General features: G+C 65.8%; 223 protein-coding genes, 5 pseudogenes and 1 riboswitch (1 of these 229 only partly in view). Of the genes and pseudogenes, 116 read left to right on the top strand and 112 right to left on the bottom strand.

Annotation, left to right across the window (positions count from 1 at the left end):
- From yidD to AU185_RS01345, 7 genes are all read left to right on the top strand, one after another.
- Window positions 1–222 carry the 3' portion of a membrane protein insertion efficiency factor YidD gene (yidD, locus tag AU185_RS24485; protein ID WP_082683681.1) on the top strand. Its footprint begins 138 nt before the window's first position, so 222 of the gene's 360 nt are visible here — the last part of the coding sequence; the start codon falls outside the window, past its left edge; the stop codon is at window positions 220–222.
- 43 nt (window positions 223–265) lie between these two features.
- Window positions 266–1318 (top strand): membrane protein insertase YidC, encoded by a 1053-nt coding sequence (yidC, locus tag AU185_RS01370; RefSeq protein ID WP_231740380.1) that lies wholly within the window; start codon window positions 266–268, stop codon window positions 1316–1318.
- 32 nt (window positions 1319–1350) lie between these two features.
- The gene (locus tag AU185_RS01365) at window positions 1351–1896 is read left to right on the top strand and encodes a Jag family protein (protein WP_059100518.1); all 546 of its coding nucleotides are present in this window, start codon (window positions 1351–1353) and stop codon (window positions 1894–1896) included.
- 56 nt (window positions 1897–1952) lie between these two features.
- Window positions 1953–2642 carry a 16S rRNA (guanine(527)-N(7))-methyltransferase RsmG gene (rsmG, locus tag AU185_RS01360; RefSeq protein WP_059100517.1) on the top strand — a complete coding sequence of 230 codons (690 nt, stop codon included), beginning with the start codon at window positions 1953–1955 and terminating at the stop codon, window positions 2640–2642.
- Window positions 2643–2665: 23 nt separating this feature from the next.
- On the top strand, window positions 2666–3682 hold the full coding sequence (locus AU185_RS01355; protein ID WP_082683712.1) for a ParA family protein: 1017 nt from the start codon (window positions 2666–2668) through the stop codon (window positions 3680–3682).
- A 22-nt stretch (window positions 3683–3704) separates the two neighbouring features.
- Window positions 3705–4709, top strand: coding sequence for a ParB/RepB/Spo0J family partition protein (locus AU185_RS01350; protein WP_059100515.1), 1005 nt, complete (start codon window positions 3705–3707; stop codon window positions 4707–4709).
- A 208-nt stretch (window positions 4710–4917) separates the two neighbouring features.
- Window positions 4918–5691 (top strand): hypothetical protein, encoded by a 774-nt coding sequence (locus tag AU185_RS01345; protein WP_059100514.1) that lies wholly within the window; start codon window positions 4918–4920, stop codon window positions 5689–5691.
- A gap of 10 nt (window positions 5692–5701) precedes the next feature.
- Here the strand turns inward: AU185_RS01345 and AU185_RS01340 are convergent, their stop codons facing one another.
- The 8 genes from AU185_RS01340 to AU185_RS01305 form a co-directional block, all read right to left on the bottom strand.
- Entirely contained in the window at window positions 5702–6898 is a 1197-nt protein-coding gene (locus tag AU185_RS01340; protein WP_059100513.1) for an N-acetylmuramoyl-L-alanine amidase, read from the bottom strand.
- Between the two features lie 154 nt (window positions 6899–7052).
- Window positions 7053–7388 carry a thioredoxin gene (gene trxA, locus AU185_RS01335; RefSeq protein WP_059100512.1) on the bottom strand — a complete coding sequence of 112 codons (336 nt, stop codon included), beginning with the start codon at window positions 7386–7388 and terminating at the stop codon, window positions 7053–7055.
- A 10-nt stretch (window positions 7389–7398) separates the two neighbouring features.
- Window positions 7399–8373: a thioredoxin-disulfide reductase gene (gene trxB / locus AU185_RS01330; RefSeq protein ID WP_059100511.1), complete on the bottom strand. Its 975-nt coding sequence runs from the start codon at window positions 8371–8373 to the stop codon at window positions 7399–7401.
- 112 nt (window positions 8374–8485) lie between these two features.
- Entirely contained in the window at window positions 8486–9103 is a 618-nt protein-coding gene (locus tag AU185_RS01325; protein WP_059100510.1) for an RsmA family anti-sigma factor, read from the bottom strand.
- A 57-nt stretch (window positions 9104–9160) separates the two neighbouring features.
- A complete protein-coding gene (sigM, locus tag AU185_RS01320) occupies window positions 9161–9736 on the bottom strand; it encodes an RNA polymerase sigma factor SigM (RefSeq protein ID WP_059100509.1) in 576 nt (191 codons plus the stop codon).
- A 65-nt stretch (window positions 9737–9801) separates the two neighbouring features.
- Window positions 9802–13455: a murein biosynthesis integral membrane protein MurJ gene (murJ, locus tag AU185_RS01315; RefSeq protein ID WP_059100508.1), complete on the bottom strand. Its 3654-nt coding sequence runs from the start codon at window positions 13453–13455 to the stop codon at window positions 9802–9804.
- Entirely contained in the window at window positions 13452–15878 is a 2427-nt protein-coding gene (locus AU185_RS01310; RefSeq protein ID WP_172800125.1) for a DUF6049 family protein, read from the bottom strand. Before AU185_RS01310 ends, murJ begins: the two co-directional genes overlap by 4 nt.
- Complete coding sequence (locus tag AU185_RS01305) at window positions 15875–16696, bottom strand: NUDIX hydrolase (protein ID WP_059100507.1); 822 nt, start codon at window positions 16694–16696, stop codon at window positions 15875–15877. Before AU185_RS01305 ends, AU185_RS01310 begins: the two co-directional genes overlap by 4 nt.
- Window positions 16697–16781: 85 nt before the next feature.
- On the opposite strand from AU185_RS01305, the gene AU185_RS01300 reads away from it, so the two are divergent.
- Entirely contained in the window at window positions 16782–18227 is a 1446-nt protein-coding gene (locus AU185_RS01300; protein WP_059100506.1) for a CCA tRNA nucleotidyltransferase, read from the top strand.
- Window positions 18228–18355: 128 nt separating this feature from the next.
- Window positions 18356–18847 (top strand): hypothetical protein, encoded by a 492-nt coding sequence (locus AU185_RS01295; protein WP_059100505.1) that lies wholly within the window; start codon window positions 18356–18358, stop codon window positions 18845–18847.
- Window positions 18848–18851: 4 nt separating this feature from the next.
- On the opposite strand, the gene AU185_RS01290 is transcribed toward AU185_RS01295, so the two are convergent.
- Both AU185_RS01290 and AU185_RS01285 read right to left on the bottom strand, forming a co-directional pair.
- On the bottom strand, window positions 18852–19628 hold the full coding sequence (locus tag AU185_RS01290) for a TIGR03084 family metal-binding protein (RefSeq protein ID WP_059100504.1): 777 nt from the start codon (window positions 19626–19628) through the stop codon (window positions 18852–18854).
- 9 nt (window positions 19629–19637) lie between these two features.
- Window positions 19638–20921 (bottom strand): MFS transporter, encoded by a 1284-nt coding sequence (locus AU185_RS01285; RefSeq protein WP_059100503.1) that lies wholly within the window; start codon window positions 20919–20921, stop codon window positions 19638–19640.
- 112 nt (window positions 20922–21033) lie between these two features.
- Between AU185_RS01285 and AU185_RS01280 the strand changes: the two genes are divergently transcribed.
- A complete protein-coding gene (locus AU185_RS01280) occupies window positions 21034–21639 on the top strand; it encodes a YqgE/AlgH family protein (protein ID WP_059100502.1) in 606 nt (201 codons plus the stop codon).
- Between the two features lie 7 nt (window positions 21640–21646).
- On the opposite strand, the gene AU185_RS01275 is transcribed toward AU185_RS01280, so the two are convergent.
- Together AU185_RS01275 and AU185_RS01270 are read right to left on the bottom strand one after the other, a co-directional pair.
- Window positions 21647–21994 (bottom strand): hypothetical protein, encoded by a 348-nt coding sequence (locus tag AU185_RS01275; RefSeq protein WP_059100774.1) that lies wholly within the window; start codon window positions 21992–21994, stop codon window positions 21647–21649.
- 78 nt (window positions 21995–22072) lie between these two features.
- Window positions 22073–23059 carry an LpqN/LpqT family lipoprotein gene (locus AU185_RS01270; RefSeq protein ID WP_059100501.1) on the bottom strand — a complete coding sequence of 329 codons (987 nt, stop codon included), beginning with the start codon at window positions 23057–23059 and terminating at the stop codon, window positions 22073–22075.
- 176 nt (window positions 23060–23235) lie between these two features.
- On the opposite strand from AU185_RS01270, the gene leuS reads away from it, so the two are divergent.
- Window positions 23236–26079, top strand: a complete 2844-nt coding sequence (gene leuS / locus AU185_RS01265; protein ID WP_059100500.1) for a leucine--tRNA ligase — start codon at window positions 23236–23238, stop codon at window positions 26077–26079.
- A gap of 83 nt (window positions 26080–26162) precedes the next feature.
- Here leuS and AU185_RS01260 read toward each other — a convergent pair whose 3' ends face one another.
- Complete coding sequence (locus AU185_RS01260) at window positions 26163–26831, bottom strand: SDR family oxidoreductase (protein ID WP_059100499.1); 669 nt, start codon at window positions 26829–26831, stop codon at window positions 26163–26165.
- 53 nt (window positions 26832–26884) lie between these two features.
- On the opposite strand from AU185_RS01260, the gene ggh reads away from it, so the two are divergent.
- Window positions 26885–28225: a glucosylglycerate hydrolase gene (gene ggh, locus AU185_RS01255; RefSeq protein WP_059100773.1), complete on the top strand. Its 1341-nt coding sequence runs from the start codon at window positions 26885–26887 to the stop codon at window positions 28223–28225.
- A gap of 60 nt (window positions 28226–28285) precedes the next feature.
- Here the strand turns inward: ggh and AU185_RS01250 are convergent, their stop codons facing one another.
- The 6 genes from AU185_RS01250 to AU185_RS01225 all read right to left on the bottom strand — a co-directional run bounded on the left by AU185_RS01250 (window position 28286) and on the right by AU185_RS01225 (window position 35109).
- Entirely contained in the window at window positions 28286–28732 is a 447-nt protein-coding gene (locus AU185_RS01250) for a MarR family winged helix-turn-helix transcriptional regulator (protein WP_059100498.1), read from the bottom strand.
- A gap of 56 nt (window positions 28733–28788) precedes the next feature.
- Complete coding sequence (locus AU185_RS01245; RefSeq protein WP_059100497.1) at window positions 28789–29526, bottom strand: amino acid ABC transporter ATP-binding protein; 738 nt, start codon at window positions 29524–29526, stop codon at window positions 28789–28791.
- Window positions 29526–31271 (bottom strand): ABC transporter substrate-binding protein/permease, encoded by a 1746-nt coding sequence (locus AU185_RS01240; protein ID WP_502687725.1) that lies wholly within the window; start codon window positions 31269–31271, stop codon window positions 29526–29528. The genes AU185_RS01245 and AU185_RS01240 overlap by 1 nt, the downstream gene beginning before the upstream one ends.
- 84 nt (window positions 31272–31355) lie before the next feature.
- Entirely contained in the window at window positions 31356–32033 is a 678-nt protein-coding gene (locus tag AU185_RS01235; RefSeq protein WP_059100496.1) for a GntR family transcriptional regulator, read from the bottom strand.
- 105 nt (window positions 32034–32138) lie between these two features.
- Entirely contained in the window at window positions 32139–32939 is an 801-nt protein-coding gene (locus tag AU185_RS01230) for an LLM class F420-dependent oxidoreductase (protein WP_059100495.1), read from the bottom strand.
- 100 nt (window positions 32940–33039) lie between these two features.
- Complete coding sequence (locus AU185_RS01225; protein WP_059100494.1) at window positions 33040–35109, bottom strand: PhoX family protein; 2070 nt, start codon at window positions 35107–35109, stop codon at window positions 33040–33042.
- 174 nt (window positions 35110–35283) lie between these two features.
- Between AU185_RS01225 and AU185_RS01220 the strand changes: the two genes are divergently transcribed.
- Window positions 35284–35913: a class I SAM-dependent methyltransferase gene (locus tag AU185_RS01220; protein WP_059100493.1), complete on the top strand. Its 630-nt coding sequence runs from the start codon at window positions 35284–35286 to the stop codon at window positions 35911–35913.
- Here the strand turns inward: AU185_RS01220 and AU185_RS01215 are convergent.
- From AU185_RS01215 to AU185_RS01195, 5 genes are all read right to left on the bottom strand, one after another.
- Window positions 35888–36790, bottom strand: coding sequence for an Rv0045c family esterase (locus AU185_RS01215; RefSeq protein ID WP_059100492.1), 903 nt, complete (start codon window positions 36788–36790; stop codon window positions 35888–35890). The genes AU185_RS01220 and AU185_RS01215 overlap by 26 nt on opposite strands.
- Before the next feature lie 85 nt (window positions 36791–36875).
- Complete coding sequence (locus AU185_RS01210) at window positions 36876–37952, bottom strand: inositol-3-phosphate synthase (protein WP_059100491.1); 1077 nt, start codon at window positions 37950–37952, stop codon at window positions 36876–36878.
- Between the two features lie 47 nt (window positions 37953–37999).
- Entirely contained in the window at window positions 38000–38554 is a 555-nt protein-coding gene (locus AU185_RS01205) for a PadR family transcriptional regulator (protein WP_059100771.1), read from the bottom strand.
- 122 nt (window positions 38555–38676) lie between these two features.
- On the bottom strand, window positions 38677–39558 hold the full coding sequence (locus AU185_RS01200; RefSeq protein ID WP_156425353.1) for a DUF1707 SHOCT-like domain-containing protein: 882 nt from the start codon (window positions 39556–39558) through the stop codon (window positions 38677–38679).
- A 14-nt stretch (window positions 39559–39572) separates the two neighbouring features.
- Window positions 39573–40424: a thioesterase family protein gene (locus AU185_RS01195; protein WP_059100490.1), complete on the bottom strand. Its 852-nt coding sequence runs from the start codon at window positions 40422–40424 to the stop codon at window positions 39573–39575.
- A gap of 128 nt (window positions 40425–40552) precedes the next feature.
- Between AU185_RS01195 and AU185_RS01190 the strand changes: the two genes are divergently transcribed.
- From AU185_RS01190 to AU185_RS25760, 10 genes and pseudogenes are all read left to right on the top strand, one after another.
- Window positions 40553–40987: a DUF5318 domain-containing protein gene (locus tag AU185_RS01190; RefSeq protein WP_059100769.1), complete on the top strand. Its 435-nt coding sequence runs from the start codon at window positions 40553–40555 to the stop codon at window positions 40985–40987.
- Window positions 40980–43511, top strand: a complete 2532-nt coding sequence (locus AU185_RS01185) for a transglycosylase domain-containing protein (protein ID WP_082683678.1) — start codon at window positions 40980–40982, stop codon at window positions 43509–43511. The genes AU185_RS01190 and AU185_RS01185 overlap by 8 nt, the downstream gene beginning before the upstream one ends.
- A gap of 38 nt (window positions 43512–43549) precedes the next feature.
- Window positions 43550–45169: a glycosyltransferase family 87 protein gene (locus tag AU185_RS01180; RefSeq protein ID WP_059100768.1), complete on the top strand. Its 1620-nt coding sequence runs from the start codon at window positions 43550–43552 to the stop codon at window positions 45167–45169.
- Between the two features lie 275 nt (window positions 45170–45444).
- The gene (gene rpsF / locus AU185_RS01175; RefSeq protein WP_014818429.1) at window positions 45445–45735 is read left to right on the top strand and encodes a 30S ribosomal protein S6; all 291 of its coding nucleotides are present in this window, start codon (window positions 45445–45447) and stop codon (window positions 45733–45735) included.
- A 90-nt stretch (window positions 45736–45825) separates the two neighbouring features.
- Window positions 45826–46329 (top strand): single-stranded DNA-binding protein, encoded by a 504-nt coding sequence (locus tag AU185_RS01170; protein WP_059100488.1) that lies wholly within the window; start codon window positions 45826–45828, stop codon window positions 46327–46329.
- Window positions 46330–46373: 44 nt separating this feature from the next.
- Complete coding sequence (gene rpsR / locus AU185_RS01165; protein ID WP_059100487.1) at window positions 46374–46628, top strand: 30S ribosomal protein S18; 255 nt, start codon at window positions 46374–46376, stop codon at window positions 46626–46628.
- Between the two features lie 13 nt (window positions 46629–46641).
- The gene (rplI, locus tag AU185_RS01160; RefSeq protein ID WP_059100486.1) at window positions 46642–47100 is read left to right on the top strand and encodes a 50S ribosomal protein L9; all 459 of its coding nucleotides are present in this window, start codon (window positions 46642–46644) and stop codon (window positions 47098–47100) included.
- Window positions 47101–47583: 483 nt separating this feature from the next.
- A complete protein-coding gene (gene dnaB, locus AU185_RS01155) occupies window positions 47584–49401 on the top strand; it encodes a replicative DNA helicase (protein WP_059100485.1) in 1818 nt (605 codons plus the stop codon).
- Between the two features lie 191 nt (window positions 49402–49592).
- Window positions 49593–49778 (top strand): annotated as a pseudogene (locus AU185_RS25480) (TnsA-like heteromeric transposase endonuclease subunit); the annotation flags it as partial.
- Window positions 49738–50052 (top strand): helix-turn-helix domain-containing protein, encoded by a 315-nt coding sequence (locus tag AU185_RS25760; RefSeq protein ID WP_082683677.1) that lies wholly within the window; start codon window positions 49738–49740, stop codon window positions 50050–50052. The pseudogene AU185_RS25480 and the gene AU185_RS25760, both read left to right, overlap by 41 nt.
- A 40-nt stretch (window positions 50053–50092) precedes the next feature.
- Here the strand turns inward: AU185_RS25760 and AU185_RS01150 are convergent, their stop codons facing one another.
- Genes AU185_RS01150 through AU185_RS01110 form a run of 9 tightly spaced genes read right to left on the bottom strand, consistent with a single transcriptional unit; the run spans window position 50093 to window position 61123 of the window.
- Window positions 50093–51874, bottom strand: coding sequence for a lysophospholipid acyltransferase (locus AU185_RS01150; protein WP_082683676.1), 1782 nt, complete (start codon window positions 51872–51874; stop codon window positions 50093–50095).
- Complete coding sequence (locus tag AU185_RS01145; protein WP_059100483.1) at window positions 51874–52650, bottom strand: DUF5995 family protein; 777 nt, start codon at window positions 52648–52650, stop codon at window positions 51874–51876. Before AU185_RS01145 ends, AU185_RS01150 begins: the two co-directional genes overlap by 1 nt.
- Window positions 52647–53894, bottom strand: a complete 1248-nt coding sequence (locus AU185_RS01140) for a cytochrome P450 (protein WP_059100482.1) — start codon at window positions 53892–53894, stop codon at window positions 52647–52649. Before AU185_RS01140 ends, AU185_RS01145 begins: the two co-directional genes overlap by 4 nt.
- A 30-nt stretch (window positions 53895–53924) precedes the next feature.
- A complete protein-coding gene (locus AU185_RS01135) occupies window positions 53925–54983 on the bottom strand; it encodes a Rieske 2Fe-2S domain-containing protein (RefSeq protein ID WP_059100481.1) in 1059 nt (352 codons plus the stop codon).
- Entirely contained in the window at window positions 54980–55984 is a 1005-nt protein-coding gene (locus AU185_RS01130) for a PDR/VanB family oxidoreductase (RefSeq protein ID WP_059100480.1), read from the bottom strand. The genes AU185_RS01135 and AU185_RS01130 overlap by 4 nt, the downstream gene beginning before the upstream one ends.
- Window positions 55981–57408 (bottom strand): wax ester/triacylglycerol synthase family O-acyltransferase, encoded by a 1428-nt coding sequence (locus AU185_RS01125; RefSeq protein ID WP_059100479.1) that lies wholly within the window; start codon window positions 57406–57408, stop codon window positions 55981–55983. Before AU185_RS01125 ends, AU185_RS01130 begins: the two co-directional genes overlap by 4 nt.
- Window positions 57408–58793, bottom strand: a complete 1386-nt coding sequence (locus AU185_RS01120) for an aldehyde dehydrogenase family protein (RefSeq protein WP_059100478.1) — start codon at window positions 58791–58793, stop codon at window positions 57408–57410. Before AU185_RS01120 ends, AU185_RS01125 begins: the two co-directional genes overlap by 1 nt.
- Before the next feature lies 1 nt (window position 58794).
- Complete coding sequence (locus tag AU185_RS01115) at window positions 58795–59586, bottom strand: coniferyl-alcohol dehydrogenase (protein ID WP_059100477.1); 792 nt, start codon at window positions 59584–59586, stop codon at window positions 58795–58797.
- A complete protein-coding gene (locus AU185_RS01110) occupies window positions 59579–61123 on the bottom strand; it encodes an acyl-CoA synthetase (protein WP_059100476.1) in 1545 nt (514 codons plus the stop codon). The genes AU185_RS01115 and AU185_RS01110 overlap by 8 nt, the downstream gene beginning before the upstream one ends.
- A 411-nt stretch (window positions 61124–61534) precedes the next feature.
- Here AU185_RS01110 and AU185_RS01105 point away from each other — a divergent pair, with 411 nt between their 5' ends.
- A complete protein-coding gene (locus tag AU185_RS01105) occupies window positions 61535–62806 on the top strand; it encodes a PucR family transcriptional regulator (protein ID WP_231740365.1) in 1272 nt (423 codons plus the stop codon).
- 71 nt (window positions 62807–62877) lie between these two features.
- Window positions 62878–63063, top strand: coding sequence for a FitA-like ribbon-helix-helix domain-containing protein (locus AU185_RS25865; RefSeq protein WP_502687723.1), 186 nt, complete (start codon window positions 62878–62880; stop codon window positions 63061–63063).
- A gap of 663 nt (window positions 63064–63726) precedes the next feature.
- Here the strand turns inward: AU185_RS25865 and AU185_RS01100 are convergent.
- On the bottom strand, window positions 63727–64596 hold the full coding sequence (locus AU185_RS01100; RefSeq protein WP_059100475.1) for an SDR family NAD(P)-dependent oxidoreductase: 870 nt from the start codon (window positions 64594–64596) through the stop codon (window positions 63727–63729).
- On the bottom strand, window positions 64593–65366 hold the full coding sequence (locus AU185_RS01095; protein WP_059100474.1) for a hypothetical protein: 774 nt from the start codon (window positions 65364–65366) through the stop codon (window positions 64593–64595). Before AU185_RS01095 ends, AU185_RS01100 begins: the two co-directional genes overlap by 4 nt.
- Before the next feature lie 190 nt (window positions 65367–65556).
- Between AU185_RS01095 and AU185_RS01090 the strand changes: the two genes are divergently transcribed.
- Both AU185_RS01090 and AU185_RS24465 read left to right on the top strand, forming a co-directional pair.
- Window positions 65557–66204: a TetR/AcrR family transcriptional regulator gene (locus tag AU185_RS01090; RefSeq protein WP_059100473.1), complete on the top strand. Its 648-nt coding sequence runs from the start codon at window positions 65557–65559 to the stop codon at window positions 66202–66204.
- A 417-nt stretch (window positions 66205–66621) separates the two neighbouring features.
- A complete protein-coding gene (locus AU185_RS24465; RefSeq protein WP_082683675.1) occupies window positions 66622–67293 on the top strand; it encodes an EthD domain-containing protein in 672 nt (223 codons plus the stop codon).
- A 62-nt stretch (window positions 67294–67355) separates the two neighbouring features.
- On the opposite strand, the gene AU185_RS01075 is transcribed toward AU185_RS24465, so the two are convergent.
- The 5 genes from AU185_RS01075 to AU185_RS01055 all read right to left on the bottom strand — a co-directional run bounded on the left by AU185_RS01075 (window position 67356) and on the right by AU185_RS01055 (window position 71654).
- Window positions 67356–68018 (bottom strand): TetR/AcrR family transcriptional regulator, encoded by a 663-nt coding sequence (locus AU185_RS01075; protein ID WP_059100766.1) that lies wholly within the window; start codon window positions 68016–68018, stop codon window positions 67356–67358.
- 246 nt (window positions 68019–68264) lie between these two features.
- Window positions 68265–69287 (bottom strand): 4-hydroxy-2-oxovalerate aldolase, encoded by a 1023-nt coding sequence (gene dmpG / locus AU185_RS01070; RefSeq protein ID WP_059100470.1) that lies wholly within the window; start codon window positions 69285–69287, stop codon window positions 68265–68267.
- On the bottom strand, window positions 69284–70237 hold the full coding sequence (locus AU185_RS01065; protein ID WP_059100469.1) for an acetaldehyde dehydrogenase (acetylating): 954 nt from the start codon (window positions 70235–70237) through the stop codon (window positions 69284–69286). Before AU185_RS01065 ends, dmpG begins: the two co-directional genes overlap by 4 nt.
- 11 nt (window positions 70238–70248) lie before the next feature.
- Window positions 70249–71025 carry a 2-keto-4-pentenoate hydratase gene (locus AU185_RS01060; protein ID WP_059100468.1) on the bottom strand — a complete coding sequence of 259 codons (777 nt, stop codon included), beginning with the start codon at window positions 71023–71025 and terminating at the stop codon, window positions 70249–70251.
- On the bottom strand, window positions 71022–71654 hold the full coding sequence (locus tag AU185_RS01055; RefSeq protein ID WP_059100467.1) for a TetR/AcrR family transcriptional regulator: 633 nt from the start codon (window positions 71652–71654) through the stop codon (window positions 71022–71024). Before AU185_RS01055 ends, AU185_RS01060 begins: the two co-directional genes overlap by 4 nt.
- A gap of 105 nt (window positions 71655–71759) precedes the next feature.
- Between AU185_RS01055 and AU185_RS01050 the strand changes: the two genes are divergently transcribed.
- From AU185_RS01050 to AU185_RS01025, 6 genes are all read left to right on the top strand, one after another.
- Window positions 71760–73358 (top strand): bifunctional 3-(3-hydroxy-phenyl)propionate/3-hydroxycinnamic acid hydroxylase, encoded by a 1599-nt coding sequence (locus AU185_RS01050; RefSeq protein WP_059100466.1) that lies wholly within the window; start codon window positions 71760–71762, stop codon window positions 73356–73358.
- The gene (locus AU185_RS01045; protein WP_059100465.1) at window positions 73355–74227 is read left to right on the top strand and encodes an alpha/beta fold hydrolase; all 873 of its coding nucleotides are present in this window, start codon (window positions 73355–73357) and stop codon (window positions 74225–74227) included. Before AU185_RS01050 ends, AU185_RS01045 begins: the two co-directional genes overlap by 4 nt.
- The gene (locus AU185_RS01040) at window positions 74224–75228 is read left to right on the top strand and encodes a VOC family protein (protein ID WP_059100464.1); all 1005 of its coding nucleotides are present in this window, start codon (window positions 74224–74226) and stop codon (window positions 75226–75228) included. The genes AU185_RS01045 and AU185_RS01040 overlap by 4 nt, the downstream gene beginning before the upstream one ends.
- 9 nt (window positions 75229–75237) lie before the next feature.
- Window positions 75238–76272, top strand: coding sequence for an amidohydrolase family protein (locus AU185_RS01035; RefSeq protein ID WP_059100463.1), 1035 nt, complete (start codon window positions 75238–75240; stop codon window positions 76270–76272).
- Window positions 76273–76478: 206 nt separating this feature from the next.
- Window positions 76479–76730 (top strand): type II toxin-antitoxin system ParD family antitoxin, encoded by a 252-nt coding sequence (locus AU185_RS01030; protein WP_059100462.1) that lies wholly within the window; start codon window positions 76479–76481, stop codon window positions 76728–76730.
- The gene (locus tag AU185_RS01025) at window positions 76727–77023 is read left to right on the top strand and encodes a type II toxin-antitoxin system RelE/ParE family toxin (RefSeq protein ID WP_059100461.1); all 297 of its coding nucleotides are present in this window, start codon (window positions 76727–76729) and stop codon (window positions 77021–77023) included. Before AU185_RS01030 ends, AU185_RS01025 begins: the two co-directional genes overlap by 4 nt.
- A 136-nt stretch (window positions 77024–77159) precedes the next feature.
- Here AU185_RS01025 and AU185_RS01020 read toward each other — a convergent pair whose 3' ends face one another.
- From AU185_RS01020 to AU185_RS01010, 3 genes are all read right to left on the bottom strand, one after another.
- Window positions 77160–78062, bottom strand: a complete 903-nt coding sequence (locus AU185_RS01020) for an alpha/beta hydrolase (RefSeq protein ID WP_059100460.1) — start codon at window positions 78060–78062, stop codon at window positions 77160–77162.
- A gap of 273 nt (window positions 78063–78335) precedes the next feature.
- Window positions 78336–79292 (bottom strand): MOSC domain-containing protein, encoded by a 957-nt coding sequence (locus AU185_RS01015; protein ID WP_059100459.1) that lies wholly within the window; start codon window positions 79290–79292, stop codon window positions 78336–78338.
- Window positions 79289–80311 (bottom strand): hypothetical protein, encoded by a 1023-nt coding sequence (locus AU185_RS01010; RefSeq protein WP_172800126.1) that lies wholly within the window; start codon window positions 80309–80311, stop codon window positions 79289–79291. Before AU185_RS01010 ends, AU185_RS01015 begins: the two co-directional genes overlap by 4 nt.
- Before the next feature lie 101 nt (window positions 80312–80412).
- Between AU185_RS01010 and AU185_RS24955 the strand changes: the two genes are divergently transcribed.
- The 6 genes from AU185_RS24955 (at window position 80413) to AU185_RS00980 (ending at window position 85708) form a co-directional block, all read left to right on the top strand.
- Window positions 80413–81021 (top strand): TetR/AcrR family transcriptional regulator, encoded by a 609-nt coding sequence (locus tag AU185_RS24955; RefSeq protein WP_059100458.1) that lies wholly within the window; start codon window positions 80413–80415, stop codon window positions 81019–81021.
- A 540-nt stretch (window positions 81022–81561) separates the two neighbouring features.
- Window positions 81562–82056, top strand: a complete 495-nt coding sequence (locus tag AU185_RS01000) for a hypothetical protein (RefSeq protein ID WP_156425350.1) — start codon at window positions 81562–81564, stop codon at window positions 82054–82056.
- A 351-nt stretch (window positions 82057–82407) separates the two neighbouring features.
- Window positions 82408–82830 (top strand): NAD(+)--rifampin ADP-ribosyltransferase, encoded by a 423-nt coding sequence (gene arr / locus AU185_RS00995; protein WP_059100456.1) that lies wholly within the window; start codon window positions 82408–82410, stop codon window positions 82828–82830.
- Window positions 82811–83395, top strand: coding sequence for a hypothetical protein (locus tag AU185_RS00990; protein ID WP_231740364.1), 585 nt, complete (start codon window positions 82811–82813; stop codon window positions 83393–83395). Before arr ends, AU185_RS00990 begins: the two co-directional genes overlap by 20 nt.
- Before the next feature lie 177 nt (window positions 83396–83572).
- Window positions 83573–84196: a TetR/AcrR family transcriptional regulator gene (locus AU185_RS00985; RefSeq protein WP_059100454.1), complete on the top strand. Its 624-nt coding sequence runs from the start codon at window positions 83573–83575 to the stop codon at window positions 84194–84196.
- A 150-nt stretch (window positions 84197–84346) separates the two neighbouring features.
- Entirely contained in the window at window positions 84347–85708 is a 1362-nt protein-coding gene (locus tag AU185_RS00980) for a flavin monoamine oxidase family protein (RefSeq protein ID WP_059100453.1), read from the top strand.
- A 67-nt stretch (window positions 85709–85775) separates the two neighbouring features.
- Here AU185_RS00980 and AU185_RS00975 read toward each other — a convergent pair whose 3' ends face one another.
- The 8 genes from AU185_RS00975 to AU185_RS00940 form a co-directional block, all read right to left on the bottom strand.
- On the bottom strand, window positions 85776–86888 hold the full coding sequence (locus AU185_RS00975; RefSeq protein WP_059100452.1) for an adenylate/guanylate cyclase domain-containing protein: 1113 nt from the start codon (window positions 86886–86888) through the stop codon (window positions 85776–85778).
- A 70-nt stretch (window positions 86889–86958) separates the two neighbouring features.
- Window positions 86959–87681, bottom strand: a complete 723-nt coding sequence (locus AU185_RS00970) for an esterase/lipase family protein (RefSeq protein WP_172800127.1) — start codon at window positions 87679–87681, stop codon at window positions 86959–86961.
- An 11-nt stretch (window positions 87682–87692) separates the two neighbouring features.
- Window positions 87693–89360 carry a PHA/PHB synthase family protein gene (locus tag AU185_RS00965; RefSeq protein ID WP_059100450.1) on the bottom strand — a complete coding sequence of 556 codons (1668 nt, stop codon included), beginning with the start codon at window positions 89358–89360 and terminating at the stop codon, window positions 87693–87695.
- Window positions 89357–90346 carry an alpha/beta hydrolase gene (locus tag AU185_RS00960; RefSeq protein ID WP_059100449.1) on the bottom strand — a complete coding sequence of 330 codons (990 nt, stop codon included), beginning with the start codon at window positions 90344–90346 and terminating at the stop codon, window positions 89357–89359. The genes AU185_RS00965 and AU185_RS00960 overlap by 4 nt, the downstream gene beginning before the upstream one ends.
- 14 nt (window positions 90347–90360) lie before the next feature.
- Entirely contained in the window at window positions 90361–91860 is a 1500-nt protein-coding gene (locus AU185_RS00955; RefSeq protein WP_059100448.1) for a flavin-containing monooxygenase, read from the bottom strand.
- Between the two features lie 20 nt (window positions 91861–91880).
- Complete coding sequence (locus AU185_RS00950; RefSeq protein WP_059100447.1) at window positions 91881–92267, bottom strand: RidA family protein; 387 nt, start codon at window positions 92265–92267, stop codon at window positions 91881–91883.
- A gap of 17 nt (window positions 92268–92284) precedes the next feature.
- Window positions 92285–93112: a phytanoyl-CoA dioxygenase family protein gene (locus tag AU185_RS00945; RefSeq protein WP_059100446.1), complete on the bottom strand. Its 828-nt coding sequence runs from the start codon at window positions 93110–93112 to the stop codon at window positions 92285–92287.
- A 42-nt stretch (window positions 93113–93154) separates the two neighbouring features.
- Entirely contained in the window at window positions 93155–94453 is a 1299-nt protein-coding gene (locus AU185_RS00940; RefSeq protein WP_059100445.1) for a flavin monoamine oxidase family protein, read from the bottom strand.
- Between the two features lie 113 nt (window positions 94454–94566).
- Between AU185_RS00940 and AU185_RS00935 the strand changes: the two genes are divergently transcribed.
- From AU185_RS00935 to AU185_RS00870, 14 genes are all read left to right on the top strand, one after another.
- Window positions 94567–95217: a TetR/AcrR family transcriptional regulator gene (locus AU185_RS00935; RefSeq protein ID WP_059100444.1), complete on the top strand. Its 651-nt coding sequence runs from the start codon at window positions 94567–94569 to the stop codon at window positions 95215–95217.
- 279 nt (window positions 95218–95496) lie between these two features.
- Window positions 95497–97008, top strand: a complete 1512-nt coding sequence (locus AU185_RS00930; protein WP_059100443.1) for an aldehyde dehydrogenase family protein — start codon at window positions 95497–95499, stop codon at window positions 97006–97008.
- Window positions 97009–97030: 22 nt separating this feature from the next.
- Entirely contained in the window at window positions 97031–98137 is a 1107-nt protein-coding gene (locus AU185_RS00925) for an NDMA-dependent alcohol dehydrogenase (RefSeq protein WP_059100442.1), read from the top strand.
- 159 nt (window positions 98138–98296) lie between these two features.
- Entirely contained in the window at window positions 98297–99460 is a 1164-nt protein-coding gene (locus AU185_RS00920) for an acyl-CoA dehydrogenase (protein ID WP_059100441.1), read from the top strand.
- Between the two features lie 376 nt (window positions 99461–99836).
- On the top strand, window positions 99837–101372 hold the full coding sequence (locus AU185_RS00915; protein WP_059100440.1) for a class I adenylate-forming enzyme family protein: 1536 nt from the start codon (window positions 99837–99839) through the stop codon (window positions 101370–101372).
- Between the two features lie 31 nt (window positions 101373–101403).
- Window positions 101404–102687 carry a saccharopine dehydrogenase family protein gene (locus tag AU185_RS00910; RefSeq protein ID WP_286131844.1) on the top strand — a complete coding sequence of 428 codons (1284 nt, stop codon included), beginning with the start codon at window positions 101404–101406 and terminating at the stop codon, window positions 102685–102687.
- 32 nt (window positions 102688–102719) lie between these two features.
- Entirely contained in the window at window positions 102720–104033 is a 1314-nt protein-coding gene (locus AU185_RS00905) for a saccharopine dehydrogenase family protein (protein WP_059100438.1), read from the top strand.
- 5 nt (window positions 104034–104038) lie between these two features.
- Complete coding sequence (locus AU185_RS00900; protein WP_059100764.1) at window positions 104039–105328, top strand: NAD(P)/FAD-dependent oxidoreductase; 1290 nt, start codon at window positions 104039–104041, stop codon at window positions 105326–105328.
- A 26-nt stretch (window positions 105329–105354) separates the two neighbouring features.
- Window positions 105355–106077: a hypothetical protein gene (locus AU185_RS00895; RefSeq protein ID WP_059100437.1), complete on the top strand. Its 723-nt coding sequence runs from the start codon at window positions 105355–105357 to the stop codon at window positions 106075–106077.
- Between the two features lie 47 nt (window positions 106078–106124).
- Entirely contained in the window at window positions 106125–106781 is a 657-nt protein-coding gene (locus AU185_RS00890) for a TetR/AcrR family transcriptional regulator (RefSeq protein ID WP_059100436.1), read from the top strand.
- A gap of 58 nt (window positions 106782–106839) precedes the next feature.
- A complete protein-coding gene (locus AU185_RS00885) occupies window positions 106840–108060 on the top strand; it encodes an acyl-CoA dehydrogenase family protein (protein WP_059100435.1) in 1221 nt (406 codons plus the stop codon).
- Window positions 108057–108833 carry an SDR family oxidoreductase gene (locus AU185_RS00880; protein ID WP_059100434.1) on the top strand — a complete coding sequence of 259 codons (777 nt, stop codon included), beginning with the start codon at window positions 108057–108059 and terminating at the stop codon, window positions 108831–108833. Before AU185_RS00885 ends, AU185_RS00880 begins: the two co-directional genes overlap by 4 nt.
- Window positions 108834–108880: 47 nt before the next feature.
- Window positions 108881–109867 (top strand): phosphotransferase family protein, encoded by a 987-nt coding sequence (locus tag AU185_RS00875; protein ID WP_059100763.1) that lies wholly within the window; start codon window positions 108881–108883, stop codon window positions 109865–109867.
- 357 nt (window positions 109868–110224) lie between these two features.
- Entirely contained in the window at window positions 110225–110659 is a 435-nt protein-coding gene (locus AU185_RS00870; protein WP_059100433.1) for a winged helix-turn-helix transcriptional regulator, read from the top strand.
- A gap of 11 nt (window positions 110660–110670) precedes the next feature.
- On the opposite strand, the gene AU185_RS00865 is transcribed toward AU185_RS00870, so the two are convergent.
- Window positions 110671–112476 (bottom strand): FAD-dependent oxidoreductase, encoded by a 1806-nt coding sequence (locus AU185_RS00865; protein WP_059100432.1) that lies wholly within the window; start codon window positions 112474–112476, stop codon window positions 110671–110673.
- A 99-nt stretch (window positions 112477–112575) separates the two neighbouring features.
- Window positions 112576–113547 carry an MDR family NADP-dependent oxidoreductase gene (locus AU185_RS24460; RefSeq protein ID WP_082683674.1) on the bottom strand — a complete coding sequence of 324 codons (972 nt, stop codon included), beginning with the start codon at window positions 113545–113547 and terminating at the stop codon, window positions 112576–112578.
- Between the two features lie 115 nt (window positions 113548–113662).
- Between AU185_RS24460 and AU185_RS25475 the strand changes: the two are divergent.
- Window positions 113663–113800: pseudogene (locus AU185_RS25475) on the top strand (acyl-CoA dehydrogenase); the annotation flags it as partial.
- Between the two features lie 70 nt (window positions 113801–113870).
- Here AU185_RS25475 and AU185_RS00850 read toward each other — a convergent pair.
- On the bottom strand, window positions 113871–114881 hold the full coding sequence (locus tag AU185_RS00850) for a MaoC family dehydratase (RefSeq protein ID WP_059100429.1): 1011 nt from the start codon (window positions 114879–114881) through the stop codon (window positions 113871–113873).
- A 257-nt stretch (window positions 114882–115138) separates the two neighbouring features.
- Between AU185_RS00850 and AU185_RS00845 the strand changes: the two genes are divergently transcribed.
- Window positions 115139–116251, top strand: coding sequence for a coiled-coil domain-containing protein (locus AU185_RS00845; protein WP_059100428.1), 1113 nt, complete (start codon window positions 115139–115141; stop codon window positions 116249–116251).
- A gap of 54 nt (window positions 116252–116305) precedes the next feature.
- Here the strand turns inward: AU185_RS00845 and AU185_RS00840 are convergent, their stop codons facing one another.
- Window positions 116306–117115 (bottom strand): DUF1906 domain-containing protein, encoded by an 810-nt coding sequence (locus AU185_RS00840; RefSeq protein ID WP_059100427.1) that lies wholly within the window; start codon window positions 117113–117115, stop codon window positions 116306–116308.
- 194 nt (window positions 117116–117309) lie between these two features.
- A riboswitch (cobalamin riboswitch) is annotated at window positions 117310–117429 on the top strand.
- 237 nt (window positions 117430–117666) lie between these two features.
- Here AU185_RS00840 and AU185_RS00835 point away from each other — a divergent pair.
- Genes AU185_RS00835 through AU185_RS00820 form a run of 4 tightly spaced genes read left to right on the top strand, consistent with a single transcriptional unit; the run spans window position 117667 to window position 121451 of the window.
- Window positions 117667–118680 carry a FecCD family ABC transporter permease gene (locus AU185_RS00835; protein WP_231740378.1) on the top strand — a complete coding sequence of 338 codons (1014 nt, stop codon included), beginning with the start codon at window positions 117667–117669 and terminating at the stop codon, window positions 118678–118680.
- On the top strand, window positions 118677–119525 hold the full coding sequence (locus AU185_RS00830) for an ABC transporter ATP-binding protein (protein WP_082683671.1): 849 nt from the start codon (window positions 118677–118679) through the stop codon (window positions 119523–119525). Before AU185_RS00835 ends, AU185_RS00830 begins: the two co-directional genes overlap by 4 nt.
- Window positions 119522–120649 carry an ABC transporter substrate-binding protein gene (locus tag AU185_RS00825; protein ID WP_082683670.1) on the top strand — a complete coding sequence of 376 codons (1128 nt, stop codon included), beginning with the start codon at window positions 119522–119524 and terminating at the stop codon, window positions 120647–120649. Before AU185_RS00830 ends, AU185_RS00825 begins: the two co-directional genes overlap by 4 nt.
- A gap of 13 nt (window positions 120650–120662) precedes the next feature.
- Window positions 120663–121451 (top strand): (2Fe-2S)-binding protein, encoded by a 789-nt coding sequence (locus AU185_RS00820; RefSeq protein WP_059100424.1) that lies wholly within the window; start codon window positions 120663–120665, stop codon window positions 121449–121451.
- 125 nt (window positions 121452–121576) lie between these two features.
- Here AU185_RS00820 and AU185_RS00815 read toward each other — a convergent pair whose 3' ends face one another.
- From AU185_RS00815 to AU185_RS00800, 4 genes are read right to left on the bottom strand one after another with little or no spacing between them, the layout of a single operon-like run.
- The gene (locus AU185_RS00815) at window positions 121577–122218 is read right to left on the bottom strand and encodes a TetR/AcrR family transcriptional regulator (RefSeq protein WP_059100762.1); all 642 of its coding nucleotides are present in this window, start codon (window positions 122216–122218) and stop codon (window positions 121577–121579) included.
- A 10-nt stretch (window positions 122219–122228) separates the two neighbouring features.
- Window positions 122229–123302 (bottom strand): NAD(P)H-dependent amine dehydrogenase family protein, encoded by a 1074-nt coding sequence (locus AU185_RS00810; protein WP_059100423.1) that lies wholly within the window; start codon window positions 123300–123302, stop codon window positions 122229–122231.
- Window positions 123303–123312: 10 nt separating this feature from the next.
- A complete protein-coding gene (locus AU185_RS00805) occupies window positions 123313–124176 on the bottom strand; it encodes an SDR family NAD(P)-dependent oxidoreductase (protein WP_059100422.1) in 864 nt (287 codons plus the stop codon).
- Window positions 124177–124196: 20 nt separating this feature from the next.
- Window positions 124197–124610: a VOC family protein gene (locus AU185_RS00800; protein ID WP_231740363.1), complete on the bottom strand. Its 414-nt coding sequence runs from the start codon at window positions 124608–124610 to the stop codon at window positions 124197–124199.
- A 64-nt stretch (window positions 124611–124674) separates the two neighbouring features.
- On the opposite strand from AU185_RS00800, the gene AU185_RS00795 reads away from it, so the two are divergent.
- The 4 genes from AU185_RS00795 (at window position 124675) to AU185_RS00780 (ending at window position 127037) form a co-directional block, all read left to right on the top strand.
- Window positions 124675–125148: a hypothetical protein gene (locus tag AU185_RS00795; RefSeq protein WP_156425347.1), complete on the top strand. Its 474-nt coding sequence runs from the start codon at window positions 124675–124677 to the stop codon at window positions 125146–125148.
- Between the two features lie 161 nt (window positions 125149–125309).
- Window positions 125310–125807, top strand: coding sequence for a flavin reductase family protein (locus AU185_RS00790; RefSeq protein WP_059100761.1), 498 nt, complete (start codon window positions 125310–125312; stop codon window positions 125805–125807).
- A gap of 55 nt (window positions 125808–125862) precedes the next feature.
- Window positions 125863–126261 carry a VOC family protein gene (locus AU185_RS00785; protein WP_059100419.1) on the top strand — a complete coding sequence of 133 codons (399 nt, stop codon included), beginning with the start codon at window positions 125863–125865 and terminating at the stop codon, window positions 126259–126261.
- A gap of 77 nt (window positions 126262–126338) precedes the next feature.
- Complete coding sequence (locus tag AU185_RS00780) at window positions 126339–127037, top strand: type 1 glutamine amidotransferase domain-containing protein (RefSeq protein WP_059100418.1); 699 nt, start codon at window positions 126339–126341, stop codon at window positions 127035–127037.
- On the opposite strand, the gene AU185_RS25755 is transcribed toward AU185_RS00780, so the two are convergent.
- The 4 genes from AU185_RS25755 to AU185_RS00760 are packed head-to-tail and all read right to left on the bottom strand — an operon-like array spanning window position 127034 to window position 129852.
- A complete protein-coding gene (locus tag AU185_RS25755) occupies window positions 127034–127429 on the bottom strand; it encodes a MarR family winged helix-turn-helix transcriptional regulator (protein WP_082683669.1) in 396 nt (131 codons plus the stop codon). The genes AU185_RS00780 and AU185_RS25755 overlap by 4 nt on opposite strands.
- Complete coding sequence (locus tag AU185_RS00770; protein ID WP_059100416.1) at window positions 127395–128192, bottom strand: SDR family NAD(P)-dependent oxidoreductase; 798 nt, start codon at window positions 128190–128192, stop codon at window positions 127395–127397. Before AU185_RS00770 ends, AU185_RS25755 begins: the two co-directional genes overlap by 35 nt.
- 14 nt (window positions 128193–128206) lie before the next feature.
- A complete protein-coding gene (locus AU185_RS00765; RefSeq protein WP_059100415.1) occupies window positions 128207–129022 on the bottom strand; it encodes a carboxymuconolactone decarboxylase family protein in 816 nt (271 codons plus the stop codon).
- On the bottom strand, window positions 129022–129852 hold the full coding sequence (locus tag AU185_RS00760; protein ID WP_059100414.1) for a mycofactocin-coupled SDR family oxidoreductase: 831 nt from the start codon (window positions 129850–129852) through the stop codon (window positions 129022–129024). Before AU185_RS00760 ends, AU185_RS00765 begins: the two co-directional genes overlap by 1 nt.
- Before the next feature lie 111 nt (window positions 129853–129963).
- On the opposite strand from AU185_RS00760, the gene AU185_RS00755 reads away from it, so the two are divergent.
- The gene (locus AU185_RS00755) at window positions 129964–130536 is read left to right on the top strand and encodes a TetR/AcrR family transcriptional regulator (RefSeq protein ID WP_156425346.1); all 573 of its coding nucleotides are present in this window, start codon (window positions 129964–129966) and stop codon (window positions 130534–130536) included.
- 86 nt (window positions 130537–130622) lie between these two features.
- On the opposite strand, the gene AU185_RS00750 is transcribed toward AU185_RS00755, so the two are convergent.
- Window positions 130623–132896 carry a beta-glucosidase family protein gene (locus tag AU185_RS00750; protein ID WP_059100413.1) on the bottom strand — a complete coding sequence of 758 codons (2274 nt, stop codon included), beginning with the start codon at window positions 132894–132896 and terminating at the stop codon, window positions 130623–130625.
- A 98-nt stretch (window positions 132897–132994) separates the two neighbouring features.
- Window positions 132995–133606, bottom strand: coding sequence for a dihydrofolate reductase family protein (locus AU185_RS00745; RefSeq protein ID WP_059100412.1), 612 nt, complete (start codon window positions 133604–133606; stop codon window positions 132995–132997).
- Between the two features lie 134 nt (window positions 133607–133740).
- Between AU185_RS00745 and AU185_RS00740 the strand changes: the two genes are divergently transcribed.
- Together AU185_RS00740 and AU185_RS00735 are read left to right on the top strand one after the other, a co-directional pair.
- Complete coding sequence (locus tag AU185_RS00740) at window positions 133741–134178, top strand: hypothetical protein (RefSeq protein WP_059100411.1); 438 nt, start codon at window positions 133741–133743, stop codon at window positions 134176–134178.
- A gap of 92 nt (window positions 134179–134270) precedes the next feature.
- Window positions 134271–134891, top strand: a complete 621-nt coding sequence (locus AU185_RS00735) for a TenA family protein (protein WP_059100759.1) — start codon at window positions 134271–134273, stop codon at window positions 134889–134891.
- Between the two features lie 46 nt (window positions 134892–134937).
- On the opposite strand, the gene AU185_RS00730 is transcribed toward AU185_RS00735, so the two are convergent.
- From AU185_RS00730 to AU185_RS00715, 4 genes are read right to left on the bottom strand one after another with little or no spacing between them, the layout of a single operon-like run.
- A complete protein-coding gene (locus tag AU185_RS00730; protein ID WP_059100410.1) occupies window positions 134938–136083 on the bottom strand; it encodes an acyl-CoA dehydrogenase family protein in 1146 nt (381 codons plus the stop codon).
- Window positions 136080–137543, bottom strand: coding sequence for a flavin-containing monooxygenase (locus AU185_RS00725; RefSeq protein WP_059100409.1), 1464 nt, complete (start codon window positions 137541–137543; stop codon window positions 136080–136082). The genes AU185_RS00730 and AU185_RS00725 overlap by 4 nt, the downstream gene beginning before the upstream one ends.
- Complete coding sequence (locus tag AU185_RS00720) at window positions 137540–138466, bottom strand: hypothetical protein (RefSeq protein ID WP_059100408.1); 927 nt, start codon at window positions 138464–138466, stop codon at window positions 137540–137542. Before AU185_RS00720 ends, AU185_RS00725 begins: the two co-directional genes overlap by 4 nt.
- A gap of 28 nt (window positions 138467–138494) precedes the next feature.
- A complete protein-coding gene (locus tag AU185_RS00715; RefSeq protein WP_059100407.1) occupies window positions 138495–139502 on the bottom strand; it encodes an alpha/beta hydrolase in 1008 nt (335 codons plus the stop codon).
- Window positions 139503–139556: 54 nt separating this feature from the next.
- Here AU185_RS00715 and AU185_RS00710 point away from each other — a divergent pair, with 54 nt between their 5' ends.
- Window positions 139557–140192: a TetR/AcrR family transcriptional regulator gene (locus AU185_RS00710; protein WP_059100758.1), complete on the top strand. Its 636-nt coding sequence runs from the start codon at window positions 139557–139559 to the stop codon at window positions 140190–140192.
- A gap of 10 nt (window positions 140193–140202) precedes the next feature.
- Here the strand turns inward: AU185_RS00710 and AU185_RS00705 are convergent, their stop codons facing one another.
- On the bottom strand, window positions 140203–141618 hold the full coding sequence (locus tag AU185_RS00705) for a sugar porter family MFS transporter (RefSeq protein ID WP_059100757.1): 1416 nt from the start codon (window positions 141616–141618) through the stop codon (window positions 140203–140205).
- A gap of 132 nt (window positions 141619–141750) precedes the next feature.
- On the opposite strand from AU185_RS00705, the gene AU185_RS00700 reads away from it, so the two are divergent.
- The 4 genes from AU185_RS00700 to AU185_RS00685 are packed head-to-tail and all read left to right on the top strand — an operon-like array spanning window position 141751 to window position 145802.
- The gene (locus AU185_RS00700; RefSeq protein WP_059100406.1) at window positions 141751–142386 is read left to right on the top strand and encodes a TetR/AcrR family transcriptional regulator; all 636 of its coding nucleotides are present in this window, start codon (window positions 141751–141753) and stop codon (window positions 142384–142386) included.
- Entirely contained in the window at window positions 142383–143468 is a 1086-nt protein-coding gene (locus AU185_RS00695) for a DUF1214 domain-containing protein (protein ID WP_059100405.1), read from the top strand. The genes AU185_RS00700 and AU185_RS00695 overlap by 4 nt, the downstream gene beginning before the upstream one ends.
- Window positions 143465–144715, top strand: coding sequence for a sulfotransferase family protein (locus AU185_RS00690; RefSeq protein WP_059100404.1), 1251 nt, complete (start codon window positions 143465–143467; stop codon window positions 144713–144715). The genes AU185_RS00695 and AU185_RS00690 overlap by 4 nt, the downstream gene beginning before the upstream one ends.
- Window positions 144716–144770: 55 nt before the next feature.
- Window positions 144771–145802, top strand: a complete 1032-nt coding sequence (locus tag AU185_RS00685; protein ID WP_059100403.1) for a zinc-binding dehydrogenase — start codon at window positions 144771–144773, stop codon at window positions 145800–145802.
- Window positions 145803–145806: 4 nt separating this feature from the next.
- Here AU185_RS00685 and AU185_RS00680 read toward each other — a convergent pair whose 3' ends face one another.
- The gene (locus tag AU185_RS00680) at window positions 145807–146649 is read right to left on the bottom strand and encodes a class I SAM-dependent methyltransferase (protein WP_059100402.1); all 843 of its coding nucleotides are present in this window, start codon (window positions 146647–146649) and stop codon (window positions 145807–145809) included.
- A gap of 84 nt (window positions 146650–146733) precedes the next feature.
- Between AU185_RS00680 and AU185_RS00675 the strand changes: the two genes are divergently transcribed.
- The 3 genes from AU185_RS00675 to AU185_RS00665 are packed head-to-tail and all read left to right on the top strand — an operon-like array spanning window position 146734 to window position 149860.
- On the top strand, window positions 146734–147363 hold the full coding sequence (locus AU185_RS00675) for a TetR/AcrR family transcriptional regulator (protein WP_059100401.1): 630 nt from the start codon (window positions 146734–146736) through the stop codon (window positions 147361–147363).
- Window positions 147360–148889, top strand: coding sequence for an FAD-dependent oxidoreductase (locus tag AU185_RS00670; RefSeq protein ID WP_059100400.1), 1530 nt, complete (start codon window positions 147360–147362; stop codon window positions 148887–148889). The genes AU185_RS00675 and AU185_RS00670 overlap by 4 nt, the downstream gene beginning before the upstream one ends.
- An 11-nt stretch (window positions 148890–148900) precedes the next feature.
- Window positions 148901–149860, top strand: a complete 960-nt coding sequence (locus tag AU185_RS00665; protein ID WP_059100399.1) for a quinone oxidoreductase family protein — start codon at window positions 148901–148903, stop codon at window positions 149858–149860.
- 120 nt (window positions 149861–149980) lie between these two features.
- Here the strand turns inward: AU185_RS00665 and AU185_RS24445 are convergent, their stop codons facing one another.
- A complete protein-coding gene (locus tag AU185_RS24445; protein WP_231740362.1) occupies window positions 149981–150916 on the bottom strand; it encodes an alpha/beta hydrolase family protein in 936 nt (311 codons plus the stop codon).
- Window positions 150917–151332: 416 nt separating this feature from the next.
- Between AU185_RS24445 and AU185_RS00660 the strand changes: the two genes are divergently transcribed.
- Entirely contained in the window at window positions 151333–152739 is a 1407-nt protein-coding gene (locus AU185_RS00660) for a WS/DGAT/MGAT family O-acyltransferase (RefSeq protein WP_197413447.1), read from the top strand.
- A gap of 111 nt (window positions 152740–152850) precedes the next feature.
- Here the strand turns inward: AU185_RS00660 and AU185_RS24945 are convergent, their stop codons facing one another.
- The 5 genes from AU185_RS24945 to AU185_RS00640 all read right to left on the bottom strand — a co-directional run bounded on the left by AU185_RS24945 (window position 152851) and on the right by AU185_RS00640 (window position 157385).
- Window positions 152851–153006: a hypothetical protein gene (locus tag AU185_RS24945; RefSeq protein ID WP_156425345.1), complete on the bottom strand. Its 156-nt coding sequence runs from the start codon at window positions 153004–153006 to the stop codon at window positions 152851–152853.
- 205 nt (window positions 153007–153211) lie between these two features.
- On the bottom strand, window positions 153212–154000 hold the full coding sequence (locus AU185_RS00655; RefSeq protein WP_502687724.1) for a glucose 1-dehydrogenase: 789 nt from the start codon (window positions 153998–154000) through the stop codon (window positions 153212–153214).
- 6 nt (window positions 154001–154006) lie between these two features.
- Window positions 154007–154804 carry an SDR family NAD(P)-dependent oxidoreductase gene (locus AU185_RS00650; protein ID WP_059100397.1) on the bottom strand — a complete coding sequence of 266 codons (798 nt, stop codon included), beginning with the start codon at window positions 154802–154804 and terminating at the stop codon, window positions 154007–154009.
- Window positions 154795–155760 carry an alpha/beta hydrolase gene (locus tag AU185_RS00645; protein WP_059100396.1) on the bottom strand — a complete coding sequence of 322 codons (966 nt, stop codon included), beginning with the start codon at window positions 155758–155760 and terminating at the stop codon, window positions 154795–154797. Before AU185_RS00645 ends, AU185_RS00650 begins: the two co-directional genes overlap by 10 nt.
- Entirely contained in the window at window positions 155757–157385 is a 1629-nt protein-coding gene (locus tag AU185_RS00640) for an AMP-binding protein (protein WP_059100755.1), read from the bottom strand. The genes AU185_RS00645 and AU185_RS00640 overlap by 4 nt, the downstream gene beginning before the upstream one ends.
- A gap of 194 nt (window positions 157386–157579) precedes the next feature.
- Here AU185_RS00640 and AU185_RS00635 point away from each other — a divergent pair, with 194 nt between their 5' ends.
- Window positions 157580–159046 (top strand): wax ester/triacylglycerol synthase family O-acyltransferase, encoded by a 1467-nt coding sequence (locus AU185_RS00635; RefSeq protein WP_082683665.1) that lies wholly within the window; start codon window positions 157580–157582, stop codon window positions 159044–159046.
- Here the strand turns inward: AU185_RS00635 and AU185_RS00630 are convergent.
- The gene (locus AU185_RS00630; RefSeq protein WP_059100395.1) at window positions 158960–159880 is read right to left on the bottom strand and encodes an acyl-CoA dehydrogenase family protein; all 921 of its coding nucleotides are present in this window, start codon (window positions 159878–159880) and stop codon (window positions 158960–158962) included. The genes AU185_RS00635 and AU185_RS00630 overlap by 87 nt on opposite strands.
- A gap of 202 nt (window positions 159881–160082) precedes the next feature.
- Between AU185_RS00630 and AU185_RS00625 the strand changes: the two genes are divergently transcribed.
- Window positions 160083–161180, top strand: a complete 1098-nt coding sequence (locus AU185_RS00625) for an acyl-CoA dehydrogenase family protein (RefSeq protein ID WP_059100394.1) — start codon at window positions 160083–160085, stop codon at window positions 161178–161180.
- Window positions 161181–161186: 6 nt separating this feature from the next.
- Here AU185_RS00625 and AU185_RS00620 read toward each other — a convergent pair whose 3' ends face one another.
- The 5 genes and pseudogenes from AU185_RS00620 to AU185_RS00600 all read right to left on the bottom strand — a co-directional run bounded on the left by AU185_RS00620 (window position 161187) and on the right by AU185_RS00600 (window position 166047).
- Window positions 161187–162032: an IclR family transcriptional regulator gene (locus AU185_RS00620; protein ID WP_231740360.1), complete on the bottom strand. Its 846-nt coding sequence runs from the start codon at window positions 162030–162032 to the stop codon at window positions 161187–161189.
- 166 nt (window positions 162033–162198) lie between these two features.
- Entirely contained in the window at window positions 162199–163809 is a 1611-nt protein-coding gene (locus tag AU185_RS25425) for a histidine phosphatase family protein (protein WP_082683705.1), read from the bottom strand.
- 262 nt (window positions 163810–164071) lie between these two features.
- Window positions 164072–164941: an alpha/beta fold hydrolase gene (locus AU185_RS00610; RefSeq protein WP_059100393.1), complete on the bottom strand. Its 870-nt coding sequence runs from the start codon at window positions 164939–164941 to the stop codon at window positions 164072–164074.
- Window positions 164942–165017: 76 nt separating this feature from the next.
- Window positions 165018–165233: pseudogene (locus AU185_RS00605) on the bottom strand (SDR family NAD(P)-dependent oxidoreductase); the annotation flags it as partial.
- Between the two features lie 49 nt (window positions 165234–165282).
- On the bottom strand, window positions 165283–166047 hold the full coding sequence (locus tag AU185_RS00600) for an SDR family oxidoreductase (RefSeq protein ID WP_502687726.1): 765 nt from the start codon (window positions 166045–166047) through the stop codon (window positions 165283–165285).
- 110 nt (window positions 166048–166157) lie between these two features.
- On the opposite strand from AU185_RS00600, the gene AU185_RS00595 reads away from it, so the two are divergent.
- The 5 genes and pseudogenes from AU185_RS00595 to tnpB all read left to right on the top strand — a co-directional run bounded on the left by AU185_RS00595 (window position 166158) and on the right by tnpB (window position 170749).
- Complete coding sequence (locus AU185_RS00595; protein ID WP_059100390.1) at window positions 166158–167756, top strand: flavin-containing monooxygenase; 1599 nt, start codon at window positions 166158–166160, stop codon at window positions 167754–167756.
- Between the two features lie 101 nt (window positions 167757–167857).
- The gene (locus AU185_RS24935; protein ID WP_156425344.1) at window positions 167858–168001 is read left to right on the top strand and encodes a hypothetical protein; all 144 of its coding nucleotides are present in this window, start codon (window positions 167858–167860) and stop codon (window positions 167999–168001) included.
- Window positions 168002–168533: pseudogene (locus tag AU185_RS24435) on the top strand (IS607 family transposase).
- A 110-nt stretch (window positions 168534–168643) separates the two neighbouring features.
- Window positions 168644–169075: a hypothetical protein gene (locus tag AU185_RS00585; RefSeq protein WP_156425343.1), complete on the top strand. Its 432-nt coding sequence runs from the start codon at window positions 168644–168646 to the stop codon at window positions 169073–169075.
- Window positions 169076–169078: 3 nt separating this feature from the next.
- Window positions 169079–170749 carry an IS607 family element RNA-guided endonuclease TnpB gene (gene tnpB, locus AU185_RS00580; protein WP_286142887.1) on the top strand — a complete coding sequence of 557 codons (1671 nt, stop codon included), beginning with the start codon at window positions 169079–169081 and terminating at the stop codon, window positions 170747–170749.
- A 92-nt stretch (window positions 170750–170841) separates the two neighbouring features.
- Here tnpB and AU185_RS00575 read toward each other — a convergent pair whose 3' ends face one another.
- From AU185_RS00575 to AU185_RS00555, 5 genes are all read right to left on the bottom strand, one after another.
- A complete protein-coding gene (locus tag AU185_RS00575) occupies window positions 170842–172233 on the bottom strand; it encodes an alanine/glycine:cation symporter family protein (RefSeq protein WP_059100387.1) in 1392 nt (463 codons plus the stop codon).
- Between the two features lie 357 nt (window positions 172234–172590).
- Window positions 172591–172806, bottom strand: a complete 216-nt coding sequence (locus AU185_RS00570; RefSeq protein ID WP_059100386.1) for a hypervirulence associated TUDOR domain-containing protein — start codon at window positions 172804–172806, stop codon at window positions 172591–172593.
- Between the two features lie 276 nt (window positions 172807–173082).
- Window positions 173083–174618, bottom strand: coding sequence for a tripartite tricarboxylate transporter permease (locus AU185_RS00565; protein WP_059100385.1), 1536 nt, complete (start codon window positions 174616–174618; stop codon window positions 173083–173085).
- On the bottom strand, window positions 174618–175163 hold the full coding sequence (locus AU185_RS00560) for a tripartite tricarboxylate transporter TctB family protein (protein ID WP_059100384.1): 546 nt from the start codon (window positions 175161–175163) through the stop codon (window positions 174618–174620). The genes AU185_RS00565 and AU185_RS00560 overlap by 1 nt, the downstream gene beginning before the upstream one ends.
- On the bottom strand, window positions 175160–176161 hold the full coding sequence (locus tag AU185_RS00555) for a Bug family tripartite tricarboxylate transporter substrate binding protein (protein WP_059100383.1): 1002 nt from the start codon (window positions 176159–176161) through the stop codon (window positions 175160–175162). The genes AU185_RS00560 and AU185_RS00555 overlap by 4 nt, the downstream gene beginning before the upstream one ends.
- 240 nt (window positions 176162–176401) lie before the next feature.
- Between AU185_RS00555 and AU185_RS00550 the strand changes: the two genes are divergently transcribed.
- From AU185_RS00550 to AU185_RS00540, 4 genes are all read left to right on the top strand, one after another.
- Entirely contained in the window at window positions 176402–176647 is a 246-nt protein-coding gene (locus tag AU185_RS00550; protein WP_059100382.1) for an AbrB/MazE/SpoVT family DNA-binding domain-containing protein, read from the top strand.
- The gene (locus AU185_RS25750) at window positions 176631–177053 is read left to right on the top strand and encodes a type II toxin-antitoxin system VapC family toxin (RefSeq protein WP_059100381.1); all 423 of its coding nucleotides are present in this window, start codon (window positions 176631–176633) and stop codon (window positions 177051–177053) included. The genes AU185_RS00550 and AU185_RS25750 overlap by 17 nt, the downstream gene beginning before the upstream one ends.
- A gap of 202 nt (window positions 177054–177255) precedes the next feature.
- Window positions 177256–177498 carry a hypothetical protein gene (locus tag AU185_RS24930; RefSeq protein WP_156425342.1) on the top strand — a complete coding sequence of 81 codons (243 nt, stop codon included), beginning with the start codon at window positions 177256–177258 and terminating at the stop codon, window positions 177496–177498.
- Window positions 177499–177873: 375 nt separating this feature from the next.
- Window positions 177874–178698, top strand: a complete 825-nt coding sequence (locus tag AU185_RS00540) for an alpha/beta fold hydrolase (protein WP_059100380.1) — start codon at window positions 177874–177876, stop codon at window positions 178696–178698.
- A 12-nt stretch (window positions 178699–178710) separates the two neighbouring features.
- Here the strand turns inward: AU185_RS00540 and AU185_RS00535 are convergent, their stop codons facing one another.
- Window positions 178711–179742: a fused (3R)-hydroxyacyl-ACP dehydratase subunits HadA/HadB gene (locus AU185_RS00535; RefSeq protein WP_059100379.1), complete on the bottom strand. Its 1032-nt coding sequence runs from the start codon at window positions 179740–179742 to the stop codon at window positions 178711–178713.
- 150 nt (window positions 179743–179892) lie between these two features.
- Between AU185_RS00535 and AU185_RS00530 the strand changes: the two genes are divergently transcribed.
- Entirely contained in the window at window positions 179893–180891 is a 999-nt protein-coding gene (locus tag AU185_RS00530) for a glycoside hydrolase family 6 protein (RefSeq protein WP_059100378.1), read from the top strand.
- Window positions 180892–180933: 42 nt separating this feature from the next.
- Here the strand turns inward: AU185_RS00530 and AU185_RS00525 are convergent, their stop codons facing one another.
- On the bottom strand, window positions 180934–181341 hold the full coding sequence (locus AU185_RS00525) for a VOC family protein (protein ID WP_231740359.1): 408 nt from the start codon (window positions 181339–181341) through the stop codon (window positions 180934–180936).
- 70 nt (window positions 181342–181411) lie between these two features.
- Entirely contained in the window at window positions 181412–182365 is a 954-nt protein-coding gene (locus AU185_RS00520) for a DUF5996 family protein (protein WP_059100753.1), read from the bottom strand.
- A 185-nt stretch (window positions 182366–182550) separates the two neighbouring features.
- On the opposite strand from AU185_RS00520, the gene AU185_RS00515 reads away from it, so the two are divergent.
- Window positions 182551–184326 carry an acyl-CoA dehydrogenase family protein gene (locus AU185_RS00515; RefSeq protein WP_059100376.1) on the top strand — a complete coding sequence of 592 codons (1776 nt, stop codon included), beginning with the start codon at window positions 182551–182553 and terminating at the stop codon, window positions 184324–184326.
- Between the two features lie 53 nt (window positions 184327–184379).
- Here AU185_RS00515 and AU185_RS00510 read toward each other — a convergent pair whose 3' ends face one another.
- On the bottom strand, window positions 184380–184781 hold the full coding sequence (locus tag AU185_RS00510; RefSeq protein ID WP_059100375.1) for a PPOX class F420-dependent oxidoreductase: 402 nt from the start codon (window positions 184779–184781) through the stop codon (window positions 184380–184382).
- 23 nt (window positions 184782–184804) lie between these two features.
- Entirely contained in the window at window positions 184805–185260 is a 456-nt protein-coding gene (locus AU185_RS00505; RefSeq protein ID WP_059100374.1) for a MarR family winged helix-turn-helix transcriptional regulator, read from the bottom strand.
- Between the two features lie 131 nt (window positions 185261–185391).
- Between AU185_RS00505 and AU185_RS00500 the strand changes: the two genes are divergently transcribed.
- Complete coding sequence (locus tag AU185_RS00500; RefSeq protein ID WP_059100373.1) at window positions 185392–186012, top strand: class I SAM-dependent methyltransferase; 621 nt, start codon at window positions 185392–185394, stop codon at window positions 186010–186012.
- A 117-nt stretch (window positions 186013–186129) separates the two neighbouring features.
- On the opposite strand, the gene AU185_RS00495 is transcribed toward AU185_RS00500, so the two are convergent.
- On the bottom strand, window positions 186130–186720 hold the full coding sequence (locus AU185_RS00495; RefSeq protein WP_059100372.1) for a TetR/AcrR family transcriptional regulator: 591 nt from the start codon (window positions 186718–186720) through the stop codon (window positions 186130–186132).
- A gap of 228 nt (window positions 186721–186948) precedes the next feature.
- Between AU185_RS00495 and AU185_RS00490 the strand changes: the two genes are divergently transcribed.
- Entirely contained in the window at window positions 186949–188580 is a 1632-nt protein-coding gene (locus AU185_RS00490; protein ID WP_197413446.1) for an AMP-binding protein, read from the top strand.
- Here AU185_RS00490 and AU185_RS00485 read toward each other — a convergent pair.
- Window positions 188577–189467 carry a helix-turn-helix transcriptional regulator gene (locus AU185_RS00485; RefSeq protein WP_059100751.1) on the bottom strand — a complete coding sequence of 297 codons (891 nt, stop codon included), beginning with the start codon at window positions 189465–189467 and terminating at the stop codon, window positions 188577–188579. The two genes, AU185_RS00490 and AU185_RS00485, sit on opposite strands and share 4 nt — an antisense overlap.
- Before the next feature lie 156 nt (window positions 189468–189623).
- On the opposite strand from AU185_RS00485, the gene AU185_RS24925 reads away from it, so the two are divergent.
- The 6 genes from AU185_RS24925 to ripB all read left to right on the top strand — a co-directional run bounded on the left by AU185_RS24925 (window position 189624) and on the right by ripB (window position 194116).
- On the top strand, window positions 189624–189788 hold the full coding sequence (locus tag AU185_RS24925) for a hypothetical protein (RefSeq protein WP_156425341.1): 165 nt from the start codon (window positions 189624–189626) through the stop codon (window positions 189786–189788).
- Between the two features lie 29 nt (window positions 189789–189817).
- A complete protein-coding gene (locus AU185_RS00480; protein WP_172800358.1) occupies window positions 189818–190843 on the top strand; it encodes a zinc-dependent alcohol dehydrogenase family protein in 1026 nt (341 codons plus the stop codon).
- A 32-nt stretch (window positions 190844–190875) separates the two neighbouring features.
- The gene (locus AU185_RS00475; RefSeq protein WP_059100371.1) at window positions 190876–191643 is read left to right on the top strand and encodes an SDR family oxidoreductase; all 768 of its coding nucleotides are present in this window, start codon (window positions 190876–190878) and stop codon (window positions 191641–191643) included.
- 109 nt (window positions 191644–191752) lie between these two features.
- Window positions 191753–192286 carry a COG4315 family predicted lipoprotein gene (locus AU185_RS00470; protein ID WP_231740358.1) on the top strand — a complete coding sequence of 178 codons (534 nt, stop codon included), beginning with the start codon at window positions 191753–191755 and terminating at the stop codon, window positions 192284–192286.
- A 69-nt stretch (window positions 192287–192355) separates the two neighbouring features.
- The gene (locus AU185_RS00465; protein WP_059100369.1) at window positions 192356–193186 is read left to right on the top strand and encodes an LLM class F420-dependent oxidoreductase; all 831 of its coding nucleotides are present in this window, start codon (window positions 192356–192358) and stop codon (window positions 193184–193186) included.
- A gap of 273 nt (window positions 193187–193459) precedes the next feature.
- Window positions 193460–194116: an NlpC/P60 family peptidoglycan endopeptidase RipB gene (gene ripB, locus AU185_RS00460; protein WP_502687727.1), complete on the top strand. Its 657-nt coding sequence runs from the start codon at window positions 193460–193462 to the stop codon at window positions 194114–194116.
- Window positions 194117–194124: 8 nt separating this feature from the next.
- On the opposite strand, the gene AU185_RS00455 is transcribed toward ripB, so the two are convergent.
- Complete coding sequence (locus tag AU185_RS00455; protein WP_059100367.1) at window positions 194125–195372, bottom strand: L,D-transpeptidase; 1248 nt, start codon at window positions 195370–195372, stop codon at window positions 194125–194127.
- 121 nt (window positions 195373–195493) lie between these two features.
- Here AU185_RS00455 and AU185_RS00450 point away from each other — a divergent pair, with 121 nt between their 5' ends.
- The 4 genes from AU185_RS00450 to AU185_RS00435 all read left to right on the top strand — a co-directional run bounded on the left by AU185_RS00450 (window position 195494) and on the right by AU185_RS00435 (window position 198489).
- A complete protein-coding gene (locus tag AU185_RS00450; RefSeq protein ID WP_059100366.1) occupies window positions 195494–196243 on the top strand; it encodes a DsbA family protein in 750 nt (249 codons plus the stop codon).
- Window positions 196243–197097, top strand: coding sequence for a cytochrome c biogenesis CcdA family protein (locus AU185_RS00445; protein WP_059100365.1), 855 nt, complete (start codon window positions 196243–196245; stop codon window positions 197095–197097). The genes AU185_RS00450 and AU185_RS00445 overlap by 1 nt, the downstream gene beginning before the upstream one ends.
- Window positions 197098–197185: 88 nt before the next feature.
- Window positions 197186–197560: a BlaI/MecI/CopY family transcriptional regulator gene (locus AU185_RS00440; protein WP_059100364.1), complete on the top strand. Its 375-nt coding sequence runs from the start codon at window positions 197186–197188 to the stop codon at window positions 197558–197560.
- Window positions 197557–198489 carry a M56 family metallopeptidase gene (locus AU185_RS00435; RefSeq protein ID WP_059100363.1) on the top strand — a complete coding sequence of 311 codons (933 nt, stop codon included), beginning with the start codon at window positions 197557–197559 and terminating at the stop codon, window positions 198487–198489. The genes AU185_RS00440 and AU185_RS00435 overlap by 4 nt, the downstream gene beginning before the upstream one ends.
- A 108-nt stretch (window positions 198490–198597) precedes the next feature.
- Here the strand turns inward: AU185_RS00435 and AU185_RS25420 are convergent, their stop codons facing one another.
- Entirely contained in the window at window positions 198598–199137 is a 540-nt protein-coding gene (locus AU185_RS25420) for a hypothetical protein (protein WP_197413445.1), read from the bottom strand.
- A 196-nt stretch (window positions 199138–199333) separates the two neighbouring features.
- Between AU185_RS25420 and AU185_RS00425 the strand changes: the two genes are divergently transcribed.
- The 3 genes from AU185_RS00425 to AU185_RS00415 all read left to right on the top strand — a co-directional run bounded on the left by AU185_RS00425 (window position 199334) and on the right by AU185_RS00415 (window position 202824).
- Window positions 199334–200290 (top strand): esterase family protein, encoded by a 957-nt coding sequence (locus tag AU185_RS00425; RefSeq protein ID WP_156425363.1) that lies wholly within the window; start codon window positions 199334–199336, stop codon window positions 200288–200290.
- Window positions 200291–200438: 148 nt separating this feature from the next.
- The gene (locus AU185_RS00420; protein WP_059100361.1) at window positions 200439–201632 is read left to right on the top strand and encodes an acyl-CoA dehydrogenase family protein; all 1194 of its coding nucleotides are present in this window, start codon (window positions 200439–200441) and stop codon (window positions 201630–201632) included.
- Window positions 201625–202824, top strand: a complete 1200-nt coding sequence (locus tag AU185_RS00415) for an acyl-CoA dehydrogenase family protein (protein WP_059100360.1) — start codon at window positions 201625–201627, stop codon at window positions 202822–202824. The genes AU185_RS00420 and AU185_RS00415 overlap by 8 nt, the downstream gene beginning before the upstream one ends.
- A gap of 119 nt (window positions 202825–202943) precedes the next feature.
- Here AU185_RS00415 and AU185_RS00410 read toward each other — a convergent pair whose 3' ends face one another.
- Window positions 202944–204011 (bottom strand): alpha/beta fold hydrolase, encoded by a 1068-nt coding sequence (locus AU185_RS00410; RefSeq protein WP_172800357.1) that lies wholly within the window; start codon window positions 204009–204011, stop codon window positions 202944–202946.
- Between the two features lie 449 nt (window positions 204012–204460).
- Between AU185_RS00410 and AU185_RS00405 the strand changes: the two genes are divergently transcribed.
- The 4 genes from AU185_RS00405 to AU185_RS00390 all read left to right on the top strand — a co-directional run bounded on the left by AU185_RS00405 (window position 204461) and on the right by AU185_RS00390 (window position 208840).
- Window positions 204461–205597: a glycoside hydrolase 5 family protein gene (locus AU185_RS00405; protein WP_059100358.1), complete on the top strand. Its 1137-nt coding sequence runs from the start codon at window positions 204461–204463 to the stop codon at window positions 205595–205597.
- A 124-nt stretch (window positions 205598–205721) separates the two neighbouring features.
- Window positions 205722–206396, top strand: a complete 675-nt coding sequence (locus tag AU185_RS00400) for a L,D-transpeptidase family protein (protein WP_059100357.1) — start codon at window positions 205722–205724, stop codon at window positions 206394–206396.
- A gap of 78 nt (window positions 206397–206474) precedes the next feature.
- A complete protein-coding gene (locus tag AU185_RS00395) occupies window positions 206475–207998 on the top strand; it encodes a flavin-containing monooxygenase (RefSeq protein WP_172800130.1) in 1524 nt (507 codons plus the stop codon).
- Window positions 207995–208840, top strand: coding sequence for an SDR family NAD(P)-dependent oxidoreductase (locus tag AU185_RS00390; protein ID WP_059100356.1), 846 nt, complete (start codon window positions 207995–207997; stop codon window positions 208838–208840). The genes AU185_RS00395 and AU185_RS00390 overlap by 4 nt, the downstream gene beginning before the upstream one ends.
- Before the next feature lie 13 nt (window positions 208841–208853).
- Here the strand turns inward: AU185_RS00390 and AU185_RS00385 are convergent, their stop codons facing one another.
- Complete coding sequence (locus tag AU185_RS00385) at window positions 208854–209627, bottom strand: enoyl-CoA hydratase/isomerase family protein (RefSeq protein ID WP_059100355.1); 774 nt, start codon at window positions 209625–209627, stop codon at window positions 208854–208856.
- 100 nt (window positions 209628–209727) lie between these two features.
- On the opposite strand from AU185_RS00385, the gene AU185_RS00380 reads away from it, so the two are divergent.
- Complete coding sequence (locus AU185_RS00380; protein ID WP_059100354.1) at window positions 209728–210135, top strand: YciI family protein; 408 nt, start codon at window positions 209728–209730, stop codon at window positions 210133–210135.
- A gap of 13 nt (window positions 210136–210148) precedes the next feature.
- Window positions 210149–211312 (top strand): RNA polymerase sigma factor, encoded by a 1164-nt coding sequence (locus AU185_RS00375; RefSeq protein ID WP_059100353.1) that lies wholly within the window; start codon window positions 210149–210151, stop codon window positions 211310–211312.
- A 37-nt stretch (window positions 211313–211349) separates the two neighbouring features.
- Here AU185_RS00375 and AU185_RS00370 read toward each other — a convergent pair whose 3' ends face one another.
- The 4 genes from AU185_RS00370 to AU185_RS00355 all read right to left on the bottom strand — a co-directional run bounded on the left by AU185_RS00370 (window position 211350) and on the right by AU185_RS00355 (window position 214842).
- On the bottom strand, window positions 211350–211769 hold the full coding sequence (locus AU185_RS00370; RefSeq protein WP_059100748.1) for a PPOX class F420-dependent oxidoreductase: 420 nt from the start codon (window positions 211767–211769) through the stop codon (window positions 211350–211352).
- 110 nt (window positions 211770–211879) lie between these two features.
- Window positions 211880–213349 (bottom strand): amidase, encoded by a 1470-nt coding sequence (locus tag AU185_RS00365; protein ID WP_059100352.1) that lies wholly within the window; start codon window positions 213347–213349, stop codon window positions 211880–211882.
- A gap of 48 nt (window positions 213350–213397) precedes the next feature.
- Window positions 213398–213865 carry a hypothetical protein gene (locus AU185_RS00360; protein ID WP_059100351.1) on the bottom strand — a complete coding sequence of 156 codons (468 nt, stop codon included), beginning with the start codon at window positions 213863–213865 and terminating at the stop codon, window positions 213398–213400.
- A gap of 245 nt (window positions 213866–214110) precedes the next feature.
- Window positions 214111–214842 (bottom strand): ZIP family metal transporter, encoded by a 732-nt coding sequence (locus AU185_RS00355; RefSeq protein WP_059100350.1) that lies wholly within the window; start codon window positions 214840–214842, stop codon window positions 214111–214113.
- Between the two features lie 104 nt (window positions 214843–214946).
- On the opposite strand from AU185_RS00355, the gene AU185_RS00350 reads away from it, so the two are divergent.
- The 3 genes from AU185_RS00350 to AU185_RS00340 are packed head-to-tail and all read left to right on the top strand — an operon-like array spanning window position 214947 to window position 218769.
- The gene (locus AU185_RS00350) at window positions 214947–216524 is read left to right on the top strand and encodes an FMN-binding glutamate synthase family protein (protein WP_059100349.1); all 1578 of its coding nucleotides are present in this window, start codon (window positions 214947–214949) and stop codon (window positions 216522–216524) included.
- 16 nt (window positions 216525–216540) lie between these two features.
- On the top strand, window positions 216541–217899 hold the full coding sequence (locus AU185_RS00345; RefSeq protein ID WP_059100348.1) for a WS/DGAT/MGAT family O-acyltransferase: 1359 nt from the start codon (window positions 216541–216543) through the stop codon (window positions 217897–217899).
- Window positions 217900–217929: 30 nt separating this feature from the next.
- Entirely contained in the window at window positions 217930–218769 is an 840-nt protein-coding gene (locus AU185_RS00340) for an SDR family oxidoreductase (protein ID WP_059100347.1), read from the top strand.
- Between the two features lie 76 nt (window positions 218770–218845).
- Here the strand turns inward: AU185_RS00340 and AU185_RS00335 are convergent, their stop codons facing one another.
- A complete protein-coding gene (locus AU185_RS00335) occupies window positions 218846–219565 on the bottom strand; it encodes a DUF1326 domain-containing protein (protein WP_059100346.1) in 720 nt (239 codons plus the stop codon).
- 203 nt (window positions 219566–219768) lie between these two features.
- On the opposite strand from AU185_RS00335, the gene AU185_RS00330 reads away from it, so the two are divergent.
- The gene (locus tag AU185_RS00330; RefSeq protein WP_059100345.1) at window positions 219769–220170 is read left to right on the top strand and encodes a rhodanese-like domain-containing protein; all 402 of its coding nucleotides are present in this window, start codon (window positions 219769–219771) and stop codon (window positions 220168–220170) included.
- 29 nt (window positions 220171–220199) lie between these two features.
- On the opposite strand, the gene AU185_RS00325 is transcribed toward AU185_RS00330, so the two are convergent.
- From AU185_RS00325 to AU185_RS00290, 8 genes and pseudogenes are all read right to left on the bottom strand, one after another.
- The gene (locus tag AU185_RS00325) at window positions 220200–221465 is read right to left on the bottom strand and encodes an MFS transporter (RefSeq protein WP_059100344.1); all 1266 of its coding nucleotides are present in this window, start codon (window positions 221463–221465) and stop codon (window positions 220200–220202) included.
- Window positions 221465–222571 (bottom strand): PLP-dependent cysteine synthase family protein, encoded by a 1107-nt coding sequence (locus AU185_RS00320; RefSeq protein ID WP_059100343.1) that lies wholly within the window; start codon window positions 222569–222571, stop codon window positions 221465–221467. Before AU185_RS00320 ends, AU185_RS00325 begins: the two co-directional genes overlap by 1 nt.
- A gap of 111 nt (window positions 222572–222682) precedes the next feature.
- Window positions 222683–223093 carry a putative copper homeostasis (lipo)protein LpqS gene (lpqS, locus tag AU185_RS00315; protein ID WP_059100342.1) on the bottom strand — a complete coding sequence of 137 codons (411 nt, stop codon included), beginning with the start codon at window positions 223091–223093 and terminating at the stop codon, window positions 222683–222685.
- A gap of 239 nt (window positions 223094–223332) precedes the next feature.
- Window positions 223333–224583: an MFS transporter gene (locus AU185_RS00310; protein ID WP_059100341.1), complete on the bottom strand. Its 1251-nt coding sequence runs from the start codon at window positions 224581–224583 to the stop codon at window positions 223333–223335.
- On the bottom strand, window positions 224580–225062 hold the full coding sequence (locus tag AU185_RS00305; RefSeq protein ID WP_059100340.1) for a MarR family winged helix-turn-helix transcriptional regulator: 483 nt from the start codon (window positions 225060–225062) through the stop codon (window positions 224580–224582). Before AU185_RS00305 ends, AU185_RS00310 begins: the two co-directional genes overlap by 4 nt.
- A gap of 45 nt (window positions 225063–225107) precedes the next feature.
- Complete coding sequence (locus AU185_RS00300; RefSeq protein ID WP_059100339.1) at window positions 225108–226001, bottom strand: ferredoxin family protein; 894 nt, start codon at window positions 225999–226001, stop codon at window positions 225108–225110.
- Window positions 225998–227201: pseudogene (locus tag AU185_RS00295) on the bottom strand (cupin domain-containing protein). Before AU185_RS00295 ends, AU185_RS00300 begins: the two are co-directional and overlap by 4 nt.
- 21 nt (window positions 227202–227222) lie before the next feature.
- Window positions 227223–227471, bottom strand: coding sequence for a hypothetical protein (locus AU185_RS00290; protein ID WP_059100338.1), 249 nt, complete (start codon window positions 227469–227471; stop codon window positions 227223–227225).
- 91 nt (window positions 227472–227562) lie between these two features.
- Here AU185_RS00290 and AU185_RS00285 point away from each other — a divergent pair, with 91 nt between their 5' ends.
- The 3 genes from AU185_RS00285 (at window position 227563) to AU185_RS00275 (ending at window position 230647) form a co-directional block, all read left to right on the top strand.
- Window positions 227563–228282 (top strand): NUDIX hydrolase, encoded by a 720-nt coding sequence (locus tag AU185_RS00285; protein ID WP_059100337.1) that lies wholly within the window; start codon window positions 227563–227565, stop codon window positions 228280–228282.
- 84 nt (window positions 228283–228366) lie between these two features.
- Complete coding sequence (locus AU185_RS00280; protein ID WP_059100336.1) at window positions 228367–229542, top strand: acyl-CoA dehydrogenase family protein; 1176 nt, start codon at window positions 228367–228369, stop codon at window positions 229540–229542.
- A 7-nt stretch (window positions 229543–229549) separates the two neighbouring features.
- Window positions 229550–230647, top strand: a complete 1098-nt coding sequence (locus AU185_RS00275) for an acyl-CoA dehydrogenase family protein (protein WP_059100335.1) — start codon at window positions 229550–229552, stop codon at window positions 230645–230647.
- Window positions 230648–230686: the final 39 nt, after the last annotated feature.

Raw genomic sequence — 230686 nt, 5'->3', positions numbered from 1 at the left:
CTCCTGCGCGGTGGCTGGCTTGCCACCGTACGGCTGCTGAAATGCGGGCCGTGGCATAGGGGAGGATGGGACCCGATACCGGAACGCCCGTCACCTGAACGCGAAGGCGACGCGCACCCATCGTGTGCGTCCGCGGCCGAGCCCTCAGAGGATCGGGTCACCGTCGGCGACGTCAGCGGCGGTACGCCAGCAATGCGAGCAGGAAGCGAGACGCGTGTTTAACTGGTTCAGCCTCGACATCATCTACTACCCGGTGTCGGCGATCATGTGGGTCTGGTACAAGCTGTTCGCCTTCCTGCTGGGGCCGTCGAACTTCTTCGCCTGGGCGCTGTCGGTGATGTTCCTCGTCTTCACGCTGCGGGCGATCCTGTACAAACCGTTCGTCAAGCAGATCCGCACCACGCGCCAGATGCAGGAGCTGCAGCCGCAGATCAAGGCGCTGCAGAAGAAGTACGGCAAGGACCGCCAGCGGATGGCGCTGGAAATGCAGAAGCTGCAGAAGGAACACGGGTTCAACCCGATCCTCGGCTGCTTGCCGATGCTGGCTCAGGTGCCGGTGTTCCTCGGGCTGTTCCACGTGTTGCGGTCGTTCAACCGGACGCAAGGTGGGTTCGGTCAGATCCAGCTGTCCGTCGAGCAGAACCGCGCCACCGGCAACTACGTGTTCAGCCCCACGGACGTGGCGCACTTCCTGGACGCCCACCTGTTCGGCGCACCGCTGGGCGCGACGATGATTCAGACCACTGGCCTGGACGCGTTCACCGAGTTCAGTCGGGGAGCGGTCATCGCGGTGGGCGTGCCGATCATGATCCTGGCCGGTATCGCGACGTATTTCAACAGCCGCGCATCGGTTGCGCGGCAGAGTCCGGAGGCCGCCGCGAATCCGCAGACCGCGATGATGAACAAGCTGGCGCTGTACGTGTTTCCGCTCGGCGTTGTCGTCGGCGGGCCGTTCCTGCCGCTGGCCATCATCATGTACTGGCTTGCCAACAACATCTGGACGTTCGGCCAGCAGCACTACGTGTTCGGCAAGATCGAAAAGGAAGAAGAGGCCAAGAAGCTCGAGGCGCAGGAGCGGCAGGCCAAGAACGCACCGCCGCCGGGCGCCAAGCCGAAGCGGACGCGCAAGGGTCAGACGCCGGAACCGGCGCCCAGCAGTGAGGCCGAAATCGCCGACACCGTAACCGAGAACGGGGCCGCCGAGAAGAAGCCGACGGGGGCCGGGACGGGCAAGACAGCCTCTGGCGCAGGCAACCGCACGCCGCGTCCGGGCGCGAGTCCACGCCCCGGCGCACGGCCGAAGAAACGTAAACGTTGACCGGGCACACCGGTGGGGATGAGGAGATACCGATGACAGACGCCGATACGACCGAGCGCGACGACCTGACCGACGAGGAGAACGGCGCCGCGGCGCCCGTCGCCGAGGATGACCTCGAGGAGAGGTTGGTCGCCGAGGGCGAGATCGCGGGCGACTACCTCGAGGAGTTGTTGGACCTGCTCGACTTCGACGGCGACATCGACCTCGACGTCGAAGGCGACCGCGCGGTCGTCAGCATCGACGGCGGCGGCGACCTGAACAAGTTGGTGGGCCGCAAGGGCGAGGTGCTCGACGCGTTACAGGAGTTGACGCGGTTGGCCGTGCACCAGAAGACCGGGGAGCGCAGCCGCCTGATGCTCGACATCGCTCGGTGGCGGCGCCGGCGTCGCGACGAGTTGGCGGCGCTCGGCGAGAAGGTCGCGCGTCGGGTGCTCGAGACCGGCGAGCGCGAAGAGCTCGCCCCGATGACACCGTTCGAGCGCAAGATCGTGCACGACGCGGTGGCCGCGGTCGACGGAGTGCACAGCGAGAGCGAGGGCGTGGAGCCGTCGCGGCGTGTCGTCGTGCTTGCCGACTGACCCGAGTTACACGCGTGTAGTTCAGAGGCCGTCCCCGCGACGCGACGATCCGGAGGATGTTTCACGTGAAACACGGCGAGGTGTCGGCACCCCCGGGCGCGGCCGCCACCTTGTTCCGGGACCGCTTGCCGCGCGCGCAGCTGTACGCCGAGATCCTGGCGGGGGCCGGTGTCGAGCGCGGGCTCATCGGCCCCCGGGAAGTGGACCGGTTGTGGGACCGGCACATCCTCAACAGCGCCGCGGTATCCGAGCTCATCGACGCGGGCTCCCGGGTTGCCGACATCGGTAGTGGCGCGGGTCTGCCCGGGATACCGTTGGCGTTGGCTCGGCCCGATGTGCAGGTGACACTGATCGAACCGCTCCTGCGCCGCAGCGAGTTCCTCCGTGAGGTCGTCGAGGAACTCGATGTCGAGGTGACGGTCGTGCGAGGCCGAGCCGAAGAGCCGGCGGTGAGGAAACAGGTGGGGGAGACGGACGGGGTGGTGTCCAGGGCGGTGGCCTCTCTGGACAAGTTGACTCGATGGAGCATGCCGCTGCTGCACATCGACGGCCACATGTTCGCCATGAAGGGCGAGCGTGCCGAAGAGGAGATCCGCGACCACCGGCGTGTGATGGCGTCGCTGGGGGCGGCCGATGTAAGGGTAATGAGGTGTGGCGCGAACTACTTGGATCCACCCGCGACCGTCGTCGTGGCACGGCGGGAGAAGGCGGTAGCGCACCGGGCAACGGGCAGGAGACGAGGTTGAGTTCGCCGCAGAACGGTTCCGAGTTGGGCACCGCCGCCCAGCCCCGCCCCGATGTTTCACGTGAAACGGCCCCGGGCCATGTTTCACGTGAAACCACGCCGACGGACGTTTCACGTGAAACCTGGTCGGACAAGGCTGCGCCCGACAGCGGGTGGGATCCGACGGCCGGCATCGACACCCCGATCGGGGCGGAGGCCGAACGGGCGGTGCGCCTGCTGCATGCGGCGGCCAAGGGCAACCTCCCGCGGCCAGACCGCCAACGCGTCTTCACGATCGCCAATCAGAAGGGCGGTGTCGGTAAGACGACGACGGCCGTCAACGTCGCGGCGGCGCTCGCCCTGCAGGGGCTGCAGACGCTCGTCATCGACCTCGACCCGCAGGGCAACGCGAGCACGGCGCTGGGCATCGAGCATCGCCCGGGGACGCCGTCGTCGTACGAGGTGCTGATCGGGGAGATCCCGTTGCGCGACGCCTTGCAACGCAGCCCGCACAGCGAGCGCCTCTACTGTGTGCCGGCGACCATCGACCTGGCCGGCGCCGAGATCGAGTTGGTCAGCATGGTGGCCCGGGAGGGACGGTTGCGCGCGGCGCTGGCTGCGCTCGACGATTACAACTTCGATTACGTGTTCATCGACTGCCCGCCGTCGCTGGGCCTGCTGACCATCAACGCGTTCGTCGCGGCGCCCGAGGTGCTGATCCCGATCCAGTGCGAGTACTACGCCCTCGAAGGGGTGGGCCAGCTGATGCGCACGATCGAGATGGTCAAGGCGCACCTCAACCCGCAACTCGACGTGACGACGGTGATCCTGACGATGTACGACGGGCGCACCAAGCTCGCCGACCAGGTGGCCTCCGACGTGCGGACGCACTTCGGCGACAAGGTGCTGCGGACCGTCATCCCGCGCAGCGTCAAGGTGTCCGAGGCCCCCGGTTACGGGATGACGATCCTCGACTACGACCCCGGCTCCCGGGGGGCGATGAGCTATCTCGACGCCAGCCGGGAGATCGCCGACCGCGGCCGGAACCGTAACCATCGATGAGCGCGCGACAACAGGAGAGGCCATGACCCAACCGACACGCAAGCGCAGCGGCCTCGGCCGCGGCCTGGCTTCGCTGATCCCGACCGGACCCGCCGACGGGGAGCAGTCCGAGCTCGGGCCACGGATGGGCGACGCGGCCGCCGATGTGGTGATCGGAGGACCGTCGAACGGCAACCCAGCCAACCCGGCCAACACAGCCAACGACGTCGGCGCCGTGTACCGCGAAATCGACCCGTCGTCGATCGAGCCGAATCCGCGGCAGCCCCGCCAGGTGTTCGACGAGGAGGCGCTCGGCGAGCTGGTGCACTCAATCCGCGAGTTCGGGCTCATGCAGCCGATCGTGGTGCGGGCGCTGCCCGGCGGTGCGCCGGGTCCGATCCGCTACCAACTCGTCATGGGGGAGCGGCGATGGCGCGCTGCCCAGCAGGCCGGCCTGACCGCCATTCCGGCGATCGTGCGGGAGACCTCCGACGACGGCATGCTCCGCGACGCGTTGTTGGAGAACATCCACCGCGTGCAGTTGAACCCGTTGGAGGAGGCGGCCGCGTATCAGCAGCTGCTCGACGAATTCGGGGTCACCCACGACGAACTCGCGTCCCGGATCGGCCGGTCGCGCCCGTTGATCACGAACATGATCCGGCTGCTGCGGTTGCCGATCGCGGTGCAACGGCGGGTGGCCGCCGGTGTGCTGTCGGCCGGCCATGCGCGCGCCCTGTTGGCGCTCGAGGGAGGACCCGAGCAGCAGGAGGAGTTGGCCGCGCGCATCGTCGCCGAAGGGCTGTCCGTGCGCGCGACGGAGGAGGCGGTCACCCTGGCGAACCGGGCCGGCCCGCCAGCCCCGTCGTCGCCGAAGCGTAAGCCGATCAGCATGCCGGGACTGCAAGACGTTGCTGAACGGCTGTCGACGGCGTTCGACACCCGGGTAACCGTCAGCCTCGGCAAACGAAAAGGCAGGATCGTGGTGGAGTTCGGGTCGGTCGACGATCTGCAGCGCATAGTCGAACTGATGAGCGCGTCCGACCGCTGACCTACGACACCGGGTAATTACGTCACTGTGACACATATCCCGCGTTGGTCGCCGTTGGCACCTCCGTAAGAAGGAAACCAATTGTGAGACAACACGTTTCGCATCCGCACTCGATAGCCGCGTGGAATCGAGGGCCGACCCCGCCGCATCCTTCTATCCTGGAGTGGCAGCTGTGCATGTTCGCACCGCGTAGGACCCGGGGAGTCTAGTGTCGGCACGCGTCACGCCTCTACGGCTCGAAGCGTTCGAGCAGTTACCGAAGCATGCCCGCAGGTGCGTGTACTGGGAGGTCGATCCGCTGACCCTCGGCCGTGATGCGGCGGGTGCCGCCGTCCCCGGGGTCGACGACCACCTGTCCGACCCCGAGTTCGAGAAGGAAGCGTGGCTGTCGATGGTCATGCTCGAGTGGGGGTGCTGCGGACAGGTCGCCGTGCAGTGCAGCGACGAGCAGACCGACGACGGGCCTGCGCCGTTGAGCGGGAACGAGGCGTGCCTGGGCTACGCGTTCTACGCCCCACCGAATGCCGTGCCGCGTGCACGCCGGTTCCCGACCGCGCCGGTGAGCGCCGACGCCGTGTTGCTGACCTCGCTGGGCATCGAGTCCGGTGAGGATGCCGACGGTGTGTCGCGCATGCTGATCTCTGCCGTGGTCGGCGACCTGGTCCGCCGGGGAGCGCGGGCGCTCGAAGCGTTCGCCCACACGACCGAGGTCAGCGAACTCCTGGATCCGGGGGCGGTCACACCGTCGTTGCGACCCGTCGTCGAGGTGCTCGGGGACTGCTCGGTCGAGCAGTGCGTCCTCGACGCCGATGTGCTGCTGGACGCGGGCTTCGTCGTGGTCGCCCGACACCGCTACTTCCCGCGGCTGCGTCTGGAGTTGGAACAGGGGCTGGGCTGGAAGGCCGACGTCGAGGCGGCGTTGGAGCGGTTGTTCGAGTTCGCGCAGTTGCCGGTCGGAGCGGGTGTCAGCCCGTCGCGATGACGGATCGCGGTCAGGAGGGGCTGACGCGGCCGGCCTGCTCGACCGAGAGTTCGTGCGCCAGCAGTTCGGCGAAGGTGAAAGTGCCTGTGGGACGGTCGTTTTTGCCGAGCAGATAGAGCCGTTTGACCGCGGCGAGGATTCCCTCGGCGATCGAGTCGCGGGTCTGCGTCGACACCAGGATGGCACGGTCCCGCGGATTGGTGATGTATCCGACGTCGACCTGCACGGTGGGCATGCGGGTCAGCCGCAGCAGGTCCCATGTCCTGCCGTGGGTGCGGCAATCCCGTAACCCGCTGCGCGCCACGACTTCTCGTTGAATGAAGTCGGCCAGGTTGCGGCCGATCGTGGACACCGAGCCGTGTGAGTTGCCGAAGTGGAACGACGCGACGCCGTTGGCGGCCGGGCTGGGCTGGGTCGCGCAGCGCAGGCTGATCATCAGGTCGGCGCCGACGGCGTTGGCGGTCGCGGCCCGTTCGGCGTCCGACGGCGCACGATTGGCCGGCCGCGACAGGAAGGTCTCCATTCCGATCGCAGTCATCCGGCCTTCGAGCCGACTGGCCAAGTCCCACAGGATGTCTGACTCGCTGATCGGCCCGCCGGGGCTCTGCATGATCTGCCCGTGGTCGTCACCACCGCGGCCCGGGTCGATGATGATGCGCTTGCCCGACAGCCGAGGACCCGAGCTGCGGACCAATTCCTCTTCGCGAATCGCGTGCGGGGAGCCGCCGGTGACGCGGGACCCGAGAAAGTACAAGGAGCGCAAGGTTTCCGGGCCACAGATGCCGTCGGGGTACAGGCCGTACTCACGCTGGTACGACATCAACGCGTTGTGCGTGGCCAGGCCGAAGTGCCCGTCGACCAGGCCGGTGTAGAAGCCGAGGTCCTGCAACCGAGCCTGCAGCGTTGCCACGTCGTCGCCGAACATCGGGGCGCCGAACTGGTGGCTGAGGGTGCGCGCGCCCAGACGGTACGACGCCTCTTTCAACGCACGGTAAGTCGCCTCGCCGACGATGCCGTCCACCAGGAGTCCGCGGTGCTGCTGGAAGGCCCGCACCGCATGGTCGAGTTCTTCGTCGAACAGGTCCAGCGCGACGTGTCTGCCGGTGGTGATCTCCTCGTCGGCGTTGTCGAGCATGCCCAACGCCGTCAGTGCAGCCCTGATCTCGGTGACCGCGGCCCCGCGGTCACCGCGACGCAGACTGGACATATGCGGCCTTTCGGTCACGGTTGTCAGCTGCGCGAGGGCGCTGACCAGGTTGACGGGCTAGGCACGATTGTCGCAGACACTCCGCGGATTCAAGAAAACCCCAGGCCGGTGTCCGCGCGGCGGGTTACGGGTTCAGACCCCCGTCAGACGAGGGCTAGACGATGTCGCTGAGCTCGCGCAGCAGCGCAGCCTTGCCTTTTGCGCCGACGATCCGCTTGACCGGTGCACCGTCCTTGAACACGATCAGCGTCGGGATCGACACCACCTGGAAATCGCGCGCGGTGGCCGGATTCGCGTCGACATCGAGCTTGGCGACCGTCAAGGCGCCGGCCTTCTCGGCGGCGATCTCCTCGAGCACCGGGGCGATCATCTTGCAGGGGCCACACCACGTCGCCCAGAAGTCAACCAGCACTGGGGTACTGCTGGACAGCACGTCCTGGGAGAAGGTGTCGTCGGTCACGGCTACGGTCGACGCAACGCTGTCGGTCATCGTGGTGCTCCTATCGAACGGGGGTTTCGGTGGTTTCATCGCTTGGGCCAGAACCGATTTCGGCGAGCCAGCGTTCGGCGTCGATGGAAGCCGAGCAGCCGGTGCCCGCGGCGGTGATGGCCTGGCGGTAGGTGCGGTCGACGAGATCGCCTGAGGCGAAGACACCTTCGATCGATGTGCTGGTCGAACCCCGCTGCGTCAGGACGTAACCGTCGTCGTCGAGGTCGATCTGGCCGCGCACCAGATCAGACCGGGGATCGTGGCCGATCGCGACGAACACACCGGTGACGGCCAGCTTGGACTCCTCACCGGTGACGGTGTTGCGCAACCGAACTCCGCTGACTTTCGGGCTGCCCTCGATCTCGAGGACCTCGGTGTTGGTGACGAACGTGATCTTCTCGTTTGCGCGTGCGCGGTCCAGCATGATGCGCGAGGCACGGAACTCGTCGCGGCGGTGCACCAGCGTGACACTGCGGGCGAACTTGGTCAGGAAGATGGCTTCCTCCATCGCGGAGTCGCCGCCGCCGACCACGATGATGTCCTCTTCGCGGAAGAAGAACCCGTCGCAGGTCGCGCACGTGCTCACGCCCATTCCGAGCAGAGCCTCTTCACCCGGCACGCCGAGGTGACGCGCCGCCGCGCCCATCGCGAGGATCACCGCGCGGGCCTGATACGTGTCGTCGCCGACCGTGACCGTCTTGACCGCGCCGTCGAGGGAGACCGCGTCGACATCCTCCATCCGCAGGTCCGCGCCGAAGCGCAGCGCCTGTTCGCGCATCTCGTCCATCAGCTCGGGGCCGGTGATGCCGTTGCGGAAGCCGGGGTAGTTCTCCACCTCGGTGGTCGTCATCAGCGCGCCGCCGAACTGAACGCCTTCGAACACCAGCGGCTTCAGTTGCGCGCGGGCCGCGTAGATCGCGGCGGTGTAACCGGCCGGGCCGGATCCGATGATGATCAGATCATGAACCGTGGGTGTGGTGGTCATGAGCGCCTTTCTGCCGTCCCCTAGCTTCGCTGTGGGCCCCGTCGGCACCGGTACCAACACCAGCGTAGGCGGTGGTGTTCCCGGACTTCGGAGAGCAACGTCGGTGCACAGCCTACGGTCGCGCGACCACGGTCTCCGCCAGCAGGCCACCGTGGGCAGCGTGGCAGCCCGCCTCGACCACCAGCGCGGTGACATCGGCGGCGGAGTCGGCCGCAACCAGCAGGACCACCCCGGGGTGCCCGCCCATGTCGACGGGCCGGGCGCCGAGGATCGCGGTGGTCGGCGCGTAGCCGAGCCCTTCGAGGCAGGCGGCGCGGCGCTGCGGGTCCGACAGGGGGCCGTAATCAGGGGGAGTTGTCAGGAGCCCGACGAGCTGCTCATTGGTAAGCGGCAGCACCGCCGGCGGGCGCGACACCGTGATGCGTTCGGCCGTCGGGCCGGTCTGGGCGAAGCGCGGTGCCGGGTCGCGGGTCAGCACCGACGTTCCGATGACGATCCCGGCCACCGCGGCGGCCAGGCCGGCCACCAGCCCGATGATGTGGATCAGCCGCAGCCGGGGCCGTTCGACGGCGTGGGCCGGTTCGCCGGCGGCATGCAGCGCCGCGCCGATGCGCGCGGTGATCTCCGGGGGCACGTCGGGTGCCGACGCCGCGTCGCGTCCCAATCGGGCCAGTTCGCGGCGCACCCGCTCGACCGCCGGATCCGAGGGGTCGTCCGTTCCCGTCTGCATCGCTAGCCAGTCTCCACCACGAGAGGTAAGACGCAGGGCCCGCGCTTGCGGTTCCGCTCAATCGGTACGCGCGGTCGCCTCCGCATCGAAACACTCCAGCGCCTCGGCAAGCTTGGCCCGCGCTCGCGAGCAGCGGCTCTTGATCGTGCCTACGGGGACGCCGAGCATGCGCGCCGTCTCCGCCACCGAGTAGCCCTGCATGTCCACGGCGACCACCGCGGCGCGCTGCTCGACGGGTAACCGCATCAGTGCCCGCTCGACGACGATCGCGGTATCCACCCGAGCTGCCGGATCACCGATGTGCCCGACGTCGTCGGACAACGACTCGGCGGCCCGGGTCTTGTTGCACCGCAACCGATCCAGACACGCATTCACCACGATGCGGTACAGCCAGCTGCTCACCGCGGCGTCGTAGCGGAAGGCCGGCGCCCTGCGGTGCGCCTTGAGCATCGCGTCCTGCAGCGCGTCGGCGGCGTCGTCGGGGTTGCGGCTGGTGATCCGGGCGATCCGGTACAGCTGGCGGTGGTGGCGATAGAACAGCTCCTCGAATGCGTACCGGTCACCGGCGACGTGCGCGGCCAGCAACTCCGCATCGCTGCGCTCCCGACCGGACTGCCCCCCGAAGGTCCCCACAGCCGAACACTAAACGGCCGCGCGGGCGCCTCCCGACACATCTTTGTCGGGCTGGGGATGAAGGGTCAGGACGCCGACCGCAGCGTGATCTCGGCGATGTCCGAGCGGCTCTGGCCGTTGACCTGCCCGAGGGTGGAGACCCAGACCAGCACGTTGGAGGTCGGGGAGGCGTTCTCCACCTTGATGGTGTTGGACCCGGGCTTGAGCTGCGTGGCAGGTGTCAACACGGTGGTATCGGACAGCGACGACGGCGACGACGACTGCGCCGAGCGGATCTCCACCGCCGTGCCGGTGCTGTTGAGGTCGATGTCGACCTCGCCGATCGTGGTGGGCTGCGGCAGCTGTAGGAGCAGCCCGACGCCGTTCTTGAAGTTCGGGAACGGCACCGGGTCGGTGTAGGTGTCGATCGGCCACACCGTCGAGGAGTCACCGTCGATCGCGTTGTCCGCCTCTGCCGGCGCATCGGCCTCACCCTCGGGTGAGAAGACCGTCACCGCAGTGGGTTTGACGACATTCCCGGTGGCGCCGCCGCCGGTGTCGCCCGATTCCGTGGTCGTCGGATCGTTGAGCCCGAGCCGGTCGCCGCCCAGGCCGTCGCCGACGTCGCCGAAGATCTGGCTCAGCACGGTGGCCAACACCACGAGCGCGACCACGACGATGGCCGCGCCCACACCGAGCCCGATCATCAGCGCCTTACGGCGGCGCGCCCGGGTCTCCGGATCGTCGACGACCACTTCCCGGGTGCGTGATGCGGAATCTTCGGGGTCGTCGATGGGGGAGATCAACTCGGTCCGATCGGCGATCGCGGTGGCCTGCTGGAGCAGGTTCAACAGCGTCGGCGCGCTGCGGATGCCGCCGCCCTCCTGAACGGCGCGCGCCGCCGCGGCGGAGATCTGGAACGGGATGTGGCGATCGACCGCGCGCGGCTCGATCGGCTGCCCGGCGGAGTCGAGTTCGGCGGGGGCCAAGCCGCTCCGGACCCCGTGCTCGGGCAGCGGCCACCGGTTGATCAGCAGCGCGTACAGCGCCGCGCCGATGCCGCGAATGTCGTCCTCGGGCGTCGCGTCGGCGAGCGTCGCCGGGAAGGCCAGCGCCACGTCGCCCTCGATGCTGACCCGTATCCGGCTGGGGTGGTCGATCGACAGCGCGACGCCCGCGCGGTGCGCGGCTTCGGCCGCCGCGGCGAGCGACTGAATGGCCCTGGCCCCGCCGATCGGGGATGGCGAGGTGTCGGCCACCTCGGCCAACGAGCCGCCCCGAATCCACTCCGAGACCACGAGGCCCCCGGATCCGGTGTTGACCACGTCGAGCACCCGCGCAACACCGGGCATGTCGAGGCGGCTCAGCTTCAGCGTGCGCGCCAGGATCTCGCGCAGTGCCGCGTCGGACAGGGTGTTGTCCGGATCGACGAAGGTGAGCGCAACCTGACGGTCCAGTGCGGTGTCGAGCGCTTGCCAGAACTGCAGGGTCGGCGGACCGCCATGGAACACGAGCAGCCGGTAGCGGCCGCCGCCGATCACCGCTCCGGGAATGAGGTGGACGTCCTCATCGGAGGTGGCGGCCTCGATGGCCGGTTCGCGCGGCGGGTCGAACGCGAGCGGTTCGCGGGTGGGGTCGCCGCCGTAGTCGGAGGGCGGCCGGCCCGACACCGGTATCCGGGCGGTGCCGTTGTCGGCCGCGAACTCGGTGGTCGCCGAGTCGCTGGTGGGCTCGGGCACGTCGGGCTGGAGGTCGTCGGCGGCGACCTCGGACTGCCCGGTCGAGGACAGCGGGATCTTGGTGGTGGCGGTGCTGTCGGGAGTGGGCGCGGAGCCGCCTGCGGGTTCGTCGCTCACCGCTGGTCCTTTCCGCGTCCGGTCCCAGGCAACTGGGGGAGGTGGTCCGCGCCGGACGGTCGGTGGGCTGTGACGCCGCCCTGGCGGGGACGAATTCCTCTGTTGAGGGTACGTGAGGGGGGTGCGCCTGCGTGGCCGGTCGGCGGCGGTACGCGTCAGGGGCGTCCTCGCCGGGCGGCCGAGGCGGCGACGGACCGCGGCCAGCGCCGCATGGGCGTCGGGCACCTGCGCGGCCAGCAGCACCGCGACGATGACCGGCGCCATGATCAGGCCGATCACCGCCAGCCGCAGCAGCGACCCGGCACCGCCCCAGTTGCGCGTCAGCGACTCCAGCCCGAGCAGTTGGTCGACGACATGGGCCAGCAGGCCTGCGAGCAGCGACGCGGCGATGGTGACCAGGATTGTGCGGACCACCTGCAGGCTGATCAGCCGTCCGCCGGGCGGGTCGAGATTGGCCCGCAGCAGGTAGTAGCCGACGGTCGCGCCCGCCAGGAAGCCCAGGCCGTTGGCGGTGCCGAGATAGCCGGCCACCAGATCGGGATCGTCGGTGACATGGGGAGCGATGAGCGAGGCGATGATTTTGACGGTCGTGATCACCACGATCAGCAGGATCGGCGTCCAGGGCTGCTGGCGGGCGTAGAAGACCCGAAGCTGCAGCAGAACCAGGGCGTAGGGGATCAACGTGAATGCCGACAGCGTGATCGCCATGCCGAGGTAGTTGGCGTCGACCTCACCGAAGTTGCCGTAGGCGAAGAGCGCGCTGCCGATGGCCGGGCCGCCGACGGTCATCAGCGCCACGATCGGGATGAGCGTCACCATGGTGAGCCGGGTGGCCAATGAGAGGTCGGCGAGCACCGCGCGCTGATCGTTGGCGGCGGCGTTACGGCTCAACCGCGGCATCACGACGGTCAGCACCGTCACGCCGATCATGCCGAACGGCAACTGCAGCACCAACCACGTGTAGTTGTAGATCGCGGGTCCGGAAGCCGCAGCGCCACTGGCGATTCGGTTGCCGACGATCAACCCGATCTGGCTGATCAACACGTACAGCACCATCGCCGCGGCCATCGCGCCGAACTGCTTCATCCGCTCGTCGATGCCCCACAGCGGGCGCAGGCTGATGCGTTCGCGGCGAATCGCCACCAACAGCACCAGGACCTGCGTCACCGTCCCGAGCGTCATCCCGATGCCCAACACCAAAAGCTTCGCGTTGCCCATCTGCACGGGGTCCACCGAGAGTTCGCCCGGCACAATGAGATACAGGCCGAGGGTGGCCAACGCGACGAGGTTGTTGCACACCGGCGCCCATGCGGGCGGCCCGAAGACGTTGCGGGTGTTGAGGATTGCCATGAACACCGACGACAGCCCGTAGAACAGCACCTGGGGCAGCAGCAGGTAGGCGAACGCGGTGGTGAGATCGCGGTTGACCTCCGGATCGCCGCCGAGCATGAGGCCGACGAGCATCGGCGCCGACGCCACCGAGAGTGCGGTGGTGATCAGCAGCAGCGTCGTCGCCAATGTGACGAGGCGGCGCACGAACGCCGTGCCGTTGTCGGGATCGTCGCGCTCGGCACGCGCCAGCACCGGCACGAAGATCGCGGTGAACGTCGCCTCGAGCACCAGCGCGGCGATCAGGTTCGGCAGTTGGTACGCGACCGAGAACGCACTGGATAGCGCGGCGCCGAGGATGGTCGCCAGCAACACGATGCGGGCGAATCCGGTGAGCCGACTGACCAGCGTCGCGACCGCCATGCCCCACGACCTCGACACCACCGCGGCGTCGGAGAGTTCCGGGCGCCCGGCCCGTCTCCGCGGCGCCGGTCCCCGGCTGAGCCGAGGCGGCGGTGGGCGCGGCGGCCGGCGCGGCGGCAACGCGGTGTTCATCCGGTCCCACCGGACGCGCCGGTGCCCCTGCGTCCGGACCGGCTCAGCGGCACGTCGGTGGAGTCGTCGTCGTAGTGCAGCGCGACATCGAGCGGATCGGGGCGGTGCGGATCGGCTTCGAGGTCGGCGCGGTCCGGCTGGCCGCGGAATCGGTGCCACAGCCGGCGGCCGGCGAGCAGCACCAGCACCGCACCCGCCGAGAGCGTGATGAAGAACAGCACCTTGCCGTACGCGTTGGAATGCAACGACAACCGCACCGGCTCCCCGAGCGGGAGGCCGTCGACGGTGCGCAACGCGACATCGACGGCGACCCGTTGCGTGAAGTGCACTTCGATGGGCACCCGCAACGGCAGGAAGCCAGGCGGCAATTCGATCTCGCCCATGTCGGTCACCGTCATCCCGGGTGGCGCGTCGACGTGGAGCCGGACCCGGATCGGCACCGGCAGGTCGTTGCGCAGCGCCAGGGGCAGCGGGCTGCGTTCGGTGGCCAAGGTGTACGAACCGCCCGGGTTGACGATGGTGACCGCGTTGAAAATGTCGTCGACCGTATGCCCAACCGTGGTGAGCCGTTGCTGCGCAAGGCCATTGCGGGCGTCCGGCGGTACCGACTGGCTCAGCGCGCGCAGCATGTCCTCGCGCAGCGGCGCGGTGTACCCGTATCCGGTCAGGCCGGTCCGCACGTCGGTGGTCAGCGCCGCGGTCAACCCCCACAGCCGTCCGATGACGGCCGAGATACCCGAGACCACCGCGTCGTCGAAGCGCGCATCGGGATCGCCGATGTCGTCGCCGGGCAGCGGCGCCACTTCCTGGGGCGGTACGGCGCTGGCCGCGGCGATCACCGCGGGCAGCGGACGCGGGCGTGCCAGCCCGGCGTTGATCGCGGTGGCCACCGCGGTGAACAACGCGCGGGCGTCGTCGGGCTGCAGGCTCCAGGCGAGCGGCGGCATCAGGATCTGCGTGCGCGGCGCGACGTCGGGGTTGAGCCCCCGCCACAGCACCGCGCCGAGCGCATCCTGACGTCGCGCCACCGCCGAGTCGTGCTGCAGCGGAAAGTCGAGGGACGGGTCCAGATACCCGGGCGCGACGGGGTCGGTGCCCGCGCCGGCGAGCGCGGCCCCCACCGCCGGATCGAACGGTGCGGCGACGAGTTGCGGCGTGTAGCGCACCGGCGTGGTGTCCGCAGTGCCGGGATTCGCCGCATCCGAGCCGTTGTCGGCACCCGACCCGGCCGCGATGGCCACCGTCTGGCCGCCGCGCTCAGACAACAGCCGCACGGCGGGGGTGGTCAGCGGTCCGTCGCCGAGGAGGCTGGCGCCGCGGACCGATGTGATGCCGAGAATCTGGTCGACGATGTCGCTCGAGGACGTGGTGGCGATCCGGCTGAGCCCGGGATCACCGACGCGGCGCAACGCGTCGAGGTCGGCCTGCGCGTAGGTGGTCGCGGTGACGCACATTCGCTTCGCCAACGCCTTGAGCCGGTTCAACCACGCCACGGCGGCGGCCTGGCCGGTACCGGGACGGGTTGGCGTCCCGGGCCCGGCGTCGGGGCCGATGTTGACGACGTAGCCGCCCGTCATCGCGTTGACGGTGACGAGTAGATCCGGGTCGACGGCCAGACACGTCGCCGCGTGCACCCGTCCCTCGGGGTCGACTTCGGGGCTGGTGGCGAACTCGGCCGCCGACAACAGTGTGTCGAGCCGGCCGCCCGCGGCCAGCGAGGTGGCGAGGTCGTCGTCGGTCAGGCGCACCGGGGTGGCGCCGCCGGGTGCGCCCGCCGCCAGGCGTGGCCGGTCCGCGATCGGCCACAGCAGGGTCAGTTCGACGGGTTTGGACGTGTCGGGCGGTTCGACCGCGGCGACCGCGTCGGTCGCGGACTCGGTCGCCGGATCGGGTGGAACGCCGAGTACGGGCAGCAGGAAGCGGGCGTCGTCGAGGCGGGCCGGCTCGCCGTAGTCCGGGGTGCCGTTCACGTTGACCATGACCGGGTACACGCCCGGCTGGTCGATGCTGAGCGACGGCTGGGCGGCCGAGCGCAGCGGATACGACAGGACGAACGGAACCTGTTGTCCGCGAGGCAGTTCCGGGGTCAGCGTGACGAAGTCCCCGATCGGTTCGAACTGGCCGACGTCGCCGGTGAGGTTGGTGCGCAGCCCGGTGGACGTCGTCACCGCACCGGCGTCCTCCAGCCGCACCACCACGTCGCGCACCGGCCGGTCCCCGACGTTGAGCACGGCGCCGGTAACCGTGACGGTGGGCTCGCTGGTCGTGGTCACCACGTCGGGGGTGACGCGGTCGATGCGCACCTGCAGGAACGGCGTCGTATCGGGCTGGCCCGCGGCGGCGGGCGGGACGGCGATCGGGAGAGCGCTGAGCGCGAGCAGGATCAGCGCGGTCAGCAGGCGCAGCAGCGCGCCGGAGGTCACGGGCCCTGTCCGCAGCCGTTCGTCCGCTCGGCCCCCAGGGACGGTTGCGCGGGTCCGTCGGGCCGACGGTTGCGGGTATGCGAATGCGTCTGCGGCCGACGCCGCGGCGAGGACCGGGGGAGCGGCGGCAGGGCGGCCGGGCCGTCGGCGTGCAGCTTGTCGATCAGCTCCCCGGCAACTTCGGCGAGCCGGCGTTCGTCGGCGTAGGCCAGCCGGGACGGCAGCTCCTTCAGCGGCACCCAAGCCACCTCGCTGACCTCGACGTCCTCATCGGACAGTTCACCGCCGAGAAACCGCATCAAATAGTGGTGCACGGTCTTGTGTACGCGGCGGCCTTCGGTGACGAACCAGTAGTCGATGCTGCCCAGCGCGGCGAGCACCTTGCCTTGGACCCCGGTCTCCTCGGCGACCTCGCGGACGGCGGTCTGTTCGGCGGTCTCGCCCATCTCGATATGTCCCTTGGGCAGCGACCACAGCATCCGGCCGCGCCGGTCGATGCGCCCGATCAGCGCCGCGACCTGCCGTTCCTTGGGGCCGTCGAGACCGTCGATGACCAGTCCGCCGGCCGATGTCTCGTGCACGGTCCGCAGCCGGTCGGGCGGTCGGCGTGGACGCCCCTTCTTCGATTGCTTGCCCTTGGTGCCGGCGTCGCCGTTGAGGGCGGCGTTGTTGTGGTGGCCACCGGGAAGGGGCTGCGGGACGGGACGGTTGCGGGGCTGGTGGGACTGGTCGGACACTGCCTCCGGGGGGCCTGCCGCGCGTCGGCCGCGGCGCCGCCCCCGGCGCCGTCGTGGTTTGGCCTGTTCGCCGTCCGACACCCAAGCGATAGTAGCTGCCACCCACATTCGCCCCCGTCGCACTCACCGGTCGTGACTGAGCCGTTGCCGATTAAGCTGTCCGAACGTGCCCGAAGCCCCGACCGACGCCGAACTGCTTGCCACCGCGCAAGTCGAGCTGAACCGCCACGGTGCGGTGCTGCGCGAGCTCGGTCGGCTGTTCGCTGACGCCGGTCACGAGTTGTACCTCGTCGGCGGCAGTGTTCGCGACGCGCTGCTCGGCCGGCTGCTGACCGATCTCGATTTCACCACCGACGCCCGCCCCGAACAGATGCAGAGGTTCCTGCGCCCGTGGGCCGATTCGCTGTGGGACACCGGCATCGAGTTCGGCACGCTCGGGGTCGGCAAGGGCGACGAACGGCTCGAGATCACCACGTACCGCGCCGACAGCTACGACCAGGTGTCGCGCAACCCCGAGGTGCGGTTCGGCGACAACCTCGACGCCGACCTTGTGCGGCGCGATTTCACCGTCAACGCGATGGCCGTGCGGATCGCCCCCGACCGGCCGGGCGGCCTCGGCGAATTCCACGACCCGCTGAACGGTTTGGCGGCGTTGCGGGCGAAGACGCTCGACACGCCCGCCGCGCCGGAGGTGTCGTTCGGCGACGATCCGCTGCGCATGCTGCGCGCCGCGCGGTTCGTCTCGCAGTTGGAGTTCACGGTGGCTCCCCGGGTGGTGGCGGCGCTGGTGGCGATGGCGCCGCAGTTGAGCCGCATCACCGCCGAGCGGGTGGCCGCCGAACTGGACAAGTTGCTGCTGGGCGTCGACCCGGTCGCAGGTATCGACCTGATGGTGCAGACCGGGTTGGGTGATGTGGTGCTGCCCGAGGTCGGCGCGATGCGGATGGCCATCGACGAGCACCATCAGCACAAGGACGTGTACTGGCATTCGCTGACCGTGTTGCGGCAGGCCATCGCGTTGGAGGACGAGGGGCCCGATCTGGTGCTGCGCTGGGCGGCGCTGATGCACGACATCGGCAAGCCCGCCACCCGCAAGCACGAGCCCAACGGCGGCGTCAGCTTTCATCATCACGAGGTCGTCGGCGCGAAGATGGCGCGCAAGCGGATGCGGGCGCTGAAGTACTCCAAGCAGATGGTCGACGACGTGTCGCAGCTGGTTTATCTGCACCTGCGATTCCACGGTTACGGCGGCGGGAAGTGGACGGACTCGGCGGTGCGCCGGTATGTGACCGACGCGGGTCCGCTGCTGCCGAAGCTGCACAAACTGGTGCGCGCCGACTGCACCACCCGCAACAAGCGCCGCGCGGCGCGGCTGCAGGCCAACTACGACGACCTGGAGCACCGGATCGCCGAGCTGGCCGAGAAGGAGGACCTCGCCCGGGTGCGGCCCGATCTCAACGGCAACGAGATCATGGAGATTCTCGGCATCCCCGCGGGTCCGCAGGTGGGCGAGGCGTGGCAGTACCTGAAGGAGTTGCGGCTGGACCGCGGGCCGCTGACGCGGGAGGAAGCCGTCGAGGAACTGCTGGCGTGGTGGAACGCCAGAGGCTGACCCCTTGATTCCGCGAGCGACCGTGTCTGCACACCGACACGCCGCTCGCGGGCGTACAACGGCGGTCGCTCACCCGAAATCAGCGACCGCGCGGAACCCTTGAGCCGGGTCGTCGCGTCTGATCCGACATGGACTACTGCCTGGGTGACGGCGACGGCTCGGCCACGATCTGGTCCGCCGCGCCGGATGTGGATGTGGACGGTGACGGCTCCCTCGACGCTGTCGGTCTCGACTTCGACGGCGACGGCCTACTCGACGACGCGATGGCCGATCTCGACGCGGACGGTACTGCGGAGCATTTGGTGCGCGACCACGCAGCCGGCGCGGCCGCATACTTCAGCGACGACGGCACCGGCACCTGGGCGGTCAGCGTGGACCGGGCCGGGCAATTGCGGTGGTTCGGGCTCGACGGTGTGGAGCAGGTCGGCGGTCCGCTGATCGACCTCGACACCGACGGTCAGGCCGACGAGCGTCTGCTCGATGTCGACGGCGACGGCCTGGCGGACCGAGCACTGGGCGGCGAGGTCGCCTATGTCGACGCCGACGCCGACGGCCGGTGGGACATCAAGCTCACCGACAGCGACGGCGACGGCCGCGCGGACTCCGCAAGCGATCTGTAGTCGGCTAATCGCGGCCGGAGCCCGGTGGGCCCGCGAACGCCTGCGCGATACCCAGCCACTGCTCCGCATCGGAGCCGACCGCCGCCACGTCCAGCGTCGACCGCGGCCGCCTTTGGGTCACCAGCATGCAGAAGTCCTCCGCCGAGCCGCTCACCCGTTGCGTGGCGTCCTCGGGTCCCCACGACCACGTCGACCCGTCGGGGGCGCGCAACTCGACACGGAACGGCTCGGCCGGCGGCTGTTGGCCGTTGATCGCGAACGCGAAGTCCCGGGTGCGCACGCCGATGTGCGCGATCGAGCGCAGTCGTCCGGTGGCGGGCCGTCGCACCCCGAGCGCGTCGGCGACGTCGAGCCCGTGTGCCCAGGTCTCCATCAGCCGGGCCGTTGCCATCGATGCCGCGCTCATCGGCGGCCCGAACCACGGCAGTTTGCGTCCGTCGGCGACGGTCAACAGCTCGTCGTGCAACCGGGCGCGGGTCCGTCGCCAGTCGGCGAGCAGCTCAGCTGGTGGCACGGCCGCCAGCTCCTCGGCACCCGCGTCGACGAAGCGCGCGGGGTCCTTGGCCGCCTCCTCGAGCAGCGCGGCGAATGCGGCCTCGTCGGTGACGGCGGTCAGCGCGACGCGGTCGGTCCACAGCAGATGCGCGATCTGGTGGGCGATCGTCCACCCTTCGGCCGGAGTGGGCTCGGCCCATCGCGCAGGGGGAAGGTCGGCGACGATGGCGTCGAGTTCGTCGCTCTCGGCGCGAAGATCGGCCACCATCGGCGCGGCACCAGCCATGCGGTCACCTTAGCCCGGTGACGACGTGCGCCTGCCGAGCGCCGCGTGCGCGGCCAGGCCGACGAGATACGCCCCGACACCGGTCAACGCCAGCGCCGGCTGGTGTCCGTCGGGCGGAATCACGCTCGCCGACACCGCGATTGCGCCGATGAATGCCATCCAGAACAGCGAGTCCTGCACGGTGAACACGTGCCCACGCAGCGCATCGTCGACGTCGAGCTGCATGGCGCTGTCCGCGCACAGCTTGACCACCTGGCCGGCCATGCCGAGAAGGAAGCCGCACACGACCATCATCGCCAGTTGCAGGCTGGAACCGGCGAACTGGATCAGCGCGGCGATCGCCAACGCGCCGTTGGCAGTGGCGTACCTTCCCCACCGCCGCACCGCCATCGGCATGACGGCGGCCGCGATGAACGATCCCGTGCCGGTCGCCGCGACGAACAACACCGCGGTGCCGAGGCCCGCTACCGCGTGAGTGTCGCTGTGGCGCACCATCACCAGGACCAGCAGGCTGTTGATGCCAAACACCATCCGGTGCGCAGCCAGGCCGGTCAGCGTCGCGGCGACGGAGGGCACCGCCGCCACCGTTCGAACGCCGTGTGCCCAGCCGGTGGCCACCGCGTAGAGCACCGACCCGTGGATCGCGCGCACGCTGTCGTCGGGGCCGAGTAGGCGCGGCGTGAAGCGCCACGCCAGCCAGAGCGCCAGCGCCACCGGAATGGCGACGATCAAGATGATCGCCGCGGCGCCGGCGTCGTCGGCGCCGAACAGCCAGCGCGGTAGCAGCATGAAATTCGCGCCGAGGAAGGCGGCCGCCGCGCCGGTCGCGATGGCGACGGAGTTCATCGCGACCACCTGGTCGCGCGGCACGACATGCGGCAGTGCTGCCGACAGTCCGGAGGAGACGAACCGGGTGAACCCGTTGACGATCAGCGCGCAGCACAGGATCGGCAGGTCGCCCGCGCCGGATTCGAGCAGCGCGGCGACCGCGAGCACCAACGCCAGGCGGCCGGCGTTCGCCGCGACCAGCACCACTCGCCGGTCCCAGCGGTCGAGCAGCGCGCCGGCGAACGGGCCGAGCAGCGAGTAGGGCAGGAACAGCACGGCGAACGCCCCGGCGATCGCCCATGGTTCGGCCTCCCGCTGCGGGTTGAACAGGATTGCGCCCGCCAGCCCCGCCGCAAACAGGCCGTCGCCGAACTGGCTGACCACCCGCAGTTCCAGGAGCCGCCAGAAGTCGGGCAGCTCGCGTACCGACCGCCAGACGGCGATGGGCGCACGGATATCGGGCACGGGAGATCGCGTTCCTAGAAGCTTCGGATCGGGACCGCATCCACAGTACAAATATCGCGGCGGGGTCGCGCTTGTCCGCCATGATGCCGGTTGCTGGTGCCATGATGGACACGTGGCGCAGTCAGAGGATCCGGAGGATTTCATCGCCCCTGCGGCGCCGCGCGTGCGGGCCGGAACGCTGCTTCTGGCCAACACCGACCTTCTGGAGCCGACGTTTCGCCGCAGCGTGATCTACGTCGTGGAGCACAACGACGGCGGCACGCTCGGGGTGGTGCTGAACCGGGCGAGCGAGACGGCGGTGTACAACGTGTTGCCGCAGTGGGCGAAGGTGGCCGCCAAACCGAAGACCATGTTCATCGGCGGGCCGGTGAAACGCGATGCGGCGCTGTGCCTGGCGACCTTGCGCGCGGGGATGGAGGCTGCCGGCGTACCTGGCCTGCGGCATGTGCAGGGGCGCATGGTGATGGTGGACCTCGACGCCGACCCCGACTCGATCGCCCCGGTGGTCGAGGGGGTGCGGATCTTCGCGGGCTATTCGGGTTGGACCATCGGCCAACTCGATGCCGAGATCGAACGCGACGACTGGATCGTGTTGTCGGCGTTGCCGTCCGACGTTCTCGTGGAACCGCGGGTGGATCTGTGGTCGCGGGTGCTGCGCAGGCAGCCGTTGCCGTTGTCGTTGCTGGCGACCCATCCGATCGACGTCAGCCGCAACTAGAACGGCGTCAGCTGCAGGGAAGCGTGCAGGTGGCGCATCCGCCGCCGCAGCCACCGGAACTCGTCGCCGCCTCGCTGCGCGCAGCCGCCTTCGCGCTCTGCCAGCATCCGGCCGCCACCGTGCCCACCGCTCCGAGCACGCAGACGGTCAGTACGACGACGGAGATTCTGGGCTCGGCCGCGAGCGCGACACCGCCGCCGGCAGCAAGCATCGCGGCGGCCGCGAGTTGGGTGGGGGCAACCGAGCGCAGGACCACCTGCACTGGGTCTCCTGATGGGGGCCGGCGCAGCAGCCACGCGCCGACTCCCGCGGTCGCGGCGGCAGCACACAGGCAGAGCACCGCGGCGATGAGCATGAGCACGAGGATACGAGGAGCGTCGGCGGGGTGAGATGGGGCGTCCCCCGGGCGCCAGGCTTCGCCCGGGGGACAGGTCTATCGCGGCAGTCCCAGCTGGCTGGAAACCGGAGCGGCCGGCGGGGTAATCGCGCCGGGGGCAGCCGCGGCCGTCGCGCCGGGAGCAGCCGCCGCACCGGGGGAAGCCACAGCCGTCGCAGCGGGCGCAGCCGCCGTGCCTGGGGCGGCCGGCGCGGGTGCTGCGGGCTGGCCGGGAACGCTGACCCGGAAGCCGTTGACGATCGCGTCGGTCGCTTCGGCGGCCGGCACAACTTGATCGACGCTTGTGGTCACCGACAGCGACACCAGGTACTTGTCCGGGCCTGCGGCGGCGATGACGTGGCGGCGCGAGGTGTTCAGCGTCATGTTGTTCTCGCGGTAGGTGCCCTCGATCAACGCCGACGGCATGCCGCCGAACTCCGCGAGCGACGCGTCGGTGGTGCGCCAGGCCGGCCGCTGCTGGCTGTCGACGAAACCGTGGCTGATGGCCTCTTTGGGGTCGAAGTCGCCGACCAGCTTGTACACCACGACCTGCGCATTGGATGTGTAGAGGCCGTTGCCGCCGACCCGGTCGGCGATCACGGCGAAGGCGTCGGGCACGTTCGGATCGGGAACATGCTCCCAGCCGCGCGGCATCGGCAGCACGATGTTGAGCGCCTTGAAATCCCGGCTGGACTGCGGTTCGAGTTTCACGCCCTTCTCGGCGAAGAATTCGGTCATCGTGCCGGAGCGGGCGGGTTGGATCGTGGCGACCGGCGGCGTCGGGACGGGTGCGGCCGCCAAGCCCGGCGACGCGCTCGCCGCGGATGACACCACCCCGGTGGCCGAACTCACACCGGGCTGGCTCAGGGCCTGCGCGTTGGGCGCGACCGTGACGGTCTGGGTGACCGTGGCGGGGGCGGGCAGCGGTGGTTGCGGTACGAGGGGTTCGGCCGAGGCGGTCGTGCCCGCGAAGCCGAGGACGCCGGCGGTGGCGGCGGCCACACTTGCGGCCAGAATCCGCCAGCGAGGGGCGATCTCGATCATCTGCGTTGGTCCTTCCGAACAGCACGGGGTGGGTCAGGCGCTGACTGTATCGACCGGCGAAGCTCGGCCACCAGCGTCGGAATCGAGCTGCAACAGTGTTCTGACTTCCCCGCAACGCAACCGAGACCAACCCGTGGCCGGGCGAGGCGCGAATTGGATGCTTATACCCTGTTCACGTGACAGACGCGCCGACCACCGACACCCCGCAGCACCGCTACACCGCGGAGTTGGCGGGGCAGATCGAGCGCACCTGGCAGCAGCGGTGGGAGGACGCCGGGACCTTCCACGTCCCGAACCCCGTCGGCTCGTTGGCACCGGCCGACGGTTCGCAGGTGCCCGCCGACAAGATGTTCGTGCAGGACATGTTCCCCTACCCGTCGGGCGAGGGCCTGCACGTCGGACATCCGCTGGGCTACATCGCCACCGACGTCTACGCCAGGTACTTCCGGATGACCGGACGGAATGTCCTGCACGCGTTGGGCTTCGATGCGTTTGGACTACCGGCCGAGCAGTACGCGATCCAGACCGGGACGCATCCCCGCATCCGGACCGAAGCCAACATCGTCAACTTCAAGCGCCAGCTGGGCCGGTTGGGGTTCGGCCACGACTCGCGCCGCAGCTTCGCCACCACCGACCCCGACTATTACAAGTGGACGCAGTGGATCTTCCTGCAGATCTACAACGCGTGGTTCGATCCGGCCACGCAGAAGGCCAGGCCGATCGCGCAGTTGGTGGCCGAGTTCGAATCCGGCGCACGCGCTCTCGACGACGGCCGAACGTGGGCGTCGCTGTCAGAGGGCGAGCGCGCCGATCTCATCGACTCGTACCGGCTGGTCTATCGGGCCGACTCGCTGGTGAACTGGTGCCCCGGACTGGGCACCGTGCTGGCCAACGAGGAGGTCACCGCCGACGGCCGCAGCGAGCGCGGCAATTTCCCGGTGTTTCGGAAGCGGTTGCGGCAGTGGATGATGCGCATCACCGCATATTCGGACCGCCTGCTCGACGACCTCGAGTTGCTGGACTGGCCGGAGAAGGTCAAGACCATGCAGCGCAACTGGATCGGCCGGTCGACGGGGGCCGCGGTGCTGTTCGGCACCGATGCGGGCGACATCGAGGTGTTCACCACGCGGCCGGACACGTTGTTCGGCGCGACGTACATGGTGCTGGCGCCCGAACACGAACTGGTCGACAGGCTGGTCGGCGACCAGTGGCCGGCGGGCGTCGATGAGCGCTGGACGTACGGCGCGGCGACACCGGCGGAAGCCGTCGCTGCCTACCGCACGGCGATCGCGGCGAAGTCGGACCTGGAGCGGCAGGAGAACAAGGCCAAGACGGGGGTGTTCATCGGCGCCTATGCGACGAACCCCGCCAACGGTCAACAGGTTCCGGTGTTCATCGCCGACTACGTGCTGCTGGGCTACGGCACCGGGGCGATCATGGCGGTGCCGGGACATGACCAGCGGGACTGGGAGTTCGCCACCGAGTTCGGCCTGCCGATCGTGGAAGTCGTTGCCGGCGGCGATATCTCGCTGGAGGCGTACAGCGGTGACGGCGAGATCGTGAACTCCGGTGAGCTCAACGGGTTGAGCGTCGCGTCGGCGAAGGAGGCGATCACCGCGCGGCTGGCGGCAGCCGGCCGAGCGCAGCCGCGGGTCGAGTACAAGCTGCGGGACTGGCTGTTCGCACGGCAAAGGTATTGGGGCGAGCCGTTTCCGATCGTGTACGACGAGAACGGCCGCGCGCATCCGCTACCCGAGTCGGCGCTGCCGGTCGAGTTGCCCGACGTGCCGGACTACTCGCCTGTGCTGTTCGATCCCGACGACGCCGACAGCGTGCCGTCGCCGCCGCTGGAGAAGGCGACCTCCTGGGTGAACGTGGAGTTGGATCTCGGCGACGGGCTCAAGCCCTACACCCGCGACACCAACGTCATGCCGCAATGGGCCGCCAGCTCCTGGTACGAGCTGCGCTACACCGACCCGCACAACAAGGAAGAGCTGTGCGCCAAGGAGAACGAGTCCTACTGGATGGGCCCGCGGCCGGCCGAACACGGCGCCGACGACCCCGGCGGTGTGGACCTGTACGTCGGCGGCGTCGAGCACGCGGTCCTGCACCTGCTGTACGTCCGGTTCTGGCACAAGGTGCTCTACGACCTCGGGCACATCAGCTCGCGAGAGCCGTTCCGCCGGCTGGTGAACCAGGGCTACATCCAGGCGTTCGCCTACACCGACGAACGCGGAGCATACGTTCCGGCCGCGGAAGTCGTTGAGCGCGAAGGAAAGTTCTACTGGCCGGGACCGGACGGCGAGGCCGAGGTCTTCCAGGAGTTCGGCAAGATCGGCAAGAGCCTGAAGAACTCGGTGTCACCCGACGAGATCTGCGACAGCTACGGTGCCGACACGTTGCGGGTGTACGAGATGTCGATGGGCCCGTTGGAGGCGTCGCGGCCGTGGGCGACCAAGGACGTTGTCGGCGCACACCGGTTCCTGCAGCGGGTGTGGCGGCTGGTGGTCGACGAGAGTACCGGCACCGAGCGTGTCTCGGAGCACGAGGCGATCGACGCCGAGACGCTGAAGTTGTTGCACCGCACCATCGCCGGGGTATCGGACGACTACACGAACCTGCGCAACAACACCGCGGCGGCCAAACTCATCGAGTACACCAACCACTTGACCAAGCAGGGCGTGACGGCGCGCGCGGCGCTCGAGCCGCTGGTGCTGATGGTGGCGCCGCTGGCCCCGCATCTGGCCGAGGAGTTGTGGCGGCGGTTGGGCCACGACTCGTCGCTTGCGCACGGCCCGTTCCCGCTCGCCGACCCGCAGTATCTCGTCGAGGACACCGTCGAGTATCCGGTACAGGTCAACGGAAAGGTGCGCGGCCGGGTGACGGTCGCTGCCGACGCGGATGCCGACGCGCTGGAGGCGGCCGCGCTGGCCGACGAGAAGGTGCAGGCCTTCATCGACGGCGCGACGCCGAAAAAGGTAATCGTGGTGGCTGGCCGCCTGGTCAACATCGTCGTGTGATTCCGCCACCCCGTCCCGCATTGTGAATCTGGCGACGGTTTCGGCGCTTCGAGCGTCGCCGGATTCACAATCGGCGCGAGCTATTAGCCGCGGGGGCGGACGATGACCTGGTGCACGTGAGCGTCCGGCGGTGAGTTCACCGCATCGGCGACCACACGCGCCACGCTCTGCGGGCTGAGAAACCGCGACGGGTCATACGAGCCGCCCTCGTAGGCGACCAGGCCCTCCTGCATCTCGGTGGCGATCCGGCCGGGATGCACCGATGTCACTCGCAGCGACGGCTCGTCGTTGCGCAGCGAGTCGGCGAACGACCGCAACGCGGCCTTGCTCGCCGAGTACGACGCCAACCCTGGCGATGCGTTGATGCCCCCGCCGGAGTTCACGAAGACCACCTGACCGCGAGAGGCGCGAAGCGCCGGTAACAAGGCGAGTGTAAGCGCAACGGCGCCAATGACATTGACCTCCATGGTGGCGCGCCACTCGTCGACGGTCGACTCGGCGACCCGGGCCGGAAACGCCGTTCCGGCGTTGTGCACCAATACGTCCAGCTCGACGATCGGCTCCACCACGGCCTCGATACCGGAAACGTCCGCCAGATCGATCGGCCACGTCGTCGCGCCGAACTGACCGGCCACCGCATCGAGCGCCGCCGATGGCCGGCCCGCCAGGAACAGCGTGTGGGTAGGGGCGAGCGCCGTCGCGATCGCCGCGCCGAGCCCTCGCGAGGCGCCCGTGATCATCGCGGTCGGCATGTCGAAACCCTACCGACCTGCGCTGCGCGGCCAGACGTCGCATCATGGAACCGATGCCCCCCGACCACAGTTTTGCTCCGACGCAGCTCGCGGCCCGCGCGGCGTACCTGCTGCGGGGCAATGACCTGGGCATCATGACCACCGCAGCCCCGCTGTTGTACCCGCACATGTGGAGCTGGGACGCGGCGTTCGTGGCGATCGGGCTGGCACCGTTGAGCGTCGAGCGCGCCGTCGTCGAACTCGACACCCTGCTCTCGGCGCAGTGGTCCAACGGGATGATCCCGCACATCGTGTTCGCCAACGGAGTCGACGGCTACTTCCCGGGGCCGGCGCGCTGGGCCACCTCCGCGCTCGCCGTGCACGCGCCGCGCAACCGGCACACCTCCGGCATCACCCAGCCGCCGGTGCACGCGATCGCCGTGCAGCGCATCGTCGATCACGCCCGGACCCGTGGCCGAACCGCCCGTGCGGTCGCCGAGGCGTTCCTCGATCGCCGGTGGGACGACCTAGTGAACTGGCACCGCTGGCTGGCGGACGCGCGTGACCCGCAGAAGCATGGCCGGGTCACCCTGTACCACGGCTGGGAGTCCGGCATGGACAACTCACCGCGCTGGGACAGCGCCTACGCCAACGTGATTCCGGGCAGCGTGCCGGAGTACCAGCGCGAGGACACCGCGATCGTCGCCGACGCCACCCAGCGCCCGTCCGACCTGGAGTATGACCGCTACCTGTGGCTGCTCGAGGAAATGAAGTCGGCCCGCTACGACGACGAGTTGCTGCCCAAGGTGATGAGCTTCGCGGTCGAGGACGTGTTCGTCTCGGCGATCTTCGCGGTCGCATGCGATGTGCTCGCCGAGATCGGCGAGGACTACGGCCGCCCAGACGCCGACGTGCGCGAACTCTACGGGTTGGCCGAGCGTTTCCGCCGCGGGGTCATCGACGCGACCGACGAAAGAACCGGCGCGGCACGCGATTACGACGTCCGCGCGGACGAGTGGGTGGCCACCGAGACGGTCGCGCAGTTCGCTCCGCTGCTGTGCGGCGGCTTGCCGCACGACAGAGAACGGACGCTGGTGAAGTTGCTGGAGGGCCCGCGGTTCTGCGGACATCCCGACCTGAGATACGCCGGCATTCCGTCCACGTCGCCGGTGTCCCGCGACTTCCGGCCGCGCGAGTACTGGCGCGGTCCGGTCTGGCCGGCGATGACGTGGCTGTTCTCCTGGTGCTTCGCGCGCCGCGGCTGGGCCGAACGCGCCCGTCTCCTGCGCCAGGAAGGTCTACGCCAAGCCAGCGACGGGGCGTTCGCCGAGTACTACGAACCGTTCACCGGCGAGCCGCTGGGCAGCATGCAACAGTCGTGGACCGCGGCCGCGGTGTTGGACTGGCTGGGCTGAATGGGCTACATGGTCGGACTCCTCAACGCGTCGTCCCGCCGCTTGATCGTCGTCCGACGGCTACTCGGCCAGCCGCTCGAGCGGGGCGATCGCCTTGGTCAGCGTCTCGAGGTCTTCCGGGCTCAGTTTGGCCAGCAGGTTGGCCAGGTGGGCGCGGCGAACCTCGAGCGCCTCCTGATGCTGCGCGCGGCCTTCCGGGGTGATGTCGACCAGCACCGCCCGCAGGTCAGACGGGTCACGGGACCGTTTCACCAGGCCCAACTTCTCCAGCCGGCGGATCGCGACGGTCGTCGTCGGGGTGCGCACGCGCTCGTGGGTGGCCAGGTCGGTCATCCGCATCGGCCCCTGTTCGAGCAGCGTCAGCAGGATCGACAGCTGGGCCAACGTCAGGTCTGCGGCGTCGTTACGGGGGGTGTCGCTGCGGCGCAGCACGGAGAAAACCCGCGACAGCACCCGCTGCAGCTCTCCCGACAGCTCCGCGACCTGCGGTTCTACGACGTCCGCCATAATTTCGGCAGTCTAACCTGTCTGACGCTGCCACGATGCGTGACGGGCACGTAAGTTCAAAGCACTTGAGAGAGGAACCGCTGCAGCCGATCCGTTTCGGCGGCGTCGAAGAGCTGCTCCGGCGGCCCGGCCTCCACCACCTTGCCGTGGTCCATGAACACGACGGCGTCCGACGTCGACCGCGCGAAGCCCATCTCGTGGGTGACCACCACCATCGTCATGCCGTCCGCGCCGAGGTCGGCGATCAGCGCGAGGATTCCCTTCACTAACTCCGGATCGAGTGCCGAGGTGGCCTCGTCGAAGAACATCACCTGCGGCGCCATCGCCAACGCCCGCGCGATCGCCACCCGCTGCTGTTGCCCGCCCGACAGCGTGGTCGGCCGAACTTGGGCTTTGTTGCGCAGCCCGACCCGGTCCAGGTGCGTCATCCCCAGCTCGCGGGCCTCGTCGGCGCTGAGTCGTTTGAGCTTGCGCGGCGCCAGCGTCACGTTGTCCAACACGCTGCGATGCGGAAACAGGTTGAAGTTCTGGAACACCATCCCGATGCGCTGGCGCAACTGGTCGGGGTTGTCGGCGAGCACAGAGCGACCGTCGAGCAGGATGTCCCCGCGGTCGGGCTCATACAACCGGTTCAGCGTCCGCAGCAACGTCGACTTGCCCGACCCCGACGGGCCGATCACCGCCGTGGTGCTGCCCGCGGGCACGTCGATGTCGACACCGCGCAGCACCGGGTTGGGGCCGAAGGACAGGTGAAGATCGTTGGCGGCCAACGAGACCGGCTCGAAGTCAGCCATCAGATCATCTCCTGAGACGCGGACAACTCCAGCGGATCCTCCTCGGCCGGCCGACGCCCGCGCCGCAGCCGGTTGTCGATGTAGTTGACCAGATGCGTCAGCGGCACGATCAGCATCAGATAGAAGAACCCCGCGGCCACCAACGGCGACAGGTTGCCCGTCTGGGCGTTGAGGTCGCGCCCGACCTGGAACAGCTCACGCTGATCGGCCACCAGGCCGAGGAAGTACACCAGCGACGACGCCTTGAGCAGCGAGATGAACTGATTCATCAGCGCGGGCAACACCCGTCGCACGCCCTGCGGGATCACCACCAACCGCATCGACGTCGGGTACGAAAAGCCCAATGCGCGTGAGGCTTCCAACTGACCGGGTTCGACGCTCTGGATGCCGGACCGCAAGATCTCGCCGACGTACGCCGCGGCCATCAGGCCCAACGCGGCAATGCCCAGCGGGTAGGGGTTGTTGCCGGTCAGCCCGCCCACGACCGGCCCCAGACCCAGGCCGATCAGCAGGATGATCACCACCTCGGGCAGGCCGCGGAAGATGTCGGTGTACACGCGGGCCGGCCAGCGCAGCCAGCGATGCCGTGAGATGCCGGCGACCGCGAGAACCATGCCCAGCACGACGCCGATCACCGCGGCGCTGACGGTCAGGATCAGCGTGTTCGGCAGGCCGGTCTTGACCAGATCCGGAATCGCCTGCCGGTACAGGTCCCAGTCCAGGAAAGCATCCTTCAACTGCGCCAGAGTCGATTTCGGCGCTGCCGGCGCCGCGGGCACACCTTGGTTCTCGGCGGCGATCGCGTTGAAATCCGGCAACTCAGGCACCGGCGCCGCCTTCGAGCCGGGCTTCCAGCCTGGCGGCAGTGCACGCGGCACCCAGTCGGAGTACAGCCGCGCCCAGGTGCCGTCGGCGATCACCGCGTCCAGCCCGGAGTTCAATGCGTCGATGAGGGGCTGGTTCTCCTTGGCCACCGCCCATGCGACGAAATTGTCCAAGCTGAACGTGTTTTCGATGATCTGCGCCGGGTCGCCGGGCTGCACCGTGCCCGACGCCTGCTGCGACGGCGCCACCCACGCGTCGATCTGGCGCGTCTTCAGGCTGGCGTAGACGGTGTTGTAGTCCGGGTACTTGACCGGCTGCAGACGCAGCGTCTCGATGACGTACGACTCCTGCACCGTGCCCTGCACGACCCCGATGCGCTGGCCGGCCGCCAAGTCGGCGAAGCCGGAGATCGGCGAGCCGGTCGGCACGACGAGCGAAAAGTAGCCGAAGTCATAGCCATTCGTGAAGCCGACCGTGCGCCGGCGCGCCTCGGTGGTGGTGATCGAGGACGACCCCACGTCGAAGCGGTGCGCCGCGACCTGTGCCAGCAGCCCCGAGAACTCGGTGCCGACGAAGTTGATCTGCAAGCCCAGTTTGTCGGCGACCGCGCGCAGCACCTCGTTGTCGAAGCCGGTGAACTGGCCGGCCGAATTGATGCAGATGCTCGGAGGCGCATCCGACAGCGTGCCGACGGTCAGCGTGCCGGGCTGACTCAGCCCCAATGCGTCGACGTTCACCGCCGACAGCGGTTCGACGCCGGCGGTGGTGTACCGGTCCTCCTCGGGGCCCGTTGCCGCCGCGGCGAGGTTGGTGGGTAGCGCGCTGGCGCTTTCGATGCCGGGCGGCGCACACTGATCGACTTGGGCGTGTGCCGGCCCGGCGAGGCCGACACCGGTCACCAACACCGCGGTCAGCGCCAGTACCGAAGTCCTGCAGAGCCGCACGAACGGGGTCACCCCAGCAACGTATCCGTCAGCGGCGCGCCCACACCGCGTTGGGCTCGATCAGAACGCAACCGACGAGGCACCTGCGGCGCGCAGCACCCCGCGGCGCACTAGTTCGGCGAGCATGATCCGGCCCATCAACTCGCTGCGGTCGACGCATGCACCGCGGGCGGCCGCCTCGTCGCCGCGGCCGATCGCGGCGGTCTCGTTCTCGTAGTACGGCAGCATCTCGTCGTGGTTGCTGAGATACGCGACCCAGAATTGGGGCGGTACGAAGGCTTGCACCGACCTGATCAGTGCGGCCAGCCGGGGACCGGCGTACGCGTCGGTGATCACGCTGCGGTACTGCCAGGCTGCGTCGTGAAAACCGCGGGACTCGCGGGTGCTGCGCAGCTGATCGGTCAGCGCGCTCAGCCGGTCGACCACGCGCGGGTCAGGATCGGCCGCGGCGCGCGCGGAGGCCATGCCGGTCAGAAAGCCGTGCAGCTCGTGGTGTTCGCGGATGAAGTCCTCGTCGAAGCGTTCGACGAATGCGCCGCGGTGATACCGGGTGGACAGGATGCCGTCGTGTTCCAGTTGCACGACGGCTTCCTGGATCGGCACGCGCGACAGGCCGAGTTCGTGCGCGATCTCGTTGCGGTCGATCCGATCACCGGAGCGGAGCTTGCCGGTCAGGACCATGTTGACGACATGCGAGACCACAAGGTCTTTTTCCTTGACCCCGTACTTCTTTGGCATGGGTGGGATCGCTCTCCCCGACCTCCGGTGGGGGTACCCCCACACTTGCGCGGTGCGGCGACAGTCTCTCACGCTGCCCGGCTTGCCGTTGGCCGTTACGCCGCTTCAGCCGCCTTCGTTTTGACGACGGTCGCGCCACCGGCAGAGCGCCTCGGCGTCGGACAACTCGTAGTCGGGTCCGTTGACGCCGACCGTCAACATCGTGACGCCGAGGTCGGCCAGCGCCCCGGCTTCGGTGAGCAACGCGTCGACGCTCTTTCCCGACACACCGGCCGACCGCTCGATCGCCGCGGGGTCACGACCGACGTCCGCGCAGTGGCCGGCGAGGATCTCGGCCTTGCGCGGATACTCGGCGCTGTCGGAGAAGCTGTGCCAGATGTCGCCGTACTCGGCGACCAGCCGCAGGGTCTTCTTCTCCCCGCCGCCGCCGATCAGGACCGGAATGTCGCGGGTGGGCTGTGGATTCAGCTTGGCCAGCCGCGACGTGATGCGCGGCATCGCCGCGGCGAGGTCGTCGAGCCTGCTGCCCGCGGTGCCGAACTCGTAGCCGTACTCGTCGTAGTCCTTCTGCTTCCAGCCCGAGCCGATCCCGAGGATCAGCCGACCGTCGCTGATGTGGTCGACCGTGCGCGCCATGTCGGCGAGCAGTTCCGGATTGCGGTACGAGTTGCATGTCACCAGCGCGCCGATCTCGATGCGCGACGTCTGCTCGGCCCAGGCGCCCAGCATCGTCCAGCATTCGTAGTGCGCGCCGTCGGGATCGCCGTAGAGCGGGAAGAAGTGGTCCCAGTTGAACGCGACGTCGACGCCGATGTCCTCACAACGTCGGACCGCGTCGCGGATGTGGCTGTACTTCGGGGAGTGTTGCGGCTGCAGTTGCACGCCGATGCGAATGGGGAAGCTCACCCAAGCGAGCGTACTTACCCCCAACAACCCGCGAAACCGACGAAATGGCTGCGAAACCGGCCGCGAAACAGCCATTTCGTCGGTTTCGACGCCAGTGGGACTAGACGCCGATGTTCCCGTCGGCCTTCCACACCGCGACGACAGAGGGCCGCGCCGTGCCGTTACCGCCCTCCGGCCACCGCGACAGTGGGGCATCGATGCTGTTGTCGTCGTGCTCGCCAGGATGTTGGACGCATATGGTGACAACGTCGTCGGTGACGACGGGACCGCACGTCTCCGCACCGAGCGGAACGGTGAGGAACTGCCGGGTCTCGCCGCGGTTCGGCCCGTCCAACGCGACGGCGAACAACCCGTCGTTGGAGTTCAGCGCGTTGCCGTCGGTGGAGATCCACAGGTTGCCGTGGCTGTCGAACGCCAGATTGTCCGGGCACGAGATCGGGCTGACCCTGGTCTTGTCGAACCCGGCGAAGTAGGTGTCGGCGGCCGCGGGATCGCCGCACACCAGCAGCAGTTCCCAGGTGAAGTCGGTGCCGGCGTGGTTGTCGGTGATCTCGAGGATCTGGCCGTTCTTGTTGTCGTTGCGCGGGTTGGCCGCATCCGCGGGTGCTTCGCCCGCCGCGCCGCGCTCGTCGTTGTTGGTCAGCGCGACGTAGACCTTGCCGGTCTTGGGGTTGGCTTCGAAGTCCTCGGGGCGGTCCATCTTGGTGGCGCCGGCCTTGTCAGCGGCGATCCGCGTGAAGACGGCGGCCTCCTGCGCCGAGACGCCGTCGACGAGCGACTCGGCTCGATCATCCGGTCCCGAATGCAGCAGCGGGACCCACGTGCCGGTGCCCGTGAACGCGCCGGTGGACGGCGGCTTGCCGGAGCCGTCGATCTCGTTGGCCGGGATATCGCTGGAGAGCTTGGCGACATAGAGCGTGCCCTCGTCGAGGATCGTCATGTTGTGTGCCATCGCGGCGGCGTCGCGACCGGGCCGAATCTTCTTGTCCGACACGAACTTGTACATGTAGTCGAAGCGTTCGTCATCGCCGGTGTAGGCGACCACGGTGCCGTCGTCGGTGACGTAGATGCTGGCGCCCTCGTGTTTGAGCCGGCCCAGCGCCGAGTGCTTGACCGGCGTCGAGTTCGGGTCCCACGGGTTGAGTTCGACCACGTAGCCGAACCTGTTGACCTCGTGGGGATTTCGGGCCAGGTCGAAGCGCGGGTCGAATGTCTCCCACAGTAGCTCGGAGGGTTCGGCGGTGATGCCGTAGCGATCCCGGCGGTCGGCGTCGACGGGTCCGGGCCCAGGCGCCGAGGTTGCGCCGCCGAAATAGGAGTCGAAGTTCTCCTCGCCGGACAACACGGTGCCCCATGGGGTGACGCCGCCGGCGCAGTTGGCGAAGGTGCCCGCGACGGTACGGCCGTCGGGGTCGGCCTCCGTCTTTACGAATTCACTGCCTGCCGCGGGACCGGTCAACGTGAACGGGGTGTCGGCGGTGATGCGCCGGTTGTAGCGGCCCGATACCGGTGTCAGGCCGTTCGGCGTGCTTTCGACCTCGACGACGCCCATGCCAACTGCGGCGATCTCCACCTCGAACTGCTCGCGGGTGGGCTTGTCCGCGTCGTAGCCCGGGAACATGAACTGCGGAGTGACGTACTCGAAGTTGGTGACCAGCAGGAAGCGGTTCGGCTGTCCCGGGATCGGCAGCAGGCCCGCGAAGTCGTTGTTGAAGCCGAACTGCCCGCGTTGAGCGGCACCGCTCTGGTTGTTGACGTCGAATGGGGGTGCGCCCGGCAGCACCGGGTCGCCCCAGCTGATGACGACCGCCTGGCGGTAACCATCGGGGATGACGACAGCGTCTTCACTGTTGGGAGCGACCGAGGCGAACCGCATGCCCGCGGGCGGGTCGGCCGGTGGGGCCGGCGATGTCGGCGCTGGCGCGGGTTGGTCGTCGCGGCCGCACGAGGCCAGCGCACTGGCAGTGCCGACGGCCAGCACCGCGATGCCGCCGGCCCGCAGCATCGACCGCCGCGACACCGCCTTGACGACGTCGCCGAAGTACTCGTTGCCGCTGGTGTTGGGGACCGGCTTGGAGCAGGCGTCGCCGCACTTGTAGCGGCATGTCACATGCTGGCGCTTCGACTTCCCGTCATGAGCGACGAACAGGTTCAGCGGCACGAGCGCCATATCGGCAGGGTCCTTCCGTCGAGTCGGCCGAGGGCTGAGCGGCCGGACGCGCGGAAACCTACGACAGCCCGACCAGCAGTCGGCAAGCAGAAGATGAACAGGAGACTAACTGGGCGTTTGCCTTAACAGCAAGAACATTTGCTAACTCGGCGCACAGTGGGCACGCTGGGAAGCATGACCGAACTCGACAGAACGTTCTGGGAGCAGCGGTGGGAGACGGTGGCGCACACGGCAGGCATGTCGACCCCGAACCGAACGCTGACGGATGCTGTGGTGGGACTTCCCGCCGGACGTGCGCTTGATGCCGGCTGCGGTCTGGGCGCTGACGCCATCTGGCTCGCGCAGAACGGATGGGCCGTCACCGCAGTCGATTTCGTGGACAGTGCGCTACAGTGCGCCCGCGACCGTGCCGAACAGATGGGACCTGACGTCGCGGCGCGGATCGAGTGGCGACAGGCGGACCTCAGCATCTGGGCCCCGCCGCCAGGCGCGTTCGACTTGGTGACGACGCATTATCTGCACGGAATCGCCCAGCGCGACTCGTTGTTTCGACGGCTCGCCGCCGCAGTGCGGCCGGGTGGCACGCTGCTGGTCGTCGGACATCACCCCTCGAATGCCGACATCTCCGGCGGCACAATGCCGGACGCGGTGTTCTTCACAAGCGCCGACGTGGTGTCGGTGCTCGACGAGGGGTGGGAGCTCCTGACGGTTGACGACGCCGTGCCGCGTCGCACGGCCGACCACGGAGGAGCGGAAATCACCCTCCGGTCAGCGGTGGTCAGGGCTCGGCGAGTACACCACTGAGGATCTCGATCAGCTTGCCCGGTTGGTCGCTCTGCACCGAGTGCCCGGAGTCCTCGACGATCTGGACGTCCTTGAAGCCCGGTGCGTTCCGGGCGAACTCTGCGGCGTCGTCATCGTTGACGAAGAACGAGTTCGCGCCGCGCACCAACGTCGTCGTCACCGCGAGCCGCGGCACGTCCTCCCACAAGCCCTCGAAACCGTCGCCCTTGCGGATGGAGTCGTAGCGCCAGGTCCAGGTGCCGTCCTCGAGCCGCTTCGCGTTGTGGAAAACCCCACGCCGCAACGACTCCCGGTCCCGGTGCGGCGCCGCGGCGACGGTCTTCTCCAACATCGCATCGAACGACGGGAAGACGCGGTCGCCCTGCACCAGCGCGACGGTGCCCTTCTGCGCCTCGGTCATCTCGGTGTGCCGCTCCGGCGCCGACGGCGTCACGTCGACGAGCACCAGCCGACGCACCAGGTCGGGCGCCGTCACTGCGAGCCGCAACGCGGTCAGGCCGCCGAGCGACATCCCGACCACCAGATCGGCGTCGGCCGCCAGTTCGCGGACCACGGGTTCGATCGCCGCCGCATTGCGCTTGGGGCCGTAGTCGCCGTCCTCCCGCCACGCCGAGCGGCCGTGGCCCGGCAGGTCGATGGCCAGCGCCGGCTCGCTGAGGCCGACGATCACCGTGTCCCAGGTGTGCGCGTTCTGACCGCCGCCATGCAGGAACACCACCCGCGGGGAATTGTCGCCGAACTTCAGCGCGCTGATCGGCCCGACGTCGACGCGTTTCACCGGCGGCACCGCATCGACCCCGGCTTGGCGCGCGTTCTCGTCGAGGAAGATGAACTCGTCGAGCGCAGCCAGCTCGTCGTCAGGCGAGATCTCGGTCACGAAATGACCCTACAAAACGCGATTTGTGGAGCCCCAGCGGCGCTCACCGCCGGTAAGACTCCACAAGTCGCAGGGGGAGAGAGGGTCAGCCCTCGATGAACGTCTCGAGCTGCGCGCGAGCCACATCGTCGGGCAGCTGCTTGGGCGGGCTCTTCATCAGGTAGGCCGACGCCGCCTCGACAGGGCCGCCGATGCCGCGGTCCTTGGCGATCTTCGCCGCGCGCACCGCGTCGATGATCACGCCGGCCGAGTTCGGCGAATCCCACACTTCGAGCTTGTACTCCAGGTTCAGCGGCACGTCACCGAACGCGCGCCCCTCCAGCCGCACGTAGGCCCACTTGCGGTCGTCGAGCCAGCCGACGTGATCGGACGGGCCGATGTGCACGTCCTTGGTGTTGAACTCGCGCTGCAGGTTGGACGTGACGGCCTGGGTCTTGGAGATCTTCTTCGACTCCAGCCGCGAGCGCTCGAGCATGTTGAGGAAGTCCATGTTGCCGCCGACGTTGAGCTGCATCGTGCGGTCGAGCTGCACGCCGCGGTCCTCGAACAGCTTGGCCATCACGCGGTGGGTGATCGTCGCGCCGATCTGGCTCTTGATGTCGTCGCCGACGATCGGCACCCCGGCGTCGGCGAACTTCTTGGCCCACACGGGATCTGATGCGATGAAGACCGGAAGCGCGTTGACGAACGCCACGCCGGCGTCGATCGCGCACTGGGCGTAGAACTTGTCGGCCTCCTCGCTGCCGACCGGCAGGTAGGACACCAGCACGTCGACCTCGGCGTCCTTGAGCGCCTTGACCACGTCGACCGGATCGGAGTCGGAGACCTCGATGGTGTCGGCGTAGTACTTGCCGATGCCGTCGAGCGTCGGGCCGCGCTGCACGGTCACGTTGGTCGGCGGCACGTCGGCGATCTTGATGGTGTTGTTCTCGGACGCGAAGATCGCCTCGGACAGGTCGAAACCGACCTTCTTGGCGTCGACGTCGAACGCGGCGACGAACTTGACGTCGCGCACGTGGTACGGGCCGAGACGCACGTGCATCAGACCGGGCACAGTGGCCGTCTCATCGGCGTCCTGGTAGTACTGCACGCCCTGTACGAGCGACGACGCGCAGTTGCCCACGCCGACAATCGCGACCCGCACCTCTCCGTTTGATGCCATGACGCCTCTTCCCTTCGTAATCCCTGTCGTACTTGGTTCGGTTTTGCCTAGGGCTGCACTGCGTTGTCCGAGCGCCCCTGGCTCAGACGTTCCGCCGCTATCAGCTCGTTGAGCCATTTCACTTCGCGCTCGCTGGACTCCAACCCGAGCTGATGGAGCTGTCGGGTGTACCGGTCGATTGAGCTGCTAGCCCGCGCGACGGCTTCACGCAGACCCTCACGGCGTTCCTCTACCTGACGACGACGCCCCTCCAGGATCCGCATCCGGGCCTCGGCCGGGGTGCGGTTGAAGAAGGCGAGATGGACGCCGAAACCGTCGTCGGAGAAGTTCTGTGGGCCGGTGTCGGCCACCAGCTCGGCGAAGCGCTGCTTGCCCTTGTCGGTGAGCTGGTAGACGCGCCGCGCCCGGCGCATCTTCGGGGTGCCGTCCGGCGCCGCATCCTCGACGATGAGCCCGTCGGTCTGCATCCGCCGCAGCGCCGGGTACAGCGAGCCGTACGAAAACGCGCGAAAGGCGCCGAGCAACCCGGTCAGCCTCTTGCGGAGTTCGTAGCCGTGCATCGGCGATTCCAGCAGGAGTCCCAGGATGGCCAATTCCAGCACCGAGGACACCCCCTTAAGAAATCGCAGCTCGTCCGTTACGGCGGTTCGACACCTCGCACCATAGTATCGCGCCGATATATTCGGCGCGAACATCGGGTTACCTTCGCGCGAACGGTCGGGCGTCAGCCGGGGTAGTGGACCTGCTTGACCGTGCCGTCGCCGGCCAACTCGATATAGCCGCTGCCGAAGTCGCTGGAGACGTAGACGTCGATCGACAGCGCGCCCGGTGTGGTCGGGTCGTCGGCCGAATCGATGCTCAAGTAGGTGCTGTCGACGTCCTCGGGCTTGATACCCACTGTCTCGGGGGCGCCCCGCAAGACGCCGACGACGGCCTTGGCGTCGAACTTGCTCAGATCGACCTCGACGGCGTCGCTGGTCTTCGAGCTCGACGTCGGATCGTCCCAGCCGCCGCGGTAGCTGTAGATGAGCTCGCGACGGTCCTCGTTCGGGTCCGGCCGGGTCAGCGACGCGTAGTCCGGATAAACGACGAGGCGGTAGCCGTTGGTGTCGCCGAAACGCTGTTTCATCTGCTCCAGAAGACCCGTCAGCCCGCCGAGCGAGTGCAACTGCTTGGGCGGGGTGAGCACCACCGGGGCGATGCCGTCGGACTTGGCGCCCGGGTCGGACGTGAAGTTCAGCGGTGACGGAGTGTTGCCGTACAGACCCCAGCCGATCGCGATGCCGAGCACCACCAACACACCGGCCACCGCAAGACGCAAACCCCAGCCGCCGCCGATCGATACCGCCCGCGGCTTCTTCAGCGTCGGAAGTTGCACCGGCGCATTCCCGGTCTGAAGGTCGGCCACCAGCGCCTGTAGTTCGCCGAGCGTCATCGCGGTGGTCGCGGCCTTGACCCGCTCGCCGTGCTCGGTCATCGACAGCTGGCCCTCGCTCAGCGCGCTGTCGAGGATCTGGCAGGTGTCGTTGCGGTCGCTGTCTTTCGCGCGTTCCCGGTGTCTGTCGGCCAGACCAGCTCGCTGCCACGTCGATGATCGTAGAAGCAAAGATCAGCCGACCTTCAGCGGATGAGGCCCTGCGAGGTCAGCACGGCCAGCAGCGACCCGTCGGAGCCGCGCAGCGAGCCGTACGCCGAGACGCCTCCGTTGGCGACCGAACCGCGCGACTCCAGCAGCCGCCACGCGGTCGACGGCACCAGGTGCGCCCCGGGCTGCCACACCACGCTGAGGTCCAGGCTCAGCAGCCACGCGTCGACGAAGCCGCAGACCTTGCCCGGCGCGTCGAAGAGGTGGGCGTCGGCGTGCAGCACGTCGGCGATCTGCGGATGCTCGAGAGGGTCGCTGAGATCGCCGGGGGCCCCGCCATCTGTGCTGACCCACAACGCCACCTCCGGCCGACGATCCGCGAAGTGGGCCAGGCTCGCCGGGTAGTCCACGCCGCGGCGCTGGGCGAACCGCAGCGACGGGTACTCCTCGCCGATCCAGTCCAGCGACGACCCCGCCGATGGATCCGGTAGCGGTGATGCCGCGGTGCCGTAGCGCTCGAACGGGATGGGCGCATCCACCGACGGCGGTCCGAGCCAGCCGTCGGCGAACCAGCTGTTCGCGATCAGAATCGTGCGGCCGCGCTGGCGTACGGTCGCTTCGACGGCCGCGGCCGTACGACCGCCGCGGATGCTGCGCACGTCGATCTCGAGCGGGCCCGGTGCGCCGCCGTCGACGAAGGTCACCGACAGCGACGCCGCCGCCGGGCGCCCGCTGTGCGCGAACATCGCGGCCAGCGCGAGCGCCGAGGTGTAGCCGCCGAACGCGCGGCCGTCGAAGCACCAGCGCTCGGGAAGCTCACGGGCGAAGCGGCTGACGCCGTCACCAGCCGGGGCACCGTCGAGGGCGAAGTCGCGCCCGTCCAGCATGCAGTTCTCCTGAGGTTGACGGCATACGGCGAATGTCGGTGCCGTATGTCCAGATCAAACACCTTAGAGATGGCCTGGACCGCGCCGTCACGCTCCGGCAGTCGCATCGCCGACGTACTCTGGTCCTCGTGCGATTGCAGCGACAGGTGGTGGACTACGCGCTTCGGCGACGGTCCCTGCTGGCCGAGGTCTATTCGGGGCGCACCGGCGTCTCCGAGGTCTGCGACGCCAATCCCTATCTGCTGCGCGCCGCCAAGTTCCACGGCAAGCCCAGTTCGGTGACTTGCCCGATCTGCCGCAAGGAACAGCTCACCCTGGTTTCGTGGGTATTCGGTGACCATCTGGGCCCGGTGTCGGGTTCCGCACGAACCGCCGAGGAGTTGGTCTTGCTGGCATCCCGATACGACGAGTTCTCGGTACACGTGGTGGAGGTATGCCGCACCTGCAGCTGGAATCACCTGGTCAAGTCGTACGTGCTCGGCGCGGTCCCGCCAACCGGAGGTTCTCGGGGTTCACGCAGCACTCGGACCGCGCGCGAGCGTGCGCGCACGGCCAGTGAATAGCGAAGGGCGCCACGACCGGTCAGTCAACGATGTCCGTTCCGGACGCGGGGCTGATGGCGTGAGCGCGTCACACAGTCCACAGCAACGCCCACCCGGCGGTCCCGCGAAGGGACCGCGCCGGTCGGCGCCGCCCGACGATCGGCACACCGCGGTGCTGCCGCCGGTCCGCGAGGCGCGACCGCCACACCTGCGCGACCCGGTCGACGTCGTCAAGGCCGCGCTGGACGGCACACCGGCACCCAAACCGCCGGCGCCGCCGCCCCCGCCGCGCAGGCCACCCGGCGGTGGGGGACCTCCGAGCGGGCCGTCGGGTCCGCGGCGCAACCTGCCCAAGCAGATCAACTGGAAGTGGGTGCGTCGGGGGTTGCTCGCCGGCGCGGTCGTGTTCGTCGTGCTGCCGCTCGTCACGTTCGCGATGGCCTACCTGATCGTCGACGTGCCCGAGCCGGGCGACATCCGCACCAACCAGGTGTCGACGATTCTGGCCAGCGACGGCAGCGAGTTGGCGAAAATCGTTCCGCCCGAAGGCAACCGCGTCGACGTCAACATCGACCAGATCCCGGTGCAGGTGCGCAACGCGGTGATGGCCGCCGAGGACCGCAACTTCTACTCGAACCCGGGGTTCTCGTTCACCGGTTTCGCGCGCGCGATCAAGAACAACCTGTCCGGGGAAGACCTGCAGGGCGGGTCGACGATCACCCAGCAGTACGTCAAGAACGCGCTCGTCGGTTCCGAGCGCTCGGGTATCGGCGGCCTCATCCGCAAGGCCAAGGAGTTGGTCATCTCAACGAAGATGTCCGGCGAATGGTCCAAAGACCAGGTGCTGCAGTCGTATTTGAACATCATCTACTTCGGCCGCGGTTCCTACGGCATCGCCGCCGCGTCAAAGGCGTACTTCGACAAGCCGGTCGAACAGCTCAACGTCGCCGAAGGCGCACTTCTGGCCGCGTTGATCCAGCGGCCGTCCGGACTCGATCCCGCGGTCAACCTCGAAGGCGCCACCACGCGGTGGAACTGGGTGCTCGACGGCATGGTCGAAATCGGTGCGCTCTCTCCGCAGGAACGCGCCGCGCAGGTGTTTCCGGCGACGGTGCCGCCCGACCTGGCCCGCTCGCAGAACCAGACCACCGGGCCCAACGGCCTGATCGAGCGGCAGGTGCAAAAGGAACTGCTCGAACTGTTCGACATCAACGAGCAGACGTTGAACACCGAGGGCCTGCAGATCACCACGACGATCGATCCGGACGCGCAGGCCGCCGCAGTAGACGCGGCGACGGAGTACCTCGACGGCCAGGATCCCGACATGCGCACCGCGATCGTGTCGATCGATCCGCGCACCGGCGGGGTGAAGGCCTACTACGGCGGCACGGACGCCAACGGCTTCGACTTCGCCCAGGCCGGCCTGCCGACGGGTTCGGCGTTCAAGGTGTTCGCATTGGTCGCCGCGCTGCAACAGGGCATGGGGCTGGGCACGCAGATCGACAGTTCGCCGCTGGAAGTCAACGGCATCAAGATCACCAACGTCGAGGGCGGCGGCTGCGGCACCTGCAACATCGCCGAGGCGCTGAAGCGCTCGCTCAACACCAGCTACTACCGCCTCATGCTGAAGCTCAAGAACGGGCCCGAGGACGTCGCCGAGGCCGCCCATCAGGCCGGCATCGCCGAGAGCTTCCCCGGTGTCGAACACACGCTGTCCGAGGACGGCAAAGGTGGTCCGCCCAACAACGGGATCGTGTTGGGCCAGTACCAGTCTCGGGTGATCGACATGGCGTCGGCGTATGCGACGTTGGCGGCCTCGGGGGTGTACCACAAGCCGCATTTCGTGCAGAAGGTCGTCAACTCCGAGGGCGAGGTGCTGTTCGACGCGTCCCAGCAGGACAATTCGGGCGAGCAGCGCATCGACAAGAAGGTGGCCGACAACGTCACCAGCGCGATGCAGCCGATCGCCGCGTACTCCAACGGTCATGCGCTGGCCGGCGGGCGGCCGTCGGCGGCCAAGACGGGCACCAACCAGCTCGGCGACACCGGCGACAACCGCGACGCATGGATGGTCGGCTACACCCCATCGCTGTCAACGGCGGTCTGGGTGGGCACCACCGAGGGCACCAAGCCGTTGGAGAACAAGTGGGGTGCGCCGATCTACGGTTCCGGTCTGCCCTCTGACATCTGGAAAGCCACCATGGACGGCGCACTGGAGGGCACCGACGTCGAGGAGTTCCCCGAGCCCGAGGAGATCGGCGGCTACGCGGGGGTACCGCAGGCACCCGCCCCACCCTCGACGACGGCTGCCCCGCCGACGACGCCGACGCCACCGTCGCAAACCGTCATCCAGCCGACGATCGAAGTCGCGCCGGGCATCACGATTCCGTGGGGCCCGCCGACGACGGTGCCCGTCGGACCGCCGGCACCGCCGGCCCCCGCGCCCGGACCGGTCGGCGCGCCCGTGCCCGCGCCGCCGGGAGTACCGCCACCGGGACCGGTCGGAGCACCCGTAGCGCCAGGCGCGCCCCTGCCGCCTCCGTGACCGAGGTGGGGGGCGAGGAGACCGGCGAACCGTCGACCGTGTCGCCCGGCACGCCGGCGCGCGACCTCAGAAGCCTGGACGACCGCGACCTGCCGAGCCGCACCGACGCGATCGGCTCCGCGCTATCCGAGGTGATCGGCGGCCCGGTCGGCAGGCACGCGCTGATCGGCAGGCAACGGTTCCTCACCCCGTTGCGGGTGATGCTGATCATCGCGCTGGTGTTCCTGGCGCTCGGGTACTCGACGAAGGCCGCATGCCTGCAGACCACCGGCACCGGCACCGCCGATCAGCGGGTCGGCAACTGGGACAACCAGCGAGCGTATTACCAGCTGTGCTACTCCGACACGGTTCCGCTCTACACCGCCGAACTGCTGAACCTCGGCAAGTTTCCGTACAAGTCGAGCTGGGTGGAGAAGGACGCCACCGGAGCGCCGCGAATCCAGTACGACGGCAACATCGCGGTGCGGTACATGGAATATCCGGTGCTGACGGGGATTTACCAGTACCTGTCGATGTCGCTGGCCAAGACCTACACCGCGCTGACCAAACTGGGGGCGGTGCCGGTCATCGCCGAGGTGGTGATGTTCTTCAACATCGCCGCGTTCGGGCTGGCGTTGGCGTGGCTGATCACGGTGTGGGCGACGTCGCGGCTGGCCGGGCCGCGACGGGTCTGGGACGCCGCGTTGGTGGCGGCGTCACCGTTGGTGATCTTTCAGATCTTCACGAATTTCGACGCGCTGGCAACGGCTTTCGCGACCGGCGCGCTGCTGGCCTGGGCACGGCGAAAACCGGTGCTGGCTGGCGCGCTGATCGGGCTCGGCGTGGCGGCCAAGCTGTATCCGCTACTGCTGTTGGCGCCGCTGGCGGTGTTGGCGGTGCGCACCGGCAAGCTGAGGGAGGTCGGCAAGACCGCCGCGGGCGCAGTGCTGGCCTGGCTGGTGGTCAACCTGCCGATCATGGTGTTGTTCCCGAGGGGGTGGTCGGAGTTCTTCCGGCTCAACACCCGTCGGGGCGACGACATGGACTCGATCTACAACGTCATCAAGTCGTTCACCGGCTGGCGCGGTTTCGATCCCGACCTCGGCTTCTGGCAGCCGCCGACGGTGACGAACACAGTGTCCGCGATCCTGTTCGTATCGTGTTGCATCGCAATCGCTTACATTGCGTTGACCGCCAAGCGGCGGCCGCGCGTGGCGCAGGTGGCGTTCCTGGTCGTGGCGGCGTTCCTGTTGACCAACAAGGTGTGGAGTCCGCAGTTCTCGCTGTGGTTGGTGCCGTTGGCGGTGCTGGCGCTGCCGCACCGGCGAATCCTGTTGGCGTGGATGACGATCGACGCGTTGGTGTGGGTGCCGCGGATGCTGTACCTCTACGGGGAGGCGAACCGGGGCCTGCCCGAGCAGCCGTTCACGATCACCGTGCTGCTGCGCGACATCGCCGTGGTTGGGCTGTGCGCGTTGGTGATCCGCCAGATCTATCGTCCGGAACTGGACCTCGTGCGGGCCCGCGGGGTTGTCGACGACCCGGCGGGGGGAGTGTTCGACGGGGCGCCGGACGCGCCACCGCGCTGGTTGCCCGACTGGCTGCGGCCGGACGCGTCGAGACTGCGCACAGATCGCGAATCCGCGGAAGATCGCGATCTGACTGCAGTTTCGAGATAGACGGCCCGCTGTTTGGCACCGCCGCCGCTTCGATTGTGAAACCACCTGCGCGACACGCCGTCGAAGCGCAGCCAGTTGCACAATCGGTGAAGCGTCAGGGGGTGACGGCGAACAAGCGCGACTGGGTACGCCCTTGAGTTCATTAGGGACGCCGAACAGCGCGATTTCGCAGATCAGCGCGGTTTCCTGTAGCCTGGGCCGGTTGCCGACGCAGGCGACCCTCCTGCCACGGAACGACCGTGGCCGACAAGACCGTAGGAGGTGATGAGGTCTTCATGCGTCCATACGAAATCATGGTCATCCTCGACCCCACCCTTGACGAGCGCACCGTGGCTCCGTCGCTGGAAACGTTCCTCAACGTCATCCGCAAGGACGGCGGCAGCGTCGACAAGGTCGACATCTGGGGCCGCCGGCGGCTGGCATACGAGATCGCCAAGCACGCCGAGGGCATCTACGCCGTCGTCGACGTCAAGGCCGAACCCGCGACTGTGACCGAGCTGGACCGCCAGCTCAACTTGAACGAGTCCGTGCTGCGGACCAAGGTCATGCGGACGGACAAGCACTAGTCCCGAGAACAGGCTGTACGCGTCGGAGTGCTTCCGTAGGCTCGCCTGCGACCACTCGCCTGAGCTACACCGCCAAACCAGGAGGACATCGTGGCTGGTGACACCATAATCACCGTCGTCGGAAACCTGACCGCCGATCCGGAACTGCGGTTCACACCGTCGGGTGCGGCCGTCGCCAACTTCACCGTGGCGTCGACACCGCGCATCTACGACCGCCAGAGCGGGGAGTGGAAGGACGGCGAAGCGCTGTTCCTGCGCTGCAACATCTGGCGCGAGGCCGCCGAGAATGTGGCCGAGAGCCTGACCCGCGGTTCGCGAGTGATCGTGCAGGGCCGGCTCAAGCAGCGTTCGTTCGAAACCCGTGAGGGCGAGAAGCGCACCGTCGTGGAGCTCGAGGTCGACGAGATCGGCCCGTCGCTGCGGTACGCCACCGCGAAGGTGAACAAGGCCAGCCGCAGCGGCGGTGGCGGTGGCGGATTCGGCGGCGGCGGCGGTGGCGGTTCGCGTCCCACCGAGCAGCCGAAGGACGATCCGTGGGGCAGCGCTCCTGCGTCGGGTTCGTTCTCCGGGGCCGACGACGAGCCACCCTTCTGACCTCAACTGATCAGCGATTGAAGAAGTAAGAAAGAGAAAGACACATGGCCAAGGCCACCAAGCGTCGGCCGGCTCCCGAGAAGCCGGTCAAGACCCGCAAGTGCGTGTTCTGCTCCAAGAAGGGGCAGACCATCGATTACAAGGACACCGCGCTGCTGCGCACCTACATCAGCGAGCGTGGCAAGATCCGCGCCCGCCGCGTCACCGGTAACTGCGTGCAGCATCAGCGTGACATCGCGATCGCCGTGAAGAACGCGCGCGAGGTTGCGCTGCTGCCGTTCAGCTCGTCGACGCGATAGGGAGGAACAGACGATGAAACTGATTCTCACCGCCGACGTCGAACACCTGGGTGTGCAGGGCGACATCGTCGAGGTCAAGGACGGCTACGGCCGCAACTATCTGGTGCCGCGCGGACTGGCCGTCACGGCTTCCCGGGGTGCCGAGCGCCAGGCCGAGGAGATCCGCCGGGCGCGCGAGCAGAAGGCCGTCAAGGGCCGCGAGCATGCCGTCGAGCTGAAGACCGCGATCGAGAATCTCGGTCCGGTGCAGCTGCCCGTCAAGGCGGCTGCCGACAGCGGCAAGCTGTTCGGCTCGGTGACGACGGCCGACGTGGTCGCGGCGATCAAGAACGCCGGCGGCCCTAATCTCGACAAGCGCACCGTCCAGTTGCCCAAGGCGCACATCAAGACGACGGGCACGCATCCGGTCGCGGTCCGGTTGCATCCGGAGATCGCCGCCTCGGTGTCGCTGGAAGTCGTCGCCGGAAAGTAGCAACAGCGTCAAATACGGCCGGGTGAAGCCATGATCGATCTTCACCCGGCCGTTGCTGTGTGCGCTGGCGAACTCGTCGCGTGGGCTGGATCCCAGCGAAGCTAACCTGCTGTTAACCTGCTTGGCCCCGGGCCGCAATACAACACGCCCGACTTCGCAACCCCGGCCGACACGCCGAAGCAATTCTCATCCACAGCATCCCAAGCGGTTTATGGTGCGGCTATCTGCACAGACGCAGTGCATGAAGTGGTTAGTTAACAGGTTCTCCCCAACGACTCAACATGGTTGTCCAGCGCTATCCACACCCCATCCACAGGTCTATGAACAAGGGCTGGTTGCGCCCCCGCCAGCAACGTCTAGCGTAGGCGCTCGGCGGGACAGGTCCGGCGCTGCGGAAGCGGATTGTCGGCGGTCTGGCTTACAGTCGCGATAAGCGGGTATCGAATGTACGTTCGATAGTGAATAGAGGGGGTGAGACGCTTCGTGGCTGTCGTGGACGACCTGGGTCATGGCGCGGGCCACCCGGGCATGGACACACCGCCGCCCAGTGAAGACTTCGGGCGCCAACCCCCTCAAGACCAAGCGGCCGAGCAGGCGGTCCTCGGCGGGATGCTGCTGAGCAAGGACGCCATCGCCGACGTGCTCGAGAAGTTGCGTCCGGGTGACTTCTACCGTCCCGCGCACCAGAACGTCTACGACGCGATCCTCGACCTCTACGGCCGCGGCGAGCCGGCCGACGCGGTGACGGTGGCCGCCGAGTTGGATCGGCGCGGGCTGCTGCGCCGCATCGGTGGGGCGCCGTATCTGCACACACTGATCTCGACGGTGCCGACGGCTGCGAATGCGGGGTTCTACGCGGGCATCGTGGCAGAGAAAGCGCTGCTGCGCCGGCTGGTCGAAGCCGGCACGCGGGTCGTGCAGTACGGCTACGCGGGAGCCGAGGGCGCGGATGTCAACGAGATCGTCGACCGCGCACAGTCGGAGATCTACGACGTCACCGAGCGCCGGACATCCGAGGATTTCGTTCCGCTCGAAGAACTGCTGCAGCCGACGATGGACGAGATCGACGCGATCGCGTCGCAAGGCGGATTGGCGCGTGGCGTGCCGACGGGCTTCGTCGAACTCGACGACGTGACCAACGGTCTGCATCCCGGTCAGATGATCATCATCGCGGCGCGGCCCGGTGTCGGGAAGGCGCTGGCGTTGGATACGCCGCTGCCGACGCCGACGGGCTGGACGACGATGGGCGACGTCGCGGTCGGGGATTGGTTGCTTGGTGCGGACGGGGAGCCGACGCGCGTGGTGGCCGCGACGGAGGTCATGCTTGGGCGTCCTTGCTATGAGGTCGAATTCGGCGATGGCACGGCACTGGTCGCGGATGCGTTTCATCAGTGGCCGACGAGCCGGGGTGTGCAAATCACCACGGCGCTGCGGCCCGGCGTGGACGTGATCAGTGCCGCGCGAGTTCCGGCACTTGTGACGTCGGGGGGACGGCGGCAGTCCGCCTGGGGGATCGACTCGGTGCGACGGGTCGAGAGTGTGCCGGTGCGGTGTGTGGAGGTCGGGAACTCTGATCATCTGTACTTGGCCGGCCGCGACATGGTGCCGACGCACAACTCGACGCTCGGTTTGGATTTCATGCGGTCGTGCTCGATCAAGCATCAGATGCCAAGCGTCATCTTCTCGCTGGAGATGAGTAAGTCCGAGATCGTGATGCGACTGTTGTCGGCGGAGGCGAAGATCAAGCTGTCCGATATGCGGTCGGGCCGGATGAGCGACGACGACTGGACGCGCTTGGCGCGTCGGATGAGTGAGATCAGCGAGGCGCCGCTGTTCATCGACGATTCGCCGAACCTCACGATGATGGAGATCCGCGCGAAGGCGCGCCGGCTATCGCAGAAGGCTGGCCTGCGGTTGATCGTCGTCGACTACATGCAGTTGATGACGTCGGGCAAGAAGTACGAGTCGCGGCAGCAGGAGGTCTCGGACTTTTCGCGAAGCCTCAAGCTGATGGCCAAGGAACTCGACGTCCCGGTGGTGGCGATCAGCCAGTTGAACCGTGGTCCGGAGCAAAGAACTGATAAGAAGCCGATGGTGTCGGACCTGCGTGAGTCGGGATCTTTAGAGCAAGATGCGGATATGGTCATCCTTCTGCACCGGCCGGATGCGTTCGAGCGCGACGACCCACGCGGTGGAGAAGCAGACCTCATTCTTGGCAAGCACCGTAACGGTCCGACGAAGACGATTACCGTTGCGCATCAACTACATTTGTCGCGCTTCGCGAACATGGCCAAGCAATAACGGCGGCTGTAGGTTCTCAAGTTTGACTGCACTTTCTCGAGTTTGGCTGCACCACCGCTGCACTTGTGCAGTGAGCGTGAGACACGCCGCGCAAGCCTGCACGGGATCGTGTCCGTGAGGTGAGAGGTCTAGGCGTGTCCGGTGGTGGACGGGCCGCCGACGCGACGGTTTCCGTCCGTAGCAAGGAGACCCTGGCCGAGTATTCGACCGACTGGGGCCTCGCGACCACTGATCTGCTCAGTGCGGCGATGCCGTGGCGCACATTCAGGTGGCATCGCGGGCAAAAGCACTATTCGGGCACCTATTGGTCGTCGACCGAACGTTCGCATGTGATCTATGAGTCTCGTTTGGAATTGGCGCGGCTGCTGTACGCAGATCCTCCATCAGACCCTCAGTCGCCCAGCAGGACTGATCCACCTGAGGAACTTCGTAGGCGTCACGGAATACAGGTCGGTTAGCGAGGCTGCGGAGCACCTGGGCATCAACCGTTCCACCTTACACTCACAAATTCGCTATTTGACAAAGGATTTCGGCGGACCACTGCTCGAACGTTGGACGTCGACCCGGCCGATAGCGACGACAGAGCTGGGCTGTAAGGCGGTCGCGGCTTATGACGCGCTGCGTCCCAACGCAGGTAGGGATGGAGCGTGAAATTACAGGTAGGAAATGACTCTCTTAGCTTAGACTGTTGTCACTGCGGGGCTTCGATCCGTCTGGCTAAGTCTCTGATCACCTCGATGCGGCGCAGCGCGTCGGCGACCTCTTCTGCAAACTCTTGGCGTCTATCCGCGCCGTCCGGGGTCGACGGATTCAGCAGTCCACGGTGCCGGGCAAGCTGCAGTGCCGTCTTGAACAATTCCAGTGACACCGACTCCGCATTGCCCAGCCGGCCCTGCAACTCCCACTGCCTGCCGACTCCGAGACATCCACGCAGGAACGCCTTCTCGTCGAACTCTGGTCCGCTCCACTGCGTGAGCCGAATGGCGACCACGTGATAGGCGTCGAGAATCGGCCGCAGTACCAGCGGCGCCAGGTGGAGATCGGCGTGACGCAGCAACCGCAACGCGTCGGCGGGTTCTGCCAAGCCGCCTTCGGCATTCTCCAATAGCGCAAGCTCGGTACGCATCTCGGCGTCGAACGTCTCGCGTGGCGAAAAGAAGAAGTCGAACTTGAGTAAGTCGCGAAGCCGCAGCGCCTCGTTGCGGGCGGTGCGGCGCGGTGGGGCGTCGCTTTCGGCGGCCGCCACAAGGGCGACCTCACCGATCGCGCGGTCAACGAGGATGTGGATGGCGGTATTTCGGTAGAACGCAGCGACCAGATGTTGCGCTGGACGGATGCGCCATACGGTGTCTGTGCCACCGTCGTACGCCTCGACCACGCCCGAGTCTTCCAGCTCGCCCAAGGTCCGTGTCAGCGCGCGGGGGTCACTCAAGTCGGTGCGACCCGCCATGTGCCATCCGCGACGGGTTATGTAGGTAACCAGCGGTCGCACGCCCTGTTGTATTTCGGGCAGCGTCATCGCCCGGTCGGCGGGCAGCAGCGCCAAGCACACCAACGCGGTCGCAGTCACCGGGGTGGCCCGGTTGATGTGGTGGCACACCTGCACCGCAACGCGTTCGATGATGCGGTCGGCGCCTTGAACGCGCAGCGCCGCGGTTTGTTTCCGCACGGGTATTGGCTCGCCAAAGTTCACGTACGCGTTTCCGAGGTGCCGACCCTGCTGACGGGCAAAGCCGATGAGCCAGCGCGCATTCTCCGGAGACTTTGCGCCGCCGCCTAGTTCGGCGGTCATCATCGGCACCTCGTGGAGTTGGTCGTAGTCGAGCGACACTGGGATGACGAACACCTCCGGCCCATCGACCGCGTGGACCGCGTCGAGAACGTATCGCAGGATGCCGAACATCGGGGGACGCAATTTTCCTGTCCGGGTTCTGCCGCCTTCGATGGCCCAGGCCAGGTTCTGATGATGATGCACGAGTTGGCCGATGTACGAGCGCAGGGCCAATCGGTAGAGCGGTGAGTCCTTGGTATTGCGGCGGACCATGATGTGGCCCGCGCGGCGGGCCAGGGTTCCGAACGGGAAGAAGTTGAGGTTCGCCCCGATGAATCCGAACGCTGGAGACAGTCCGCACGTCGACAACGCCCGCGGCAGAATCCACGCGTCCAAATACGAGCGGTGCGACGGAAGGAAGATCAAGGAGTGATGCGCGTCGAGCGCGCGCAGGCCCGCGAGCTCGGCTTCATCGACCATCAAATCGTAGGCCCGTAACAGCCAGCGGCCGAAGCGATTCCATGCGGCCCCAACTGCGGGGTCGTGTCTGGACGACAACTCTTGCAGGTAGCCGGCCGCCTCTCTGCGAACCTCGTGCGGATCGCGGTCGAGCTCTTCAGCCAGCAACTGCAGCGCGGCGTCGAATCGGGCATCGGCCAGCAGCGCAGCGACCTCCGGCGACCTGGTCCTGGATCGATCCATCACGCCCGAACACTCCGTGGGCGCAACTTTCGTGTCAGTTGATCGACCGCCACGATCAGCGTCTGCGATCCGGCCGCTATCTGGGCGCGAATCAGCGGCCGCGCCAGCGGATTAGCCAGGGCCAGGCCTTGGGCGAATGCGAGGCCGGTGATGCTGTGGAACAACCGCTCTTGGCTGTCCGGAACCCCGCCAGGCAGGGCGGTGTCCAGCCATGTCAGTGGCGGCGCGTAGTAGAGCGGCGAAAGGTCGGTCCCATACCGCCTTTCGATCTCGGCGATTGCGGCGGGCGCCGTTTGCCAGATCAGGCGGCTCAGTGTTTGGTAGTCGAAGACATGGCGGGCACGGACACTCGATGCGTGCAGCGCCTCGGGCAGGTCGCTGATCAGGTGGGCGTTGAGCGCGGCGGCCACTGCTCCCGCGATGGCCGCCGGGTCGGTGTCGACGTGGCGGTTCGCTGCCGCCCAAGGCGGTGTCGTCCTGGCCTGGCACAGGTGACGATGCAGGTTGTCCAGATATCGGCCGGCGAAGGCGACGTCGAAGGTTTGCACCCAGTCCGGGTCACGAAACCGACCGTCCTCCACAGCCGCCGCGACGGCTTCGAGACCGATGCGATAGATCAGCGGGAAGACACCACGCGGATCGCGACGTTCGGCCAGGATGTCGGCGATTGCCGCGACGCGGGACGCAGCGTCGCGGAGACCGCCGAGGGTTCGAATGTCGCTGAGTGTCAGCAGGCTTGCGTGCTCGTCCCCTTCCCATGCGAACGAACTCGTCACGCGCTCTGCTCGCGCTTGCCCGGTGTGAACGTGACCGGCATTGACGTCAGCTCGTTGGAGAAGTTCGACGTCAAGCGCGTGATCGGTCCGGCGAATTGCATGTCGGGCGTGCGGTGCATCAGCTCTTCGAACAACACCCGCAGCTCGAGCCGGGCCAGCCCGTTGCCCAGGCAGAAATGCGCTCCGCCGCCGCCGAAGGCCTGATGGGGGGGCTTCTCCCGCGACACGTCGAACCGCTCCGGGTCGTCGACTACTTCCGGGTCACGCGACCCGGCCGGGTACCACATTGCGACGCGTTCGCCTTCGCGGATCGGGTGTCCGCCGACTTCGGTGTCCTCTTGGGCGGTACGGGTGAAGTAGATGACCGGAGTCACCCATCGCAGCATCTCCTCGACGGCGTTCGGAATTCCGTCCGGATTGCCGATCAGCTTCTGGCGCTCGCTGTCGTGCTCAATCAGCGCGCGCATGCCGCCAGATGCGGTGTTACGTGTGGTGTCGTTGCCGGCGAACATCAAGATGGCGAAGAAGAAGGTCACCTCCTGATCGGTGAGGCGTTCGCCGTCGACCTCGGCCGCGAGCATCCGGGATACCAGGTCGTCAGCGGGATTCGCCTTCCGTTCGGCGATGAGTCCAGTCATATATCCGCCGATTTCGACGAGCGCTCCAAGACCCACCTGCGGGTCGGTGGTCGCCGCGGCCCGAGACAGCATGTTCGTCCATTCGAACAACTGCCGACGGTCGTCCTGTGGTACGCCGAGCATGTCGGCGATGATCCGCAGCGGCAGTTCGACGGTGATGTCGTCGACGAAATCGCACTCGCCCCTTTCGATCACGTCGTCGATGAGGGCGGTGACGATGGCGCGAACGTTCTCCTCCTTCTGACGGATCAACTTGGGCGTGAAGACGGCCTGGACGATGTTGCGGTGTTTCGTATGGCGGGGTGGATCCATGCCGAGGATGACCTCCGCCAGCGCCTCGGGTGGCACCGCGCCTTGCCTTTTCGCGAACACGCCGCCACGGGCGGAGGAGAATATGGCGGGATTGCGGCTAATGGTCGCGATGTCGGCGGCCTTGGTGAACGACCAGAACCCCGGCTCGTCGCCGGAGAGCGCGTTCCAGTGCGGGCTGGCCTCCGAGCGCATGCGCGCGAAAAGTTCGTAGGGCGGGCCGTCCTCAAAGTACGACAGGTCGGTGAGGTCAACTTCGGACAAGTCGACATCGGCAAAAACTGGCTGGGTGGTCATTTCGGACTCCTTTCAGGTGGAACGTCAGACTCAGTTGGTGGTAGCGGTTCTCACGGGTGACCAGCCGGGGCGAAGCGCCGAGCGGCCGGCTTCCTTGGCGAGCATGACCGCGACGATGCGTCTCGCGCGCAATGCCGCGGCGTCGGCCTGGAACTCCACACCGGACCGCCAGCGGTCGTAGCCGGTATGCGCGGCGACTCGTTCCAGGATGGCCGTGTCACGATCGACGAGTCGGCCGACGAACGACTGCAGCGTCGCGGCCGCTGACTCGTCGTTCGGGGCGTAGTTGTACGACGCGAACATGAAAACATGCGTTTCTGTGTCGCTTTCGGGCGTGATCGCATGAGTGCGGACGTTCGCGTACGTCGTGCCGTTTGCCTCCAACTCCCACCTCTGAACATGCATTGCGGGGGAGGCGAACCTCCCGCTTTCCCGCCGCGCATACAACCCCGCGGGATCCAACCCGGTGGCCTCGGCCTCCCAGGCCGCGAGTGGGGCCTGCGGCAGGGACCGCGTGTAGGAGACGGTCGTCTCGGTCACTTCGATATCGTTGAACGCCGGAATCTGTTCCGTTCCCGGCGGCAGGTCCTCGCGGTACACCACTGGGGCATAGGAGAAGTCGAGATAGTGTTCGTGCACCATCAGGTAGTTGGCCCGGACATGCCAGGTATCGGTGAACGTGGACCATCCCGGATCGTGCAGCCACGGAGTACGCGGTGGGCGACTTCCGGCGGCGGCAGCGGGCGGCCCCAGCCAGATCCAAATGAACGGCGGCTCTTCCAATATGGGGAACGCGCGCACACCCATCCCCGCCGGAACAGCGGATTGTGTCGGAACGTGTACGCAGGACCCGTCTGCCAGGTAGGCGCAACCGTGGTATCCGCAGACCAGCCGGTCGTTGTCGACATGGCCGTCGGACAGCGGGAAGCCACGGTGGGCGCAGCGGTCGTCGAATGCGACGGCCGGGCCGCCTGACGGCCGCCACAGCACGACATCTCGGCCGAGCAACCTTCGGGCCAGTGGAGTGTCGACCAGCTCGGCGGACGTGGCGGCCACATACCAGCACTTCGTGGGATAGTTCGCGGTCATAGGTCCAACACCAACTTCTCGCTGCAGGAACGGGATACGCACGTGAGAATCTTGTTGCCAGAGGCGCGTTCAGCATCGGTCAGCATGGAGTCCCGATGATCCGGCTTGCCCTCCACGACGGTCGCCTCGCAGGTCCCGCAGATTCCTTCCAGGCACGACGACATGATCGGTATGTCGGCCTCCTCCAACGCTTCGAGAATCGAGATGTCCTCGGACACTTCGACGGCCACACCGGAGCGCTGGCACACCACCTGAAAGGTTTCCAAGGCCTCGACCCCGGGCTCGGCGACTGGCACCTTCGCCGCGAAACGCTCGATGTGCAGGCTGCCCTCTGGCCAGTGCCGGCAGTGTTCCTCGGCCGCGGAAAGGAGTTGTTCGGGTCCGCAGCAATACACCAGTGTCTGGTCCGCTGGCTCGCTGAGCGCGGCGTTGAGGTCGAACTGTCCTCTCTCGTCATGCGGCCACAGCGTGACGCGGTCCCCGTACGTGTCGACCAGCGGCTGGGCGAACGCCATGGTGGTCCGTCGTCGTCCGAGGTAGATCAATGTCCACTCGCTGCCTGCCTGCTGCGCGGTGTCGATCATCGGGATGATCGGAGTGATGCCGATCCCGCCGGCGATGAACAGGTATCGAGGCGAGTCGACGAGCGCAAAATGGTTGCGCGGCCCCCGGACTCGCACCGCCGTGCTTTCGACGAGGTTGTCGTGAACGTGGCGCGAGCCGCCGCGGCTCTGGGGGTCGAGCAGGACGCCGACGCGCCAGGTTGTGGCATCGCGCGGGTCGCCGCACAGGGAGTATTGGCGAACCAGCCCCTCCTCGAGCAGCAAGTCGATGTGGGCCCCTGGCTCCCAACCCGGCAGATCACCGCCCTCCGGGTCCGCCAAGTCCAGCGCTACGACACCGTCAGCGGCCGCATGCCGGCGGCGCACGACCAGGTCGGTGGTGAACTCGTGCACCTTCGCGGCGGATTGCACAGTCGGTGCTACTCGAGTCGAAGTCATAGGTCGCGACTCCCTTCTGCGGTGACTAGTTCGGACAGCTCGGCCAACTCAAGACGAATGTCGTCCATCAATTCCCATGCGTCAGGCAATGTTTGGGCGTCGCCGACGATCCCGATATCGAGCCCGTCCTGGTAGCTGATGACCGTGATGTTGAGGGTGAAACCGTGGAACACGAGGCTCGTCGGGTAGTGCGCCACCAGTGGTGCGCCGTAGCAGGTCAGCTCCACCGGTGAACCCGCCACATTCGAGATGATCAGGTTCACCGGTGGCCGCACGAACCGCGACGACACCAGTTCCATCAGCCCCCTGGCGGCCATGCCGAACATCGGCACCGGGATCGGCTCGTTGATGTCGCTCATCAGCGTCGGCGGCGCCTTGCGTGCTCGCTGCTTCCCGCGTTCCAACGTTTCGTGGGTGAACGTGAGTCGTTCGCGGGCCGAGGCCAGGTGGGTCGGGATCGGTGCGATGATCGAGGAGATCGCATTGCCGTAGCGGTCTTTGGCGTCCGGCAGCCTGGTTGATACGGGGATGTAGGCGACGAGCGGGTCTGCCGGCAGATCGCCCGTCGCGGTCATCCGGCGACGCAGGGCCCCGGCGCACAGGGCGATGACGATGTCGTTGACGGTCACGCCCAGCCTGTCCTTGATCGCCTTGACGTCGGTCAACGAGACGGTGCCGAACGACACCGAGCGCTCCGCTGACAGCTTTGCGTTGAACCGCGTCCGGGGTGCGTCGAGCCGCTTGGCGCTGAGGTCGCCCCTGGCGATCTGCGACAGGGTGTGAGCGCCGGGCAGGGACCGCAAGACGGGAACTTGATCCAGATGCGCGAGCGTTCCGGGGGCAGACCGTAGGGCGCGGATTCGCCTGCCCGGCAAGGCCGCAATACCGCGCGCCGCCAACACTGCACGGTTCGGAAGGGCGCCGGTGTCGACGTCATGGTCTTCGGAGGCCGCGTCGGCGGGCTGGTCGAGCAGAGTCGCGAATATCTCGGCTGCCGCGATGCCGTCGGCCGCGGCGTGGTGCAACGCCATGACCACCGCGGTACGGCCCCTTAGTCCGTGGAATACCCGCAGATTCCACAGCGGCTTGTCCCGATCCAGCGGTGCCGCGAGCATCTTCGCCACCTCGCCGGCCAGCGCCTCGTCGTCGGCGGGCGCCTCGAGAGTTGTTTCGGAGATGTGATCGTCGAGATTGACCTCGGTGTCGACGAATACCGGTCGGTCGAGGCCGAGCGGCACCGTGACGACCTTCCACCGCAGGGGCTGACAATGGGCTAGTCGCTTCGCGAACCGTTCCCGCATTGTTGCGGCCGTGATTGGTCGCTTGTTGCCGGTCTGATAGATCGCGATTCCGCAGTAGTGCGAAACGGCATTGCCGCTCTCGGCGGCCAAGAACTGCGCATCGAGGCTCGAAAGGCGATGCATCAGAAGATCGTTCGCATGACGTTGACGGCCTTCTCGGTGTACGGCGGATACACCACACGCAGGTCGGGTCGCGCCCGCTTGGCGAGGACGGCCCGCCGATGGCTCATCGCCTCGAACCCCCAGCGACCGTGGTAGGCGCCCATTCCGCTGGCGCCGACGCCACCGAACGGCAGCTGCGGCACCATGCAGTGCATCGCGACGTGGTTGACGACCGCACCACCCGACGGGATCCGGTCGATCAGTGCCTTCGCCACCAGGCGCGACTGAGTAAATAGATACAGCGCTAGTGGTTTTGGCTTGCTGTTGACGAGATCCGCCGCGGAATCGAGCGAATCGACGGTCAGCACGGGCAGGATCGGCCCGAAAATCTCATCGGCCATTACCGGGTCGGTCGGCGACGGATCGACGACCACGGTGGGTTCGATGCGCAACGCGGAGCTGTCCGAGCCGCCGCCAGTGACGACCTTGCCGTCGGTGGCGCTGATCAGGGATACGAGACGATCGAACTGGCGCGCATTGACGATCTGCATCGAGGGATCACCTTCGGCGGAACGGAATTCACGCACGTTCGCGACGATCTTGTTGACGAGGTCATCGGCGATCGACTTTTCGGCAAGCACATAGTCGGGAGCGATGCAGGTCTGGCCGGAGTTGAGCAGCTTCACCCATGCGATGCGCCGCGCGGCCACGTCGATGTCGGCGTCGGCGGCGACGATGACCGGACTCTTGCCCCCGAGTTCGAGCGTGACCGGCGTCAACGTCGGGGCGGCGGCGGCCATGATTTTCTTGCCGACCTCGGTGCCGCCGGTGAACAAGGCGTGGTCGAAACCCTGCGCCAGCAGCGCCTGCGTGACCGCTGCGTCGCCTTCGACGACCCGCACCGCCGCTGGGTCCAGATACTCCGGAATCAGCCGCGCCAGCAGAGCTGAGGTCGCCGGCGCGAGTTCGGACGGCTTGACCACGGCACAGTTTCCGGCCGCCACCGCCGCCACGAGCGGTGCCAGGCTCAGGTATAGCGGGTAGTTCCACGGCCCGATCACCAGCACCACACCGAGCGGGTCGTATTGCACCCACCCTCGTCCCGGCAGCTGGTTCAGCGGCAGCGAAACCCGACGGCGGCGCATCCACCTTTTCAGGTGCTTGCGCGCATAGACCGCCTCGGCCTTGGTCGATGCGACGTCGCCGAGCCACGCCTCGACCGGCCCCCGGCCCAGATCGTCGGCGAGCGCTGCAGCGATCTCGGATTCCCGTTCGTCACACAGCCGCTCGATTCCGCGCAGCTGCTCGAGGCGCCACGACAATCCGCGGGTGCGCCCGCTGCTGAACACCCCTCGTAGCTCGTTCAGCACAGTAGGCGCATCGACGGACGCTGTCTGGCTTGTCATGTCAGATCTCCGGTGCCGGGATGACGCCGGTGAGAACCGCGCCGGTCGCCCCGCCGTCCACGACCAGGGCATGCCCGTTGATCCATTGCGCCGCATCGGATGCCAGGAACACGATCGCGCCCGCGACGTCGCCCGGAGTCGCATGACGCCCGAGGAGGGCTTTGAGGCCGTCGAGGGTGTCCTTGCCCATGGTGTCCTCGAAGTCGGCCAGGATGGGCGTCTCCACCGGGCCGGGTAGCACCGCGTTGATGCGGAACCCGTTCTGCGCGGCCAGCAGACCCATCGCCATCGAATACACGGTGGTGGCTTCCTTGGAGAAGTTGTAGGCGTTTCCTTGCTGCGGGTGCGCCTTGAACCAGGCCAGCCCCTCCTCGAAGGAATCCGTCGCCAGCATTTCGTTGATCGTGTCGAGCCGCGCGGGCCAGCCGAAACCCGCCGTCGACGACACAATCGTCACCGTGCCTCCTGGCTTGAGCCGCTCGAACATCGACTCAGACAAGTGCCGCACGGCCAGCGTGTTGACGGCCAGCACCACGTCAGCGGGTGCGGTGCCGGGAACACCGGCGACGTTCATCAACCCGTCGAACTCGCCCTGGAGTTGCTCCACCGCCGCGTCGATACTGCGCGGATTGGACAGGTCGACATAGATGTGGCCGGTGACCGTGGCCGTCGGGCTATTGCGGTCGAGCGAGTAGACCTCGGCCCCGGCCGCGAGCAGCTTCGTGGCCACCGCGTGGCCGATCCCGGAGGCTGCGCCGGTGACGACGAAGCGCTTGGTGGCGAACTCAGACATGCGTGCTTCCTTTTGTGTAGCTGTCGATAAGGACTCGTTTGAGGAGCTTTCCGGTTGCCGACCTGGGTAATTCGGCGACGAAGTCCACGGACTTGGGGGCCTTGTAACGCGCGATGCGGTCGCGGACGTAGGCGATGATCTCGGCCGCCAGCTCGTCGGACGGCGCGACGCCGTCCCGCAGCTGTACGACGGCCTTGACCTGTTCACCCATTTCGGGGTCCGGCACGCCGATCACGGCGACGTCGAAGATCTTCGGATGCAGGGCCAGGACGTTCTCTATCTCCTGGGGGTAGATGTTGACGCCGCCGGAGATGATCATGAAGCCCTTGCGATCCGTCAGAAACAGATAGCCGTCTTCATCGACATAGCCCATATCGCCGACCGTGCACCAGTTGTCGTGCGCGGGATGCCGTGAAGCGGTCGTCTTTTCCGGGTCGTTGTGGTACTCGAACGGCGCGATGTCGCGTTCGAAGTAGATGCTGCCGATCTCGCCGGCGGGAAGTTCATTGCCGTCGTCGTCGCAGATGTGCAGCACGCCCATCGCGGCCCTGCCCACCGAACCCCGCTTGTTCTGCCACTCCGGCGTGGTGATCACGGTGGTGCCGTGTTGTTCAGTGGCGCCGTAGTACTCCACGAGAATCGGTCCCCACCACGAGATCATCGCGTCCTTCACTTCGGGCGGACACGGCGCGGCGGCGTGCACCGCCAGCCGTATAGACGACACGTCGTATGCGGTTCGGGTTTCCTCGGGCAACTGCAGCATTCGGACGAACATGGTGGGCACCACCTGGGTGACGGTGACCCGGAACCGCTCGATCGCGGCCAGTGCCTCCTCGGCGTCGAACCGCTCCATCAACACCACGGTTCCGCCCAACGCCTGCACCGATGCGCACCACTTCAGCGGGGCGGTGTGGTATATCGGTGCCGGCGAGAGATAGACGTCCTGCTCGCCAATGCCGAATACGTTGCCGAGGAGGGCGACCAACGGATCACCCGGTTCGTCTACCTGCCCGGGCAGCAAGCGTGGCTTGATGCCCTTGGGGCGGCCGGTCGTGCCCGACGAGTACAGCATCTCCGAACCGCGAGGCTGGTCGGTCAGTCGCGGCCCCGCGGTCGCCAACAACTCGGAGTACGACCGATAGCCGGGCACCGCCCCGCCGAACACATACCAATGCTGGACCTCAGGGACCAATGAGACAACGGGTTCGGCCACGGCCCGGACTCCGGCCGAGACGATCACGACGCGAGCACCGCTGTCGCGGAGAATGTATGCGGACTCCTCGGGCGCCAGATGCCAGTTCACGGCAGTGATGTACAGACCGGAACGCAGTGCGGCCCAATACACCTCAAAGGCCTCCGCCGAATTGTCCGAGACCAGGGCGACCACGTCGCCCGGGCGCAGCCCGAGCGCGTGCAGCGCCGACGCGAGCCGCGCCGAGTTGTCGTCGAGCTCGCGATAGGTCACTGTCTTGCCCGAGCCGGCCATCACAACGGCCGGACGGTTCGGGGCGGATGCCGCGTGGCTTCCGGGAAACATGGCCGTCCTTCGCCGATCAGGCCGACGCCGGGATCGGCTCGGCGGCATGTCCAACGTCGAGGCGGGCGGCTCGGCGCTGTCGAAGGCCAACCAGGGCGTGGAATGCAGAGATGGCGGCCGGGAGGAGTACCGGCGCCAGGGCCAGTGTGAGAATGAGGATGGCGGTGAACACAGTTCATTCACTTTCTCCGCGAAAGCGGGTCGTATTGTCGGTAATTTGGCGTTCGAACGATGGGTTTGTCCGCTCGAATGTCGCCGTCGCCGGAAACGTTACGGACGGCGACGTGGTGCAGATACGTCGTCCGTCGACCAACTTTCGTCCTGCATCCGGCGGGCCTTTGTCGACCACCCACAAATTGACACACGGGTCATTCCATGGAGTTCGGGCACCGCGCGCCATAGAGTCGAGTCGTGGCGCAGCGAAGCCGCGAAGATGAGGCGCTGGTCGCCAAGTCGACAGCGATGATCGTCGGCCGGCTCGATGACAGGCTGGCGGAGATCACGCGATCGCTGCAGGAAGTGTTGATCAGCGAGCTGCCAGAGATTGGTGGCGACGGCGAACTGCTGGCGTTGGTGCACGACTCCGTGCAGGGAAACCTCGACACCTTCCTCCCGGCCATTCGCCACGGCATCTCCATCGACCGCATCGAGCCCCCGCCCGCCGCGATCGAGCACGCGCGGCGGTTGGCGCAACGCGAGGTGGATGCGGACTTCTTGGTGCGGACCTACCGGCTCGGCCACCAAGGGTTGCTGCGATTCGTGATCGACGAAATTCGTGCGGCAGAGTTGGACACCCGCCTCGCGCTCGACGTGTTCGAACAGATCACATCAAGGTCGTTTCGGTATATCGACCGAGTGTCGCGGTTGGTGTTGATCGACTACCACAATGAACGGGATCGGTGGCTGGCGAATCAGAACCGGGTGCGGGCGTTGCGGGTGCGCGAGGTCCTCGGCGGGGCCGAAATCGACATCGACGAGCTGACGACTTCCATCCGCTACCCGCTGCACAGGATTCACCTGTCCGTCATCGTGTGGTGCGGCGAGTCCGATGATGGAAACGAACTCGTCGGGATGGAGCGATTCACCGCCGAACTTGCGAAGGCACTGGGTTCGGATGAGCGCCCCTTGTTCGTCGCCGCGGACCGTGTCACCGGGTGGGCATGGATACCGCTTAGCGCCGGTACGGCAGAGGATGCGGCGCGCCGTATTCGCGAGTTTGCCAACGCGCGCACGGATGCGCCGTGGATGGCGGCCGGTGATCCGGCGCCGGGTATCGACGGCTTCCGCCGATCGCATCGGCAGGCTCAGACCGCGCGCACTGTGGTGCTCGCGTCGGGATCACGTCCACCCGCGGTGACGATGTACAACGATCCCGGCCTCGTGGTGGCCGCCCAGTTCTGCGCTGACCTCGAGCACACCCGCGCATGGGTCCGCCACGTTCTGGGACCGCTTGCTTCGGCGACGGACAGCGACGAGCGGATGCGTGAAACACTGCGGAGTTTCCTGCGCACCGGATGCAGTTTCAAGGCAACCGCCGACGAGTTGCACCTGCACGTCAACTCGGTGAAATACCGCGTGCAGCGCGCGCTCGAACGTCGTGGCGAACCAATCACCGACGACCGACTCGATGTGGAAGTCGCTGTGCTGCTCTGCCATTGGTTCGACACCGCGGTGTTGAGCTAGCCACTCTGCGACTCACGGCATCAGGAATGTTGCGATGGGCGTCCTCATGACGTCGGATCACCATCTCGACCATGCTGCACTGCGGGTGTCCGCCGGAAAGCGGCGCGCTGCGTGTACGCGCCGAGCAGCATTGCCGCACTGTTGAAGCGGAGGCCCGGGCGATCCTTATAGGGGTCTTGAACGACCGGCCATCACGATTGTCGACATGCTGTGCAGCGACGAAGGTTCCGCGATCGAGTTCGAACCTGATCGGCTGAACCTCGCGGCACGCGCTCCCGACCCGTTGGGTACGTCCTGGACACCAACGTGGTGTTTGCTCTGCGCGTGCGCGGTTGCAGAGTCCGCCGAAGTTCTCGTCGTGACGCCAAACTTGAGGCACCTCACGGAGTTTGGGGTGCATTAACCTTGGGAGCTGTAGCTCATAACGGTTGAGTCCAGATCGGCCCGCACGGGGCCAATCCGTAACGGCAAACTTCACGACCACCTGGGCATGGTGTCGGCGGTGGTGAAACTCCCGATCGAAGCCAACTTGCCGACTGCTAGGAAATGAATCTCTCCGTGAGACAGAACCCCGGTGCCGTAGCCGTGAGACAGATCGCAAACTCGCAGGTCCACGGAACGGATTGATGCAGCCGAAGGCGAGAACCTACAGCGGCGGCGCCGTTGAACCGTCGGACCCAAAATCCGTGTCCCCGTGTCGAATTCGTGTCATTTGCCCGCGGCTAGATCTGACCTGGCATCGACCCTGGTCGGCGCGCTGAGTACGAGTTGGTCAGGTGTGAGGTCCTGATCGACAAGCTGTTGTGCCACGGCCAGGACCAGTCCGCCACACACCGGGCTTGCTCGCCGCATAGGGGCCGTTGAGAGGAGTCATGGCGCCGATCTGCAGGGACGTGGTGATGGTGGGGGGATGCTCTGGATCATCGCGCGTCCTTGGCGGTGAGGCCGGGCTGAACGCGCGCAGCGAGTGCCGCTGCTCCGCGTTGATATGCGGGACCGAGGAGTCGGACGAGGATGTCGAGGGCGTAGGCGTCCGTACCGATCAGGACCCGAGGGCGCCTACGCCGGACCCCACGGAGGATGATCTGGGCCGCTCGGTCGGAGGAGATGCGGGCGAGCTTGTCGTCGTAGAGTGCTGCCACGGCAGCGGCGTCCTCGCCTGCGGCAACGCTGGTGTTGCGCGCGATAGCGGTTTTGACACTGCTGGGATGCACGCAGGTCACTTGGACTGGGTGTCCAGCTGCGAGCATCTCCTGACGCAGTGATTCGGTGAGTCCGCGGACCGCGAACTTCGAAGCGCTGTAGGCACTTTGACCGGCCATTCCGAGAAGGCCGAAGAGACTGGAGACGTTGATGATGTGGCCATCCCCGGATTTGATGAGGTAGGGGAGAAATGCCTTGGTGAGATTGACGACACCGCCGTAGTTGATGTCCATCACTCGGCGGATCTGGGACAGATCGGAGTGTTCGAGGTCGCCGTGGTGCTCGATGCCCGCGTTGTTGTAGAGCTGATGCACAGCGCCGAAGCGGGCATGGATCTCCTCGGCGTAGGTGAACGCACCGAGGTGGTCGGTGACGTCGAGCCGGTGGCTGGCGATCGAGCCGCCCGCGGCCTGGATGAGGTCTGCGGTCTCGGCTAGTCCGGCCTCGTCGACGTCGGTGATCGCCACCGTGGCGCCTTCCTTGGCCAGATTTGTGGCGAGCGCGCGGCCGATGCCGGAGCCGGCACCGGTCACGACGGTGACTTTGTTGGCGAAGGTCCCGCGGGAGGCGGAGAACAGGTGGTTCATCGGGGCTCCTTGATGACGGGCACGGTGTGGTCGACGGCGTAGGCATGGACAGCGGTGAGCGTTTCGGACTGCTCGTCGACAATGGCCTTCAGTTCGGTGCTGGCCAGGAGATCGTTGACGTCCTCGCGGCTCGGCAACCCGAAGACGATGGCGCCGTCGTGGCGGTGGCCGGGTGGATAGGTGTGGGACAGGCCGGGCGTGCGGTGAGCGATCCCGGTGATGGGAAGGAAACTGTAGGAGCGAACGTCGAGCGCGCCGACGTCGTGGAGGGCCTGGCCGAAACGTCGGTGGACGAAGGCGCGGAACTTGCGCAGTGGGACACCGCGCCGGCGGCGTAGCAACAACACGGTGCGATGGCCGACCGCGGGCTCATGGTGGTTGGTCCACCGGGTGCCGCCGCCGGGGCCGCAGACATGGCCGAGCACGTTGTCGAAGACGTTCTGCTCGTCGTGGAAGATCGTGCCGAGCATTCCGTAGGCAGCACGCGCCATTTCGGGGAAGTTGCGCAGTCGCACTTCGGTCACGCCGTCCCAGCGAAACAGGTCAGGGGGGTGTGTTCCGACAGTCGGTGTGGCGGGCCAGTAGCCGTGATCGGTCGCAGAGAAGTGGTACTGGTTGTACTCGTAGATGTGCCCGCCGCGCTTGACCAGTTCGGCGTGCGGTCCTGCCCAGTAGTCATCGGCGACCTCTCGGGGAAGGTCGGCCCGGAATCGGACCGGGTAGATCCCTGAGAGGGTCTTGGTGGGGGTGATCGACGGTGTCGGGGGCATGGCGTGTCCTTGTCGGGCGGATGAATCGCAGACAGAGCGGTGAGGCTCGCTTGGCTCATGGGGTGGACCCGAGCCGCGGGGTCCTCCCGTAGTCAGATTTTCTGATGAAATCATCACAAGAACGGGCCGGGTATGTCAAGATTTTCTGATAACTTCATCCAACAGCTAGGCCAACGGAGAGACCGGAACCATGACCGCTGAAGTCTCCACACAGTCCACGCGCCGGCCCGACCCGCGCAAAGCACGCACTCGTGCAGCCTTGATCGCCGCCGGTCGCCGACTCCTCGCCGAAGGGCGCACCGCGGTGAGCGTCCAAGAGATCACCAACGAGGCCGGCGTGGGTTTCGGCAGCTTCTACAACCACTTCGACAGCAAGGAGGAACTCTTCGCCGAGGCGGTCGCCAGCACCCTCGACGCCTGGGGCCAGATGCGCGATCTCGTTGTTGAAGGCATCCACGACCCTGCAGAAGTGTTCGCCACCAGCTTCCGGATGCTCGGCCGCATGCAACGAGAACTTCCTGAACTCATTCGGGTGGTGCTCAACCAAGGCATGTCCGTGTTGCTGACCGATCGTGGACTGCGGCCACGCGCGTTGGTCGACCTGCAACGGGGTATCGAGACCGGACGGTTCAGTGTTCCCGACGCCGACATGGGGTTGATGATGTCGGGTGGGGCCCTGCTCGGACTCATGCAACTCCTTGACGCCGACGCCGACCTCGACAGCGCGCAGGTGTCCGACGACTACGTACGACACGTGCTTCTCATGCTCGGCCTGGATGCTGGGGAGGCTGACCGGCTGGTGGCCCTTCCGCTCCCGCCGCTCCCCATTCCCGAGTAACTTGATCCGACTGCGTCAGGACGGCCCGGACACCGTTTCGTGAGACAAAGCTGCGTGCAGTCGCCGTGAGACAAGTTGGAAAGGCCCAGGTCACGCGCATCGACCAATGCAGCCCGGGGAGGAGAACCTACAAGTTGTAGACCAGCAAACGTGCAGCTGATTGCCTAATCAGCAACTTATCGAGGAGGCCAAGATGGACGTAGCGCAGGCAGCACGAACCGAACGAGCCGTTCAGGTCCACGACCGACAAATCTTCGTCACCGAAGCCGGTACCGGGCCTAAAGTCCTCCTCCACCGCGGGGGAGCCGACGCGGCCGGCGCGTCCAATTACGCCCCGCAACATCGACGCGCTGCCCGCGCGTTCAGCGTCGAACGGACCGTGCCGGCGATCCGTGCAGTCAACTCGGAGGCCGAGCGATGACCCTCGCAGTGGAAGGCGCGACTAAGACCTACACGTTTCTCCGCCGGGCTTCTCAACTGAGAAGGTCCGACTTCAGCAGCAACATTGGGCGAGCTTCCCTTCCCGAGGGCCGGAGAACGGAACGGAGTACGACATCGCGCGCCACGGTTCTGGGACTGGGGTTTCCTTTCGATGCCATCGAAGAGGTCTGGTGGGGCGATGGGGGTACCTCGCCTGGGCGGTCCCTTCTGGCGGCGAGCGGCGATCCTGCACGCAGCGTCACTTTCGACGCAGTCGAGAACGTCGTGGTGCCACGCCAGGAACGTGGCGGACAGGTCAAGCTCGTCATCGGCCTGCGGCGCCGGCCGGACGTGGACACGAGCACGTTCAGCGAGCACTGGGCGACCACTCACAGGGATGTGGTCCTGGGGCAGGAACGGTTTGCCAGGTTCCTCCGGGGCTACGTCCAGAATCACACGGTGCCCGGCACCGCGCGCTATCTGGACGGCCGGCCCGTTCCCGAACACGTTCAGTACGACGGAGTCATCGAGCAGTGGTTCGACTCGGTCCTGGACGCTGCACGTGCGTACGGCTCTTGCGGCTACCTCAAGCACGTCCGCGACGACGAATCCAACTTCATCAACGCCCGGCGGGCTCAGGTGACGTTCATGTCCGAGGTTCCCAGGTGAAGTGAGCGCACCCTGCATTCCCATGGCGCTTGACGGCACGCAGGCTTCTCTCGGAAACCCGATCAACGCCGCGTTGACTGCTTTGAGCGACTCCCGCGAGACGCAAGGCGTTCGGCGGCGGCCATCAGGGCGGCAGCCAAGACCTCAGCCTCGACGGTGATGTCCGCCCGGTCGCCATTGATCTCAGAGGCGACGAAAAGTCCGTCGGCCATCGCCATGGTTAACGCGCCCAGTTGTCGCGTGGCGCGCGCGTCGAGTTCTGGAAAGAGCTCGGTGTAGGAGTCGATCGTGCGGCGCAGTGCTTCGTTTCGCACCGAAAGAAACATCTTCCGCGCGGACGGTTCTTCGGCCCGCCGCTCGAGTGCCAGCATCAACCCCAAGCGTAGGAAGTCCGCGGAGTCGCGCAACGACTTGAGGGTGCGTTCCATCATCGCGGCCAGGCGTTGCTCCACAGTCTCGTTTTCGGGGCGAGGAGAAAAGCCGCCTGCGCCGGCCAGCCAGAGTCCGAAGCTGTGCTCGATCACCGCAGCGAGCAGCGCATCCTTGTCTTTGAAGTGCCAGTAAATCGAACTTGCTGGTAACCCGGAACGCTGGCTGACCGCGCCGATGGAGGTACCTTCGTACCCGCGTTCGGTAGCGATCTCGGTGGCCGCCAGCAAGATCTTCTGACGCGATTCCTCGCCATTCACTCTGCGTCTCTTGGTCCTTGCGTCGCCAGCCGTCATGTCCACCCCTTTCGGGAGGCAACCCATTCGACGCCATCCTCTCATCCACCTTGATGTAGTGATCACCTCAATAAGGGATGGGTGCGCATCACGGTCATCGACGAAGCCAAACGAATTGCCCCGACGGCCAGTTCGGTAGCGCGAGATTGAGCGCCGACACCGATGCGACGACCAAGACGAGCGACAGGCACATGGCGGCCAGCACGTCCTGGATGCCGGCCCTTCCCGCCGCTGACACGGCCGTGCTCACCGGCTAGCCCCGCAGTCGCTGGTGAGGTCCAGGGCGATGTCGACGAGCATGTCCTCTTGGCCGCCGACCATGCCGCGCCGGCCGGCCTCTTCCAGCAGCGTGCGGGCATCGACGTCGTAGCGCGCGGCGGCGGTATCGGCGTGGCGAAGGAAACTGGAGTACACCCCGGCATAACCGAGGGTGAGCGTTTCGCGGTCCACCCGTACCGGGCGGTCTTGCAGCGGCCGGACGATGTCGTCGGCGGCGTCTTCGAGGGTGTGCAGGTCGCAACCGTGGTGCCAGCCGAGTTTGTCCGCGGCGGCGATGAACACTTCAAGGGGGGCGTTACCGGCGCCCGCGCCCATGCCGGTCAGCGAGGCATCCACCCGGTTCGCGCCGTGTTCGACCGCGACGATCGAGTTCGCCACACCTAGTGAAAGGTTGTGGTGCGCGTGGATCCCTATTTCTGTTGTGGCGGACAGTTTTTGGCGCACGGCGTCGATGCGATCGGCGACGTCGCGCATGGTCATCGCCCCGCCGGAGTCGACGACGTAGACGCAGGTGGCTCCGTAGTCCTCCATGAGTTCGGCCTGCGCGGCCAGCGCGGTGGGGGTGGTCATGTGGCTCATCATCAGGAAGCCCACGGTGTCCATACCCAGGTCGCGCGCCGCGGCGATGTGCTGGGCGGAGATGTCGGCTTCGGTGCAGTGGGTGGCGACGCGCACGATGGTCGCGCCGGCGCGGTGGGCGTCTTTGAGGTTATGCACGCTGCCGATGCCGGGCAGCAGCAGGGTGGCGACCTTCGCGCGGTGCACGACGCCGGCGACGGCTTCGATCCATTCCAGGTCGGTGTGGGCGCCGAAGCCGTAGATGCAGCTCGACCCGGACAGGCCGTCGCCGTGAGCGACCTCGATGGAATCCACGCCGGCCTCATCGAGGGCCGTGGCGATGGCTTTGGCTTGGTCGACGGTGTACTGGTGACGGATGGCGTGCATGCCGTCGCGCAGCGTCACGTCGCTGATGTACAAATCGTGAGTCATCGTGTCGCTCCGGCGTTTTCATGGGCGTGTCTGGCAATGCGTTCGGCGGTGGCCTTGGCCGCCGAGGTCATGATGTCGAGGTTTCCGGCATAGGCGGGCAGGTAGTGTGCCGCGCCGGTGACTTCGAGCATGGCGGTGACGCGGGTGCCGGTGAACTTGCCGGTTTCGGGGATGTACAGCGGGTTGTCGGCGGTGAAGGTTTCGAACTGGACGCGCTGTTTGAGGCGGTATCCGGGGACGTAGCCGTTGACTTTGGCCACCATGGCCTCGATCGACCCTTCGACCGCTGCGTGGTCGGTGTCACCGTCGATGAGGCAGTACACGGTGTTGCGCATCAGGATGGGCGGGTCGGCGGGGTTGAGGATCATCACCGCCTTGCCGCGTCGGGCACCGCCGACCGAAACCAGTGCCGCCGAGGTGGTTTCGGTGAATTCGTCGATGTTGGCCCGAGTGCCGGCTCCGGCGGACTTCGATGAGATGGAGGACACGATCTCGGCGTAGGACACGATGCCGGCTTGGGCGACCGCGGACACGATCGGCACGGTGGCCTGGCCGCCGCAGGTAACCATGTTCAGATTCGGCGCGTCGAGGTGCTCGTCGAGGTTGACCACCGGCACGCAGTAGGGACCGATCGAGGCGGGCGTGAGGTCGAGCATCCGCACGCCGGTGGGCTCGAGTTTGGCCCAGTTGGCGCGGTGCGCCGAGGCGGACGTCGCGTCGAAGACCAGCTTGATCTCGTCGAACTGCGGCATGCCCAGCAGACCGTCGACGCCGTCGGCGGTGACCGGCACGCCCATCCGCTCCGCGCGGGCCAGGCCGTCGGAAGCGGGGTCGATGCCGACCATCGCCGCCGCACGCAGCGGTCCGTCGCTGCGCAGGATCTTGATCATCAGGTCGGTGCCGATATTGCCCGAGCCGATGATGGCGACAGGCCAAATCTGTTGTGCCATGGTCCTTCTTTCTAGGTGAAGGTGAGCGATACGGTGCCCAGGCCGGCGATGGTCGCAGTGGCGACATCGCCGACGTGGACGAACGCCGCGGAGGTGAACGAGCCGGACATGATGAACTGTCCGGCCGACAGCTCGGTGCCGAACTCGGCGAGCGCATTGGCCAGCCAGGCGACGGCGGCCGCGGGGTCGCCCATGACGGCGTCGCCGGTGCCGGAGTCGATGTCGACGCCGTTGAGGGTCAGCGTCGCTGCGGCACGGGGGAGTGCCAGGGCCGCGGTGTAGGGCACCCAGTCGCCGAGAATGATGTCGCCGGAGCTGGCGTTGTCGGCGACGGTGTCGGGCAGGGTGAGCTTCCAGTCGGCGATGCGGCTGTCGACGATCTCCAGTGCCACCGCCACCGATTCGGTGGCGGCGTACACCGCGGAGGTGTCCACGCCCGGCCCCCGTAGTGGGCGCTTCAGGAGGAAGGCGACCTCGGGTTCTACCCGTGGTGCGCAGAACCGCTCGGTGGCCACGCTCTGGCCGGCGATGACCATGTCGTCGACGATGAATCCGAAGTCCGGTTCGTCGACACCGAGCAGGGTTTGCATCGGTGCGGAGCTGAGTCCGATCTTGCGGCCGACGAGCCTGGCGCCGGCGGCCAGGCGTCGGCCGAGGTTGATCTGCTGAATGCCGTAGGCGTCGGAGACGTCGAGGCAGGGGTGCGTTTCGGTCAGCGGAGCGATCGGGGTGCGGGCATGCTGGGCGGTCCAGAGCCGTTCGGCGGCCTCTCGGATGATCGCCGTCACTGGGCGGCCTCCTCGATCAGGCGCCGGGCGGTGTCCACCACGGCGCGGGCGTGCATGTCGAACATGGCGATGAGGTCGAGTGCGTCGCCCGCTACTTCCTTGGCGATGAACAGTCCGTCCGCGCCGGCCAAGGCGTAGGTGGCCAGCTGGCGCGCGTCGGCGCTGGTCAACTCCGGCGCAAGTTGGGACACCGTGTCCTGCAGTTGGCCGTGCGCCTGCTCGCGAACCTGGAGGTACATCGCTCGGGCGCGGGGTTCCACGGGCCGGCGTTCCAGGGCGAGCATGAGGCCGAGGCGGATGAAGTCGGGGGAGTTCAGCAGCGCCTTGGCGATCTGGGTGGACACCGCGGTGGCGCGGTCGACGGTTTCGCCGTCGGCGGGCATCTCCCAGGCCGACAGCCAGGAGCCGAAGCTGCGCTCGATCACGGCGGCCAGAAGGTCGTCTTTGTCCTTGAAGTGCCAGTAGATCGAGCTGGCCGGCAATCCGCACTTGGTGCTCACCGCCGCGATGCTGGTTCCTTCGTATCCGCGTTCGCTGGCGATCTCCGTGGCCGCGTCGAGAATCCGGTTCCGCGAAATCTCACCGTCGGCGCGGCGGCGCCGAGTAGTTCGTGGGTCTTCGCTCGTCATGGCGTCTCTTCCTGTGGACCTTGACTCCGTAGTGATCGCTACATTAGCGTAGTGATCGCTACAGGACAAGTGCCGGTGACGGTGCGCAACGATTGAGGGTCATCAGTGAGCGAGACAGGGACGCAGGCGCCGGCCGGGCCGGTGGACGCCTATGACGTGGCAGTGATCGGCTACGGACCCACCGGCGCCACCGCCGCCAATCTGCTGGGGCAACTCGGACTGAACGTGGTCGTCGTCGAACGCGACCCCGACGTGTACGGGCGGGCGCGGGCTATCTCGACCGACGAGGAAGTGCTGCGGACCTGGCAGTCCGTCGGCTTGGCGGATCGACTGCAACAGGACATGCTGCCCGATCGGCCGGTGGCCTTCGTCGATGCAGACGGCAGGCCCTTCATCGAGACCACCATCACCGCGCGGGGGTGCGGGCATCCGCCGCAGCAATTCATCTACCAACCGGCCATCGACCACGTGCTGCGCGAGGGTGTCGCACGGTTTCCCAACGTCGAGGTGCGGCTCGAACACGAGTGCCTGCGAGCGCTCAACAAGGGCGACCACGTCGAACTGCTCGTCGCCGACATGCAGAAGTATTCGTTCAAGCGCATCCACGCCTCCTACGTGATCGCTGCCGACGGGGGCTCCTCACCGACGCGGGGGCTGCTGGGCATCGGCTACTCCGGCAAGACCTACGGTGAGCGCTGGGTCGTGATCGACACCAAGGTGCTCAAGGAGTGGGATGCCCACGACCGCTTGCGATTTCATTGCAACCCCGAGCGGCCCACCGTGGACTGTCCGACACCGCTGGGCCATCACCGCTGGGAGTTCCCAGCTCGCGCCGAAGAGGACGAGAGGGTGCTCGTCAGCGACGACTACGTGTGGCGGGTCCTCAACGACCAGGGCATCACCCGTGAGAACGTCGAAATCCTACGGGCGGTGGTCTACAGTCACCACGTCCGCCTGGCCGACCGGTGGCGGGTCGGGCGAGTGTTCCTCGCCGGTGACGCCGCCCACGCCATGCCGCCCTGGATCGGCCAGGGCATGTCCGCCGGCGTCCGTGACGCCGCCAACCTGTGCTGGAAAATCGCCGCAGTACTGCGGCGCCAGGCACCGGAGAAACTTCTCGGTTCCTATGAGACAGAACGCAAACCACATGTGACCGAGGTGACACGACGGGCGGTGCGCGTCGGACGCGTCATCACCGAACGACACCCCTTTATCGCAGGGTTGCGGAACCACTCGTTGCGGGTCATCACGAAGATTCCGGGCGTCCTCGCGGGCGGACAGAAGCTGTTCTGGATCCCCGGCGCCCACTACGCTGACGGCTTCCTGGCCGGCGGCCACCAAGCCGTCGGATGGCTCATCCCACAGCCCTGGGTCACCGACTCCACCGGCGAATCCCGTCGTCTCGACGACGTGCTTGCCGGCCGATGGGCCCTCCTGCACACCACCGAACGATGCCCGGGAGCCTCGGCGTGGACACAGCGCGGGGTGCCGGCGTTCCGCCTCGGCCACGACCTCAAAGACCGCGACGGCACGCTGATCCGATGGCTGTCGCACAAGAAGGCGGGGGTGGTCGTGTTGCGCCCTGACGGATTTATCTACGCCGCAGCCGAATACGGCCAGCCACTCCCGCCACCGCCGACCGGCTTCACCGCCGACGCACCGACCGCCGCCGACACCCACATCGAACAGGGAGCCATCGCATGACCACCGCCAACCTCACCGAACACACCGTCACCGTGAACGGCAAGCCGATCTTCTACGCCGAGACCGGCACGGGCCCCGCCGTGGTCATGCTGCACGGCGGCGGGCCCGGGGCCTCCGGGGTGTCCAATTACTCACGCAACATCGACGCCCTCGCCCAGCACTACCGCGTCATCGTGCCCGACATGCCCGGCTACGGGCGGTCGGTCAAAGGCGTCGACCAGTCCGACCCGTTCGGCTATCTCGCCGACATGATCCGCGGACTGCTCGACGCACTTCACATCGACACCGCGCACCTCATCGGCAATTCCTACGGCGGCGCCGCGGCGCTGCGGCTCGCGCTGGATACCCCCGACCGCGTCGACAAGCTCGTCCTCATGGGACCCGGCGGGATCGGCACCACCAAGGGCCTGCCCACCGCGGGGCTGAACACCCTGCTCGGCTACTACGGCGGCGACGGACCCAGCCGCGACAAACTCGAGGCGTTCATCCGCACCTACCTCGTCTATGACGGCGCCTCGGTGCCTGATGACCTCATCGACCGGCGCCATCAGGCCTCCATCGACCCTGAGGTGGTGGCCAATCCGCCGCTGCGCCGGCCGTCGGGTCCGTTGGCCCTGCGCACCCTGTGGCGCATGGACCTCACCCGCGACTCGAGGCTGAAGAACCTCCAGACGCCGACCCTGATCTTGTGGGGACGCGACGACAAGGTCAACAAACCCTCCGGCGGTCCGGCACTGCTCAACACCATGCCCAACGCCGAGCTGGTGATGACCTCGCACACCGGTCATTGGATGCAGTGGGAACGCGCCACCCTCTTCAACCAGCTCGTCGCCGAATTCCTCAGCGCGCAAGGAGCATTCGCGTCATGACCGTCAACGACGTGTTCGGCAACATCCACCTCGGCTACATCGTCATCGAAACCGAGCGCTTCGCCGACTGGCGCCGCTTCGGCCGCGACGCCATCGGCATGCACCTCGACGAGACCCTGCCCGACGCCATGCGCTTCCGCCTCGACGACAACGAATGCCGCTTCCTGCTGCAGCGCGGGCCCGCCGAGGACGTCACCGCGCTCGGCTGGCAACTCGACGACCACGACACCTTCGACGAGATCCTCGCGCGCGTCACCCGCCACGGCGTCCCCGTCACCGACGGCGCCCCGGAGGAGGCGGCCCTGCGCGGAGTGGAGCGCCTTGTGCGCATTCCCGGGCCGAACGGCCTGGCTCAGGAGCTGTTCACCCGCGCCCACACCAGTGATGCCCCGCTGGACATGATCGCTCGACGGTTCGTCACCGGCGAATCCGGCATGGGCCACGTCGCCATCACCAGCAAGAAGCCGCATCAGATGCGCGGGTACTACAACACCGTGTTCGACGCCCGACTCACCGATTACATCGACGAGACGATCAGCGGCGTCAAACTCAAGATCCGGTTCCTGCGGGTCAACGAGCGCCACCACTCCGTGGCGATCGCCGCCGTGAACAAGTTCCCGCTCAACCCGATTCGCGCCCGCGTCCAACACCTCAACATCCAGGTCGCCGACCTCGACGACATGACCGCCGCCTATCAGCGGGTCAAAGAGCTTGGCTTTGACATGGCGCTGAGCGTCGGGCAACACACCAACGACAAGGAACTGTCGTTCTACGCGATGACCCCCTCAGGGTTCGAATGGGAAGTCGGGTGGAACCCCATCGTCATCGACGAAACGACGTGGGAACCCACCACCTATCAGGGCATCAGCATCTGGGGACACACCCCGGAGGGCCACACCATCGTCGACAAGCTGAACCAATTCAAAGTCGGCGCGCAGTCGCTGCTCCACCGCGAAGACCCGGTTCCCGCACTGGCCGGCGCCGGCATCCCGGACAACTGAGGAGCAGCCATGGGCCGCATCGACACCCACCACCACCTGATCCCCGACCTCTACCGACAGGCGCTTCACAACGCCGGCATCAGCGACGCCGGCGGACGGCCACTGCCGGACTGGTCCACCGAAGACTCCCTCAAAACCATGGCCACACTCGGGGTCACCACGTCGATCCTGTCGGTGTCTACGCCGGGCACCACGTTCCTGCCCGCAGCGGCCGACGCCGCAGCCCTGGCGCGCGACCTCAACGACCACACCGCCGCGCTCGTCGCCGCGCAACCCGACCGCTTCGGCTTCTTCGCCACCGTGCCCATGCCCCACGTCGACGAGTCGGTCGCCGAGGCCACGCGAGCGCTCGACGAGCTGCACGCCGACGGTGTCGTGCTGCTCGCCAACAACGCCGGTACGTATCTCGGGCAGGACGGACAGGACGACTTGTGGGCCGCGCTCGACGCACGCTCTGCGGTGGTGTTCATCCATCCCGCCGACCTGCCCGGGCCGACCGTGCCCGGAGTGCTGCCCTTCGCCGCGGACTTCCTGCTCGACACCACCCGTGCCGCGTACCTGTTGGTGCGCAACGGTATTCGTCGCAAGTACCCAAATATCAATTTCATCCTCAGCCATGCCGGCGGGTTCGTGCCGTACGCCAGCCACCGCATGGCAGTCGCGATCATGGGCGACACCGGCCGCAACCCGGCAGACAGCCTCGACGACTTCTCCAGCTTCTACTTCGACACCGCCCTGTCTTCGAGCGCCGCCGCGCTACCGACCCTGCTGGCGTTCGCCAAACCCGGCCACATCACCTTCGGCTCGGACTGGCCGTTCGCCCCTATCGCAGCCTCGCAGCTGTTCGCCGCCGGACTGGACACCTACGTCGGCCTCGACGACCGAACCCGCCAGGCCATTGACCGGGACAATGTCCTGAGTCTGTTTCCTCGGCTCGGTAAGGTCACTGGCCCGATTCCGCAGAGCCGACTGGAACGCGCGCGCGGCACCGCGAGTCGCACGGTCATGCGAGGCGTGGTCAAGTTGATGAACACCACGAGCTGATGTCGAGTAACAGGAACCCGAGGAACAATGCCCCATGTCGCCGGATCGACTCCGCCGGGTCCACCGCGCTCTTCTTCGCCAAGACCTCACCGGCACGACATCGATGGAAGCGATGTGACCGCCTTCTCGGCGATCGGGATGCTTGGGGACGGTGGGACCGCCGAGCATCGAAGGCATGTGTACCAATAGTTGGTACAGTCAGTTGCATGGGAAGGAACACCTCATTCAGCCTGGACGACCATTACAACGCGTTCATCGAGGATGAGGTCGCATCGGGCCGCTATCGCTCAGCCAGCGATGTCGTGCGGGCCGCATTGCGACTACTCGAGGATCGCGAGACGCGATTGCGCGCACTGCGTCAGTCCTTGATTGTCGGTGAACGCAGTGGCGCGTCGACAGCATTCGACTTCGATGAATTTGTCTCGCGAAAGCGGGCCGAGGAACCGCGTGGGCGGTGAGTCGCTATGTACTCTCACCTGCCGCGCAGGCGGACCTAAGTGACATCTGGGACTACACCTCCGAGCGTTGGAGCGAAGATCAGGCTGAGACCTACATCCGTGAGATCCAGCGAGCGATCGAGCGGTTAATGGACCATCCTCTGATCGGGCGTGTGTGCGACGAGGTACGCGAGGGCTACCGGAGGTACGCGGTCGGATCGCACACGCTGTACTACCGGATTGCTGGCGACGACCTGATTGACGTGGTGCGCATCCTCCACAAGCGGATGGATGTCGATCGACACCTCGACTGAAACGCTCGTAGGACATGAAACGCTGAAGTCGGGCTGTGCACGCACCTTCGGGATGACCGGATCGAAACTACCTGCGCGAGTGTCGAACTGGCGTCGAACATTCTCTAAAGGAGTCGGCGGGCAGTACCGCTTGACATCATGAATCCTTCTTTTGCTCAGTGTTTTCGAGCACGCTGGCGACGAACGCGATCTGATCGGCGACGACGTTGCCTCGGTTCTCGGGGCGGTAGATGCCGAAGTGGCTCACCGGATACCTGCGAACTCGGCCGCGTGGTGCCCGCTGCTCGAGCTCAATGCTGTCGGCGCCGAGCGTTTCCCGGTCGAAGTCCGCGAGGCAGACCAGCACCGGCATCTGCAATCGCTCCGCGAACCGCCCGGGTTTGTACCGCATCATGTCCAGCAATCCGCGCGGGGCGACCAGGTTTCGCCACGACTCACTCGCAATCTCCGAGGTCGCCTGTACTGCTTCGGAACTCCCGATGACAGCGACCTCATCCGGAGTCCCGATCACTTTGATGTAGTACGGGGCGAGTCCGAGCGTGCCGCGCAGCTTGTCGAACAGAATTGCGGTCAGCAGCCTCAGGGTCGTCGGCGTCGACCGTTGCTCGACTTTCTTGGGGAATCCGTTGAATGGCACCTGGGCGACCACGGCGCAGATTCGGGGATCCTCGGCCGCAACGGTGACGACGTGACCGCCGCCCAGCGAGGTGCCCCACAGCGTCACGAGCTCGGGGTCGACATCGGGGCGGCGGCGCGCGTAGCCGATGGCCGACCGGATATCGGCAAGCTGACCCACGATGTCCACCAACTGCCGTGGCTCGCCGGAACTCGAACCAAAGCTGCGATAGTCGAAGGTGATCGCGACGAACCCGGCGTCGGCGAAGGCGCGGGCGGTGAACACCAGCGACGGGGTGTCCTGAGTTCCGGCGAAACCAGTGCACAGGATGACGCACGGGCGCCGGCCTTCAGCGTGGGGCAGATAGGCCTGCCCGACGCATGAGGTCCCGCCGGAGTCGAACTGTACGAGGGTGGTTCCCATGAGAGTCCTTTCAGGTCAGGCGAACTGAGCCGCGAGAATCCTCTTGAGCAGCTCGATGAGCTGGCGACGGTACGTCCGGTTGCTCGACCTCTCGCACACTGGCTCGGGTCGAGCGTCAGTCCACACACTGACCTTGGGCCCTTCCGTCCGAGCCACAGCTTCATCGTCGTTTCGCGTGGAGAGTATGGCGCATCTGGATTCTCACCTATTCCCAGCTGCACAACACTTCGACAATTACGCAGAAGCATGTCGTCGTGGTGGAGATGGCCCGGCCTAGCGTCGCTTGGCTTCTCCCGCGGGCGGCGTCCCGATCATGGCCGCGACCGCCTCCTCTGGGGGCTCGACGCGTTGGATGCCAATCGGATCGCCGACGCGAACCACGCCGGTCCTGATTACTTTTGCATAGCTTCCGGCACAGGCGACTTGGCCCAACGGACCCAGTTGCTTCCGGCCGACTCGAGCGATCGCCTTCAGCACCCCCAGGTCCCTCGGCAAGCCGGGTTGTGCGAGCGTCGTCATCACGCAACGCGGCACGGGCAGCACGACATGGATGACCACCTCGGTGCCGATGTGGAGATGACAGCCCAGCCAGTCGTCTTCCTCGCCGAGTTCGCCGCCGTCGTCGATGAGGATGTTCGGCCGCAGCCGGCGCGGATCCCAGTCACCGGCCGGGTATTCGGCGGCCAACCCGCGCAGCGTGCCGGCGGCCAGGATATGCAGCGGGCCGATGTCCAGCAGGGTGCCAGGTGCTGCCATTCCGACGGCGAAGTCCCTCACCCGCTCACCGTCTTCGTCGCGGAACAGGGGCCTCATTGCGCCTGGTTCGACATCCGCGATGCCAGGCATAGCCAACTCCGAAGATGCTCCCTCCGGCGCGCCGGTGAGCAGGCGCACGTCGCGGCCCATCAGCGCCGACACGCGGCGCGCGAGCTCAGACGGGTCATCCCGCACGACCGCGCCGTCGGGGAAGGAGACCTCTATCGGCGGGGCTGGCGCGTCGCGACGCGGCGGCGACAAGAAGCGCGCCCGGCACCCCATCAGCGCGCCATAGCGCTTAGGGCGCTTGGCGCTGACCACCTTGCCCGCCTCGATGTCCAGGAATCCGTACGCGCGGTCTCCCACCACCCCGTTAGGGCCGACCAGGACTTCCCGAACTTCCTCGCCCACCATCGATTTGACGGGGTACTGCCAGAGCCGGCCAACATGTGCGGTCGTCGTTCCTGGTTTCATCGAGCCACCGCCCGCACTTGCGCCGAACGGTGGCCTGCTACGTCCGTTGACTCCGCACGGCGCACCAGCGCGAGCGCGAGTCCGACCCCCGCCCAGCAGAGCAGCACGACAAGTGCCGTACCGATCCCGGCGCCGTCGAAGTAGGCGGTCCCACGCAGGGCGGTGCCTGTCGCACCCGGTGGGAATAGTTGGCCGAGCCAGCCGAGGGGCAGCAGTTCGGGGGCGGAGGCGACGCCGGAGTTCGGGTTGCCGACCAGCATGATCAGCACGGCCATGATGCCGATCCCGGCGCGGTCGATCAATCGATGTAGTCCGATGACCGGTAGGGCAACGGCCAGCATGCCGAGCGCGATCACCGAGGCATTCGCCCAATAGTTGCCGCCGAGCGCGTCGAACCAGCCCTGGAGCACGCCGGCGAGCGCAAGCCCGGCACCTACGCTGGCCAAAAGCGCGGTCGCGATGCGGTCGCGGATTCGGCGTAGCCGCAGGGACGATATGACGCCGACCAGGAGTCCCCCCACCGCTAGAGGCAGTGCGCCCGCGCTGAAGATCACGCCTCGGGGATCGCCGTCGGCGGCGGGCGCCACGTCGATCACCAAGGGGGGCGGTGAGCCCTGCTGGGCGGCCATGCCTTGGGCGGCCTGGCCGAGCAGCTGGGCGACCAGCGGGCTCGCGGCGCTGGCTGTCAGGAGCTGTGCACCATGCGGGCCTAACACGAAGGCGCCGTATGCCTCTCGGTCTTCGATCGCCGTGACGGCAGCGTTGCGGTCGGACACCTCGATGATGTCGATGCCGCCCTCGCCGAACGCCTCTTCGAGCTGGGCCGTTACGGCGGTCGCGGCCTCGGCCGATGGTGCCGCGACAGCTAGCGGGACAGAGCGCGGCTCGAGATCGCTCGTGGGCCAGGCGAACGCTGCGAGCAACACGGTCAGCAAGGCGACCAGACCGAGCGCGGCGCGGATGGTCCCGGGGATATCGGGGCGCGCTGAGGGCTCGGCGGTGGCAGGGATGCCAGTCATCTACCTCTCCTAAAACGAATACTCATTCAGTATGGACAGGTTGCAGCGTCACGCCGAAGAATGTCAAGAACGGACGTTCATTTTTATGCCATGGTGTTGCTATGCCTAAGGTCAGCGAGGAGCATCGGGCCGCACGCCGGGAGCAGATCATCGACGCGATGCTGCGTTGTGTGGCTCGCGACGGCTTTCACAAGACGACCATGGCCGCCGTGGTCGCGGAGTCCGGCCTGTCAGCGGGCGCGGTGTACCTTTATTTCAAGGACAAAGACGACCTGATCCGGGCAATCGCGGAGACCGTGGCCGGCGAGGGACTGTCAATCGTGCTGGATAGTGCGGCCGCCGAGGTCCCTCCGCCAAATGAGGTGCTCGCGGCGGTGCTGGAGCGGATCATCGCATTAGGGGAGGAGCGCGGGGTCGAACTACATCGGGTGGCGCTGCAGGCCTGGGCCGAGGCCGCTCGGGCACCCGAGATCGCCGCGATCTACCGCCGCGAAGGTAACCGCGGTCGTGCTGCGTGGACTACCTATGTCGAGCGCGCGATCGCCGCCGGGCACCTGCCGAGACACGCTGACCCGGTGCGGACCGCTCACGCGTTGATCGGACTGATCCCCGGCTTCATGGTGCAGCGACTGTTCTTCGAAGACCTCACCCCCGAGTCATATGCCGCTGGCCTAGCCGACCTGATGGGTTGTCAGGCCAAATCCACGTGATAGCCGCTGCGCAGGATTCAACCCGAAGCCGACACGGGAAAGACACACCGAAGGGACGGAACCCCGAGCTCACGGCGGGCGCAGTGGCAGGAATACTGGCGACAGCGACACGTCGAACTGGGCAGATCGCTGCGGTACATACGACGCCGAGCGTGAGAACCGACGTCGTCCGCATCCCGTCGGTTCTCACGGACCGTGGCGGAATCTCATGAGTGACGGCGAAGTGATCGCGGACCCACGATATTTCTGTCACACGTGATTGTTCAGCCCACAGGCGCGTCGACGGCCATGTGACGATCATGACCACCCGGTGATGGACCGGACCCATACCTAGCGCTCGCCCATGCTCAGCCCGACGCTGTACGTAACCGTCCTGTGGCCCTGCGGAGCTTACGGGGCCGATCAGCCGGTGCCAGGGCGGCCCGCCATCGGTACAGCCCGTTACGCCAGCGGTATTTGCCGGTGGCTTATCTTGAAACGGTCGTCCCACGGAACGAGGGAGAGCCCACGAATGGTGTCGGAGCGACGGGAGGATCGGCAGTGAAGGGTTGGACGATGGCGGGCAGTCATCCCGCTGACTACAAGTTCGAACCCACGGGGGAGAAGATCGACAACAACGTTGTGGTGCGGCTGCGAGCCGTAAACGACAAGGCGACAGGATTCGGCACAATGATGCAGACGATCGCCCCGACAAAGTATCTCGGAACCCGTGTCCGGCTGTCTGGTTCGTTGAAGGGCAACGGTATTGAAGGGTGGGCAGGCCTCTGGCTGCGGGTCGACAGTCAGCAGGGCGCTCCGTCGGCCTTTGACAATATGCAGGACCGCCCGGTCCGGGGTTCGACTGATTGGTCGCGTGAAGAGGTTGTCCTCGATGTCGACGAGCACGCGACCGCAATCGCTTTCGGGGTGCTGCTTTCTGGAACGGGATCCGTGGACGTCATGAGACTTCAGTTCGAAGAAGTCGACCCGGTTGTCCCCGTGACGGGCGTGCCGCAGGTGACGGAACCGGTAAATATCGACTTCGGGGACGAGTGAGCGCTCGCGCGGCGGTTCCGTGGCCCAGTGTTCGCGCGGGGCACGATGTCGGTATCGAGGGGTAAAGGACGGCTGGAAGCCTTCGGTCGTGGTGAGCGGCGGCGCTGGCACATGCGTGATCGTGCTAAATAGCTTCGGTATCAGAGTGATTCGGGCAATTGACGTCTGACGTTTACGCGGCCAGGCTTCCGAGTCTGCCGCTGCCAGCCGAAGTACCGCCCGGCAGCTTCCCGCATACAAGATCCGCGGCGCTCTTTCCACTTTCAGGATAACGCCGGATGGGGGGCTTGCGGCAAGGCCCGGGTGGTGCTGCATGCTTGCGTGTCTCAGCAGCTCGTTCAAAGGATTCCAGTGTCCAAGCCGCTTGATGAAGGTCCGTTCTTCCATGGCACCACCGCGGAGTTGAAGGTGGGTGAGTTCCTCACCGCGGGTCATCGATCGAACTACCGGCCCGAAATCGTGATGAACCACATCTACTTCACCGCTTTCGTTGATGCGGCTGGCCTTGCTGCGGAGATCGCCGCAGAACTCGCTGAGGGCCAAGCCTTTCCGAGGGTGTACGAAGTAGAGCCAACCGGGGAGTTCGAGAATGACCCGAACGTGACCGACAAAAAGTTCCCCGGCAACCCCACTCGGTCGTACCGCAGTACGGCCCCACTGCGGATCGTTTGCGAGATCACCCAGTGGACGCGACTGACGCCTGAGCAGTTGCAGACGTGGCGGGAACGTTTGTCTGCGGTCCTCTCAAGCGAGCGTGGAGAGATTCTCAATTGAGAAGTTCCACGCCACCACAGCGGGGCCGGGCCATTGCGTCCAGGACATCGGCTTGGTCTGGCGCAGCGGGCGGCGCATCTATCGCCGCCGCGTCTCGCAAGCAGCGCCGCTCTATTACGCGCAAGCCGTGACCCAGCTGGTTATGCCCTTGAAGTGCCCCCCGGCTTTCCTGGAGTGTGGTGGCATGCAACGTAATGTGCTCATTCGCACCTTTGCCGCACTGCGGTTCATTACCGGCATCGCCGCATGGTTGGCTCCGAGCACGACGGGCCGGCTCATGGGACTCAGTTCCGGTCGCGACCAACCGTTCACCACGCAACTCTTTGGCTCACGTGAACTGACGTTGGCAGTCGCGATCACCGACGCCGCGTCACCGCGACTGCAGAAGCGTGCACTTCAGCTTGGACTCCTCACCGACGTCTTGGACGTCATCGCTGCCGTGCGCGGGGTCCGTGCCCGCACCCTGTCGACCACCGGCGCCGTCGTCGCCGGTGGTGGCGCCGCGTTGTTCGCCGGCCTGGGGGTCGCATCACTGAACGCTCGGGACCATTCGGCGGTGCGTTAGGAACAGCGCACGTCGAAGGAATCGCTTTGTGAGACATACGGCGGTGGACGTGCTGTGAGACAGGTCAGAACCCCAGCACAGCGCCAACCCTTTGCGTGCCGTGTATTAGGTCGGTTGTCCGACCTAAGCTAGCGCTCAAGTGCTTAACATTCATCGGCGGCGCGAGTGAGGGTCTAGATGGCTTACGTCAAGGCGGCTGAGCGCGAGGAGCAGATCGTCGCGGCGGCCAGAAGGGTGCTGGCGGCCGTGGGCGTGTCGGCGACGACGTTGCGTGCGGTCGCGGCCGAGGCCGGCATCGCGTTGGGCACACTGCACTACGTCTTCCCGTCGAAAGAAAAGATGTTGCAGGCGGTGATCGCCGCGGTTGTCGGCGAGGTCGTGGATACGGTGGCAGTCGATCTAGAGCTTGATCGCGGTGTGGAGCACGCGATCCGGCAAGGCGCCCTGCGCTTTTGGGACGCCTTGGTCGAAGGTGATGTCGGTGTGCAGATCATGCAATACGAGTTGGCTATGTACTCAGCGCGAACCAAAGCGGCGGGCGGTCTGGCGCTATACGAGCAGTACACGTCATTGATCACCGAATTGTGCGAGCAAGCGGCCAGGTCCGCTGGCGAGCGCTGCTCCATCGACTTTCACACCCTCGGCCGCCTCTGCCTCGCCGTCGTCGATGGCCTGATCGTGCAGTACGTGGCCAATCCGGATCCCGATCGCGCCCATCGCGACCTCAACCGCGCACTCGACATGATCGTCGCGTTCGCTGACCCGCAACCGGTCACCAAACGGGCGAAGCGCCGCGGCTAACCGCCCCAAGCGACTGTGACCGGATCGCCGGGCCATTGCGCTCACGCCCCTCGGTGCGTTACCGTAAAGTCTCGGTCGGTCGACCGACTTATATTTAGATTGCCGAAGCACGCCTCCCTGCGTGCTCGGGCGGCGGGCGGAAGACTACAGATGACTCAACACCCGGCACCGACGACGGAAACGCCGCGGTCCACAACGGTGGCGGTGGTAGGTGCGGGATTGTCCGGACTGATGGCAGCCCGCGAGCTGCACCGACAAGGCGTCGACGTCCTCATGCTCGAGGCGGCCGACAGGCTGGGCGGACGAGCGATGACCGAAACGACCGCTCTGGGCTCGCGGGTGGACCTGGGCGGGCAGTGGATCGGCCACAACCACCACCACATCGTGGACCTGGCCGCCGAGCTGGGCCTCACCCAGTTCCGGATGCACACAAGCCCGTTACCGGACGTGATCGCGGGATCCCGCCGCATACGGCCGATCTCGCCGTCGATGCTTCTGGCCGGTCTCGTCCTTGGCGGCGTCGAGCTGTTGTCGCGCAGCCGAGCGTCGCAGCGATGGAACACGGTGACCGTTGACGCGTGGCTGCGCAGGCTCCCGGGGCGCACGGCGCGACGGCTACTCGAAGTCATCGCATTGATCTCCTGGACCGCCGACCTGGATCGCTTCTCGATCCACGCCATGGTGAACACGATCCGCCAACAGGGCGGTCTGAAGACCATGCTGTCAACCACCGGTGGCGCTCAAGAATCGTTGCTCGCCGAAGGGGCAGGGGCACTGGTCGACGGGTTGGCCGCCGAGCTCGGTCCGCGAGTCTGCTTGAGCCGCCGCGTCACAGCGATTGACCGAGGTGACCGCGGCGTCACCGTCCGCACCACCTCCGGCGACATCCGAGCCGCCAAAGTCATCGTCACCGTTCCGCCGCCGATCGCCGGACGCATCAGGTTCGAACCACCGCTTCCCTCCGACCGGGTCGCGCTGTCCCGCAACACCTACATGGGCTCGGTCTACAAGGCGATCGCCGTCTACGACCGACCCTTCTGGCGAGAACGCAGTCGCGGTGAGTTGATCGTCCTCGACAACCCCGGCAGGGCCGTTTTCGACACCACCCCGCCCAATGGGCCCGGACACCTGTGTGTGCTCGTGGCAGGACCAGAGGCACGCGAACTCGATGGGCTCGATGCAGCCGGGCGTCGCACCGCGGTACTTGACGCGGTGGCCCGACACCTTGGATCCGAAGTGCTCGAGCCAGCCGGCTGGCACGAGAAATCCTGGCACCTCGACGAAAACGTCGGCGGCGGTTACGTCGCATTGCCCTGCCCGGGAAGCACCGAAGGGCTGGCCCCCGTGCCATCCGCACCTGTCGGTGACATCCATTGGGCCGGCGCCGAGACAGCCAGTCACCACCCCGGTTACCTCGACGGGGCCATCGAATCGGGCTTGCGCGCAGCCAACGAGGTCATCGAAGCTCTATCGAAGTGCCTGCCGGGACGAGCGTCGGTGGACAGCCGTTGAGTGACCGGGTTCCGTGGCGAGATACAGTGCAGCACAGCAATTCTAGGGACGCTCACTGGAGAGCCGGTTAGCTGCTGCGTTCGGCTCGGAAGAGCTTCACTTCGGCGCTGACGCCTTTGAGCCGTCGCGCGCCTACCGAAACCCAATTCAGGTTGGGCAGGCTGTCGACGGCGTCGCGCGTCGATTCTGTGACGAGTATGGTCCCAGGCTGGGCGCTGGCTGTCACCCGGCTGGCCAGATTGACCGGACTGCCGAACCAATCGCCGGCGCGGGTGACAGCTGATCCGGACGCCAGGCCTATCCGCAAGTCCGGCAATCGGTTTGCTTTCGCTGCATCAGCCAAGTCCAGCACGGCTTGCAGCAGCGGCGCGGCATCCGCGCAGACCAGCATCACAGCGTCGCCAATCGATTTCACGAACCGCACCGGTGTGATCGCCACCTCGTGGGCGAGTTCGGCGAGCCGGCTGGCTATGCGTTCGAGTTCCTCGGCCGGTAGAGCCTCGCCGAGCGATGTGAAACCCGCGAGATCGGCGAAGGCGACGGTGACTGGTCGCGCACCGGGCAGGGAGCCGGCGGCGCGTTCTGCTGCGTTGACGGCCTCCAACGCGAACGAATGTCGTAGTTCCAGACGTAACAGGTCGTCCATCATCGGTCCGATCAGGGGAGCCGCCACCTCGGCCAGTCGCTCGGTCGCCCGCGCCAACTCGATCTCTGAAGACCCAGGCCGCAGCAAGGTTTTCAGGGCAGCTTCCCGCATCATCGCCGCGGCATGCCCCAGGCTCTCCACAAGCACCCGCATGACGGCAACCACGTCGTCGGGGTCATATCCGAGATCCAAGAAGGTCTTTGCGTGCCTCACCGCATCGGCGTCCGCGCGTGGCAGAACAGGCTCGTCGGGGTCGTCGATTCTCGGCATGCCAATGGCACGCTGCAGGCGCTGCACCAAACGCAGCTCTATCCCGGTCGACTCGGAGATTTTGCGCGCGGACACAGAGGTCCCGTCATCGCCAAGTGCGCGGTGCGCGGGCAACATCACGGGCGCTGCAATTGACTCCCGGATCTGCGCGAGACTGAAGCCCTGATCGAGTAACCAGGAGATCAGCTCAGCGCGGTCCTGCCGCGCGGCGCCCTCGAGGCCGTCGAGCAGGCCCAGCGCCTCGAACTCGGCGTCTGCCGCCATGCCGTAAAACTCTATTCGCTAGACGCCGGGGCCGGCGCTGAAGGCGTTTTCCAGGGCCACCTGACCGCGGCTATGCCAGTGCGCGTGCGATTTCGCGGTAGGCGTGCCGGTTGAAGGCCATGCCGAGATGTGTGCCCGGGACTTCGGCGCAGGTCACGTCGTCGGCAACGCATGCCTGCCAGCGCACCACCCCGTCGGTGCGTGAGTAGATCGAGGTGTATCGGACGTTTTCGGGGAACGGTTGGTGGTATCCGCGGGCGAACTCGCATTGGCAGGTGAGGCTGAGGCATCCGAGAGTGCGGCGCTCGGCGTCGCGTCGGGTGAGCGTGTGGCGCATCATCGCTGCGGCTCGTTTGGTCAGGACCGCCACATCCAGCGGGTCTGCGACGGCGCCGGCCAGGGTGATGACATGGGAGATGTGCTCGGGATAGCGCGCAGCCAGCGATCGTGCGTATTGGCCACCGCGGCTGTGCCCGATGACGGCAACGCGTCTGCCTGTGCGCTGGTGCGCGCCGATAACACGGGCGATCATTCGTTGATCGAATGTGCGTCCACAACCGGAGTTGAACAGGATGCCGCAAACGATCGGCTGATAGCCGATTCGGCGCAGAAAGCGCGCCAGCAGCGCCAGCGACTGATCGGAGGCCAGGAAGCCGGGCAGCAGCACCACGGCCCGGCCGTCGCCGTGCGGTACGCCGCGTCCGCGCATGATCGGGTCGGACAGCAGCCGAGCGAGTTCGCCGTACCAGCGCAGTTCGCGCAACGGATGTCCCCACCAAACCTGTTGAGGCACAGGAGTGTCCGTCACTCGAGTCGGCGCTTCACGTAATCGCCAGGTGCGTCGCCGAGCGGCGGATGGGTGTGGCTGCCGAGTACGGCAGGAGCCGGGCGTTTTTCGGGCGTACGTTTGGCGATCCAGTCGTTCCAGTGGTCCCACCAGCTGCCGGCAGTCTCGGTCGAGCCGCTCAGCCATTCGTCGGGTTCGGCCGACGAGGAATCCCCGGTGCGATAGCTGCCCTTCGGCGCGCCGCGTGGGGTTGCGATCGCCACAGCGTGACCTCCGCGGGCGAGCACGAACGTCGTCGCCGCGCCCACCACCGAGCGAGTGCGGTAGCAGTCGCGCCAGGGAGTGATGTGGTCGGTCGACGCGCCCAGCACATAGGTGTCGACGGTCATCTTGCTCAGGTCCAGTGGCAGCCCGAGCACCTCGACCGCGCCGGGAACGGTCAAGCTGTTGCCCAGCGTGATCTCGAGCAGATCGCGGCCAAGCGCGGCGGTCAGGTTGGTTTGGTCGGCCGCCCAGTACAGCATCTCGATCGCGGGGGGACGTTCGCCGAGCAGATAGTTGTTGACGACGTTGGCCCAGATGCCCTCGTTGGGTCGAAGCCACGCGAAGACGGCGGCCGTGTTCAGCCCGTCGAAGTAGCCGGCCCGCTCCGCGCGTTTGATCGCACGGTCGGCAATCTTTCGATCCAGCAGGGCTCCCGGCAGGCCGCCGCGCTCGAAGTCGATCACGGCGATGCCGAGGGTCAGCGTGGCCAGCCGGTCTTGTTGGCCGCACGCCGCCAGGTAGCCGGCGGCTGCCAAAGCGATCAGCCCGCCGCCGCACAAGCCGAGGAGGTGCGACCGGGCGCAACCGCAGATGTCGGCGATGGCATCGAGCATCGTCATGACGCTGCGTACGTAGGCGTCCAGGTCGGCGTCGGCGTGCTGCGGGTCGGGGTTGACCCAGGAGGCGACGAAAACCTGTCGGCCGCGGGCGACTTCGGCCGCGATGACTGAGGTTTTCGGATTCAGGTCGAGCAGGTAGTACTTGTTGACCGGGGAGGCCACCATAAGGACGGGTACCTCGTCGACGCGTTCGGTGGTCGGCTGGTACTGAATCAGTTCGAACAGGTCATTGCGCAACACAACCTTGCCCGGGGTGGCCGCGATGTTCTCGCCGGCAGTGAATTGTGTGGAGTCGACCAGCGCGGGAATCCGTGGCCGCGACCGCATATCGGCGCTCAGGTGGCGCAGTCCGCGAATCCAGCTGGTGGCTCCGGTGTCAATTGCCTGTTTGAGTGACGATGGATTGGCCAGCGGATTGTTGGTGGGGGCAGCGGCCGCGAGCACGTTGTCGACGAATAGGCGAACGCGTTCCTTGGTGCGCCAGTCCACGTCGGCGTCGATGACGATGCGCTCGACGGCCGCACACGAGGCCAGGTAGCTCATCGCCAGCCGACGCATCAAAGGGTTGTCCTGCCAAGCGCGGTCGGTGAATCGCCGATCCGCCGGCGTGTCGGAGCCGCGGGTGATCGATGCGAGGCGACGGGCCAATTCCGTGACTTCCTGTGCCGCCGGACCGGGGCGGCGCACGATGGCCCCAGCCATTCGAAGCAGTTCCGCGGCCGGGATACGGTCGCGCACTGTCTCGAAAGCGGAGGCGGCCAGGACTACGTCGATGCCGGCCGACGCTTCGGGCGCGGTCACGAAACCAGCCACGGAAGCTTCAGAACCCGACGGCCACTCCGTTGCGGCTGGGCCACTGCTCGAAGGTGAATGTCGGATGCACGCGACGGGTCGAGAACGCGCGTCAGAAAGTCCAGTTGATCGGCCAGCGCCTGCTGGCGCCACGGATCGCCGAAGACGTCCAAATGGTCGATGGGATATTCGCGCAGTTGTGCCCAGTATCCGGCCTTTTCGGCCGCGCGGCGCGCCGCGCGGGGAGGTACCACAGCGTCGTTGGTGCCGACCTGCATGAGCATCGGGCAGGCCAGGTGGCTGGCGAATGTGACGGGACGGTTCAGCGCTACCTGGAGCGCGTGGCGGGCGCAGACCTCATTACGCGCGGTCGGCCCGGCCATCGCGTAGTAAGCCTCTTCGGCGCCAGGGGCCGTGATCATCGCCGTCGTCCCAGGCTGCCCCACCACCGGTACAAGATGCGGCGACCGCTTGGTGACGGCACGCGCCATGTCGCGCAATCCATGTCCGGTCAGCCGTGCCAGCAGACCGCCTCCACCTTGCCGCAGTATCCGCGCCAGCGTCGCACGCCCGTCCATGGCGGGGTTCATCGAAACGGTCGCTGCGATGTGTGGGTCCTGCGCCGCGACCGCGATGACGTGTCCGCCGCCGTACGAATATCCCCACAATGCAATGCGATCCGAGTCGACGCCGGGCAGGTGCCGCGCGGCCGCGATGGCAGCGTGGTAGTCCTGCCGCTGACGGATGACCGAAACGTCCTGGCGTGGTAAGCCTTCGGAGTCGCCGAATCCGCGATAGTCGAAGACCAGTGCGTCGATTCCGGCAGCGGCGAAGGGCTCGGCATAGTCCAGCAGGCCGCTGTCGCGGGTGCCGCCGAAGCCGTGGCCCATGACCACGCACGGCCGGCCGTCGGCGTCGGCCAGTGCGTCGGTAGTGGCGGGTACGTGCCAGGCGGCGCAGCTGACGCCGTGGCTGGGAAACGTGAAATCCTTCATTGTGGTTCTCCCATTCACGACATCAGCACTGCCGGCTTGGCGGGCGTGAACTTCAACGCGTCATCCTCGACCGGGCCCTCACGCAGCCGTTCGGCGTCCATTTCGTACGCGTGCTTGAACGCCCACGGGCCGCTGGTTCCTCCGCGCGGGAACTTCGCGATCGCCCGCTGGACATAGCCCGAGCTCATGTCCATCGCCGGCACGCGCTCCATGTGCGGATCGTCGAGTACCGGCTCGACGGTGCCATAGCCATGGGCATCCATGTAGTCGAGCAGCCGGCAGAAGTGTTCGCAGACCAGGTCCACCTTCAGCGTCCAGGAGATGTTCGTATAGCCCACGGCGAATGCGAGGTTGGGCACACCGGAAAGCATCATCGCCTTGTAGATCGTGGTGTCCGGCAGATGCACATGCCGTCCGTCGACGCTGAGCGTAATCTTGCCAAACGGCACCATGTTGAGTCCCGTTGCGGTGATGACGATGTCGGCGGCCAACTCCTGACCAGACTCCAGCAGGATGCCGGTCTTGGTGAAGCGAGTGATCCGGTCGGTGACGACCGAGGCGCGCCCGGTCGAGAGCGTCTTGAACAGATCGCCGTTGGGCACCATGCACAGCCGCTGGTCCCACGGGTCGTAGCGCGGGGTGAAGTGCGTGTCGACGTCGAAGTGCTTGGGAAGCTGGCGAGCCACATTGGCGATCAGCAGACGGCGCATCAGCTTCGGTGCGCGCTTGCAAGCCTTGAAGAGTCCGCGGGCCAGCGCGATGTTCTTACGCCGCACAATGTTGTACGCGCGCTCATGGCCGATCAGCTTGTTCAGTCTGTTGGCGATCGGGTCCTCGGCGGGAATCGTGAACACGTAGCTCGGCGAGCGTTGCAGCATCGTGATGTGGCTCGCCTTGTCGGCCATCGACGGAATCAGTGTGACAGCCGTTGCGCCGCTGCCGATGACGACGATGCGCTTTCCGGTGTAGTCGAGGTCGTCCGGCCAGTGCTGCGGGTGCACGATCTGGCCCTCGAAGTCCCCGACACCGGCGAACTCGGGTGTGAACCCAGTCTCGTAGTCGTAGTACCCGGTGCCCAGGAACAGGAACTGCGCCGTGAAAGTCGTTGTGCCGTTCGCGGACTGCGTAGCGGTGACTGTCCACCGTCCCGCTGACGAGTCGAACTCCGCGCTGAGCACTCGATAGCCGAATCGGATGTGCTCGGCCAGGCCGTTCTCGGTGACGGTCTGCTGCAAATAGTCCAGGATGATGTGTCCGTCGGCGATCGACTTGCGGTGTGTCCACGGCTTGAAGCTGTAGCCGAAGGTGGGCATGTCCGAGTCCGATCGGATGCCGGGGTACTGGAACAGACTCCACGTGCCGCCGATCGAGTCGCGTCCCTCCAACACGGCGAACGAGGTGCCCGGTCGGCGAGTCTTGAGGTGATAGGCGGCGCCGATGCCGGAGATCCCGGCGCCGACAATGAGGACGTCGAAGTCCGTCGTCTGCGTATGGCTGGTCGTCGTGGTCGGCATTGGGGCACTCCTGGAGGTCTCTAGTGGTTCATCCGGGCCGTGACTTGGATCTCGACCAGCGCTCCCGGAACGGCTAATTCGGAAATCCCGATGGCTGTCCACGCCGCATGCGGCGGGGTCATGAATTCGTCCTTGACGGCGGCGAACGCATGTTGGTGGGCCTGCAGCCCCACGTGGTAAGTCGTCATCTCGGTCACGTCTGCGAACGTGAGTTCCGCCTCCTCCAGCAGCCCGCGCAGGTTCTCGAAGGCCAACGTGAACTGTTGCGTCGGATCCCGGGGGACGGTCAGATCGGGACGCAGACCGATCATTCCCGAGCACCGTAGGTAGTCGCCGTCGATCACCGCGGGCGCGAAGTGGTAGGCGTCGTAGATCGGTTTCATCCATGCCGGGACGACTTCTTTCATGGCAGCGTCTCCGTCAGTCAGCGCAGTTGGGCGAAATAGCTGGATCGGTACGGGTCGCCCGGGGTCAGCGACGGGTCGTTGAGCGTGCTCGCATCGGCGCCGTAGTTCGGCTTCTTGTCGGGCAGTGGCCGGTAGAACAGCTTGTCGCCGAAGAACCGCAGTACCAATGTGTGGCGCGTCGGGCAGGTTGGCGTCACCGGTGCGCCGCCATGCAGGGTGCCAGAGTGGAACACGAGCGCATCGCCCGGCGCGATATCCCAGGAGACGACGTCCCACGACGTCGGGTCTTGCCTGCGTTCGGCCTCGATGTCCGGCAGCCGCGGAAAGAAGTCGCCGCCCCAGGCCGGCGCCGTGGGATCGGTTGGATCGAGGTAGGAGGTGCCGTCGTATTGGGTGCCGAGATGTGAGCCCCGCACGATTTCCAGCGCATTCTCCTTGGGAAGCCGCTCGAAACTGATCCAGATGTTCAGCAGGTGCGGGCCGTTCGCCGGCATGTACGAGGTGTCTTGGTGCCACGGTGACCGTCCGGCTTTCCCTCCCGACTTGATGAACAGCTCTTCGCCGAGGAACCACACGTGCTGCGAGTCCCACAGGGAGGCAACGAACTCGTCGAGCCCGAGTTCCTTGATGAGCGCCAGGTACTGCTCGACGTTGGCAGGGTTGCCGTACTCGTTGAAGTGCTCGTCGTCCGTGCCCGCGTAGACCTTGCTGGCCTGGCCCGGGTGGGCGATGCCGTAGTCAAAGCATTGGCGTGCGCGCTGAAGCTGTTCGGGCGTGAACATTTCGCGTACAACGAGGGCGCCGTCATTCGCGAAGTCGCGCTTCATCTGTTCGGTCACCCGCATATTCATTCTCCTTCGCATGCCCATCTGATTCGCGTCTGTTCACTAAGGACGGTCGTCGAGCGCCGCAACAACAGTCCGCGCCGCGCTTGCCCCGGTGCTCATGGCGCCTTCGATCGCGCCGGCTTCCATTCCTGCGATGTCGCTTCCCGCGAAGTGGATTCGCCCATGCGGCCTTCGCAGTAGCGGAGCACCATTGGTGAAATGTCCCGGCCGGTGCACCATCCACCCGCCCTTGGAGAACTCGTCGGTGGCCCAGTCGTGGCTGGCCGTGTTGAGCACCTCGATGTCCGGGACGAATGTCCGCAGCGCCGCCTGTACGGCGTCCCGGTCGGCGGCGTCGATGGCCGCGGCCACGGAGCACAGGCACATGATGAAGGTGTCGCCGTCGGCGTGGTACTCGACCCTCGCGGCGTTGATCGGATTCTTGCCGACCGGCGCCACTGCCTGGAAAGGCGCGAGCTCGCCTTTGGCTCTGACCCAGATCTTCGAGGCCATGATTGGGTTCTTCTGGTCGATCATCGTGCGCGCGGCCGGCGGAACGTCGGGGGTGATGGTGATCTCGCCCAGGGTGTTGAGTGGCACCGCAATGACCGCTGCGCGCGTCCGGAGCTTCTCGCCTGCGCGGGTGGTCACGGTGACACTTTCGCCGTCATCGTCGACGGAAGCGACGGGCGTGGACAGGCGCAGTAGCGCGTTGGACTCGGCGGCGATGGCGTCGATGAGCCGCTTGGTGCCACCCTCGATGGGCCACACACCGGCGGTCTCGAAGAATGCGGCATAACTTCCGAAATAGGTTGCCGCACTGCAGAGGAACTGCGCGACGCCGTGCTCCCTGTTCGCGGTGACCAGGCTGGCGATCGCCCCGTCGAGCAGATCCCGCTCGTATGCGGACAGCTCTAGCGAGGCCATCCGGTCCTCGAGCGTCTCGCTCTCGATGGCACTGGCATCGACTGCATTGACGTCGAAGGGCAGCGGGAACTGGACTCGTGCGTCTGCGAAGAACCGACTCATCAGGGGATCGACGGCAGTGGCGTAGTCGTCCGGGGTGCCGGCATGCGTGGCGCCGTCGGCGAGCCAGTACACCGTCTGTGGTTCCAGAGGAACCGCCAGGGGAATGTTGTGGCGCTCGAGTTCGTGCCACATGGTCGGCTGGGTCCAGTGGACATAGGCGCCGCCGAACTCGACCGGGCGGTCGAAGGCTTCCCCGGTATACGTCCGGCCACCGATCCGGTCGCGGGCTTCGAGGAGGAGCACCGAACGGCCGGTGACGCTGAGGTCTCGTGCTGCGATCAGTCCGGCGAAGCCGGCGCCGATCACCACGACGTCATAAGTTTCGGCCAAGGGTGTTTTTCCGTTCTGTTGACATATCGAACATCGATCCGATTTCGAGTCGCATTCGAGTTTAGGCCACGATCCCGCCGAACGGAAGAGGAAAAGTGATACGATCTCGAATCATGTTCGAGACTAGGCGGCCGGTTCAGATACCCGCCCGGCCAGCGCCGGTGCAGCGGCGAGGGATCGAGCGAGTGCAGGCGATCCTCGACGCCGCCGAGTCGCTACTCGAAGAGCACGGCTACGAGGCCGCGACGCTCAAGGCGATCAGCGATCGGGCCGGTATCCCGATCGCGTCGGTGTACCACTACTTCGCCGACCGTCATCAGGTCGACGCCGAAGTCGTGCAGCGCCATCTCAGCGAGCTCGACGCGCGTCTTGCCGCAGCGATGGACAAGCCCAAGCTGCGCACGTTGCGCGAAGCCGTCGACGCGGGCGTCGATACGTACCTGGACTACTTCCGTGAGCATCCGGCCTTTCTCCAGTTGTGGTTCGCAGGTCGCGGCCCGATACTCAACGAACTGGCACTCGCATTCGACGAATCGCAGGCGAAGCGATTCTGGGCCTTTCTCATAGACCAGAACCTCCTTCGTGCCGATACGCCGGAGCTCGTCGCGCAGCTGGCATTCGAGGCCGGCAACCGACTTTTCGACGTTGCGTTCCGGTTCACCCCGGCCGGCGACGATGAGACGATCGATGAAGCGCGACGTCTCATCACCGCCTATCTGGAGACGTACGCGAAGCAGCGTCGGCGAAAGACCGCGGCGTCGTAATCGGATTCCGCCGGAGCTTCCCCACCTAACCCGTTGGGCTGCAGGTTGTTCCGACTCAATCGATCGTTGACCGAATGTGGAACGGGCGGGCATTGACATCATTCAGCACGCGGCATAAACTCGATCCCGATTCGACATCGATATAGAACACCCCCGCTGGACGCCGGTTCGGTCATGAACGGTTGATGACGTGACTGGACAACTCGGCGCGGGTGACCGGGGGGCACTCAGCCGGATCGTTGCCCGGGCGCGGGTGAGATTCGAGACGGAAGGCCGCACATGACATCGCTCGCCGACTATCCAATCCACGATGACATCCGATCGTTCTTGAACGGCGGGCCGAAGAAGCTCCTCATCGACGGCGATTGGGTCGATGCGGTTTCGGGCCGAACCTTTCCGACCTACGACCCCGCCACCGGCCATGCGCTGGTCGAGGTGGCCCACGCAGAACGTGGAGACATCGATCGGGCCGTGCGGGCCGCTCGCCGCGCATTCGACGTGGGTCCGTGGCAGTGGATGAAGCCGAACGAACGCGAGCGGTTGCTGTGGCGGGTCGGCGACATGATCTCAGCGCGCGCCGAGGAATTCGGCCAGCTCGAGGCTTTGGACAACGGCAAGTCCGCGGGCATTGCGACGACCGTGGACGCGAGCTGGTCGGCGGATGTGTTCCGCTACTACGCCGGTTGGGCGACGAAGATCGAGGGATCGACACCTAGCGTGTCGATGCCGTTCGCGCCCGGTGCGCAGTTCCACGCCTACACGCTGCGGGAGCCGGTCGGTGTGTGCGGGCTCATCGTGCCGTGGAACTTCCCACTCCTCATGGCCACGTGGAAGCTGGCGCCGGCCCTCGCCGCGGGCAACACGGTGGTGCTCAAACCTGCTGAGCAGACGCCGTTGACGGCGCTGCTGCTCGGCGAGCTTTTCACCGAGGCAGGATTCCCGCCAGGCGTAGTCAACATCGTCACCGGCTTCGGTGACGCCGGTGCCGCACTTGCCGCGCACGACGCCGTTGACAAGATCGCCTTCACCGGATCGGCGGAAGTCGGCAAGCGTGTCCTCGAGGCTGCGAAGGGCAACCTCAAGAAGGTGTCCCTCGAACTGGGCGGCAAGAGTGCGAACGTCGTTTTCGCCGACGCCGAATTTGGCCCTGCTGTCGAAGGATCGGTGAACGCATGGCTGTTCAACCACGGCCAATGCTGCGTCGCGGGGACCCGGCTGCTTGTGGAAGACAAGATCTTCGACGAGTTCACCGGTGCCGTCGCCGAGGCCGCAAGCCAGGTGACGATCGGGCCTGGCCTCGACCCGACTACGCAGCTCGGCCCACTGGTAGACCAGGACCAATTCGACAGAGTCACCGGCTACCTGCTGGAGGGCCTTGCCGACGGGGCACGGGCACTCACGGGCGGGAAGCGTTGGGGCGAGACGGGCTACTTCGTCGAACCGACGGTATTCGTTGATGTGCGACCGGAATTCAGCGTCGTGCGTGAGGAGATCTTCGGCCCCGTCGTGGCGGCCATGCCATTCAACGCCGACGACAGTATCGCGAAAGCGATCGCAGCAGCGAATGATTCGATCTACGGGCTGGCCGCGGGGGTGTGGACCCGCGATATCTCCAAGGCGCACAGGGCGGCTCGCCTGCTGAAGGCCGGCTCAGTCTGGGTCAACCAGTACAACGGCTTCGACACCGCGATGCCCTTCGGTGGATACAAGCAGTCCGGGTGGGGACGGGAACTAGGTGCGTCCGCGATCGACTTGTACACCCAGACCAAAGCCGTCAACGTCGCCCTCTGATCTTTGCACGAAGGAGATTCCAATGAAAACCACAGCCGCGGTACTTCTAGAGACGGGCAAGCCATTCGAGATCATCGAGCTCGAGCTCGACGGTCCTGGTGAAGGCGAAGTACTGATCAACTACACCGCCGCCGGTCTGTGTCACTCCGACCTGCATCTCACCGATGGTGACCTACCACCCCGGTTCCCGATCGTTGGCGGGCACGAGGGGGCCGGCATCATCGAAGACATCGGCCCCGGTGTCACCAAGGTCAAACCCGGTGACCACGTCGTGTGCAGTTTCATCCCGAGCTGCGGCCACTGCCGGTACTGCTCGACCGGCAGACAGAGTCTGTGCGACATGGGGGCCACGATCCTCGAGGGCTGCATGCCCGACGGAACATTCCGATTTCACGGCGGTGGCCAGGATTTCGGTGCGATGTGCATGCTCGGAACCTTCGCCAAGAAGGCCACGATCTCCCAGCATTCGGTCGTCAAGATCGACGATTGGCTACCGCTGGAGACCGCGGTGCTGGTCGGCTGCGGTGTGCCGACGGGGTGGGGAAGCGCGACCTACGCCGGAAATGTTCGTCCGGGGGACATCACCGTCGTCTACGGCATCGGCGGCATCGGAATCAATGCCGTCCAAGGGGCCGCACACGCCGGCGCCAAGTACGTCATCGTCGTCGACCCCGTGGCGTTCAAGCGCGAAACCGCACTGAAGCTGGGAGCGACACACGCATTCGCCACGGCTTCAGAGGCCGCCGAGAAGGTGAACGAATTGTCATGGGGCCAAGGCGCGGACCAGGCCATCGTCACCGTCGGCGTCGTCGACGAAGAGGTCGTTACGGCCGCATTCGACATCACCGGCAAGGGCGGCGCGGTCGTCGTCGCGGGCCTGGCCAACCCCGAGAAGCTGACGATCCACGTCTCCGGCATGATGCTGACCCTCAACGAAAAGACCATCAAGGGAACGCTGTTCGGGTCCGCCAATCCGCAATATGACATCGTGCGGCTGCTGCGACTCTATGACGCCGGCCAGGTGAAGCTCGACGAACTCATCACGACGAAATACCGCCTCGAGGACGTCAACCAGGGCTACCAGGACTTGCGCGACGGCAAGAACATTCGCGGCGTCATCGTTCACTGACATGGCTGACGTCAACGCTGTTTCATTCGCCGAACTAACGCCGCTCACGTTCCTGCACCGATCAGCGCGGATGTTCCCTGACAAGTCTGCCATCGTCCACGGCGACCGACGGATCACCTACCGAGAGTCGCGACCGGCGCACAGCACCCTCTGTCCACAATGACTACACAAGGAGATTCGATGTTCGATCTGTTTCAGTTGCCTGAGGAGCATCAAGAGCTGCGAGCGGCGATTCGCGCATTGGCGGAGAAGGAAATCGCACCATACGCTGCCGATGTCGACGAGAACGCCCGCTTCCCACACGAGGCGCACGACGCACTGAACGCCGCCGGCTTCAACGCAGTCCATGTCCCGGAGGAATATGGCGGGCAGGGAGCGGATTCGGTGGCGGCCTGCATCGTCATCGAAGAGATTGCGCGTGTTGACACCTCGGCCTCGCTGATCCCGGGGGTCAACAAGCTGGGCACCATGGGCTTGATCCTGCGCGGCTCCGAGGAGTTGAAGAAGCAGGTTCTCACGGAGGTCGCGGCCGGGGCGATGGCGTCGTACGCGCTATCCGAACGCGAGGCCGGCAGCGACGCCGCCTCGATGCGCACCCGCGCCAAGGCCGACGGCGATGACTGGATTCTCAACGGTGCCAAGTCCTGGATCAGCAACGGCGGCCAATCGACGTGGTACACGGTGATGGCAGTCACCGAGCCGGATAAGGGCGCCAACGGGATATCGGCGTTCATGGTGCACAAAGACGATGAAGGCTTCGCCGTCGGGCCGAAGGAAAAGAAGCTGGGCATCAAGGGCAGCCCGACCACCGAACTGTACTTCGAGAATTGCCGGGTGCCTGGGGATCGGATCATCGGTGAGCCAGGCACCGGTTTCAAGACCGCACTGGCCACCCTTGATCACACCCGACCGACTATCGGTGCGCAGGCGGTCGGCATCGCGCAGGGCGCATTGGATGCGGCGCTGGAATACACCGGCAACCGCAAACAGTTCGGCAGATCCATCAGCGATTTTCAGGCAGTGCAGTTCATGCTGGCCGACATGGCGATGAAGGTGGAGGCCGCCCGGCTGATGGTGTACACGGCGGCGGCGCGCGCCGAGCGGGGCGAGTCGAATCTGGGCTTCATCTCCGCAGCGAGCAAGTGCTTTGCCTCCGACGTTGCCATGGAGGTGACCACCGACGCGGTGCAGCTGTTCGGCGGAGCCGGGTACACCACCGACTTCCCGGTCGAGCGCATGATGCGCGACGCCAAGATCACCCAGATCTATGAGGGAACCAACCAGATCCAGCGTGTCGTGATGTCGCGCGCTTTACTGCGCTGAAGCGAAACATCTACGGCTTTCGAGGGGGATTGACACCGGTGATCGAAGCCCCTAAACTCGAACCCGAGTCGAGATTGGCCCAGAGCCAAAGAACCGCGCCGCGGCTGGGCGACCAAGAATGCCGTTCTCCCGAACGCTCGTTCGTGCACAAAGAGTTTCAACAATCCAAAACAACGACAATTGTTCGTACACGGACAGAAGGTCGGTGAAACCATGCCATATGTCGCCCCTGTCGCAATCCTCCTTCTGGTGCTGTCTCCGGTGCTCATACCGCTGATGATCGGCGCATTACACGCCGGCGCTGGCGCAAGGAAGCGCGCTGAGCGATCGAGTGAGGGCAATCGCCCCCGGCTCGCGGGACGGACTCAGTGACGCCATGCCCGGCCCAGTCATCGAAATACCGCGCGCGCGCAATACCTTTCCGCAGTCGAATCTGACGCGCGACACGAATGGAATCGCACACTACATCGATGTGCCTGCAACGCTTCTGGACATGCTGCGTGTGCATGTCGACGCGCGACCCGACGCCGAAGCCGTCGTCGAACTCGGCGGGACCCGGCTGACCTACGCGCAGCTGTGGCAGCAGGCGTCGCGGGTGGCCGGGGGACTGCGCGCCCACGGCGTAGAGCGCGGGGATCGGGTCGCGGTGCGATATCCCGCGGGCGTGAACTGGGTGCTTTCTTTCTGGGGCATCGTCCTGGCTGGGGGCATCGCGGTCCTGGTCAATACGCGATCAGCCCAGCCTGAAGTCGACTACGTCCTCAGCGACGCCGGTGTGAAGGCCGATCTCAGCGCTGACACCGCATTGCCCGACGGCGACCCCTACGTCGCCGACGGCCTCACCGCCACAGACGTTGCCGCCATGTTTTACACCTCGGGAACCACCGGACGACCTAAAGGCGTCCCGACCACCCACGAAGCATTTATCACCAACGCCGAGAACATGATCCGCTGCCTGGGGATGCCAAGCGATGTCGGGCAGGGTCTGCGCACGCTGATCTCCGTGCCGCTCTTCCATGTGACGGGCTGCAATTCGCAGTTGCTTGTCGCCGCCTACGTCGGCGGCGCGTCGGTGATCATGCCCGCACTCGACTTGGCGAAGCTGGTCGAAACGCTCTCGGCAGAGCAGATCTCATTGCTCGTGACGGTGCCCGCGGTGTACGCCATGCTGCTGCGGCACCCGAGTTTCGCCGCCGCCGACGTGTCCTCGGTGCGTGCCGTCGCATACGGTGGCGCCCCGATCGCACCGTCGCTGGTGCAATCGTTGAAGGCGGCGTTCCCACAGGCAAAGGTCATGAACGGTTACGGCATGACCGAGACGGCGTCATTGCTTACCGTCCTTCCCGACCAGGATGCGGCCGAGCACGCGGATTCCGTCGGATACGCGGTGCCCTCGGTGGATATCGGCGTGATACCGATCGGCGACGACCCGAGCACAGGCGAATTGGTGGTGCGCGGGGCCAACGTGACCACCGGCTACTGGAACAGGGCCGACGCCACGGCGGAAGCGATCGTGGGCGGCTGGCTGCACACCGGCGACGTGGTTCGCGTGGACGAGGCCGGACGCGTACACATCATCGATCGGACCAAAGACATCATCAATCGTGGCGGAGAGAACGTGTCGAGTGTGGAGGTCGAAGCGGTGCTGCTGTCGGCTCCCGGTGTTGCTGACGCCGCCGTCCTGGGCGTGCCCGACGAGGTGATGGGCGAGAAGGTCGGCGCCGTACTGTCCGCGGACCGCTCCGGCATCGACATCGCGGCGGTGATCGCTCATTGCCGAAACCAGCTGGCTGACTTCAAGGTTCCGCAGTACGCGGTAGTCGTGGATGACGCGTTGCCGCGCAACGCCGCAGGCAAGCTGCTGAAGAACCAACTACGCGACCACGTCCAGTGGGGCGCTGCGCTGCGCTAGTCAGCAACCAGTCACTCGAGGAGAATGCACAATGCCGGAAACAGAGGCCATGGCCACCAAACGAATCGTCTTCATCGGCGCGGCAGGAGAGATGTGCCGGCTGGCCATCGAACGGTTCGCCGTCGCCGGCGGGAACTGGGAGCTGGCACTTTACGACATTCGTCCCGAGCTCCTCGATCGGCTGGTGCAGCGGCTGCCGTCCGGGCTGGCGACCGCCGCACGGCTGGATCTTTACGACGCCGAGGGGCTTCGCAATGCCATCGAGGGCGCCGCGCTCGTGGTGCTCGGTGCCGGTCCGTACAACCGGACCGCGGGCCCCGTGATGGAGGCGTGTCTGGCGGCCAAGGTGCCGTATCTGGATTTCGACGACGACATCGAGAGCACTCTGCATGCACTGTCGTTGGATGACGATGCCCGAGCCGCCGGTGTGCCGATGTACATCGGCTGCGGTGCATCGCCCGGTATCACCAACGTACTGGTCGCCGACGCGACCGACGAGCTGGACACCGTCGAGAACATCGATGTGTACTGGGTCGTCGGCGACGAGCGTGGATCCATCGGTCGCGCCGTTCTCGACCATATGCTGCGCGTCGCTGCCGGCCCCTGCATGACCTGGGAGAACGGTGGACCGGTAATGCACCAGTCCTTCGTGGAAACCCGCTGGACCGAGCTGGGTGGCGGTCTCGGGTTGACGATGGTGCACGAGACCGCCCACCCGGAGCCGGTGACCTTGCCGCGAAAGTATCCGAACGCCAAAAACATTCGCTGCTTCGGTGGTTTGGACCCGGCGCCCTACAACGGCCTTGTCCGCGGTGTCGGGCTGGCCGTGCAGAAGGGCCAGATGCCGATGGACGAAGCCATCGACTTCCTGGAAGACCTGCTGACCAACAAGTTCGGCAGCGTGAAAGGCTGGAGACACGCCTTGGCCGGATTGCGAAATCTGGTGCGTACGGGGGAGGTGACGCGTACCGAGCTGATCAAGTTCCTTGCCCTGTCGGCGGCAGGCCGCACCTTCCGCTACAAGGCCGGTCTGAAGGTCGAGGTGACCGGCCTCCGCGACGGCCTGCCGACGGTTGTCAGCCGTCGTACCCCGGTTAGCGGGCCCGGCACCTACCTGTTCACCGATATGGCCGCCGCGACCGGAACAGCTTGCGCCGCATTCATGTTGGTGGCCCTCGACGAGGAACCGGGAACCCGTGCAGGTGTGTTCACGCCCGAGCAATGGGCTGAGCCGGAGCAGTTCTACAAGGCCTTGCAACGTGTCGGCACCCCCCGCGACGAGATCCTCGACAATTCGGTTACACAAAGTCATTGACACCGTGTAAGTACAGCCAATAGGATAGTGCCATGCCCACTGCAAAGAGGATCGTGTTCATTGGAGCGGCCGGTGAGATGTGCCGTGTCGCGATTGACCGTTTCGCGAAGACGGCCGGCGCCATGGACTGGAAGCTGGAGTTGTATGACATCCGGCCAGAAGCCCTCGACGCCCTGGTCAAGGGTTTGCCCGCCGGGTCGGCGACAGTAGGCTCGTTCGACCTGTTCGACGGCGCGGCGCTGCGTGACGCGATCGACCGCGCCGCACTCGTCGTGCTCGGCGCCGGCCCGTACAACCGCACCGCAGAGCCGGTCATGGAGGCGTGCATCGAGAAGCGGGTGCCCTATCTGGACCTCGATGACGACGAGGCGAGCACGCGTGCGGCGATGGAGCTCGATGCCCGGGCGAAGGACGCCGGCGTGCCGATCCTCATCGGCTGCGGTGCGTCACCCGGGTTTACCAATGTGATGGCGGCCGATGCGGCACGCGATGTCGACACAGTCGAACGCATCGATGTGTGCTGGGTGACGGGTGATGAGGGCCCGGTCCCGTTTGGGCGTGCGGTCCTCGATCACGCGATTCGGGGGTTTGCCGGTCCTTGCCAGACCTGGGAGCACGGGCGCGCGGTCACCCATCAGACCTTTCTGGAGACGGATGTGTTCGCGCTGGGCAATACCCTTGGCGATTCCTATCGTCTTTACGAGTGCGCGCATCCGGAGCCCGTCACGATGCCGCGGCGCTGGCCGGGCGCAGACCGGATTCGGGTGCTGGGTGCGCTCGATCCGCCCCCCACCAACGGCATCATGCGTGGCGTCGCAGTGGCCGTGCAGGAGGGCAAGATTTCGATGGACGAAGCCATCGACTTCATCAACGACCTCCTGACCGACAAGACCGGCTCACCCAAGGTGTGGAGGCACGCGTTGTCGGGGCTGTGGGGCACGATTCGCCGTGGAGAGATCAGCGCGGCCGAGGTGGTGAAGTTTCTGGCGACGTCGGCGGCTCGCAAGCACCCCCCGTTCCGCGGGACCAACTATGTGCGAGTGACCGGCAAACGCGATGGGAAGCAGGTGGTTTCGGTGCGGCGCGCACCTGTGAGTGGGCCCGGTACCGCCTGGACCACGATGGCATCGCTCACTGGTGCGGCTACCGCCGCGTTCATGGCGTTAGCGATCGACGAACTGGGCGGACAGTCAGGAGTCTTGGCGCCGGAGGACTGGGCCAACCCGGAGACGTTCTACGAGGCACTCGCAGCCACTGGCGGGTCACCACTGCATGAGGTCGTCGAGGCAGTGGTCACACCGAGCACAGCAGTGACCTCGCCGCGGGCGAGCGTCACCGGTTCGTGACAATCATGGAACTCTTGACGGAAACCGGTTGGGCCGAGCTGCCCACCAGGGGTGAGCCTGCGCTTGCCGAGGACGTGACGTGTGACGTCGCCGTCATCGGAGGCGGCGTCGGCGGGATGACCGCAGCGCTGCGCCTGGCCGAGTCCGGTGCCGACGTCGTGCTGCTCGAAGCCGAGACCTGCGGGTGGGGCGCGAGCTCACGCAACGCGGGCTACGTCACCAACTCGATCGCGGCCGACCCGGCACTGCTGGCACTGCTGTTCCGCCGCAGTAAGGTCCGCGCGCTGTTCCAATTTGCCGAAGCCGCGGTGGAATTCACCCAGGATGCGATCGAGAAGCATTCCATCGCTTGCGATTTCGAGAAGGTCGGCATCGTGCAGGCCGCGGTTTCGAAGGGCCAGCTCCGCAAGGCGCGACGCAACGCAAAGATCATGGCGGAAGCAGGGTCGTCGGCCGAGTTCGTCGACGGACGAGACGCGGGCCTCCCCGAGGGCTTCCTCGGCGGCATGCGAGAGGGCGTCGGCGGAATCTTGAACCCGGCGAAATATGTCCTCGGACTGCGCGACGCCGTCTTGTCCTCGGGCGCGCGCGTATTCGAGCACAGTCCCGTTCGAAACGTCACCGACAGCGGCACCGGCGTGACCATCGAGACCACCAACGGTCGCGTGCACGCCAAGCAGGCGCTGCTCACCGCCAACGCCTACAACAAGAACCTCTCGATCACGCCTCGTCGGCTGGTGTCCCCGGTGTGGACCTCATTGGTGGAAACCGAGCCGATCGCCCCCGAACGCCTGGACGCCATCGGCTGGACCAGTCGCGCACCGATGGTGACCGCACACATGATCTTGGAGAGCTACCGGGTTACCTCGCGGAATACGATCGTGTTCGGCACCCGGCGCCTTGAGACCACCAAGGGACCGCTTCTCGCGCGCACCCCGTCCACGCCAGTCGTCAACGACCTTGTCCGCGGTTTCCGTGAGCGCTTTCCCGGGCTTCACGACGTCTCGCCGCAACAGGCTTGGGGCGGCTGGATCGGAATGAGTTCCACTTGGTTGCCCGTGGCCGGCGAGGCGTCGCCCAATGTGTTGTATTCGTTGGCGTGCAACGGGCACGGATTCGCCCAAGCTCAATACGTCGGCCACCTGCTCGCCGGAAAAATCTCCGGGGAATCGATGCCTGCGGACCTGCAGACCATCTGGCACACCGGCGCATTCTGGCCCAGCTTCGTCAGCCAGCCGGCGTTGACCCTCGGGTGGTTCGCCGATCGGGTTTTCGATCGGCTGGCCCGCGTATAACAGCCCACCACCATCAGGGAGTAGACATGGACATCAGAGGCGTGCTCTTCGCACTCGCAGATATCCTCATGATCGTCGCCGGGTTGACGTTCGGGTGGAAGTTCATTCGGAAGTACAAGAATTATCTGCTCGGACTCGAATGGATCATCGTCGGGAGCTCCGGGGTCAACTTCTTGATTTTCGGGATGCTCAAACTGAGCCAGGACAGTGCGAGTTTTCGCCTCGCAATCTTCTTGGATGCGTTCTCCAGGTCGGTGGGAATCACCTTGATCTTGGTCTTGGGTCTGATGGCGGTCACGCATTGCTACAAGCCTTCGCGCGCAGTCGATATCGGTGTCTTTGCGCTCGGCGGGGTGGTCGGGCTGCTGTTGACGGTCTACGCCCTGCGGACGGCGGATCCCGTCACGCATCACATCGGGCTCGCCGGCGCAGTCTTCTACGTCGTAGTGAATGTTCTCACCAGCATATTCCTGCTCTATTTCGCTGCGCGCCTGTGGAATATCGGTGAGCGGGGTCATGCAGTGCGGGTGGCTCTCGTGACAGCCATGGGCACCGTTATTGCGGCGACATACGACTTCTATTGGATACCCGGTGACGACGAGAACCGGACGCTGTTCTATATCGCGGCGCTGGCGACCTGGGGGCTCCAGCTGACCGTCTACTACTTCGCCTATCGCGCACTGCACGATCACAATCAACGAACGAACGCAACGAACCTCGCCGGGGACCTGTCACGGCAGACGAGCTGACATAGCAACTGACGAGCATCGCTATCGTCGTGGACTTGTGAGGACACATGAGCAGACGCCCGAAGCATGATCCCAAGGAGTCGGAACGCGAGATCCTCAACGCGGCCGAACAGTTTTTGCGGGAGAGGCCATTTCGCGAGATGACCGTCGAAGCGGTGATGAGCCGGACGGGGCTCAAAAGACCCGCGTTCTACGTGCATTTTCGCGACCGCCACGACCTCGCGCTCCGTGTCGTCGAAGACCTCGGGCAGGAACTCTCCGAGATGGTCGATCGGTGGCTGGTCGGTACCGACCTACACAACGACGCACGGGCGGCGTTCGAGGGTCTGACTGACGTGTATCAGAGGCACGGCGCGGTGCTGAGCGCGTTGGCCGACGCGGCCGGCGGCGACGCGCAGGTGGAGGCCGCCTACGGGCAGATGGTCCAACGATTCATCGATGCGACGGCCAAACGGTTCGCCGCGGATCAGGCCGAGGGACTCATCAGAGCCGATATCGACATCGAGGAAACCGCGCGGGCGCTCGTCTGGATGGATGAACGCTATCTGACCCAGGCGCTGGGTCGAGCGCCGCAGGCAGACCCGAAGCGCGTCGCGGAGGTGCTCTACAGCATTTGGGTGTCGGCTGTGTACGGGAGTGAGTCCGTTCCGAAGTCCCCTAAGGCGTCGCGTCCGCAGCGCCGACGCCGTGCGACGCGTTCCTAGCCGTCCCGGTGTTGACACCAGACGCGTGTTGTCAGTTCGACTAATCAGAGGTGGGCTCATGTCCCTGTTTGATGTTTCCGAGCGTGCCCAGCAGTACCAGGCGGATCTGCTCGAGTTCATGGATTCGCATATTTGCCCGGCCGAGGCCGTTTACGACGAGCAGATGCGGGAGTCGGGCGATCCGCACTTCCACCCGCCGATCTTGGAGGAACTCAAGGCAGAGGCGCGAAAACGTGGTCTGTGGAATCTTTTCCACCCACATCGCGACTGGGGGCCGGGGCTGACCAACCTCGAGTATGCGCCCTTGGCCGAGATCATGGGCCGCAGCCACCTTGCTCCCGAGGCGTGCAACTGCAGCGCACCGGACACCGGAAACATGGAGGTGCTCACGCTCTTCGGCACCGAGGAACACAAGGAGCGCTACCTCAAACCGTTGCTGGAGGGCACTATCCGGTCGGCGTTTGCGATGACCGAGCCCCAGGTGGCGAGCTCGGATGCGACGAACGTCGAAATGTCGATGGTCCGTGACGGCGCCGAGTATGTCCTCAACGGAAGAAAGTGGTTTGCCTCCAACGGGATGCACCGCAATTGCAAGGTGTTGATCGTGATGGGCAAGACCGACCCGGACGCTGCGGTGCACCGTCAGCAATCAATGATGGTCGTGCCGATCGACGCCCCCGGTATCACGGTGAGGCGCAACCTGCCGGTCTTCGGCTACCACGACCGCGAAGGGCACGCCGAAATCGATTTCGACGATGTCCGGGTACCTGCGAAAGATGTGCTCAAGGGTGAGGGGGAGGGCTTCGCGATCAGCCAGGCCCGTCTGGGCCCTGGTCGCATCCACCACTGCATGCGCGCGATCGGCATGGCCGAGCGGGCGCTCGAGCTGATGTGCAGACGAGCCCAGTCGCGTGTCACCTTCGGCAAACCGATCAGCGAAAACGCCAACGTTCGGGACTGGATTGCCGAGTCCCGCATCGAGATCGAGATGATCCGGCTGCTCACCCTCAAAGCCGCTCATCTGATGGATACGGTCGGCAACAAGGAGGCCCGTACAGAGATCGCGGCGATCAAGGTGGCCGCGCCGAAGATCGCGCTGCAAGTCGTCGATCGGGCTATCCAGGTGCATGGTGGCGGCGGCGTCACCGACGACTTTCCGCTGGCGACGGCGTGGGCACACCTACGCACGCTGCGACTCGCCGATGGCCCGGACGAGGTACACAAGCGCGCCATCGCCAAACAGGAGTTGCGCAAACATCGAGACGGAGCGGCGACATGACCCACCTTGATCTCACGGGGCGCACCGCGATCATCACCGGCGCCTCCCGAGGCATCGGGTTGGCTGCAGCGCAAGCAATTGCGGTAGCGGGCGGCAACGTCGTCTTGACGTCGCGTAACCAGGAATCAGCGGATGCCGCAGCCGACCAAGTGAGCGGCAACGCGCTCGGCGTAGCCGCGCATGCCGTCGACGAGCAAGCCGCCCAACGCTGCATCGACCTGACGCTCGAACGGTTCGGGAGTGTCGACATCTTGGTCAACAATGCCGGCACCAACCCGTCTTTCGGTCCGGTGATCGACCAGGATCATGCCCGCTTCGCCAAGACCTTCGACGTGAACCTCTGGGCGCCGATCCTGTGGACGTCGTTGGCGACACGGGCATGGATGGGCGAGCACGGCGGAGCCGTCGTCAATACAGCGTCCATCGGCGGGCTGGGTTTCGAAGCGAACCTCGGACTGTACAACGCATCGAAGGCAGCGCTGATTCACCTCACCAAGCAACTGGCACTCGAGCTGTCACCGAAGGTGCGTGTCAACGCTGTCGCGCCGGGCGTGGTGCGCACGAAACTGGCCGAGGCGCTGTGGAAAGCGCATGAAGCGCAGCTGACTTCGGCCACTGCTCTGGCGCGCATCGGTGAACCCGACGACGTCGGGTCGGCGATCGCGTTCCTCGTCTCCGACGCGGCGAGCTGGGTCACTGGGGAAACCTTTGTGATCGACGGCGGTCAGCGCCTCGGTGACGCCAGGCTGTTCCGGAACGGCGCCGTCAATTGACTGAAACCGTGGAGGTGATCGGTGTCGACGCCGATGCGGTGGCGCGGATGCTCACCAGGCTGGGCGTGGAATTCGTTGTGCCCCTGCATTTTCATCGGATCGGCCTCGGCCAGTCAAATCTGACGTACCGGGTCACCGACGAAGCTGGTTCCGCATGGGTGCTACGTCGCCCGCCGTTGGGTCCTCTACTGGCATCAGCTCACGACGTCGAGCGTGAGGCCCGAATCATGGCCGCCTTGGAGGACACCGACGTGCCCGTCCCCCGAATCTTGGGCGTCACAGCGGCTTCAGAGTCCTCCGCGGTGCCGCTCGTGCTGATGGAGTTCGTCGATGGGTTGGTCGTCGACACGATGGAGGTCGCCGGCGCGTTGACGCCGAGCCAGCGTCGTCAGATCGCCCTATCCCTACCGCGCACCTTGGCCAAGATCCACGCCGTCGACCTCGCGAAGGTGGGGCTTGAGGATCTGGCCAGCCGCAAACCGTACGCGCAGCGACAGCTCAAGCGATGGGCGGGGCAATGGGAACTGTCCAAGACTCGGGAGCTACCCGAGCTCGATGAGCTCACCCGACGGCTGACGGCAGCCATTCCCGAGCAACACGAGATCAGGCTGGTACACGGCGACTTTCATCTGCGCAACCTGGTCACCTCCCCGCAGACCGGCGAGGTGGTCGCGACGCTGGACTGGGAGCTGTCCACGCTCGGCGATCCGCTCGCCGACATGGGTACCCTGCTCACCTACTGGCCAGAGCCCGGCGAGACAATGGGTGGTGACTTCGCGCCGTCCACATTGCTGGGATTTCCCGATCGTGCGGAGATGGCGAGGCTCTATGTCGAAGCCAGCGGCCGCGACGCGGCCACCCTGCAGTACTGGCATGTTCTCGGGTTGTGGAAGTTGGCGATCATCGCCGAAGGCGTGATGCGCCGGGCGATAGAGGAGCCGCAGAACCAGGGCGCAGCAGGAACGCCGACCCTCGAGCGGATCGACACGCTGGTGCACAAAGCTCTGGAGATCGCCGGCGCTGCGGGGATCTGAACTTGTCGACGGAAAGGAATGACAGTGCCAGACGTTGAAATACGCGCTGGCGCGCGGCCGCACCGACTCAGCGAGATGCTGCGATGCAAAGAACAAAAAGACGTCGCCTAAATCTGTTTACCGTCATGGGAAGGCGAACTGCCGCCACTCAGCTAGATACCGTCAAGTAGCACTTGAAAAGAGCCTTCTCGCGCCCTCGGTGGCAATCAACCTAACCGGGGCGTCCGCGACAGCAGGCACCAACGACCCGCCCCACTGACCACTGCGACCGCGCATCGCCGCGGCCGTCAGAGTTTGGGCCCTCCTCGGACCGTACGCATGCTGAGTCCTGAATCGATACTCAGGTACTCTGAGAACATGGCGAGGGAATGTTCGGTTGCGGCCGCGCTCACAGTGGTGGGCCACCAGTGGTCGTTGCTGATCTTGCGCGAGGTGTTCCTGGGGGTACGCCGCTTCGACGCGATTCAGGAGGCGACGGGTGCCTCACGGGGCATTTTGGGTATGAGGCTGCGCGCGCTCACCGAGGCGGGGGTGATCGAGCGAGTGGATTACCAAGCGTCCGGGTCGCGGACCCGGCAGGAATACCGGCTTACCGCCGCCGGCCAGGAGCTGCAACCGGTGTTGACCGCGTTGATGCAGTGGGGCGACAAGCATTTGGCTGGTCCGGCGGGTCCGCCGTTGACGGTCACCCATACCGATTGCGGTGCGGCGGTGCGCGCGACGCTTCGCTGCGAGCACGGGCACGTGCTGCCTGACACCGGCCGCGGAATTACCGTGCACCACAACAGGTGACACCTGTTTCGTCACACAGCGGCGGCACGCACGTTGTGTCCGGTGAAGATCGCGGTGAGGTCCTGCAGCTCCTCGAGATGCGCTTCGTAAATCCCGCGCGGTGTCGTGTCGTACTTTCCGCACAGGTAGGCAGCGGCCGCAGTGGCGATGCCGTGCTGGGCGCCGTTGCCCATGAATTTCGTTGCTGACCCAGCGATGTGAGTGACGCTGATGTGCTTGCCGGCCATCATCAGATTGTCGATGTCGGCGGAGAACAGGCAGCGGAACGGTACGTCGAAGGGTTGATCGTCGCGCCGGTCCCACTTCCAGTCCTTGAGCCGGAAGTCGTACTTCTCGTCGCCGGGGTAGTGCAGACAGAACGGTCCTGAGTTGCGCACCACCGCGTCGGGAAACTGTGTGTGGTTGCGGATGTCGTTCTCGGTCAGAATGTAGTCGCCGCGGTAGCGGCGAAACTCCCCCTGCCCCGCAACGAAAGCGACCCAATCGAATTCGAGATTCGCGTAGGTGTCGGGTTCGAGACGCTTGACATTGGCGAGGGTGCCGTAGAGCGCGCGCAGCAGATGGTCGCGGATATGTTCGCCCTCGGTGTAGGGGTTCAGCGTCTGACCGTATTCCCAAAAGTGTGTGAGCGGCAGCAGCATCCGGCGTCTGATCGCCGGGTCGGGGGTTTTCCCGGGTCCCGCGACCGGGCCGGGAACGTTGTCAATGCCTGGTCGCTCGAGTTGACCGCCGAGGTTGGCGTAATCTTTGGCGACCTCAGTTGCCCAGGGCACGTCGGGGAACGAGACAGGTTGCTCGGCCATGCGGGTGCGGAAGAACAGGGTGTGCCCGTGGTGAGAGTCCAGGTGCTGCTCCGGTGCGGTCGGTTCACCGAACTCGTGTCGGGATTCGTGCCCGAACAGGGTGTCGGCGCCGGCGAGCAGACCGAGGATCGCAGTGCCGCTGCAGTCGATGAACACCGGTGCAATATAACGGCTTTCGCGCCCGGTACGCGCGTCGCGGGCATCGACGGACACAATACGCGAGTCGGACACCTCGGCGTCATACACTGTGTGTTCGAGCAGTACGGTCGCGGTCGGCTCTGCTTGCAGCAGCGTAAGGGCCCGCAGATCACCATCAGTCCCGCGAGCGGCGAGCGCGTCAACGAGGGGGCCGGTTTCACCCCGCGGGGTGAGACCGATCTCGACACTGGCATTGCCCCCGAGACAGGGCCGATTCTGAATCAACGCCACCCGACACCCCAATCGCGCCGCTACAAGCGCGGCCGCTGACCCAGTGACACCGCCGCCGACGACGACGACGTCGAAGTCGCCTCCCTCGACAGGTGTCTCCGGCAGGCCGCGCAACCGTCGTCGCCACGACCGCGCGTCCGGTCCGGCGCCGTTTAGGGGCGCCCCGTCGTCGCGGGTGAACAATAACGCGTCACAACGCCCGTCGAACCCGGTCAAATCGTGCAACACCAACTGGGCGCTGCCCGCGGCCAGATCGATCATTCCGGCGGATTCCCACGACCAGTCCCGGCCGCTGGCGCCGAACTCCGTGGCAAGCGTGAAGCCGTTGACCGACAGCGTGAATCGACCCGGGTGATGCGACGGAACCCAGTCCTTGGTGTGGACCCACACGTAGTAGGAGCCGGACACGGCGACCTCGATCACCGCGCTCGCGTCCGCGACCGGCGTGCCCAATCCGTGCGCAAGAAGATACGGTGCACCCATCTGCGACTCGAACTGAGAATCGAGCACCCAGCCGCCGTAATCGTCGAACTCTGCGGCAGTCACCAGATTTCCGGTCTCCACGCCGGTCCCGGTCGCGTTCATTAATCCTCCTGCACATCTGTATTCGCTACTCGAAGAGCCAGAGCACCCGCCTCGACCCAGGCGCGCGGCGCGGTCGAATCTGTCAGGACAACTTGCTTATCATCGTTGCCGATGTTGCCGCCGCCGGAAAGTTGCATAAACGCCTTCGGCGCCTGCGCGAGTCCGACCCGAATCGTTTCGAGATAGCCGATCGCACGGTCGCGCACCTACGGCGCAACATCGTCGAGGACCTGCTTCCTTCGGTCGAGGTGATCGGTAATGACGAAGCTCTGCATGGCGATGCGACGCGAGACAAGTTCGAACATATTCGACAGGCCTGGCTTCGGTACGGACTGGTTGTAATCGGCGATGGTGCCCCACAGCGCGGATCAGCTCTGTCATTGGCGTTGTCGATTTAGGGTGTTTGTATCCCACATTGTCGAAGTGCACGTCGATACCGTCAGGGGTGGCAGCGCTCAGTAGGCGGCTTACGTCGCCGCCGTGGTAGTCGAACGCCTCCTCGAAACCAAGTTCGTTGCACAGCCATTCATGCTTAGCAGCGCTATCGGCGCTGCCGATAACCCGGTGACCGCGCGCATGCGCAAGTTGACCCACCAGACCGCCGACCGCGCCTGCGGGACCGGACGAAATCACCGTGTCTCTGGGGTACAGGCCCGCAACGTCGAGCAACCGGACATAAGCGGTCAGGCCGGGAATGCCGAGCACTACCAGATATGCGCTCAGCGGTGCGATGCCCGGGTCGACGACCAGGGCGTTTGTGTCACGAACCACCGCCAGGTCGCGCCATCCGGCGTGGTGCTGCAAATACGCACCCACTGATGCCGTCGTCGACCGGGACTCGACGACCTCGCCGGACAACGCACGACCGACCTCAAACGGCGGTAGGTCGAACTTTCCGACGTTCATTCGCCGCCGCATGTACGGATCCACCGACATACGCCGGTTCCAGACGAGGGTTTCACCCTTCGCGAGCTTCCGCACCGGCACCTCCGCAACGGTGAAACTCGCGGCGCTCAGGGCGCCGACCGGTCGCGAAGCGAGATGGACCTGGCGACTGATCCGACCGGTCACTGGCCGAACCCGTCAACGTAACCCTGTCCCAAGCTCGTATATGGCACATGGGAAGACCATAACATGCTGAGTTCAGAATGCAGACCCAGCGAATTCGGTGCCGAAATCGCGGCGCGACTGGGGGCCTGGGCTGACCAACCTTGAATACGAACCGCTGGCCGAAATCATGGGCCGCAGCCACCTTGCTCCTGAAGCGTGCAACTGCAGCGCACCGGACACCGGCAACATGGAGGTGCTCACGCTCTTCGGCACCGTCCGAAGCGCTCGGGTCGGTCGCCGGGCACAAAGAGCAGGCTGCCCATGCAGGACCTCCGGGTGTCCGCTCACGCCAGGACCGCGCTGAAGGTCCAATCCAGCACCGGGCGTCCATCAGCGCCGCCGGAGTTGGCATCGGCCGTGACGCGCAAATGTGCCAGCCCGCCACCATCGGGAAGGGGATCCAGTCCCTGCACGGTAACCACCGAGTTGATCATGTCTCCTTCGTGCACGGGGCCGACATGATCGCAGCCGGCCCAGCCACCGACAGTGACCATCGCCGGCAGTGCTCGGACCGACTGGTTCAACGCCAGACCGATGGTGTGGCCCCCATAAACCAGACGAGAACCGCCGGCTGCGACGGCGTCGTGGTGCACCGTTGCGAGATTGCCGGTCAGCCGCGCCAACTCCGGGGCGGACGAAACCAGTTCGGCCCCTTCGACATTCCACGTCTGGCCCACCTGCAGATCCGCGAAGTGCGGGCCGGCAACGCGCTCCTTGAAACGGGCGAGGTTCCAGTCGGCGATACCCGCGGTCAGGTCCGCGAGCGATGACTGACGCCCGATGACGGCGAGGTCGTCTCGCGGCCCGTCCTCGACGGAATCGTTGGGGGAGAGCGGCAGCATTGCGCAGCGCCAGTACTCCAGCACCACCTGGCCGTGCTGGTCGGTGGTCACGATATGCAATGCGGCCAGTCCCGTCGGCCGCCTGCCTTCACGCCGGGTGTTTTCCTTGAGCCCGTCAACCGTGGTGACCGTCGAAAGAGTGTCACCGACCACGGGGTACCGACGGAACGCCAGACCCCGGTAGAACAGGTTGGCCTTGACATGTTGAGTCACCGTCGTGGATTGGCCGATCGAGGTGTCCCACACCACGGCCGGGGGGACCAGGCCCCGGTGCCCTGTCACATCCTCGGCGAGCGTGTCGTCCAGAAACAGTCGGAGGCGGTTGCCGACGATGGCATGGTGGGCCGCCACCAGGCCGTCGGTAAGGGTTACGGCGGGCGAGTCTGCGAACTCCATGCCCACCTTGAGTTCGTCAAAATACGGCCCGCGCACGTGGGTGGTTACGTCTGACATGCTGCTCCAGGAGTCGACTTCCTGGTCGGACTGTACTGGCGAATTATTCTCCGCTGACGATCGCATCGGAAAGCGTCGCCCTCAACTGACGCGCGTGAAAACGGAAGCAAGTGGGGGTGGCCTTGGTGCCGATGGTCGCGACGGACGATCTCGTTGAAGGGACGAATAGACATCGCCGTTGCAAGTTTCTAACCTGTCCGAGACACATGTAGCCGGGCCAAGGTCGGTCCCTGCAACGAAGGATCCTGACAATCCGAATGAGTCGGGCGGGCCACTCTCTTCGACGAACAGTGGGCGGGTTTGCTGCCGCGGTACTGGTGCTGGCCATGTCCTTGGCGGGCGACGTAAATGCCGACCCGGCGGCGGACGCGCTGGCCAGGCTCGACGAGTTGTCCCGTCAGGCGCTGCAGAGTCGTGAAGCCGTCACAGTCGCGCAACGCGATGCCGCCGCAAAACTGGCCGCCCTGACCGCCGCCGAAGACCGGCATCGCGCAGACCAGGCAACCCTCGACGCCGCGAACTCCCAGCTCGCTCCCCATCAAGCCGCGGCCGACCGGGTGGCGGCGATGACGTACGTGAGTGGACGCACCGGCCAGTGGGCGGCGTTGCTGACCGCAAGCTCCCCGCAACAGCTGATCGACGGGCTATCTCTGCAGCGGGCGGTAGCCGCTGTAACGGCCGATCAGTTGAAGGCCTTTCGAATAGCCCGTGAGCGCGCGGCCGTCGCCGCCAACGCCTCAGAGAAATCGGCCGCTGACGCCCGCGCCGCGGCGGAGAAGTCTGCTGCAGTGCGCGCAGACCTGCAGGCAAAATTCAGAGAACTGCAGCGTCAGATCGCCGCCGCGGAGGCCCAGTACGCGGCGTTGACACCCGCTCAACAGGCGGCTGTCGACAACGCGGCCGCACCGCCGCCACCGCAGGCTGTGCCCCCTCCGGCCAACCCCCTACTCAACGCGATGCCCGGCCAACCTCCCCCTGCCGCTGTCCCTCCACCCGCGGCCCCCGCGGACATCCCGGAGGCGCTGCCCGTCGGAGTCGCCTATGAGGCCGGCCTACAGCCCAACACCATCCTGGCTGCCCGCGCCGTCAGCCACAGGTTCCCCCAGATTGCCGACATCGACGGGGTGCGCCCCGACTCCAAGCCGTGGCATCCGAGCGGCCTGGCGATCGACATCATGATCCCCAATCCCGAAAGCCCCGAGGGCATCGCGCTCGGAGACGAAATCCTCGCGTTCATGATGAGCAACGCGAGCCGATTCGGTTTGCAAGATGTGATCTGGCGCGGCACCTACTACACACCGAGCGGTCCTGCAGGATCGGGCTACGGTCACTTTGACCACGTGCACGTCACCACGACACCACGCCGCTGACCGACGAGTCGCGTCACGCCGCACCCTCTCGACCGCGGCGCTGTATTCCTGCCCTCACGGATGTAGGTTCCACTGGCCGCAATCGCTGGCCAGGACGTCGTTGACGTCGACGCGGATGCCGCCGACCACCGGTCCCGGATTCGAGGCGGTGTCGATGATGCGCTGGTACAGAACCGCCGCGGGGTAGATCTGACCGCGCGACCAGGACCGCGTCTGCCACGCCCAGACGTGGCCGGGCGATTTTGACCGCCCGATGACACCATCGGCCGCGGCCCACTGGCAGGTATTGATGCCCCCGTAGACACCGGTGCGCTGCGCGCCGAGCACCGAGTTGATTCCCCGAAACCACGGCAGCGCCAGATCGTTCCACGCCGTGCGGTCGATGTCGTCGTCGACGCTGAAGAAGATCGGTGCGCTCCGGCCACCACCGGCCGCGGTGTGCAGTTGCCAAGCGGTACGCGCGTCGGCGACGCCGCCGGCGTACCCACGGGTGAAGTCCGATGGTGCTGTCCCGCCCGGCTTTCCGTATTGGTAGTTGCTGACGATGACCAGACCGGCGGCGGTCAGGGACTTGGCGTACGGAAGGGTGATCGGCTTGGCGCCGAAGGACGAGCCGGGCCGCGACGTGGATACGTAGTTGATCACCCCGGAGTGGCCGGCGGCTCGGATGGCTTGGGCCGGGATCTGGCGCATGGCGTAGTCGATAAGAGTTGGAGCGGCGGCCTCTGCGGTCGGACTGCCGACACTCGCCGATGCCGCACCCAACCCGACCAGCGCCGAAGCGGCTGCGGCATACCGCAATGCATCACGCCGGGAGACCGGGCATGAACGCCGAAGGCTATATGTCTCCGGCGGGCCCTCCACGGCAGGATGTTAACAATGAGACTCCTGTTAACGGTGTAGCCACGCCGGGCGAGTTGCCGGTGTCGCGAAGCCGTGCGAGAGCGGCGCTTTCGCCCTCCGGGATCGCGATCACAGCTGCGGCCGCGCAGCGGAGGCACCGCACAGGGCCTGTGCGCACGGGTTATTGTGTGAGCGGTTATAGCCGCGGTGGGGCTAGGAAGCCGGTGTGATTCCGGCACGGTCCCGCCACTGTGACCGGGGAGCGGACCCCACGCGTGACCACGGCCTGCGGGCTGGAAGGGCGGGGCGAGCGGTGATCCGGGAGTCAGGACACTGCGCCGCCGCGGGCCGGGATGACGGGGCGTGGAAACCCCGGGACGGAGATCGCTCATGCACACGCGTGCCCGAAATTGCCGAAGGTTCATCGCCCGTCGACAGGCGATGCGTGAAATGCCGAGCGGCCCTGCAGTTCTGACATGACGCCAGTGGCGGCCACTCTGTGTCGCCACCTCACCTCCACGTCACGATCACCATCGAGGGGATCGCTGTCGGCAACGTGGTTCGTCGTGTTGATGTTTGGCCTTTTCGTACTGGGGCTCGCCTCGACGGTGATCGCGGTCGGCATCGGGTCGGTACGCATCCCTGCGGGAACGGTGGTGGAGGTGATCTGGGCGAAGACGCTCGGATCGGCGAGCGGCGAGGTAGCTTCGCACATCGTCCAAATCGTCTGGGACTTAAGGGTTCCCCGCGTTGCGCTCGCCGCGCTCGTCGGCGCGGGTCTCAGTGTGGTGGGAGTTGCGGTGCAGGCGCTGGTGCGCAATCCGATCGCCGACCCGTACGTGCTAGGCGTCTCGTCGGGTGCCTCCATCGGTGCGGCGGCCGTCATCGTGTACGGCAGCGCATTGGGGCTCGGCGCTTTGGGACTGAGCGGAGCCGCGTTCGCGACCGCCTGTCTGTCGATGGCAATGGTCTATCTGGTCGCCAGGCGCAGCGGCCTCGGGCTCAGTCCGCTGCGGTTGGTGCTCACCGGCGTGGTCGTCGGTTACGTGCTCTCCGCGCTGACAAGCTATTTGGTGTTTCTCGGCGACCCGCGCGGCGCCCAGCAGGTGTTGTTCTGGCTGTTAGGGGGTTTCGAGCGCGCGCGATGGTCGACATCGGCGATTCCGGCGATCGCGCTGGCACTAGTTCTCGTGTGGCTCGTCGCCCGCGCCCGGCCGATGGATGCGCTACTCGCCGGCGACGAGGCCGCCGTCACCTTCGGCGTTGCGGTGGCGCGGGTGCGCCTGGAGTTGTTTGTGGCCACCGCGGCGTTGACCGCGGTCATGGTTGCGGTGTCCGGAGCGGTCGGGTTTGTCGGGCTGGTGGTGCCCCACATCGTGCGGCTGCTGGTCGGTGGATTGCACCGACCGGTGTTGATCGCCAGCGCGCTGTTCGGTGCGGTCTTCATGATCTGGGTGGACCTGGCCGCGCGCACGCTGGCCAGCCCGCAAGGGATACCGGTCGGCATTCTGACCGCCATCGTTGGCGGCCCGTTGTTTCTCTTCCTGATGTCCCGTCGTGACCGACTGGAGGGCGGCCTTCGATGAGCGACGCCGCAGACGTCAACGTCGATCAGCTCGCCGTGCGGGTCGGGGGCAGGCTGCTGATCGACGGGTTGAGCATCGACGTGGGACCCGGCCGGTTCGTCGGGCTGGTGGGTCCGAATGGCAGCGGAAAATCCTCGTTGCTCAAGGCGATTTACCGGGTGCTGCGCCCCGAGCGCGGCGAGATCAGCATCGGCGGTGTCCGCGCCACCTCGCTGAACCCGAGGGCGTTCGCTCGCACTCTGGCTGTCGTGGCGCAGGAAGCGCCGATGGACGTCGGACTCAGCGTGACCGACATGGTGATGCTCGGCCGGATTCCTCACCAGCGCGCACTGAGCCGTACCTCATCGGCCGACCGTGCGGCCGCCGTCGACGCCTTGGCCACCGTCGGCGCCGCCGACCTCGCAGAGCGGGCTTGGCCCACGTTGTCAGGCGGTGAGAAGCAGCGTGTGCTGCTGGCCCGCGCTCTGGCCCAAGACTGCCGGGTGCTGGTGCTGGACGAGCCGACCAATCACCTTGACGTGCGCCACCAGTTCGACCTGCTGCGGCTTATTCGTGGCCTCGGGGTGACCACCCTCGCCGCGCTGCACGACTTCAACCTCGCCGCCGAGTTCTGCGACGACGTCGTCGTCCTGCAGCAGGGAGCGGTCGTCGCCGCAGGATCCCCGGCCGAAGTGCTCGTCGACGAGATCGTGCTTCCGGTGTTCGGCGTGCACGTCGACCACATCCGGCACCCACGCACCGGAGCGCTGCGGCTGCTCCTGTCTGCACCCGACGGCATTGACGATCCGGACGCAGTTCCGAGCACCGTCTCATCTACCACCGCGACCCAGGAGCACTGTCCATGAACGGAATTCGACCCATATGCCCGGTGCTCGCCGCCGTCGCGGTCGCCATCACCGGCTGCGCCGGCGACGGACCGAATGCGGTTGTAGACCCGCCCCGGTCGGGTGAACACAGCATCACTGTTGCCGGTGATCTGCCACCCGTCACCGCCGAGTTCAGCTGGCCGCCGGCCAACACGCCGCCGGACCACTACCCGGTAACTGTGTCCTCCTGCGGTGAGCCGGTGACCTTCGACGAAGCGCCGGACCGCGCTGTCGTTAACGACGACAACATGATCGAGTTGATGTTCGCTCTGGGTCTGACCGATCGAATGGCCGGCTATGCCGGCGCTGGTGAGCGCCTGCGGTTAGCGGTGTTCATCGACGACTATGCCGCCGCGACCTCGCTCGGCCCCGACTACTTCGCTCTCGAACCGCTGCTGGGCGTCGCGCCGGACTTCGTCTTCGCGGGCTGGAACTATGGATTCGATACCGGAGGCATCAACCCCGACAGCCTCGCCGAGTTGGGCATTCCCAGCTATGTGCTGTCCGAGTCATGCCGACGCGTCGACGACACGCTCGCCCCCGCCACCATCGACGAGTGGTTCGGTGACGTGCGTGCCATCGCCGCCATCTTCGGAGTGCCCGAACGCGCCGAGGCTCTGATCGCGCACTGGCAGCAGCGGCTCGTTCGGGTCGCTGACCGCATTCCGGCCGACGCAGAGCCGGTACGGGTGTTCTGTTGGGACTGGGGCACCGACACTTTGGGCACCGGCGCAGGATTGACGATCGTCCCGCAGCTTTACCAGCGGGCCGGCGCGGTCAACGTCTTCGCCGACCTGGAGGAGATGTGGGAGAACGTCTCGTTCGAGGCGTTCGTCCAGCGAGCCCCCGAGTTGATCGCGGTCACCGACTACGGAGACGGGCCGACCGGGCAGCAGAAAATCGAGATGCTCAAGGCGATGGACGGTGTCGGCACGGTGCCTGCGGTTCGCGACAACCGCTTCCTCGTGTTGCCCCAGGAAGCGGTCAACCCCGGTATTCGTATCGTCGACGGAATCGAAGCGCTCGCCGCGAACCTGTATCCCGAGCAATTCGCCGACCTCGTCGACACACCCGGATTCGGCCTGGCGGCGACGGCCAGCTAGGACGTCGACCACCTTGGGCTACAACCAATGTCACCGGACGCACGGCACGGATAGCCGTACACGGGCGCAGCCGTGGGCGGATCGGCGCCGGGTCGAAACGGCGCTGGCGAATGCCGCCGAGCTGGGCCCATACTTCGCCCTGCACCGCGATGCGACCCGAATTCCGCTGCCGCCACAGCAGATGTATCAGCGGCGACGGCTTCAGTCGCTACTCAGTGACGTCGCAGAGGACATCGGTACCGACGAAGGACGCGTCGCGGCATCCACACTGCAGTACGGCTTTGCTGCCCGGTGCTGGTCGGTGGTGCTCGGAGTGTGGCACCACGCAGGGTTGCTGATCGACACGCGTGAACTCGAGCTCGTCATAACCGCGCCCGGGTCAATCGCATTGGCGATGGGTGATTTACGCGCATGGGACTGCGCATCCGTGTCTGTCGACGAGGCGGCAGCCCTCATCGCCGACGCGGTGATCGCCCACCCGCTGGGCAGCTTGCACACGGCGCTGCACCGGGTGGTCCGGATTGCCGACGGGCTGCTGTGGGGTAACGCGGCCTCAGCGCTGGTTTCGGCCCCTCAAATCGTCACCGAGAAACGGCCCAACGTGCGACTCACCGCCGTGACCGCGGCGATACTGTCGCGCTCACCGCTGGCCAACCGGCTTGCCATAACCGCCAACAGCGAAGTTCGACGGCGCAGCTGCTGCCTTTGGTACCGCACGCGGCACCAAGACAACTGTGCCGACTGTCCGTTGACGGGTCGCGCCACTATTCGTCGGCGAACAAACACAGCGCCCGACCACTAACCAGGAGCACACGATGAGGGTCGTGTGGAGGCTGCGCGTCCGGGCGGCATACGAAAGCCGTCATCTGAATTTGCGCACGACGAGAGACAGTGCCGACGGTTCACATGCCCCGCCCGTGGCGGAAATCAGCTGCGGACATCGCGGTGCGCTCCCCGTGCTCGGATGTAGGTGTTGAGCACATCAATGAGCGCTCTTCGGTCTCTGCTGGTGTCGAGCGGTTGAGGTGACACCATCTGCGCGAGAACGATTCCCCGTAGCGTCGCCCAGATGAGGTTGCCGATCTCCATGGCCTGCGGTGCGTCCAGATCTTCGCCGAGATGCCTGCCGAGCTCGGTGAATTGTCGCATGGTGTCGGACAATCGAGCGTTGACTTTACTGTCGCGCGCTGCGCGGGTGGAGATGAGGACTTCGAGCGCGGCCATGGATGTCGGGCTGGAGAACGCCTGCCACATCGCGTCGACGACCAGCTCGGTGCGGCGATCGGTGGGCAGGCTCACGGTCTGCTCACGCAGACCTTCGAGGGCGTCGGTGAGTTCGGCGAGTCCCTGGTCGACCACCGCCATCAGGAGGCCGCCGAGGTCTCCGAAGTGGTATTGCACCACTCCCCAGGTGAGCCCGGCACGCCCGGTGATGCGACGCACGCTGGGTGCCGCGAAACCTTCGTCGAGGATGTACCGCACGGTTTCGTCGATGACGGCTCGGCGGGTGCGTTCGGCGCGTTCCTGGTTGCCGCTCGGCGGCCGCCGGGGTGCTGGTGACCCTGCCATGCGACCCATGTCACCACATGGTGCCGCGGAGATGGTCGAGCGGTCGTAGATTGTGGGCGGCGAGGATGCCGGCGGGCGCCCGGCACACCGCTTCGACGGCATTCACGGCCCGCGCGGCGGTGGCGACAACACCGCCGATGTTGTGGTCGATGCCGGATCCACCGACGTGGGTGTCGATTGTGATGCCGGGATCGCCGGCGACGGTGACGCGGTGCACGCCCGGCCTGCCATCCGGCGGATAGGTCCAGTGCGGCGCATCGGCCGGGGTGAGTCTGTTGATGTGCTCCATGGTGATGACAACCTCGCCGTCGCGGATGCCTTCCACGCCGAATCGGACTGCGGCCACCTGGCCGGGGGAGACGTCCATCATGGTCGTGGAGACCGGTTCGGGAGTCACCCATTTCTCGTGCCGTTCGCGCACTTCGTCGAGTGTCACGCCGAGGTCGCGGGCCAGGCTGCGCACCTGGGTTCCCCACATCGACGCCAGCACTCCGGGCGCGAAGAGGATCGGCTCGTGTTTGGGGTCGGTACCGAAACCGAAGCTGACACCGGTGAATTCGGCGTCGTCGTAACTGCCGTACTCGCAGATCTCTTGGACGGTGATCGCGGTGGCCCGGCCGGCGAGGCTCAGTGCTGCGTATACGAGGGTGTCGCCGGAGAAGCCAGGATCGATGCCGTTGACGTACAGCGTTGAGTTGCCGTCGTGACAGGCCCGCTCAAGCGGTTCACGCAGCCATGCGTCGGTGAAGTCGGGGGCGACCAACCAGACGAAGGATGTCCCGACGACGTTCGTCCCGGTGCTCAGGAAGCGGATCAAGTCGGCCAGTGCCTCGTGTGGACGTGTCTCGGCCTGGGAGGTGTAGACGACGCAGTCCGCTTGCAGCGCAACAAGTTCTTCGATGTCCGACGTGGCGATCACTCCGGTCGGACTGGGCAGGCCGCAGAGGTCTGCGGCGTCCCGCCCGATCTTGCCCGGCGACGCGGCGTGCACGCCGACGAGTTCGAGGTCTGGACGCCCGATGATGGTGCGCAGTGCGTGGATACCAACGTTGCCGGTGGAGAATTGAATGATGCGGCGGCTCACGGTGTTTCCTTCAGAGTAGGTCGGTGATGGTCTTGAGTCCCGCTTCGTAGAGGACGCCGGGAAGCATGCCGCCGTCGATCTCGATGGTGGTGCCGTTGATGTAATCAGCGGCGCCGGAGGCGAGGAACACGCATGTGCGTCCCACCTCAGCAGGCTCGCCGCCGCGTTTGAGGGGAATCGGGTCGAAGTATTTCTTGCCGCCCGGGTCATCCTTGGGCAGGACGAAGGACCGGAAGTTGTCGGTGATGGTGGGCCCGAGCGCCACACAGTTCACTCGGACTGTCGGGCCCCATTCCTGGGCCAGCGATCGCGTCATGTGGTTGAGGCCGGCCTTGGCCGCGCCGTAGGACACCAGCGTAGGGGAGCCGGCGGGATGGCTCGCTCCGCTGGAGATGTTGATGATGCAACCCGTGCTGTCTTGGGTTTTCATCTGCCGGTACGCCCGGATCGCGAACCACAACGGACTGATCAGGTTCATCTGCACGGCGAAGGCGTGGAAGAGCACGCTGCGTTCGTACTCGTCGTCACTCGTCGGTGCGCCCTGGATGCGCGAGACCAGACTGGGCACGGCGTCCACCGATGGTGAGGGCACGGTCCCGCCGGCGTTGTTGACCAGGATGTCGACGCGCCCGTAGGTGTCGACCACTCGTTTCACTAAGGCGTCGATTACCTGGTAATCCGCTTGGTCACAGACCATTTGAGCGGACCGGCCGGACCAGTCGGGGTTGGTCTCGGTGCCGGGCAATGCGTCCAGTGACGCACGCGAGCAGCCGACGACCGTCGCTCCGGCGCGAAGGAGTTCGTGCGCGATCCCCACTCCGACACCTCGGCTCGTGCCCGTGACAATCGCGACTTTTCCTTGTAATTCGGCCATTTCAAAACTCGTCTCTGTGGTCATGGAAGGTCGGTCGACAGCAGGGTGATGGGCAGTCCGAGTACCGACAGTTCGAGTTCGTCGAGCGTCCAGCCCTCACCCTTGCGATGTTGGCGAAACTTTGTCGTTGCCCCGTACCGAGCGGCGATAGCTTCCGCGCTAGGCGCATCGGCGACCCGGACCACCAGGGAGTACACGCCGTCTCCGTGGCGCGCCAGGAAGTCATCTACCAGACTGGATCGATCCTCGAGTGGGGTCACCAACTCGACGCCGCCGTCCCAGTCCAGGAGCACGCGCAGCCCCACGTCATCCAGTTCGAACTCGGAGAATCGGAAGCCCAGGTCGGTGAACAGAGCAACGGTGCGCTCGATCCGGTGGCCGGCTACAGCGATCACCACGTGGTGCATCGTCGGCGATACCTTTCGGACGGACACGCCAAAAGATTACACGTGTTATTTTTCTACCACCGCAGTATCGCCAACATTGATGGAGCAGACGATGAGCAACGTTCCGAGTCGGCGCGCGCGATTGGCGCACGCCGCAAAGCACGCTGAGCTGTGGAACGCCGGCAAGAAAGACGAATGGGTCGCGTCGTGGCGCACCATCTGCCCAGGCGAGGTGCGGATGTTCGATCCGGTCGGCACCGAGGAGAAGCGCGGCGTCGCGGCCGCCACGTCGGACGCGTTCGACATGTTCCAGTCGATCCTGAGAATCAAGATGATCACCGTCCAGGTCAATGGCGACGAGATGGCATGGGTGTGTGAGAACGTCTTCCGCACTGAGCCCGACGTCCAGACTGCCTACAGTATCGAGATTTTCGCGTGGGATGAGGCCGGCAACCTGCTGATCAAGACCTACTATCCGATGCCTGAACACGTTGGGCCGGACGGTGACCCGTACGCTCATCTTCTCGACGCAGCCGGGGAAGAGCATGGTCGATCCAACGAGGACCCTCCACCCCGAATTGGCTGAGAAAATCTGCCTTGCGATCCGACCGCGAGCAGGCAGTCCAGCTCGTTGTTATCTGCGCGCATGTCGTTCATCAGTGAGGGTGACGAAACGAGCGGGCTTCCCCCTTGCCGCTTCGCTGATTTGCGCCCTCAACGGACGTAGGGGCAGAGATAATGCTGACGATGTCGGAATCGGGAAGCGGGTCGTTCGAGGCACTGGTCGCGAGATTGGACTACCCGATGTTTTTGGTCACGACGCGCGCCGGTGACGACACAGCAGGATGTCTGGTCGGGTTCGCCAGTCAAACCAGCATCAACCCGCCCCGTTTCATGATCGGCCTATCCAAGAAGAACCACACATTTCGAGTGGCGCGGAACGCGACACACTTGGCCGTCCACGTGGTAGCTCGCCGGCAGCTCTTGTTGGCGCAGCTGTTCGGCAGCGAGACCGGCGATCGCGTCAACAAATTCGACCGCTGCGCATGGCACGGCGGGCCCGAAGGGTTACCGGTTCTCGACGACGCCGATGCGTGGTTCGTCGGGGCGATACGTCGTCGCTTCGATCTCGGCGATCACGTCGGACACTTGCTTGAACCCGTGGCCGGTGAATCGCCCGATGCACTCGACGACTGGATCACCTTCGCGGACGTTCGCGACCTGACACCGGGACACGAGGCCTGATTGACGCGACGTTGTGCGCCTTTGGCTGGGCGATTGCTGTGGCACGATACGAGGCGTGCTCGGTCATATTGGGCTGAACGCTACGGATCTTGCACGCGCGCAGGCGTATTACGACGAACTGTTGCCGTTGCTGGATTTTGAGGTGTTCCTCGCTGCGGATGATCAGTGCGCCTACAAGCCCGCCGGCGGAAAGCCCGGGACGTATCTGTTCTTGTATCCGGCCGCACAGCCGACGCCGTACTCGCGCGAGGGGACCGGTCTGCAGCACTTGGCTTTCATGGTGAAGACGCGGAGCGATGTCGATCGGGTACATCGCCACGTGCTGTCACGAAACGGGAGCGTGATCCATCCGCCGCGGTTCTTTCCGGAGTACCCGCCGCCGTATTACGCGACGTTCTGGCTCGATCCGTTCGGGATCATGCTGGAAGCCGTGTGTCACTACGACCGTGACTGATCCTCAACCTGGCCGCGACACGTAATAAGGAGCGCCAGACACTGGTGTCGATCAGTGATCGGCGTGATCCTTAGAGCATGACCAAGCGCATCCTGGACGTCGTCACCAACGTCGCGCACTATGAGGATCCCTCCGAGGCGACTGGACTGTGGCTCTCGGAGCTGACGCACGCCTATCACGTGTTCGCCGAAGCGGGGTACGAGCAGACGATCGTCAGCCCAAAAGGGGGGCCGTCACCGTTGGAGCCGCGGTCGTTGAAATTTCCGAACTACGACAAGACCGCGAAGGCCTGGAAAGCCGACGAAGGGAAGATGGCGCTGCTGGCCGACACCGCCTCGCCCGAGGAGATCGACTCGGCGGACTTCGATGCAATCTACTTCACCGGCGGGCATGCGGTGATGTTCGATTTCCCCGATAGTGAAGGTCTGCAACGAATTACCCGGGAGATCTTCGAGCAAGGCGGCGTGGTGTCCTCGGTCTGTCACGGCTACTGCGGTCTGCTCAATACCCGACTGTCGGATGGATCGCTGCTGGTCGATGGCCGCAAGCTGACCGGATTCGCCTGGTCAGAGGAGGTCCTCGCCCGCGTCGACAAGCTGGTGCCCTACAACGCCGAGGAAGAAGTCAAGAAGCGCGGCGCACGGTATGAGAAGGGCCTGCTTCCCTTCGTCTCGTACACCGTCGTCGATGGACGCCTGGTGACGGGACAGAATCCCGCGTCGGCCAAGGCAACGGCAAAGAAGGTCGTCTCCGTCCTCAGCGGGCAGAGACCTTAGGACAGCGTGCGAGCGCCGTCTGCGTAAGCACGCGTAGCCACCTCGAGGTAGCGCTGGACGCCCGCAAGTTGCTCAGTACTGAAATCCTGCAGCGCCTCTTGAATCGGCTCACGGACGCGAGCGAGTATCTCGTCGAGACCGGCTGGCCGGTGACCGGTGTGCGCGACCAGCGCTCGGCGCCGATCGGCTGGATCGTCCTGACGGCGAGCGAGACCCGCCTTCACGAGCCGGTCGACCACCCGGGTTGTCGCGCCAGTGGTCAGCCGCAGCCGGCGTGCGAGCTCTCCTGAAGTGATCGGCCCCTCCAGGTCGAGAAGGTTGCTCGCCTGATGACGACCAACACCCGGTCTGTGCGGGTCATATGGTGCGTGTCCGTTCGTCGATGAACGCATTCCAGTCCGACGCGCGGCTTACGAGGACGTCACGCACTTGCGGGTGGGTATAGACCATGAACGTGTCACTGAGGATCGCCTCGGCGACTTGCTCACCGACTTCCTCGGGCGTCAGTAGTGCGAATTGCGTTCCGGGCCCACGCATCTCGGGTTCGGGGCCGAAGGACGGCGGAAGCGATTCGATGATGTTGGTGATCACCGGTCCCGGGCACAGGACCGTCACGCCGATCCCGCGCGGCGCCAGGTAGAGCCGCAGTCCTTCGGAGAGTTGGATGACGCCCGCCTTCGACACCGCGTACGGCAGTCGGTCGTAGGAGTAGGTGAAAAGGCCTGCGAAGGAAGCGGTGTTGACGATGTGCCCGCTGCCCTGGTCGAGCAACGTCGGCAAGAAGGCGATGTTGCTGCGCACGTAGGACATCAGGTTGATGTTCATGATGCGCTGCCATTCGGTGAGCGGAAGGTGCTCGGGTAGACCGCGGGTGAGCACGCCGACGTTGTTCATCACGACGTCCACCCGGCCGAACTGGTCGAGCACGACATCCCTGAGCGACTCGAAGCTGTCCTCGTCGGCCACATCACACGGAACGCTGATCGATCGTGCACCTTGGTCCCGGATCTCTTCGGCGACCGAAGCCGCGCGATCCGGGTTGACGTCGGCGACGACGATCGATGCGCCGCGGCGGGACAGCGAGAGTGCGGCCGCGCGGCCGATGCCGCTGCCCCCGCCGGTGACGACTGCAACCTTGTCACGCAATGACTCCACGTCCGCGGCCTCCGTCAACCTTGCGCGTCGGCGGCCTCGGCGAGCACGCGCCGCTTCTGTTCACCGATGACCTGGTTCAGCCGGAACCCTTTGGCGCAGCCGTAATACGCGGTGAACTGCAATGCGACTTCGTCCATCTCGTCGAAAGAAATGTCGCCACTCTTCAGCGCCGCGTACACGTGCGACAGGATGGGGATATCGGCGTCCTGGAACGCCACGCACGCCACGGTGATGAGGCGCCGCTCCTTCATGCCCAGGCCCGGCCGCCGCCACATCTCGCCGAAGACGAAATTGAGGATGCCCGCACCTTGATAGGGGTCGTCTCTGGGGGGCGCGAATGGGATGCAGTTGACGTCGACGAACGCCTGTTCCCCGCCCTGGAGGCGCTTCTCGGGGTCGCTCTCGGTGGGCAGCGGGAGAAGTGGTTCTGGCGGGGGAGGCGCCTCGCCACGTTCATCGTGAATTCGTTGCCACTGAATGTCGACGAAGATGTTGAACCGCGACGCCTTGGGCCATCCGGCGTAGACAGCGAAATGCAGGACCGCTTCGCGCATTTCGGTGATCGAGATGTCACCGCTTTTCAGGGCGGCGTAGATGTGCTGCTCCAGCGGTGCGTCGGCGTCGGCCGCTGCCACACATGCCAGCGTGACGAACCGGCGGTCCCGCCGGCTGAGCACCGAGCGCGTCCACACGTCGGCGAAGACGAAGTCGATCAGTCCCTCGGCGATCGCGGGAGTGGTGTCGGTGGGTGGTTCGACCGTCATCACCTCGGTGAAGGCGCGCAGTCCGCGCTCGCGGCGGCTGGTGTGGACGGCATCAGTTGTGGTCATCAGAGCTTGTTGCAGAAGCCGGCGTCGACAGGAAAGGTGACCCCGGTGACGTACTTGGCGTCATCGGAAGCGAGGTAAGCGATGGCCGCGCTGACATCCTCGGGTTCGAGCATGTCGACGGGCATCGGATTCTGTAGGTGTGGTCCGCCGTCGGGGTAGGCCTCCAGGAATGCGGTCATCGCGGGATTCACGGCCATCATGGTGCGCACGGCGGTCGGATGGACGGTGTTCACGCGGATGCTATGTGGAGCAAGGGCATTGGCGAGTGTGCGCATCAGGCCCACGATTCCGTGTTTGGACGCCGCGTAGCCCAGCCCACCGCCCTGGATGCCGCCGAAGCCTCGAAGTCCGGCGGTCGAACTGGTGAAGATGATGCACCCGCCGCGCTGTCCGCCGATCACGTGTGGAATTGCGGCTCTGGCGGTGTGGAAGGCGCCGACAAGGTTCACGTCGAGCACGTCGGTCCACTGCTCGAGCTCTTCATCGATCGTCAATTCGCGGAACGTCATCGTCGCGATCCCGGCATTGGCGCACACGATGTCAAGGCGGCCGAACTGTTCAACACCGGCGTCGAGGGCGGACTGCAATTGATGGAAGTCGCGGACATCAGCGACGGTCGCCAGCATCTTGCCGCCGGCGGCTTCGACGAGCGCGACTGTCTCGTCCAGCTCATCGCCGGTCGCCATCGGATATCCGTTCGACCGGATGTCTGCGCAGATATCGACGCCGATGATGTTGGCGCCCTCGCTGGCCAACCGCACCGCATGGCTGCGGCCCTGGCCGCGGGCCACGCCCGTGATGAAGGCGACCTGGTCGTCCAATCTGCCCATTGTTGTCCTCGCTTCGTTGCGATTTCGGCTGAAGTTTTCCGCGCCGTCGTGGTGTAACGGCGTTACTCTCGAGCGCACAGTAACATCGTTACCGTGTCCGCGGGAGGCGTTATGCAAACGGCACCCACCGAGGGTCGACTGGAGACAGTTGCGTCGGACCCTCTGATCGGCATCGTCGTGGAACTGCTCGACACCGAAGGGTACGAGGCGGTTCAGCTGAGGGAGGTCGCACGCCGCGCGCGCATGTCACTGTCGACGATCTACAAGCGCTACCGCACGCGCGACGAACTCATCATCGCCGCGCTCGAATGGTGGTTGACCGCCAACCGTTACGCCGACCTCGCACCGGCGGATGACGCCACGTTGTACGGCGGGCTCATGCACATATTCCGAACGGTGTTCGAGCCGTGGGAAACCCATCCGCAACTGCTCAAGTCCTACTTCCGGGCGTTGTCGGGGCCGGGGGGAGATCGCCTCACCAAGCTCGGGATTGACGCGGTCACGCCGCCGGCACGCGATGTCCTCGCCCACGCTGATCCCCAGTTCGCTCAGGATCTCGAGCGGATCCTCACCAGCCTCGTGTATGGCGTGCTCGGCCAACTCGCCAGCGACGCCATCGACGTCACCGACGTCGTGCCGTCAATCGAGCGGGCAGTGTTCTGGCTCGTCGACGGTCGCTCATAGCGCGAACGAGAACCCCGTTTAGCTCGCGGTCGATATTTCCGGTAGACCGAAAGAACCCGCGAACAGTGACGACCGTCTACAGGGCGTTACGGCCCATCGTCGGTGTTGTTCACCGCGTTGAGCAGCGCCGCCGTGGCGGCCGACGGGAGCGTTCGCCCCGAGAGGGTGAGCACGTGGCTCAACGGCATCGACGCCACCATGCGCAGTAATTCGGGGTGCTGCTGCAGCGTTGATGCCTGAGCATTGTCGCCTTCCGCCATCAACTTCAGCAACGCCTCGCGTCCGTCCGGCCTGGCCATCCACTCCCCGACCGACGAGTGGACTGTCAGGGGCAAGGCGGGAACGGGCACGGTGAGATCGATGTCGGACGCCAAACGCAGGTCACGTGAGGACGCGCCGACAGCAATCCGGAACGTGCCGGGTTCGACGGTCCAGGCCCCGCGCTGGTCGTCCCAGAACGCGAAATCACGTTCACTCAAGCCTATTTCGACCTGTTGACTTTGCCCGGGCGCTAAATGCACCTTGCGGAATGCCTTGAGTTCACGCTGCGGCCGGTCGACCGACGCGGCCAGGTCGCTGACGTAGATCTGTGCGACGTCGCTTCCGGCTCGGCCGCCGGTGTTGGTGACCGTGAACGACACCGTCGCCTCGCTTCGCCCGGGATCCGGCACGTCGACACGAAGGTCGCTGTAGTCGAAGGTGGTGTAGGACAGGCCATGTCCGAATGGGTGGGCGACGGCGCGATGTGTCGTGTCGTACCAGCGGTAGCCGACATAGTGCCGCTCGCCGTACAGCACCCGCTGCGCGGTGCCCGGGAAGTTGCAGTAGGCCGGGGTGTCGGTCAATACCCAGGGAATCGTCTCGGCGAGCCGCCCGCCCGGCTCGGCCAGCCCGAACAGGATGTCGGCGGCCGCACCCCCGCCTCCTTGTCCCGGGAGCCACATCTCGAGGACGGCGCGGGCGTGCTGCTCGACGCCGGCTGTCAGCACAACACCGCCGTTGCTCAGGACCACCGCGATGTTGGGATTCACGGAGGCCACTGCGCCCAGCAGTCGGAGTTGATCGGCGGGCAGTTCGAGCGTCGTGCGGTCGAAGCCCTCCGATTCGGCGACCTCAGGTAGGCCGAGGAACATCAGCACGACCTCGGCACCCCGCGCCGCCGCCATGGCATCGGCGAGCAACGCTTCGGGAGCTGAGTCGTCGAGGGTGAACCCGGGCGCGAATCGGATCTCGCACCGACCGTCGACGATGGCAGTCAACTCGGTCAGTGCTGATTCGATACGGGTTGGGCGCACGTGGGAGCTTCCGCCGCCTTGGTAGCGCGGGGTCCGGGCGAACTCGCCGATGACCGCCACAGGCCCGCGGCGCGCCGGATCAAGCGGAAGCAGACCGTCATTGGTGAGGAGCACCGCCGACTCGGCGGCAGCCCGGCGAGCCAGGCGATGATGACGATCCCGGTCGACCACCCCGACGTCTGTGTCGCGGTCGTTGAGCAGACGCGCTGCCATCGCCAGGATCCGCTCGGCGGCTCGGTCGACAACCGACTCCTCGAGAGTTCCGCTCGCGACGGACTGCAGCACAGTCGCCGCTGCCGCACCGCCGCCGGTCCCGGGCATGATGAGATCGAGCCCGGCTTGCAGGGATGCAACCGGATCGACCACCGCGCCCCAGTCGGACACGACGACACCGGCGAACTGCCAGTCGTCGCGAAGAATCTCGGTGAGTAGCCACGGATTCCGGGCTGCCGGAACACCATTGACGGCGTTGTAGGCTGCCATCACCGTGGCCGGGTTTGCGTCCCGGACGATGTGCTCGAATGCCGGCAGGTAGATTTCACGCAGTGTTCGTTCATCGACCTCTGCGCTGACCCGCATGCGATGGGTCTCTTGATTGTTGGCCGCGAAGTGCTTGACCGACGCGCCGACACCGCAGCGCTGAAGGCCCCGTACCCATGCGGCGCCCAGTTCGCCGGACAACACCGGGTCTTCGGAGAAGTATTCGAAGTTGCGTCCGCACAACGGGCTCCGCTTGATATTCACGCCCGGGCCGAGCAGGACGTCGACTCCCAATGCGCGGCTCTCTGCGCCGAGTGCGGCGCCGATCTCCTCGAGCAGTTGCGGGTCCCACGACGATCCGGTCGCCGCTGCGGTCGGGAACGCCGTCGCCGGCTCGCACTCGTAGAAGTTCTGCGGCGCAGCACCTTCGGCCATCCGCCGCACGCCGTGCGGTCCATCGGTCAAGGTCAGCGACGGCACGTTCAACCGATCGATTCCCACTGTCGACCACATGTCGCCGCCGGTGACGAGCGCGGCCTTCTCCGCAAGCGTCATCTCGGCGACGACCGTCTTCGGGTCGAACATCACTGGCCTTTCGTTCGACCTACCAGCCTGTCATGCGCTGTGCGTGGTGACGGCGTGTTCGGGCCAACCGAAGGTGGGTTCAGTGTCGACAGCTCCCTTCAATCCGTCGCACTCATGTCCCCAGTCGCCGGGATGCCGTCGGCGAGGCCGTAACGCAAGTACACGGTCCCCTTGGAACTTATTGCGGGCGGTTCGAGGAGCGTGACGTTCGTGGGCACAGTGCCGTCGTCGAAGACCTTCTTTCCGACGCCGAGCATGAGCGGGTGCACCCAGAGGTCAACACGGTCGAAGAGCTTCTCCCGCAGCAGGGTCTGCACCAGGTTCAGGCTGCCGACGACCTTCACGTTCTCGTGCCGGTCGCGGACCTCGCGCACGGCGTCCCCCAAGTCGGGACCCAGCTGTGTAGACCCTGCCCACGAAAGGTCGGGCTTGCCGCGCGAGGCGACGTACTTCGGCACACGGTTGAAGAGCGTGGCGATCTCACCCTGTTGGTGCGGCCAATGGGCGGCGAAGATGTCGTACGTGCGCCGGCCGAGCAGCAGCGCGTCCGTGCCCTCGTATGCATCCGCGATCTGGGCGCCGGTGGCCTCGTCCATCAGCGGCGCCTGCCATCCGCCGAACGGAAACCCCGCCGGGTCCTCGTCGGGACCGCCGGGTGCCTGCCCCACGAGATCGAGGGTGGCGAACAGTTCTAGGTAGATGAGGCCCATGCGCGGACTCCTGATACGTCGGTGGTCACTATCAACAAATAGACTCGCGGCCGCGGGCAGAGTCATCGCCGGCGTTGGTATGCAAGTTCTCCTGATCCGCTAACACGGCCGTCGGCGCCGACGATTACAGGGACATGCCTCTGTTTCGTGCTGCCGGCGCGCTCGCTGTCGCGCTGACTGCGCCCTGGTTGTGGGTGGCAACGGCGCACGCGGAGGGCTTCGCGCAACTCGACCGTGTTCCGGTCGTGGCTTCCCCGACGTGTGCCGGTACCGTCAGCGCCGAGGCCCAAGTGGCCCCTGTGCAGGTCGGCGATCGTGTCGAGGATGGTGTCCGCGTTGCCATCCACTACGACGCCGCCATTTACGACGGTTCGTGCGCACTCACCGTGAGCGCCGACTGGGTGAATCTCGACACTGGTGCGTCGGGAAGCCGCGACATCACCGCCGTGTCGACGATCGACGGGCACTACGGTTTCATCGGCTACGCCAGCACCACGTTCGAGACGGGTAGCGGCACGGTGGTCGTCACGCTCAGCTCCCATCCGGGCGCCGAGATGCGCATCACGACTTGAGACCTACGCGCCTCGGCCCCAACCATCGCCAAGCGCCGCACGACTAGAGTTCGTAAGGTGCTCGGGTTCTGCGAGACGGCGTGGGAGGCGGCATGACGCTCGCAACGCAGTTGTGGACGGAGAACGCTGACGTGGTGGCCGAGGTGCTGGCCAACCCGTTCGTACGGGGTATCGGAGACGGCTCACTGGACCGCGATCTCTTCGCGGGCTATATCGCACAGGATGCGTTTTTCCTCGCATCGTTCGCCCGTGCCTATGGTTTGGCGTTAGCCCGCAGCTCGGACACGGCCACCTTGTTGACGTTCGCCGATTTGCTCGCCGGGGTGCGTGAGGAACTCGGGTTGCACGCGTCGTATGCGGCGTCGTGGGGGATCGACATGGCTGGCGTCGAGCCTGCCGCGGCGACGCTGGCCTACACCGAGTTCCTGCTGGCCACCGCCGCCACTGGTGATCTCGGGGTGGTGTGCGCGGCGATGACACCGTGCATGCGGCTCTACGCGCACATCGGAACCACGTTGGACGCCGACACCGCCGGACCGTACGCCCAATGGGTGCAGACCTATGCCGATCCGGGCTTCGAGGACGTGGCTGCACTGCTGGAACGACTGCTCGATCAGCACGCCGATGACGTCCCCTCCGCGCGTACTGCCTACCGGCGGGCGATGCGGCTGGAGCTGGCGTTCTTCGATGCGGCCCTGCTGCCTGGGGGCTGATGACGCGGCCGGCGATACGAAGATCCCCCGGGCGCGACCATAACCGTTAGAGGGAGCGCGCGATGATTTCCTTCATGATCTCGTTGGTGCCGGCGTAGATCTTCTGGACGCGGTTGTCGGCCCACGCCCGCGCTATCGGATATTCGGTCATGTATCCATAGCCACCATGGAGTTGCAGGCATTCGTCGAGCGCGGCCATCGAGCGTTCGGTGGTCCACCATTTCGCCATCGCGACCGTGGGGATGTCGAGTTCGCCGCGCAGATGCCGCGACACGCAGTCGTCGACGAACACCCGCGCAATGCGCGCCTCGGTGGCCACTTCGGCGAGTTTGAACTTGGTGTTCTGGAACGCGAACAGCGGCTTGCCGAACGCGTGCCGGTCCTTGGTGTATTGCACGGTCTGCGCCAACGCCTCCTCGACGCCCGCGGCCGCACCGACCGCGATGATCAATCGCTCCTGCGGCAGTTGGAGCATGAGCTGCACGAACCCTTGGCCCTCTTCGGTGCCGAGCAGGTTCGATGTCGGAATCCGGACGTCCTCGAAGAAAAGTTCGGAGGTGTCCTGGCCCCTCTGGCCGATCTTGTCCAGCACGCGCCCGCGCCGGAACCCCGGTCGGTCGGCCTCGACCAGCACCAGCGAGATCCCGCTCGCCCCTTCGGAGGTGTCGGTCTTGGCGACAACGACGATCAGATCGGCCTGAGCACCGTTGGTGATGAAGGTCTTCGAACCGTTGACCACGTACTCGTCACCCTCGCGGATGGCTTTGGTCTTGACGGCCTGCAGATCTGAGCCGGTACCGGGCTCGGTCATCGCGATCGCCGCGACCACCTCGCCTCTGGCCATCTTCGGCAGCCACTGCCGCTTCTGTTCGTCGGTGCCGTACGCGTTGAGGTAGTGCGCGACGATCCCGCTGTGCACCGACTGGCCCCACGACGTGTCGCCGATGCGCGCCTGCTCCTCCATGAGAACCGCCTCGTGCGCGAAAGTTCCTCCGCCGCCGCCGTATTCCTCGGGAATCGACATGCATAGCAGGCCCAGCTCGCCGGCCTTGGTCCACAGCTCGCGGTCGACGTGATGCTGATCGATGAACCTCTCGGCGTTGGGCTTGATCTCCTTCTCGCAAAACGAGCGGGCTAGTTCGCGCAGCGCGTCGAGGTCGTCGTCGAGCCAGCTGGAGCGGTATGCGGTCATGTCGTCACTTTCTGGACAGCGTGGTAATCGGGGTAGTGCAGGTCGGCCATCTGGTTGAGGTACTGGGTGGCGAAGCCGGGATACATGGTGGCGTTGAAGCCGTCTTCGGTCAGATACCAGCTGCGGCAACCCGAATTCCAGGTGGTCTTCGCCAGCCGCTGCTGGAGCTCTTCGTTGAAGCGGCGTTGGGCATCGACGCGGACGTCGAGGTACTTCAGACCCCATCGGTTCAGCGTCCGGATCGCCCGCACCGCGTATTCGATCTGGGCCTCCATGTACACAAGCGCCGAATTGTGGCCCGGACCCGAGTTCGGACCGAAGGTCAGATACAGATTCGGGTAGCCGGCGACGCTTGTGCTCTTGTATGCGTAAGCGCCGGAGGACCATTCGTCGCCGAGTGACCGTCCGCCCAGCCCGGTGACCGGGAACGGCGTGCCCGCCTTGCACACATCGAAGCCGGTGGCGAAGACGATCGCGTCGACCTGGTGCTCGATGCCGTCGGAAGTGCGAATCCCGTTGGGGCACAATGTCGCGATTGGCCACGTGATCAGCTTGCAGTTCTCTTTGGCCAGGGACGGGTAGTAGTCGTTGCTGATCAGTAGCCGTTTGCAGCCTGCGGTGAATCGCGGGGTGAGCTGGCGTCGCATCCAGGGGTCCTTGACTTGCAGGCGCAACTGCATCTTCGCGATTCCCTGCAGCGCGCGCGTCATCACCGTCGGCCACACCAAGCCGAGCGCCATGAACTCATGGACCCAGAACACACCTTTGCGCGCCGCGCTCTGGGTGACCGGAAGCTGCCGGTAGAGCCGCTTGTTCCACTCCGGAGTGCGGTACTGCAGCCGCGGCAGCACCCAGCCCGGAGTGCGCTGAAACACCTTCACCTGCGCGGCGGTCTTGACCAACTCGGGGATGATCTGCACCGCGCTGGCGCCGGTTCCGACGACGGCGACCCTCTTGCCGCTGAAATCGTATTCGTGATCCCAACGGGCGCTGTGGATCTTCTCTCCCGTGTACGTCTCGAGGCCGCGAATCGGCGGCAGGCTCGCGTTCGACAGCGGCCCCTGAGCCATGATGACCGAGGCACCGGAATAGGTGTGTCCGGCGGCGGTGGCGATCGACCACACGCCGTCGGACTCATCGAACGACAACGCGGTGACTTCGGTGTCGAACCGGATGAACCGGCGCAGGTCGAAGTTCTCGACCATCCACTCGATGTAGCCGAGGATGTCGTTGCTGCCCGAATAGCCTTGCGGCCAGTCCGGTTTCGGCGCGAACGAGTATGAGTACAGCAGCGACGGGATGTCACAGGCGGCGCCCGGATAGGCGTTGTCGCGCCAGGTGCCACCCACTGCGCTGGCACGCTCGAGGATCACGAAGTCCTCGATTCCACTCTGGCGCAACCGGATTGCCGCGCCGAGCCCAGCGAAGCCGGCGCCGATGATCACCACTGAGGCCGTCATGACGCCACCGGTTCGGGGGTGAGCTCGCGGATCCAGGACGGCACCGGCCGCAGCATCCGCTTCGGGTAGCGAGCCGACAGCGCGATCAGCGGGTCGGCGATGAACCGGCGGAACCGCACGTTGCTCTCGACGACCAGATTTCCGTGGCCGCGCACGATGCGGTACATGGGGTTGCGGCTGGTGTACTCGCTGCGGTCGCCCACGTTGGAGAACCGTTTGATGGCCGCGAACAGGCTCTCCTCCTTCAGTCCCATCGCGACCACGTTGTCACGCATCTTCGACAGCAGCGGGGTGTAGATGAGCACCCCGATCAGAAAGGCCGGGCTGGCCACGGCGCCGACGGTGTTGATCAGCAGCTTGCGGGCAGGCGCATTGCCGAGCAACTCCAATGCGTGGAAATCGACTGCGAGGTGCCGGGATTCGTCGGCGTTGATCAGCTTGAACGCTTCGTGGCACACCGGGTCTTGGACCTCGTCGAGGAGAAACTTGAGCAGGGCGCCGTCCAGCGCCACCTCGAGCATCGGGATGATGGTGCCGAGCATGCTCAGCGATGCCTTGTCGGCGTAGGTGTCGAGCCAGTCGATCGCGAGGCGGATGTTGATGTTCGGTTCGGGGATCTCGTCTTCTTCGAGCATGCCCCACCGGCGCATCAGGGCCAGTTCGGCATTGGCGTGGCGTTGCTCTTCGGCGTGGAAATACCGGTAGATCTCGGCAAGGGTGTCGTCGGACGCCTTCAGGGCCAGCGCGGCGAATCCGCGGGCACCGACCTGCTCGATCCACACCAGGTCCGACATGAATTCCTTGAGTTTGGGGCGCTGCTCGTCGGTGATCAGTTCGGCACCCGGGGCGTCCCAGTCGATGTCGCCGAGCGCCCACTGCCGGTCCTTGATCTTGGCCAGCATGTCGGAAAGGTCCATGGCCATGGCGAACTCCTCTGTGGTCGTTGTCTTTTCAGGCGGTGAATGGTTCTCGGGCCGCGCCGGAGGCAAGGTGGTCGGCGAGAAACGTGCCGCTCTGCTGGATTGCGGTGCGTGCCTCGGGAACGAAGCGGAACATCGCGGGGAAGACGTGGATCTGTCCGCGGGCGACGTGCAGGTGCACTGTCACGTTGGCGTCGCGAAGGCACTGGGTGAGACGGCGCGAGTCGTCGAGCAACATCTCTGTGCTGCCGACGTGGATCATCGTCGGCGGGAAACCGGCGACGTCGGCGTCGAGCACCGACAGCAGTTCTTCGCAGGGGTCGGCGTCGCCGACGTAGAGGGCGAATGTCGGCGCTACGCGTCGCGCCGGCGCGAACGCATCGCGTCGTCGCCCGTCCAGCGCGAGAGCCAACGCGCCGGTGAGATCCAACGCCGGTGAGTACAGCAGCACCGCCGCGGGATCCGGCAGGCCGTGTCGGCGCGCGGCCAATGTCGTGGCGACCGCCAGCTGACCACCGGCCGAGTCGCCCGCGACCGCGACGGCCCGTCCGGTCGACGCCAGCCATTCGTAGGCGGCCAGTGCGTCGTCGGCGGCACACGGGAAGCGGTGACGCGGCGCCTTGCGGTACTCGACGGCGAACACCGGCTGACCGGAGGACGCCGAGAGCTCGCCGATCAGGCCCCGGTGAGTACGTGGTGAACACGCGACGAAGGCGCCTCCGTGGATGTAGAGCACCGCGGCCCCGTCAGGGTCGACGCCGGGGGCGCACACCCACTCCCCGCGGACGCGTCGGCCGCCGAACGCGGCGTCGACCGGCGTGACCGTCAGTCCGCGGCGCGGCGCGGAGGCCGCGGCGAGAAACGCCCGCAGGATGACATCGAGGCCGCAGACTCCGACCGCGTTGGACGGGAGCAGTGCAGTGACAGGTCGCATCACCGCCGAGCTCAGCGCGAACAGTGCCCTGCTGGCCACGCTCGGCGCGGCGAATGCCCCGGACGTCGCTGGCGCAGAAACCTTGGAAGCTCCATTGCGTTCCATGAAGAACGAAGGTACATATTTAGTGTATTTGTTTCAATGGGGGAGGTGCCGGCCGTGAAGTACACCGGTTTGCTCGCAAAGGCCGTGCAGCGATTCGGCTCGCCGGCGGTGGAGGGCACCGGCGAACGCATCCTCGACGCCGCGTTGAAACAGTTCGAGCTGTTCGGCATCAATCGTTCGACCGTCGAAGACATCACCCGTCGGTCCGGACTCGCCCGGGTCACCCTCTACCGGCATTTCCCCAGCAAGGACGAGATCATCGAGGCCGTTCTCCTGCGCGAGCTCGAGCGGTTCCTTGCCGACCTGCGAGACGAAGCCGCCCGCTATTCCGAGAAGGAAGACAAGCTCGTCGAAGGGTTCGTCTTCACCCTCAACACCCTGCGTCAGCACACGTTGCTGCAGCGGATACTGGCCACCGAACCCGAAACCGTGCTGCCGTTCCTGACCGTCGAAGGCGACGGCGTCGTCCAGACGGCGTCATCATTTCTCGCATACCAGCTGGCGGTGGAACTACCCGAGGACGACCGCACGCAGCTGGAACTGCTCGAGGTCTCGGAGGTGACGGTGCGAATCATCTTGTCGTTCTTTCTGACACCGTCGGTGAACATCGCACTCGGCGACGACGATGCTGCGCGGGCCTTCGCGCGCCGCTATCTCGTCCCGCCGCTTCTGGGCCTGACCGCCAGCTGAGTTGCTCTGGTTATCGCCCAAATCGGTGCTGTAAGTCGGCGTCGACCTGGTCGTAGTCGCGGTTCTTGGTCTCCGGCACATAGCGTTTGACGAACCACAGTCCGAACGCGCAGATGAATGCAAAGAGCCAGAATGTCTGGCCCTGTCCGAGCGCGTTCACCACGGTAAGGAAGACGAGGCTGACGACGAAGTTCGACGTCCAGTTCACCGCGGTCGCCGCGCTCGAGCCCGACGCGCGCACGCGTGGTGGGAAGAGCTCGCCGACCAGCACCCAGAAGATCGGGCCCAAGCCCGCCGCGTAGGCGGCGATGTAGACAACCATGAACACCAGCGACAGCTCGGCGCTCATCCCGGCGACGAACGACAGCCCGAGCAACGCGAGCATGACGGCCATGCCGGCCAGCGAGACGATCAACAGAGGGCGGCGCCCCAGCCGGTCGATCAGACGAATCGCGACAAGCGTCATGACCAGGTTGATGACGCCGATGGCCACCGAATAGACGATGGCGTTGGACGCGGTCAGCCCGGACTGCGAGATGATGGTCGGCGCGTAGTAAATGATGGTGTTGATTCCGCCGAACTGCTGGATGGCAGCCAGCGTGAGCCCTACCACGAGCGCCGGGCGGACCCGCGCGGCGAGCAGTGCACGCCATCCATTCGTGTCCCGATCGTCGTCCTGCCCATCGGAGGCCCGCCCCAGGCGCTGTTGACGTCGCTGCAGCAATCGATCTGCAGTCGCTTCGTTGGTGACCGACGCGATCAACCGGCGGGCCTGGTCGGCGCGGCCGTGGGTCAACAGCCACTGCGGAGACTCGGGCAGGACCCCTACCGCCGCGACCACCATCACCAGGGCAGGGACCGCGCCGAACCCGATCATCGCGCGCCAATTCTCAGCGCTGGAGAACACCACGTTGACCAGATACGCGACGAGGATCCCGGTCGTGATCATCAGCTGGTTGAGGGTCAGCATCCGGCCCCGAACCTCTGACGGAGCAATCTCAGACAGGTAAACCGGAACGGTTGCCGAGGCGGCACCCACCGCGAGGCCGAGCACCAGTCGGCCGGCGAGCAGTGTCCAGTACCCGGTCGAAAAGGCCGCGACCGCCGTGCCGAGCAGGAAGACCGCGCCCTGCAGCCCGAAGATTCTCTTGCGGCCGATTCGGTCGGCGATGCGTCCCGACCCCAGCGCGCCGGCCATCGCGCCCAAGAGAAGGACACTCACCACGCTGCCCTGCTGGAAGGCGTTCAGTTCGAAATCGGTCTTGACGAACAGCAGCGCGCCGGAGATGACGCCGGTGTCGAAGCCGAACAGGAAGCCGCCGACCGCGATCAGGATCGCCCAAGACCAAATCCTTCGCAGTCCCGCGGCCGGAACCTCCGCGAGCGGTCCCTCGGTCCCCGGTGCACTGGAGAACCCCTGTGCCATGACTACCACCCTGACGTCGTCGTCGCGCTTATGCAGCATGTCGGAGAACTCGGACCTCGGGGCGGGCCTAGTGATGATCGACCCGTGAGCCGTTGACATGTTTACATTACGTCCTGTAAAGATAATGCGCATGTGGCGACCGACAACGACCCGGCGTCGTCGGTGACGAGGGCAGAACCGGCGCGCGGTCGTCCACGTGATCCGCGCACTCAGCAGGCCATCATGGCGGCCACGCGTCGACTGCTGGCGCGTGACGGCTATGAGCAGGTGTCCATCGAGTCGATCGCGCGCGAAGCCGAGGTGAGCCGACCGACGGTGTACCGGCGCTGGCCGTCGAAGACCCACGTCGTCTTCGATGCCGTGTTCGGTCCCGCGGACAGCGCCGAGGTGTTGGCGGGATCGGGTGAATTCCACTCAGACCTAAGGCAATTCGTGGAGGGCGTGTTCAGGTTCTGGCGCGAACCCGTGGTGGCCAGCGCCACCATGGGCATCCTGGCTGACCGACACCGCGACCCCGCACTCGTCATCCGTACCCAGCAACTTCTCGATGAGCAGACCCGCCACGACTTCGCGGCTTTGGTGCGGTCGGGTATCGAGCAGGGGCTGGTCCGGCCCGACCTCGACGTCGAGATGGTCTACGACGTGCTGGTCGGCACCACGTTCTACGCCGCGCAGGTGCTGCAGCGCGACGACAGCGACGACGTGGTCAGCAGACTCTGCTCACTAATCATGCAGGGAGCCGCAACCACAAATGAGGAGAACCCGTGAGCAATGTGCAACCGGCCGACGACCTTTCGGCAGCGTTCGCTGACCTGCTCGACGAGGTCCGCGCCGTCGAACAACGGGTGCGCGACGCCGATCCGCCGTTGGACGAACCGGACATCCTCGACGGCTACCGACTGGCTTTCAGCCTGCTGCGCGTCGCCGTGGACGCCTATGTCTGGGGCGACAAGGAAAAGCCCATCCTGGTCGATGTCATCAGCCCCTACTTGAAATGGGGTGGCGACAATTCCGATGCCTTCTACCAACTCTCGCCGATCGACCCCGACCGCCGATATCGCGTCAGCGGCAACCGTGGCGACGCCGTCTACCTGTCGATGACGGTCTACGGCGGCCCCGACGACGGACGCTACAGCGACCGGATCGTCGGCACCATCAATGACCGCGCCCTGGAATTCGACGCCGACGGCAACTTCGAGTTCACCCTCAGCGCAACCCCACCCGAAGCCGGCGCGTGGCTCAAACTCGAGCCCGACGCGGTGTTCGCCCTCACCCGCGACTACATGGAAGCGCCCGAGGACGGTCGGCGCCCGGAATGGAAGATCGAGGCGATCGATCCGCCGGCCCGTCGGCACGACGACCGTGCCGATCTGACCCGGCGCCTGCGCGCGGCGCGAACGTGGCTCAACGAGCAGTGCAAGATGCTGCCCGTTCGGGTGGAGCCGCCCAACGAGATTCACGAACCGTTCCCGGTGCCCACCCAGACCTACGGATGGGCGGCCGGCGACGCCGCATACGCCATGGGCGCCTACCACCTCGAACCGCACCAGGCGCTCATCATCGAGGGCACCTCACCGGACTGCGTTTTCTGGAATCTCTGTCTGTGGAACCCCTTCCTGCACACCTACGACTACACCCACGAGCGGGTCACCATCAACGGCGCCCAGGTCAGCTATGAGGACGACGGTTCGTGGCGGATCGTCATCAGCGATCAGGATCCGGGGCACCCGAACTGGGTATCGACCGCCGGTAGGTCCAAGGGCTTGATCTGGCTGCGCTGGTTCCTGCCGGAGGACACCCCGGCCCGTCCGCAGTGTCGCGTGGTGGATGTCGCGGAGTTGCGCGCGTGATCGACGGAGTGACGCGGCCGGCGTCGATCAGGCTGACGGACCTTGCCGATCCGGTGTATCCGGCGGAGGCACAACCGATGCGTCAAGCGCTGGCCGCCTACGGCGCAACGCTGGAACTGTCACCGCAGGCGTTGCTGGCGGCGGCGACCGAGCGCACGGGCCTCGCCGAGTGGGGCGACCCGGGTTTTCGGGACCGCCTCGACGTGCTGTGCGGCGCGCTCGTCGAAGAGGCCGGGCTCTCCGACACCGGCACCGCCGTCGTGTTCGAGCAGTTGGTGGGCAACCTGGTCAATCGGCTTCGGTTGGCGGCCTTGATCACCGAGCACCCGGAGATCGAGGACATCCCGATCGAACGTCCGATCATCATCTGCGGACTTCCGCGCACCGGAACGACCCATCTGCACAACTTGATCGCCGCCGACCCCGCGATCCGCTATCTGCCGTACTGGGAAAGCCTCGAGCCGTTCCCGGCGCCCGATGAACACGATTCGCAGCCCCGGCGGGATCGATGCGCGACCGGCCTTGAGCTGGTGAACACGTCGATGCCCGAGTTCAAGCGGATGCATGACATGACGGTCGACCATGCGCACGAGGAGATCCAGCTCCTGGTGAACGACATCTCGGGCATGCTGTTCGAAACCACCTATCACGTACCGAGTTTCGCGGCGCACTACAAGGCGAACGACCAGGCGCCGTCGTACGCGTACCTGAAGCGCAGCCTGCAGGCGTTGCAGTGGCTGCGCGGCGGAACCCGGTGGGTGCTGAAGTCGCCACAGCACCTCGAGCAGTTCCCGACGCTCGTCTCCACGTTCCCGGACGCCATCTTCGTTGTGACGCATCGAGATCCGGTCGAGGTGACGCAGTCGATGGCGACCATGGTCAGCTACGCGGCGCGGATGGCGTGTGCCCGTCCGAACCCACAAGAGATCTCGCGTTACTGGCTCGAGCGTGTCGAGGACCTGCTGAACGGCTGTGTGCGTGACCGCGACGCGCTGCCCGCCGCACAATCGGTCGACGTGCGGTTCGAGGAATTCATGGCCGACGAGGAAGGCACCATCGCGGCGATCTACGAACTCGCCGATCAGCCCTTCGAGGCGAACTCGCGCGCTGCGATGGCGCAGTTCCGGTCAGATCACCCACGCGGCCGCTATGGCGGCGTGCTCTATCAGCCCGCCGACCTCGGGTTGGACACCGACGAGATCGACAGCCGACTGAGCGCCTATCGCAGCCGGTTTCTCACCGATTGAACCTGGAGGAACGATGAATGAAACTGCACCTCAATCTATCTCGTCGCGAGCATGGGTGGCCACGAGCCTGGGTGACCCCGCCAAGGTGCTCGAGCAACAGACGGTGGACGTGCGGCCGCCCGGGCCCAACGAGGTCCGAGTCGCTGTCCGCGCCTTCTGTCTGAACTTCAACGACATCGACATCATTCGAGGGCGCTACTCGACACTGCCCCTGCAACCACCGTTCGTACCGGGCATGGAGACGGTCGGAGTCGTCGAAAGTGCGGGTCTAGGCGCCGAGCATCTTGTCGGTCGACGAATCGTCGGCATTCCGGTGATGGCGTTCGGCGGCTATGCCTCCTACGCGATCGTCGACGCGGCGACAGCTCTGGAGCTGCCGGACTGGATCAGCGACACCGATGGCGCGGCGCTGCACTACCCGTTCCATCTGGGCTGGTTCGCGCTGCGGGAACGGGGCCGACTGCAACCCGGTGAGACGTTGTTGGTCCACGCCGCTGCCGGTGGAACCGGCTCAGGCGCTTTGGTTCTCGGCAAAGCGCTGGGCGCTCGGGTCATCGCGACGGCCGGTAGCGACGAGAAGGTCGCCTTCTGCAAGGAACTCGGCGCCGATCACGCCATCAACTACCGGCGCGGCGACTGGGTCGATGAAGTCATGGAGTTGACCTACGGCCGTGGCGTAGACGTCGCCTTCGATGCCGTCGGTGGCGACGTGACCGTGCAGACGTTCCGGTGTATGGGGCTCAACGGACGTCATCTGATGGCAGGCTTCGCCGAGGACATCGCGCTCGAGGACGGCGACTATCTCTCGCCGCGGCCGATCGCATACGGCAACTTCGACGTGTGCGGTGTGTGTTTGGTCTACGTCACCGATCCACTCGCCGTCCGTCGCACCCTGGGCTTCAATTGGCCGGCGCGCTCCGACGGAGTCGACGCCCATACCAAGATCCTCGAAATGATTCGGACCGGGACGATCCGGACCGTCGTCGGCGCCGAGGTGCCGTGGGTGGAACTGCCGACCGCCCTGGAGCGCATGCAAGCGCGCGCGACCACCGGCCGTCTCGTGGTGACGACCGGCGCGCACGGTTAGACAACTACCCGGCCTCGCGGCGTCGATCGAAGCGATAGCGCAGGGGTCGGCCCAGCCGCCGGGTCGCGCTCACGCGGTACATGGCACGCAACAGGCTTCGGTGAAGCGGCGAAAAGTGACGGTCCATCCCCGGCGCGTCGGTGTACCAGAGTTCGGCGTCGAAGACCAGGCCGGGCACCGCGCGCTCCAACTCGCGCGGATCGTTGATGGCCCAGCCCAGTCTCGCGCCGGAGGCCTTCACGCACCCGTAGCGCTGCAGGAACCACAAGCCTCCGCGGCCATAGCCGTCGAACAGCAGTTCACCGGAGGGGAAGTGCTCGGTGATCCGGCATAGCAACGCGACGCCCTCGTCGGCAGGCAGGTATGGCGTGAGACCTTCGGCGATCACCAGAACCGGCCTGTCGCCGGGGACCTCGTCGAGCAGCTGCGGATCGGTGACCGACATGGCGACCGTGTGCGTGCCGGCGGGTGGCGGGGGGAAGAGCCGCCGGCGCAACTCCATGACATCGGGGAAGTCGACGTCGTACCACCGCACCGTGGAGGGCGGGTCCACCCGGTACACCCGGGTATCCAGGCCGCAGCCAAGGTGCAAGACGGTGCAGTGCGGATTGCTGTCGAGAAACCGCCGGGCCCAGGTGTCGTAAGCCTTGGCGCGCACCGCAAGTGACGTGTGGTCGGTGCGACGAATCCGCAGCCGGCTGAAGTCGTAGTCGATCCGCTGAAGCGCCTTATCGGCTTCGCGATCGGCCAGGACGGTGTTCGGTCGGCGGCTCTCCATGGCCTTGCCGTACAGCGTGGCGAGCGTGGTTTCTTGTGCGCCGATGAGCCTGACCGTCTCGAGTTCCACAGGTCGCTCCAGTTTCTCCTGATAGTGGGTCGGACACCGGCCTGCACGTGACAGACCGACCGTCGGTCTATTAGGCTAGCAGCCGTGCGGCAGCTGAAAAAGCCAGAAGTACGCCGAGGCGAGATCGTCGATACCGCGCTACGGCTATTCGCCGACCGGGGTTACGAGAAGACGACCGTCGAGGCGATCATCGGGGAGTTGGGTGTCGCGAAGGGTTGCTTCTACCACTACTTTCGGTCCAAAGAAGACCTCTTCGGGGCGTGTGCGGAGATCGTTTCGGAGCGGTTGCTCGCCGACTATCGCGGCATTCTCGAGAACCCCGCCGCGCGGCCGGCCGAACGCCTGGTGGCGTTCCTCGACTACACATACGGATTGGCGGATGATCCGGATGGTTTCCTGCGCTCACCGCAGCCTACCGCGGTCGCCGATCTAGACCATCGGGTGTCGAACACAGTTGCCGCACAACTGCTGCCGAGCGTCACGTCCTTGATCGACGAAGGGGACACCGTCGGCGATTTCGTCGTCACCGATCCCGAGATGACCGCGGTGGCCGTCCTCGGCGCATTGAACAACCTGCACAACGCCTATGTCTTCCGCGCCGAACTAGACCTCGCAGCGCACCGGCGAGGTGTTCTTCAACTGCTCGATCGCATGCTCGTTGCGCAACTGCCGGAATCGGTGGACATGCCGGCCACGAAGGGGGAGACCCGATGAACGACGTGCTGATCGTGGGTGCCGGTCCAACCGGGCTGACGATGGCGATCGAGCTGGCACGACGCGGCGTCGCGGTGCGAATAATCGACGCCGCGGCCGGTCCGGCCACCGACACGAGGGCACTTGGCATGCAAGCCCGAACGCTGGAACTGTTCGAGAAACCCGGGGTCGTCCAGCCCCTGCTCGACCGGGGTCTGCGGGCCCGGGTTTTCAACGTCTTCAGCGAGAACCGCCAGATCCTGCGCGCCGACTTCGCCGGCCTTGACAGTCCCTTTCCCTTCTTGCTGATGATTCCGCAGAACGACACCGAAGAGGTTCTCGCCGAGCACCTCGCCACGCTAGGGGTCGAGGTGGACCGCGACACGGAACTGGTGTCGTTGGACCAGACCGATGAACACGTCCATGTGCAGGTGCGGTGTGCCGACGGCACCGTCGACACAGCCACGGCGTCGTGGCTCATCGGCGCTGACGGCGCACACAGCACCGTGCGGCACGCGCTCGGGATCGGTTTTCTCGGCGGCGCATTCGAGGAGAACTTCGCCGTTGCCGATCTGCGGATGGACTGGTCGCTACCGCACGACCAGTTCTTCGCGTACCTGAACCGAGGACGTTTCGTCGCGTACTTCCCGATGCTCGGCGGATGGCACCGGATCGCCGTCGCGCAACCGCCTGACGCAGCGTCATCGGAGCTCCCGGTCAGCCACGAGGAGCTGCAGGCTGCCGTCGATATCTGTGCGCCCCCGGGCGCCCGGATCGCCGAGATCCGACAGGCCGGCCGTTTCCGAATCAACCAGCGCCGCGCTGAAACTCATGCTCGGGGACGGGTTTTCCTGGTAGGGGACGCCGCGCATATCCACTCCGTGGTAGGTGCGCAAGGAATGAACACCGGAATCGCCGACAGCTTCAACTTGGGGTGGAAACTGGCAGCCGTGGTGCGGGGGGCTGCGCGGCCAGAGTTGCTCGAGACTTACGCGGCCGAACGAGCTCCGGTGGCCGACCGGCTGGTCAGGGGAACCCGGCGCATCACTCGGATGACGTTGCTGCGCAATCCTGTATCTACCGCCGTGCGCCGTCGGGTCGCTCCAGTGGTGTTGGGCCGCGACGCTGTCCAGCGAAAGCTCACCCGAGCGATCTCCCAGATCGACGTCTCCTATCACGACGCCACCGGAGCCGGTCCGCGCGGCAGGGTCGCCGTCGGTGACCGTGCGCCTGACGTCGAGGTTGCACAACGACGCGGTGGCAGGACCCGCTTGTTCGACCTGCTACATCGCGACAGGCACACGCTGTTCGGCTTGGGTTCAGCCGCCAGCGATCTCACGAAGACGATCAGCGGATTCGCCGACCTCATCCATTCGGTGCCGATCGACGATTTAGCCGTCGCGGCGTGCTTCGGCCTGGACGGCGGAGGTCTGGTCTTGATCCGGCCCGACGGCTATGTGGGCTACCTCAGCGGTAGCCGCGATGCAGCGCCACTGCGCCGCCATCTCACACAGATGTTCACCGAGGAGAAGGGGGCCAACCGTTGAAGGCGGTATGGATGACCGGATTCGGCGGGCCCGACATGTTGCGGATAACCGAAGTGGCGACTCCGGCCCCGGCACCCGGCGAGATTCTCATCGACGTGCAGGCCGCCGGGGTGGCTTTCGGCGACATCATGAAGCGCCAGGGCGCATTTGGCACCGACATGCCGCTACCAAGCGGACTGGGCCAGGAGGTGGCCGGGACCGTCGCTGCGCTTGGTTCGGGCGTCGACGGGCCGGCGATTGGTTCGCGGGTCACCGCGCTCGTGGAGCATGGATACGCCGAGTATGCGGTGGCGCCCGCCTCGCTGACGGTCCCGGTACCCGCGGACGTCGATGACGCCAGCGCTGCGGCGGTGTGGATCCATGGCGTTACGGCCTACCAGACGCTTGTGGAAGCCGGCGGCCTGCAGAAAGGAGAGACGGTTCTGGTGCACGCGGCGGCGGGGGGAGTCGGGACGCTGGCCACCCAGATCGCCAAAGTGCTCGGCGCCGGATCCGTGGTGGGTGCGGTCAGCAGGCCCGAGAAGTTCGCTCACCTTCGGCGCCACGGGGCTGACATTGCAGTGGACTACTCCGACCACTCCTGGCCCCAGGCGGTGCTCGAACAGACGGCCGGCCGCGGCGTCGATCTCGTGCTGGACTCGGTCGGCGGGGACATTGCCCGCCAAAGCGTTCAATGCTTGGCGCCGTTCGGGCGGATCGTCACGTTCGGCGCGGCCAGCGGTGCACCAGCCGACTACCTCAGCACGGAGTTGATGAACCACGGCGCGACCGTCGTCGGCTACTCGCTGACCGATTGGCTGCGCCATCGGCCCGAGAAGGCCGCGCAGACGGCGCAGCAGTTGCTCACGTGGCTGGCGCGCGGCGCGATCACGGTGGTGATCGGCAGTAGCTACCCACTCGAGCGGGTAGCCGATGCGCACCGCGCCATCAGCGACCGTAGGACCGTGGGAAAGACCGTGCTGCTCCGCTAGATGGACTGAAGTCGGTTGTGGGCTAACGCCTTACGCACCCCAGCGCGATTTCTGCAGCCATGGTGCAGAAACAATATGTCAAGGGCGCAGGGTGAAGCGGTGGCCGCGACCGTAGTACGGTCAATGTTGGATCGAGCTACACAACCCGGCGCTCAATTGCTCGCCCACAAGGCGTTTGGCTTGACGGGACCACGTAAACCCGACATGGCCGCTGTTGGTCCAATGGACATGGGACGTCTGCCACCTCGCGGACAAAGCGTGCGTTTGGTCCTGGGGAATCAACCGGTCACCACGTGCGGCCAAGAGTGTGAGCCGTTCTGGCGGCAGTTGTGGTTGCATCGCAAGGGGGGACGTAACGCGGAAGGATTTCTGTGCAGGACCGGACCGCAGCACATCCAGATACATCGGCGGCGGTCCATGGTGCTCCATCAAACCAAGGACGTTGGCGAACGGAAGAGCCGCGACCACACAGTCGAGTTCCTCGATGCCGGCCAGCAACGCAGCGAGATAGCCACCGAGAGACAGCCCGTACACACCTATAGCTGTTCCGGTTGTACTTCGCAGCCAGCTCACCAGCCGGCGTACGTCCCAGACCGCCTGGCTTATCCCATGCAACATCGATGTCAGATCCAGGGACAAGAGCTGTCCGTCGTCAGATGATCGCCGTGAGCCGTGCAGAGGAGCGACTGGCAGTGCCACGTTGAATCCCAACTTGGCGTGCAGGTAGCTTGCCCACAGGGTGGCCAGATCGAAACGAGACGATCCCATACCGAAACCGTGCAGGCAGATCACCCACGGGGCGTTGGTCTGCTGGTGGCGCAGCAACCGAACGAGGACGGTCTCGTTCCGTTTATTTCTGGACCATCGCTCGGCGCCCGGTTCTATGAGCCGGGGGCGAAATCCCGACGGAAATGTCAGCGTCTCGTGACGTAGTGGCCCTGTTCGGCAACGCAATTCAAGGATGTCGTTATCGCGCAGCGGCGGTGGCTGGCGGTGATACGTCGCCGGCCTATCCACCCAACCACGCTCCTCGAACAGATCCGACGCTGACGCCATCTCCGCGACAGTTCGTTCTGCCTCTGCCAGAGTCGGTGTTTTCGGCTGCCGTGTGCGGATTACGGACAAGATGGCCTCGTCAAGCGCAACGTGCGGGGCCATCGCCGCTCGGCGTGTCCAATTCGTCTGCGGCGCCGAGTGTTTCATCACCGCTGCCGCCGGATGTCAAGTAACACGTGGGTGATGGGACCAGTTGAGAACATCCGGTGTTTCCTTCTCCGTTCAACGCAACACTGGCCGTCGCGACGTGCAGACGATCGGTCAGTCGTTCGGGTTTGACCCTAGAGCGGGCGGCGGTAAAGGCAGATCGGATGTCTTACTCACCGAGACTTCAATAGTTTTGACGCCGGGAGTCGGACATAGTTCATCCAAAGAATGTAAAGCCTTGTGAGCGGAGTGCATCTCGAATGAAGCGAGTGGCGGGTACTGATGCCTTCTTCCTGGCCCTGGAAAACACGGCATGGCCGCAACACACTGCGGGCCTTGTGATTCTGGACCCGTCGTCGAATGCCCGGTTCAACTTCGACACGTTTCGGGCGCACCTCGAGGATCGCATTCGCTATCTGCCCGAATTCCGACGTCGCGTCCAGCAGGTGCCGCTGCGGCTCGACCGTCCAGTGTGGGTGGATGACAATCGTTTCAGCCTCAAGGCACACGTACACCGTGCGGCGGTTCCTTCTCCGGGTGGTCCGCAGGAATTGGGCACGCTGGTCGGAAACCTACTTGCGCATCCGCTCGATCGATCGCGGCCGCTATGGGAGGCGTGGTACTTGGAGGGGGTGGAGAACGATCGCGTCGCGGTCCTGCTGATACAGCATCACGCGATGGTCGACGGAGTTTCTGGAGCTGGTTTGTCCGACATCATCTGCGATTTCGAGGAGCGGCCGACGCATCTGCCGGCGGAGGTGGTCGAGGAGGAATCGGATCCGGAACGATCGGCTCTCGAGCTCGTTGCCAGGGGAGCGCTTTCGGCACTCAGATCGCCGCCCAGGGTGGTCCAACTGGCTCGGAATGCACTCGGCGATGCGGTGACGACCATCGGGCACCTGCGACGCGACGATCCCCCTCCGCGACCCATGAGTGCACCTAGAACATCGTTCAATGGCGCCATCGGGCGCCGTCGGGAATTCGTCTACTGCTCTTTGTCGCTCGACGACATCAAGCACGTGAAGAAGCACTTCGACGCGACGGTGAACGATGTGATTCTCAGTGTCGTTTCGGGCGCAATTCGTCGCTATCTCCTTGATCGCGACGACCTTCCGGAGCGGAGCCTGCTGGCGACCGTCCCGATGTCCACCCGTGTCGGGGACGACAAGCACCTTGGCAACGCGGTGCATCCCATGGTCGCCTCGATAGCCTCAGACGTCGAGGATCCGGTCGAGAGGCTCTCGGCCATTCATCGAAATATGAACAGCACGAAGGAGTTGGCGGAGGATCTGACGAAGAAGCAGAACCTCGGAATCAACGAGGTGGCTCCGCCTTGGCTGGTCACCCTATTGTTTCGAGGGATCCAGGCAGCGGGACTCGAACAGAAGGGCCCGTTGTCCACCAACCTGATCATTTCGAATGTGGCCGGTCCCCGATCGACGCTGTACCTCGCGGGCGCGCGAATCGAACACATAATCCCCGTCGGTCCGCTGACGATGGGGATGGGGATAAACCTCACCGTCTTCAGCTATCGGGACGTGGTCGACGTCGGCATACAGGTCGACCCAGTTCTTGTCGAAGACCCTTGGGCATTGACCGGATTGGTGTCAGCGGAATTGGATGAGCTAATGGCTGCCACCCGTCGCAAAGGGCGCCGTAGCGTGGCGACGCGATAACGGAATCAGGGTGAAACCGCCGTCACCGAACGGTGAGCGGTTCCCCCGCTCGCGGTGCCGCTTACGACGTGATGAAGTCCTGGCGTGGCATTGTACTTCCGGGAACGTCAGTCAGTGATCGAGGCTGATGCCGTTGCCCTGCTTCCGAACCGACCTCCGCAGGCGTTCTGAGCTTCGCTCCACGACGTTGACGGCCAGGTGCAATAGTGCCGGCAGGAGCGGCAACAGGATGATGACAAATAGCGCGATAGCACCGGAGTATTCCACTGTTTCCTCACCTCTCGATCGTCGCCGCGAAAGGCTGCAGTTGCTGCCGCAGTTCTCGGTCCAGTGGAATTCCGTTGGTCCCCATGGAATTATCGGCTGTCGGGGTGGATCCCACTTAGCGACGCGTTGACATTCACACAAGATGTTTCTACTTGGGCGACTGCGATTCGTGTGGACCAGTCTCGCTCAGCGAGATGCATCCGCATCAGGGTGCCTTTGCGTCTTCTCGGGCCGGGGAGGTGACCGGAATTCGACCGGCACTGGCGCCGCCATCCACAGCTAGGTCGGCCCCGGTGATGTAGGAGGAGGCGTCTGAGGCCAGGAAGGCGACGACGTCGGCGACTTCGTCCGGTGTCCCTACTCGGGTCAGTGGCGCACCCGGATGCCCGCCCGGGCCGCGCCTAACGGACAAGTGCGCAATCATCGGCGTGTCGATCATGCCCGGATAAACGGTATTGACCCGAATGCCGAACGGACCCAGTTCGATTGCCGCAACCTTGGACATCCCGCGCAGCCCCCATTTCGAGGCGCCGTAGGCACTGTAGCCTGCAAGGCCCTGCAGGCCCGCCTGTGACGAGACGTTGATGATCGACCCGCCGCCGGCCGCCTTCATCGGTTCTGTCACGGTCCGGATACCGAGGAATGGGCCGATCACATTCACCCGCAGCATCTGTTCGAACCCGTCCGTGGGTTGCTCGACGATGGGCTGATTGACGCATATCGCCGCGTTGTTGACGAGGACATCGACCCCGCCGAATGCGTCGAGGGCCGCATCAACTGTTGCGCGCCAGTGGTTCTCATCGCCGACATCGTGGCGAAAGAAGCGCGCCGACGGCCCGATCGATGCGGCAACCTGCTTGCCTTCGTCGGCGAGGATGTCGGTGAGCATCACTCGGGCGCCGAGGGAGGCGAACAAGCGGGCCTCGGCGGCTCCCTGTCCGCGGGCCGCTCCGGTAATGATCGCGACCTTCCCGGAAAGGTCTACCAGACCCACCATCGCCTAGTCCGAATCCTGGTCGATGCCTGTCAGCATGAGCTCGGAAACGCGGCGAGGGAACTCGGTGAAGTTGGCCATCACGGCGATCCGCTTCGGCAGGATGACATGCCGCTGGTTGCGCTCGATCGCCACCGCGATCGCGTTGGCGACTTCGTCAGGTTCCAGAGCCTCCGACGGGAGCGCTTTCCACTTCAATGACCGCTCGATGGTGCGCCGTGCCGGACCGAACTGGCGAATGTGGTCGATCATGTCGGTCTTGACCTCGCCGATCTGGACGAGCGTCGTACCGACCGGCTTGCCCCGCAGTTCCGAACGGATACCCGCTGTGAAGTGGCTCAGTCCTGCCTTTGAGGCGCCGTACAGGGTGACGCCCGGGCCGGTCGAGATAGCACCCATGGACGAAACGTTGACGATGTGACCACGCCGTCGCGCCAGCATGAGCGGCAACACTTGACGGCACAGCTCCATCGGCGCGTTCAGGTTGACCTGCAGGAGATCTCGCACCTCCTGGGCGGTGGCCTCGTAAAACCGGCCGACCTGGTCGATCCCGGCGTTGTTGATCAGCACGTCGATCGGGCCGTCGGCTTCCACGCGCTCGATGAGGCCGCCGACCGCGTCGGGGTCGCCAAGATCGGTCGGATAAGCCTTGCCGTCGAGTTCTTTCGCCAGGATCGCGAGCGAATCGCCGTTTCGCGCCACCAGTGCGACATCGACGCCGCGCTGCGCGAGCGCCTCGGCAATGCTCTTGCCCAGACCACGACTGGCGCCCGTGACGAGTGCGCGGGTATTTCTCAATTGCACTGCGGTTCCCCTCTCAAAGCGTCACGCAGGATTGCGCACACGTCATCGTTGGCTTTCTGGGCGGCCGGCAGGTGGTCGGCCAAGTTGAAGAATCCATGGAACCCGCCCTCGTAGCGCCGAACCGTGGCCGGAACCCCGGCAGCACGAAGCCGCTGAGCGAATTCCTCACCCTCTTCACACAGTGGATCCAGATCACCGGTGACAATATGCGCGGGCGGCAGTCCATCGAATTCGCCGAGGATGGGCGATGCCAACACATTCGTCCGGTCGCCGTCTTTCCCAAGGTATTGCTCCGTGAACCACTGCATGTGTTCAGCGGTGAGTACACCTTTGGCGGCGTGCCGGCTCTTCGCCGAAGTCTTTCGCCGTTGGTCGACCACGGGATAGATCAACACCTGGAATGCGATCGACGGTGCACCGCAATCACGGGCCATCATTGCGATCACCGCTGCCAGGTTGCCGCCGGCACTGTCTCCGGCCACTACCAGACGCGCGGGATCGCCGCCGAGGTCGCCCACATGGTGGGCCACCCACTTGGTGGCAGCCCACGCGTCTTCGACGGCGGCAGGGAACGGGAACTCCGGCGCAAGCCGGTAGTCAACCGAGACCACCACCGCGCCAACGCCATTGGCGAGCTTGCGGCAACACGAGTCATGCGAGTCCAGGTCGCACAGGACAAACCCGCCGCCGTGGAAGTAGATCAGCACCGGTACTCCGTCGGCGGATCCGTCCGGCTCCAACGGAAAGTAGATGCGAACCCGAGGTCCGTCGCCACCGTCGGGTCCTGGAATGCCGCGCTCCTCGATTCGGGCGACCGGGTTCGGTAGCGGAGGTCTGCGGCTGGCTTTGAGGCTGGCTCGGACCTCCACGGCGTTGCCCTTGCCGGTGAGGATCGACGAGAAGGCTGCACTCATGCGGCCCGCGACTTCGCGCTGCATGGTCCGGGTGTCGGTCATTTCACGGCACCGCCGATCAGCTGGGCACGCAACACCTTGCCGGTGGCGTTGCGGGGCAGTGCATCGAGGAATTCCACGTCGCGGGGCACCTTGTAGCGAGCCAGGTTCGCGCGCACGTAGTCCTTGATGTCCTCAGGGCTGATGGCGCTGCCCTCGACGGGCACCACGTACGCGTTCAGCCGTTGGCCGAAATCGGGGTCGTCGACGCCGATCACGGCGACCTCGTCGACGTCGGGGTGGCCGCAGATCAGGTTCTCGACTTCGAGGGGATATACGTTCTCGCCACCGCAGATCACCATGTCGTCGTCCCGGCCGTCGACGTAGAGTCGTCCGGTTTCGTCGAAGTGGCCGACGTCGCCGGCGCTGAGCAGGCCGTCGATGACCTCCTTTCCGCGCCCGTCGGTGTAACCCGAGAAGCTGATGTTGCTGCCGGCGAAGATCCGGCCGATGGTGTTCGGCGCCGTGATCTGGTTGCCGTCCGTGTCGTACAGCCGGACGCTGCAGCCGACCGGTGGGCGGCCAGCCGTCCGCGGATCGTGAAGCAGGTCTTCGGGCATCGCGACCGTCATCACGGCGAGCTCGGTAGAACCGTAGAGGTTGTAGAGCACGGGGCCGAACTCGTCCAGGGCACGGGTAACCAGGTCAGGTGCCATGGCGGAGCCCGAAACGAAGACGATCCGGAGCGAAGAGGTGTCATAGCGGGTGCGAATCTCTTCGCGCAGCGCGAGGATTCGCTGCAGCATCGTGGGAACCACCACCAGGACACTGCACCGATAATTGGCGACCGCACGCAGCGTTTCCTCGGCATCGAACTTCCGGCGCAGCACCAACCGATTGCCCAGCGCCAGCGACAGGACCGCCTGACCCAAACCGGTGCCGTGGAAGATCGGTGCGGCCAACATGCAGGTTTCGCCGCGCCGACGCGGGACCCGGTCAAGCAACTGCGCGGAGAACAGCGGCGAGGTCTTGCCGCGCGGCGCCCCCTTCGGTGTGCCGGTTGTGCCGCTGGTCAGCAGCGTCAGACCACCCGGCTGCGGCGGCCCCGAAACCGGCGCACTGGACGTCGACCGGATCAACCGCTCCAGAGAGCTGTCGGCGTCGTCCGGATGCGCTGCGGAATCAGCACCGCCCCAGGCCACGTAGCGACGCACCCTCGGATCGATGGCGTCGACAAGACCGGAGAACTCCTCGTCGTAGACCAGGACGGAGACCTTCTCGCGGTGAGCGACGTCGGCCAGTTGCGGCTTGGCGAAGCCGGTGTTCATCAGCAGTGTCTGGGCACCGATCTTTCCCGCCGCCGCCAGCACCGTGATCAGCCCGCGGTGGTCGCGGCACAGCACCGCCACCACGTCACCGCGCCCGAAGCCGGCTTCGGTCCATCCTCGTGCCAGCGCATTGACCCGCGCGTTCAGCTCGGCGAACGTCAGGTCGCCCATCTCGTCGGTGATAGCCACGGCGTCGGCGTCGCGGAGAGCGGCGGTCTCGATGATCCCGGCGAAGGGACCGTAGGTCTTCACCATCTTCGCCGATCGAACGCCGTCGGCGAGTCCGCCGGACAGGCCGGCCTCGCGTAGCACCTTGAGGCTGCGAGCCGTCACCTTGAGCCGGTCAGCCGTGGCGGCCAGCCTGGCGCCACCAAGAAAGAGCTGGTCTGGAATGTATCGCCGCACGCCGGAAACGGTATGGCGGCGCACCGCGCGCGATGATGGGCAGTCTCACTGTTCGAGACAAGACGTCTCCTTCGGCACAGTGAGGCCGTACAAGTGATGGATACCACAACCTGCCCCCGGGCTGCAGTACGACAAGTTGAAGGTGAGAAATGCGGCGTCTGAAGGGTGAAGACAACAGCTTCCTCGCGTGGGAGAGCGACGCGCAACCGCAACATACGATGAAGGTCGTCGTCCTCGACCCGAGCCAGGGACACGAGCCGCTCACATTCGAGGCGGTCAAGGATGCCATCCCCGGTCTGGTGGACCGCGTGGAACCGCTGCAGTGGCAGCTGTTGATGCCGCGAGTCGGGTTTGGGCGGCCGTGGTGGATCGCGCGGCCCCAGCTCGACATCGATTACCACGTCCAGCGGGCGACGGCGGCAGCACCGGGCGGCGATCGCGAGCTCGCAGCGGCGTTGAGCACGATCTTCACCGAGGGGCTCGACCGAAACCGTCCGGCATGGCAGCTGTGGTACATCGACGGTCTCGCGGACGGCCGGGTCGCGCTCATGCTCAAGATCCACCATGCGGTGGCCGACGGGTCGGCCTCGCTGCGACTCCTCGAAACCATTTTCAGCGCCGATCCCGCGACACCGTTGCCGAGACTGCGGCGAATCCCGATGCCCAGCGAGCGTCGGCCGGCCCCTTGGATCTGGTTCCCGTTGGTGTTGCGCCATCAACTCGCCGCACTCGCTCGCTTCCCCAGCATCGTTGCTCGCACAGCACGCGTGACTCGCATCATCCGGAACCGCCAGAAGGCCGGCAAGCCCGGCTACGCCAAGGCATTCGCCGCGCCCCCGGCACCGTTCAACGAGCCGCTGACCGCCGATCGCCGGTTCGCTTACCGCAGCTGCGATATTCACGAGATACGGCGGGTCGCCAAGACCTTCGATGTGACGGTGAACGACGTGTTCCTGACGTTGTGCAGCGGCGCGCTTCGTGAATTCCTGGACCGGCGCGACGAGTTGACCGACGAGCCCTTGACCGCGGTGGTGCCCGTGTCGATGCGGCCGCCCGGTGCGGAGGTGGAGTGGGGCAATCAGGTCGCACGCTGGAACGTCGACTTCGCCACCCACATCGCCGATCCGGTCGAGCGCCTGCATGCCATTGCGACCGCCACCAAAACGGCGCGCGAGGTGCAGGCAGAACGGGACGCTTTCTTACAGCACGACTGGATGGAGTACTGGCCGCTGTTCTGGCTGTATTCACGGGTACTGCCGATAATCGGCGCAAGAGTGAGCCGGCGGCCGATGTTCAGCCTCATCGCCTCCAACATGCGGGGCCCGCAGCGGCGCCTCTACTGGGGTGGGGCGCCCATCGAAAAGCTCATCTCCACCGGCCCGCTGGTGTTCCCCATGGGGCTGAACTTCACCGGTTGGAGCTACCAGAACGAGATGGCCATCGGGGTGCTGAGCTGCGGTGACCAGGTGGCCGACCCCTTCGAGATCGCCGAGCACCTGCCCGAGGTGCTCGCGGAGTTGAGCGCGGCCTCATCCCGAATCCAGGCCATCGAGCAGGAATATGGTCAGCCGACACGCGGCGTGGACGTCTCGCCACAGGCGGGTGACTTGGTCTGAGGCATCGAGCGCGTGCCGATGGCTGGCACCCAGCAGCTGATCGGCGGCATCGCGCGCCCGTACGGCGGCTTGCCGATGTGCCCACGCCGCGGCCCGAAAGGTGTCCCGAACCCCGTCTCTGCCTGGTCGAAACGACGCCTCGATCTGCAGCCGGGCGGCGTCGATGTCCGAGGCCGCCCGAGCAACGTGCACAGTCGTCGACGTCTGATCGGTCAACTCTTCGCTGCCGTACGAGGCGGCGAGCCGTTCGCGCATCTGCTCGACAAAAGTCCGCCAGACACCGCCAGCCGCCCCCACGACCACCGCTGCCGCTGCTGCACCCGCGAGCATCCGGGTGGCAATTCGCGGTGCGAATTGTGCGCGCTCGACGGCATTTTGGAAGATTTGTCGTTGTTCGACCGGCACGTCCGTCACCGTCACATCGCGGATACCCGCCGCGTCTAGTCCGGTCGGGTGCTGGGCCGGCTCGATGTGGACAGCGCTGCGCGGCACCAGGACACAGTGCGGCGTCCCGTCTGCGTCCGCGGTCAGCAGAAACCAGTCGGCGTATTCGCCGCCCGCGACGAACTGCCATCGGCCGCTCAGCATTCGATCGCCGGTGGTTTGAGCCAATAGACCCCCGGCGCTGTAGCAGGGTGCGATCAATGCGTTGGCGTCGGCGCCCCACACGTCGTTCACCGCGCGCTCGGGCAGGCTGCTGACGTCATAGGCCGCCACGTTGAACATCGCGCAGAGCCAACCTGCCGACCCGTCCAGGGCGGCGAGGTCACCGATCAGCGAGACGAACTCTTCGGCATCGACCTCCAGTCCTCCATACGGGGCCGGGCGCAGCAATCGGCCGGCCCCTGAATCATGCAGTGTTGCAATGATTTCAGCCGCTGTGGATGCTTGGTGGCGGCGAACCATCGCTGCCAAGGAGCCGAGTGTTTCCTGTGCGGCGCTTCGCACACCGGACGACTTGGTCATGCCCACTCCCCTGGCTGCAATGAATGGTATTCATGATGGTGGCACAAGGCTCCCGGAATCAGGCGGCGCTATGAGGGACAGTGAGATTGACATCGTTGAGTCGCTGCTTCCCGCGATCGCTGACGCGGCGAGTGACGTCGACCGCCGCGGTGCCGTCGATCGGAGCGTGATCGTGGAGCTCCACGAGGCGGGGTTCTTCTCGATGCTGCGTCCCAAGGCGTTCGGAGGTCTGGAAGCCGATCCGTACGACTACCTTGTACTGACGCGCGAGCTGTCCTCGGCGTGTACTTCGACGGGGTGGCTGGCCGGGATGCTAGGCGTGAACAGCTGGCATTTGGCGTTGTTCGACGAGCGGGCGCAACAGGACGTGTGGGGCTCGGATCCGCGGGCGCTGGTCTGCGCGTCCTATGCGCCGACCGGACGTCTCGAGCGGGTCGGTCGCGGTTACCGCCTGTCGGGTCGATGGAACCGCTGCACAGGCATCCATCACGCGTCGTGGCTGATCGCCGCCGCGGTGTTGGTCGGCGACGACGGCGCAGCCCAGGATTTCATCGCGGCCCTGGTGCCGTGCGCCGACTATACCGTCGAATCGCACTGGAATGGCCTGGGCCTGCGCGGGATCGGCGCCGACGATGTCGTCGTCTCCAACGCGCTCGTGCCGGCGCACCGGACGTTCGGCTGGCTCGGCCTCGACCAGCGGACCGCCGTCAACCCGCTCTACCGGCTTCCGCAACCCACGTTGTACACGCACACGGGAACCGTGCCCCTGCTCGGCGCGGCTGACAACGTGCTTGCCGCTCGAGGACCGTCCGCCGCCACAGCGCTGAGCGCGGTCGCGATGGCAACTGCCGACCTCGAACTCTCCGCACTTCAAATACGGCGCAACTTAACCGAACTCATGGATTGCGCCCGCGACGCCTCCGAGCCCGACACTGCACTGATATTGCGCTCGCGACGAGACCAGGTAGTCGCATCCGACCGCGCCGTGCGGGCCATCCAAACCTTCATCCCGGACTCCGGCACGGGCATCGGCGGCGATGCTCTGGTCGAGCGGGTATGGCGTGATGTGCAGACCGCTCGGACGCACGTCGCCAGCAATGTCGAACAGGTGTTGTCGGTGGTCGGTCGGTTCGCATTCGGCCTGAAAGTCGACGACCTCATCTGGTGATGCGCTTCAGACCCATGCGTCGGAGGTGATGGTGCGTAACACGCGGGAGAGGATGTTGTCGGTGGCTGCGGCCGAAGACGTCGAACCGCTCTGCGTCGCATCGGGTTGTGTGCCGCCGAGTTGCTGGGAGATGTGCCTGGCTGCACGCATGACGAAGGGAGCCGTCCGTTGCAGCCGGTTCATCGGGACAGCGCCCGTCAGCGACAGGCCGGCTACCTCACCGTCGGGGGTCTTTAACGAAGCCGCGACGCTGGCCAGGCCTATCGCCAGTTCCTGATTGTCGTAGGCGAGCCCATGCCGGGATCGGATGCGGGCCAGCTCCTGATGCAACGTCGGCAGGTCGGCGATCGTGGCCCGGGTGAGCTTGCGAAGCCGATCTCCGACGATCGCATCGACCTCCTCGGCGGGAAGCTGAGCCAGCATCGCCTTGCCCAAGGCGCTGGCATGCGCCCGGGTATGACCGGCGACTCGCGTCGGTACCACGATGCCGCTGCGGCCTGACACCTTATCGAGATAGACGACCTCGCTGCCGACCAGTACTCCGAGATGAACCACCAACCCGGTGTCTGCGTGGAGGCGGTCGAGGACGCGAGACGCCACGCCCCGCAACTGCGAGTGGTCGGCCATCCTCGTCGCAGGCAGCGCTGAGGCGGCAATGCTGTAACCATTCGGGTGGTGTTGCAGCAGCCCGGCGGTGTGTAACTGCTTGAGGATGCGATGCGCAGAGGATCGTGGCAGCCCGGTGCGGGTCACCACCTGGTCCAGGCGCAAGTGCTTGCCCGGCTCGTCGAACGCGTTCATGATCAGCGCAACGCGCTCCACCATCGACACCACCGTGTCGTGTTGCGTCACGGACCGCTGCACAACCGCGCCTCGAGTTGACGTCGACACAGGATCCACCCAATCATCCCGCTCCTCGGCATGCCGACGCTTTGAAATCTTCGGTGTGCAGCAATCGGCCCCCGCCACCGAAACTGGTGAGGGGGGCCGACTGCTCTATGCGGTCAAATCGACGGTGTCAGCTGTCACTCCCGCCTGAGTCACCGCCGCTGCTACCAGACGTGTCGCCACCGCTGCCTCCAGCTGTGTCGCCGCCGCCGGCTTGGGCGCCTGCAGTGGCCTCGCTGGCTTTGCTACCGGTGTCGGCGTCCTTGACGGCAACGCCACCGCGCTGCTTGTCCGACGACGCGGCCTGATCGCTGACGTTGACCGCCTGCGACGCACGATCGTCCGCACGGGTCGACGTGGTCCCGGACTTTCCGGGGACCGCCATGTTGCCGTTCGAGAGATCGGTCGCGCCGTTGGACGCCGCACCCTTCTTCTTCGATGGCTCGGTCGCCTGGACAGCCTGACGCTGCGAGTCCGTCCCCGTCGTCGCCGCGTCGGCCCCGGTCGTCACCGGGTCGGCCTCCGTCGTCGCCGGGTCGGCCACCGTCGTCGCCGAGTCGGCCACCGTCGTCGCCGAGTCGGCCTGCGTCGACGCCGGGTCGGTCTCCTGGACGGTCGCCTCGACGGTGGCCGGGTCGGTCGCCTGGACGGTCGATGCGTCGGCTTGACGCTGCGAGTCGGTCTCGGTCGTCGCCGGGTCGTCCACCGGCTTTGTCAGCGCTTTCATCATGTCGGTCGCCGATGGCGACACCACGGTTGAAGACGTGGTCTGACTCGCCAGCTGGACCGTGTGCGCCTCTGGCGACGACGGCACGGCCGGCGCCGGCGGGGTCAGGTTGGCCAGCCGCTCGGTGATCTCGTGCTGCAACGCGTTCGTGAACTTCTGGACCGAGAAGGTCGTGTCCGCGACGCTTTGCCTGATCGCGTTCATCAGCGTTGCGATGTCCCCCGTGGCTGCCGCGTCGGTGATCAGCTTTGCGGCGGCCGCGAGCTGCCTTTGCAGCGTGCGGGCATGGAGCTGCACCTCGGACTCGAGCGTGGGCTCCGGCGTGAACCGCTGACCGTTCCAGTCCACCAGTGTCCAGCCGTCCTCCGGATTGCCCTCCAGCACCACGTAATCGGTGTTGTGCAGTGGGGTTTGAGTCAGCAGTTGAAGCTTCTGCTCCGTGGTGAGGTTCTTTGCGTTCATGATCGTCCAGAACATGGTGGTGCCGCCGTGTGAGTACACGACGGCGTTGCGGTCGCCGTTGTTGTACATGGTCTCCAGCGCGCCGTCCACCCTGGCGTCGAACTCGTGGCCGTCGATCGAACCCGGAATCCGGGCGTCGAGCGGGTCGCCAGGAGCTGGCGTCGGAATCAGCCCAATCCAACGCAGCGGGGCCTGAAGATAACCGCCGAAGGCCTCGTTCTCGGGCGTGCCCTCATAGATTCCGGCCTCGATCTCTTGCAGACCGGGCAGCACCTGAACCGGCAGGCGCAGGCGTTCCGACATCGGCGCCGCCGTCTGCTGCGTCCTGACCATCGTCGAGGAATAGATGGCGTCGTAATTGTTGACGGCCAGCCTGTCCGCAGACGCCTGGGCTTGCTCCTGGCCGAGCGGCGTGAGGTCGGGGCCGGGCGTCGACGTGTCGATCAGCCCAGAGGCGTTGCCTGCGGACTGAGCGTGACGCACGATCGTCACCCGCATCAGCTCGGCGGCGGCAGCCGGAATCGCGGTTCCGAGCAGGACAGCGGACGCCATCAGGGCGACACCGAGCAATTTCCAGAACGCGGATCTCCGTCGTCGAATGGGTCGCCCCGCCGTTGGGGCGGGGACAGAAGGTTCGATCATTCAACACTTCCTCTCGGTGGTACGGACACGTCATGGTGAACTCACGATTGACGGGCGGGTAAGCGGCAATCCCGCACACCGAGACTCGGCGTTGTCAGCTCCCGCGCGGGGCACGCACAAGGCGCCGAGCGAATCGCCGCCGGCGGCCTTGGTCGACCGGAATCGATGCGTGTCAGCCGCCGTCCTTGTGAAGCAGAAACGACAGCACGGTGCTGACGAACGCGTCGCGCTGCTCGATCATCGCCCAGTGCCCGCAATTGGGGAACACGTGCAATTCGGCGTTGGGGATGGTGCGCATCGGGATCAGCGCCATGTCCAGCGGGCTCACCCGGTCGTCACGCCCCCAGGTGATCAGGATGGGCGCCTTGACCCGGTGCATCGCCGCCCACGGCTGTGGCCCGTCGACGGCTTCCATGGCCTGAACCATCTGCTCGAAGGCGGCCTTGCTGTACATCCGACGCGCGCTGGCCAGCGTCGCCGGTTTGGTGGCGCGGGCCCATCGCTCCTCGATGAGCTCGTCGGTCACCAGCGCTGGGTCGTACACCATCGAGTGCAGCCATTGCACCAGACGGTCTTTCGTTGGGTTCTCGGCGAACTCATGCAGCAACCTGATGCCCTCGGCCGGGCCGGGTGAGAACACGCTGCGGCCGATACCGCCGATGGTCACCAGCCGTCGCACCTTTTTTGGATGGTCGATCGCGTACTGAATCGCGACAGACCCACCCGTCGAGTTGCCGACAATGTCCACGCTGTCAAGTGGCAACGCGTCGACGAACCGGGTGAGCGCGTCATGCGCGGTGACCATCGGATGGCCGCCGAAGTCGTCACTGACACCGAAGCCGGGAAACTCGAGGACCAGGCATCTGTAGAACTCGCCGAACGCGCCCAGCACGCCGCGGAAGTCGCGCCACCCCGTGGCCCCAGGGCCTGAGCCGTGCAACAAGACCAGCGGGGGGCCGTCGCCGAATTCGTGGTAACGCAGCACACCGCCGTCGGTCATGACTTCTTTGGCGGTGGTTTCCTGGCTGAGCTCTACTGTCATGCCTCGACTTTCGCTCGCGCCCGTGCTCGTCCTCGGGTCGTCATGCGTGCGTACCACCGTCGATGCGGATCTCCGTGTCGACCGTCGACCGGACGCCGTCGACTACCGAGGACCCGTCGCCGATGTTCGATTCGAGGACGAAAAGCTGCGTGCCCGAGCCGAACTCCTGTGCTTGCGCACTGGTCTTCTCCAGGCCATCGGCTGATACGTCGGCGGCGACCACCGCTGCGCCCTCGTCGAGCAGCCGTAATACAGTGGCCGGTCCGATACCGGACGCCGCGCCAGTCACCAGGACCCGATGACCGTCCAAACGTTTCATTTCGCCTCCGATCGGCCTGAATTCACTGGCCCATCACATATTTCACGGTGGGCCCGGCGGTCCAACCGCCGTCGACTGCGATCTCGGCCCCCGTGACGTATGCCGCGGCGTCGGACAACAAATAGCCGACCGCGCCCGCGATTTCGTTGGCGGCCCCGACGCGGCCCATCGGCGTATTCGGATAGTTGCCTTCGCCAGGTTGGACGCCGATCTCAGCGGTCATCGGGGTGTAGGTGATACCTGGATGCACTGAGTTCACTCGGATGCGATCGATGCCGAGTTCGACTGCGGCGATCTTGGTGAGCCCCCGCACCCCCCACTTCGAGGCACCGTAGCCGGCGGTGAGCGCGAGGCCCATGAGCCCGGCCGCCGACGAGATGTTGACGATGGAGCCGCCGCCGGCCGCACGCATCGGCGCGATCACGGCCTTCATGCCGTTGAACACCCCGACCAGGTTGATCTCGAGCACGGTGCGGAAATGATCGACCGGTTCGTGTTCGATGTATTGGCCCGTTGACACCCCGGCGTTGTTGACCAGTCCGTTGAGGGTGCCGAACTCGGCCTGAGTGAGTTCTACCGCCGAGACCCACCCTTCGGGTTCGGTGACGTCGAGGTGCGCGTACCGCGCAGCCGAGCCGAGTTCTTCAGCCAGCTGCTCGCCCTCGTCGTCGAGGATATCGGCGACGACAACCCTGCCGCCCCGGTCGACGATGTGGCGGGAGAAAGCGGCGCCCAAGCCGCGGGCGCCGCCGGTGACGATCGCCACCAACCCGGATAGTCCGTTCAGATCTTGCATGGGCCTCATGGCAGCACCGCGCGGGGCCCGCGTCACTGCGCAGTCCCGCCCAATGAGACGTCGGATGTCGCTCGGTTGGCGTGCCTCATACCGTCTCAGTCATGCACCAGACCGTCGATGTGGTCGTAGTCGGCGCCGGCTTCGCCGGCCTCTATGCGCTGCATCGCCTGCGCGGCGACGGGCTGTCGGTGCGCGTGTTCGAGGCCGCCGAAGGGGTAGGCGGTGTCTGGTACTGGAACCGTTACCCCGGCGCTCGCTGCGACGTCGAAAGCGTCGACTACTCGTACTCGTTCGACGAAGATCTTCAGCAGGAGTGGAACTGGAGCGAGAAGTACGCGACCCAGCCCGAGATCCTGCGGTACCTGAACCATGTCGCGGACCGCTTCGACTTGCGGCGCGACATCACATTCGGCACCCGGGTGACCGATATGGTCCTCGACGAGGACACGCTGTGTTGGCAGGTTCGCACCGACCGCGGCGACGTGGTGACCACGAGATTCTGCGTGCTGGCCGTTGGTCCGCTGTCGAACGCGAACATACCCGCGATCGACGGACTGGACTCGTTCGGTGGCGCGGTGTACCACACGGCGTATTGGCCGCACGAGAACGTCGACTTCATTGGTAAGCGCGTCGGCGTGATAGGCACCGGATCGTCTGGTATTCAGGCGATTCCGTGCATCGCCAAGCAGGCCGCCCGGCTGCATGTCTTCCAGCGCACTGCGAACTACAGTGTGCCCGCGGGCAATGTGCCCCTCGATGACGCGACGCGGGCGAGCCACAAAGCGAACTACGCCGAGCGGCGACGATTGTCGATGGCCAGTGGCGGCGGCTCGCCGCACCAGCCGCACCCGAAGTTGGCCGTCGAGGCGTCGGACGAGGAACTTCGCGAGGCGTATGAAAAGCGGTGGCAGTTGGGTGGTGTGCTGTTCTCCAAGACGTTCGCCGATCAGCTGGTCACCCTCGAAGCCAATGACACGGCGCGGGTGTTCTGGGAGCAGAAGGTGCGCGCGGTGATCGACGACTCCGCGACGGCCGATTTGCTGATTCCCACCGACCACCCGATCGGAACCAAGCGGATCTGCACCGACGACAACTACTACCAGACGTTCAACCACGACCACGTCCACCTGGTGAATCTGCGAGCCACGCCAATCCAGCGGATCGATGCCGCCGGTGTACACACTGCCGATGCGTATTACGAACTGGACGCGCTCGTGTTGGCCACCGGTTTCGACGCCATGACCGGGTCGGTCGCCAAGCTCAACATCGTCGGTCGCGGCGGCCAGAGCCTGAACGAGGCGTGGGCGCACGGACCGGCGACATACCTCGGCCTCAGCGTTGCGGGGTTTCCGAACCTGTTCAACATGACGGGCCCGGGCAGTCCGTCGGTGCTCGCCAATATGGTCCTGCACTCGGAATTGCATGTGGACTGGGTGGCGGACGCCATCGCTTACCTCAGCGCACGAGGAGCGGTCGCGCTGGAGGCACGCCCAGAAGCGGTCGCGGAGTGGGTCGAAGAGTGCACTCGGCGGGCGGCGGGAACGCTGATGCCACAAGCTAATTCATGGTACTTGGGTGCCAACATCCCCGGTAAGCCGCGGGTGTTCATGCCGTTCGTCGGCGGCTTTGGGATATACGGTCAGATCATCGCCGAGGTGGCCGATGCGGGCTACAAGGGCTTCGACGTCATCGAGGCGTAACCAGCACCGAGGTGCAGAGTTCATTGCTCGCAAGCGAGTTCGCCATGAGAGCACGCTAAGGCCGTGTCTAGACTTTCAGAGGCTTGCGAAGGGAGCGGAAAATGGCGACGTTCGTCCTGCTCCCCGGCGCCGGAGGGGCCGGCGAGGTGTACTGGCGCGAGGTGACGGCCGAACTGGAGGCGCGGGGCCACACCGCGATCCCGATCGAGATCGAGGGTAGGAACTGTTCGCCAGTATGTGACTAAATGTGGTGGTTTCGGGAGGGCAAGATGCCGGTGCCTGCTCGGCGGTTGGAGTCGGGGACGATCTGGGTTGAGGTGGCGCCGGAGAACGTGTCGGGCCGGGTGGTGCTATATGCCCGGGTGTCGTCGCATGATCAACGCTCGGATCTTGACCGGCAGGTCGGCCGTCTGACGCGGTGGGCCACTTCAAACGGGCACGAGATCGGTGAGGTGGTGTGCGAGGTCGGTTCCGGGTTGAACGGGAAACGACCGAAGTTACGGCGGATCTTGTCAGACCCTTCTGCCACGGTGGTGGTTGTGGAGCATCGGGATCGTCTGGCGCGTTTCGGGGTGGAGCACCTCGAAGCTGCGCTCGGTGCGCATGGGGCGGCGGATCGTGGTCGCGGATGCTGGTGGGACCACCGATGATCTGGTGCGCGACATGATCGAGGTGCTGACGTCGATGTGTGCTCGCTTGTACGGTCGCCGGGGCGCGCGGAATCGGGCGATGCGTGCGGTCACTGCGACGAAAACAGAATCAGCGCGGGTGGCCTGATGGCGAAGATGGGTGAGCTTAGACGCGCGGCGCTAGTTCTTGGCGTCACCAGTAGTACGCTGCGGCAACAGGGTTGGGCTACCGCGTCGCCTGCGCGTGTGCAGGCGGTCATGGAGGATCCGCCGGACTGGCTGATCGTTGCACGACAAAAGCGCAGCGATAAACAGGCCAACCGGCAAAGACGGCGCGAGCGTGAGAGCATCGCCAAACGCCTGGGCGTCGCGGTCCGTGTCGTCAAGGACCGAGGCATCACCCCGGGTGATGTCTGCGAGCTGCTTGCGGCGCCACCGGGCTGGCTGATCGCTGCCCAAGAGCAGCGCCAGGTGCGCGCCGCGCGTGAGCGGGCCGATGCGCAGCGTCGCGCGGCACGCGAGGCCCGGGAACTGGAATTGGCGGAGGCGTATTTGCGGGCGATCAAGGATCGCGGTGATACCGATGCCTGGGCCGCTGGCGTGCTGCATGATGCAGGAATTCACAGTATCGACTTGGGGGATGGCACTGCGTCGCCCGTGCTGTCACAGGCGTTGAAGGTGGTGCGCTGACGGGTGATCGTCGTGATGCGTACCCGCGCCCAGGCCGCGAAGGTGGCCGAGGCAACCGGTGGTGTGCAGTTGCCGGGCAAGGCGAAACCCGATGGCACACCGACAGTGTCGCGATTCGTGGCTGTGGGATCCGATTTCGAGGCGCATCGGGCGACAGTGGAGTCAGTGTCGGTGCTTTTCGAGCTTTACGACGGAGACGCCGACAGGTATGCCGCGACCGGGTCGCCGGGTACGCAACTGCCGACGGGCTGGATGGTCACCGCGGCCAAGCTCGAGGTCGAATGGCCCGCTGATGGTGCCCGTGCCGGGTTGGTGCGGTCGCATTTCGGTGCCCGCCGTAAAGCGTTCAACTGGGGTCTGGACCTCGTGAAAGCTGACCTGGACGCGAAGGCTGTTGATCCGGCACATGAGTCGGTGGGCTGGGATCTGGGCTCGCTGCGCAAGGCGTGGAACCGCGCCAAGGATGACGTGGCGCCGTGGTGGGCGGAAAACTCCAAGGAGTGCTACTCCGCGGGTTTGGCCGATCTGGCCCAGGCACTGAGCAATTGGAGCGCGAGTCGCAACGGCACCCGCAACGGCCGGCGGGTGGGTTTTCCGCGGTTCCAATCCGCGCGCCGTGATCCGGGTCGGGTGCGGTTTACCACCGGCGCTATGCGACTGGAGGATGATCGCCGCACGATCACGGTGCCGGTGATCGGCGGATTGCGGTCGATGGAGAACACCCGCCGTGTGCAACGCCATCTCGCTTCAGGTCGCGCGCGGATCTTGAATATGACGCTGTCGCAGCGCTGGGGGCGACTGTTCGTCTCGGTCGGCTACGCGCTACGCACCCCCGACACAGCGCGAACACCGACCCGACCCACCGTGCGGGCCGGCGTGGATCTCGGCGTGCGCACACTGGCCACGGTGGCGACCCGCGACATCATCACCGGCACCGAAACGCTTGTCGAATACCAGAATCCGGCCCCGCTGAAAGCCACCTTGGCTGCTAGGCGCCGGGCTGGTCGCCAACTTTCCCGCCGTATCCCCGGATCACACGGTCATCGGGCAGCGAAAGGCAAGCTGTCCCGGTTGGACCGCCGGTGTGTGCATCTGCGGCGGGAAGGAGCTCACCAACTCACCACCGAGTTGGCGGGCACCTACGGACAGGTCGTGATCGAAGATCTCGACGTGGCCGCGATGAAACGCAGCATGGGCAGACGCGCCTACCGGCGCGCCGTCTCCGATGCTGCGATGGGAATGGTCGCGCCGATGATGGCGTATAAAACCACCCGGTGTGGCAGCACCCTGATCGTGGCGGATCGCTGGTATGCCTCCAGCCAGATCCACCACGGCTGCTACCTCCCGGACGGCAGTCCATGCCGCCTGCAAGGTAAAGGCCGCATTGACAAGCACCTCGTCTGCCCGCAGACCGGTGAAGTCGTCGACCGTGATCGCAACGCTGCCAAAAATCTCCGCGACTGGCCGGATATGCCAGTTGTGGCCCAGTCAGGGCCACGGCCCCGTTCGTCAGCGGTTCCGGCAGGGGTGCCGGAGACGGCGGCTCAGACCATCGGCACCACCGATTGCCTGGGGAGTTTGCGTAAGACCCGCCCGCACGGGAAGGCCGCGAACAGTGAGGCCAAAACCGGAGTCGCCCCCGCGACAACGGAACTCCGCAAGGAGAGCGCCTGAATGAGACTCACAAATACTCACTCAGCCGCAACGGTCCGCACCCCAACACCAATTATTCCTTACTATCCGTCGCCGGAGCTGGCCGGTACGCCTCAGACATCGCTCCGCGCCCGCATGTCGTCCGCGTGCTCCTCGCCGCGGAAGTAGGCGCGGGTCTCCCGGTAGACCAGGGGGGACAGGATGATCAGACCGATGAGGTTGGGCAGCGCCATCAGACCGTTCATGACGTCGGAGAAGGTCCATACCGTCTTGAGAGCCGTGGTGGCACCGAGGTAGATCACGATGATGAAAAGGATCCGGTACGGAAAGACCGCCTTCCGTCCGAACAGGTACTCCACGCACCGCTCGCCGTAGTAGGACCATCCGAGCAGCGTCGAGAACGCAAAGAAGATCACGCTGAGCGTGACAATGACGCTGCCCCAGCTCCCGGGGAGACCCTCAGCGAATGCGCGTGCGGTGAAACTGGCGGCCTCCTCGGGGCCGGCCTCCTTCCATACGCCGGTGACGACGATCGTCAGCGCGGTGAAGCTCACCACCACGAGCGTGTCGATGAACGTCTGAGTCATCGACACGAGCGCCTGCCGGACTGGGTGGGTCGTCTTCGCCGCGGCCGCAGCGATGCCGCCGGTTCCCAGCCCCGACTCATTGGAGAAGATGCCACGCGCGACGCCGTAGCGAATCGCCGCTGCGACGGCCGCCCCCGCGAAACCTCCAGTGGCCGAGGTGCCGGTGAAGGCGTCGGTGAAGATGACGCCCAAGGCTCGCGGCACTTCGCCGATGTTGAAGGCGAGGACGGCTGCCGCGCCGACGATGTAGATGACGATCATCACCGGGACGAACAGACTGGTGACCCGCCCGATGCTCTTGATGCCGCCCAAGATCACCGCGGCGGCCAGCACCACGATCACCGCGCCTGTGATCGGTGCCGACACACCCCACTCTTCGTTGACGTTGGCCGCGACGGTGTTGGCCTGCGTCATGTTGCCGATGCCGAACGCGGCCAGCGCTCCTGCGACCGCGAAGAATCCGCCGAGAAACACGCCCACTGGCCCTTTGATGCCGCGACGTAGGTAGTGCATCGGACCACCGGCTTGCTCCCCGGCGGCGTCGGTGCGACGGAAGCGTACGCCGAGAAAAGCTTCGCTGTACTTGGTCGCCATGCCGACCATGCCGGTGAACCACATCCAGAACACAGCCCCGGGACCGCCAAGGGCAATCGCGGTCGCGACGCCGGCGATATTGCCGACGCCCACGGTCGCAGCCAGGGCCGTCGACAACGCTTGGTAGTGCGAGATATCGCCTTCGGCGCCCGGATCCTTACGCTTGACGAACGCCAGCCAGAACGCCAGCCGGAACCGGCGCACCTGGATCCCGCGCAACAGCACAGTCAGATACAGGCCGGTCAGCAGGAGCAGCGGGATCAGCAGCCAGGGGCCCCAGATGAAAGAACTGGCATCGCCTAGAAAGTCGTCGAGAGTGGTCATCGCACCGCCGGATCGCAGAGACATCGGACTGGTGAAAACCGTAGTCCACCTACCCAACCTCGGGGATCGGCGCGGGCGTCGATCGTCAGTTGCGCGAGTTAGCGTCCGTCAAACTGTGAGCCCACACGAATGCCCGCGTCGGCGAGGAACTCGGGGGCGCGACCCAATTGACAGTCGGTGGAGAAGGTCACCGACAACCACGTCCGCGCCATACCCTCGAGGATGGCATGCGGATGTTGGTAGCTCTCAGCGAGCTACTGAGCTCGAGCGAGTGCTAGTTTGTGGTAGCACCCGTGAGATACCGCCACGTTTCGCGCGGTGCCAGCGATCGGTTGGCTGACCACAGCCTTCTCCGCGTCAGCTGTCGACCTTCTTCAATGCCGATCCTTTGTGCATGGCGATGTGATCGGTTTTGTCACTTTTGATTTCGTACTGCGGTTCTTCTTTACTGGCGTGGCGGGTGTGTCCCTTGTAGTCCACATCCCGCGTATGGACTTTGATGATCTTGCCGCTGACCTGTCCGGCTTCCGAATTCCACGTCACGTGGTCGTCGACTTTGAAGTGCTCATTCATTTCTTCGCTCCCCTCCTCAACGGACGTCGATTTCGTCACCTACCACGGTATGCCGCCACCGCCTTCTCGGTGCGCGCAGCTGCGGGCCCAGATTCCGCGCGTCTTGATGCCCTCGACCGCGCACGGCCTCGACCTGCTGGCGTCGTGGAGGGCCAATTGAACTGCTCTAGACGTACAACCCGCCGCGCTGAATCCGCGCTAAACCGTCGGTGCAGCCGACCTCAGATGACTAGGGTATGACGCGAAATAACCAGGACGACAAACTATTTGAGACTCTCAGCCGGCCACGTCCTCGGTGCTGCGCGCCGATGCCGGTACTTCCTTGCGCAGTCTCAGCTTGTTGTAGGTGCTGATTGCGATGACGACGGCCAGCAGGGCGTACAAGGTGATCGTGATCGGTGTGCTCACCAGCGTGAGCGGATTGTTCTGCGAGTTGTTCATCGCGGCGCGCAGCGACGACTCCGCAAGCGGGCCGAGGATGACCGCGATCAGCACCGGCGCGAGCGGGATGCCGTAGCGGCGCATGGCGAATCCGAGCACACCGAGCACCAGCATGAACACGACGTCGATGATCGCCGAACTCGCGGCGTACACGCCGAAGCAGGCGAACACTGCGATCCCCGCATAGAGGTACTCCTTGGGGATCGAGAGCAGTCTTGCCCACAGCGGAGCGAACGGCAGATTCAACACGAGCAATACGACCATCCCGATGAACAGGCTGGCGATGAGCGCCCAAACGATGTCGGCGCTGCGGTCGAACAGCAGCGGACCCGGCTGCATACCGTACTGCTGAAACGCGGCCAACAGCATCGCCGCGGTGGCCGACGTCGGCAGCCCCAGCGCCAGAAGAGCACCCATGGCCGTGCCCGCCGTAGAGTTGCCGGCCGCTTCTGGACCGGCAACGCCACGGATCGCGCCCTTGCCAAACATCGGCACCTTTCGCCGACTGTCCAGCCGCTTCTCGACACCGAAGGCGAGAAACGTCGGGACTTCGGCGCCGCCGGCCGGGATGACGCCGAACGGCACGCCGACGGCGGTGCCGCGTAACCATGCCGGCAACGCCTCCCGGTATTCGGCCCTGGACAGGAACGGGCGTCCTGTTGACGGCGTGAAGCTGCGGTCGTCGGGCCGTCCGATACGCGAGGCGACGAAGATGACCTCACCGACGGCGAGCATCGCGACGGTGATCACGACGATGCTGATCCCGTCGAAGAGCGCCACGTTGCCGAAGGTGAACCGCTGAGAACCACTGACCTCGTCGGTCCCGATCATGGCCAGCACCAGGCCGATCAGCAACGCCGCCGCACCCTTGAGCACCGACTCCGACACCACCGCCGAAGTGGCGATGAACGCGAACAACGCCAGCGCGAAGTACTCGCCCGGACCGAACTTGGTCGCCCACTCCGCCAGCGCGGGTGCGAAGAAGACCACCAGAGCCGTGGCGACCATGCCGCCGATGAACGCGCCTATCGCCGAGGTCGCCAATGCCTGTGCGCCGCGGCCCTTCCTGGCCATCCGGTGTCCTTCGAGGGATCCGGCGATGGCAGTCGAGTTCCCGGGCGTGTTCATGAGGATTCCGGCGATCGAGTCCCCAAAGAGCCCGCCGAAATAGATGCCCGCGAACATCACCAGCGCGGCCAGCGGGTCGAGGGTGAACGTCACGGGCAGCAGCAGTGCGACCGCCATCGCCGATCCCAGTCCGGGCAGCACCCCGACCGCGGTGCCGATGACGGCGCCGATGAAGACGTAAAGCAGGTTGACCGGAGTGAGGACGTCACCGAATCCCCCGATCAGTCCAGTCAGCGAGTCCATCAGAACATCCCCATCACGCCGGGGGGCAGGCTCAGGCCGAGCAAGCCGGCAAATATCAGTTGCATGATCGACGAAATCGCCAGGCCGGTCAGTAGATTCGCAACATACCTCGTGCTGCCGAGCCCGACGGTCACTCCCCAGAAGACGACGGCTCCGGCGATGATCCAGCCGGCGGGTATCAGCAGGACAGTGAACGCCACGAACGACCCGATCGTGATTCCGGTGGACCGCCAATTGCTGAACAGACTCGGAATGGGACGCCCCTGGTCGTCCAACACTGGTTCGGGCACCTCAGGATTGCGCAGGATGACCAGGGTGAGCAGCGCCGCGATGAGGAAACAGAACCCGGCGGTGATCCAGGGGAATGCCTTGGGCCCGAAGAGTTCCGAGTCATCGGCGATCTCCATGTCGAAGATTCCGTAGACCAGGACCAGCCCAAGCCCAACCATCAGCGCCGGCATGATCAATGCGCTCTTGCCGGTCCAAAACCTGCGCGGCGGTGTGGGTTCAGCCGACGCAGCGGTGTCGTGTTCGCTTACTGTCATGTCAGCCCCAGATCGTCCAGAATGGTCTTCACCCGCTGCTCTTCCTCGCGGATGAACCTGCCGAAGTCGTCCCCGGTAAGGAAGGTCTCCTTCCAGCGGTTCCGCGCGACGACGCTCTGCCAATGCTCGGTCTCGACCATTTCCCCAACGATTTCGATGAGTTCTTGCTGCTGGTCGTCAGTGAGACCGGCCGGGGCGACGTAACCGCGCCAATTCACCAGATCGACGGCCGGATAGCCGGCCTCGGCAGCGGTCGGAGCGTCGAGGCCCTCCAACTTTTCCGGCGCAACCACCATCAGTGTCCGCAGTCGTCCCTCGGCCAGCATGTCCCGGAAATCGTTGTATCCGCTGATCCCGACGTCGGGTGTGCCTGGCGCCGTGGACAGCAGGTTTATGGTCAGTTCGCCACCGCCGGCGTAGGCGGCGTATCGGATCTGCTCAGGGTCGATTCCCGCTTCGCGCGCAAGTTGGGCGGCGACCATATGGTCGATTCCGCCGGCCGAGCCGCCACCGATGGGCATCGCCGCGGGGTCGGCTCGCCACGCTTCGATCAGCTCGCCGAGCGTCTGGTATGGCGAGTCGGCCGGCACCACAATGACTTCGAAGTCCTCGGCGAGCCGGGCGATGGGCGTCATATCAGACAGTGCGACAGGTGAGTCGTTGCGCTCGACCCCGCCGAGCATGACCGTGCCGGTCACCATCATCGTGGTCGGGTCACCGCCGAGGCGAGTCAGTTGACTGAGCCCGATCGCTCCAGCGGCGCCGGGAACGTTGACCACTTGGACATTGTTGACAATGCGGTTTGACCGCAGTGCCTGCTGAGACTCTCGTGCGACGAGGTCCCAACCGCCACCGGCCGCGGCGGGCGCGATCAGTGTGAGCTTGGCGCGGGCTTCGGCTCCCGAGCCGGTCCGGTTCGCGTTGACACCCGCCGCCACCACCAAGGCGCCGACACAGACAATCCCGAGGATCCACCGGACAGCTGTCGGAACGCGCATGCCCTTATCCCTTCGCGATCACCGTGAACCAGGCACATCCTGACCCTTCCATGCGCCCCACGGTCGCGTATTTGGAATTGGAACCTGAGCCTCGCCGCATGGCTCGCGCCGTCGGACCCAGTAAGCCGTCGCGCCTCTGGTCGACACCGCCCGGGCAGTCGGATTAGACGAGCGTGTGGTTGTCACGACCAGGAATGGTTGCGTAGGCCCAAATTACCAATTGATTGGTAGCTTCATGCTATGTACGTAACCATCGACCGGGTGGGACGGGTGGTCATCCCCAAAGCGCTGCGTGTTGCGCTGGGAATCACCCCGGACACGCCGCTCGAACTGATTCCCGACGGATCGGGTCTAAGGATCGAGCCCGTTCGACGCCGCCAACGGTCGATCGACACCAGCGACGGCCTGCCGATACTCGGCGACGTCGAGGGTGCCGTGCTCACCGAAGACGACGTCCGTCGAATTCGCGATGACCTCCAACGGTGACCGCTGGGCGTGTGACACCAGCGTTGCCGTCGCCGCTCTCGATCCGACCCATGAAGCACATCCGGCCTGCCGCCGAGCCTTGGTTGACCTTCGTCCTGCGCTAGCGGGGCATGCCGCGTTCGAGACGTATACAGTGCTGACCCGGTTGCCTCTTCCACTGCGCCTCGATGCCGGCCAGGCGGCCTCGGTACTCGCCTCGGCTTTCCCCGGAGACTGCTGGCTCGACGCGACCGGATCCCGCGACCTTCGTGAACGGCTTGCTCGCCTCGACATCGTCGGCGGATCGGTGTACGACGCCCTCGTCGGCCAGGCGGCCGTCAACAATCACCGCATCCTGCTTACCCGGGACCGGCGCGCTGAGCGCACGTATCGCTCACTCGAGGTCGACTACCGGTTCGTTGACTGACAGCCAATCCAGCTGAGTCCCACTGGTTGAGGTGTGGTGACAGCTACTGGCTGACCAGAAAAACGTCGTTGACATCACCGCTGGCACTGTTTTTAAGGGCGCTCTACCAATACATGTAATGCCAGTGCGCCCCTCATCGGGATGGCATGGGTTCACGTCGTCGTTGCACCGTGCGGACGAAGAAACACGCAAAGGAGCAGTTATGAAACTGCATTATATTGCAACCATGTTCGTGACAGGTGCGGCTGCTGCGGCCATTGCCGCCGCGCCAAGCGCTTCCGCGACAAGCACGGTCACCGGCCCCGATGGGGGCGCATCGACCGCGACGAACCAGAGACAGGGCCACGTCGCAATTCAGGTTGCGCCGCCGACGGTGTCAGATGCGCGCAGCTACGGTGAGTTCTCCTCACCGGGGCCCTTGCAAGGCAACCTTTCTCGCGACTAGGGATTCCTAACAACCTCCTTGGCGACCAACCCAAACGCGGACGCCGGTGTCCGAACAACGACACCTGCGCGGCGTCCGACGTTCTGGTCAACCGAGGCCGTGATCGACATCGGCGGCATCCCACCGGATGATGACGACGGCCGAAGGTCAGCCCCGCGTGGAGGACGACGATCTTGACGCCAGTGCCACCGGGGTCCCCGCCACTCCGGTGTTATCCGCACTCTGTTGTGCGAGCGCGGCGCTCGCGATGACCTGAACTCTTTGGCCCGCAATGACAACCGGCTCGATCGAGTGCAGCGTGCGGAAAAACACGGAGCACGCGTTCGGAACAGCCTATCGTCGGCCGAGTACAAACGATCTATCTAGGAGGCTGCGATGCCGACAGTCGACGTGCCATCAGGTCCCATCGCCTACGAAGACACCGGCGGAGACGGGCCGATCGTCGTGTTCGGTCACGGCCTGCTGATGGACGGCCGGCAATGGCGCAAGGTCATCGCGCTGCTACCCGAATACCGGTGCATCACACCGACGCTGCCTATGGGCGCCCACAAAGAACCGATGAGCCCAGACGCCGACCTGAGTGAACAAGGAATGGCGGCGATTCTCGCCGATTTCCTCGATGCCCTCGACCTCGGGGACGTGACCCTCGTCCTCAACGACTGGGGCGGCGGGCAGTTCATGATCTCCGACGGCCGCGACGAGCGCGTGGGCCGACTGGTGCTGGCGTCGTGTACGGCGTTCGACAACTACCCACCGAAACCGGCGCGTCCGGCGGCGCTGCTGTGCCGCATGCCCGGCGGCGGGTGGCTTCTGTCCAGGATGCTCGGGACCAACTTCTTCCGGCACAGTCGGCGCGCCTATGGAGCGCTGACCAAGAAGGGTCTGCCCGACTGGTTGTTCGACGAGTGGTTCCGGCCCGCCGTCGAGAATGCCGCGATCCGCCGCGACCTGGTCAAGTTCGCCACGGGCGCTCCGTCGCGCCGCCGGTTGCTCGAACTGTCCGAACGGATGCGGACGTTCACGCGTCCGGTGCTCGTCGTGTGGGCCCGCGAAGACCGGATGATGCCGTTGGCGCACGCGGATCGATTGGTCGAACTGTTCCCGGACGCCACCAAGATGGTCATCGACGACTCCTGGACACTCATCCCCGAGGACCAGCCGGAGGCAATCGCAGATGCGTTGCGGGACTTCGTAGCCTGACGCTCTGACGCGTCAGCGGAAGCGGACGTTCATAGTCGCCAAGCCGAAGATCTTCTTGCCGGCGGACTTCGCGCCCACGATGACGACGCCGGAGCGAGTGGCCGGGTCCAGCGATTTGATCCGGCCGCTGAACTCGATGTCGGCGCCCTCTTTGGCCGACACGATCGCGGGTGCGGACAGCCGTACCGCGTAGCGGGTGACCGCACCGGGGTCGCCCGACCACGCCGAGTGAAAACCCGCACCCAGCCCCATGGTCAGCATTCCGTGGGCGATCACGTCCGGTAGCCCCGCCAGCTTGGCGATGTCCTCGTCCCAGTGGATCGGGTTGGCGTCGCCGGCAACTCCGGCGTAGTTCACCAGGTCGCCGCGCGACAGCCGGGTGTGATGCACCGGCAGCTCGTCGCCGACATTGAGCTCGTCGAAGGACGGCGTCCCGGGCTCGCGGGTCATACCCCCTTCAGCGATCCGGATCTCCCCCTCGGGGCGCACCGTCTTCTCGTAGGCGGCATCGAGCGTGCCGATTCCCGAGAAATCGACGTCATGCATCATCGCGTTCTGCACGGCGGACTTGATCGCCGGATCGACGTCCTCAGCGGTCACTCCCACCACGGTGGTGTGCAGGGTGTGCACCCGCTCGCCGGCGGTGTCGGTGAACGTGTTCGTCACCGTGATGAGGTCTCGGCCGGCGATCTTGCGCACGTTCGTCAGCTCGACGTCGACGGTCAACTCGTCGCCCGCGACGATCGGACGGTGCTGTTCGAAGACCTCTTCGGTCTGCATGTAGGTGTCGTAGCCGACGACGATCTCTTCGAACATGCGGCGGTTGCACGACATACCCGGCGTCGAAGTGAACGTCAGCGGCGCCACCACGTCGGAATATCCCAGCTCAGCGGCGGCTGCGACGTCCCAGTGCGCGGGGTGGTAGTCCTGCACTGCCCTGGCGTATTCGCGTACCTTCTCGCGGCCGACAAGGTATGTGCCGTCCATCTGGTACCAGTGGCCGACCCGCGCTTCGAGCGCTGACGTTTCTGCTGCTGCGGTCATGCGTGCCCAACTCTTCTATCGGCTGGTTCGTTGAGGCCGATCGAAGCACCCTAACGCGCTCACCACGTCGGCCCACAACGTCAAGATCCGAGCAGTGAGTCCGCCGCCGCCACTACGCGACGCAGATGGCCGAGCCGCTATGTTCATCGAGTGCAAATCTCCCCTGCTCGTGCGCTCGCTCGGTGGCTCCCTTCGGTCCTGACCGCGGTTGTTGTATGCGGCGGACTTCTGGCTTCCCCACCGGCTCCGGCTCCGGTAGTGCACCTGGTCAGCGAGGCGAACCCGTTGGCCGGGATGCGGTTCTACGTCAACCCCGCATCCGCGGCCATGCGTGCTGCGCAGAAGGCCGATCCGCCGAGCCCCGAACTGACTGCCATCGCGAACACGCCGCAGGCGTACTGGCTCGTCCCCGGCGGTTCCGCGGCGACGGTCGCGAAGTACGTGGGTGACGCGCAAGCAGCCGGCGCCTTGCCGGTGCTGACCCTCTACGGCATTCCGCACCGCGACTGCGGCAGCTTCGCGGCAGGTGGTTTCGCGTCGGGCGCCGACTACCGGGCGTGGATCGACGGCATCGCAGCCGACCTGGGTGGCTCGCGGGTGGCGATCATCCTCGAACCCGACGCGCTCGCCATGGCCGATTGCCTGTCGGGTGACCAGCGCCAGGAGCGGTTCGACCTGATCCGCTACGCCGTCGATACCTTCACCCGCAATCCGGCCGCGGCCGTGTACGTCGACGCGGGTCACTTGCGCTGGCACAGCCCCGAGGAGATGGCCGCCAGGCTCAACCAGGCCGGCGTCGACCGAGCGAGGGGATTCAGCCTCAACGTCGCGAACTTCTTCACCACCGAGGAGGAAATCGGTTACGGGGAAGCGATTTCGGGCCTCACGAATGGCTCCCACTACGTGATCGACACGTCGCGCAACGGCAATGGAGCGGCCCCCGACTCACCGTTGCATTGGTGCAATCCGGACGGCCGAGCACTGGGTGTTCCGCCGACCACGCAGACTGCGGGCCCGCACGCCGACGCGTACCTGTGGATCAAGCGGCCCGGTGAATCCGACGGAACCTGCGACAAAGGCGATCCCCCGGCGGGCACCTTCGTCAATCAGTACGCCGTCGAGCTGGCCAGCAACGCCCGTCCGCGGTAAAGCCTTGGGCGCCAACGTTTAGCGGTACCCCGGGGCGTACATCTAGTCGTCCTCGGGTCGGTCGGCGTAGACGCCGCGGAGCATGCCGGTGGCTTGTCCGATCTCGATGAGGTAGCCGTCGGGGTCGCGGATATAGCAGCGTATCTCGGCTTTGCGGTCCAGTGGTTCGGTAAGGAACTGAGCGCCTTTGGTTTTGGCGTCGGCGTGGAATGCGTTGATGTCGGCCACTCGCACGTTCAGAAACGCCGAGACTGGGTCGCCAGCCTGTGGTGGCGAGAGGGTGATGTCGGGTTTGTCCGGGGTGGGCCCGCCGCCGGGGTTCATGATGATCCAGCTGTTGGCAACCTTGATGATGGCGGGGTTCTCCTCGAGAACGATTTCACCGCCGAAGATGTCGGCGTAGAAATCGCGCGAGCGGGCGACGTCGCGGACGGTCAGAAAGTGCGTCAAGATCAATCCCTGTTCGGGAGCTGGTAGATCGTTGCGGTTGACCACAATTCCCCTTTCAGTGAGCTGACGGCTACTGCTTGTGACGCCATCGGTGGGGATCGACTTCGAGCGCGGCTCGGTCCCAGTTGCCGCGTTCAGCAGCCGCTTGATACGTGGTGTGCAGGAACTCCAAAAGGTTTCTGTCCGGATCTGCCGCGGTTCGCACCGCCTCGTACGGCAACAGAAACTGGCCGTTCTCGGTGCTGTAGAAGGCTTGCTCAGGTGCAACGGGATAGTCGGCAAAGCCGTTGGGCTCGGGATAGGCGTAGGCGTAGAACGCGCCTTCGTCGCCGCCGCCCGGCCAGAAGCCGCAACTGCTCAGCTCGTGGGAGTAGCCCTCCTCCATCACCCAGTCACCACAGTTGGGCGCGCCGCCGGGATGCTTGGGCGCAGTGCGGCCAGAGAACCTGGTGCAGGCCAGATCCATGGCGCCCCAGAAAAAGTGCACGGGGCTGACCTTGCCGATGAAATGCGAGCGAAATTCGTGCATAACTCTGTCGGCCGCTACGAGTTGGCGCCAGAACAGCTGCACGGCGTCGGCATCGTAGGAGGCGTGCTCATCGTCGTCGGCGAATGGGATCGAGGGCTCGACTTCATTCGGCCTGGCCTGAATCTCGACCGTGATTCCGAGCTCACCGAGCGCACGCACTGTCTCGCCATAGAACTCAGCGACGGGTTTGGGCTCGAGCGCAATCTGACGGGCGTCGCCGTCGCTGGAGCGGATGTGTAACCGATGCTCGATGAAGTCGAACTCGATGTCGAACACCCTCGCTCCGGACGGCACTGCGGAAGTGGTCAATCCCCGCGGGCTGACGTAGAGAGTGGTCTGCCACCAATGGTTGATCATCGGCGCATGCGCGAGCCGGATCTTGCCGACGATCTGTGTCCACATATGCAGTGTTTCGCGTGACGCGCTCCAGTCGTCGACCCGCAGCTGTGGCCAGCCGTTCGACGACGCGGACTTGGTTGTGGCGATGCCTGCCATGTTCATCAGCTTTCCCCGGGCGGACAGAACCTACGCATAGCGATCAGTGACTGCCGCAAGAACCGCCGGCAGGGCGAAGGCCAAAGGTCGCGCGACCGATAACCCGAACGAAAGAGGAAGTCAGCGAGACAGAACGGTATTACGATTTCACAACAGGCGACAGAAATCTGTAATAGCGTGGGTGGATGACCCCGTACAAAGGTGAAGCCGTCGACCACCTGCCCTTCGCCACTACAGAGAAGGCCGCGCGCTATCGCACGGAGAACTATCAAGGAGCGGTGGGTCTCAACTGGTTCACGACCGATCCGACGCTGCGGTCGACGATGGCGTATTACTTGCAGCCCGACGAGCTGGCGTTCGCCGAACCCCACTTGACGCGCGCCGGAGAATTGATGGGCGGGCCGGTGGCGCGGTGGGCCGAAGAGACCGACCGCAGTCCCGCGCGCCTCGAACGGTATGACCGCTGGGGCCATGACATCAGCCAGGTGGTGCAGCCGCCGTCGTTCATCCAATCCAAACGCGCGATCCTCGAGGCTCAGTCGGTGCTGCGCGAAGAAGCGCGTGCCAACGGTGTGAGCCCCTCTCTGATCTTGTTTGCGTCGAACTATCTGATGAACCAGGCCGACATCGGCATGGGCTGCGCGCTGGGGACTGGCGGCGGCATGGTCAAGTCGCAAGTCTCGGCCTACGCGCCGGCCGATGTGCGGGATTACGTACTGGCCAAATTCGCCTCGGGCGAATGGGAGGGCGAGACCGCTCAGATGTTCACCGAACGTACGGGCGGCTCGGACCTCGGCGCGCTGGAGACGACGGCTACGCGGCACGGTGACGCGTGGCTACTGAACGGATTCAAGTGGTTCGCCTCGAATTGCGACGGCGAGGTGTTCGTCGTGCTGGCTAAACCGGAAGGTGCGCCGGACTCCAGCCGCGGTATCGCCACGTTCCTCGTGCTGCGGACGCGTCGCGACGGATCGCGCAACGGCATCCGGATCAGGCGGCTCAAAGACAAGCTCGGCACCCGATCGGTGGCATCTGGCGAAGTGGAGTTCGTCGACGCCGAGGCGTTTCTGTTGTCCGGAGAGGCCACCGGTGATGCCGGGCCGTCCGACGGCAAAGGACTGGGCCGGATGATGGAACTGACGAACTCAGCGCGACTGGGCACCGCTCTGTTCGCTGCGGCTGCTGCCCGACGGGCACTGGTCGAGTCATTGTGTTTTGCCCAGAGCCGGTGCGCATTCGGCGAAACGCTAAGCGACAAGCCGTTGATGCGGCGCAAGCTGGCCGAGATGATCATTGACTCCGAAGCCGCCCTCGCGCTGGTATTCGATGGGACAGGTCATCCGAATCACCAACAGCCACATCAAGTTCGGCAGCGTATCGCCGTGCCGGTGACCAAGCTGAAGGTCGCGCGGTTGGGTATCACTATGGCGTCCGACGCGATCGAGATCCACGGCGGCAACGGCTACATCGAAACCTGGCCGGTCGCACGGATTCTTCGGGATGCTCAGGTAAATACCATTTGGGAGGGCCCGGACAACATTCTGTGCCTGGACGTCAGGCGGGGAATCGAGAAGTCGAGCGCACACGAGCCGATGCTGGCGCGGCTTCGTGACGCGATATCGGTGTCCGACGACGAAGGAACGACACACCTGGTCAGCCGCCGCATCGACGATCTCGACGCCGCGATCACCGCATGGAAGAAGCTCGATGGCGATCTTGCGGAGGCGCGGTTGTTTCCGCTCGCGCAGTTCATCGGCGACGTCTACGCGGCCGCATTGCTGACCGAGCAGGCGGCTTGGGAACGCGCCACCTACGGGTCGGATCGCAAGGCGCTGGTGGCTCGGTTGTACGCACAGCGCTACCTCGTCGACCACGGACCGCTTCGCGGCATTGACGCCGACGAGGACGAGGCGATCGGACGCTTCGACGAACTCGTGTATGGGGCGCTGACGCTGGATTGAACGCTTCAAGGCTTATGCGAACGCGAGCGGGCGCAGAGGAAGTCGCGATTGACTCAGCTGTCTGTGACGTTGCGTGCCGACGTACCGGCGCTGTCGATGCCCCATGCGATGATCCGGCGCGGCGTGATCCGGATGATGTCGCCGCTCAGGCCGCCCTCCGTGGTACCTGCTCCGGGGAGGGCGGTGGCGGTTCCTCGGATCTCGATGCCGCGCGCGTCCGGCGGGCTCACAGAGACCACGGTGTCGACGATGAAGGCCACGTTGGGCCGACTGATTACGTTGCGCCACTTCTGTGTTGAGGCCAGCGCATGGCCGACGATGTCGATCGTCGTGTCCTCGGGGCCAAGGTGTACGCCGACCGGGCGGATCTGCGGATCACCTGCCGGGCCGATCGTGCAGAGTCGCCCGATCGGCTCATCGCGCAGGTAGGCCAGTTCGGCCGGGCTGAATGTCATGGACTCCGCCTTCGGTAGTGGTTTCAGTGCTGGCTTTCCAGGTGCTGGTGCAGTCGGGTGAAGGCCCGTTCGATGACCTTGAGCTCATCCGGTTCAACGTGGTCGAAGAACAATTCGCGGACCGCGTCGGTATGCAGCGGCACGGCCTGCCGCAGCACGTCCGCACCGCTGGCGGTGAGCACTGCTCGATAGCCTCGGCCGTCCTCTGGTACCGGTTCACGGAGCACCAGACCCCGTTTGGCCATCGCGGTGATCTGGTAGGTGGTTCGGCTGCGCGAAAACACCATCTTCTCGGCCAGTTCACTCATGCGCAGTCTGCGCTGCGGTGCATTGGCCAGCAGTCTGAGCAGGTGGTAGTCCATGAGGGTGATTCCGGCATTCTCGCGCAACCGTTCGTCGAGCCTGGTCTCCAGTCGCAGACTGGCCTCGATGTAGGGCCGCCAGGCGCGCTCCTGCGCCGCGGTCAAGCTGCGTGCCATACCGGCCCTCTCGGTGATCGGTTCAAATCGAAACTATCCACTGACGCATGCTTGAAATACGTCTAGGCTGTGACTACTCTCATGGTAATACAAGTTTGAACTAACCGCACGCCGCGAGGAGCGATTTCGATATGACACACCGAATCGACTGGGATCAGGCATACCGGTCCGACGAGGCACCCGCATGGAACATCGGTGCGCCGCAACCGGAGTACGCGGCATTGATCGATGACGAAGCGGCTGTCAGTGGTGAGGTTCTCGACGCCGGCTGCGGGCACGCCGAGCTGGCGCTGGCGCTCGCCGCCCGTGGTCACACGGTCGTGGGAATCGACCTGAGCCCGACCGCGATAGCTGCCGCGGCCGACGCCGCGAAGGAACGTGGGTTGACCAACACGACCTTCGTGGCCGCCGACATCTCGTCACTGACCGGGTACGACGCGCGGTTCGGCACCATCTTCGACAGCGGGCTGCTGCACGCGTTGCCCGATGAGTTGCGCGACGGCTACCTGAAATCGATGCATCGCGCGGCGGCGCCCGGCGCCAGGTTCTACATCCTGGCCTTCGGAACCGGGGCGTTTGGTGAGCACGACGGGCCCGGGCCCACCCAATTCACCGAAGGTCAGCTGCGCGAGCAGGTTTCGCGGTACTGGCAGGTCGAGGAGATCCGTCCGGCCAAGCTGCACTCTGTGGTCCCGGTCAACGGCCAGACCCAAATGCCCGGGCACTTGGTGGTCGCACGCAAGGCTGGCTGACTCCAGATCAGTTGCCCACATCCGCGCTGACCCGCAACCGCGGCTTGTGTCGACCACCGGAATCGGCGACCCGATCCCACACGGCATCGACCAACGGCGCCAACAGCGCGCCAACGTTCAGCGGTACCCCAGGCTGGGCAGCAGCACGTCGTCGACCAGAATGCGGACCGTCTCCTCGGTCGGCGGCCGTGTGGAAACCAACGCCCTAAATACCAGATATCCCGGTAGCAAGTCGTAGATCTCGTCGTTGATCGCTGCCGCGTCGATCTCTCCGCGCTCGACAGCCTCGGCCAGCAATTCGTTGATCACGAGTTTGCGCTGATGGAGAAACTCGTCCTGCATCGCTCGTTTCAACCTCGGGTTGTGCGACATCTCGTTCAGCACCGCCCGCATCGTGCTGCCGTGCGCACACGCCTGCCTGCACACCGAGGCGCCGAGCTCCAGCAAGTCGCTGCGCAGCGAGCCGGTTCGGGGCGGGACGGCGGTGACGCGGGTGCCTTCGACGAAGGCCGCGAGCACTAGGTCCGCCTTCGACGGCCAGCGCCGGTACACGGTCGCTTTGCTCGCTTTCGCCTGTGTCGCCACGGCTTCGACGGTCAATCGGTCGTACCCGTGCTGCTGCAACTGCTGCAGCGTGATCGCCAACAGTTCCGCTTCGCGGCGGGTCCACCGCGATTCCGGCGCATCGTGCGCGTGTTCCGGCGGCACACGTCCTCCTTGACCGAGCTTTATAGCGCGTCATCCATGACGTAGCGCTTGCCCTGGTCGATACGGTACCGTACCGTTCCATTTCGGCCCTCCGCAGCCGCTCTGCGCGACATGCCCACGTCCGATCTCCGCAATTTTGTGCCGTGCCGAGATGTGCAGGCGCGAGGATGAGGAGAATCGATCGGGTACCCCGATCGAGGCCGACTACCGATGCAAGGACCTGGTGCAATGCCGTCGACGGTGGAGTCTTACGACGCAGGACCGACCGACACCCCGGTGCTCGAGCAGACGATCGGCGCCAACTTCGAAGCCACCGTCGCCCGTCACCCCGACGGTGAAGCGCTCATCGACGTCGCGCAGGGTCTGCGCTACACGTGGGCCGAACTCGACGCCGAGGTCGACGTCGTGGCCCGGGGCCTCATGGCGTTGGGGATCGGCAAGGGCGAGCGGGTCGCCATCTGGGCGCCGAACTGCGCGCAGTGGACACTCACGCAGTACGCGACAGCGAAGATCGGCGCGATCCTCGTCAACATCAATCCCGCCTACCGCACCCATGAATTGGCCTACGTGCTCAACCAATCCGGGGCCCGAACGTTGATCGCCGCGACGTCGTTCAAGACGTCTGACTACGTGGCGATGGTCGAGCAGGTCCGCGCGGACGTGCCAGCGTTGACCGACGTCGTCCACATCGGGACGGCCGACTGGGACGCGCTGCGGGCGGGCGCCGACGAAGTGACATCCGAGGCCTTGGCGAAGCGGATGGCCGGCCTATCCAACAACGACCCCATCAACATTCAATACACCTCGGGTACAACGGGTTTCCCGAAGGGAGCGACACTCTCGCACCGCAACATCCTCAACAACGGATACTTCACCACGGAGCTGATCAAGCTCGGCCCGCACGACCGATTGTGTATCCCGGTGCCCTTCTACCACTGCTTCGGCATGGTGATGGGCAACCTCGGTTGCACCAGTCACGGCACCACGATGGTAATTCCCGCACCGGGTTTCGATCCCGGATCGACGCTCGCCGCCATCGAGGGCGAACGCTGCACCGGCGTGTACGGCGTCCCGACGATGTTCATCGCCATGCAGAACCACCCGGAGTTCACCGACCGCGACCTGTCAACGCTAAGGACCGGGATCATGGCCGGCGCGGTCTGTCCGGTCGAGGTGATGAAGCGCTGCATCAACGACATGAACATGTCGGAGGTGGCGATCGCGTACGGCATGACCGAGACGTCGCCGGTGTCGTGCCAGACGCTCATCGACGACGACCTGGAACGGCGCACCGCGACGATCGGACGGGCGCATCCCCACGTTGAGATCAAGATCGTCGACCCGGACACCGGTGCGCTCGTCGAGCGCGGACAGCCGGGCGAGTTCTGCACGCGCGGATATTCGGTGATGCTGGGCTACTGGAACGACGACGAGAAGACCGCTCAGGCAATCGATTCCGACGGCTGGATGCACACCGGCGATCTGGCCGTGATGCGTGACGACGGCTACTGCAACGTGGTGGGCCGCATCAAGGACATGGTTATCCGCGGCGGCGAGAACATCTACCCGCGAGAGATCGAGGAGTTCCTCTACACGCACCCGGACATCGAGGACGCCCAGGTGATCGGCGTGCCCGACGCCCGGTACGGCGAGGAGACATGCGCGTGGATCCGGATGAAGCCGGGTCGTCCCGCGCTCGACGCCGACGCCGTGCGCGCGTTCGCTGCAGGCAAGCTCGCGCACTACAAGATTCCGCGATACGTGCACGTTGTCGACGAGTTTCCGATGACGGTCACGGGCAAGGTGCGCAAGGTCGAGATGCGCGAACGCAGCGTCGACATCCTGGGCCTTGACCGCTAGCGTCCAAGGTGAGGCGCAGGCGGATTCTCAACCGGCTGGCCCGCCGTCCACGAGGCCAGGAGGTCTAGGGCGTGTGCGGTCGGGGAGGCAGGTTCTGCCGCGTAGAGGGTGAGCGTCAGCCCGGGTTCGGAGATCATGTCGACGCTCTCGTAGGTGAGCTCGAGGTCGCCCACGACGTCATGGTGGAACCGTTTGGTCCCCGCGCCGTGATAGCGGACGTTGTGAGCGCCCCACCGGCGACGGAAGTCCTCACTGCGAGTGGATAATTCGCCGACGAGATCGTGCAGCAGGTTGTCGAATGGATCACGACCGGCCTCGGTGCGAAGGATCGCGACACATGTGTCGGCCGCCTCATCCCAATTCGGGTAAAAGCGGTGCGAGTCATCGTCGAGGAAGGTGTAGCGGGCGAAGTTCGGATGGCGGCTCGGGTCGCTGTCGTACAACGATGAGTGCATGCCGCGCCCGAGGTGATTGACGGCGAGCAGATCCATCCGGCCATTGCGGACGATCGCCGGGGCGGTGAATTTGTCGAGCACCCACTGCAAGCCGGGCCGGGGCGCCCAGCGTTTCGCGGGGCGTCGTCGCGGCCGCATGCCGGCAGCGGTGCCGTCGGCGGCGTGGGCCAGGTGGAACAGGTGAGCGCGTTCGGCGTCATCGAGTTGGAGCGCACGGGCGATCGCGTCCAGGACGGACGCCGAAACGCCGGCCAGAGCGCCGCGTTCCAGCTTGCTGTAGTACTCGATGCTGATCCCGGCGAGGTCGGCAACCTCCCCCCGGCGCAGTCCAGGGACTCGGCGGGAACCGGTCACCGGCACACCGGCCTGTTGCGGGGTCACCTTGGCTCGTCGCGAGACCAGAAACTCGCGGACCTCGGCGCGGTTGTCCATGTCCTCCACGGTACGAGGGCGCTACGGCTCGTGGGATGTCTTGTCATTACACCTTTCATCAGGAACTCCCACGCCGGCTGGCAAGGCTGGTTTCGTTGTGCACATGCCGGGAAGCCAGTCCAGACTTCCCGCCCGGGATGTTGTCAGGAGCTCTTCATGCATGGCGCGCGTCGTGGCCTGTCCAAGCTGACCGGTTTCGTCGCGCTGGAACTCTACGTCGTTCCCGGTGCCGGCCACGTCGATCTCTACGACCGGGTCGACCTCATTCCGTTCGACAAATTGACGGAGTTCTTCCAGGACAACCTGCAACCGTCGCCATAGGCGACCTCGAACCGTACGAAGGAGAAGCCATGCGTCAGGTTTTCATGAACGCCCCCGGCGATGTGAGCGTCGGAGAGCGTGACGACCCGAAGATCGTCGAGCCGACGGATGCGATTGTCCGCCTTACGGCGACATGTATCTGCGGGTCGGACCTGTGGCCCTACCGGGGCGTCGAAGACGTCGACCACACACCGATGGGGCACGAGTATGTCGGCGTCGTCGAGGAGATCGGCGGCGAGGTGAAAACCCTGAAGGTTGGCGACTTCGTCGTCGGCTCGTTCGTGATCTCCGACAACACCTGCGAGATCTGCCAGGCTGGTTACCAAAGTCGTTGCGTGCACGCTGAATTCGTCTCTGCCACGATCGGCACTCAAGCCGACAAGGCCCGTATCCCGTTCGCCGACGGCACCCTCGTGGCGACACCCGGTCAACCGGATGCGGAGCTGATCCCCTCATTGCTGGCCGCATCCGATGTCCTCGGAACGGGCTGGTTCGCCGCCGTCGCCGCCGAGGCCGGCCCCGGCAAGACCGTCGCCGTGGTCGGTGACGGCGCCGTCGGGCTAATGGGTGTGCTGGCCGCCAAGCAGCTGGGCGCCCAACGGATCATCGCAATGTCCCGCCACGCCCACCGGCAAGACCTTGCCCGTGAGTTCGGCGCGACCGACATCGTCGCTGAACGCGGTGAGGAGGGCGTGGCCAAGATCAAGGAGCTCACTAGTGGGCTCGGCGCGCACTCGGTGATCGAGGCCGTCGGGACACAGGAATCGTTCCTGCAGGCCATCGGTGCTACCCGGCCCGGCGGGCACATCGGCTTCGTCGGCGTCGCACACGAAGGCGTGTCGATTCCGGCGGATGAGCTGTTCTTCGCCGAGGTGCACCTGCATGGCGGTCCCGCCCCGGTGCGCCGGTTCCTGCCCGAGCTGATCCAGCTGATCTGGGACCGAAAGATCAACCCGGGCAGGGTGTTCGACCTCGCCCTGCCGCTCGAGCAGGCCGCCGAAGGCTACTCCGCGATGGACGAGCGCCGCGCCATCAAGGTGCTGCTCGAGCTCTGATACCTGTGACATCGAAAGAGGAGGCTTCACTCATGAAGCCGACCGACGACTTCGCCGGCCGCGTCGCGTTCGTCACCGGCGCCACCAGCGGGATCGGCCAAGCGACCGCTGTCGCGTTCGCAGCGCGCGGCGCCGCGGTGGTCGTCGCCGATATCTCCGCAGACGGGTGCCGCGAAACCGCCGAATTGATCGAAAGGTCCGGGGGACAGGCGCTGGCGGTGACCTGCGACGTGACCCAGAGTCGCGACGTGCAGGCGGCGCTGAACCGGGCCGTCGAGTCCTTCGGGCGTCTGGACTTCGCGTTCAACAATGCCGGCGTGGAACAACCGGTCAAACCGATCGTCGACATCGCCGAGGACGAGTGGCACCGAGTCGTCGACGTCAATCTGCGCGGTGTGTTCCTGTGCATGAAACACGAGATTCCGCTGATGCTGGAGACCGGTGGCGGCGCGATCGTCAACACCTCTTCGGGCGCCGGTGTCAGCGGCTTCGCCGGGCAGGCCGCCTACGCGGCGAGCAAACACGGCGTGATCGGGATGACGAGGTCCGCCGCCCTGGACTATGCCTCCGACAACGTCCGGATCAATGCTGTGTGTCCTGGCATCATCGACACCCCCATGATGGACCGCTTCTCCGGCGGCACACCCGAAGGCCGCAAGCGCGTCATCGACCAAGAACCCATCGGGCGCATGGGCCGGCCCGACGAGATCGCCTCCGCAGTGCTCTGGCTGTGCTCCGACAACGCCGCCTTCACCATCGGCCACGCCCTGGTCGTGGACGGCGGACAGACCGTGGGCTGACCAGGCGCGCACGCACCCCGACACATATGAGCCCTGGCACGGCTGGTATTGATGCAGCATGCCCATGCCTCGAATCCTGGCTGCAGGATGCCGGAGCGGCGCCTGCACATTGACCCTCGCGTTCAGCGTCATCGCCCTGACCGGTTGTTCGGCACTCGACAACCAGACGGCGAACAGCTCTGAGACCTCCGGCGTGCAGACTGCGGCGACCGCGTTGCGAACCGATGCAACCGCCCCGGCGCCCTACCCGCCGCCGTCCGTCGAGCGGAAATTGCCGATCGGCGACGTCTCCCTCGCCATCGACGACCGCCCCGGCCTGGGGGAGATCATCGTCGACAGCTCCGGCCGCACGCTGTATGCCTTCTCGGCGGACTCGGCGAACGAGCCCACCTGCTACGGCGAATGCGCCGACACCTGGCTGCCCGTGCTGGCCGACAGCGATCCGGCGGGCGGCATAGGTATCAGCGTGGCGGCGGCCCGGACCGTGCCGCGCCGCGACGGCGGTGACCAGGTGACCTACAAGGGAATCCCGCTCTATCGATACGCAGGCGACACGACGGACAGGGACGCCAAGGGACAGGGTTTGGACATGTTCGGCGGCGAATGGCACGTCCTGACGAAAAACGGCGAGCCCCTGGCTTGAGGATCGCCGAGGAATAGCGTGATCCGAACGGGCGTTGCCAGCCCCTGACGACGGCAGTTAGGTGCGCACATGAAGTTCGGGATCTCCACTTTCGTCAACGACGACACCATCGACACTGCGTCGTTGGCCCGCGCGATCGAAGAACGGGGTTTTGACGCGCTCGCGATCGCCGAGCACACCCACATCCCGGCCAGTCGGCAGTCTCCGTACCCGATGGGCGGTGACCTGCCCAAGATCTACTACCGCACGCTGGATCCGTTCGTCACACTCGCGGCCGCCGCGGCGGTGACGTCGACGATCGAGTTGATCACCGGAATCGCTCTGCTCATCCAGCGCGACCCGATCATCACCGCGAAGGAAGCGGCCAGCATCGACCTGATCTCGGGTGGCCGGTTCGTGTTCGGCGTCGGCGCCGGCTGGAACATCGAGGAACTGCGGCACCACGGCACCGACCCGAAGACGCGCGGCGCGCTGCTCGACGAACGTATCGAGGCCATCAAGGTGTTGTGGACGGAGGAACCGGCCGAATACCACGGCCGCTACGTCGATTTCGACTCGTCATACCTGCGTCCCAAACCGGTTCAGAAGCCCCATCCGCCGATCCTCGTCGGCGGCGACTCCGATGCCACCGTCAAGCGGGTGATCCGCCATGGCGCCGGCTGGATGTCGAACCCACTTCCGGTCGAGCGGCTGACCAAACGCATCGACCAGATGCGTGCGGGCGCGAACCACGACGTCCCGCTGACGACATTCGGCACCCCGATCGACCCGGATTACTGGCGCGCCCTCGAGGACCTCGGCTACCGGCAGGCGAACCTGCTGCTGCCCACCAAGCCGCGCGATGAATCGCTTCGTCTGCTCGACGAATACTCCGAGAAGGTCGCCGGGTATCGCGGCTGAGCCAGGCTCGGCGGGCTGGGCTCGCTTAACGGGTGATTGCAGACACCGATGCTTGCAATCCACCACTTAGGGCCGTATGGCCCAAGCCTCGAATTGCTGCGCCAACTTAACGGCGAGTTGCAGAACCGAGACTCAAATGTGGCTGGCGTCGCCGGAAGCGGCATAGCTACTGTCTATCTACGTACGTAGTTACTACGTAGAACGGTTCTTTATCGACTAGCGTGGAGGGCAGTCTTGCGTCGCCGGGAAGCAATTCGCGTCGGATTCCTCGCCATCGTGCCCGTCGTGATCGGGACATCTGCCGGGGTCGCCCGTGCTGAACCTGGGCAGTGGGACCCGACTCTGCCCCGCCGTGTGAGCGCTGGGGCGCCGGGTGATCCGGTGGCAATCGCCAACGCTTCGCTGCGTGCGACCCAAGTCGCAGCCGAAACCGCGGTCGATCTCGGACGCAGATTCCTGAGCAGCCTGGGGGTCGGAGACTACAGAGCGTCAGGGGCTACGGCGTTGCGTGGTAACCGGGTTCACGGCCCGCAAGCGATCGAATACGTGATTTCACGGGCAGGCTCACAGATTGGGGTGCCGTACTCCTGGGGAGGCGGAAGTCTGACCGGACCGAGCAAGGGCGTCGACTCGGGTGCCGACACCGTCGGCTTCGACTGTTCGGGGTTGACCCGTTTCGCTTTCGCGGGTGTCGGGGTGCTGCTCCCGCGATGGTCCGGCGACCAGTACAACGCGGGCCGGCATGTCCCGCGATCGCACGCCAAGCGTGGCGATCTCTTGTTCTGGGGCCCCGGTGGAAGCCAGCACGAGGCCCTCTATCTCGGCAACGGCCGGATGATCGAAGCGCAGCAAACCGGTGTGCCAGTGAAGGTTTCGCCGGTACGCATTACCGGGATGACGCCGTCCGTCACTCGTGTGATAGAGACCTGACTCGGGCCTCAGCGTGGAGCGTCGTCGTCCGTCGCTAGTGCACTGCCGGCGAGCCACTGATCCCACGGCACACTCCAGTCACCGTTCTGCCAAATGGGCAATGGCTCACCACCGGTGTTGCGGACTTCGAACACATCGCCGGGTTGGGAGAATTCATAGAACCACCGTGCGTTGTCGGCGTTGACGTTTAGGCATCCGTGGGAAACGTTGGTGTTTCCTTGCGCCCAGATTGTGTCGTCGAGTTGGTGCACATAGATTCCGCTGTTGGTCAGTCGTACGGCGTAGTTGACTGTTTGTTTGTAGCCCAATGGTGCGTCGACCGGTAGCCCATAGGTCGAAGAGTCCATGACGACGGGATTGGCCTTGTCCATGACCGTGTAGACACCGGGCTGCGTCCAGAACGAGATCGTTTGGTTTCCAACGACTTCCGATCCGCCCATGCCCATCGAGGTCGGAATTGTCCGGACCAGTTGCCCGTTGCTGTATACGCTGATCTGCTTGGTGGCGTCGTCGGCGATGGACACGTGCGAATCGCCGATGCGGAACGACACTGCGCTGTCGCGCTCGCCGTAGAGTTCGTCGCCAAGGTGTGCTCCGTAGAGGTCGGCGCTCACTGCGACTTGGGTGCCCGGCGCGTAATAGTCCCGCGGGCGCCAATGTGCGTGCTGGTTGTCCATCCAGTACCACGAACCCTCTACCGGCGGAACGGTTTTGACTAGAAGCCGCTCCTCGGCGGCGGCGCGGTCGCTGACAGGCCTGTCGAAGCGGGCCACGATGACGGTGCCGACCCCGTAGGTGCCCCCCTCGACCAGCTCCGCCCCCGATGTCGCGGTAAAGGTCACCGCGGTCTGTTGCGCTGGTGTGAGCGTGGTGAAGGTCGAAGTGTGCGTATCGGGGATTCCGGTGGGACCACGGCTCGAGGTGAGCAGCGTGTAGGTGCGGCCGTAACCAAGCGGATTGTCCGATTGCCAGGATCGTCGGTCGGTGCTCAACGACCCGGGCACGGCGTCATTCATGTCGTCGACGAGTGTGACTTCGGTCAGCGTTCCCATGCTTGCGCTGACCCGTACAGCGCTCAACGGGTCCACTGCTGAAGCTTGCGAGGCAGGCGAGACGGCTACGACCGCTGGGATTGCCGGCAGTGGAGGCGGCGCCACTTCCACCGTGGTGCCCGCCATGCCCGATCGGTCGACGAGCCAGACGGTAGCGGCGACAAGCGACGCCACGAGTAGTGATCCGATCCGCTTGCGGCGCATAACCGAGGCCACAGTGAGAGCTCTCCCGTCTGCTGTTCCCGCTCTAAGAGCGTGGTGTGCTACAAAGGCTACGTACCTACTACGTAACTACGTAGCTCACACGCTAGCACGGAGGTGGACGATGGGCGGTTCGCGGCGAGACGGCCTCAGCAAGGACCTCATCTTCATCGGGGGACTGGTCGTCGTTGCCGTCGCCTTGATCCTGTATCTGGTGCTACCAACCGACAACGACGCTGCGCCGGCGCCGGGCGCGACACCCTCGTCGGCGTCGGCGGTCACCGGGCCCGGCGAGACCGCTGCCGCGGGTGGTGAGGGGGCCGGACTGGTTTCCGTCGAACGCCGGCTCGCGGAGGACCCATTCGCTCTGGGTAGTCCTGACGCACCCGTGGTGATGGTGATGTTCTCGGACTACCGATGCCCGTTCTGCGCCAAGTTCAGTCGAGACACCGAACCTAAACTTGTCGAGCGCTTCGTCGATTCGGGAACCTTGCGCATCGAGTGGCGCGACTTCCCGATCTTCGGTGAGCAGTCGATGCTGGCGGCTCGTGCCGGGCGCGCAGCAGCAGAGCAGGGCAAGTTCTGGGAGTTCAACCGTGCCGTTTACTCGGCTGCTCCGGAGCGATCGAAAGCAGATTTGCCCGACGAGGTTCTGGTGGACTTCGCCGAGCAGGCCGGTGTCGCCGATCTCGACAAGTTCACTGCGGGAATGCGAGGCAACGCCTTTGACGGCGCCATCAATGCCGACCTGGCGCAGGGCAACAGCATCGGCGTGCCCAGCACTCCGGCGTTTCTGATCAACGACGTCCCCCTGCTCGGCGCTCAACCGACCGAAGAGTTCGTTCGCGCGATCACCGAAGCGCTGGAGAACTGATGATCGGCGTCGGCGTGCTCGGGGCCTTCCTGGGTGGAGTGGCCTCGCTAGTGAGTCCGTGTTCGGCGCTGCTGTTGCCGTCATTTTTCGCCTATGCGTTCGACCGATTGCACCTCCTGCTCCGCCGGACCTTCATCTTCTGGATCGGTCTGTGCACCGTCTTGATGCCGATCGGCGCCGGAATTGGTGCGTTGGGCAATGCGATCACGCGCTACCGCAGCGAAGTGACGCTGATCGGCGGACTGATCCTGATCGCATTCGGTCTGATGACCTTGCTCGGCAAGGGATTTGGCATGCCCGGCATGCAAGCGATCACGGGCCGGATCAACATTTCCACCTCACTGTCGGTACTGGCGCTCGGGGCCGTATATGGGCTGGCCGGTTTCTGCGCAGGCCCCCTTCTTGGGGCGGTCCTCACGATGTCGGCGATGGGTCAAGACCCGGTGTACGGGGCGCTGCTCATGGCGATCTATGCCCTCGGCATGGCCGCACCGCTGTTTGTGCTTGCGTGGCTGTGGGATCGCTTCAACCTTGCCAAGCGAGGCTGGCTGCGAGGACGGCCGCTACGGCTCGGTCCGTTGCAGACACACACCACGTCGCTGCTCAGCGGCGGGATTCTGATCACCATCGGTGGTCTTTTCCTCATCACCGACGGCACCGCGAATCTCGGTGGTGTACTGACCGTCGATGCCGAATACGAATTGCAGGTGTGGCTCAGTCGGCTGTCCGCTGGAGCGAGCGATCCTGCGGTGTTGCTTGGTGTTGTAGTGGTGCTCATCGCATGGCAGGGCGTGCGGTTGTGGCGGCGCCACGCCCGCTCGCACACCGCCTCGGCGGAACCCGCCGATCATTGAGCAGCGTGGCTACTATCGTGCTACGTAGGTATGGTGCAGGCGGTACGGGTGGCGACATGGCAGCTGCGCTTAGTGGACGGTGATAGGGATGGCGATCAGAGGGTTCGGCGACCTCGAAGCCGTGGTGATGGATGTCCTCTGGTCGCGCGCCGAGCCGGCCACGGTGCGCAGCGTCCACGACGAACTCGTCTGCAAACGCCAAATCGCCTACACCACGGTGATGTCCACCATGGACAACTTGTTCCGCAAAGGATGGCTGGAACGCGAAAAAGTCGGCTTGGCGTACCGCTACACGCCGATAATGACCCGCGAAGAGCATTCCGCGAAGCTGATGCGGACGGTCTTCGAGACCGGTGGTGACAGCGAGTTGATCCTCAACTTCTTTCTCGAACAGGTCGCCGACGACGACTCGGTGAAGCTTCGCCAAACCCTTCAGCGATTCACCGAGGACTCGTCGCAATGAACGCGGTTACCTTCCTGCTCATCTATGCGGTGGCATTGAGCTGGCTGGCACCGGCCGTACTCACGAGCCCGATCGCGACGAGCGTGCATCCGCGGCTGTCCCTCACGGGTTGGTTGGTGGCGGTCGGGACGGCGTTGTTCGCTTGGGTTGCAGCTTTGGCAATCTTGGTCGTGGGTTCGGCGCACAGCGTGATCACCAACACCGCATTGACCTTCTGCGTCGAAACTTTGGGGATCACCAGCGCAGTGGAGTTGCCATCGTCGCTTGCGACCATTCTCGTCGTCGCACTGCTCGCGCTGACGGCCATGGTGGCGATCCACACCGCGCGACGCGTGATCATCTCTTTGCGAAATACCCGGCGCTGCAATCGTGAACACGCTGACGCAGTGCGCATTGTCGGCAGACCCACTGCTCACAACGGCGTCGTCGTCATCACGGCCGACCAGCCCACGGCTTACTGCGTTTCCGGCAGTGGGCGAAACGCCATCGTCGTCACGACCGCGGCTCTGGAATTGCTCGACGCCGCGGGCTTGGCGGCAGTTCTGGCCCACGAGCGGGCGCACCTGCGCGGCCGGCACCACCACATCATCGCGACGCTCAACGCGTTGTCGGCGGCGCTGACGCGCCTGCCCTTGATGCGTGCCGCCGCAAGATCCGTGCCGGCGCTACTCGAGATGCGCGCCGACGATGCCGCCACTCGCCAATACGGCCGGGCACCCCTGATGGCCAGCCTGCTCACACTGAGCACCCGACACAGCGTTCCTGCCGGAGCGCTGGCAGCGTCAGGCACTGCGGTCGTCGATCGGTTGCTCCGCCTGAGTCAACCCGCGCGCCAGCCCCGTTGGCGTCCCCAGGCACTGTTGATGGCGCTCGTCGTCGGCGCAACTCCGAGCTGTGCCGCGCTGGCGTTCGCGCTATGCACCCCTTAGATGCCGCTGACCGAAAATCTCGCATCGTCAAGCACCAGTGCATTGTTGATGGCGACCGCGGCGCGGTACCCGGAGCTGGCCGCATTTACGACCTGTTCGGCTGGCCAGTCAGATTTCCGGCGGTCCATACGCCGGGAACGGGCGATCCGGCTCAATAACGGCATCCTGGAAGGGCGCCTGTCCGACTACCCGGGTCGAAGTGGGCGAGCGTCCGTGAGCTGAACTGGCACATGGCGAAAGCCCATTTGTATTCGCAGGCCGCGGCTGCTTGTAGGCGCCGGGTGCCTCACAGTCCGGCACACGAGTACAGCTGCCGGTCACCCAAGGCCGACGTTGCCATCGCAGCGCTACCAGACCCGTCAGCAATGCCAACGACAACGCAGCCAGCGCGGGCTGCACTGGGGCCCAGAGGCCGAGTGCGCCGGAAGTACCGACGGCAAGCAGGACGAGCTTGTTGCAGACCGGGCATCCCACCGCGAAGGTCACCAGCGTCAGCCCAGAGGTCACGAATCCGCTATTGCGTCGCGAACCCTCGATGGCGAACCACGCCACGGTGAGCAGACCGGTGGCGAGCAGCACCGGGTACTCCCACCACCGGACCGGCACATCACGGCTGAACAATGGCGTATCGATGATGTCGGTGGGCACCGCAATCACCAAGATGGCCAACAGCCCGGCGGCCAGCGCTCCGGCGTACCTCTTTGTCGTTGCGGGTTGCATTGATGACCTCCGGTGGGCTAGACATATCAGCACCTACGTATCTACTACGTATCTACGTAGGTGTCGAGCGGAAGGAACGCGGGTGTCTGGAGTACAGGGCTTGGTAGTGCGGGTATCGGCGTCGATGGTGGCACTGATTCTGGTATTCGGTTCGCTGGTGCCAGGTAGCGTCGGCAGGGCCTTTGCCTTCTCGCGGCCTGGCCTGCCCGTCGAGTACCTCATGGTGCCCTCGGCCGGAATGGACCGCGACGTCAAGGTCCAGTTCCAAAGCGGTGGCCCGAACTCTCCTGCGGTCTATCTGCTCGACGGCCTTCGCGCACAGGACGACTTCAACGGCTGGGACATCAACACCGCGGCGTTCGAGTGGTACCACGGCTCTGGTTTGTCGGTGGTGATGCCCGTCGGCGGCCAGTCCAGCTTCTACAGCGACTGGTATGCGCCGGCCTGCAGAGACAAGACCGGCACCTGCCAGACATACAAGTGGGAGACGTTTCTGACCCGGGAGCTACCGGCCTATCTGGCATCGGAGAAGGATGTCGATGCCAGCAGAACAGCGGCGGTCGGCCTGTCGATGGCCGGTTCAGCCGCACTCACGCTGGCGATCTACCACCCTCAGCAGTTCCAGTACGCCGCCTCGCTTTCGGGCTTTCTGAACCTCTCGGAGGGTTGGTGGCCGATGCTCGTGGGCCTCGCCATGGGGGACGCGGGCGGTTACAAGTCCGAGGCCATGTGGGGCCCATCGAGCGATCCGGCGTGGAAGCGCAACGACCCGATGGTCAATATCGACAAGCTGGTCGCGAACAACACCCGCATCTGGATCTACGCCGGTGACGGCACCCCGACAGACCTGGACGCGGGCATCAGCGGCGGCAACCTGTTCAATGCCAAGTTCCTCGAAGGATTTACGTTGCGTACAAACAAGACTTTTCAGGACGAGTACCTCGCTGCCGGCGGCGCCAACGGTGTGTTCAACTTTCCCGTCGGCGGCACACACAGCTGGGGGTACTGGGGACAGCAACTGCAGGAGATGAAGCCCGACATCCAACGGGTGATGAGTGCAGCGCCAACATCTGAGGACTGACGCAACGCTACAACGACGCTGACCGGCCTCAACGGGTCGCGCTTAACGGGTTGATTGCAGCCACCAGATGCCTGCGATCCACCCGTTAAGGCCACACGACCTCATCCCGCTGACGCTCGACGCGCGTCGAGTTTCTATCGTGACATGCATGAGCAATGCCGCTGACGCCGACCGCGTCGCTGAGCTGGCGCGCGGAGTCGTCGCCGACCACGACCCGAAGAGCGTTCCCATCCCCGAATTCCTCGGCGCCTGCTACGACGCCGGCCTGTCCTGGGTGCACTTCCCCGAAGGCCTGGGCGGTCTGGGCGTGTCCCGTGGACTTCAGGCGGTCGCCGACCGCGTTCTGCAAGGCGCAGGCGGGCCGGTACCGCTCGGGCTCAATCCGATGGGCTACGGCATGGCCGCGCCGACGATCCGCGAGCACGCCCAGACCGAGGAGGTGAAGCGGAAGTGGTTGCGCCCGTTGGCCACCACCGAGGACCTCTGGTGTCAGCTGTTCTCCGAGCCCGGCGCCGGGTCCGATCTCGCCGGCCTGGCCACCTCCGCGGCGCGCGACGGTGACGACTGGGTGATCAACGGCCAGAAGGTCTGGACGAGTCTGGCCCACCGGGCCCGGTGGGGGCTGCTGCTCGCGCGCACCAACCCCGATGTGCCCAAGCACAAAGGTTTGACGTACTTCGTCATCGACATGCACGGCACGGGCGTCGAAACCCGCCCGCTGCGCCAGATGACAGGCCAGGCCGAATTCAACGAGGTGTACTTCACCGACGCGCGGATCCCGGACCAGCACCGCCTCGGCGACGTCGACAACGGGTGGGCCGTCGCCATGACGACGCTGATGAACGAACGCACCGCGCTCGGCGGCAGCGGCAGCCGTCGGGGCGCGGGCACGATCGCCGACGCGACGGGGTTGTGGGCGTCGCGGCCGGAGCGCCGCACACCGGTGTTGCGCGACCGGCTGACGCAGCTGTGGCTGCGCTCGGAGGCGCAGCGGCTGACCTCGGAACGGTCGCGAGCCGCCGCCACGGTCGGCGGTCCGGGCCCGGAGGGTTCGATCGGCAAGCTGGTCGGCGCCGAGCTCAACCAGGACATCTATCAGTGGTGCATGGATTTCCTTGGCCCCGAAGGTCTTCTGTACCACGGATACCAGCAGGGCAGGGGCGCCGGCGAGCGGGATTGGCAGGGCCCGATCCAGCAGCGATACCTGCGCAGCCGCGCCAACACCATCGAAGGCGGCACCTCCGAGGTGATGCGCAACATCCTCGGCGAGCGCATTCTCGGGTTGCCCGGTGATCTGCGGGCCGACGCCGGCATGCCCTGGAAGGAGATCCCCCGTGGTTGAGAAGCTTGCGGATCAGCCCGACAATCAAGTTGAGACCCGAGCTGAGTACAGGTTCACCGACGAGCAGGCGCAATTGCGCGACGCGGTGAGCAAGTTCAGCGCCGAGCACTTCGCCGAAGACAACGTCCGGCGGCTCATGGAGTCCGACCCGCCGTTCGACCCGAAGGTCTGGGGGCGACTCGGTGCCGAGCTCGGGGTGCTCGGGCTGTCGGTGCCCGAAGCCGACGGCGGCGTCGGCGGCACCTTGGTGGATCAGGCCGTCGCGATCGAGGAACTCGGTGCGCGGTTGGCGTGCGGACCGCTGTTCGGCACGGTGTACCTCGCGATCCCCGCACTGGTCGCCGCTCCGGCCGGCCCGGCTCGTGACGAGTTGTTAGCCGACCTCGTCGAGGGTCGGCGCACCGCGGCCGTCGCGGTGGTGGACCGGGCGGGAGTCTTCGAGCCGGATGCGGTGACGGTGACCGCCGACGGGGACGCGTTGTCGGGCATGGTGGCTCAAGTCGTCGACGGCGGCTCCGCCGACGTCCTGCTGGTCGCCGCGCGCGGATCCGACGGCGTCGCGCTGTATGCCGTCGACACCGCCGCCGGGAAGGTACAGCGAACGCCGTTGGCGACCCTCGACCTCACCCGGCCCGAGGCCAACGTCACGTTCTCCAACGCTTCCGGGCGCCTGATCGCCGGTCCCGGCGAAACCCCGCGAGTCCTCGACCACGCGCTGCAGGTCGGTGCTGCGCTGCTCGCCGTCGAGCAGGTCGGCGCCGCGCAGCATCTGCTCGACCTGTCCGTCGAGTACGCGAAATCGCGGCTGCAGTTCGGCCGGCCGATCGGATCGTTCCAGGCGGTCAAGCATCGCCTGGCCAATCTGCTGGTCGACGTCGAGCACGCGAGATCGACTGCCTATCACGCAGTCTGGGCTCTGACGGACGGGTCTGACGATCCCGCGCTCGCGACGAGCATCGCCCAAGCGGTCTGTTCGGCAGCGCTCAGCCACGTCGCCAACGACACCATCCAGGTACACGGCGGGATCGGATTCACCTGGGAGCACCAGGCCCATCTTTATTACAAGCGCGCCGCGACCGACGCGGTCCTGCTGGGCAGCGCCGAAGAGCACCGGGACCGGGTCGCGGCGATTGTGCTCGACGATGCCGCCGCCGACCGGGTCCCCCGGGTGGCCGACGGGCTCACGGTTTAGCGCGTCAGAGCGCACTTACCGCTCATTCGACGTCGAGTATCGGTTCCTGGACTGAGGCTAGATTTTCACGGTCCGATCGCCGGCTGACAACGGTGGCGCAAGGACATCCGAGACCTTCCTCAGGGGTGACATGGCTGAGTGGGTGCGGTGGCAGGCATCGGGAGTGGTTCGCCGAGCAGGAAGTCCTGGACCAGTCGCCGGTACAGATCAGGCTGATCGACGTCGGCGTCATGTCCTGCGTGCGGCAGGCAGACGAGTGTTGCTCGCGGAAGGGTGGTTGCATATTCGGCGGTCGGTTCCCAGGGAACGTAGTTGCATGTGCCGGTGATGATCAACACCGGTGTGTCGTTGCTTCGCAGCTGTTGTGGCACAGCGGATTGAGCCCCTGATACCGCGTCGCGGACGGTGAACACGTTGGCGTAGAGGCCATTTCCTGTTCCGAAAGTTTCGGGTAGTTTCGTCGGGTCGCAGACGGTCGCCGGGCGGACGATGGTCAAGAACGTGTCGAAGTAGGCATCGGCCTCGCTGTCGGGCAGGAGATCGTGAGCCGCCCTCGGGTTGATGCTGCCGAGTAAGTACCAGATCATGAAGCGGAAGTTGTTGGGCATAAGGCGTTCGGCACGCTGTCGCGCCTCGTCGGGCAGGCGGGCAGCGATGTCACCGGCATCGGGCCACCGGGCATAGTCCATCGGGGCCGGGGAAGTCAGGACGGCTCTTGCGACCCGGGTCGGGTGGGCGGCGAGGTAGCTGCCAATCAGGCTTCCTCCCCAGGAGGCGCCGACCAGAATCATCTCGTTGGCGTTCAGCTGCTCGCGGATCGCATCAAGATCGTCGACATGCCGGGCGACGGTGTAGCCGGCCGGGTCGTTGAGCCGCGCCGACAGGCCGGCGCCGAGCTGATCGTAGAGGTAAACCTCGTACCCGAGGCGGGTCAGCCCGCGGAAGGGTCCGGCATTCGCCGGGTCGCTCACGACGGCTTCGCCGGGCCCGCCGCCAACAACGATTACCGGGGTGGGCCGCGCTGGGCCGACCGCGGAGAGGTGTCGGTAGGCCAAACGCGACCCGTTGGGCAGGTCCCAATAACGCACGCCATCCGGCGCGGCCGTCGACTTGTCCGGCGGCCGTGCACTCGGTAACGGATGCAGCACCACGAACGATCCGGCCGCGGCGAGTATGAACGCACTCACGAGCGCGGTGACCATCGCGTAGGCCCGACGGTGGCGGCGGAAGTTACGAGCCGCGAGCCATGCTCCTGCACCGGCCACAACCAAACACGCACCAACTGCCATGCCCAGCAGGAGCCGAACATCAGCCAGTTGCAACGCGACGACGGCCGCAGTGACGATTGCGACGATCCAACTGACTACGACAACGAAGACGGTCGCGAAACTCAGAAGCAGCCAGCGAATGTACCTGTCTGCCGATCGATCCGAGCCGATAGGTGATCACCTCTTTCATTGATCCGACTCAGTTTTGCATCCGCACATTACGGAGGACAGCGGCTGAGCCGTCCCATCTGATTCGGAGCGTGGGCGTGCATCCCCGATCGCCTTGGTCTATAACGATTCGAAAACTGTTGTGTTGCAGGAAGAGCCCCGCGAAGCGACGGTTCGGATACAAACACTATGTTCAATTGGTGCACCGCAGAACGGCTCTCAAACTTCCGCTGTACCTGGCAGCGGCCGCGGCGCTGACCAAGCTTCCGTCCGCATCCGGCGCGACGGGTCGATGGTCGGCTGACCGCGCCAACGCCTGGTACGCGAAACAGGGCTGGCTGCTCGGCGCGAACTACGTCACCTCCAACGCCGTCAACCAGCTGGAGATGTTCCAGGCGGGCACCTACGACGCACGCCGTATCGACGGTGAACTCAGCGTGGCCAAGCGGATCGGGATGAACACCATGCGGGTGTTTCTGCACGACCAGTTGTGGGCTACCGACCGGGCGGGCTTCAGCCAGCGGCTATCTCAGTTCGTCTCGATCGCGGCGAGTCACAACATCAAGCCGCTCTTCGTCCTGTTCGACTCGTGCTGGGATCCGTTGCCGCGGGCGGGTCGCCAACGCCCGCCGATCAAAGGGGTGCACAACTCCGGTTGGGTGCAGAGCCCGGGCGCTCACCGGCTGCAGGATCCTGACTACACCCGCGTGCTGCAAAGCTATGTGACCGGGGTGGTGGGCCTGCTTCGCGACGATCCACGCGTCCTGGGATGGGACGTCTGGAACGAGCCGGACAACCCGGCGCGCGACTACCGCGAGGTCGAACACGAGGACAAGCTGGAACTCGTCGCAGCGTTCCTACCGCACGTCTTCCAGTGGGCGCGTGCGGTCAATCCGACTCAACCGTTGACCAGCGGTGTGTGGCAAGGCCACTGGAGAGACCCGGCAAGCCGCAGCAAGATCTGCAGCATTCAACTCGAGCAATCAGACGTCATCAGCTTTCACAGTTACGGCGACCCCGCCGAATTCGAGGCCCGCATCGACGAACTCACGCCGCTGGGCCGCCCGATCCTGTGCACGGAGTATTTGGCGCGGAACCTGGGCAGCACCGTCGAAGGGATACTGCCGATTGCCAAGAGGCGCAATGTCGCGGCGTACAACTGGGGGTTCGTCGCTGGTCGAACGCAGACGTACCTGCCGTGGGACTCGTGGCAGGACCCCTACACGACGCTTCCGGAGACGTGGTTCAGCGACCTCATTCACCCCGACGGACGGGCCCATGACAACAACGAGATACGCGTCATCCAGAAGCTGGCCGGGGTGAGCAACGCCAGCTGAGCTGTCGCGACCGCATTTCTCTTTGATAGCGAACGGATCTCGGTGACCCGATCGCGCGGAAGTCTCTGAGAAGATCACCGGACTCGTCAAAGAATGCTGGTTCGTTCCCGGTCCCGAGGTACCTGTGAAACTGCGAAAAGCACTGGCGCAACTCGGGGCCCTGCTCCTGAGTGTGTCACTCGCTGCGCCCGCTGCGGCCCAGCCCGCGACTGCGCCCGCCGGGCAGTCCACACAGTGGATCGTTGTCGGCGTACCCGCTGAGAACGCAACTTCAGGAACCCTCACCGCCTTCCAGCGGGTGGGCCGACAATGGAAAGCGGTCTTGGGCCCGACACCCGCGAAAGTGGGTGCGCTCGGCGTCGGCGCCCCCGCCGACGGTGTCCACCGCACCCCCGTCGGAACGTTCACGTTCGACCAAGCCTTCGGGCGCGAACCCAATCCCGGCACCAAGATGCCGTACTTCCAGACCACCAACCAGGACTGGTGGGACGAGGACGCTGACTCGCCCACGTACAACACCCACGTGCGCGGACCACGCAAACCGTCGTCGATAGCGGAGAACCTCTACGACTCCGGACCCGTCTACGACTACGCCGTCAACATCGCGGTGAACCCGCAACGCATCCCGGGGCGGGTCTCCGGAATCTTTCTCCACGTGACCGACGGCAACCCGACCTGGGGATGTGTGGCCATCGGCCGTGACGAGATGCGCTCGGTGCTGAAGTGGCTGGATCCGTCGGCTGCCCCGCGGATCACCATCGGCGTCGGGAGCCCGTCGCTTGTGCCGTCACGGGCGTGACCGGCTGACCGACGTGGTGTAAGGAGCGGCGCAAGCGGCTACTACTACCTACCTACGGGACCGTGGATAGGGGGCGCCGTGTCTGACGAACCAGTGATCCGGCCGCAGTCAGAGCCCCTCCCCGGTCACACGCACATCGCCATCATCGGAAGCGGGTTCTCCGGCCTGGGTGCGGCGGTGAGGTTGAACGAGGCCGGACACCGCGACTTCATCGTGCTCGAGCGCGGCGACGACGTCGGCGGCACCTGGCGCGACAACACCTATCCGGGTGCGGCGTGCGACGTTCCGTCCCATCTGTACTCGTATTCGTTCGCGCTGAACCCGAATTGGACCCGGTCGTTCTCCAATCAGGCCGAGATCGAGGAGTACATCCGTGGCGTCGCGCGCCGCGCCGGTGTCCTGGATCGGCACGTATTCGGTTGTGACGTCAGACGAGTGGCGTGGCAGGAGGAGCAGCACCGGTGGGAGCTCTCGACGAGCCATGGGGCGATGACAGCCGATGTGGTCATCGGCGCGTTCGGCGCCCTTGCCGAACCGGCTCTGCCGCCGATCCCGGGCATCGACGACTTCGACGGAGAGTTGTTCCATTCGGCGCAGTGGAACCACGATGCGGACCTGACCGGTAAGCGCGTCGCGGTCATCGGCACCGGCGCGTCGGCGATCCAGATCGTTCCGGCGATCGCTGACACCGTCGCGCACATCGACGTCTATCAGCGCACGGCGCCGTGGCTGCTGCCGCGCTTCGATCGTCCTTTCACCCGCATCGAACGGTGGATCTTCCGCAACATCCCGGGTGTGCTGCGGCTGGCCCGTGCAGGCATCTACGCCGCGCGCGAGACCCAAGTGCTCGGGCTGGCGAAGAACCCTCGCCTGATGAAGCTGTTCGAGTTCATCTCCCGCGCCAAGATCCGCGCTGAGATCCGCGACCCCGAACTACGGCGCAAGGTGACACCGAACTTCCGTATCGGGTGCAAGCGCATGCTCATCGCCAACGACTGGTATCCCGCGCTGGACCGCGAGAACGTGGACCTCATCACCGACGGCATCCGTCAGATCGACGGCCACAGCATCATCACCGCCGACGGCACCGCCCGAGAGGTCGACGCAATCGTCGTGGCGACCGGATTCCACGTCACCGACTCGCCGATGTTCGAGACGATCTGCGGCAGCGACGGGCGGACCCTGAGCCAGACCTTCGCCGACAAGGGGATGCGGGCCTACAAGGGCACGACGATCGCCGGCTACCCCAACATGTTCATCCTCATCGGGCCGAACACCGGGCTCGGCCACACGTCGATGGTGTACATGATCGAATCCCAGCTCAACTATGTGGTCGACGCCATCACCACCATGGAGAGCCGCGGCCTGAGCCGTCTGGATGTCCGCCAGGACGAGCAGGACGCGTACAACGAAGAACTGCAGCGCAAACTCACCAACTCGGTGTGGATGACAGGTGGCTGCGCCAGTTGGTATCTCGACGCCCACGGCAACAACACCACCCTCTGGCCCGACTTCACGTTCAGATTCCGCAAGCAGACCAAGCGTTTCGACATCGACGCCTACGAGACGGCGGCATCGCCCCGAACAGTGGAGGTGCCGTGAGTTCGTTCGACGGGAAGGTGGCGGTGGTCACCGGTGCCGGGTCGGGAATCGGACGTGCGTTGGCCATCGGGCTGGCCCGCCGCGGAGCACTGACAGCGATATCGGACGTCAACGAAGAAGGCTTGCGCAGCACGGCCGCGAGGGTCAGCGCTGTCGGCAGGCAGCCTCACGTCGCAGTGCTCGACGTGAGTGACCGGTGCGCGGTGCGGGACTACGCAACGGCCGTGGCCGAACACCACGGCGCCGTCAATCAGCTCTACAACAACGCCGGCGTCGCCGGCGGTGCCGCGCCTCTGCTCGAGGGCGATTACGAAACCTACGAACGCATCGTCAACATCAACCTGTGGGGCGTCATCAACGGCACCAAAGAGTTCCTGCCACACCTCATCGCCTCCGGCGACGGGCATGTCGTGAACATCTCCAGCCTGAACGGGTTGCTGGCGCAAGCATCGATGTCGGCTTACTGCACAACGAAATTCGCGGTTCGCGGGTTCACCGAATCCCTACGCGCCGAGATGCTTGCCGAAGGCCATCCGGTGCGGGTGACCGTGGTGCATCCGGGTGGCATCGCCACGAACATTGCGACGTCGGCGCTGGCCGAGGCCGAGCGTGCCGGCCGCGAGATCACCGACCAGCAGCGGCACCGGGCCGAGGCGTACAACGCGAAACTGCTCAAGATGTCGCCGGTTCGGGCCGCCGAGACGATCCTGGCCGGGGTCGCGGCGAACCGCAGTCGAATACTGGTGGGCAGGGACGCCAAAGGCGTCGACCTGCTGGTCCGCGTACTCCCGCGGGCTCATGCGCGGATGGTTCTCTGGTGGGAGAAGCGAACGTTCGGTTAGGTCTTCGCCGCGTTCAGCGCCCACGCCATTGCGGTTGGCGTTTCACCTGCCAGGCTCGGAACCCCTCACCGACGTCCTCGGTGGCGGCGGCCACCTTGCGCATCGTCTCCCCGAACCGGACAGACTCGATCCAACCCATGTTGGCGGTGCGCGACGCCACCTCCTTGGTGGCCCGTTGCGCCAGCGGCGCCGCCTCGGTGAGTGTCCGGGCCCACGCGCGCGCTTCGGCTTGCAAATCGTCGGGCGCGACCATGCGCCACACCAGGCCGATCTCCTTGGCGCGTTCGGCCGACATCGGTTTTCCGGTCAACAACAGTTCCATGGCGTCGGCCCACCGGACGCGCTCGGGGAGCCGGATCGCCCCGACGATCGTGGGCACTCCGAGCGACACCTCCGGAAACGCGAAGGTCGCGGTGGTGGACGCGATCACGAAGTCGCAGAACAGAACGCCGGTCAGCCCGTAGCCGATACATGCACCGTTGACGGCCGCGATCGTGGGCTTGAAGAGTTCCATGCCGCTCTCGAACGAATTGATCGTCGGCTTCTCCCAGAAGGTGCCGCCGAAGGTGCCGACCGAACCCTCGCCGTCCTTGAGGTCGCCGCCGGCACAGAACACGTCACCGTTCGCGGTGAGGATGCCGACCCACGCGTCCTCGTCGTCGCGGAAGCGTTCCCAGGCCGCGTTCAGATCTTGCCGGAGCGCGCCGTTGATGGCGTTGCGCGCCTCGGGGCGATTGAGTGTGATGGTGGCGATGTGGTCGGCCAACTCGTAGGTGACGAGGTTCATGGCTGCACCATAGCCACGGGGGCGGATGTCGAGAATGTCGTGACGGCTCCGTCCCACGGGTGAGCGACCAATCAGGGTCGTCGATCCGAAAGGGAGAACGATGGCGAAGTACCTGTTTCTCAAGCACTACCGAGGCGCGCCGGCGGCCGTGAACGACGTGCCGATGGACCAGTGGACCCCCGCCGAGATCGAGGCGCACATGAAGTACATGAACGACTTCGCGGCGCGCCTGCAGGCCACCGGCGAGTACGTCGACAGCCAGGCGCTGGCCCCGGAGGGGGCGTGGGTCCGTTACGACGGCGAAGGCAAGCCGCCGGTGACCGACGGCCCCTTCGCCGAAACCAAGGACCTGGTCGCCGGGTGGATGATCATCGACGTCGACTCCTACGAGCGTGCCGTCGAATTGGCCGGCGAGTTGTCCGCGGCACCCGGAGCGGGCGGTGAGCCGATCCACGAATGGCTGGAGGTCCGGCCTTTTCTGACCGCTCCGCCGACGGTCACCGAATAGGTGGTGGCGGCTGGTGGACGAGGCCCAGCTACGGGACCTGATTCCGGGGGTCTTGGCGGCCCTCGTCCGCCGTGGGGCGGACTTTGCGACCGCAGAGGACGCGGTTCAGGAGGCGCTGCTGCGCGCCAGTGAAAGGTGGGCGGCGGGGTCCGATCAATATCCCGCCGATCCCAAGGGCTGGTTGATCACCGCGGCATGGCGGCGGTTCATCGACCTCACCCGGTCCGACACCGCGCGGCATCGTCGTGAGCTCCAGGCCTTCGACGAACCGGCGCCCGGGCCGGCTGTTTCCGTGGACGACACGCTGCAGTTGTACTTCCTGTGTGCGCATCCCAGCCTCACCCCCGCGTCGGCCGTCGCGCTGACCCTGCGGGCCGTCGGCGGTCTCACCACCCGGCAGATCGCGCAGGCCTACCTCGTGCCCGAATCGACGATGGCCCAACGGATCAGCCGAGCCAAACGCACGGTGAGCGCCGTCCGGCTGGATCGGCCCGGCGACCTCGGCACCGTGCTGCGCGTGCTGTACCTGGTGTTCAACGAGGGCTACACCGGCGAAGTGGACCTTGCCGCGGAAGCGATCCGGCTGGCTCGCCAACTCGCCGCCGCCACCGACGAACCCGAGGTCGCCGGGCTGCTTGCGCTCTTCCTTCTTCACCACGCGAGGCGCCCGGCGCGGACCCGCGCCGACGGCAGCCTGGTGCCGCTTGCCGAACAGGACCGCGGCCTGTGGCGGCGCGACCTGATCGCCGACGGCGTGGCCGTGCTGCAGGCCGCGCTGTCGCGCGACCGGCTCGGCGAGTATCAGGCGCAAGCCGCGATCGCGGCGCTTCACGCCGACGCTCAGCGGGCCGACGAGACCGACTGGGTGCAGATCGTGGAGTGGTACGACGAACTGCTGCGGCTGACCGACAGCCCGGTCGTGCGGCTCAACCGCGCCGTCGCCGTCGGGGAGGCCGACGGCGCGCAGGCGGGACTTGCCGCACTCGCCGATGTCGACCCGACGCTCCCGCGCTACACCGCATCGGCGGCCTACCTACACGAGCGTGCGGGTGACATCGCAACGGCAGCAACGCTTTACGTGGAGGCCGCCGCGAAGGCGCAGAATTTGGCCGAGCGCAATCACCTCACGATGCGCGCGGCCACCCTTCGTCAGCGTCCGCCGGACGGTTCGAGCTGAATTTGTCCCGCATCCCCGGGTCTTTTGCGCGCTCGAATCAATCGGCGACGTCGAACGCTTTGATCACCTTGTTCGGCGAAATTCGGACGACGAGCTCGCCGGGCGCGCCGTTGCGCCGGCCGAATTCCTCGGCACGGTCGGCCCCCATGTAGCGTCCACCGATCCGAGTCGCGGTGTCGATGAGTTCTGCCGGGTCTTCACTTATCGACGCCGTGCCTTGGATCTGAACGAAGCCGTACGGCGGCTGCTCGTCGTCGACACATAGCACGACCCGCGGGTCGCGTAGCAACGCGCGGCCCTTGGCGGTGTGCTTACCGGTGTTGAACACGAGTTGTTGCCCGTCGACGATGAACCACACCGGCACCACAAGCGGTCTGCCGTCTGATGCGACATAACCTAGCTTCCCCGTTCGCGTGCCCTCGGAGAGGAATGCGATCACATCGTCGGTCAGTTGCATGACGTTCACTGTAGGGCGACGAGGTGCTCGTGCAGTCAATCGTGGCGGTCGACGATCAAGTCCTTGATCTCAGCGAGTTGCTCATCGACCGAGTGGAATCGAGCTCGGGCTTAGAGCCCAGCGACGCGATCCGCCCAGGGCACCGCCTGCTCGAGTTGGGCGGCGAGCCGAATGAGCAGCGATTCGCCGGCCAGGGGTGCGACGAATTGCACGCCGAGTGGCAGGCCATCCGCGGTCCAGTGCAGAGGTAGCGAAATGGCCGGTCTTCCGGTGAGATTCGCCAGCTGCGTGTACGGCACCCACCCGAGGTTCTTGTCCACCATGTCGTCGACGATCTTGGTGTAGCGCAGTAGCCGGGCGGTGCGCGTCTTGATCAGCACGTCGGCGGCGCGCTGCAACCCGACCGGGAGATCGAACTCGCCGATCTTCGGCGGCGGGGTCGCCAACGTGGGGGTCAACAGGAGGTCGTAGGACTCGAAGAAGGTGGTCAGCCGCCGCGTATGGTCGTGGCGCCGCTCGACGGCGTCCACGTAATCGACACCGCTCGTCGCCCGGCCGAGCGCGGCCAGGATCAGCGTGTCCCGTTCAAAGGACTCGTCACCTGCGCCGGAGATCCGTTTCGCCTCGTCGAGTTCCCACGCGGTGTAGACGAACCAGGTGAGCAGGAAGTCGCGGGCGAGGGCCGCGTCGTCGAACGGGGCGTGCGGCAGCTCCTCGACGTGGTGACCCAGATCCGTCAGCGTCCGTACCGTCGACTCGACGGCCGCGACGGCCTCACGGTGCGGCGTCGGGTTGATCGCCGACGGAATCCGCACGCCGATCCGCAACGTGCCGGGATCGGCGCCCACACATGACGCGAACGGGAAGTCCGGCACGCCGGGCACGTACGGTCCGCTCGGCTCACCACCGCGGATGACGTCGAGCATCGCCGCGGTGTCGCGCACCGTCCGGGACACCACGCCCTGCACCGCCGCGCCGTGCATGGACTCACCCGTCGCGGGGCCCGACGGTGTCAGCCCGCGGCTCGGTTTCAGGCCGACCAGCCCACAACAGGCCGCCGGGATGCGGATCGATCCGCCGCCGTCGTTCGCGCCCGCGCACGGCACGATTCCCGCCGCGACCGCCGCCGCCGATCCGCCCGACGAGCCACCCGGCGTCCGCGTCAAGTCCCACGGATTGCGGGCGGGACCCCAGGCGTCCGGCTCGGTGATTCCCTTGGTCCCGAATTCCGGCGTGTTGGTCTTGCCGAAGATGACCAGGCCGGCGTCGATCCACCGTTGGACGATCGCCGAATGCTCTTCGACCGGCGTCGACATCAGGGCGCGCGATCCGCGCGAGCTGGGCAGCCCGGCGTAGTCTTGCGCGAGGTCCTTGATCAGGAACGGCACGCCGGCGAAGGGGCCGCTGAGCTCGTCGGTCGGCGATGCGGGAACGTCGCGCACGATCGCGTTGATCCGCGGGTTGACCGCCGCAGCCCGCTCCTTCGCCACGTCCAGCAACTCCGCGGCGGTCACCTCTTTGTCGGCGACCAGCTTGGCCAACCCCGTCGCGTCGTGTGCCCGGTACTCGTCGAACTTCACCGCCTGACCGTACGTGTTCCGGCTCCGGCGTGCGGTGTCACGTCAATGTCAGCGGTTGGCCGCTGAGCGCGGTCTTGCGCAGCCGACGGGAACGGCCGGAGTGATCGGGGCAAAGCGCCGCTGACTGCGATCGTCGCGCGTCATCCGCCGATTGAGCACCCGCTCGTCGCGCTTGCTCAGTGAGCGGCGCCTGCTGACCAGAAGCTCGAGTTGTTGCCAGCTGAGCCCGTCGAGATCGCCGTCTTCGTCATGCGTGGCCACGACAACGCAGCCATGCAGCAGCGGCACCGTCCTCGGCGTGAAAGTTGTTGTCGCCAGCAGCAGTTCAGTGGCTTTTCGGTTGGTGCGCCGCTGGCACCCGCGCGTCGACGGGCTGAACCAGAAGTCGAATTGCCGGTCAGCGCTGGTCAGGGACTGCAGGCTCTGATCCTCGACGAGATGATCGATGTCGGCCTCGGTGTAGGCGCGGGTCTCATAGACCGCGCCGCTGGTGCTGAAGTACAGGACGGTGTTCATTCTGAATTCCCATTCGTCTCTTTCTTCGTGATGAAGGGCCGGCATCGACTCACCGCCCTGTTATAGAAGTTACCCATGTGACAGTTGAGGCAAACCTTGATAACGGTCCGGCGACCGATTGTTTGACTCGCCGAGCGCCGGAGCGCTCGTTTTCGCGTGGAGGGCTGTGTAATCGCGCAAGCCACGACCGTGGGCGCAAAATTCAGCCCACGGCGACGAGCAGCCCGCGGCCAGACCCGGCCGCGTCAGCCGGCCAGCACGAACGACAGGAAGAACCCGCCCGCGGTTGCGAAGGCGTTCAGCGGGCGGCCGTGTTCGAACGCCTCGGGCATGAGCGTGTCGGCCAGCGAGGCCAGCACCGCGCCGCCGGCGAACGACAGCGCCACTGCCAGCACGGTTTCGCTCATCCCCGCCGCGACCGACCGGCCGAACACCACCGCGGCGGCCAGAAGCAACGCGCAGAGCAACCAGGTGATGACGACCGCGCGCGCGCTGGTTCCCGAGTTCCGCATCGCGACCGCACCCACGAGCGATTCCGGCAGATTGGAGAAGAAGATCGCGACCAATAGCGAGAGCGACGCGCCGCCGACCAGCGACACGCCCAGCGCGAGGTTCTCCGGCACCCCGTCCAGCGTCACCGCCGCCAACAACGCGAGGCCGACCCCGCCGCGCGTTCCGGAGCCCGCCACTTCCCGGCTGTCGGGGCCCGACTTCCCGCTGATGTACTTGTCCAGGGCGGTGTCGACAGCGACGAACGTCGCGGCGCCCGCGAGCAATCCGAGGCCCGATCGCGCCGGACCACCCATCTTGAATGCCTCTTCGAACAGCTCGAAGGCCAGGGCCGAGATCAACGCTCCGCTGGCGAATGCGAGGAGCACACCGGTCAGCGTTTTCGGTGGACTCCATTTCGCGCCGATGAGCGAGCCGATGACAAGCGCGCTGGATGCGGCCAAACCGAACCAGACAGCTGTCAACACCGGGCCCTGATGCCCCGCCCGGTGATCTTTCAAACCCGAGACGCCGTCGGCTCGTTCGACGCCGAGTCGGTTTCGGTCCGCCGGTGGCTGGAAACACTGACGGCATGGGCCGCACTGTTCGTGGTCTCGCTGCCGTGGCCGCATCGACGTTGGGTGCCGTGGCAGCGCGTGATCTCTTCCAGAAGAAGCACGCGCTGCTGCGCAACTTCCCTCTCGTCGGGCACGCCCGGTATCTGCTCGAGTCCGTCGGACCGGAACTGAGGCAGTACATCGTCGCGGCCAACGACGAAGAGCGTCCGTTCACCCGCGACCAGCGTCGGTGGGTGTACGCCTCGGCCAAGAAAGAGAACAACTACTTCGGGTTCGGCACCGACAACGACCTCGAATACACGTCCGGCTACCCGGTCATCAAGCACCGCACGTTCACTCGTGCCGTGCCCCCGTCGGCGCCGACCGCGACGCTCGAGACAAAGGTGCCGTGCGCCAAGGTGATCGGCGCGGCGCGGGGCCGGCCGGGCGCATTCCGACCGCACTCGGTGGTCAACATCTCGGCGATGAGCTTCGGGTCGCTGTCGGCCAACGCCGTCGAGGCGTTGAACAAGGGAGCGGTGATGGCCGACTGCCTGCACAACACGGGAGAGGGCGGCATTTCGCGCTATCACCGTCACGGCGGTGAACTGATCTTCCAGATCGGCACCGCGTACTTCGGCTGCCGCGACGCCGAAGGCCGTTTCGACATCGACAAGCTCAAGGATGTGGTGGCCGGTGCGCCGGTGCGAGCCTTGGAGATCAAACTCAGCCAGGGCGCCAAGCCGACCATCGGCGGGCTGTTACCGGCGCCCAAGGTCTCCAGCGAGATCGCGGCCGCCCGAGGCGTTCCGGAGGGGCGCGACTGCGTCAGCCCATCGCGGCACGCCGAGTTCTCCGACACCGACAGCCTGCTCGACTGGGTGGAACTGCTCGCCTCCGAAACCGGCCTGCCCGTGGGGATCAAGTCGGCCGTCGGTGACCTCGACTTCTGGCACGAACTCGCCGATCTCATGCGTGACACGGGCCGAGGCGTCGACTTCGTCACGATCGACGGCGGCGAGGGCGGCACCGGCGCGGCGCCGTTGATCTTCACCGACACCGTGTCACTGCCCTTCCAACTCGGCTTCGCCCAGACGTACCGGATCTTCGCCGAGCGGGGCCTGCACGAAGACCTCGTCTTCATCGGCGCCGGCAAGCTCGGGCTGCCGGACAACGCCGTTGTCGGCTTCGCGCTCGGCTGTGACATGGTCTACGTCGCGCGGGAGGCGATGCTCGCGATCGGGTGTGTCCAGGCGCTGAAATGCCACACCGACACATGCCCCACCGGAGTCGCCACCCAGAACGCGTGGTTGGCCCGAGGCCTGGTGCCCGACGTCAAGGCCGAACGCGTGGCCAACTACATCAAGACGCTGCGCCGCGACCTGGTCAAGGTGGCCGAGGCGTGTGGTGTCGAGCATCCCGGGCTGATCACCACCGACGCGGTGGACATCCTCGACACCCGAACCGCTTCCACGCCGTTGCACGAGGTGTACGGTTACGAGCCGGACATGGGCCTGCCGTCCGCGGCCGACCGCAAGGAGATCGTCCGGTTGATGTCGGTTCGTGAGCCGCAGGGCGACTCCGCGCCGGCATCGACGTCCGCCGTCGGATGACACGCCCGGAGGCTGTATGCAACCGATATCGCCGACCGACCTGATCTTTCTACTGGGCGAATCCCGCGAGCACCCAATGCATGTCGGTGGTCTGCAGCTGTTCGCGCCACCGGATGGAGCGGGGCCCGAATTCCTGCGCGAAACCTACGACGCCCTGGTCGAGCAGACCAACATCCAGTCCACGTTCCGTAAGCATCCGGCGTTCTTCGGCGGGGTCACCAACCTGGTCTGGTCGTCCGACAAGGAGGTCGACCTCGAGTATCACCTGCGCCGCTCGGCACTGCCCGCGCCCGGTCGGGTGCGTGAGCTGCTCGAGCTGGTGTCGCGGCTGCACGGCACCCTGCTCGACCGTCATCGCCCGTTGTGGGAGGCGCACCTGATCGAAGGCCTCGACGACGGGCGCTTCGCGGTCTACACGAAGTTCCATCACGCGCTGATCGACGGCGTGTCGGCGAGCAAGCTGATGCAGCGGTCGTTGACGACCGATCCGGCCGACACGGATGTCCGGGCGCCTTGGAGTCTGCCGCCTCGCCGCGGGACTGGCGCCAAGACCGGTTCGTCGCTGCTGCAGACGTTGAGCCAGGCCGCCGGCTCGGTCGTCGGCGCCGCGCCGACCACGCTGACGCTGGCCCGCGCGGCGCTGTTGGAACAGGAACTCACGCTTCCGTTCCGGGCCCCGAAGACCATGTTGAACGTCCGCATCGGCGGGGCTCGACGGGTCGCCGCGCAGTCCTGGGCGTTGGAGCGCATCCAGAAGGTCAAGAGCGCCGCCGGGGTGACCGTCAACGACGTCGTGCTGGCGATGTGCGCGGGCGCGCTGCGCGAGTACCTGGCCGACGAGAACGCGCTGCCCGACACCCCACTGGTCGCGATGGTGCCGGTGAACCTGCGCACCGAGAAGGACGCCGACGGCGGCGGCAACCTGGTCGGCGCGATCCTGTGCAACCTCGCCACCGATCTCGACGATCCGGTGCGGCGGCTCGACGCCATTGCCACCTCGATGCGCGACAACAAGAGGGTCTATTCCGAACTGCCGCGAGTCCAGCAACTGGCGGTGTCGGCGATGCTGATCGGCGGGCTCGCACTCGCGCTGCTGCCGGGTTTCGTCGCGACCGCGCCGCCGCCGTTCAACATCGTGATCTCCAATGTCCCCGGCGCCAGGGAGCCGATGTACTGGAACGGCGCCCGCCTCGACGGCAACTACCCGTTCTCGATTCCGCTGGACGGCCAGGCGCTCAACATCACGTTGGCCAACAGCGCCGGCAACCTCGACTTCGGGCTGGTCGGCGATCGACGAAGGGTCCCACATCTTCAGCGGCTGCTCGGCCACCTCGAAACGTCACTGAAGGAGTTGGAACGCGCGGTGGGTGTCTGAGGCATCCCGGTAGCGGTATACCGTCCGGGTATGAGTCGAGTGTCGGTGATCACGGGCGGCGCGGGTGGAATGGGTCAAGCGACGGCCAAGGTGGTGGGGTCGGACCACACGGTCGTCCTCTGCGACGTCAGAAAGGACCGCCTCGACGGTGCGGCTGCGACGTTGGCCGATCTCGGCATCGCGGCCACCGTCGTGCACTGCGACGTGACCGACCGGCTGGCAGTCGGCCGCCTGTTCGAGACGGCGTGCGGCCTGGGCACCATCGCCTCCGTGATCCACACCGCAGGGGTGAGTCCCAGCATGGGCGACGCCGAATACGTCATGCGCACCAATGCGATCGGCACGGTCAACGTCGACGAGGCCTTCTTCGAGGTCGCCGCCGAGGGCGCCGCGATCGTGAACGTGGCGTCGATGGCTGCGCACATGCTGCCCGACGAGATGATCCCGAAAAGCCAGTTCCCGCAAGCGCTGACGGATCAGGACTCATTCATGACCGCCATGCTGGCCGCATGCGACATCGTTCCGCCAGAAGCGCGACCGGGTATCGCCTACGCGCTGAGCAAGAGCTTCGTCAGGTGGTACAGCACGTCGCAGGCCGAACGGTTCAACGGTAAGGGCCTGCGCATCGTCTCGGTGTCGCCGGGATCCATCGACACCGAGATGGGCCGGTTGGAGGAGCAGGCCGGCGCCGGCGCGATGGTCGCCGACGCCGCGGTCCCGCGGTGGGGAAGGCCCGAGGAGATGGCCGACTTACTCGCCTTCTGCGCCAGTTCCAAGGCCGGGTACCTCACCGGCACCGACATCCTCAACGACGGCGGAGTGATCGCGTCGATGACCGAACGGGCTCGGCAAGCCGCCGAAACCGCCTGAGGCGTACCGGGTTACCGGGCTGCCGGCAGCGGGTCGGCGAGTTTGGCCGTCGTACTCATGTATCGGCGCGTGCGGTTCACGCGTGGCACCGGCATGATGCCTCCTTGTCCGGGCCGGCTTCGAGTTCGGCCGATGGACCGGCTGCGCTGTCGGGACGCCAGTCGAATGGGAAGTGCTTGCTGGAGCGGCCGCGGTGCTCGTGAGACCAATCGAAGCCCACGGCATGGTCCCGTTCGACAACTCCCCAGGTCGCAACCTGACCAGGCCCGACTTCAGCCCCCGGCGCATTCGCGGTGGTGACTCGTCGACCAGGATCCGACGTCGGTCCGGTGAGTGCAGCGACCTGGAGGTCGACCTTGCCGGGGACTTCGGCGCGCCAGTAGGCAAGGTCGTCTGCGGCCTCGAACGTGATGGGCGCGTACTCGATGCCCCGTAACTCCTCGATGAGGCTGGCGAATTCGGCCGGCCAGCCGCCCTCTTTGCCGGTGAAGATCCGCTCCAGCGCGTCACGCTGGGCGGGATCGGCTTCGGAGTCGATGTAGAACATCAGCTTCATCATGGCGCTGGGGTCGTCGACCCACATGTTGCCGGTGAACTCGCCGAGTGAGACCACGTTCAATCCAGCGAGATCCACCTCGCCGAAGTGCCCGTCCCGGATGTGCCAGACGAGGGTGAATAAGCAGTCACCGTGGGTCGGCTCTTGGGCGAAGCTGCACGGGCAGGGCAATTTACAGCTACAAACGTCGAACCAATCTCCGCGGAGATGCCAGTCGGTGGTCAAAGGTGTCGTCGGCATTCGAGCTCCTTATATACCCCCGGGGGGTACCGGGATGCATCGAACATTAATGCGCTGTGCGCCGGCGGTCAAGTACCCCCGAGGGGTATCCTGCAATCGTGCGGAATCTACGAGAGCACCTAGAGCTGACAGCAGTTATCGCTTGGGGCAGACCCGGGCCGGCCCGTCGAGGTGGTTTTCCCGCACTCCTTGCCGCGCTCAGTATGGTGAGCGTGCTGGTGCTCAGTGGTTGCGGTTCTCAAGGGCAACCCGCGGCGCCAACTTCCCTCACTGAAGAGGCGTCAACCGCTCGCCTGGTCGATCCCGGTGAGTTCGCCGCTGTGGTCGACGAACCCCACCGCGTGACGATCAATGTTCATGTTCCCTTTGAGGGCGATATCGCCGGCACAGACCTGTCGATACCGTTCGACCAGATCAGGTCCGAGGCTGGCCGACTTCCAGCCGATCGCAGCACTGGCCTCGCGATCTACTGTCGGACAGGGCCGATGAGCACGACGGCCGCTCAAACACTTCACGATCTCGGCTACACCGACATTGTGGAGTTGCGGGGAGGAATGCGGGCGTGGCAAGCCGACGGTCGCCGGCTGATCGGGCTTGACGAATAGCCGCAATGGACCCAAAGACGTTGCCGCAGTCAGCCGCCGGGTGCGCTGACTCCAGCTTGCGGCATCGGCCGCAGCCTGCCCGTGCTGTCGAGTCGGTACAGCGCTGCAGCTGAAGCCAGCCCGACCAGGGCAAGAGCGAACCAAATAAGTTCGCTCACACCGGCGTTGCGGCCAGCTTGCATCAGTGAACCTGTACCGAGGTTCCCAATGAGGATGCCGATCCCCACGATGGTGTTGTAAAACCCGTAATGCGTACCGACGAGCCGGTCGTTCGCCAGGGAGACAACGGTGTCCATTTCAAACGGGAACACCGCGGCCGAACCGACGGCCAGCACCGCCGCGGCCACCAGAAGCGCGGCTACCGCAGCGATGTGGCCGAAGCGGCCGCCGTCGGGTACGACCATGAGCGGTACAAACGCCACCGCCAGAAGAAGGAGGCCGACTACCAGGGAACGCCCCGCGCCCCATCGCGTGCCAAACCATCGGGTGATGCGCAACTGACCGAACACCGCCACCACGCCGGACACCACGAACACGGCCGCCACAACGAGCGACTGCTGTTGGGGCTCCAGCAATCTGGCGTGCAGAGGGAACGCCAGATACACCTGGAAGGACAGCACATAGGAGCCGATCATCGCCGCAGCGAACAAGAGAAACGACCGGTTGGCGACAACGACGCGCCAGTCGGCAAGCACAGAGGTCTTGTTTTCCGGCATGCCGGCGGATTGCGGAGGCAGGGCGAATAGCTGCGCGACGGTCAGAGCCGCGAACACGATCGCCGCGGCCGCAGCGGTGGTGCGGAAATCCAGGGCCATCAGGGCCAGCCCGACGAGCGGGCCCGCCAGAATACCGGCCTGATAGAAGATGTTGAACACCGCGAACGCTTCGACGCGTCGGGGACCCGAATCCGTTGCTAGGTAGGCCCGAACTGCCGGGTTGAACAACGCCCCGGCGAATCCCGTTGCTGCCGAAGCGATGAGCAACGCCGGCAACGACTCGGCGAAGACCAGCAGGCCGAAACCGGCTGTCCGCAGCAGACAGCCTGTGACGATCAGCGGCTTGTATCCGAGTCGATCCGCGAGTGTGCCGCCCAAGATGAACATGCCCTGCTGAGAGAAGTTGCGCACTCCCAACACCAGTCCGACCGTCCATGCAGCCAACCCGAGCGGCCCGGCCAAATAACCGGCAAGGTAAGGCATCAGCATGTAGAAGCCGAGATTGATGCCGAACTGATTGATCATCAGCATCCGGCTGGGCCAGCCGAAACTTCGGAACTGTGTGACCACCTTCATCATCACATCGCCGCCAAGGGGTCGATGACATTGGCGCAGCGAGTCCAAGACGACACCACTTGTGCCTTGGGATCATCGATCACGGTCGGTTCTTCGGGCGCGGTAACGCCGAGCAGGCCGTGGGCTCGGCAGTAGTCATCGTTGTACACGGTGTCGAAGTAGCGTTGCGGCCCATCGGGGAAGATGGTGGCAATAGTGGTGTCGGCGGCCATCGTGCGGGCCACCCAACGTGCGACGAGCGCGACTGCGCCGACACTCCATCCGCCGCTGGCGTAGTGGGTAGCAGCCAGGGTCCGGCAGGCCCAGACCGCTTCGCTTGGAGCCACCCAGTGAACTTCGCTGAACGCCTCGTAGTCGACATTGCCGGGATAGATGCTCGAACCCAACCCGCGCATCAGGCGCTTGTCGGCGGGCTGACCGAAGATCGTCGATCCGACGGTGTCCACGCCGACCAGCCGTAGATCGGGATTGAATTCCCGAAGGACTCGAGCCACTCCGGCCGAATGCCCACCGGTTCCAACCGAACACACCAAGACGTCAATGTGGCCGAGCTGCTGATGCAGTTCCATCGCCAGCGGACGGTACGCCTCGACGTTGTCGGGATTGTTGTATTGATCTGGGTACCACGCGCGCGGCTCAGCGGAGAGGATCTGTTGGACGCGGTCGCGGCGAGCTTGCTGCCAGCCGCCCGCAGGATGCGGCTCAGTGACCACATCGACCTCTGCCCCGAATGCTGTCAACATCCGCTGAATGATGGGTTCCATGCCCGGGTCAGTGACCAAGGTGACGGGATGCTGATACACCGTTCCGGCCAGTGCCAAGCCAAGTCCCAGTGTGCCGCTCGTGGACTCGACGATCCGGGCGCCGGGGCGCAGCGCGCCGCTGGCCCGCGCTCGCTCGACCATGTGCAAGGCAGGGCGGTCCTTCATGCCGCCTGGGTTGAAGCCCTCGAGCTTGGCCCAAAAGCCGCGCTCTTTGATAGTGAAAGGGGCCGAGATTCGCAGCACCGGAGTGCGGCCGACCATGGTGCCTGGCCGCTCGTATCGGCCAAGCCGGCGCCCGGGGGAGAAGGGTGGGTCGGGTGTGTGAACTGACAGGACATGGTTCATGGGACGCGTCGCTTCCGGTTGGAGCCGCGACGGATACCGCGCGGCCGCTGATGATGGGTAGCTGTCACCGACCGAACTCGAAAAAAAGCGAGCTTGGTCTGAACTACGCGATCAGCGACGCGCGATGCACAGCCGGGTCAAGAGGACCCGGCCGCTTTCGGTGGCAAGCGGCCACCGGGGTGGACCACGAATTGCGCCCAGCGAACCCTGTCGCCAGAACGGCGCCACGGTGGCGACTGCGGCGAACAGTGCCAGCGCGATGAGCACGGTTGCGCCGCGAGGCATCATCGCCTCTGCGAATGCGTCGGGCGCCCCATGCGTCGAATGATTTTCGATGTGCGGATGATCAGCCGCGACGGCAAATCCGCCATACACACTCGCGGTCAGCTCATGGGGACCGTGAGACGACTCTTCGCGGCATGAGATAACCCATTCCGCACCCGCCACGACAACCCAGAACGCGAGAATCAGCGCGACGACTTTCGGCCATCGCATCCTGGAATCCGCGTCGGTGTACTCCACAGTGTTTCCAATGTAGCAGCGGTTCGCAGCTCATCCACCGATCCGCCGGCCCGACGCCATGTTGTTACCGCGTCGGTATCGCATCCAACGCTCCCACCGAGGAGCGCCGGCATCGACGTCGTGTCCGCCGCGAGACCGCCTGCGCTAGAACGAGATAGCTAGCAGCCCATTCGAATAGCATTGTGACAGCGAACAATTGTCGAGACGCGCCCAAGCCTAGTGGTGGGGCGAGTGGGCCGTCACAAAGAAGCCGGCAGCGGGCCGGCGAGCTTGGCCGGCCGGCACCACAGCACGGCGGCCGCACACAGCACCGCCGCGACCGCGAACGCGGCCTGCACGCTGAATGCGTCGGCGGTACCGCCCAGCAGCGCCGCGGCGATCGGCCGCGAACCGAGGAAGCCGACCAGCCACAGCGCCATGATCCGGCCGCGTAACTCTTCGGGCGCGCGCTCCTGCACGACGGTGGACAGGCCGGTCATCGCCCAGCCGAATCCCAGGCCGGCAAGCACGAATCCCGCGACCGCCACCGCCGGCGCCGCCGCGACGGCGAGCACCGTGCAGCCCGCCGCAAGGCCGGCCATGCCGACCGCCGATACCTTGTGTGACGCCAGCCGGCCGCGCATCAGCGCGAGCACCGCCATGCCGACGGCCGCGCCGACGCCGAAGACCGCGGACAGGGTGCCGACCAGGCGGGCCCCGCCGCCGAGTTCGTCGGCCATCGACGGGGTCAACGTGATCGACGAATCGGACGCGAGCCCCACGGTCGTGACCGCGACCAGCGCCAGGAACAGCGGACGGTCCCGCCAAACGTATCTGAGTGCCACCCGCACGCGGAAGTCCGTGCCGGCGAGCCGCGCCGGCGGCGCCGGGAAGCGGACGGCGACGAGCACGATCGCGAACACCAGATGCAGTCCGGCGCTGACCGCGAACGCTGCCCCCGAACCCAGATGTGCGGCGATGTACGCGCCCGCGGCGGGCCCGACGACGCGCCCGACCGTCATCGGAAAGCTGTTGAGCGCCATGGCCGTCGACAGTTCGCCGTCGCGGATGAGGTTCGGCACGATCGACTGCATCGCCGGTCCGCCCACCACGAAGCCGAACCCGACCAGCAGGGTGCCGAGCAGCACGGGAATCGCCGCAGACATGCCGGATTGCGCGGGTTCGGCGAACAGCCAGGCCGCGGTCAGGCCGGAACCGGCGACACACAACACTCGACCGAGCAGGATCTGCCGGGCGGGGTCGCCGGTATCGGCCCATTTGCCGCTGGTGGGGCTGAGGATCAACTGCGGCGCGAACTGCACGACGCCGACCATTCCGACCATCAGCGCCGAACCGGTCGCGTCGTACATCACGATCGCCGCGACGATGCCGTGCGTCCACACCGCGACGACGGAAAAGATCTTGCCCCAGAACAGCGCGCCGAACACCGGGTCGAAGATCAACCCGAACGCGCCGCGCGCCTGCGACCGGACGGTGGCCTCGGCGGTCATCGGGCCGCCGCGCGTTCGAATCGCTCGGTCAGCCGGTCGAGGAGTTCGACCAGAGTGTCGACGCGGGCTTCGGGCCAGTCGGCGATCACCTCAGCGACAAGGTCGCGCCGCCGGCTGGCCACGATCTCCAGCGCCTGACGACCCGCCTCGGTCAGCACCAGCGTGCACCGCCGTTGGTCATCGGCGGCGGACGTCTTGGTGACGAGGCCCGCGCTCACGACGGCGGCGACCGACCGGCTGGCCGTCGAGTGCTCGACGGCCATGAAGTCCGCGACCTCGCGGATCGAGGCCCCGCCGGAAAGCTGTTGGCACTGCTCGACCGCTCGTAGTACCCGCAGGGTGGACGCGCTGGTCACCGGGCCGGCACCGGCGAGAAGGCGGTCCCGCCAACTCGGTCGCTGCCGCGCTATGGCGATGCGGGTCAGCAGTTCGTCGAGTTGGTCGTATCGTGACGGCGTCACAAAGTATGCATAGCACATACATGTATCCGCGGCGAAATCGTCTGTGACTACTCGGGGCAGGACCTAAGCGTCGGCAGAACCCAGGGACCCGAGCGTGAAGATGCGGACCTGGCCGGCGACCTGGGCATGGCATTGGGACAGCAGGGGTTCGGACAATTCCTCGTGCAGGATCACCTCGATCGGCCCCGCCCCGCCATCGAGCAGAACGCGGATCCGATGTTCTCCGCGCTCGACGTGCAGCGGGTGCAGCGCGTCGATGCGGTCGTCGCCGTTGCGCTCGCGGGCGAAGTACTGCGCGGCCTGCACGGCATGCGGTAGCGATGTGCGCCCGCGCAGGAACCGGTTGTCCAGCCGTCCGTCGAGATACAGGCGCACCAGCCCAGCCGAATCGGTCGAGTCGACCCGTCCGTAGCACAGCCCTTCGGGCAGGACGAGCATGGTGGCGGCAAAGCGGTCGCCGCCGAGATGTGAACACTCCCAGGTGAATTCGGGGAACTCTGCCGTGATCGCACTGCATGCGCTGCGGCCCCGTACCGCGCAGCACTGGTCGTGTTTGCCGTGCGAGCAGATCGCGATCAGCGGATCGGTGGACAACTGCCCGTCGCTGCCGTCGAGGGCGAGTTCGAGGAATCCGTCGGGGCCCGTGACCTCTCCATGGTGCAGCGCCTCGCTGCCGACGCCGGAGTGCGCTATGTACCAGCGCCATCGGGGAATGTCGGGGCGGCGACCATGCCGTCGGATGGCCGCAATGCGCATGCCCGCCTTCTCGACACGGCGGACGATGGCGCGGCCGAGTTGAGGGTCGATGCAGTTCGGCGACTGCAGGAACGCCGACGGCCCCCACGCCCCGCTCAACTCGAGCAGCACCCACGACGACCCCGCCGACGCCGTGCCGTACATCGGGTCGTCGCGGGCCAGCGACTGGTCGCTGCACGGGATTCGCTTCGCGGCGGTCATCCGGCGTCGGCCGGGAAGGTCACCGGAACGACGACTCCCTCCCGCAGCAGCCGCCGGATCAGGACGGTCGCGTCAGCGTGGTCGAGACCCGGCAGGCTCGTCGCATCGACGACGCCTCCGAGGTGCAGCGTCCGGACCGCGTCTTCGCACGTCTGCGGGAAGGTCATGGTCCGGTCGGGCAGGCGCAGGACGATGCGGTCATCGGTTCGGTCGACGGTCGCGGAGAGCCCGTGTCGCCATTGCGCCACCGCGTCGGCGGCACGATCGGCCGCCGCGAGCGACGCCAACGGGCGGACGCCGACAGGACGGGTCCTGTCGGCGTGACGCCGCGACAGTTGCGCGGCGGCGCCTGCGCTGAGCGTCGCCGCCTCATCCCGCAACGCCCCGACCATCTGCGCCATGACCTTGCTCACCTTCGCCATCGTCTCATCGGCGTCCGAGGCGCCCATCGGCAGTGACTCCCGGAACGACGCGGTGCTCGCCAACTGGTCCACGACGGCGCGGGCCACGTCGACACCGGTCACCGGCGCCACCCCGATGGTGAGGTGGATCGAGGTCATCTGCAGGGCCTGCGCCCCGCGGTAGATAGAGCGCGTCACCTTCGGACAGCACAGTGTCGATGACCGGTGCGTCGGCGACCCGCTTCTCGATCTGGGCGCGATGCTGTGTCCAGGGTTGCCACGGCAGCGGGTGCTCGAAGACCGGCTCGTGCACGATCCAGCGCTTCTGGCCCGAGACCTGCAAGACGAAGACGTCGTGCACGTCGTAGTGCGGGTCGAAGCCGCGATTGACCGGCGGGGTGACGTAGGCGTTGGCCTGTACCGGATGACCGAGCTCGTCGACGGCCTGGCGGACGAAAGCGATGAGCGGCGGCCACAACCGGTGTAGACCCTGCAGCACAATCGTTGCGCCGGAGACGAATTGGCTCAGCAGCTTCGCGGAGTCGATCTGATCGGGTATCTCGGCGCCGAACCCAGCCGGCCCGAGATAGCAGTCCTTGGACAGGACGTCACCCTCTTTGGCCAGCCGGATGAACGGCGCGCGCACCCCGCGCTCGGCGATCAACTCGTCAACCGTGTCGGGAGACAACAGATCACTGAAGTCGCGGGGTAACGCGTCGGCCCGGCTGAGCAACGGTTTGCGACCCCAGTACTCGTCGGCGAACCGTCGAGCATCGGTCGCAACGCAGCGCGTCAGCATCGGGCTCAGAATTGGAAGGGATCAGGCGGTTCCGTCGGCGCCGCCGTCGTGGCCTTCGGGGTTGGAGCCGCCGTCAGCGGGGCCTTCACCGCCGGCCGTGCCGTCTGCGCCGCCGTCGTGGCCTTCGGGGTTGGAGCCGCCGTCAGCGGGGCCTTCACCGCCAGCGGTGCCGTCTGCGCCGCCGTCGTGGCCCTCCGGATTCGAGCCGCCGTCGGCCGGCCCTTCGCCTTCTGCGCCTGACGTGGTGATGTCGTCGTCGTCGAGTGCCATGTCGATCCCTTCCGTTGGGCTGGTACTGCAGCGTGCTGACGGAGTTGCCCCGGACCGCGCCGACGAAACAACGCGTCATTATGGTCAAGCGGTGACGATCTCCTACGACGATGCGCTGCGCGAGCGGATCAGGGCGAACCTGTCGGGACACCGGCGTCGCGCGGTGACCGACCCGACCAAGAGGCACGCGGCGGTCGCCGTGGTGCTCGTCGATTCCGAGGTCGGTGAGGACCGGGTGGATCCGGCGAACGTCGACGACTGGATCGACGGGCGCCCGATGCCGGAAGCCGGCCTCGACGGACGCATGGTCGACGTCTCGGGCGGCGCGGCTTTCCTGTTGTGTCGCAGGGCATCCCGATTGACATCGCACGCCGCGCAGTGGGCGCTGCCCGGCGGCCGGCTCGACGCTGGGGAGACCGTGATCGACGCGGCACTGCGCGAGCTGGACGAGGAGGTTGGGGTAAGGCTGCCGGAGTCGACGGTGCTGGGCCTGCTCGACGACTATCCGACGCGATCCGGATACGTCATCACCCCGGTGGTGCTCTGGGGTGGCGGCCGGCTCGATCCGCGACCGGCGCCCGATGAGGTGGTCGCGGTGTACCGGGTCGGGTTACACCAGCTGCAGCGCGACGACTCGCCGCGGTTCATCGAGATCCCCGAGAGCCCGCGACCGGTGGTGCAGGTACCGCTGGGCAATGACCTGATCCACGCGCCGACGGGCGCGGTGCTTCTGCAACTGCGGTGGTGGTGCCTGGAAGGCCGCCACGATCCGGTGGACGAACTCGAGCAACCGGTCTTCGCGTGGAAGTAGGACGGGCACAATTCATATGCACTCACATGGACTTGCCGGACACGGGTATCCGGTGAGCAACCGCACGACAGAACGGGGTGGACCTTGAAGTTGGCACTGAGTGACGAGGACGCTGCGTTCCGCGACGAGTTGCGGCGGTTCTACGCCACCGAGATTCCCGAAGACATCCGCGACAGGGGCAAGACCGGTCATCCGAACTTCCCCGAGGACATGGTGATCAGCCAGCGGATCCTCAACGAGAATGGGCTGGCCGTGCCGAACTGGCCGGTCGAGTGGGGCGGTAAGAAGTGGTCGCCGCTGCAGCGGCAGATCTGGCTCGACGAGATGCAACTGGCCGGTGTGCCCGAACCGCTGGCCTTCAACACCAAGATGGTCGGCCCGGTGATCGCCCAGTTCGGCTCGCAAGCGATGAAGGAGCGGTTCCTGCCGCCGACGGCCAACATCGACATCTGGTGGTGCCAGGGCTTTTCCGAACCCGAGGCGGGCTCGGACCTCGCGTCGATACGCACCACCGCGGTGCGCGACGGCGACACCTACGTCGTCAACGGCCAGAAGACGTGGACGACACTCGGCCAGTACGCCGACTGGATCTTCCTGCTCGCGCGGACCGATCCGAACGCGCCCAAGCGGCAGGCCGGCATCTCGTTCCTCCTGGCCGAGATGTCCACACCGGGGATCACACTGCGCCCGATCGAGTTGATCGACGGCAGCTACGAGGTCAACGAAATCTTCTTCGAAGACGTCCGGATCCCGGCCGACCAACTCGTCGGCGAGGAAAACCAGGGCTGGACCTACGCCAAGTTTCTGCTCGGCAACGAACGCACCGGCATCGCCCGCATCGGGCTGACGAAGCTGTGGATGTCTCAAGTCAAGGACCATGCCGCACAGCTGCAGGTCAACGGCACTCCGCTGCTGCATGACCCGCTGTTCGCCGCGCGCGTCGCCGAGATCGAAACCGGGCTGCTCGCGCTGGAGCTCACGCAGATGCGGGTCAGCGGATCGGAGGCCGATGGCAAACCCAACCCCGCGTCGTCGATCCTCAAGCTGCGCGGCAGCCAGCTGCAGCAGGCCGCCACCGAGCTGCTCGTCGAGGTGGCCGGTCCGGATGCCCTGCCGTTCGACGCCGGTGGTGACATCGATACTCCGGCGTGGGCACAGGACGCCGCGCCCCGCTACCTGAACTATCGCAAGACGTCTATCTACGGCGGTACCAACGAGATTCAGCGCAGCATCATCGCTTCGACCATCCTGGGATTGTGAGCCGACTGTGGACTTCGACCTGACCGAGGAACAACAACTGCTCCGCGACGTCACCCGTGACGTGCTGTCGCGCGACGACGACATCGCCGGTGTCACCAAGGCCGAGCCCGGCTGGCGCCGCGAGGTGTGGGCCCAACTGGCCGAGGTTGGCATTCTGGGGCTCGGTTTCGACCCCACCGAGGCCGGCCAGATCGAGGCGATGGTGGTGCTGACCGAAATCGGCCGGCGGCTCGCACCGGAGCCGGTCGCGCAGGCGGCGCTCGTCCCGGGCGGCCTGATCGCCGAACTGGGCAGCGAACAACAGAAGGAGATCCTCGAGGGGGTGGCGGCGGGTGACACGCTGCTGGCCTTCGCCCATGCGGAGCCCGGCGCGCGCGTCCCGACCACCGAGCCTGCCGCTCGTGCGGAGCGAAGCGGCGACACGTGGACGGTCAGCGGTCGGAAAAACCCTGTGCTGGCCGGTGATTCGGCGGACACCGTGGTCGTCACCGCGGCGCTGCCCGAAGGCGGAATCGGCCTCTTCATCGTCGAGGCCGCCGCGACGACCAGACAGGCCTATCGCACGTTCGACGGCCGCCGCGGTGCTCAGCTGGACTTCGACGCCGCCCCCGCCGAACCGCTCGGCGACGGTGGTGACGCGGCCGAGTACGTCGCGCGCACCGTGATCCGCTATCAGTCGGCGCTGTGCTCGGAGGCGGTCGGCGCCATGGAGGAGGCTTTGCGGCTCACCACCGAATACCTCACCAGCCGTAAGCAATTCGGTGTTCCGCTGAGCAAGTTCCAGACGTTGACGCAGCGCGCGGCGGACATGTATGTCTCGCTGGAGCTCGCGCGCAGCATGAACTTCTACGCCGCGATGTCGATCGCCGACGGGCGGTTCGACCCGGTGATCGCGGCGCGGACCAAACTGCAGATCGGCCGGTCCGGGCGGCACATCGCGCAGGAAGCGATCCAGCTGCACGGTGGCATCGGCATGACCGCCGAATATCCGGTCGGCCACTACGCCGCGCGGCTCACCGCGATCGACAACACGTTCGGCACGGCCGACGACCAGCTGCGCACGCTGGTCGGCCACGTCGGCGACTACGGAACGGTGTCCCTCTGAGCGACTTCGGTGTCGGGGGATGCGCTGAACGCAACCAAC

It is taken from the genome of Mycobacterium sp. GA-0227b (assembly GCF_001499855.1).
Taxonomy (GTDB): Bacteria; Actinomycetota; Actinomycetes; order Mycobacteriales; family Mycobacteriaceae; genus Mycobacterium.
Note: the sequence above shows the minus strand (reverse complement) of the source record. Positions and strands in the feature narration are given on the sequence as shown.

Bases quoted from the DNA above. Each gene is read 5' to 3' on its own strand.
- AU185_RS00985 (WP_059100454.1), top strand. From the start codon at position 83,573: ATGGCTTACGTCAAGGCGGCTGAGCGCGAGGAGCAGATCGTCGCGGCG.
- AU185_RS00705 (WP_059100757.1), bottom strand. From the start codon at position 141,618: ATGGCACAGGGGTTCTCCAGTGCACCGGGGACCGAGGGACCGCTCGCG.
- AU185_RS00625 (WP_059100394.1), top strand. From the start codon at position 160,083: ATGAGGGACAGTGAGATTGACATCGTTGAGTCGCTGCTTCCCGCGATC.
- AU185_RS00740 (WP_059100411.1), top strand. From the start codon at position 133,741: ATGCCTCTGTTTCGTGCTGCCGGCGCGCTCGCTGTCGCGCTGACTGCG.
- AU185_RS01055 (WP_059100467.1), bottom strand. From the start codon at position 71,654: ATGACGAGCGAAGACCCACGAACTACTCGGCGCCGCCGCGCCGACGGT.
- AU185_RS00915 (WP_059100440.1), top strand. From the start codon at position 99,837: ATGCCCGGCCCAGTCATCGAAATACCGCGCGCGCGCAATACCTTTCCG.
- AU185_RS01095 (WP_059100474.1), bottom strand. From the start codon at position 65,366: ATGCCCCCGACACCGTCGATCACCCCCACCAAGACCCTCTCAGGGATC.
- AU185_RS00930 (WP_059100443.1), top strand. From the start codon at position 95,497: ATGACATCGCTCGCCGACTATCCAATCCACGATGACATCCGATCGTTC.
- AU185_RS25425 (WP_082683705.1), bottom strand. From the start codon at position 163,809: ATGGCGTCCGCTGTCCTGCTCGGAACCGCGATTCCGGCTGCCGCCGCC.
- AU185_RS01295 (WP_059100505.1), top strand. From the start codon at position 18,356: ATGGACTACTGCCTGGGTGACGGCGACGGCTCGGCCACGATCTGGTCC.
- AU185_RS24955 (WP_059100458.1), top strand. From the start codon at position 80,413: ATGCCTAAGGTCAGCGAGGAGCATCGGGCCGCACGCCGGGAGCAGATC.
- AU185_RS00450 (WP_059100366.1), top strand. From the start codon at position 195,494: ATGGGCGGTTCGCGGCGAGACGGCCTCAGCAAGGACCTCATCTTCATC.
- AU185_RS25760 (WP_082683677.1), top strand. From the start codon at position 49,738: ATGAGTCTCGTTTGGAATTGGCGCGGCTGCTGTACGCAGATCCTCCAT.
- AU185_RS00455 (WP_059100367.1), bottom strand. From the start codon at position 195,372: ATGCGCCGCAAGCGGATCGGATCACTACTCGTGGCGTCGCTTGTCGCC.
- AU185_RS00575 (WP_059100387.1), bottom strand. From the start codon at position 172,233: ATGACCACTCTCGACGACTTTCTAGGCGATGCCAGTTCTTTCATCTGG.
- AU185_RS01350 (WP_059100515.1), top strand. From the start codon at position 3,705: ATGACCCAACCGACACGCAAGCGCAGCGGCCTCGGCCGCGGCCTGGCT.
- AU185_RS00905 (WP_059100438.1), top strand. From the start codon at position 102,720: ATGCCCACTGCAAAGAGGATCGTGTTCATTGGAGCGGCCGGTGAGATG.
- AU185_RS00715 (WP_059100407.1), bottom strand. From the start codon at position 139,502: ATGGAACGCAATGGAGCTTCCAAGGTTTCTGCGCCAGCGACGTCCGGG.
- AU185_RS00440 (WP_059100364.1), top strand. From the start codon at position 197,186: ATGGCGATCAGAGGGTTCGGCGACCTCGAAGCCGTGGTGATGGATGTC.
- AU185_RS00635 (WP_082683665.1), top strand. From the start codon at position 157,580: ATGCGGCGTCTGAAGGGTGAAGACAACAGCTTCCTCGCGTGGGAGAGC.
- AU185_RS00900 (WP_059100764.1), top strand. From the start codon at position 104,039: ATGGAACTCTTGACGGAAACCGGTTGGGCCGAGCTGCCCACCAGGGGT.
- AU185_RS00435 (WP_059100363.1), top strand. From the start codon at position 197,557: ATGAACGCGGTTACCTTCCTGCTCATCTATGCGGTGGCATTGAGCTGG.
- AU185_RS00510 (WP_059100375.1), bottom strand. From the start codon at position 184,781: ATGACATTCAGCCCGGCCGAACTGGCCTACCTGCGCGATGAGCCGATC.
- AU185_RS00825 (WP_082683670.1), top strand. From the start codon at position 119,522: ATGAACGGAATTCGACCCATATGCCCGGTGCTCGCCGCCGTCGCGGTC.
- AU185_RS00950 (WP_059100447.1), bottom strand. From the start codon at position 92,267: ATGAAAGAAGTCGTCCCGGCATGGATGAAACCGATCTACGACGCCTAC.
- AU185_RS01195 (WP_059100490.1), bottom strand. From the start codon at position 40,424: ATGCTGGACGGGCGCGACTTCGCCCTCGACGGTGCCCCGGCTGGTGAC.
- AU185_RS01250 (WP_059100498.1), bottom strand. From the start codon at position 28,732: ATGGCGGACGTCGTAGAACCGCAGGTCGCGGAGCTGTCGGGAGAGCTG.
- AU185_RS00330 (WP_059100345.1), top strand. From the start codon at position 219,769: ATGGTGAGCGTGCTGGTGCTCAGTGGTTGCGGTTCTCAAGGGCAACCC.
- AU185_RS00805 (WP_059100422.1), bottom strand. From the start codon at position 124,176: ATGGCCGAATTACAAGGAAAAGTCGCGATTGTCACGGGCACGAGCCGA.
- AU185_RS00445 (WP_059100365.1), top strand. From the start codon at position 196,243: ATGATCGGCGTCGGCGTGCTCGGGGCCTTCCTGGGTGGAGTGGCCTCG.
- dmpG (WP_059100470.1), bottom strand. From the start codon at position 69,287: ATGACTCACGATTTGTACATCAGCGACGTGACGCTGCGCGACGGCATG.
- AU185_RS00345 (WP_059100348.1), top strand. From the start codon at position 216,541: ATGCAACCGATATCGCCGACCGACCTGATCTTTCTACTGGGCGAATCC.
- AU185_RS00520 (WP_059100753.1), bottom strand. From the start codon at position 182,365: ATGGCAGGCATCGCCACAACCAAGTCCGCGTCGTCGAACGGCTGGCCA.
- AU185_RS00730 (WP_059100410.1), bottom strand. From the start codon at position 136,083: ATGACCGCATACCGCTCCAGCTGGCTCGACGACGACCTCGACGCGCTG.
- AU185_RS01035 (WP_059100463.1), top strand. From the start codon at position 75,238: ATGGGCCGCATCGACACCCACCACCACCTGATCCCCGACCTCTACCGA.
- AU185_RS00750 (WP_059100413.1), bottom strand. From the start codon at position 132,896: ATGTTCGACCCGAAGACGGTCGTCGCCGAGATGACGCTTGCGGAGAAG.
- AU185_RS00385 (WP_059100355.1), bottom strand. From the start codon at position 209,627: ATGAACCTCGTCACCTACGAGTTGGCCGACCACATCGCCACCATCACA.
- AU185_RS01225 (WP_059100494.1), bottom strand. From the start codon at position 35,109: ATGGCGCTCGTGCCGCTGAACCTGTTCGTCGCTCATGACGGGAAGTCG.
- AU185_RS00935 (WP_059100444.1), top strand. From the start codon at position 94,567: ATGTTCGAGACTAGGCGGCCGGTTCAGATACCCGCCCGGCCAGCGCCG.
- AU185_RS00760 (WP_059100414.1), bottom strand. From the start codon at position 129,852: ATGGGCAGATTGGACGACCAGGTCGCCTTCATCACGGGCGTGGCCCGC.
- yidC (WP_231740380.1), top strand. From the start codon at position 266: ATGTGGGTCTGGTACAAGCTGTTCGCCTTCCTGCTGGGGCCGTCGAAC.
- AU185_RS00835 (WP_231740378.1), top strand. From the start codon at position 117,667: ATGTTTGGCCTTTTCGTACTGGGGCTCGCCTCGACGGTGATCGCGGTC.
- AU185_RS00795 (WP_156425347.1), top strand. From the start codon at position 124,675: ATGAGCAACGTTCCGAGTCGGCGCGCGCGATTGGCGCACGCCGCAAAG.
- AU185_RS00875 (WP_059100763.1), top strand. From the start codon at position 108,881: ATGCTCACCAGGCTGGGCGTGGAATTCGTTGTGCCCCTGCATTTTCAT.
- AU185_RS00485 (WP_059100751.1), bottom strand. From the start codon at position 189,467: ATGGACAACCGCGCCGAGGTCCGCGAGTTTCTGGTCTCGCGACGAGCC.
- AU185_RS00745 (WP_059100412.1), bottom strand. From the start codon at position 133,606: ATGGGCCTCATCTACCTAGAACTGTTCGCCACCCTCGATCTCGTGGGG.
- AU185_RS00910 (WP_286131844.1), top strand. From the start codon at position 101,404: ATGCCGGAAACAGAGGCCATGGCCACCAAACGAATCGTCTTCATCGGC.
- rsmG (WP_059100517.1), top strand. From the start codon at position 1,953: ATGTTTCACGTGAAACACGGCGAGGTGTCGGCACCCCCGGGCGCGGCC.
- AU185_RS01075 (WP_059100766.1), bottom strand. From the start codon at position 68,018: ATGACGGCTGGCGACGCAAGGACCAAGAGACGCAGAGTGAATGGCGAG.
- AU185_RS00570 (WP_059100386.1), bottom strand. From the start codon at position 172,806: ATGAATGAGCACTTCAAAGTCGACGACCACGTGACGTGGAATTCGGAA.
- AU185_RS00670 (WP_059100400.1), top strand. From the start codon at position 147,360: ATGAACGACGTGCTGATCGTGGGTGCCGGTCCAACCGGGCTGACGATG.
- AU185_RS00975 (WP_059100452.1), bottom strand. From the start codon at position 86,888: ATGGCGGCAGACGCCGAGTTCGAGGCGCTGGGCCTGCTCGACGGCCTC.
- AU185_RS00830 (WP_082683671.1), top strand. From the start codon at position 118,677: ATGAGCGACGCCGCAGACGTCAACGTCGATCAGCTCGCCGTGCGGGTC.
- AU185_RS00765 (WP_059100415.1), bottom strand. From the start codon at position 129,022: ATGACCACAACTGATGCCGTCCACACCAGCCGCCGCGAGCGCGGACTG.
- AU185_RS01120 (WP_059100478.1), bottom strand. From the start codon at position 58,793: ATGACAAGCCAGACAGCGTCCGTCGATGCGCCTACTGTGCTGAACGAG.
- AU185_RS24925 (WP_156425341.1), top strand. From the start codon at position 189,624: ATGCATGGCGCGCGTCGTGGCCTGTCCAAGCTGACCGGTTTCGTCGCG.
- AU185_RS00565 (WP_059100385.1), bottom strand. From the start codon at position 174,618: ATGGACTCGCTGACTGGACTGATCGGGGGATTCGGTGACGTCCTCACT.
- AU185_RS00585 (WP_156425343.1), top strand. From the start codon at position 168,644: ATGGAGGATCCGCCGGACTGGCTGATCGTTGCACGACAAAAGCGCAGC.
- rpsR (WP_059100487.1), top strand. From the start codon at position 46,374: ATGGCCAAGGCCACCAAGCGTCGGCCGGCTCCCGAGAAGCCGGTCAAG.
- AU185_RS25865 (WP_502687723.1), top strand. From the start codon at position 62,878: ATGCTGCACTGCGGGTGTCCGCCGGAAAGCGGCGCGCTGCGTGTACGC.
- AU185_RS01135 (WP_059100481.1), bottom strand. From the start codon at position 54,983: ATGACCGCGAACTATCCCACGAAGTGCTGGTATGTGGCCGCCACGTCC.
- AU185_RS01220 (WP_059100493.1), top strand. From the start codon at position 35,284: ATGACCGAACTCGACAGAACGTTCTGGGAGCAGCGGTGGGAGACGGTG.
- AU185_RS24465 (WP_082683675.1), top strand. From the start codon at position 66,622: ATGACCCTCGCAGTGGAAGGCGCGACTAAGACCTACACGTTTCTCCGC.
- AU185_RS00880 (WP_059100434.1), top strand. From the start codon at position 108,057: ATGACCCACCTTGATCTCACGGGGCGCACCGCGATCATCACCGGCGCC.
- AU185_RS00310 (WP_059100341.1), bottom strand. From the start codon at position 224,583: ATGACCGCCGAGGCCACCGTCCGGTCGCAGGCGCGCGGCGCGTTCGGG.
- AU185_RS01150 (WP_082683676.1), bottom strand. From the start codon at position 51,874: ATGGATCGATCCAGGACCAGGTCGCCGGAGGTCGCTGCGCTGCTGGCC.
- AU185_RS00325 (WP_059100344.1), bottom strand. From the start codon at position 221,465: ATGATGAAGGTGGTCACACAGTTCCGAAGTTTCGGCTGGCCCAGCCGG.
- trxB (WP_059100511.1), bottom strand. From the start codon at position 8,373: ATGACCACCACACCCACGGTTCATGATCTGATCATCATCGGATCCGGC.
- AU185_RS00340 (WP_059100347.1), top strand. From the start codon at position 217,930: ATGAGTCGAGTGTCGGTGATCACGGGCGGCGCGGGTGGAATGGGTCAA.
- AU185_RS00380 (WP_059100354.1), top strand. From the start codon at position 209,728: ATGGCGAAGTACCTGTTTCTCAAGCACTACCGAGGCGCGCCGGCGGCC.
- murJ (WP_059100508.1), bottom strand. From the start codon at position 13,455: ATGAACACCGCGTTGCCGCCGCGCCGGCCGCCGCGCCCACCGCCGCCT.
- AU185_RS01045 (WP_059100465.1), top strand. From the start codon at position 73,355: ATGACCACCGCCAACCTCACCGAACACACCGTCACCGTGAACGGCAAG.
- AU185_RS25750 (WP_059100381.1), top strand. From the start codon at position 176,631: ATGACCTCCAACGGTGACCGCTGGGCGTGTGACACCAGCGTTGCCGTC.
- AU185_RS00480 (WP_172800358.1), top strand. From the start codon at position 189,818: ATGCGTCAGGTTTTCATGAACGCCCCCGGCGATGTGAGCGTCGGAGAG.
- ggh (WP_059100773.1), top strand. From the start codon at position 26,885: ATGCCCCCCGACCACAGTTTTGCTCCGACGCAGCTCGCGGCCCGCGCG.
- AU185_RS00360 (WP_059100351.1), bottom strand. From the start codon at position 213,865: ATGAACACCGTCCTGTACTTCAGCACCAGCGGCGCGGTCTATGAGACC.
- AU185_RS00420 (WP_059100361.1), top strand. From the start codon at position 200,439: ATGAGCAATGCCGCTGACGCCGACCGCGTCGCTGAGCTGGCGCGCGGA.
- AU185_RS00645 (WP_059100396.1), bottom strand. From the start codon at position 155,760: ATGACCGACACCCGGACCATGCAGCGCGAAGTCGCGGGCCGCATGAGT.
- rpsF (WP_014818429.1), top strand. From the start codon at position 45,445: ATGCGTCCATACGAAATCATGGTCATCCTCGACCCCACCCTTGACGAG.
- AU185_RS00560 (WP_059100384.1), bottom strand. From the start codon at position 175,163: ATGACAGTAAGCGAACACGACACCGCTGCGTCGGCTGAACCCACACCG.
- AU185_RS00540 (WP_059100380.1), top strand. From the start codon at position 177,874: ATGCCGACAGTCGACGTGCCATCAGGTCCCATCGCCTACGAAGACACC.
- AU185_RS00465 (WP_059100369.1), top strand. From the start codon at position 192,356: ATGAAGTTCGGGATCTCCACTTTCGTCAACGACGACACCATCGACACT.
- AU185_RS00895 (WP_059100437.1), top strand. From the start codon at position 105,355: ATGGACATCAGAGGCGTGCTCTTCGCACTCGCAGATATCCTCATGATC.
- AU185_RS00780 (WP_059100418.1), top strand. From the start codon at position 126,339: ATGACCAAGCGCATCCTGGACGTCGTCACCAACGTCGCGCACTATGAG.
- AU185_RS00735 (WP_059100759.1), top strand. From the start codon at position 134,271: ATGACGCTCGCAACGCAGTTGTGGACGGAGAACGCTGACGTGGTGGCC.
- AU185_RS00945 (WP_059100446.1), bottom strand. From the start codon at position 93,112: ATGCGGGTGACCGAACAGATGAAGCGCGACTTCGCGAATGACGGCGCC.
- AU185_RS00475 (WP_059100371.1), top strand. From the start codon at position 190,876: ATGAAGCCGACCGACGACTTCGCCGGCCGCGTCGCGTTCGTCACCGGC.
- AU185_RS00515 (WP_059100376.1), top strand. From the start codon at position 182,551: ATGACCCCGTACAAAGGTGAAGCCGTCGACCACCTGCCCTTCGCCACT.
- AU185_RS01110 (WP_059100476.1), bottom strand. From the start codon at position 61,123: ATGTTTCCCGGAAGCCACGCGGCATCCGCCCCGAACCGTCCGGCCGTT.
- AU185_RS00350 (WP_059100349.1), top strand. From the start codon at position 214,947: ATGGGCCGCACTGTTCGTGGTCTCGCTGCCGTGGCCGCATCGACGTTG.
- AU185_RS00725 (WP_059100409.1), bottom strand. From the start codon at position 137,543: ATGACGGCCTCAGTGGTGATCATCGGCGCCGGCTTCGCTGGGCTCGGC.
- AU185_RS00320 (WP_059100343.1), bottom strand. From the start codon at position 222,571: ATGAACCATGTCCTGTCAGTTCACACACCCGACCCACCCTTCTCCCCC.
- AU185_RS01275 (WP_059100774.1), bottom strand. From the start codon at position 21,994: ATGCTCATCGCCGCGGTGCTCTGCCTGTGTGCTGCCGCCGCGACCGCG.
- AU185_RS01100 (WP_059100475.1), bottom strand. From the start codon at position 64,596: ATGAACCACCTGTTCTCCGCCTCCCGCGGGACCTTCGCCAACAAAGTC.
- AU185_RS01040 (WP_059100464.1), top strand. From the start codon at position 74,224: ATGACCGTCAACGACGTGTTCGGCAACATCCACCTCGGCTACATCGTC.
- AU185_RS00720 (WP_059100408.1), bottom strand. From the start codon at position 138,466: ATGGCCATGGACCTTTCCGACATGCTGGCCAAGATCAAGGACCGGCAG.
- AU185_RS00335 (WP_059100346.1), bottom strand. From the start codon at position 219,565: ATGCCGACGACACCTTTGACCACCGACTGGCATCTCCGCGGAGATTGG.
- AU185_RS24935 (WP_156425344.1), top strand. From the start codon at position 167,858: ATGGCGACGTTCGTCCTGCTCCCCGGCGCCGGAGGGGCCGGCGAGGTG.
- AU185_RS01020 (WP_059100460.1), bottom strand. From the start codon at position 78,062: ATGGGAACCACCCTCGTACAGTTCGACTCCGGCGGGACCTCATGCGTC.
- AU185_RS00300 (WP_059100339.1), bottom strand. From the start codon at position 226,001: ATGACCGCCGCGAAGCGAATCCCGTGCAGCGACCAGTCGCTGGCCCGC.
- AU185_RS00555 (WP_059100383.1), bottom strand. From the start codon at position 176,161: ATGCGCGTTCCGACAGCTGTCCGGTGGATCCTCGGGATTGTCTGTGTC.
- AU185_RS00425 (WP_156425363.1), top strand. From the start codon at position 199,334: ATGGTGGCACTGATTCTGGTATTCGGTTCGCTGGTGCCAGGTAGCGTC.
- AU185_RS01115 (WP_059100477.1), bottom strand. From the start codon at position 59,586: ATGTCTGAGTTCGCCACCAAGCGCTTCGTCGTCACCGGCGCAGCCTCC.
- AU185_RS01260 (WP_059100499.1), bottom strand. From the start codon at position 26,831: ATGCCGACCGCGATGATCACGGGCGCCTCGCGAGGGCTCGGCGCGGCG.
- AU185_RS01015 (WP_059100459.1), bottom strand. From the start codon at position 79,292: ATGAAACCAGGAACGACGACCGCACATGTTGGCCGGCTCTGGCAGTAC.
- AU185_RS00290 (WP_059100338.1), bottom strand. From the start codon at position 227,471: ATGGCACTCGACGACGACGACATCACCACGTCAGGCGCAGAAGGCGAA.
- AU185_RS00890 (WP_059100436.1), top strand. From the start codon at position 106,125: ATGAGCAGACGCCCGAAGCATGATCCCAAGGAGTCGGAACGCGAGATC.
- AU185_RS00790 (WP_059100761.1), top strand. From the start codon at position 125,310: ATGTCGGAATCGGGAAGCGGGTCGTTCGAGGCACTGGTCGCGAGATTG.
- AU185_RS00500 (WP_059100373.1), top strand. From the start codon at position 185,392: ATGACACACCGAATCGACTGGGATCAGGCATACCGGTCCGACGAGGCA.
- AU185_RS01210 (WP_059100491.1), bottom strand. From the start codon at position 37,952: ATGGCATCAAACGGAGAGGTGCGGGTCGCGATTGTCGGCGTGGGCAAC.
- AU185_RS01290 (WP_059100504.1), bottom strand. From the start codon at position 19,628: ATGGCTGGTGCCGCGCCGATGGTGGCCGATCTTCGCGCCGAGAGCGAC.
- AU185_RS01010 (WP_172800126.1), bottom strand. From the start codon at position 80,311: ATGACTGGCATCCCTGCCACCGCCGAGCCCTCAGCGCGCCCCGATATC.
- trxA (WP_059100512.1), bottom strand. From the start codon at position 7,388: ATGACCGACAGCGTTGCGTCGACCGTAGCCGTGACCGACGACACCTTC.
- AU185_RS00755 (WP_156425346.1), top strand. From the start codon at position 129,964: ATGCAAACGGCACCCACCGAGGGTCGACTGGAGACAGTTGCGTCGGAC.
- AU185_RS00595 (WP_059100390.1), top strand. From the start codon at position 166,158: ATGCACCAGACCGTCGATGTGGTCGTAGTCGGCGCCGGCTTCGCCGGC.
- AU185_RS00535 (WP_059100379.1), bottom strand. From the start codon at position 179,742: ATGACCGCAGCAGCAGAAACGTCAGCGCTCGAAGCGCGGGTCGGCCAC.
- AU185_RS01245 (WP_059100497.1), bottom strand. From the start codon at position 29,526: ATGGCTGACTTCGAGCCGGTCTCGTTGGCCGCCAACGATCTTCACCTG.
- AU185_RS00490 (WP_197413446.1), top strand. From the start codon at position 186,949: ATGCCGTCGACGGTGGAGTCTTACGACGCAGGACCGACCGACACCCCG.
- AU185_RS01365 (WP_059100518.1), top strand. From the start codon at position 1,351: ATGACAGACGCCGATACGACCGAGCGCGACGACCTGACCGACGAGGAG.
- AU185_RS00925 (WP_059100442.1), top strand. From the start codon at position 97,031: ATGAAAACCACAGCCGCGGTACTTCTAGAGACGGGCAAGCCATTCGAG.
- AU185_RS00850 (WP_059100429.1), bottom strand. From the start codon at position 114,881: ATGTCAGACGTAACCACCCACGTGCGCGGGCCGTATTTTGACGAACTC.
- AU185_RS24445 (WP_231740362.1), bottom strand. From the start codon at position 150,916: ATGGCGTCAGCGTCGGATCTGTTCGAGGAGCGTGGTTGGGTGGATAGG.
- AU185_RS00980 (WP_059100453.1), top strand. From the start codon at position 84,347: ATGACTCAACACCCGGCACCGACGACGGAAACGCCGCGGTCCACAACG.
- AU185_RS00305 (WP_059100340.1), bottom strand. From the start codon at position 225,062: ATGTGCTATGCATACTTTGTGACGCCGTCACGATACGACCAACTCGAC.
- AU185_RS01130 (WP_059100480.1), bottom strand. From the start codon at position 55,984: ATGACTTCGACTCGAGTAGCACCGACTGTGCAATCCGCCGCGAAGGTG.
- AU185_RS00865 (WP_059100432.1), bottom strand. From the start codon at position 112,476: ATGAACGCGACCGGGACCGGCGTGGAGACCGGAAATCTGGTGACTGCC.
- AU185_RS24930 (WP_156425342.1), top strand. From the start codon at position 177,256: ATGAAACTGCATTATATTGCAACCATGTTCGTGACAGGTGCGGCTGCT.
- AU185_RS01090 (WP_059100473.1), top strand. From the start codon at position 65,557: ATGACCGCTGAAGTCTCCACACAGTCCACGCGCCGGCCCGACCCGCGC.
- AU185_RS00885 (WP_059100435.1), top strand. From the start codon at position 106,840: ATGTCCCTGTTTGATGTTTCCGAGCGTGCCCAGCAGTACCAGGCGGAT.
- AU185_RS00550 (WP_059100382.1), top strand. From the start codon at position 176,402: ATGTACGTAACCATCGACCGGGTGGGACGGGTGGTCATCCCCAAAGCG.
- AU185_RS01340 (WP_059100513.1), bottom strand. From the start codon at position 6,898: ATGTCCAGTCTGCGTCGCGGTGACCGCGGGGCCGCGGTCACCGAGATC.
- AU185_RS01065 (WP_059100469.1), bottom strand. From the start codon at position 70,237: ATGGCACAACAGATTTGGCCTGTCGCCATCATCGGCTCGGGCAATATC.
- AU185_RS00920 (WP_059100441.1), top strand. From the start codon at position 98,297: ATGACTACACAAGGAGATTCGATGTTCGATCTGTTTCAGTTGCCTGAG.
- AU185_RS00870 (WP_059100433.1), top strand. From the start codon at position 110,225: ATGGCGAGGGAATGTTCGGTTGCGGCCGCGCTCACAGTGGTGGGCCAC.
- AU185_RS00505 (WP_059100374.1), bottom strand. From the start codon at position 185,260: ATGGCACGCAGCTTGACCGCGGCGCAGGAGCGCGCCTGGCGGCCCTAC.
- AU185_RS00665 (WP_059100399.1), top strand. From the start codon at position 148,901: ATGACCGGATTCGGCGGGCCCGACATGTTGCGGATAACCGAAGTGGCG.
- AU185_RS01325 (WP_059100510.1), bottom strand. From the start codon at position 9,103: ATGCAGACGGGAACGGACGACCCCTCGGATCCGGCGGTCGAGCGGGTG.
- AU185_RS00370 (WP_059100748.1), bottom strand. From the start codon at position 211,769: ATGCAACTGACCGACGATGTGATCGCATTCCTCTCCGAGGGCACGCGA.
- rplI (WP_059100486.1), top strand. From the start codon at position 46,642: ATGAAACTGATTCTCACCGCCGACGTCGAACACCTGGGTGTGCAGGGC.
- AU185_RS01125 (WP_059100479.1), bottom strand. From the start codon at position 57,408: ATGCATCGCCTTTCGAGCCTCGATGCGCAGTTCTTGGCCGCCGAGAGC.
- AU185_RS01140 (WP_059100482.1), bottom strand. From the start codon at position 53,894: ATGACCACCCAGCCAGTTTTTGCCGATGTCGACTTGTCCGAAGTTGAC.
- AU185_RS01270 (WP_059100501.1), bottom strand. From the start codon at position 23,059: ATGATCGAGATCGCCCCTCGCTGGCGGATTCTGGCCGCAAGTGTGGCC.
- AU185_RS01235 (WP_059100496.1), bottom strand. From the start codon at position 32,033: ATGCCAAAGAAGTACGGGGTCAAGGAAAAAGACCTTGTGGTCTCGCAT.
- AU185_RS00960 (WP_059100449.1), bottom strand. From the start codon at position 90,346: ATGAAGGATTTCACGTTTCCCAGCCACGGCGTCAGCTGCGCCGCCTGG.
- AU185_RS00610 (WP_059100393.1), bottom strand. From the start codon at position 164,941: ATGACAGTAGAGCTCAGCCAGGAAACCACCGCCAAAGAAGTCATGACC.
- AU185_RS00845 (WP_059100428.1), top strand. From the start codon at position 115,139: ATGAGTCGGGCGGGCCACTCTCTTCGACGAACAGTGGGCGGGTTTGCT.
- AU185_RS25755 (WP_082683669.1), bottom strand. From the start codon at position 127,429: ATGCGTTCATCGACGAACGGACACGCACCATATGACCCGCACAGACCG.
- AU185_RS01030 (WP_059100462.1), top strand. From the start codon at position 76,479: ATGGGAAGGAACACCTCATTCAGCCTGGACGACCATTACAACGCGTTC.
- AU185_RS00815 (WP_059100762.1), bottom strand. From the start codon at position 122,218: ATGGCAGGGTCACCAGCACCCCGGCGGCCGCCGAGCGGCAACCAGGAA.
- AU185_RS00955 (WP_059100448.1), bottom strand. From the start codon at position 91,860: ATGCCGACCACGACGACCAGCCATACGCAGACGACGGACTTCGACGTC.